This is a genomic window from Alcaligenes sp. MMA (assembly GCF_020907215.1).
Lineage (GTDB): Bacteria > Pseudomonadota > Gammaproteobacteria > Burkholderiales > Burkholderiaceae_B > Alcaligenes > Alcaligenes aquatilis.
Genome location: NZ_JAJJPP010000004.1, coordinates 171575 through 381837, shown reverse-complemented (window position 1 = coordinate 381837; position 210263 = coordinate 171575). Strand labels below are relative to the sequence as shown.

Genomic DNA, 210263 nt, shown 5'->3' with positions numbered 1-210263 from the left:
CAATCGTCACCGTGGGCTCACCAATGTCGCCGTCCTCGATCTCACCACCCAAGGTGAAGGTCAGGGTCGTGTCGGCATCAACGGCCTTGTCCAGACTCACGTTGAACGTGGCGTTCTCGCCTTCGTTCACGTTACCGGCGTCGTCCACCGTCAGAACCGGTACGTCCGCACCAGGCTCACCGGTGTTGCTATCTGTAATCGTGGCAGTACCTTCGCCCGTTACATCCTTCAACTCCACATCACCCACAGTACCCGTCAGCTCTGCATCCAGAGTGAACTGCTCTTCACCTTCAAAAACGGCATCATCCACAGTGGGGACGGTAACGGTAATCTGGGTCTCGCCAGCAGGCACATCCACGCTGAATTTGCCGTCGGCATCGACGGTCACGGTCTGCACCACGCCATTGCCTACCTGCACCTGAACGGTACGGGGCTCACCATCGGTCCACAGATCGCCAAAACCTGCACTGCCCTCGTTAAGCTGGAGTTCCAACGTCGTGTTTGTTTTTACTTGATTGCTTAAATCAACCACAAAAACAGCATCACTACCCTCGCTCAGAACAGGGTTATTGACAGCCAAACTAGGAATATCATTATTGGCGGGCTCGGTTGGACCTGTTGGATCGGTAGGATCAACCGGCACTTCGCGGCCATCATCAACAATTGTGCCTGTACCTTCACCCTGGACTTTATCAACAGGGGTACCGTTCTGTGTCTCGCCTTCTTGCGTAACAGTCAAGGTGAAGTCTTCTTCACCTTCAAAAACATCATCGTCTTTAGTATCTACAGTTACCGTGACGTCAGTGACACCGGGAGGCAGTGTGAAACTGTATGTGCCGTCACTATTTTGTGTGACAGGCACCGTATCACCATTGGGCAATTGCACAACAGGGGGCTGATCAAGAGCTATATCGCCATCGTCCGTGGAGCCATGCCCCAATTGCAGCGTAACCGTGGTCTCGTTGTCGACTGGTTTACCAAAATTCACGTTGAAGGTACCCGAACCTCCCTCACTGATGACCGTGTCGGACACAGTAATCGCAGGTACATCGTTATCTTCAACGGTAGTCGTTACCGGATCGCCGTACTCAACCTTCTCGTAGTTGCCGCCCGTGCTGCTCTCAATCCCGACATTTTCCGGGATATTGCCTTGCACCGTCCCATCATCAGGACGAGCTGGATACGTGACAGAACCGCTAGTCTCACCTTCTTTGATGATAATTTCCTGACCATTAGTCAGTTTAATCACCAAGTCTCCGCCTTGCGGAGGATTTTCAACTGTTGCGGTAATGGTGATGTCCTCACCTTCTACAACCGTATCGGGGCCTTCCAAAGTAATTTTTGTAGCATCATCATCGTCCGTGATGGTGCTGCTGGATGTACTGCTCGTATCCAGATTCTCGTAGTTACCGCCCGTTGTCGTGCTGATACCAATATCCTCAGGACGATCGCCTTGTGTGTAAGCATCATCCGGATACGGATTATCAACAAGCACCCGGCCTTCCGTACTGCCAACCGGAATCGTAATAGTGCTGCCATTGGTCAGCGTGATGATCAGATCTTGCCCAGTAACTGGGTTATCGACGCGCGCAATGATTTCAAATGGCTCGCCTTCCGTGACTCGCTCTGGTGTTTCCAATGTCACAGTCGATGTACCAGCAACGAGAGTTGGGTCCGTCTCATCGCCACCACCACCGCTAAAACGAGGCAATTCTGTGCCTAATACGCCTGGTTTGGGATACTCCAGGGCTAATGGTCGGGTTGTCTCAACAATACTGACCAAACGCACAAAACTACTTCCGCCCTCTCCGCCACCCGTCAGCACAGCAGCGGTAGGATCTAACTGTTCAAATGGGTCATTACCCGCTTCCAGTGCTGCCAGTACTGCAGCAATCGCTGGATCATCAGGATTGGTCAGAACGGCCACAGCAGGATCGACATCCGTCTGGGCAATATCGTCACTCAGCAAGAATTCCCGATTATCGGAAATGGTCATAGGCGGCCCGCCAGGAATCTCGAGCTCGACAAATGCGCCTGTTTCGGTAGTGATCTCAGCGTTTACGGGAACACGCATTCCCTCTTTGAGCGCTACTTTTGAGCCATCGCTGGTACGCATCCATGCTGTACCTTCAACGCGTGTCACTAAAACAGTATCCAGTGCCATAATTGTCTGATTCCTAAAAAAGACCGTCGCAATGCGACCATCTGAAATTGGCTTTCTTTGGTATGAGAATAGCGAGTTGATCTGCTATGTGATATTGGCGCTGCCGCCAGTTCGCCGCTTTACTTGCGATTCTTTACGCAAGTTGACAATGCAGGACTGGACGGCCCAAACAGGCTTATGAAATGCCGTGTACTTTTAGCGCCAACATTAAACGATCAGTTACACCAAGCTTTTCAAAAATAGCTTGAAGGTGGGCACGCACTGTTCGTTCAGTAATGCCAAGATCCTGGGCAATCAATTGATTGGAGTGCCCCAACGAGGCGCGTTGCGCCACCTCGATTTCACGGCTGGTCAAATTGCTTTCCCAACCCGTGCGAATTTCCAAGTGACGAGTCACGTCACTGAGCAGGCGACTCAGCAAAGACTCTCCCACCCAAACCTGGCCCGAGGCCACGTGCTCCAACACTTGCTCCAGCAGAGCCGACGAGCTGTACGCGTGAATATAAGCTCGGGCGCCCAACGCCAATACGGCTTGCCCTTCAGAGTCGACAGGCCGAGGGCTGGCGACCACCACCTTCATCCCTTTTACTGCCTGTACCCATTGCGGGTGATTCCATAACGCAAGCGCACTGTCCATGACGACAAGCTCACGATGTTGCTGTTTCCACCGTAACAAATCCTCCATACCTCGCCCTCGGGCAGGCAAGTAGGTTACGGAATTCTGGTGACTCCAATGCTGCCACAAGGCTTCATCGTTCGTCAGAAATAAAACCGAATTTACTTGTCGCATACCGCTTTTCCCTTACTGGTAACACGAGCTAAAAAGCCATCAGCTCTGAGGCTGACGCGGGATTATTTATCCTCTATCGTCAGCACTACTCCCCCCGTACAGGCCACCCCTGCCGCTTTAACGCTCTGTAAAGGCGTTAGAGCGGGCCCTGAGAATGGGTTTGAGTAAATACTGCATGACAGTGCGTTTACCCGTGAGGATATGAACCTCTGCCACCATGCCAGGCAAAATAGGCCGATTATCATCACCCACGTAAACGGTATCAGTGCGCACTTTGGCTATATAAAATGAATTACCCTTTTCATCGGTAATCGTATCGGCACTGGTTTGCTCCAACACCCCGGCAAGGCCGCCGTAAATCGCAAAGTCATAGGCAGTAAACTTAACTTCAGCAGATTGACCCGGGTGAAGAAATCCGATGTCACGCGGATGGATACGCACCTCCAACAACAAGGAGTCATCAGTCGGCACGATCTCCAAAATATCCTTACCAGGTTGCACAACCCCCCCCACCGTATTAGCGGCAAGAGTTTTAATCGTCCCACGTACTGGCGAGCGCACTTCAGCCAATCGGACACGATCCGCCAATGCGCGCTGCCCTTGCTCTAAAGAAGCCAATTTGGCGCGAGTTTCTGCCAGCTCTGTACGAGCCTGGTTACGGAATGTAATTTCAACATCACCGATCTTGTTCTGCGCCTCTTGTATGGAGGCCTCGATCCTGCTTATTTGCGCCGTAGCGGCTCGTTGTTCTCCGCAATAACGCGCTACATCGCGCTGTAAGCGCAACAAATCCACTTCAGAAACAGCCCCGCTTTTCAGCAAAGGCCGCGTCATTTTCAATTCTTGCGATGTCAGGCCACAGCTCGATGCCGCCTGATCCCGATTGGCCTGCGTTTCTCGTAGCTCTTGCTGGCGTTGATGCAGTTGCTCCTGAGCGACAGAGATATTGGAGCGCAGCTCCTCGGTACGAGCTTGCCAGACGCGACGCTCCATTTCAGCAAGATCCGGCGCCTTTTCCACAACCTCGGCAGGCATATCCAGGGTTTGATCAGCCGCAATGGCCTCAAGCCGGGCCGCCTTGGCCAACAACGACAAGGACTCTGCCTCATTCTCACCCAAGGAAGACGATGCTCGCGTGGGATCAATGCGCAATAACACTTCGCCCTGCTCAACGGATTGCCCGGGCCTGACAAGAATTTCCTCGACAACACCACCATCGAGGCTTTGTATGATCTGTACCTGCCGAGAAGGCACCACCTTCCCTTCTCCACGCACAACCTCGTCAATGTTGGCCAGACTTGCCCAAACAATCAGCACGCAAATTGCCAACAGCGTCAACCAGATCAACAAACGCGAACCGCGAACCTCTTGCTGACGTGCCGTCCAAGCTGCATTTTTGAGAACACTTCGGCTTGGTGCTGGCCCAGAATCGGCCTTCAGCCTTGCCCGTATCCGGGAAAACAAACTTTTTTTCGTCATGTCGCGCTCCGGGCCTTGCCAATCTGCCCACTACGCAATGCTGTAATGACCTGCTCCTTGGGACCATCGGCCACAATTCGCCCCATATCCATGACAATCAAGCGATCAACCAAGTCCAGTAGCGCTGTACGATGCGTGACCAGCACCACTGTTTTGCCCTCACATTCAGTGCGCAAACTATTGCGCAAAGCGGATTCGCTTTGATTGTCCATGTTGCTGCTAGGCTCATCGAGCAACAGAATAGAGGGGTTTCCCATCAAGGCCCGGGCCACCGCAACCGCTTGACGCTGACCGCCAGAGAGCGAATCACCACGCTCGCCGATCATCATGTCGTAGCCATCTGGGTGCCGACGAGCAAAATCATCCACACCCGCCAACTTGGCGGCAGCCAACATCTGATCATCCGTAACGTAGGGCGAACCCATCGTCAGATTATGTTTCAAGGTGCCATAAAACAGCATCGGATCTTGTGAGACATAGCCCATAGAACGACGCACATCTGCTGGGTCAATCTGCTGATTATCGATACCGTCTAACACAATCGTGCCCGAGGTCGGTTTATACAAGCCCAGAATTAACTTGGACAACGTGGTCTTACCTGAACCTATACGCCCGATAATGGCCACTTTCTCCCCTGCCTTGAGGGAAAAACTAAGCTGATTGATCACATTCTGAGTTGCACCGGGATACGCAAAACTAACACCACGGAACTCGATGGAACCTTCAAGATAAGGCCGAGGCACAAAATTGCGATCATCAGGGTGTTCGACCGGCAACTCCATATACATACCAATCGAATCCAGCGACGTACGCGCATTCTGATATTGCATCATCAGCCCGGCCACTTGCCCAAATGGGGCAAGACAACGGCCCGCAATCATGGAGGAAGCAATAATGCCCCCCATCGACAACTGCGCGTCCTGAATCAGATATACACCGATGATAATCACGCAGATCGTGACCACTTGGGTCAACATCTGCACGGTGCTTACCGTTACAGCCGAAGTCATCTTGATTCTGGCCCCTTGTCGAGCCAGGTACTCTGTAGACTGCTCCCAAGCGCGCTGAGCATTGCTCTGCGCATTCAATACCTTCAAGGTTTCAAGCCCAGCCAAGGACTCCACCAGGCCTGCGTTGCGCTGTGCAGCCGCTTGAAATGTTTGCTTGGTCAACCGCTCCATCCGAGCCTGGGCAAACCAGGACACGGCAAGAATAATGATGATAGCCACGACCGGCGGGATTAACATCCAAGGCGATATCCAGGCCAGTACCGCAAGAAACAGGACGACAAATGGCAAATCAACCAGCGTTGTCAGACTGGCAGAGGCAATAAAATCGCGCACAGACTCAAACGAGCGCAAATTGGCGGCAAAAGAGCCCACCGAAGGCGGCCGATTCTCCATGCGCAAATCCAATACCCGCTCCATAATCCGTGCTGATAACTGAATATCAACCCGCTTACTGGCCGCATCAACCACATACGCGCGTACGCTGGTCAACAGAAGGTTCAGCACGAGCACCAAACCAATCCCTATAGACAGTACCCACAACGTTTCTATCGCATTGTTAGGCACCACGCGGTCATACACATTCATGGTGTACAAGGGGATGGCCAAGGCAAACACGTTAATCAGAAACGCCGCTCCGAGCGCATCCCGATATAACTTCCAGTTTTGCGATACGGTCGCCCAGAACCAATGCTTGCCTTTCAGGGGCGTTATACCCTCTGTTGCTCGCACCTCGACCCGGAAGTCAGGTTGTACAACCGCGAGCAGGCCAGAATACAGCTCCTGCAATTGCTCCAGGTCAATTTCACTGGGGCTGCCGCTTTCTGGAAAATGCACAAGAGCACGATCATCCTCGAAGCCCAACAACACGCAAGCCCGACTATCGTTCAGCAGCAAAATGGCTGGCAACAGATTGGGATTGAGTTCGGCAAAAGAACGGCGCCAAATACGCGAGGTGCAATGCCCACGCGCTGCAGCCCGACTCAAAAGAGCGGGCGTCAGGCGTCCCTTCTGCAAGGGCAGACCCGTAGACAGATGCTGGGCCGTACATGGATTGCCGTGAATACGGGTAATCTCTACCAAACAATTCAGTAACGGATCATCATGAGTCAGATGAGGCGGGATACTGAATGTCTCGCTCTGTGGTGTTGGATTTTCAGATGAGTGGTTCGTCGTCATTAATCAAATCCAGCGAATCTCGCAGGCGCTGACGGGTTTGTTTGCGCTCGTTTAATTTAGCCAAGGCTTCAGGGGGCAAATCAGTCATGCGAAGAACGCCATTCGCAATCAAGGCGTCAATCAAGTCTTCCAGAACCCGAATAAAACTGGCATCCGAGACTGACAGCTCTTGTTTATAGCCCTCTTCTTCTGGACTCATATAGCCCCCTAACCTTCAAGTACGCTCAAGCAAAACCAATTAGTTCAGCCCAGCTGTTTTTTCACGCAAGACCGGCGGAGCCATATCGTCACGATAGTCAACTGTTATCGGAGTCAGATTGCTGGTATCCGGTACAGGTGCCATACATGCCTGAAAGGCCTCTTCGGGGAAATCCAGTTTGGCGGCTTCGTCAGGTTGCTCCGAGTAGGGCTGCGCCAAACCAACTGCTGATACCAGACGGTGCGACAGCATCAACCAGCTGTACTCGGCCTGTTGCAGGTCATAGGTGGCATTGGCCAACGCACGACGGGCATCAAACAATTCGTTTTCAGTATCCAACAAGTCCAGCAAGGAACGCTGGCCAATCTGAAATTGCTGCATATAGGCCACACGAACTTTAGACGTAGCCAGCTCATGTTGTTGCAGGAAAGGCAACTGGGCACGCAAACGTTGAACGTTGTTCCACGCTACGGACAAGTCCTGTTGCACGTTGCGGCATGTATAGTCGCGAACATCCCGCGCGGCATACTGCTGGGCAGTGGTCTGACGAATGCGCGCCATATCTGCCCCACCCCGGAACAGGTTATAGGACAGCACTAACTGCACGTTGGAGTTTTGGGCATCACGGTAAGACGATCCGGGTGGATCATTTTTATCTTTACCTGTTGCCGCACGGAACTCAAGTTTTGGGGACATACGCCCTTGAGCCACATGCTTGCCAAACTCGGCCGCTTGATACAGAGCCTGTTTAGCCAAAATGGAAGGACTGTTGCGCAAAGAAGGCAAGAAATCGCTGGTTTTTGTGGGCAGGGATTCGCTCAAGGAAGGAGCAGGCTGCAACACCTCAGGAGCCGCTACCCCGACGATACGACGATAGCGCTGCAAAACGTCATTCAAGTTCCCGGCCTCGGTCATAACGTTACTTTGTGCCAAAGACTGGCGGCCATATGCCTGTTCCAGATCAACACCACGCCCGACGCCCGAGCTGGAGCGCTCCTCGATCTGCTTCAGGATATTCAAGTGCAGATTGTAATTTTCACGCGCCAACTTTTCCATTTCGCGGTATCGCAGCACGTCAATATGAGCATTCGCCGCCTCCAGCGCCAAGGAATCTACAGAAGCCAACAAATCATAGTAGGTGGCCAGTTTTTCGTAGCCCAACTGACGCACCTGATTAATCGACGAGAAACCATCAAAAATCAACTGGCGTAACTGCAAGCTATAGCCACTGCGAGACCAGTTCACAGACGATGCACTGGATGTGCTACCACGCCACTCCCGACCTACCCATCCTTCGGCATTGACTTCAGGCAATAACGCACCACGGCTGACATTCTGCCCTTCCAACGCAGACTGGAAGTCTTGGAAGCGAGCGCCAAGTTCGGGGTTGGACATGATTGCCCGCTCGATACTGTCTTTGAAGCTCAAGCTGTTTTCCTGCGCATGAACTGGCTGAGCCAGCACAAGCGCTGTCAGCAGCGAACTTACCGTTAGAGTTTTTTTACCACGCACGTCGGCCTCCGTAAGATCCTGTGCTGCGCCCACAACGGAGAACATCACCTCAGCGTTGTAACGCATTGCCAGATCAAATTTAAGTACAAAAATGAAAGAAGAATGGGTTCGGTGTGCCGCCTAAACAAAGCGAAAGAAACACCCCCCGAGGGCCCAACACCTATGTATTGCACATGGGCTTTACATCTAAGGCTGGTAAACACATCACCAGCCGCAGCAGTATGTTCATAATGGACCGGGGCAAGACAAGGCGGAGCTACAGGCTTCTGGCCTGTATTCTTGGAGCATAACCTTGTGTCTAATTGTGACTTTTTGCACGAAAACACACTATGATCGTCACACGAGTCACGGGACAAATTGTATCTTAGATTACAAGGGCTTTCGTCGATGACAATGTTAAAAATGATAAATAGCCTGTGACAAAAAGGGCAACAAAACTCTGAAATTAAACGATTTTAAGAAATCAGGGGCTTAACAAATAATAGCGTCATCATGCCCTACTTCTAGATTTCTCCGTAAGAATCTACAAAATCTTTCACCTTAATAAGTATTTAGGTTACATCAACACCCAACAAAATTTTTAACATGCAATAAAAATAATTTTCTTGTCATACCTCTCGGCAACACGCTTATTGCAAATGCCACATTTGTAACTTTTACTTATGACACTGCAATGACCCCTACCCGCCGTATCAAGCAAAATCTAAAAAGAAATTAATAATCAAAAACTTATAACAGTATTTGAATTTCCACCCAGGTTAACGGGCACACCCGAAGCAAAACCAATCCCACTCTACAGGCAGGAAAACGGGCTGATAAACAGCCCGTTTTCTTACCACTTCCCTACTCCTTGTCCAGATGGCCTACCACTGATAGCCTACCCCTGCCGCCGCCCCGAGGTCTCCTCGAGACGTACCGTTGGCATTGACCTTGTACACCCAAGTCCCACTTGCCGAGACACGGGAAATGCCCAAAGCGTAGCCCGATTCACCATTCCAGGTTCCCCCCGCCAAAGAGACCATATTGCGCCCTGGCAAGTACGCCTGCGGCAAGGCCGCTGTTGCCATGGCAGCAGCAACCCCGGCACTCAACTTGCGCTCCTGAGACTGCAGATCACGATCCAGACGCCGCACAGACTCACCAAAGCGTGTCTCGGCCGCCTGGCTTGCTGCCCTTAACTGAGCCACATTGACAGCATCTGTCTCCTCACTACCGGGAGCTAGCCCTGTCAACTGCCGACCACCCAGATTCACTTCGCCCTGAGAACGATGGACACCATCCAAGCCATAGGCAACATATTCCTGGGATGCTCCGCGCACAGCCTGCGACCCGGCCCCTAGTGCGACACTGCCTTGCACAGCCTTCGCTCCCGAACCCAGCGCCACACCGTCAGTACCCGCTACGGCACCCGCTCCCACTGCGACACTTCGATCTGCAACCGTACCGCGACCAGCCCCCGAGCCAATTGACACATTGTCATTGCCTTGAACGCCCCCACCGGCGCCAGCACCATGAGCAATATTGTTATCACCCGTCACATCGCGGCCCGCCCCCAGACCTAATGCAGCGTTACCCTCACCTGTGACGCCATAACCCGAATAGGAACCCAACGCCATATTGTTGGAACCCTGTACATTCTGGCCGGCATTCTTACCCTGGGCCAAATTGCCATTACCCACTACCTGTTGACCGGCATTTTGGCCCATTGCCAAATTGCTATCACCTTGCACATTACGGCCGGCCTCCTGGCCCAAGGCGGTATTACCATTTCCGGTTACGTCACGCCCCGCATTGCTTCCATAGGCAGCATTGTTATTGCCCACCGTATTCGTGCCTGCCCAAAAGCCCATGGCATCGTTGTAGTCTCCCTTGACGTTTTGTCCCGCACTACGCCCAATCGACTGATTCCACCCCCCTTCGACATTGGTGCCGGCGTAATAACCAATAGCCTGATTGGCATTTTTGCCGCTGACATTAGAGCCGGCGCCTTCCCCAATACCCAAATTCCAGTTCGTCGACACATCATTGCCAGCGCCCTTGCCCACCGCAATATTCACGCTGCCTGAGACATCCTGGCCTGCGTTATTGCCAACCGCCACATTGTTCTTCCCGCCCACATTCTGCCCGGCTCCCTGACCATACCCGGCATTGCTGCCATCCCACACAGCAGGCGGAGCAGTCTGAGCCCGCACATCCATTGGCTGCAACACAGCCCCCAGCACGGCTGCCGTCAATACCCCATTCACGGCAGCGGCTATATACGTGTATTTCATGAATTTCTCACACTCAAAAAAGCAGCTCGACACGCCCGTAGCCTCAAAACTCCGGGCCTGTCTCGTTAGACCTTACAGTTGCACCGCCATAGCAGGATCGCTGACGCCATGCTTGCCCGTTTCCATACGACCGGCAAAACGGCGCTCAAAGCCTTCGGCCTGCACCGAAAAGTCGTACCAGTTCCCACTGTCTTTCACCGACCAACGCTGCTCAGTCACCTGTCCGGGCTCCACAAGCAGATCCCATGGACCATCTGTGCGATACATGTTCGACAGCACCGTCGCCTTCTGAGCACGATCACCCTGATTGAACAGTTTCAAATAGACATCACCTGCAGTCGGCTCGTAACAGACCTGCACTTCCAGCGATACACCTGTCTCGGTATTGCCCACAAATGTGCGCACAAACCCATTCGTGCTGTACACCCAGAACTCGTAATCCCCGTTGTCCTGTGTGACATCCCAGGTATCCGACAATAATTTTCCAGCCTCGACGGTGTAGCGACGTGGGATCAAGTCCAGATGCTTCTTGTCATAAACATGGAAAACAGCCCCTGCTTGCCCGGTATTGCTAAACAGCAGCTCGACAGAACCTTTCTTGTCTACTCGCGCACTGGTATGCAATTCATAGGGCAAGGCACGTGAATAACGAACACCGGCTTCCTGATACAAAGGCTGCGGTGTCGCAGGAGGTTCAGCGCGAGGCATCGTCTTTTGCTGTACTTCCATCGCCTTGTAGTCGCTCATGTCAGGCAAGGTCGGGAAGGAAGGATCATTCGGGCTGGCAAAGTCAAAGGCCGAGGTCAAATCCCCACACACTGCGCGATGCCAAGGGCTAACGGCATCAACGGTGATATCGAAACGTTTTTCCAGAAACTGGGCCACAGAGGTATGGTCAAACACCTCGGAATTGACCCAGCCGCCACGACTCCAGGGGGAAATAACGTACATCGGCACGCGTGGGCCCAAACCCCAAGGGCGCAAATTGCCACTGATGGTGTCATCGGCCTTCAAATACTTACGAGCAGGGTCGGAGAAATACTCACCGTCAAGCGAGACCGTCGATTTACCCATCAACTTGCCATCGACGTCATAAGAAGGGACAGCAGGGGGAGGCAAATGATCGAACAAGCCATCATTCTCATCAAACGTAATGATGAAGGCTGTCTTACTCCAGACTTCCGGGTTCGCCGTCAAGGCATCGAGTACCTGCGAAATATAGTCCGCACCTTGGGCTGGGCTACCACCACCACTGGGGTGCTCAGACACCGAGGGCCAGGGCAGGATCCAGGACACCGCAGGCAAGGTCGCATCCAGCACATCTTGCTTGAGGTCCTCCAAGCTGTGATTGCTCATGCCCTGCTCATACAAAGGCTCACCGGGCTTGGACTCACGGAATGACTCAAAGGCCAGACCTCCGTGCATAGCACCCGTCCAGTTATTGTTCGGATCCTGATAAATACGCCAGCTCACACCCGCGTCCTGCAAGACATCAGGCAGGGTTTTCCAGGTAAAAGCCGAGCCTTGATAGGTATAGCCCGGTGTCGGTAAGGCCCCTTTGACCCAACAGCGCAGGTTAACGGGTTCCGAATCGGAGTCTGTGCAATTGACCCCCATGCGGCCGAGTTTGGGATCGTAATTAGAGCCAGACCAGAAAATAATCCGGTTGGGATCTGTACCAGTTGCAATCGAACAGAAGTTTGCATCACACATGGTGAACGATTCGGCCAGCGCGTACTGGAAGGGGATATCGTCTCGTTTGTAATACCCCATCGAGTACGCTTTTTTGTACTTGGGCCACAAACCAAACTTGCCTTGCCCCCAGGCCGCCTGGGCATCTGGCATGTTGTGAGGCGTGCCAGGAACAAACAAAGCGTTCATCGTGGCCGAGTTCAAATGGTAAGGCAGCACTTCCTTCGTACCGTCAGACTCATGCCAAACGGATTTACCCGACTCCAAAGGAATCGGGAAACGATCGCCAAAGCCACGAACCCCTTTCATCGTGCCGAAGTAGTGGTCGAACGAACGGTTCTCCTGCATCAAAATGACAACATGCTTGACGTCCTTAATCGTTCCTGTATCCACCGTCGCTGGAATAGCCAAAGCGCGTCGAATGGAAGCGGGCAACATTGCCATCGCCGACAAAGCGCCAGCAGTCTGAGCAGAAGCCCGGAAAAACTTACGTCGGCTCGGCTGGGACAGTTCGATACCAGCATCGTCTGGGGGCAGAATCTTGGTCATGGTGCTAATCACTCAAAAAAGAAAAACGTCATCAAGGAGCGCAGCGCAACTGCGGTGTCTCGGGAACCTCGGGTTGTTCAATATCGCCACCGCCACCAGGGGGCGGGGTAGCAGAGGAATCCGTATCAGAGCCACCGCCACAGGCAGCCAGTGTCAAACTCAGGGCAATAGCCGCAACAACGCTACGGCCCAGTACAAGGTACGAGGTCATGAATCACTCCAGATCGGGAAAACAGGGCCGGCAGAACCGGCAGGGACTTGATAGAACGGCAGCCCTTACGGGATGCCGCTACTTAGCTCAGGCGCTGACGCAAGCGGGCCGCTACCTGATCCAACAAAAAAACAGTGATAAAGATCACGACGAGAATGGTCCCGACGTGGGCGTATTGATACATGTCATAGCGTCCTTTCAGCTCTTGCCCAATACCGCCCGCACCGACCAAACCCACCACCGTCGCCATCCGGACGTTACGATCCAGGATATAGAGGGTGTAGCCAGTAAATTTAGGCATTACCTGAGGCAATACGGCATACGCCAAAACCCGCAACTTGCCCGCGCCGATCGCCGTCAGCGCCTCTTGTGGCTTCACATCAGCAGTCTCGATATCCTCGGCATAGAACTTACCCAGAAACCCCATGGAGTGGATGGCCAATGCCAAGACACCAGCAATCGGGCCAAAGCCATACGCCAGCACCAGAAACAAGGCGGAGATCAGCTCTGGCATGGCTCTAAATAGGCTGACCAAGGCCCGTGCTGTGACATAAAACACGCGATGCGGTGTGTAATTGCGCGCACTCCAATAGGCCAATGGCGCACTCCCCACCATGGCTAACAGGGTGGCCCAAATGGCGATCTCGAAGGTTTCAACCATCTTGACGGCTACCCGCCACACATACCCCAACGGTTCAACCAAGTAAGTCTGCGTATAGACCTCTTCTTCCATCTGCAAGGTATGCGGGTTCAACGATTGCTCGACCACATCAACCGTTTCCACATAGGCAAACAAAGGGAGTTTCTGCGGGTCAAAACCTTCGATACGGCTCACTTGAGTGCGATATGACACCTGCAAGGGAAACATGTTGTCTGCCAAGGCGCTCAGACCCGAAGTCACCTGCGACTGATCCTTAATACCAACCGTCGCCAAGACCCCATCTGCACTCAATGCCGCCATACGATCCATCTCTACCCGCTTGCCGGTATACAACAGCGCAATAAGCACCACGATCGCTATCAAAACGGCCCGCACACCGTAAGGAGGATCCAAATGCCAAGCGGCTGCACTTTCAGGCTTATTCATGACACGCCCTCCACCAACACAGTGCCCGGTCTGACCGTCGAACCGCCTGGCGATGCAGTGGCACGGCCAGGCGTCATGACCGCCCCAGACCATGCCTCCACGGGACTTCCTGGCGTCCCGGCCTGGTACAAGGCTGTGGCTGCGGCCTCATCGAATGCACTGGCTGGCCCATCAAAAACCACAACACCCTGGCGCACCGCCACAATCCGATCCGCAAACTCACGGGCCAGCTCTACCTGATGCAAACTGCACAGAACAGTCGCCGCCCGATCACGCGCCTGGCTACGCAACAAACTCAAAATGTCACGGCTGATGCGCGGGTCCAAGCTGGCCACCGGTTCATCAGCCAGCAGCACCGCAGGCTCCAGCATGAATGCACGGGCGATACCAACCCGCTGCTGCTGCCCGCCCGACAGTTCACTGACGCGCCGATGCAAATGCTCCGGCTGTAGTCCGACCTCACGCACCAAGCGGCAAGCCCGCTCGCGCAGTGAGGCTGGAAACTGCATCAAAAACGCTCGCCACGCAGGCAAACCGGGCAAGGCTCCTGACAGCACGTTCGTCGCGACGGTGGCACGCGAGACCAAATTAAAGTGCTGATGCACCATCCCAATTCCAGGTCGCACCGCTTTCAAGCTGCTGCGCTGCACACGCTGGCCATCGACCCAAACTGCCCCCTGCGTAGGAACAGTGAGCCCATTAGCCATACGTAACAAGGTCGACTTGCCTGCTCCAGAGGCCCCCAGCAGCACACAGAACTGTCCTCGAGGCACACTCAAAGACACCGATTTGAGCGCAGTCGTGCCATCGGGATATCGCATCCCCACAGATTCAAAACGCAACATGGCAGCGATCTCGTTCATCACACTCACCGCTGTGCAGCCTTGGCCAGAATCTCGCCTTTGACCTCGTCAGTGAGCAATGACATCTTGGATGCGGGGCCACTGAACTGCTCTTCCGAGAATGCCGTGTCGTAGCGATCCAATTTGGCACCGCCATAGCCACGCACCATGTCTGGAGTCACGCCTGGAGCTTGATGAACCGTCGAGAATGCTTCTTTCAAGGTCTTTTTCAGCCCCTCAGGCAGTTTGGTGTTCATCGCCAGCGGGGGATAAGGAATTGGCTCGCTCTTGAAGATAACCTTGACCGATTGAGGATCAACAGCGCCTTGGCGAACAGCTTTGTCAAAAGAGTCAAAAGACAAGGCGGCTGCATCGACCTGCCCTTGCACCAAAGCAGCCAAACTGCTGGCATGGCTACCGGTCAAATGCAACTCGGCCAAATCCTGGGCGGGATTCATGCCATCGTTAATCATAGAAGCCATCTGAAACGTGAAACTGGATGCCGAATTGACATCACCAAATGCGGCACGTTTACCTTTCAGGTCCTTCAAAGAGGTCACAGAGGATTCTTTCGGGGCAAACATGGCGGCGTAATAGGAAGACTGCCCCTTTTGCACACCCACCGCTAACAACTGAGCGCAACCCCGGTCATGTGCCTGCACATAAGAGACAGGTCCCAGAAAGGCAACTTCAGCCAATTGGTTGCACATCCCTTCCACCACAGCTCCATAGGACTGCCCAACCGTCAAATCAAAATGCAGACCCGTGCTGCTTGTGATCGCGTTGAAGATGGGTTGGTAGTCTGCCTTGGTACCGGACTCTGTACCGCCATCAGCAGGGATCAACAACACGCGCAAGGGGTGCTGTTGTGAACCATCCGCCAATGCCTGTGCCTGTGCAGCAGCGAACGGAGTCAGCATGAAAGCCAGGGCCAATGCGGAAAGATGAAAGCGGTGCGTCTTCATTTCGATAATCCTTGTCGTGAAAAGGTGTGCGTCATGACATGGGTACTTGTCTGACATCGAAACGAAGATTAGCTGCCTTATATGACAAAAAAATGAAAATAGCTCAAAACAACAAAAATGATTTTTGAATAATGTTCAGTTAGAATTTGAGCCATTCCAGCGCGCAGAGCCGGCATTGCGGCCAGTTCGACGCGGTCCTTTTTTGACACTCTGTATCTCGTTTATGACCTCCTTGCTCTCTGCTGCGCCACCCAGCTCCCAACCCGATGCTCCATCGGATGCATCATGGCTCTCTCAGTCCCTAGGTTTGATTCTGGATTTAGATGGCACACTCATCCGTGGCGATGAAGTACTACCCGGCGCCAAGGAATTACTACATTACTGGGAGGGTCGGTATATCGTGGTTTCCAACAACTCTACCCATACCGCACAAACGCTGGCCCCCCAACTGCAAGCATTGGGGTTACCAGTGCCACCGGCCAACTTGGTGCTGGCAGGAGAACAAGCCATACATCACATTGCCTGCCGCTACCCACACAACCCGCTTATGCTGTGCGCCTCTCAAGCGCTGCGGGCACTGGCCATGGAGCTGGGTTTGACTCTGGTAGAGCGAAATGCCGACATTGTTCTGCTGACGCGAGATCGCCATTTCAGCTATGACACTTTGCAGCAAGTCATCCGTGAACTCAGCCAAGGCGCCACGCTTCTGGTCAGCAATGCTGACCTGACCCACCCTGGCCCGCAAGGTCTACTCACCCCGGAAACAGGCGCACTATTACAGGCGGTATTAGCCTGCATACCTGGGGCGCAAGCGGAAATTCTGGGTAAACCGCAATCGATGCTATTTAGGGAAGGCTTGCAACGTCTGGGCTTGCACAATGAGCATGTGACCGTTATCGGGGACAATGCCGCCACAGATGCCTTGGGTGCAGTCAGCCTCGGATTAGGCTATCTACTGGTCGGCCCATCCTCACAAGCCGACGCGCCAGACGTAGGCGCCTTGATGCTCCGAAACATCCCCGTGCGACGTCATCTCCACGAAGTCAGCCAAGGTTAATAACGCTTGTTGGATAGCACTTCAAAGGTGCTGCGCAAAGTCTGCACCGATTTATCATAGTCAGCTAAGGCCAGGCAGGCGATCAAGGTATCAATAATAGCCAGTTGAGCCAAACGACTGGTCATCGCCTCGGTGCGAAAATGGGTTTCGCGAGACATGGTATGCAAGACGACATCGGCATAGCCTTGAATCGGAGACTTGCCAAAATTGGTAATACATATCGTGCTGGCGCCCGCCTCTTTAGCCAGACGAGTGGCCAGTACGGTTTCATGTGTACTGCCCGAATGAGAAATTGTCAGCACAACCACCTGCGGCCCGGTCAGCGAAGCGCTGATAGCCTGTACATGTGAATCCGTGACCGCTGTTGCCTGCAAACCAATACGCAACATCCGGTAGTGGGCATCGTGCGCAATCACCGACGAACTACCAATACCGTAAATTTCAATACGCTGCGCCTGACGGATCAACGCAACCGCCTTGGCCAAGGCAGCCGGATCGAGTACCGACTCTGTCTCTTGCAAGGTTTGAATATTGCTGTGAAAGATCTTGCTCACAACCTGATCGATTGAGTCACCCGACTCCAGATCCTCGTGTATGTACTGGACGGGTTGCACAATTTGCTGGGCCAGCGAGATTTTCAATTGCTGAAAACCTGTTGCACCCAGCAGTTTGCAAAATCCAACTACGCTTCCCTCACTGCATTGCGTGCGCTCAGCCACTTCACTGACCGACATGTGGACCACATCTGCCGGATAGTTAATGACAAATTCACCAATGCGCTGTGAGGCCGCCCCCATGGTCGGTAACAAACTCCGAATGCGCGCCAGCATGGCCTGAGGAGTGCTGCGAGGAGACTCTGCCTCCGGTGAGATACGGCGTGTACGTTTCGTGGTGACCATGACAGGAATTGGATTTCAGACAGGAGAGTTTTACTATGAGTCAAAGACGGCCATACAGGATGATCCTGCCATTTTAACGAGCCGACATGACAATGGGAGCATAGGCCGCATAAACGGCCAATGCTCATCAGGCCCTCGCGACCGGCCCTGTCCCTTCGGTGCGCTGCATTCGATCTGCACAGTCTACTCTGGAGAAAAGCACATGTATCAACATCTGGCCCTCTATATCAATGGCCAATTCCTGGACGGGCAAGGTCGTCAGACCCAAGCCGTCATCAACCCAGCCGATGGCAGTACCTTGGGCCAACTGCCCCTGGCATCCCAGGCAGATCTGGATGCGGCTCTGCATACCGCTCAAGCCGCGTTCCAAAGCTGGCGTCATAGCTCGCCCATGGATCGCAGCGCGATCTTGCGCAAGGTGGCGGAACTATCCCGCGAACGCGCCCAGGAAATTGGCCGTAACCTGACGCTGGACCAAGGCAAACCGCTGGCCGAGGCCGTGGGTGAAATCATGTCCTGCGCCGATCATGCAGACTGGCACGCCGAAGAATGCCGTCGCATCTATGGTCGCGTTATTCCCGCACGCAACCCCAAAGTGCAACAACTGGTCTTGCGCGAACCCATTGGGGTTTGCGCCGCCTTTACGCCATGGAACTTCCCCTATAACCAAGCCATTCGTAAAATCTGCGCGGCAATTGGTGCAGGTTGCACGATCATTCTCAAAGGCCCCGAGGACTCCCCCAGCGCAGTCATGGCCATTGCTCAAGCCTTCCACGACGCCGGTCTGCCGCCAGGCGTGCTGAATATTGTGTGGGGTGTGCCACACGAGGTCTCGGACTACCTGATCCGTTCGCCCATCGTGCGCAAAGTCTCCTTTACCGGCTCTGTACCAGTAGGCAAACAACTGGCTGCACTGGCCGGTGCTCATATGAAACGCATCACCATGGAATTGGGCGGTCATTCTCCCGTGCTGGTCCTGCCCGATGCCGATGTAGCCCGCGCCGCCCGTCAGTTGGCTCGTTTCAAGATCCGTAACGCGGGACAGGTTTGCATTTCGCCCACGCGCTTTTACATCCACGACGATATTTACACCGCGTTTGTGGATCGCTTCACCCAAGAGCTGGCCAATGTCAAAGTGGGTGATGGACTGGACCCGGATACGCAAATGGGCCCCTTGGCTCACGAGCGCCGCATCCCCATGATGCAAAAGTTTGTCGACAATGCCCGCTCTCTGGGCGGCAAAGTGCTGTTGGGTGGTGAGCAGATCAAGCGCGACGGTTTCTTTTTCTCGCCCACTGTACTGACGGATTTGCCAGACGATGCGCTGGTCATGACCGAGGAGCCTTTCGGCCCTATCGCCCCCCTGACTCGCTACAGCGACCTGGACGATGCCATCGCCCGCGCCAACAGCCTGCCTTTTGGTTTGTCGGCCTATGCCTTTACGCAATCCTTGCAAGACGCGCATCGACTGGGCACCGAGCTGGAATCCGGTATGGTCAATATCAACCACTTTGGCAGTTCCCTGCCCGAAACGCCGTTTGGTGGCGTCAAGGACAGTGGTATTGGCAGCGAAGGCGGTGCGGAAACCTTTGACGGATATTTAGTCACCAAATTTGTGACTCAAATCTAAAGCTGGCTCCTGGCCCTGCTTTGCAGGGCTAGGGTGAACCCCTACTGTACTAACCGCCTATTCCCGCTACATTATTCAAACACTCGTTTGAAATTAGGAAATAACGGTGAAACGCTCTGATAGGACACAGTCCGCCATTCTCGATGCAGCCGAACATCTGTTCGCGCTGTATGGTCACGAAAATACCTCCATGCGCCAGATTACGGCGCAGGCCAAGGTAAACCTGTCGGCTGTTAATTACCACTTTGGCAGTAAAGACGGACTGACACAGGCCGTATTTCAGCGCCGCTTGAACAGTATCAATCAAGAACGCCTGGAAAAGCTGGCTTTTTATCGCCAACAAGCCGGTGAGGGTCCGTTGAAAGCATCACAGGTAGTAGATGCCTTTTTTGGGCCACTAATCCGCTTGGCGGGTTCTGGCAATGGCACACCACGCTCGTTTATTCCTTTGCCCGGGCAAGACCGCCCGGCACCGCAAGACTTCATCCAATCCATTTGTTGGGACGAGCAAGTCGCCATCTTCCTGCCTTTCAAGCAGGCTTTGCACGAAGCCCTGCCCACCGTGCCCGAAGAAGAAATCATCTGGCGATTTCATTTCATGCTGGGTGCCACCTCTTACGCCTTGATGGGCACCCAATCACTACGTCGGGCCTTGCAATTACCCCTTAGCGACAGCCCCGAAAGTGAGCAACAACTGCAACAGCGTCTGATGAGTTTCCTGCTGGGTGGATTACGAGCGCCTTTACCCGCCAGCACCTGAGCTGAACGGTCCTGACCACCAAGCTACACCAAGGTGAACCACGCCCCTCTTTTAAGGGCAGCAAGTCGAAGGTGCAGCGTGGGGGTATTTTTTACCGCCGGGCCGCCCCAAGGCAAAAAGCTCCCCCTTGGGGGGCAGCAAGCCGAAGGCGCAGCGTGGGGGCATTTTTTTCTTTTCTTAGCTAGTCCGGAGTTGCCATGTTTGTGACCTTGCTATTGATAGTGCTAGTGCTTGGCTGCGTCTACGTTCTCAAAAACCGGAATCTACGCACCAAGTGGTTAAGCCGCCCAATCTACCGCGCTTTTTCCAGTGTTTTGCCTGCCATGTCCCAAACCGAGCGCGATGCGCTGGAAGCGGGTACGGTCTGGTGGGAAAGTGAACTGTTTCGCGGCAAACCCAACTGGAATACCCTGAGCTCTTATCCAGCCTACCGGCTGACCGATGAAGAGCGCCAGTTCATGGACAATGAAGTCAATGTGGCTTGCGCCATGATTGACGACTGGCAAGTCAGCCAGGAAGACTTCGACATGCCTGTCGAGGTCTGGAATTACCTGAAAGAAAACCGCTTCTTCAGCCTGATTATTCCCAAGGAATACGGCGGTCGCGGTTTTTCGGCGCAAGCGCACTCGGCAGTCGTGGCCAAGCTCTCCACCCGCAACTCGGCTTTGTCCGTATCGGTGATGGTGCCCAACTCGCTAGGCCCGGCTGAACTGCTGCTGCACTACGGCACCGACGAACAAAAGCAACACTACCTGCCCCGTCTGGCCGATGGCCGTGACATTCCCGCTTTCGCACTGACCAGCCCTTGGGCCGGTTCCGATGCCGCCTCCATTCCTGACGTAGGTATTGTTTGCAAAGGCGAATGGGAAGGTCAGGAAGTGCTGGGCATGCGCGTCACCTGGGACAAGCGCTATATCACGCTGGCTCCGGTGTGCACCTTGCTGGGTCTGGCCTTCCGCCTCTATGACCCGGACGGTTTGCTGGGTGGCGAAAAAGACATTGGCATTACCTGCGCCCTGGTCCCTAGCGACCACCCTGGTGTCGATACCGGTCGCCGTCACTTCCCCTTGAATGCCATGTTCATGAACGGCCCCACCCGTGGCAAAGACGTGTTCATGCCGCTGGAATTCATTATTGGTGGTCCCGACATGGCTGGCCAAGGCTGGCGCATGTTGATGGAATGTCTAGCTGCCGGCCGCTCCATCTCCCTACCCTCCTCCTTTACCGGCATGGCCAAACTGACCAGCCGCGCCGTGGGTGGTTACTCCGCTGTGCGTACCCAGTTCCGCAGCGCCATCAGCAAGTTTGAAGGAGTGGAAGAAGCACTGGCTCGCATTGCTGGCCATACCTATGCCATGGATGCCGCCCGCACCATGACGGCTGCTGCCGTGGACCTGGGCGAGAAACCTTCCGTGGTCTCGGCCATCGTCAAATATCACGTCACCGAACGTGGTCGTATTGTGGTGAACGACGGTATGGACGTGATTGGCGGTAAAGGTATTTGTCTTGGCCCCTCCAACTTTCTGGGCCGGGCTTATCAACAGATCCCCGTCGGTATTACAGTGGAAGGCGCCAATATTCTGACGCGTAGCCTGATCATCTTTGGTCAAGGCGCGATCCGTTGCCATCCTTTCATTCTGGAAGAAATGACAGCCGCGCTGGATCCTGATCGTGAAGCCGGTTTGCGTAAGTTTGATCAGGCATTTTGGGCACACATTCGCTACACCCTGGCTAACACGGGCCGTTCCTTCTGGCTGGGCCTGGGTGGCTGGCGCTTGCTAAGTGGCCCTACCGGCACCGCCAAGGCCATGCACACCTACTACAGCCAGGCCAGCCGTTACAGCGCCGCCTTCTCCTTGCTGGCCGACGCGTCCATGCTGGTGCTGGGAGGATCCCTGAAAATGCGTGAGCGTCTGTCCTCGCGTCTGGGGGATGTGCTGTCCGAGCTGTACATGCTAAGTGCCGTGCTCAAACGCTATCAGGACGAAGGTCGTCAACAAGAAGATGCTCCTTTGGCTCACTGGGCGGCTCAAGACGCCCTGATGCGCGCTCAACACGCCCTGGACAAGGTGCTGGAAAACTTCCCGAACCGTCCTTTGGCGGCCGTGCTGCGCTTCCTGGTCTTCCCTCTGGGCCAGCGCCGTCTGGGTCCCGATGACAAACTGGATCACACCGTTGCCAAACTGTTGACCAAACCCGGTGCCACTCGTGATCGCCTGACCTACGACACTTACTTGCCTGACGACGATATGGAACCCGTCGGTGCGATTGAAGCCGCCTTGCTGGCGACGCTGAACACTCGTGATATTGACGCCAAAATCCGTCAGTTCGAGAAAAGTGGTCAATTGCAGGACAACCCCAAAGCCAACGTGCGCGATCTGGCCGAAGCCGTCTTCCAGGCCGGTGGCATCACCGCCCAGGAATATGAACAAATCCAGGCCCGCGATATCGTGCGCGACCGCGTTATTGCCGTGGATGATTTCCCCTTCGATCTGCGTCGGGAAAATCCTGCCGCTGAAGCCGCCAGTGGGAGCCAAGTATGAGTTTTCAACCGGTCTATATTATTGACGGCGCACGCAGCCCGTTTCTGAAAGCGCGTAATGCGCCCGGCCCTTTCTCCGCTGGAGATCTGGCCGTGCAAACTGGGCGCGAGCTGCTGCTGCGCCAACCCTTTGGGGCCCCGCAACTCAGCGAGGTCATTCTGGGTTGCGCCGCCCCCTCGCCCGATGAAACCAATATCGGCCGGATTCTGGGTCTGCGTCTGGGCACAGGTCACAAAGTGCCCGGCTGGACGGTCATGCGAAACTGCGCCTCGGGCATGCAGGCTCTGGATTCTGGCGTACAGGCCATTCAAACTGGCCGTTCGGATCTGGTGCTGGCCGGTGGCGTTGATGCGCTGTCCCATGCCCCCATCTTGTTCAGCGATGACATGGTGCACTGGCTAGCCACCTGGGGCAAAGCCCGTAGTGTCGGCGCCCGCCTGAAAGCCCTACGCAGTTTGCGTCTGTCCTACTTGAAACCTGTCATCGGCCTGCTCAAAGGGCTGACCGACCCCGTGGTTGGGTTGTCCATGGGCCAGACCGCTGAAAATCTGGCGCATGAATTTGGTATTACCCGTCAGGATATGGACGAGTTTGCAGCCCGTAGCCATCGTCTGACGCTACGCGCACAACAAGAAAACGCGTTTGAAGAAATCGTGCCGTTGAGCGACACGCGCGGCAATAACTACCCGCAAGATGATGGCGTGCGCGAAGACTCCACGCCCGAAAAACTAGCCAAGCTGCGCCCGGTCTTTGACCCGCCCTGGGGCAACATCACAGCCGGTAACAGCTCTCAGGTAACTGACGGTGCGGCCTTGTTGATTCTGGCCAGTGAAGCAGCCGTCAAAGAACATCAGCTCAAACCCATTGGCCGCATTGTGGATGCGCAATGGGCTGGGCTGGACCCGGCCACCATGGGCCTGGGCCCTGTTTTTGCTGCGACGCCTATTTTGGAGCGCAACCGCCTGGCCCTAAATGGCCCGGACTTGTGGGAGATCAACGAGGCTTTTGCAGCACAGGTACTAGCATGTCGTGCTGCATGGGACGATCAGCAGTGGTGCCAACAACACCTGGGCCGTGATGCTTTGGGACTGCTGGATATGGACAAGCTCAATGTGGACGGTGGCGCTATTGCAATTGGTCATCCGGTGGGTGCCTCCGGTGCCCGAATTGTGCTGCATTGCTTGAATGCCCTGCGTCGTCGCAACTTGCGTCTGGGCATGGCCGCTATTTGTATTGGCGGCGGTCAAGGCGGCGCCATGCTGATCGAATCGCTGCAAGGAACTGAATCATGATGCCCGTCGCTACCTTGGATTTGCAAAACTTCACGCTGTACACGGACGATCAGCACATTGCCTGGCTGAAAATCGATTGCGTGGGCAGCTCGGTCAACCGGCTCTCGGCAGCCGTCCTGCAGGAACTGAATCAGACGCTGGACTACCTGAACAGCCATCCTCCTAAAGCACTGATTATTTACTCCGGCAAAGCGGCCGGTTTTATTGCCGGTGCCGATATCGATGAGTTCTCCGAACACGGCAACAACCCGGAAAAAGGGCTGGCACTAGTCACACGCGGCTGGACCGTTTTCAACAAGCTGGCCAAGCAAAGCTACCCCACGCTGGCCCTGGTACAAGGGCACTGCCTGGGCGGTGGGCTGGAACTGGCCCTGGCCTGCCGCTATTGCCTGACCGTGGATCAAGACGACACACGGCTGGCTCTGCCCGAAGTGATGTTGGGTATTTTCCCCGGCTGGGGTGGCATGTTGCGCCTGCCTGAATATATAGGCCCTGCCGCTGCCATGGACTTGATGCTCAGTGGCAAGAGCGTAGATGCCCGCAAGGCTGCTCGCCTGGGTATGGTCGATGCCTGCGTTCCCGTGCGTCTGGCCAAACAAGCCGCCGTCAAACAAGTACTGAGTGGCAAAAAACCACGTCGTGCCAAAGGTCTGCCACGCCTGATGAACAGCAAGCTGTTACGCCCCCTGGTAGCGGGCCAAGTACGCAAGCAGCTAGAAAAGCGCGATCCCTATCAGCACTATCAGGCCCCACGTGCCATTTTGGAAATCTGGGAGAAGCACAACGGCAATGCCTTGAAGGCTCCCGAGCTGATCGAGCAAATTACCCGTTCCAACACCGCCGCTAATCTGCTGCGTGTCTTCCATCTGCAAGAACGACTAAAAAGCATAGGCAAACATTCATCGACTCAAGAGATCAGCCATATCCATGTAGTCGGTGCAGGCGTCATGGGAGGCGATATTGCGGCCGTATGTGCACTGAAAGGCATACGTGTGACCTTGCAAGACCAGGACCGCAAACGCATCGCCCAGGCTCAAGGCCGTGCTGCCAAGCTGTTCCAGCGTCGTCTCAAAGACCGCAGGCTGGTACAGGCCTCCCTGGATCGCTTGATTCCAGACCCAGACGGCCACGGCATCCCTTCTGCAGATCTGGTTCTGGAAGCGATCTTTGAGAACGCTGATGCCAAGCGCAGCCTGTACACCCGCATTGAGCCCCTGCTAAAACCCGGTGCTGTGCTGGCAAGCAATACCTCCAGCCTGCCCCTGTCCGAGCTCAGCCTGAATCTGATCAATCCGGAACGGCTGGTAGGGATTCACTTCTTTAACCCGGTATCTCGTATGCCATTGGTTGAAGTGGTGGAAAGTGAACTGCTGGCTCCGGACGTACGCAGCGCCGCCTATGCCTTTGTGAATCAGATTGGCAAACTGCCCTTGCCCGTTAAAGACAGCCCTGGTTTTCTGGTTAATGCCGTCCTGGCTCCCTATATGTTGGAAGCCATGCGCTGCGTGGACGAAGGGCTGGATCCGGCCACCGTGGACAAAGCTATGTTGCAGTTCGGCATGCCGATGGGCCCGCTTGAGTTGGCCGACACCGTAGGCCTGGATATTGCCCGTGATGCCGGTGCCCAACTTAGCCAGCAGGCGGCCATGCCCGCTTGCCTGAAAACCCATTTGGACCGTCAGGAACTGGGTCGAAAAACCGGCCAAGGTTTTTATACCTGGAAAGAGGGTAAAGCACAGAAATCTCCTGCGGGAACGGTTCCAAACGGTCTGGCAGACCGCTTGATCAAACCGCTGGTCGAGCAGACCGAACACCAGGTTCGCATTGGTGTTGTGGAGGACGACGATCTGGCCGATGCAGGTGTCATTTTCGGTACCGGCTTTGCCCCATTCAGGGGAGGTCCTCTGCACTACAAAGCAACACAAAAACAACGCAATTAGTTCGAATTGGCACAAACACCTATACGCCGATTGGCCTAGGTCATGCACCATAGAAAACAAACAGGTGTTTTAAAACCTGTCCCAAGCCTCTGTCAGACGTCGCACCTATACCTTGGAGAAGAGACATGAAAAAGACGGTTGTAGCTTTGCGTACCATCCCCGCCTTGCTGATTCCTCTGGGAATGAGCATGGGAATGGGTCAAGCCCAAGCGGCTGGTTTTAACTTGCTAGAACAGAATGCGAGCGGCCTGGGTAATGCCTACGCGGGCTCGGCCGCCATTGGTGACAATGCCAGCACGATCTACTTCAACCCGGCTGGCATGACCTTGTTGCCCGAGACGAACTTCTCGGCAGGTTTTAACGCGATCAAACCTACGTTCAAGTTCACCGATAAAGGCAGTACCGACCCCCTGGCCCTGACGGGTGGCGCCAGCCGTCCCGCCACCGGCGGTTCGGGTGGTGACGCCGGTAAAGTCGCCGCTGTTCCCAATATTTATCTCTCCCACCAGCTCTCGCCCAAATGGTGGGTGGGTTTGGGTATTGGCGTCCCGTTTGGTCTGACGACTGAATACGACGAAGGCTGGGTTGGCCGTTACCACTCCGAAAAGTTCGCCATTGAAACCATCAACGTCAACCCGTCGGTAGCCTACAAGGTCAACGATCAGCTGTCCTTCGGTGTGGGTGTGAACTGGCTGCACATCGACGCAGACTATCGTCTGGCAACACCCGTTGGTTACCATCCCGCACTGGGCCCACTGGACATGAGCACCCGCGTCAAGATGAAAGGCGATGCTTGGGGCTGGAACGCTGGTTTGCTCTATCAAATTACCCCCAGCACTCGACTGGGCGTCTCCTATCGCTCGCAAATCAAGGTCACGGCTGACGGCGATACCAAATTGCGCAATCGCAACATCCCTGCCGGCATTCCCGCTCCCAACATCAACTGGGATGCCGAAGCCACCATCAAGCTACCTGACACCGCCATTGTCAGCTTGGTACACGACTTGAACTCGCGCTGGCAACTGCTGGCCGACGTGTCCTGGACAGGCTGGAGCAGCATTCCACGCCTGACCATTGAAAACAGCGGCCCCGGCGCCAAAGATTCCGGCCTGGAGTTGAAATTCAAGGACGCTTGGCGTGTCGCCTTCGGTGCCAACTACCACTACAACGAACAATGGACGTTCAAGGGTGGTGTAGCGTGGGACCAATCGCCCGTACGCGACAAGAACTACCGTCCAACCGCCCTGCCTGACAGCGACCGTTACTGGGTTTCCCTGGGTGCCCAATACCGTCCCAGCAAAAACGCCACGTGGGACATCGGCTACACCCACTTGTTCCTGAAAAACACCGATATGAACAACAACACCGATGTCGGCGCTCGTGGTTTGACACGCGGTACCTACAAAAACAGTGGTGACATTCTGGGCGTGCAGTTCAGCTATCGCTTCTAAGGATGCATTATGGCCCGCAGTCGCCGCATGGAGCTGCTCGCACGCCTGCCCCCCGCATGGCGTGCCCGCTTTTTGCAGCTGGGCTTTAACTGGCACCCCGCCTTCCGGGCAACCGGCGGGCGGGTCCACAAAGTTTCAGCGAACTTGCAACACATCGTCGTACGCCTGCCATTGCGTCGACGCACTCGCAACATCAATGGTTCTTTATTTGGTGGTTCCCTGTTTGCCATCACCGACGGCGTGCACGCCACGATGCTTCTGGCTGGCTTGCAACGTCATGTCATTGTCTGGGACAAGAATGCAGAGATTCAGTATCGCCGTCCAGGCTACCAGACACTGTATGCCAACTTTCAAATCAATCCAGACGAACTGGACGCCATACGAGGACAGCTAGACCAATACCACGAGGCTGAAGCCACATTTACCGTGCAGATCCAGGACCCTGAAGGCCAGATCTACACCACGGTGGAACGCACCATCTATATTGCCGACGCCCACTTCTACCAGCAGAAATCACAATCACGCTAATTTGTCGGAGGATCGCTTCATGTTCACCCCCCGCTGTGCCGCCCTGATTTTAAGTCTGTCCCTAGGGCTAACCGCCGCTCAGGCGGCTACTGTTGCAAATGTCACCGTACCAGACATGGTCACCGTCCAGCAGCAAAGCCTGAAACTGAATGGGGCAGGCCTGCGTAAGAAAGTTGTTTTTAATGTGTACGTTGCCGCCCTATATACCGCGTCTCCTTCCCAGGATGCCGACACCATCATCCAGGCTCCCGGCCCGCATCAAGTACGGATGGTTCTTAAACGCGACCTGGACGCCCAAACCCTGATCGATGCCCTGAAAGACGGCATTCACAGCAACCTGACAGATCCAGAAAAACAGGAATTGGCCCCCGTTATCAAGCAATTTGAAGACTTGATGCGGCAAGTTGGCCAAGCCAAAGAAGGCGACATCATCGTGCTGGACATGAATACCCCCCAGGTCACGATTCTGTTTAACGACAAGGTTTTAGGTCAGCTCTCCCACCCTAATCTGCCCCCTGCTTTGTTGAAAATCTGGTTAGGCAAAAAACCTGCCCAAGAATCGCTCAAAAAGGCCCTGCTGGGATTGTCTTGAACCTACTCGCCCTGGAGCGCTTCATGGATAAAGTCTGGCTGCAGAACTACCCCGCCGGTATTCCTGCCACTATCGAAGATCAGGCCCAGCAGTACTCGTCCTTGCTGGATGTATTTGAACAAAGTTGCACCGAGTTCGCACAGCGCACGGCCTACATCAGTATGGGTAAACGCATGAGCTACCGCGAACTGTCGGCCAATGCCTTAGCCCTGGCCAGTTGGCTGCAAAGCCAAGGCGTGAAAAAAGGCGACCGCATCGCCTTGATGATGCCCAATATGCTGCAATACCCCATCAGCCTGTATGGGGTGTTGCGCAGTGGGGCCACCATCATCAACACCAACCCGCTGTATACCGCCCGTGAGCTGCGTCACCAGTTGCAAGACAGCGGTGCTGAAACCATCATCATTGCGGAAAATTTTGCCCACGTGCTGCAAGAGGTTTTACACGAAACACCTATCAAGCGAATCATTGTGACCAGCGTGGGCGATTGCCTGGGTGGCTTCAAAGGCTGGCTGGTCAATCAGGTGGTGCGCCACATTAAAAAAGGCGTGCCTGCCTGGTCCTTGCCTAACTCCGTCTCGTTCAAGACGGTGCTGGCACAAGGGCGCGGCCGCGCACCTGCTCCCGTCACACTGACCCACGATGACATTGCCTGCCTGCAATACACGGGGGGCACCACGGGCGTGGCCAAAGGGGCCATCCTGACCCACGGCAATCTGGTCTCAAACCTGAGCCAGGCTCTGGCCTGGATTCGCCCCAATCTGAAAGAAGGCCAGATCGACTGCATTGTCACTGCTTTGCCGCTCTACCATATCTTCGCCTTCACCGCGAACCTGCTGGTATTCCTGCGCCTGGGCGCAGAAAACCTGCTGATCATCAATGCTCGCGACATTCCGGCCATGATCAAGGACATGTCCAAAATACGGTTTACCGCCATTACCGGGGTGAACACCTTGTTCAATGCCATGCTGAACAATGCCGAATTCCGTAAGCTGGATTTCTCCTCCCTGCGCTTTACACTGGGCGGCGGCATGGCGGTGCAGGAAGTGGTCGCCCAGCGCTGGCTGGAGGCCACAGGCAAACCTTTGGCCCAGGCGTATGGTCTGACTGAGACCTCCCCCGCCGCCACCATCAATCCGCTGGATAAACAAGAGTTCACCGGCTCCATTGGTCTGCCCATTCCATCGACCGACATACGCATACGCGACGAAGACCAGAACGACTTGCCCCTGGGCGAGACGGGCGAGTTGTGCATTCGTGGTCCGCAAGTCACCCCGGGTTACTGGCAGCGCCCCGATGAAACCGCCAAGGTTTTTGATCGCGATGGCTTTTTACGCACGGGCGATATCGGCTATATGGACGAGCAAGGCTATGTCTTCCTGCTGGATCGCAAAAAGGACATGATTTTGGTCTCGGGCTTTAACGTCTATCCCAATGAAGTCGAAGCCGTGGCCGCCCAGCATCCGGATATCGTCGAGGCCGCTGCCGTCGGTGTTCCCGATGAAAAAGCAGGTGAAGTCGTCAAACTGTATGTCATCAGCCGTAATCCTGACCTGACAGAACAAGACGTGATCGCCTTTTGCCGCAAGAACCTGACCGGCTACAAGGCCCCACGCAGTGTCGAATTCCGCGACGATTTGCCGCGTACCAATGTGGGCAAAATCCTGCGTCGGGAGCTGCGTCCGTAGCACGTCTGGTGCACACGCTTAGACCAGGATGAAAGGGGCTTATGCCCCTTTTTCATTAACCGACGTATTCATAAACAAATAAGAATCGGATCGTTCGTCGCCCTGATACCGCTCTTTAGAATGGGACAAACTATTGATATAAGCGAGTGTCAGAATGCACGCCCTGTCCCGCCTCTCGGAGGCCAATCGCACCGCGATTGCCCACATTACCGACGAGCTCGATCCGCTTTCCCTGAACTGGCTATCCGGCTATCTCGCCGGTGTCGCTCAAGTACGCCACACCGGCCTTCCCGCTCAAGCGCCTGTTTCCCCTGAACTGTCTTTGGTGCCCGCCGCCGCTGCGCCCGCCCAACGACCTGCCACCATTGTGTTTGGCAGTCAGACAGGCAATGCCCAACGCGTCGCCGAAGCCTTTGCCCAACGCTGCGAAGCCGCCGGTATCCCCGTGCGCCTGCTGCGCGCCGACCGTTACCCCACGCGCGAGCTGAAAGAAGAGCGTCTGCTGTACGTCATTATCAGCACCCAGGGTGAAGGCGATCCGCCAGACGACTCCATCGCGTTCTTCGAATTCCTGTCCGGTGCCCGTGCTCCCAAACTGCCCGAGCTGAAATTCGGTGTGTTGGGCTTGGGTGATTCCAGCTACCCCCTGTTCTGTGGGATCGCGGAAAAGATTGATCAACGTCTGCTGGCTCTGGGGGCGGAACGCATTCTGGACGCAGGCCTGGCCGATCTGGATATTGATACCGTTGCCGCCCCCTGGCAGGACAAGGCCTTCGGTTTTCTGGAAACGGATCACCAGGCTCACGCTGCGGCAACAGTTCCTGCCGCCCAGTCCAGCAACGTTACAGTGCTGGAAACCCAGGCTCGCAGCACCTTCACTCGCGACAATCCCTTTCAGGCCACCGTACTGCAAAGCCAAAGCATTACGGGCCGTGATAGCACCCGCAATATCTATCACTACGAGTTGTCGCTGGAAGGCAGTGGCCTGAAGTATCAGCCCGGTGATGCACTCGGTGTTTGGCCTACTCAAAATGCCAAGCTGGTCGACGCGGTCATTCAGACTTTGAAACTGGACCCACAAGAGACCGTCACCATTCAGGACAAGTCGCATACGCTGCAAGCGTGGCTTAGCCACTACCGTGAGCTGACACAACTGACCAAGCCTTTCCTGGTGGAACTGGCCAAGCGCAACAACGATGCCGTGCTGCAAACCGCTGTAGGTCCGGATGGTTTGAGCACCTTGCAAGAGCTGCTAAAGACTCATCAAGTGCTGGACGTACTGGAACGCTTCCCGGCCACCTGGAGCGCTGCCGAGCTGGTGCAAGCCTTGCGCCCCCTGGCACCCCGCATGTACTCCATCGCCTCCAGCCAGTCCGAGGTAGATGAAGAAGTGCATCTGACCGTGGCCAATGTGCACTACCAGTTCAATGAACAAGATCGTTGGGGCGTGGCTTCCGACTATCTGGCCCGCCTGAACGAAGGCGATACCGTGCCGGTGTTTATCGACCCCAACTCACGTTTCCGCCTGCCTGAAGACAGCAACCGTGACGTGATCATGATTGGTCCCGGCACCGGCGTGGCCCCCTTCCGTGCCTTTGTACAAGAGCGCAGCGTTCAGGGTGGCGAAGGTCGCAACTGGCTGTTCTTTGGCAACCCGCACTTTCACTCCGACTTCCTCTACCAGACCGAATGGCAACGCGCCTTGCAGGACGGCCAGTTGCAACACCTGGATCTGGCCTTCTCGCGCGATCAGGAAAACAAGGTTTACGTCCAGCACCGCTTGCTGGAAAAAGCAGCCGATGTTTACGCCTGGATTCAGGGCGGCGCCCACATTTATGTATGCGGTGATGCCAATCAAATGGCCAAGGACGTACACCAGACCCTGCAGGAAATCGCCCGCCAGGAAGGTGGATTGGACGCAGACCAGGCACGACGCTGGTTGGAAGAACTCTCGGCGCAGGGCCGCTACGCCCGCGACGTTTACTGAGAAGCAAGAACATGACAACTAAGAAAATCGCCGCTATCGAGCAAGTCAAAATTGATAGCCGCTATCTGCGCGGGGGCATCACCGAAGGTCTGGCCGACCCCATTACCGGCGCCATCAGCGAAGACGACAACAAGCTGCTGAAGTTTCACGGCAGCTATCAGCAAGACGACCGAGACCAACGCGAAGAGCGTCGCAAACAAAAGCTGGAACCGGCGTTCAGCTTCATGATTCGCGCCCGCTTGCCCGGTGGTGTGGTCACGCCCGCCCAGTGGTTGGCCTTTGACCAGATCGCCTGTGACTGGGCCCAGTTTGGCCTGCGCATCACCACCCGTCAGACCTTTCAATGGCACGGCGTGCGCAAGCCCTTTTTAAAACCCACCCTGCAAGCCATTAACAAGGCCATGTCCACGACATTGGCTACCTGCGGCGACGTGAACCGTCAGGTGGTCAGCGCCACCAATCCCTTGCTGTCCGAGCAGCACGGTCTGGTTCAAGAGTGGGCTGACAAGATTTCCGAAACCTTCTTGCCCAAAACCCGCGCCTATGCCGAGATCTGGCTGGACGGCAAAAAAGTCGAAGACGCCATTGATGGCGAAGACTTTGAACCGATTTACGGCAAAACGTACCTACCCCGCAAATTCAAGATCGGTATTGCCGTGCCTCCCTTAAATGATGTGGACGTATTTGCGCAGGACATCGGCCTGATCGCGATTATTGAAAACAATCAGTTGCTGGGCTTTAACGTCGCCATTGGCGGCGGCATGGGTGCCACTCATGGCGACGACACCACCTACCCGCGACTGGGCAGTGTGATCGGCTTTGTGCGCCCCGAGCAACTGCTGGCCGTTTGCGAAGCCGTTATCACCACGCAACGCGACCACGGCAACCGCGACGAACGCCGTCATGCCCGCCTGAAATACACCGTGGATAAGTTGGGTGTGGACTGGTTCCTGGAAGAAGTGCAAAACCGCAGTGGCCAAACGCTGGAGCCTTCGCGCCCCTATCACTTTGACCACAATGGCGACCGCTTCGGCTGGACCCAAGGCAGCAATGGCCGCTGGCACCTGAGCCTGCGTATCGATTCGGGCCGCATCATGGATACCGAAGTCGGTCCCTGGCTGACGGGTATGCGTGAAATTGCCAAGATTCACCAAGGGCAGTTCCGCCTGACCTGCAACCAGAACCTGATCATTGCCGATGTGCCTGAAGAAGATAAGGCCAAGATCGACAAGCTGGTCGCCGATCACAAGCTGGATGTGTACCAGACACAAAGCGGCATACGCAGCAGCACGATTGCCTGTGTTTCTCTGCCAACTTGCGGTCTGGCCATGGCCGAGAGCGAACGCTACGCCCCCATCCTGCTGCCCAAGCTGGAAACCTTGCTGGACAAGTATCAACTGCGTGACGAACGCATTGTGCTGCGTATTTCCGGCTGCCCCAACGGCTGCGCCCGTCCTTACCTGGGTGAAATCGCTCTGGTGGGCCGTGCCCTGGGTCGCTATGACTTGCGTTTGGGGGCGAACTTCAGCGGCGAACGCCTGAACGTGATCTATCGCCAGAATATTGATGAACCTGAGATTCTAAGCATTCTGGACGAGCTGTTTGGCCGCTTCGCTGCCGAGCGTCTGGAAGGCGAACATTTTGGTGATTTCCTGGTTCGCGCTGGCGTCGTTGCCGAGCCGTCAAGCCGCTTGATTCCTTTGGTTTTACAACCGGCCTGATATGAACCTTTTTCCTTTATTCGCCAACTTGAAGCAGCGCGCCGTACTGGTGATCGGCGGTGGAGAAATCGCCGAACGCAAAGTACGTCTGGTTCTGGCTGCCGGTGCCCAGGTGACACTGGTCGCCCCCTATGTAGTGGACAGTCTGCAAGAGCTGGCCAAACAAGGGCGCATCACCCTGATTCGGGAGCGCTATCAGGCCCCACATCTGCAAGGGGCCTGGCTGATTATTGCCGCAACCGACAAGCGAGACGTAAACCAGGTCATTGCCCAGGACGCACAAGAAGCGCGCATTCTGGTCAATGTGGTGGACGACCCCGAATTGTCCAGTTTTCAGGTACCTGCCATTGTGGATCGTTCACCGCTGATTATTGCGATTTCCTCGGCTGGATCAGCCCCCATGTTGGCACGGCGAGTACGGGAGCAATTGGAAACCATGTTGGACCACAGCCTGGGTGCGATCAGCCGTCTGGCACAGGAATACCGCAGTGCCATTCGACGCGCTCGCCCCGAGCTGGGTGCGCGCCGCCGTTTCTACGACTGGCTGCTGGATGGCCCGGTGGGTGCGGCACTACGCAGCCACCAAAATGAACAGGCACGCCTTAGCCTGGAAAGCGCACTGCAACAGCCTGAATCGCCCCGTGCCACACAAGGCCGTGTGATTCTGGTGGGAGCCGGTCCTGGAGATCCTGGTCTGCTGACGCTGCACGCCTTGCGCGCACTGAATCGTGCCGATGTGATTCTGTACGATAGGCTGGTATCCGATCAGGTGATGGAGCTGGCCCGTCGCGATGCGCACCGCATTTTTGTCGGCAAACAGTTGGGCGAAGACCATCATCAAACTCAGAACCGTATTCATCAGCTGATGATTGAACACGCTCGCGCCGGTCAAACCGTGGTGCGCCTGAAAGGCGGCGATGGCTTTATTTTTGGTCGCGGCGGTGAAGAGCTGGAATATCTGGCTAAGCACGGTATCGCGTTTGAAGTAGTACCCGGTATTACGGCTGCCATCGCATGCGCGGCTTACAGCGGCATTCCCCTGACACACCGCGATCACGCCCAGTCCGTGCAGTTCGTGACAGCACACCGCAAAAGCGGTCACGGTATCGACGATTGGAACCCGCTGCTCGATACCAGCCAGACAGTGGCTGTGTACATGGGTTTGCAGCAAATCCTGGGCTTTAGCCATGAGCTGGTGCAGCGTGGCCGTAATGCCACTACGCCCTGCGCCTTGATTGAAAATGGCTCGCGCCCTGAACAACGCACCTTGCTGTCCACACTGGAAAATATTGCCCAGGATGCACAGCAGCATCAGTTTGCCAGCCCCTGCATTTTGGTAATTGGCCAGGTCGCCACCTTGGGCACGACCTTGTCCTGGTATGGCGAGTTGATTGATCAGCTCAGTCCACGTGCCGCGATTGAACAGGATGCGGATAGTACGCTAGTCGCTGCCTGAACCCGCCGTCCCTAGAGTAATAGCTGCACCAAGATGAACATGAAAAGGCCCTCAACATGTCTTGTTGAGGGCCTTTCTATTCAGTATTCCGGTGCTTCTGCAACAGCCGCCAGACACGCACACCACCGTTAACGAGCGATGCAGCAAAAGTGTGAAAGGGCGGGTTCCGTGGTCATTTTCGCTACCCTGCACTTCTTGAAAGCACTGAGCAGTCAACTGCTTCCCCCCTTGAAGTCGAAGGGCAAGCCTATGTTTTTAACGCTGTCCCAAAGCCGCAAACAAGGCTCGCAAAGCACTATCCAGCAGATAGCCAATCAGACCAATCAGGACAATCACGGCCATCAATTCGGAATACGCCATGCGATCACGCGTATCCAGAATCAGGTAGCCCAAACCGGCTGATACGCCCAGCATTTCACAAGGCACCAGCACAATCCACAAGACACCAATCGCCAGTCGGCTACCTGTCAGCACCGAGCCAACAATGCCGGGCAGAATCAAATACAAAAGCGTTTCCAACTTGGTGGCTGCCAGACTGCGACCCAGCATCAGCCAGCGCGGATTCAAATGACGTACACCCGAAGCCGTATTCAGCAAGACAGGCCAGACACCGGCCACACCCAGCAGAAAATAAATCGGTGCATCCCCAATCCCGAAGGCCATGACGGCAATGGGCATCCATGACAGGGGCGAGATCATGCGCAAGAACTGGAACAAGGGAGTTAAAGCAGCATGAGCCCGATTAGACAGGCCCAGCAGCAAGCCAGCGGGCACGCCGACACCCAAAGAGATCGCCAAGCCTACAAAAATACGCTGCAAGCTGGCACCGACATGCATCCAGGTCTCCGACCAGCCCAGTATTTCCAGCAGGCTATGAAACGCGGCGGCAGGCCCAAACTGTTGCATCAAGGGGCTGCTGGACCAGACTGTGGCCAAGTACCACAGCACGACTCCCGCCAACAAACCGCCCAAACCCCACAGGGTGCTGGCAATCCAGGCATTCATTTTGGGGCGTCGCAAAGACGCAGCCGATCGCGGCTCGGACTGCGTCACAGGCGTCGCACGGGAAGAAGTAGCAGACGCGCTCAAACTCATACAACAATGCTCTCGTTGCGGGTGTACTGCTCGGACAAGCCAAACTGCGCCAGGCCACCCTGCTTTTCCAAAGCGGCACGCACAAAACGATCATCCACCAGATCACTGGCTACGTGTTCAGGAGACAATCCTTCCAGAAAACCACGCTCGCCCTGGATCAAGGTCCCTTGCAGCATTTTCACCAAAGACTCGGTGTAGCTGGGGAAGGGATAGGGTTGAAAATCAATGCGCTGGTCGTCCCAGTCCGGGTGACGAATCACACCAGACTTCACGTATTGAGCGCGATCAGCCGGATCCGGGGACAGCACTTTCAAAAGATTTTCCTGAGTGTGCGGGGTATAACGGTTGCCTCCTTCACGCGACAGGATTTGAGCAGCCTCGACACGGTTGCTCCGTATCCAGATCTGCGCCTTGACCAGACCCTCCACCACACCTTGCGACCATTGGGGACGAGTCTGCAAATCCTGCTCGTGCATGAAGGCCACGCAACAGGCGTGATCGCGCCAAACGTCGCCGGTAAAACGCAAAATGCGGCCCATTCCCTGGGTTTCTGCCAAGGCATTGAAGGGTTCAGCTACGGTGAAACCGGCAATCCGCCCCGACGCCAAAGCCGGGGGCATATCGGCAGGAGCCATCACCACCAGATTGACCTCATTGGGTGCCAGCGCACCGGCGTTTTTCACGACCGGCGTCAGGCCATGTGCTTTGAGCACATGCTGCAAGACCACGTTATGAATGGAATACCAGAAAGGAATGGCCACCGTCTGCCCACCCAATTGTTCGGCCGAGCTGATGTTCTGCGCCACCGTGATGGCAGAGCCACTCATGTGATTCCAGGCCACCACTTTGGCAGGCACTTTGCTGCCGTAGCGTGCCCACACCGTCATGGGCGAGAGCAAGTGCACCAGATTGACCTGCCCGGAGATAAAGGCCTCCACCAGTTGCGCCCAGCTGCGCACCATCACAGGCTTTTCCACCGCAATGCCTGCTTGTTCAAAGTATCCATTGTGATGTGCCACCAACATGGCGGTAGCATCAGTAATCGGCAAATAGCCGATACGCAAAGGCGCATTCGACTCGCTTTGTGCACGGGCAGCGCCTTGAGCCAGCAAGGGCGCGGCACCCGCTACCGTCAGCAAGGACGCCAGTTTCAGCAAGTCGCGACGGGTACGAGACGTAGGAGATTCAATCATAAAGAGCACCTTACGAAACAGAGGCGTGAACCGCCTGGGAGAGGCTTTGCTCCAGATTGGCCACAATTTCCAGGCGTATGGTCTGAAGCCAGTTGTCCAGATGAGATCGGGGATGGGCCGGGCAGCTCCATTCCCGCTGCAAACTGGCAGGACGGCCCCCTAAAAGCAGGGCACGGTCTGCCAGCAAGAGCGCCTCATCAATATCGTGAGTGACCAGCACAATGGCGCAGCCGGTCTGATCGCGTATCGACAGAATCAGCTCTTGCATCTGACGGCGGGTCACCTCGTCCAGCGCACCAAAAGGCTCATCCATCAACAAGACTTGCGGACGTCGAGCCAGACAACGCGCAATGGCAACACGCTGTGCCATCCCACCCGACAAGGCACCGGGACGCTGGTGGCGGCTTTCATATAAACCGACCTGACGCAGCGCCTGTTCAACGCGCTGGCGGCGCTCTGCGGCGGATACGCAAGGCTGACGAGCAAAGCCCAGGCCAAAGCCGGTATTGGCCTGCACATTCAGCCACGGCAAGAGAATGGCTTCTTGAAACGCCATCGCCAAAGCAGGATGAACTCCACGTACGGCCTGTCCCAAAAAAGACACCTCGCCCTGAGTGGGCGCTTGCAAACCAGCCAGTACCCGCAGCAAGGAGGATTTACCTACTCCGCTGGGGCCCAGCAGCGCTACGATCTCACCCGCAGCCACATTCAAGTCCAGGTTCTGCAAGATAGTCTGGCCACCGTAGGCCAGGCTGATCCCCCGTGCGGACAAAAGCCCGGCCTCTTCAGAATCGGTATGCAGGGGGGCGGCGGAACTCATACAGCATCCTGCCCAAGTTCAGCTTTCAGTTGCGCCACAGTGGGCGAAATCAAAGGCACCAGCATGGCTTCCCGATAACGGCGCAGCAGTTGGGGATGCTTGCCTTGCATATAGGTGGCCCCACCAATGGCGGAGCTTTCCAAAGCCACGGCCTGCGACGCCAGACTGCTTAGCTCGATACGGACGTTGAACAGATCAGGCGGCGTAGCCGAGCCGGGTTTACGTACGGCATCAACCAGCACATCCGACAATTCCTGCACACGATCCAGCAAGCGGCGGGCGGGCTGTTCCTGTACCCATTGGCAGCGTGGCGCCGCCAGCACTTGCTTCAAGGAACGACGTGCCAGCCCCATGGCCATGCCGCATTGCAGTGCCATGAAACGAGGGCGCACCGAGCGCACAAAGTGACCCGCATCGGGATGCAGCAAACGCTCCTGTCCCAGACGCACGGTATTGAACGTCAAGGCTGCGGTATTGCTGCCACGCAGTCCGACCAGATCCAGATCCGCCGAACGCTCCAATCCTGGATCGCCCAGCTCTGCCACCCAAATGCCGGCCTGATCCTCGGGCATGGCGGCCACAATGGCGACCAGGCAATGATCGGGGCGCAGATTAGTAATCCAGGGCAAACGGCCTTCAAACTGCCATTGCCCTTGTTCCGGCTGGGCACGCACTTGCAGCTCTTCAATACCACCCAAAAACTTGATGGCATTGGACAGGCCCGTCGCACCGGCAATACTGCCGTCCAGCAAACCCGGCAAATAGCGCTCACGCATGGCAGGGTCCTGAACGTCGCGCAGGTATTCAATGAACGTACGCTGGCTCCACAGGACAAAACCCGCTGTCAGCGAATGCTCGGCCACTTCCACGATAGATTGAACGGCATCACCGAAGTCAGAAAAGTCTGCTTTCAGGCCCAGACCCAACAAACCGTCTTGTGCCAGGCGAGGCAGCAAGGCCTGTGCCTGGGACGCATCGCTGTCCAGTGACAGGGCATGCTCTTCCAGCCACTGTGCCAAGCCGCGCGACAAAACAGGACGCTCTGAGGCCAGCGCAGGCTGCTCAGCACGCTTTAGGGCGTTTCCCATGCGTAGGCCTCCAGCTGGCTATTGAGCGGCGTACGGGCCAGATTATTGGCAAAGTTGCAGATCGTCGCCAAACCAATGCCGGTAATCACTTCCAACGCCTGCTGGTCGCCGTAACCGGCTGCGCGGAAATCGGCCAGAGCCTGATCCGACACCTGACCACGGGTATCAATCACCGCACGGCTAAACAAAGCCAGAGCCTGCAGGCGCTCGTCGTTGATCTGGTCAAAGCCACGCGCACGCAAAGCAGCCAGGATTTCCGGGTCCAGCTTGGCTTTATTGGTCGCAATGGCGGTGTGACCAGCCACGCAGAAGCGGCAACCATGAGTGGTGCCAGCGACCAGTTGCACCACCTCGCGCTCGACCAGCGACAGGCTGGCGGTGGCATTCAGGGCGGACATATCCTGATAGGCTTGCAAGGCAACGGGCGCATTGGCCAAAATAGCCAGCAGATTGGACAAAAAGCCGCTACCACGTACCGCTTTTTCAAGGGCTGGTTTGACCACCTCTGGTGCGGAGTCCACAGTATGCAAGGTTAAGCGGGTCATGATGGCGACAATTCCTTAGTTAATCCGAGAAGGTTTCATTGTCGATTGCCTGACGCCTTATCTCCATGTGCGAACATAGCGGTATTCATATTAAAAATATCCACGAAAAGAAATAAGCATATTTTCTGCATGAACCACTCTGCCTTTCCTGACAGCCATTGCGCCGTTGATTCCAAAGACACCGGACACCCTGTGGAGGATCTGCTCTTGTCCGGGCTGGAGATCTCCGCCAGCCTGTTTCACTTGGGGCAATACTGCAATCAATGGGAAAGCAGCTTGCACGGGCATCAACGGGCAGGCTTTCATGTGGTCTTGCATGGACCGTGCTGGCTACATATTCAGCATCAGGAAGCCTTGGCCTTGCAGGCGGGTGATGCGGTGTTCTTCTTGCGTGATGTGCCCCATCGCCTAAGCTCTTCACCCACGCCGCCGAACTGGAATGTGGCCATACAGCGGCAAGCCATGCAGAATCTGGAGCCACAAGTGCCACAGAGCACGGGCTTGCTCTGTGGCTTCCTGGATCTAGGCCGTGGTTTGAGCGAGTTGCTACTGGCAACGGTGCCGGATGTCTTGCTGATTGATGGTTCGCAGGCGGATGCGGATTCGGGGCGTCCCTTGCTGGACTTGATTCAGGCCGAGATGCGACGTCAGCCACAAGCTAATTCCAGCCTGCTGGAGAAGCTGGTGGAGCTGTTGTTGTTCTATACCTTGCGTCAGCAAATCGGGCAGGCACCCGCCCACGGAGCCCTGCCTGCCGGCTTGATTCATCTGGCTAGCGATCCTGCGTTTGGTGGCTTGATCGAGCAACTACTGCGTGAGCCTGCCAAAGCCTGGTCGGTGGACGATATGGCCGCCTACCTGAATATGTCACGCGCGGCCTTTCACCGGCGCTTTACCCTGCTCTGCGGGATGGCACCGGCCCAGGTTCTGTTGCAGCTACGCATGCAGTTGGCCAAACGCCAGTTGGAGCAAGGGCTGACCATGGAGCAGATTGCCGAACGTATCGGCTACAGCTCTGCAGCAGCCTTTAGCGCTGCGTTCAGGCGCAGTGTCGGTGTCAGCCCGGCACAATGGCGCAAACAGGAACCACGTGGCTAAGTCTCGAGTACGACTTACGGCGGCAACTAGCCTCTGTTTTCAGCCCAATCATCCACGCGGGTAAATGGCTCGAACCAGAGGGTCGAGTCAATGTCCTGCGCAAGATGCCCTGCTGCCCAGGCAGGAGTGAAACCCACGGGCACTCAAAAACACATGCTAGTTCCAGCCTTCATGCCAGCACCACGCACACCATACGGCCACCCTGCTCTTCCAGCACCCGTCGGCAAACAGCCGGGCATAAAAAAACCCCAATCTGTAAACAGATCGGGGTTTTTTGACTTACCAGAGCCAGACCGGAGCCTGGCATCTGAGCAAGCGTTTAGATCACGCGGGCTGCTTCGATCAAACGCACAACAGTCCAGGACTTGCTGCGGCTGATAGGACGACCTTCGGTAATCTCAACGGTATCGCCTTCGTTGCACTGGTTGGTCTCGTCATGCGCTTTGTACTTATTGGAGCGCACGATGATCTTGCCATACAAAGGATGTTTAACGCGGCGTTCAACCAGAACGACGACAGTTTTGTCCATCTTGTTGCTGACAACTTGACCAATCAGGGTACGTTGACGTTTTTCGGTAGTTTGAGTTTCGCTCATCTTACTTTCCTGCGGTCTCAGCCATGACAGTACGGACGCGAGCGATGTCGCGACGTACTTTGCCCAATTGGCTGGTGTTGGAAAGCTGTTGAGTAGCACGCTGCATGCGCAGGTTAAATTGTGCTTTCAACAGGCTCTCGAGCTCTTTCTGGAGCTCGGCGGCATCTTTAGTACGGAGTTCGCTGGCTTTCATGACGTCTCCTTAAGCACCGATCTGACGCGTTACGAACGTCGTCGAGATAGGCAGCTTGGCAGCGGCCAGACGGAATGCCTCGCGTGCCAGCTCTTCGCTAACACCTTCCATTTCGTACAGGACCTTGCCTGGTTGAATCTCAGCGACCCAGAACTCTGGATTACCCTTACCGTTACCCATACGAACTTCGGCAGGTTTCTGCGAAATTGGCTTATCGGGGAAGATACGGATCCAGATGCGGCCACCACGTTTGATGTGACGGTTAATTGCACGACGTGCTGCTTCGATCTGGCGAGCAGTCAGACGGCCACGGTCAGTGGCTTTCAGACCAAATTCGCCAAACGAAACTTGCGCACCGCGAGTTGCCAGACCGGTATTACGGCCTTTGTGCTCTTTGCGGTACTTTCTGCGAGAAGGTTGCAGCATGTTTTATTCTCCTTCGGACGCAGCAGGAGCAGCGTCTTTACGAGGACCGCGGCCACGACCACCTGGACGGCGGTTTTCAGGGCGGTCACCACGTGGACGACGTGGGCGGCGCTCTTCAGGGGCTACGGTGTCAACAGGCATTTCGCCGTTAGGCAGCATGTCGCCCTTGTAGACCCAGACCTTGATACCGATGATCCCGTACGTCGTGTGCGCTTCGGAAGTGCCGTAATCGATGTTAGCGCGCAGGGTGTGCAGAGGCACACGGCCTTCGCGGTACCATTCGGTACGAGCGATTTCGATGCCGTTCAAGCGACCCGAGCTCATGATCTTGATGCCTTGGGCACCCAGACGCATGGCGTTTTGCATGGAACGCTTCATCGCACGACGGAACATAATGCGCTTTTCCAATTGCTGAGCAATGGAGTCGGCGATCAGTTGAGCGTCGGTTTCAGGTTTGCGAATTTCTTCGATGTTAACGTGCACGGGCACGCCCAACAGTCGCTGCAGGTCAGCCTTCAGGCTTTCGATGTCCTCGCCGCGCTTGCCGATCACTACACCAGGACGAGCCGAGTAAATAGTGATGCGAGCATTTTTGGCAGGACGCTCGATGACCACACGGCCAACGGACGCGCTTTTCAGCTTGCGTTTCAGGTATTCGCGCACACGGATGTCATCAGCCAACATCGTACCGAACTCAGCACCGTCAGCGTACCAACGCGAGCTCCAGTTACGGTTAACAGCCAGGCGGAACCCAATTGGGTGGATTTTCTGTCCCATTGTGACTCCTTAAGCGCCGACTTTGACCACAATGTGGCAAGTCTGCTTCTCAATACGGTTACCGCGGCCTTTGGCTCGTGCAGAAAAACGCTTCAACGACTGAGCCTTGTCCACGTAAATGGAGGTGACTTTCAGTTCGTCGATATCGGCGCCGTCATTGTGCTCAGCGTTGGCAATAGCCGATTCCAGAGCTTTCTTGATGATGCCAGCGGCTTTCTTAGGAGTGAAAGTCAGCGTATTCAGAGCGTGAGCGACGGACTTGCCGCGGACCATGTCCGCAACCAGACGTGCTTTTTGCGCCGAAATATGGACTCCACGAATAATTGCTGTAGTTTCCATCACTTATCTCCGGGCCTTTTTGTCCGCAGCGTGACCCTTGAACGTACGGGTCAAAGCGAACTCGCCGAGCTTGTGGCCAACCATGTTCTCGTTGATGTAAACGGGAATGTGTTGACGGCCATTGTGAACGGCAATCGTCAGCCCAATGAACTCGGGCAGGATGGTAGAGCGGCGCGACCAGGTTTTGATTGGTCGCTTGTCGTTACCCACAACGGCTGCGTCAACCTTTTTGATCAGGTGAGCATCAACGAATGGGCCTTTTTTAATCGAACGTGACATAGTGTTCGCCCCTTACTTGCGCTTACGGCGCGAAACAATCATGTTGTCTGTGCGCTTGTTACGACGGGTGCGGTAGCCCTTGGCAGGCGTACCCCATGGGCTGACTGGCTCACGGCCTTCACCCGTACGACCTTCACCACCACCGTGCGGGTGATCGACTGGGTTCATCGCCACACCGCGAACGGTAGGACGAATACCACGCCAGCGAACAGCACCGGCTTTACCGATTTGACGCAGGCTGTGATCGTGGTTGCTGACTTCGCCAATCGTGGCGCGGCAGTCGATGTGAATGCGGCGAACTTCACCGGAACGCAGACGTACTTGAGCGTACGTGCCTTCACGAGCCAGCAACACAGCGGAACCACCAGCGGAACGAGCGATTTGAGCACCCTTACCAGGCAGCATCTCGATGCAGTGAATGGTTTGACCCACAGGAATGTTGCGGATAGGCAAAGTGTTGCCGGAACGGATAGGAGCTTCCGCGCCAGAGACAACCGTTGCACCCACTGCCAGACCACGAGGGGCGATGATGTAACGACGCTCGCCGTCTGCGTAGCACACCAATGCGATGTGAGCGCTGCGGTTAGGGTCGTATTCCAGACGTTCTACTTTCGCAGGAATACCGTCTTTGTTGCGACGGAAGTCGACAATACGGTAGTGCTGCTTGTGACCGCCGCCACGGTGACGAACCGTGATGTGGCCGTTGTTGTTACGGCCAGCACTGCTGGATTTCTTTTCCAGCAAAGCCGCGTAAGGAGCGCCTTTGTGCAGTTCAGGGTGAACTACTTTGATCATGCCACGGCGACCTGGCGACGTTGGTTTTACTTTTACCAATGCCATATTAGTTCACCTCAGAAAAGTCGAGTTCCTGACCGGGCTTGAGCGAGACATATGCCTTGCGCACACTGCGGCGGCGACCCATGAAACGGCCAAAGCGCTTTTCTTTGCCCTTCTGATTGAGCACCTGCACCGACTCAACTTCTACCTTGAACAGCAGTTCAATAGCAGCTTTGATTTCAGGCTTGGTAGCATCAGGAGCGACGCGGAAAGCGATTTGCTGATTTTTTTCGGCAACGTACGTGGCTTTTTCAGTCACGACAGGAGCCAGAATGACTTGCAATAGACGTTCGGCGTTCATCCCAACATCTCCTCAAACTGAGCGACAGCCGCTTTGGTGACCAACACTTTTTTGTAGTGGATCAGGGACAGCGGGTCAGCGTAGCGTGGCTCAACCACAGCAACGTGAGGCAGGTTACGCGTAGCCAAGTACACGTTCTCGTCCAGCGCGTCGGTGATGATCAGCACGGATTCCAGGCCCAGGTCTTTCAGCTTGTTGGCTGCCAGACGAGTCTTGGGTGCTTCCAGAGTGAAGGAATCAACAACCAACAGACGCTCGTCACGGACCAACTGAGACAGAATCGCGCTGATACCGGCGCGGTACATCTTCTTGTTGACCTTGTGCGTGTAGTTTTCTTCACCGGTGTTGGGGAATGCACGACCACCTCCACGCCACACGGGCGAGGATGTCATACCAGCACGAGCACGGCCAGTGCCTTTTTGGCGCCATGGCTTTTTGGTGCTGTGGTTGACTTCGGCACGAGTCAATTGCTTGCTGTTACCGCTGCGAGCATTGGACTGGTATGCAACAACGATCTGGTGAACCAGAGCTTCGTTGAATTCACGACCGAAAACGGTTTCGTTGGCCTGCAATGTGGATGCAGCTTGGCCTTGTTCGTTCAGGAGCTTCAGTTCCATGGATTAGGCTCCTTTCACAGCAGGGCGCACAACGATATTGGCATTCTTGTGACCTGGGACAGCGCCCCGGACCAACAACAAGCCACGCTCGGCGTCGACGCGGATCACGTCAAGATTCTGAACCGTACGGGTAACATCACCCATATGGCCCGACATTTTTTTACCTTTGAACACACGGCCTGGATCCTGGGCTTGACCAATGGAACCGGGTACGCGGTGCGAGCGCGAGTTACCGTGGCTGTTACGCTGGCCGCCAAAATTGTGGCGTTTGATGGTACCGGCAAAGCCTTTACCAATCGTAGTGCCCGTAACGTCAACCTTCTGACCCGCTTCGAAAATGCTTTCCACAGCAACTACGGAACCGGCGGAAAGCTCGGCGATAGCAGCAGGGTCGAGGCGGAATTCTTTCAGGATGCTGCCAGCTTCAACGCCAGCTTTTGCATAGTGCCCTGCCTGGGGCTTGGTAACGCGTGTTGCACGGCGGGTGCCAAAGGCAACCTGTACAGCGGCGTAACCGTCAACTGCGGGCGTCTTGACCTGGGTGATGCGGTTGTTGGACACGTCCAGCACGGTCACAGGGATGGACTCGCCTTCCTCTGTAAACACACGGGTCATGCCAACTTTACGCCCAACAAGGCCCAGCCGCCACGCGGCAGGCGTAGGTGTCGAGTTCGACATCGTTTTCTCCATTCCTGACTACGATTGGTCAGGGCTAACTGAGAGTACACGCAATGATTTGCGCGACGACCATAGCCAAAACTTTTTGGCTAAGCTAGTAAATATAGCACGCGGCTGTAAAGCCAAGCAAGATTTACTGCAAAAATCTGCCCTAAACTGCTTGATTGACAACAGTTTTTTCGGATTTGGCCGTCGTGGCTATGCGATCACGATCAGAAAAATTGATTCATGATCAATTTTCTATTGATGTGCCTTATTCACAAAACGGGCGACGTATTCGTTCACTGGTTCATCACGAATTTGAGCCGGAGTACCGCTTTGTTCCACCCTGCCCTCGCGCAACACCACAATATGCTGACCCAAGCGCAATGCCTCATCAATATCATGCGTAATAAAGATGATGGTTTTGTTCAGGCTGCTTTGCAGGCGTAACAGCTCGTCCTGCATCTCGTAGCGAATCAAGGGGTCCAGCGCCGAGAAGGCCTCGTCCATCAGCAGGATGTCGGCATCCACAGCCAAGGCACGTGCCAGACCGACCCGTTGCTGCATCCCCCCTGACAATTCATCGGGGTAGTTATCGGCATAGTCGTGCAAACCCACACGCTCCAACCATTGCCGAGCCTGCTCCCTGGCTTGCGAGCGTTTGTCGCCCCGTACCTCAAGGCCGAAAGCAACGTTCTCCACCACTGTTAAATGGGGCAGCAAACCAAAGGCCTGAAAGACCATGCTGATTCCATAGCGGCGAAATTGCCGCAAGCGGGCCAAGTCCAGCTGCAATATGTCCTGCCCGTCTACCAACACCTGCCCGGCGCTTGGATCGATCAGGCGGTTAATGTGACGCACCAGGGTGGATTTACCTGAACCGGATAAGCCCATCACGCAGGAAATCTGCTGCGCAGGAAAACAGGCATCCACACCTGCCAGCCCCACAATGCAATCCGTCTGCTTTTGTACGGCCTGTTTGTCGGCCCCCTGCTTTAACAACGCCACCGCTTCCGTCGCCCGGCTGCCAAAGACTTTATAGACATCTCGCAACTCTATCTTGCAGGTCTGCTCGCCCGAGGGTGTAGGTATGGTATTCATGCTTGCCTCCTGACCTTGCGACGATGACGCTGGGAGCGACCAAAGGATTGAGAGATTCGGTCAATAACAATAGCCAGGATCACGATCGCTACTCCCGCCTGCAAGCCACGCCCTATATCCAGGGTCTGAATGCCGGCCAGTACGTCTTCACCCAAACCTTGGGCGCCAATCATGGAAGCGACCACCACCATGGACAGTGCCATCATCGTAGTTTGATTAATGCCCGCCATAATGCTGGGACGTGCCAGAGGCAGAGTCACTTTGATCAGCATTTGCCAACGCGTAACCCCATAGGCTTGTGCCGCCTCCATCACATGCTTGTCCACCTGTTGCAAGCCCAAACTGGTCAGGCGAATCAAGGGAGGAACGGCATACACAACAGTGGCAAGAACCGCAGGTACTTTACCTAGGCCAAACAACATCAGCACCGGAATCAGATACACGAAGCTAGGCATGGTCTGCATGACATCCAGCACAGGTGTCAGCACTTTTCTAAGCAGACGGCTGCGGGCACTCAGAATACCCACCGGGACACCGATCAAGACAGAGAAAACAGTTGCCACCAAAACCAGGGTGAAAGTTTGCATCAGCTTGTCCCACAGGCCCATGGCGCCTATCAAGTACAAGCCCCCCACATACAGCAGAACGGGCAGAAAGCGACGCTGTCCCCACCAGGCCAACAAGCCGGTCAAAGCCAGAATCGCCCAGGCAGGCACCTGTTGCAAAACGCGTTCTACCGGCAAGATGGCATATGTCAGAATCCACGAACTGATCTGGCGAAAGCCTGTCCCCCAATCTTGCACGGCAACCAACAACTGACGGTTCACCCAATCTGCGGCTGACCACTCCGGGAAGAAGCGGGACTGAGCTGTGGCTATGGGCTTTGTTGCCGGAATATCCAAGGCCGCCTGCAAGCGATCTGCCTGAGCCACCGGCATCCACTGACGCCATTGCTCTGCATTCTCTTTCAGGAATTTCTGGACCTGTGTGCTGGCGTTCTGTCCACCCTCTGTCATGCCCAGAATAATCTTGTTCATCTGTTCGGGCTCCAACTGGATCTTTTCAAACAAGGCCACCAGCTCGGGGTGAGACTCCACGAAAGGGGTGGAAACCGCAACCCCTATATTGGCCAAGATGAAATCCGTAGGACAAATCTCGCCCTTGCCTGAGACAGCCGCCTTCCAGCAGGTTTCATTGAAAGGCGCACTGACTAACTTCTTGAAGGAGTATTTCGCCATCAGGCCCGCAGGCTGCCAGTAATAGAACAGGATTGGCTCACGTCTGTCATAGGCGGCACTGATTGCCGCATCCAGCGCCGCACCCGTACCGGGTCGGAAATTCTGATAGTGTTCGCCCAGGCCATAAAGATCAAATAGGCGGCTATTGAACGTTTCACACACCCAGCCGGACGGACAGTTATAGAAGCGGCCCTTGTCAGGTTGCTCCGGATCACTAAAGACGGCGGCGTAGCGTCCCAAATCCTCAACTTTCTGCAGATCAGGAGCCACTGGCTTGATTCCCTTGGCAGAGTCGCCATCGACTACATAGTCTGGCACATACCAGCCCTGCTCAGCCCCGCCTTTTAAGGTATTGCCCAGCACCTGAACCTGACCGGCTTCAATGGCTTTTTCAATGATCTCTGTGCGTCCGGACCAGATCTCGCCAATCACCTGAATATCATTCTGAGCTAAGGCACTTTCCAGAGCCGCCGAAGAACCCGGCACCCGTTCCGTCTTGCAGCCGTAGGCCTTCTCCAGAATCTGCTGATACAGCTCAGTGCTAAACGCTGCGCTTTCCCAGCTCAGATCAGCCAGCCGTATGGGTTTGTCGTCCGCACACACTTGCGCTGATGCACTGCTTGCCCACAGACATAGCCAGAGTGCCAGGAAATACCACCAGGCCAGGAACGGCTTTCGTCTCCGATTTATCATTCTTGTCCTCCTTAAAGCCTGCACATCGTCGCATTTGTTTCCGGGTCAAAGTGTGTCCGGTCGTAAAAAATATACCAAACCCCCCTTTATCCAATAGCAATGCTGTGATGAATGCGCCACGAAGAGGCAAAGAGCAAGGCTATCGTCCTTTTTAGGGGAATCGAGCAATCGCGGCATCCGCTTCTACATCAGAAACAAATCTACAGACGAAAAAAAACGCCATGCAGTTGCATGGCGTTTCTTTCGATGTATCTCGAACAGCTAGGCAGAATTACTGCAGAGCGATTTCGACGTCAACACCGGCTGGCAAATCCAGACGCATCAGAGCGTCGACGGTCTTGTCGGTAGGATCGACAATGTCCATCAAGCGCTGGTGGGTACGCATTTCAAACTGATCGCGCGATGTCTTGTTGACGTGCGGCGAACGCAGAATGTCGTAGCGACGGATACGTGTTGGCAGTGGTACTGGACCACGAACAACAGCGCCGGTGCGCTTGGCGGTTTCTACGATCTCAGCAGCAGACTGATCGATCAACTTGTAATCGTAAGCCTTCAGACGGATGCGGATTTTCTGGTTTTTCATGGGTAATCCTAAAGAACGATATAAGTGGGGGCTTTTTGACTGAGCTTATCAATTGCTCGAAGAAACTCTGACTAAAAAGCACCCCTTTTGGGGGTAGCAAAGACGCGGCGGGAAGGTTTGCACCTTCACACCGCGATCAAGGCTTATTACTTGATGATTTTTGCAACCACGCCAGCGCCAACGGTACGGCCGCCTTCGCGAATAGCGAAGCGCAGACCTTCTTCCATGGCGATAGGAGCGATCAGGGACACTTTCATCGAAATGTTGTCGCCTGGCAGAACCATTTCCTTGTCTTCTGGCAGCTCGATGGTGCCGGTCACGTCAGTTGTACGGAAGTAGAACTGAGGACGGTAGCCCTTGAAGAAAGGAGTGTGACGACCACCTTCTTCTTTGGACAGAATGTACACCTCGGCGTCGAAGTCAGTGTGTGGCTTGATCGAGCCTGGCTTGGCCAGAACTTGACCACGTTCCACGTCTTCACGCTTGGTACCACGCAGCAGCAGACCGACGTTATCGCCAGCTTCGCCCTGGTCCAGCAGTTTGCGGAACATTTCAACGCCGGTACAAATGGTCTTGACCGTGTCTTTGATACCCACGATTTCGATTTCTTCGCCGACCTTGATGATGCCGCGCTCAATACGACCGGTCACAACCGTACCACGGCCGGAGATCGAGAACACGTCTTCAACAGGCATCAGGAACGTACCGTCAACGGCACGCTCAGGCGTAGGAATGTAGTTGTCCAGCGCTTCGGCCAGAGCCAGAACGGCTTGGCTGCCCAGTGGGCCTTCGTCGCCTTCCAGAGCCAGTTTGGCCGAACCCTTGATGATCGGGGTGTCGTCGCCAGGGAAGTCGTACTTGGACAACAGCTCGCGAACTTCCATTTCAACCAGTTCGATCAGCTCTTCGTCATCAACCATGTCGGCCTTGTTCAGGAACACGATGATGTAAGGAACGCCAACCTGACGGCTCAGCAGGATGTGCTCGCGAGTCTGGGGCATTGGGCCGTCAGCGGCCGAGCAAACCAAGATAGCGCCGTCCATCTGGGCAGCACCCGTAATCATGTTCTTGACGTAGTCAGCGTGGCCGGGGCAGTCAACGTGTGCGTAGTGACGGTTAGGCGTCTCGTACTCAACGTGCGAGGTGCTGATGGTGATACCACGTGCTTTTTCTTCAGGGGCGTTGTCGATCTGCGAGTAATCGCGTGCTTCGCCGCCGTATGCCTTGGACAGAACCGTGCAGATTGCAGCGGTCAGAGTGGTTTTACCGTGGTCAACGTGACCGATAGTACCGACGTTGACGTGCGGTTTAGTCCGTTCAAACTTACCTTTTGCCATGATTTATCCCAATTATGTTTTACAGGAAAACAAAAAAATTGTTGAGCAGCCCGCCATAAGGCGGGCTGATATTGCTATTACTTACCGCGAGCGCTGATCACTTCGTCAGCCACGTTCTTTGGAGCTTCAGCATATTGCTTGAATTCCATCGTGTACGTAGCACGACCTTGTGTTTGCGAACGCAGGCTGGTCGAGTAACCGAACATCTCGGCCAGAGGAACCTCGGCCTTGATGACCTTGCCACCACCAACCATATCGTCCATACCCTGCACCATACCGCGACGGGAAGACAAGTCACCCATCACTGTACCGGCGTATTCCTCAGGAGTCTCAACCTCAACAGCCATGGTTGGCTCCAGCAGAACTGGGGAAGCCTTGCGCATACCATCCTTGAAGGCCATCGAAGCGGCCATACGGAAGGCGTTTTCGTTCGAGTCCACATCGTGGTACGAACCGAAGAACAGCGTAGCTTTGACATCCACCACTGGGTAACCGGCAACCACACCCGAAGACAGCGTTTCGCGGATACCTTTTTCAACAGCAGGAATGAATTCGCGAGGAACCACACCGCCCTTGATGGCGTCAACGAACTCAAAGCCGCCGCCTGCTTCCAGGGGCTCCAGCTTGAGGACAACGTGACCGTACTGACCACGACCACCGGACTGTTTGACGAATTTACCTTCAATTTCGTCGCAAGTCTTGCGGATGGTTTCGCGGTAAGCCACTTGTGGTTTGCCCACGTTGGCTTCCACGCCGAATTCACGACGCATGCGGTCTACCAGAACTTCCAGGTGCAGCTCGCCCATACCGGAAATAATGGTCTGGCCGGATTCTTCGTCGCTGCTGACGCGGAAAGAAGGATCTTCCTGAGCCAGACGGGACAAGGCCACGCCCATTTTTTCCTGGTCGGACTTGGTTTTTGGTTCCACTGCCTGCGAAATCACGGGCTCCGGGAACTCCATGCGCTCCAGAATGATGTGCTGGCTGGCGTCACACAGGGTTTCACCTGTGGTCACGTCTTTCAGGCCCACCACGGAAGCGATGTCACCGGCAACCAGCTCTTTCAGTTCGGCACGGTTGTTTGCGTGCATCTGCAAGATACGGCCGATACGTTCTTTTTTGCCCTTGATAGGGTTGTAGACCGTGTCGCCCGAACGCAGAACGCCCGAGTAAACGCGCACGAAGGTCAATTGACCAACAAAGGGGTCAGTCATCAGCTTGAACGCCAGAGCAGACATAGGCTCTTCGTCGTTGGCTTTACGATGAATAACGTTACCGTCGTCATCCGAACCTTCGACAGGTGGAATATCCACTGGCGATGGCAGGTAGTCGATCACGGCGTCCAGCATGCGCTGTACACCTTTGTTCTTGAACGCGGTACCGCACAGCATTGGCTGAATTTCGCAGGCAATGGTACGTGTACGCAGACCCAGGTTGATGTCCTCTTCGGAGAGGTCACCATTTTCCAGGTACTTGTTCATCAGGTCTTCGCTGGCTTCAGCAGCCGACTCGAGCATTTTTTCGCGCCATTCTTCAGCCGAAGCTTGCAGCTCGGCAGGAATGTCGGTGTAGTCAAACTTCACACCGTTGCTGGCTTGATCCCAGATGATTGCTTTCATCTTGATCAGGTCAACCACGCCCTGGAAGCCGTCTTCAGCACCGATCGGGATAACGACAGGCACGGGGTGAGCTTTCAGACGCAGCTTGAGCTGGTCGTAAACCTTGAAGAAGTTAGCGCCAGTACGGTCCATCTTGTTGATGAAAGCCAGACGAGGCACGCCGTATTTGTTGGCTTGACGCCATACGGTTTCCGACTGAGGCTGAACACCACCCACCGCGCAGTACACCATGCAAGCGCCGTCCAGCACGCGCATGGAACGCTCAACTTCAATGGTGAAGTCAACGTGACCGGGGGTATCAATGATGTTGATACGGTGTTCTGGGTAATTGCCCGCCATACCACGCCAGAAAGCAGTGGTAGCAGCCGAGGTAATGGTGATCCCGCGCTCTTGCTCTTGCTCCATCCAGTCCATGGTGGCCGAACCTTCGTGGGTTTCGCCCAGCTTGTGGTTCACACCGGTGTAGAACAGGATGCGCTCGGTAGTGGTCGTTTTCCCGGCGTCGATGTGAGCCGAGATACCGATATTGCGGTAGCGCTGAATGGGGGTTTTGCGGGCCATGGTTATATGTCCTCAGATTACCAACGGAAATGGCTGAATGCTTTGTTAGCATCGGCCATCTTGTGCGTGTCTTCACGCTTTTTCATTGCACCGCCACGGCCTTCAGCCGCATCGGACAATTCGCCGGCCAGGCGCAAGTCCATCGATTTTTCACCGCGCTTTTTAGCGGCTTCGCGCATCCAGCGCATGGCCAGAGCCAGACGACGGACAGGGCGCACTTCGACAGGAACCTGGTAGTTAGCACCACCAACACGGCGGCTCTTAACTTCAACAACAGGTTTTACATTATTGATGGCAGCATTAAACACTTCGAGCGGATCTTTGCCGGTTTTCTGCGCAATTTGGTCCAGCGCGCCATAAACAATACGTTCGGCAACAGCTTTCTTGCCGGACAGCATGACCACGTTCATGAATTTGGCCAGCTCAACGCTGCCAAATTTTGGGTCAGGTAGGATTTCACGTTTGGGTACTTCGCGACGGCGAGGCATTTTAATTTCCTTGTGACTATTCAGTTGAACCGCTTTTCGCGGTCTCGGCCATTCATGACAAATGACCACTTACCTACCATGGCGCAAAGGCCACGGTTGCACGGATCCAGATCAGTGAACTGATCGATGGATACATGGATTACTTGGGACGCTTGGCGCCGTACTTGGAGCGGGACTGTTTACGGTCCTTGACGCCTTGCAGGTCAAGAGCACCGCGAACGATGTGGTAACGCACACCTGGCAAGTCCTTGACACGACCACCACGGACGAGAACGACCGAGTGCTCTTGCAGGTTGTGGCCTTCACCACCGATGTAAGAAATAACTTCGAAGCCGTTGGTCAGACGCACTTTGGCGACTTTACGCAGAGCGGAGTTAGGCTTCTTGGGGGTCGTGGTGTATACACGGGTGCAAACACCGCGGCGCTGTGGGCAGTTCTCGAGCGCAGGGCTCTTGCTGCTAACGCGGCTGACTTCGCGCGGTTTACGCACGAGCTGGCTAATGGTTGGCATGACCTTTACGTATCCTATAACGTACTTTACGTACTGGTTGACGTATGTGTTTTGAAAAACGCCGTCCAGTTGGCGGGTTTTGAAACCCTGTACCGGAAGCGGCATTGCGCAATACCACTCCCCATAAAACACGAAAAAGAGCGGTCTTGCACATGGCTTGGGCTTGATTTCAAGCACTAAAAAAGTGCCCGCAGCCCCTAAATTCAGGGCTGCCATCAAATTACTGCAAGGTGTACCGGCAAAGGATCCTTAAAGTAAGCTCTAAAATTTACCACAGTAAACCCTTATAGGTCAACGATTTGGACACCGATCCAGCACTTTCCCGTTGTCACCGCACACGCATGGAAGCACTTGGTCACTCGCTATCTACATATCGTTATACTGCAGGGCTATTGCACTTCTGCGACAAGGACAATGCCCATGATCATCGCTTCCCTGGAAGACGACCTCGTCCAGGCTGAACTGATTGCCCGGATCTTGACCGAGGCTGGCTATGAGTGTCGCTCCTTTCATCAAGGAAAAGACCTGCTGGCTGCTCTGGCCAAGCCACATGATTTCGGCTTATTGCTACTGGATTGGGAACTGCCCGATGTCAGCGGCCTGGATGTGTTGCGTTGGGTTCGCACCACACTAGGTCATGCTCTGCCGGTTCTATTCTTGACCAGCCGTACCCAGGAAGAGGATCTGGTCACGGGTTTGCAGGCCGGAGCCGACGACTATATTAGTAAGCCCGTACGCAAGGGAGAGCTGGTTGCGCGCGTCAATGCCGCTGTCCGGCGTATGGATTTGAACACTTCGGCCATTCAGGACAGCCGCTTCTCGTTTGCCGGCTATGATATTTTTCCTGAACAAGGTCATATTGTGCTGGATGGTGAAACCGTCACTCTGGCGCCCAAAGAGTTTGAACTAGCCCTTTTGCTGTTTCGTAACCCCGGCCGCCTGTTCTCACGCGATGTTTTAAGCTCCGCAGTGTGGAACCGGGAAATTCCGGCCACGTCCCGTACGCTGGACACTCACCTGTCCAACATACGACGTAAACTTCAACTACGCCCCGAAAACGGGGTACGCCTGACAGCGTCCTACGCCCTTGGCTATCGCCTTGAACTTTTGACCGACCCTTGCTAGCTCACTTCCTATGATTACTTTGCGTATCGCCGCTCCTCTTGTTTGCGGCCTGCTTTGGGGCGGCGTCGTGTCAGCCCAACCTTCCGGAGCACGTGGCGAGAACTTTGTCTACAAAGTGATGTCCGGTGACACTTTGCTTGATATTTCCCAGACATACACACGCCAAAGCCGGAACTGGTCCGAAATCCAGCGTTTGAATGCGGTGGATGACCCTTATCGTCTGCCCATTGGCAAAGAGCTGCACATCCCGTTTCGCATGATTCCGGAAGTGGCCGCCCCCGCCCGGATTACGCACCAAGCCGGCCAGATTCTAGTTAACGGTCAAACACTGGGCGCAGGAACCACTCATTTGCAAGAGGGGGATCTGATCCGCACAGGCAGTAATGGTTACTTGACGCTGGAGCTGCAGGACGGCAGCCAACTGAGTGTGCCCGCCCAGGCCTCCTTGAGCGTGACCCGAATGCGTGCCTTTGAGGGTACAGGTCTGACCGACTCGATCATCGCCCTGGATGATGGCGATGTGGAATCGCGCGTATCCCCGGAAAAGACCGGCGTAGGTCGCTTTGAGGTTCGCACTCCCGTCAGCATTACCGGCGTAAGGGGTACAGAGTTGCGTGTGCGTACACAGCAAGGCATGGCACACAGCGAAGTGCTGGACGGCCGCGCAGAGTTGGGAACGCAGCAACGCAGCACCCCCACCGCCCTGAAACAGAACCAAGGTGCCGCTGTGGGAACAGACGGCAATATCCTGGCACTGGCGTCTTTGTTGCCTGCTCCGCAGATCTCCACGCCCGAGCGTCGCGGCGGCCAATGGAGCAGCACGATTCAGGCTGTGCCCGGTGCCCAAGCCTATCTGGTTCAGACCTCCACCGACCCCCAAGGTGCCAAGCTGTTGTCGCGGGCCATCACAACCGAGACCGATATCCAATTCAGTGCTTCGCGTCCCGGCACCTACTACGTCACCGTACGTGCCATTGACCGCCACGGCCTGATGGGTCCGGACACGATCGAAAGCTTTGAAGGCGCTGCCAGCCTGACCAGCTCGGACGGCCAGGCCGTAGCCAACAATTTTGGCGACCCCATCTTGCTGTCTCAGTTCTAAAGCCTGAACGGCGTACGCCATGAACAGCCCGGCCCCCAGAAACAGTAAGCTACTGTCTGACCGAATTCGGAAGGAATGGCATCTGGTTTCGGGCTTGCTGGTGCTGCTGACCTTGTTGTTCAGCTCCCTGCGTGATGACTTCCCGCTGGGCAAGCTGAACAACCTGATTTACGACTTCACCATGGCGGCAGCAATTCCACAGGCCGCCCCCCCGGACATTGTCATCGTCGCCATTGACGACTACAGCATTGCCAATCTGGGTTTTTGGCCCTGGCGACGTATCAGCCATGCGCAACTGCTGGGCCGCCTTGAGCAAGCACGCGCGGTAGGCATAGACCTGGTCTTTCAGGAACCCAATCCCGCCTACCCAGATGATGACCTTGCCCTATCCGAGGCCATTCGCCATCATGGGCGCGTTGTCCTGCCGCTTATCTACGACGTTCAGCGTGATGCTGTGCATACCGCCATTCCCCTGCTCAGCAAGGCGGCCAAGGCATCGGGCTATATCAATATCGAACCTGATCCGGATGGCGTCGTACGTCGTGTCGCCTTGCAACGAATTACCCCCTCGGACCGAGTTCTGCCACACTTTACGATTGCGATGTTGCTGGCCGGTGACGACACGGATTTGGCCTTGCAAGCCCTGAGCGCCAGCAAGACGGACACTCCTCACATTCCCTTTTTGGGTCGCAGCGGTCATTTTCAGATCGTGCCTTACTTCAATGTCCTTAACGGCGATATTCCGCCCTCCTTCTTCAAGGACAAATATGTGCTGGTCGGCTCCTGGGGCAGTGGACTGGGCGATACCTTCCCTACCCCATTGTCCAAAGCCGGTATGAGCAGCATGTCTGGCGTCGAAATTCTGGCCAATACCCTGCAAGCAGTACGCAGTAATGAATGGATACGCACGCCACCAGCCTGGTTGATTGCCTTGGCAAGCTGCCTGCCGGTACTGCTGGCTTGTCAGGTTCTGATCTACCTGTCCCCACGTGCGACCTTGCTAAGCTTGATTGGGCTGGTCATTGCGATTTTGCTGGTGAACTGGATCGCCATGCATGGCTTCAATCTGTGGATTCCGCCGCTGGCCAGTCTGATAACCATACTGCTGGCGTATCCACTTTGGCATTGGCGCAGTCAGGAAGCCGCCTTGAATCAAGTCACTGAGGAACTGAACAAGCTGCAGCTGGAATACCCCGATGTCAGAACCGCATTGAACGAACGCTTGTCTGGCTTAAATGCACGTAACCTGCCCCATCGCCTGACCCAGCTACACACATCCATCGATCTGCTGCGCCAGGCTCAAACCAAGCGTGAAGAGACCTTGCGCTTTATTTCGCATGATATGCGGGCTCCCCAGAACTCCATCCTGGCGCTGACCAGCTTGCAACGCCAGGATGACAGCAAGCTGGCGCCCGATCAGTTCCTGCACAAGATGGAAGGCTATGCCGAGCAAACACTGGAACTGGTGGATAACTTCATCAGTCTGGCACGGGCTGAGGCGATGGAGATGGTACTCAGTCCCCTGGCCCTGTCCGATCTGCTGGCAGACTGTGTGGACGATGCCTGGGCCAGTGCCAGCAAACGCTCCATCAGCCTGAATCTGAATGACTCAGAGCTGGTCTGGGTGAACGGTAACGCCCCCATGCTGCGCCGTGCCTTTACCAACCTGATTCAAAATGCCATCAAGTATGGGCCGGACGGCAATCAGATTGATATAGACCTGGTTCTGGATAAAAAAACAGTGCAGGTGTTGGTCAAGGACCAGGGCTGGGGTATTCCGGCAGAAAATCAGGCCACTATTTTCGAGCCCTATCACCGCGCCCATGAGAACGCCGCTGGCGCGCCTTCGGGCAGTGGGCTGGGTTTGGCCTTTGTAAAAACCGTCATCAACAAACACGGTGGGGATATTGTGCTGGACAGCACCAACGAGCAGGGCTGTACCTTTATCGTCTCCCTGGCCACGATTGATGTCTGCGATGAAGACTGAATTCTGGCGCAACAAGGCCCTTCCCTATGTAGAAAGCCGACGCGCCTGTGACAGCCGTACATGCTACTTGGAGCACAGCCACCCCACCTACTCGATTGGTGCTGTTGACAGCGGCAGCAGCATCTTTACAGGCGCACCCGATGGCCCCATTGAGCTTACGCCAGGCTCTCTTGTTCTTGTACCCGCGCACCGCAGCCACGCGTGCAATCCCCTGCCGGATCAATCCTGGAGCTATCAAATGCTGCATCTGGACGCGATATGGCTGGAGCAGCTTTGGCAAGAAAGTACGGGACTCAGTCTCAAGGCCCAGGAACCTATTCGTGTTAGCCACGAACCGCTGCTTTATGCGGCCTACTGTGAGTTGAACGCCCTTTTGTTTTCAGCCGCTCCCGTACTAAACAAAGAAGCAGCGCTGATCGAATTTTTGCTCCACTATTGGCCAGCTCACGGCCAGCTCTTGGCACCGGCTCCACCACCTAGCCCTGTTTTGCAAAAAAACCTGGATCGCTGGATTGACGGTCAACTAAGCACTATTCCCCTGCACGAGCTGGCTCAGGAAACAGGCTTCAGCCGCTACCAACTGATCCGCGCCTTTCGTCGCCATACCGGCCTGACTCCGCAACGCTGGCAACTGAACCAACGCGTCAATCTGGCTCGGGACGCCTTGAAACAAGGTGAGGAGCTGGCTGATATTGCCTATCGCCTCGGTTTTTCGGATCAAAGCCACTTTCAACGCGTATTCAAGCACTACACCGGCGTTACCCCAGGTCAATACCGAGGCTAGAACACGCCCGGCGCCCTGACCGTTTGCGTGCGCACTTTTATTCAATACGACTCCCAACCTTCTGGTCACACTGCCGTTTTGTCCAGGAGCTACTGCTGTGTCTTTGTTCTTGCTGATTGCCGGCACCCATTTCTTGGCCTTGCTCTCCCCCGGCCCAGACTTCTTCCTGATTGCGCGCAGCACCTTGGCCCATGGCCGGCGGGTGGCAAGTGGCGTTTGCGCTGGTGTGGCCTTGGCCAATGGCATTTACATCAGCTTGGCGCTAACAGGCTTTGCCCGAATGAGTAGCAGCAGCCCCCTCTTTCTATTGCTTCAGGGTGCCGGGGGGCTATATCTGCTGTATTTAGGCATGAAATTCCTGCAGACGGCCCGTCACAACAACCAGCAACAGATCAGTGCATCTGGCGCTTGTGCAGGCGGCTGGTGGCACCATGCCCTGCTGGGACTGCTCTCCGGGCTGCTCAATCCCAAGAACGCGCTGTTTTACGCCAGCCTGGCCTCGGTACTGGCCAGCAGTCGCGCCAGTACGGGTCTACAGATACTGCTGGGCCTATGGATGTTTTTTATTGTTTTGCTCTGGGATTTGTTCGTTACTGTTCTGATCGGGCATCCTCGCTGGCAGCAAGGCATAAAAAAGTATTTGCCCCGTATCGAACAGCTTTGTGGACTACTGCTGTGTCTGCTTGCGGTGGCCGCACTGTTGAACGTTCTCCAGCATCTGAATGGGGGCTGAATATGCCGAAAAGCGATACCTAGTCTGCGCTGTCGTCAAGCTGCCCGAAGGCGATAGAGTGAGGCTGTTAGAGCCACATCAAACGATGAGAAAACAAATCATTCGCGGGTTCGGACGGGGCGCTATAAGCCGTTAAAATAGTCCGGGTCTATGTTTTGTTAAGCACCTTTAGTGCGCTACAGTCTATGCTGTAAGACCGGAACAACACCCCCGTGTCCCGTTCCTTTTTTTGTCAGTTTTCAAGGAGTTATTAGAATGTTTGCCAAACTTGCTTTCACAGCCGTTCTTGGATTGGCCAGCGTGCCTGCTTTTGCTGCTTGCGACGTTACCATCGAAGGCAATGACTCCATGCAGTTCAACACCAAGAGCATCGTTGTTGACAAGACATGCAAGGAATTCACGATTAATCTGAAACACACCGGCAAGTTGCCCAAAGCAGCCATGGGCCACAACGTCGTGATCTCGAAAAAATCCGATGAAAGCGCAGTTGCTACCGATGGCATGAAAGCCGGTCTGGACAACAACTACGTTAAAGCCGGTGACGAGCGCGTTATCGCCCACACTGACGTGATCGGTGGTGGCGAAAGCACCTCCGTGACCTTTGATGTATCCAAGCTGAAAGCCGGCGAAGACTACGCCTTCTTTTGCTCCTTCCCAGGTCACTGGAGCATCATGACTGGCGAAATCAAGCTGGGTAGCTAAGCGCATCCGCTTGTAGCCGCCAGACGGCCATAAAAAAACCCCACGTGGCATAGCCATGTGGGGTTTTTTGTCGCCTGGATCATCTGGTTTTATCCGAATACCTGAAGGTATCGGCCCACCCTGAATAAACAGGATGGGGAACCACACGATTTAGCTTATTCCTGATCGCCCTCTGGGGCTTCAGGTTGCGCCTGCTCAGACTCGGAGGCACCCGACACAAAGACGGGGTCTTCCGAAGGCTCAGGAGCCGATGCGAACGGGTTTTCCAGTTCACGGGCTGCTTTGCGCTCTGCCACTTCAAAGGCTTCTTTTTCCTTGCGGGCAGCATGGAAAGCCATACCGGTACCAGCAGGAATCAGACGGCCCACGATCACGTTTTCTTTCAGACCACGCAGATCGTCGGTTTTGCCCATGATGGCCGCTTCGGTCAACACGCGGGTGGTTTCCTGGAAGGAAGCCGCCGAAATGAAGGAGTCGGTCGACAGCGAGGCCTTGGTAATACCCAGCAGCACGTTTTCGTACGTAGCAGGAATACCGTTTTCAGCCAGGACGCGATCGTTCTCGTTCAGCAGTTCGGAGCGTTCAACCTGTTCACCCGTGATGAAGCTGGTATCACCGGCATCCACAATGTTCACGCGGCGCAGCATCTGACGAACAATCACTTCAATGTGCTTGTCGTTGATCTTCACACCTTGCAGACGGTAAACGTCCTGCACTTCGTTAACAATGTAGTTGGCCAGTTTCTCGATACCCTTCAAGCGCAGGATGTCGTGCGGATCGGCCGGGCCGTCCACAATCATCTCGCCCTTGTTCACCACTTGACCGTCGTGAGCCAGAACCTGTTTTTCCTTCGGAATCAGGAATTCGTGGCTGACGCCGTCCAGGTCAGTAATGACCAGACGCTGTTTGCCCTTGGTGTCTTTACCGAAGGAAACCGTACCCGTGACTTCGGCCAGCAGACCGGCATCCTTGGGCGAACGAGCTTCGAACAGTTCGGCCACACGTGGCAGACCACCAGTAATATCCCGAGTCTTTTGCGATTCCTGAGGAATACGCGCCAGAATCTCACCCACGGACACTTGCTGACCGTCACGAACGGTAATCAGGGCGCCCACTGGGAAGGAGATATTGACCATGTGATCGGTACCCGCGATCTTGATCTCCTGACCCTGTTCGTTCAGCAGCTTGATCTGAGGACGCATGGTGATCTTGCCACCACGTGTCTTGGGAGTGATCACAACCAGAGTCGACAGGCCGGTCACTTCGTCCACCTGACGAGCCACGGTTACGCCCTCTTCGATATTCTCGAAGCGAACCGTACCGGTGTACTCGGACACGATAGGACGGGTCAGCGGATCCCAGCTTGCCAGACGCTGGCCAGCCTTGATCGCATCACCATCACCGACCGTAATGGTGGCACCGTAAGGCACTTTGTGACGTTCGCGCTCGCGACGATTGTCGTCAAAAATGACAATTTCGCCGGAACGGGAGATCGCAACACGTTCGCCCTTGGCGTTGGTCACATAGCGCAGACCGATTTCAAAACCGACCGTACCTGCCGTCTTGGTTTCGACCGAACTTGCCAGTGCAGCACGCGAAGCGGCACCACCAATGTGGAACGTACGCATGGTCAACTGGGTACCCGGTTCACCGATGGACTGAGCCGCGATAACACCGATAGCTTCACCACGATTGACCAGCGTACCGCGGCCCAGATCACGACCGTAGCAGCTTGCGCACAAGCCATGACGGGTTTCGCAAGTCAGCGGAGTACGGATCTTGACTTCATCAATGCCCAGGTTGTCGATCAACTCGACCAGATCCTCGTTCAGCAAGGTGCCGGCGGGGATAACCAGTTCCTGGTTGTCAGGGTTGACGATGTCGGTCGAGGCCACACGACCCAGAATCAGATCGCGCAGGGGCTCGATAACCTCACCACCATCCAGGATGGCTTTCATGGTGTAGCCGCCCTTGGTACCGCAATCGTCTTCGGTAATGACCAGATCTTGAGTCACGTCGACCAGACGACGAGTCAGGTAACCGGAGTTAGCCGTCTTCAAGGCCGTATCAGCCAGACCCTTACGAGCACCGTGAGTCGAAATAAAGTACTGCAGTACGTTCAGACCTTCACGGAAGTTCGCGGTAATAGGCGTTTCAATAATGGAGCCATCTGGCTTGGCCATCAGACCACGCATACCAGCCAGCTGACGAATCTGTGCAGCCGAACCACGAGCACCGGAGTCCGCCATCATGTAGATGGAGTTGAAGGACTCTTGGCGTACTTCTTCACCAAAACGGTTGGTCACTGGCTCGGAAGCCAGTTGCTCCATCATGGCCTTACCCACGCGGTCACCGGCTTTGCCCCAGATGTCCACCACGTTGTTGTAGCGTTCCTGAGCCGTCACCAGACCGGAGGAGTACTGCTTGTCGATTTCTTTAACTTCATTGCTTGCCTGGGCCAAGATGCTTTCCTTGACGGCAGGCACAACCATGTCGTTCATGGCGATGGAAATACCACCACGTGTTGCCAGACGGAAACCGGACTGCATCAATTTGTCCGCAAAAATCACGGTGGCACGCAGGCCACAGCGACGGAAGGACTGGTTGATCAAACGCGAAATTTCTTTCTTTTTCAACGCACGGTTCAGTGCGGTGAAAGGCATGCCCTTGGGCAGAATTTCGGACAACAAGGCACGGCCAGCCGTCGTTTCGTAACGCTTGATGGTCTTGACCCACTCACCGTCTTCGCCCTTCTCGAATTCTTCGATACGGACGGTCAGACGAGTTTGCAGCTCGACTTCCTTGTTGTCGTAGGCGCGCTGGACTTCGGCCACATCGGCCATGAACAGACCTTCGCCCTTGCCATTTACCAGTTCGCGGGTCGCATAGTACAGACCCAACACGATATCCTGGGAAGGAACGATGGATGGTTCGCCGTTGGCGGGGAACAGCACGTTGTTCGAGGCCAGCATCAGGGTGCGCGCTTCCAGCTGGGCTTCCAGCGACAGCGGCACGTGAACGGCCATCTGGTCACCGTCAAAGTCAGCGTTAAAGGCGGCACACACCAAGGGGTGCAGCTGAATCGCTTTACCTTCGATCAGGACCGGTTCAAAAGCCTGAATACCCAAACGGTGCAGCGTCGGTGCACGGTTCAGCATGACCGGATGCTCGCGGATCACCTCTTCGAGGATGTCCCACACCACCGGTTCCTGGCTTTCCACCAACTTCTTGGCCGCTTTGATGGTCGTAGCCAGACCCATCAATTCCAGACGGTTGAAGATGAAGGGCTTGAACAGTTCCAGCGCCATCAGCTTGGGCAGACCACACTGGTGCAGCTTCAACTGAGGACCCACCACAATCACGGAACGACCAGAGTAGTCCACGCGCTTGCCCAGCAGGTTCTGACGGAAACGACCGCTCTTGCCCTTGATCATGTCGGCCAAGGACTTCAGTTGACGCTTGTTGGCGCCGGTCATGGCTTTACCGCGACGACCGTTATCCAGCAAGGAGTCCACGGACTCTTGCAGCATACGTTTTTCGTTGCGCAAGATGATGTCCGGAGCCTTCAGTTCCAGCAGACGCTTCAAACGGTTATTACGGTTGATCACGCGGCGGTACAGATCGTTCAGGTCGGAAGTCGCAAAGCGGCCGCCGTCCAGTGGCACCAGCGGACGCAAGTCCGGTGGCAGCACGGGCAGCACTTCCATGATCATCCAGTCTGCCTTGATGCCGGATTTCTGGAAGCCTTCCAGTACTTTCAGACGCTTGGAGATCTTCTTGATCTTGGCATCCGAGCCAGTGGCTTTCAGTTCGGCGCGCAGGCGCTCGACTTCGCGATCGATGTCGATCGTACGCAGCAATTCGCGCACCGCTTCCGCGCCCATCAGGGCGTGGAAGTCATCACCGTATTCTTCGGTCTTGGCCAGGAAATCGTCATCGGACATGATCTGACCGCGCTTGAGCGGGGTCATACCAGGTTCGATCACGCACCAGGCTTCAAAGTACAGTACGCGCTCGATGTCACGCAGGGTCATGTCCAGCACCATGCCCAGACGGGATGGCAGGCTCTTCAGGAACCAGATGTGAGCAACCGGGCAGGCCAGTTCAATGTGACCCATGCGCTCGCGACGCACCTTGGAGACGGTGACTTCAACACCACACTTCTCGCAGATGACGCCACGATGTTTCAGGCGCTTGTATTTGCCACACAAGCATTCGTAGTCCTTGATGGGACCAAAAATCTTGGCGCAAAACAAACCATCGCGTTCGGGTTTGAACGTGCGATAGTTGATGGTCTCTGGCTTGCGGACTTCACCGAAAGACCAGGACCGGATTTTCTCGGGCGAGGCGATGCCGATCTTGATGGCATCGAACTGCTCGTCCTGAGTGACTTGTTTAAAGAGATCGAGTAGCGCTTTCATTATTTACGCTCCAAATCCATGTCCAGGGACAAGGAACGGATTTCCTTGACCAGAACGTTAAAGGACTCCGGCATACCGGCGTCGATCACGTGGTCACCCTTGACAATGTTCTCGTAGACCTTGGTACGGCCGGCGATGTCGTCGGATTTAACCGTGAGCATTTCCTGCAGGGTATAGGCGGCGCCATACGCTTCCAGCGCCCAGACTTCCATCTCCCCGAAACGCTGACCACCGAACTGTGCCTTACCACCCAGCGGCTGCTGAGTAACCAGCGAGTATGGGCCGGTGGAACGAGCGTGCATCTTGTCATCGACCAAGTGATGCAGCTTCAGGTAGTGCATGTAGCCTACAGTGACCATACGCTCAAAGGCTTCGCCGGTACGACCGTCAAACAGGCGAACCTGGGTGCGATGCGGTGCCAGTTGCAAGTTCTCAGCGATATCGTCCGGATAGGCCAGACGCAGCATCTTGTCAATTTCCTGCTCGGTTGCCCCATCGAACACGGGGGTAGCCAATGGCAGACCTTTTTGCAAGTTGGTGGCCAGGTTCATCACTTCGTCGTCAGTCAACTCGTTGATACGAGTTTTCTTGCCGGTCGTGTTGTAAACCTTGTCCAGGAACGCGCGCAGTTCGGAAACCTGCACGTTCTTTTCCTCTTGCATCATGTCGTTGATGCGGTGGCCAATACCCTTGGCAGCCCAACCCAGGTGAACTTCCAGAACCTGACCCACGTTCATCCGCGAAGGCACGCCCAGCGGGTTCAGAACGATGTCCACAGGGGTACCGTCAGCCATGTGCGGCATGTCTTCCACGGGAACGATGCGGGAAACCACACCCTTGTTACCGTGACGACCAGCCATCTTGTCACCAGGCTGCAGACGACGCTTAACAGCCAGGTAAACCTTGACCATCTTCAGCACGCCAGGAGGCAGCTCGTCGCCTTGGGTGAGCTTCTTGCGCTTTTCTTCAAAAGCCAGATCGAACTGGTGACGCTTTTGCTCCAAGGATTCCTTGGTGTGCTCCAGCACCAGTGCGTGTTGCTCATCAGCCAGACGAATGTCGAACCACTGCCAGCGATCCAGATCGTTCAGGTAGTCAGCGGTCAGCTCGGTGCCCTTGGGCAGCTTGCGTGGACCACCGTTGACGGTTTTGCCGACCAGGAACTTCAAGGCACGGTCAAAGGCGTCGTCTTCAACGATTTGCAGCTGATCGTTCAGGTCCTGGCGGTAGCGACGCAGTTCATCATCAATGATGGACTGGGCGCGCTTGTCACGCTCGATACCTTCACGGGTAAAGACTTGAACGTCGATCACCGTACCGACCATGCCCGAAGGCACGCGCAGGGAGGTGTCTTTAACGTCAGAGGCTTTCTCACCAAAAATGGCGCGCAGCAGTTTTTCTTCCGGTGTCAGCTGAGTTTCACCCTTGGGTGTCACTTTACCGACCAGCACGTCGTCGGCACGCACTTCGGCGCCGATGTACACAATGCCGGAATCGTCCAGACGGTTCAGCTGAATTTCGGACAGGTTGCTGATATCGCGGGTGATATCCTCAGGTCCCAGCTTCGTGTCACGGGCAACCACCGTCAGCTCTTCGATATGAACCGACGTGTAGCGATCGTCCGCCACAACCTTCTCGGAGATCAGAATCGAGTCCTCGAAGTTGTAGCCGTTCCAAGGCATAAAGGCGATCAGCATGTTCTGACCCAGAGCCAATTCGCCCAGGTCAGTCGATGCACCGTCAGCCAGCACGTCACCACGAGCCACGATATCGCCACGTTTGACGATAGGACGCTGGTTGATGTTGGTGTTCTGGTTGGAACGGGTGTACTTGGTCATGTTGTAGATATCTACACCGACCTCGCCAGCCACGTTCTCGTCATCGTGCACGCGAATAACCACGCGCTGTGCGTCAACGTCTACCACCACACCGCCACGACGGGCTTGTACGGTCGTACCCGAGTCAACAGCAACAGTACGTTCAATACCGGTACCGACCAAAGGCTTCTCAGGGCGCAGGCAAGGAACCGCCTGGCGCTGCATGTTGGCGCCCATCAGTGCTCGGTTGGCGTCATCGTGTTCCAGGAACGGAATCAGCGAAGCAGCCACAGACACGATCTGCGAAGGAGCCACGTCCATGTAATGGATGTTCTCGGGCGCAGTCATCATGGTTTCGCCCGCTTCACGGCAAGCAACCAGATCGTTCGCAAAGGCACCGTCTTCGGTCAATTCGGCGTTAGCCTGAGCGATGACGTAATTGCTTTCTTCAATAGCCGACAGGTAATCGATCTGTTCACTGACCTTGCCGTCAACAATCTTGCGGTAAGGCGTTTCCAGGAAACCGTACTCGTTCAGACGAGCGTACAGCGCCATGGAGTTGATCAGACCAATGTTTGGACCTTCAGGCGTTTCAATCGGGCACACGCGACCGTAGTGGGTTGGGTGCACGTCGCGCACCTCAAAGCCTGCACGTTCACGCGTCAGACCACCAGGGCCCAGTGCCGAAACACGACGCTTGTGCGTGATTTCGGACAGCGGGTTGGTTTGGTCCATAAACTGCGACAGCTGGCTGGAACCGAAGAACTCTTTAACAGCCGCAGAGATGGGCTTGGAGTTGATCAGATCGTGCGGCATCAGGTTTTCGGTCTCGGCCTGGCCCAGACGTTCCTTGACAGCACGTTCCACACGCACCAGACCGGCGCGGAATTGGTTTTCGGCCAATTCGCCTACGCAACGAACACGACGGTTACCCAGGTGATCGATATCGTCGATCTGACCGCGGCCGTTACGCAGACTCACCAGCACCTGAATGGTGTCCAGAATGTCTTCGTCGGTCAGGGTCATGGGACCTTCGATGCTGTCACCACGGCCCAGACGGCTGTTGACCTTCATGCGACCTACGCGCGACAAGTCGTAGGACTCTTCGCTGTAGAACAGACGGTTGAACAGGGCCTCAACCGCTTCTTCGGTTGGTGGCTCGCCGGGACGCATCATGCGATAGATCGCGATACGGGCAGCATTGGAATCCGCTGTTTCATCGGTGCGCAGGGTCAGGGAGATAAAGCCGCCCTGGTCCAGTTCATTGATGTACAGGGTCTCGAAATCACGCACATTGGCTGCGCGCATTTCGGCCAGAATGGATTCGGTGATTTCGTCGTTGGCGTTGGCAATCACTTCGCCGGTTTCGGCGTTGATGATGTTCTTGGCCAGCACACGACCCAGAAGGAAATCTTCCGGGATGGAGATGTATTCGATCTTGGCTGCTTGCAGGTCGCGCAAATGCTTGGCATTGATACGCTTGTCCTTTTCAACCAGTACGCGACCGTCGCGGTCGGTAATGTCGAAACGGGCAACCTCGCCCTTCCAGTGTTCTGGAACGAATTGCAGCTTGCCACCTTCCTGGTGCAGTTCGATGTGGTCGAACTCGAAGAAGTGGGCCAGGATCTGCTCTGGCGTCAGGCCAATGGCCTTCAGCAAGATAGTCACAGGCATCTTGCGACGACGGTCGATACGGAAGAACAGAATGTCCTTAGGATCGAACTCGAAGTCCAGCCAGGAACCACGGTAAGGAATCACGCGCGCCGAGAACAGCAACTTGCCCGAGCTGTGCGTTTTACCGCGGTCGTGTTCAAAGAACACGCCGGGCGAACGGTGCAGCTGGGAAACGATGACTCGTTCGGTACCGTTAATCACAAAAGAGCCGTTATCGGTCATCAGGGGCATTTCGCCCATGTAGACTTCTTGCTCTTTTACTTCCTTGACGGTAGGCTTGCTCACCTCGCGGTCCATGAGGACCAGACGAACCTTCGCCCGCAAGGGGGAGGCATAGGTCAAACCACGAAGTTGACACTCTTTGACGTCGAACACCGGCTCGCCGAGCGTATAGCTCACGAACTCTAGCCGCGCCATTTGGTTATGGCTTACTATTGGAAATATGGAACTGAAAGCTTCCTGCAAGCCTTCAACCTTACGCTGAGAAGGCAGCGTGTCCTTCTGCAAGAAGGTTCTGAAAGAATGCAGCTGGGTAGCCAACAGGTAAGGAACCTGCTGTACGTCTTCACGTTTGGCGAAGCTCTTGCGTATGCGCTTTTTTTCGGTGTACGAATAAGGCATGAGCACTCCGACTCAAGGGTTACACGGACCGTCAACCACGGCCCTGGTTTACGACTCTAAAAAACCCGACTTTCTACAATACTAATTAAAAATCGTGGGTTTTCTGGAAACGCAAAAGCCCGGGAAGGCTTGAAACGCATTCCCGGGCATCTATCGATACTCTTACTTGAGCTCGATCTTGGCGCCAGCTTCTTCCAGCTTCTTCTGAGCGTCTTCAGCATCAGCTTTGGACAGGCCTTCTTTAACAGCCTTAGGAGCACCGTCAACCAGATCTTTGGCTTCTTTCAGGCCCAGACCGGTGATTTCGCGCACGACTTTAATGACGCTAACTTTGTTTGCGCCAACGTCAGCCAGGAACACGGTGAATTCGGTTTGCTCTTCAGCGGCAGCAGCAGCGCCACCAGCAGCAGGAGCTGCAACAGCAACAGCGGCGGCAGCAGCCGACACACCGAATTTTTCTTCCATTTCTTTGATCAGCTCGGACAGTTCGAGCACGGACATTGCGCCGATGGCGTCAAGGATTTCAGCTTTAGTAGCCATTTTTAAGAACTCCAGATATTAGGTAAATGCCAGGTTTGGTTGTCGTTCGCAACGACGAAGTTTCCTGAAGGAAAACTGCTTACGCAGCTTCTTTCTGATCGCGCACAGCCGCCAGGCCGCGAACAAACTTGGTGGGAACTTCGTTAAGCGTACGCACAAAAGTAGCGATAGGTGCTTGCATGGTGCCCAGCAGTTTCGCCAGCAGTTCGTCGCGCGAGGGCATTGTGGCCAGAGCCTTAACACCATCAGCATTCAGAACGCTATTGGGCAGCGCACCGCCCATAATGACCAATTTGTCATTGGTCTTGGCAAAATCTGCAACGACTTTCGCCGCAGCCACGGGATCTTCACTGATGGCGTACATCAGAGGACCCACGAGCTGGCTGGAGATACCGTCAAACGAGGTACCTTCCAACGAACGACGAACCAGCGTGTTTTTCATAACACGCAGGTAGACGCCAGACTCACGCGCTTTTTTGCGCAATACGGTAGCAGAAGCGACGTCCAGACCACGGTACTCGGCGATAATGATCGATTGGGCCTTTGCCAGTTCGGCAGTGACTTCTTCGATGACTACCGCTTTCTCTTCACGATTGAGACTCACGGTTGAACACTCCTTCAAACGATGTCGGGAAGGCTTCCCAACATCAACCGAATGCGGCGCACCTGGACGAGTTCTATTACGAATTCTTCCACGGGCGCCGTCTACGTTGGATGGAGCGTTTTGCCCCGATTAAGCATTTAGGTGACTAGTCAGCCCAACTGCTCCAACGGTCTTTGACAGCAGTGATCCTGTAAACAGGATCGCAGCCCAAAGTTCTTTTTTCTAACTGTTGATTAAACAGTCAGAGATGCAATTTCAACACGTGCACCGCCACCCATGGTGGAGGACACGGCAACCTTGCGCAGGTAAACACCCTTGGCAGCAGCTGGACGAGCCTTGTTCAAGGCGTCAACCAGGGCGACCAGGTTGGTTTGCAGCTGTTCAACGTCGAACGAAGCGCGACCAATGGTGCTGTGAATGATACCGGCCTTATCGGTACGGTATTGAACTTGACCAGCCTTGGCGTTTTTAACAGCCGTAGCAACGTCAGGAGTCACAGTACCGACCTTGGGGTTTGGCATCAGGCCACGAGGACCCAGAACCTGACCCAGGGTACCGACAACACGCATGGTGTCGGGCGAAGCGATCACAACGTCAAAGTCCATTTGACCGGCTTTGATTTGCTCAGCCAGATCGTCCAGACCAACGATGTCAGCACCCGCTTCGCGAGCGGCGTCGGCTTTTTCGCCTTGAGCGAAAACGGCAACACGCACGGATTTACCGGTACCAGCAGGCAGAACCACCGAGCCACGGACCAGTTGGTCGGACTTACGGGGATCGATGCCCAGCTGAACGGCGATATCGATGGATTCGTCGAACTTGGCAGTGGCAGTGTCTTTCACCAGGGCCAAAGCTTCGGCCACAGGGTAGAACTTGTTGCGGTCGATCTTGGCAGCAATAGCGGCTGCGCGTTTGCTTACTTTAGCCATGACTTACACCACCCCTTCAACGTTGATGCCCATGCTGCGAGCGCTACCAGCGATGGTACGCACAGCGGCGTCCAGATCGGCGGCGGTCAGGTCGGGTTGTTTGGTCTTGGCGATTTCTTCAGCCTGAGCGCGAGTCAGGGTACCGACTTTGTCCGCGTTAGGACGTGCAGAACCGGATTTGATACCAGCAGCCTTTTTGATCAGGATGGTTGCTGGAGGAGTCTTCATGATGAACGTGAAGCTCTTGTCAGCAAAAGCGGTGATCACCACAGGAATTGGCAGACCGGGTTCCAGACCCTGTGTCTGGGCGTTGAACGCCTTGCAGAATTCCATGATGTTCAGACCGCGCTGACCCAGCGCTGGACCGATTGGAGGGGATGGGTTTGCCTTACCAGCTGGGACTTGCAGCTTGATAAAGCCGACGATTTTCTTCGCCATGCTTAGCTCCTTGCGGGTGATGACGCCTGACACAGACTGCGCCAGGCTTCCCGGGGGTTGTAATTAATCAGGTCTTTTCGACTTGATCGAAATCGAGTTCGACAGGGGTAGCGCGGCCGAAAATAGTAACGGTGACACGAACCTTGTTTTTCTCGTAGTTAACTTCTTCGACGTTACCGTTGAAGTCTGCGAACGGGCCGTCCTTGACGCGCACCAGTTCACCCACTTCAAACAACACTTTGTGCCGTGGCTTTTCAACGCCCTCTTCCATTTGCGACAGGATTTTTTCCACTTCGCGCTCGGAGATGGGAGCGGGACGGTTACCGGAACCGCCCAAAAAGCCGGTGACGCGCGGCGTACTTTTTACCAAATGCCAGGTTTCGTCGGTCAAAGCCATCTCGACCAAAACGTAACCGGGGTAAATACGTCGCTCTGTAATTGATTTCTTGCCGTTTTTTACTTCAACGACTTCTTCCGATGGAACCAGAATGCGACCAAACGCTTCTTGGAGTTCAGCGCGTTCAATGCGCTCCACCAGAGCTTTGTGCACGCTTTTTTCCATGCCGGAATAAACGTGAACCACATACCAGCGTTTGCTCATGTGTGCCCTTTATTTCCAGCCCAGCAACAGGCCATAAATGATCCAGCCGAGCCCTTTGTCAATCAGCCACAACAAGATGGCCATAACGGCAACAAACACAAAGACAATACCTGTCATTTGTGTTGCTTCTTTACGGGATGGCCAGTGAACGCGACGCACTTCCGTATAAGCATCACGAGAAAAAGCGACCAGGCGACGGCCTGTATCGCTAAACCAGACGATTAATACGGCGACGATTAAGCTGGCAACAAATACCCCAGCGCGAACCAGTGAATTTTGACCATCCAGAACGGAATAGCCAACAATACCGGCGGCGACGACTAGGACCGCTAGGCCCAGCTTGATGCGCTCGGAACCTCGGTTAACGGTTTCTACGTTGGTATTCGACATATTCCGACGAGTGACGCCACGCGAGGTGGTGGCGAGTGACTGTGGTGGCAGGGGCAGAAGGAATCGAACCCTCAACCTTCGGTTTTGGAGACCGACGCTCTGCCAATTGAGCTATACCCCTATACCGCGACAAACCATAGCGCGCTAAATGCTATGTTTGGCTTTTAGGCAAAAGAGGATATTAACCTCTTTCGCCTAAAATTACTACTCTTTTTTTTACTTGATGATTTTTGCCACCACGCCAGCGCCAACGGTACGGCCGCCTTCGCGAATAGCGAAGCGCAGACCTTCTTCCATGGCGATAGGAGCGATCAGGGACACTTTCATCGAAATGTTGTCGCCTGGCAGAACCATTTCTTTGTCTTCTGGCAGCTCGATGGTGCCGGTCACGTCAGTCGTACGGAAGTAGAACTGAGGACGGTAGCCCTTGAAGAAAGGCGTGTGACGACCACCCTCTTCTTTGGACAGAATGTACACCTCAGCGTCAAAGTCGGTATGAGGCATGATCGAACCGGGCTTGGCCAGAACCTGACCACGCTCCACGTCTTCACGCTTGGTACCGCGCAGCAACAGACCGACGTTATCGCCAGCTTCGCCTTGGTCCAGCAGTTTGCGGAACATTTCAACGCCGGTGCAAGTGGTCTTGACCGTGTCTTTGATACCCACGATTTCGATTTCTTCGCCAACCTTGATGATGCCGCGCTCAATACGACCGGTCACAACCGTACCACGGCCGGAGATCGAGAACACGTCTTCAACAGGCATCAAGAAAGTACCGTCAACGGCACGCTCTGGCGTAGGAATGTAGTTGTCCAGCGCATCGGCCAGAGCCAGAACGGCTTGGCTGCCCAATGGGCCTTCGTCGCCTTCCAGAGCCAGTTTGGCCGAACCCTTGATGATCGGGGTGTCGTCGCCTGGGAAGTCGTACTTGGACAACAGCTCGCGAACTTCCATTTCAACCAGTTCGATCAGCTCTTCGTCATCAACCATGTCGGCCTTGTTCAGGAACACGATGATGTAAGGAACGCCAACCTGACGGCTCAGCAGGATGTGCTCGCGAGTCTGGGGCATTGGGCCGTCAGCGGCCGAGCAAACCAAGATAGCGCCGTCCATCTGGGCAGCACCCGTAATCATGTTCTTGACGTAGTCAGCGTGGCCGGGGCAGTCAACGTGTGCGTAGTGACGGTTAGGCGTCTCGTACTCAACGTGCGAGGTGCTGATGGTGATACCACGTGCTTTTTCTTCAGGGGCGTTGTCGATCTGCGAGTAATCGCGTGCTTCGCCGCCGTATGCCTTGGACAGAACCGTGCAGATTGCAGCGGTCAGAGTGGTTTTACCGTGGTCAACGTGACCGATAGTACCGACGTTGACGTGCGGTTTAGTCCGTTCAAACTTGCCTTTAGCCATGGCAGACTCCTGAAGGGATAGAACGATAGAGAGAAGAGAGATGTGGTGCCCATGACGCGGATCGAACGCGTGACCTCTCCCTTACCAAGGGAGTGCTCTACCACTGAGCCACATGGGCATTCAACTTCAGCCCAGAATGGCCAAAGATTTTAAACCTGGAGCGGGTGAAGGGGATCGAACCCTCGTCTTAAGCTTGGAAGGCTTCTGCTCTACCATTGAGCTACACCCGCAGACTTTTCTTCACCCTCTCCTAAAGCCGCCTTGCTGGCTGACTTTAGAAAAGTGCTGGTGGTGGGAGTTGGATTCGAACCAACGTAGGCGCAGGGCCAACAGATTTACAGTCTGCCTCCTTTAACCACTCGGACATCCCACCCGAAGCGAAAATCGAATTATGGGCATGTTTTGCGAAGTCGTCAAGTCTTTTACGAATAAAACCGAATAATTCGATGAAAATCTAAAAAAAAACTGATTTTGACCGGTTTCCTTACTGGTTTTGCCACTGTCTTGGGGCGCCGGGGATACCATTTTTGAGCGCATTCAAAACCAGACAAACAGGACGGAATGCGGGTAAACACATAGATTTTTTCTTGTTTTCAGGGCTTATTTTTGTAAGAAAAAGATACAAAATCAGGTTTTCCGCTTTTAATCCAGCTTTCAGGCGTCTTCCCTACTCTTTCCTTCTCCTCCTTAAGGTCCTTATCTTGCTGTTTTCTACTGGCTGGAGCGCAAGCAAGCAATCTGAATAATCATGCAACCATGAGCAGTCTCGCAAGCAAGGTTGGATTGTCCAACAGCTTTAGGAAGGGGAAATCCATCATTTCAGAAGTTTTTCTAATCCATCTCCTTCTTGCCGCTTCTTTTTTACAGGAAGCTGCGGACCATTAACAAAACGCGGCTCATAACAACGAAAAAGCCGACCTGTGGTCGGCTCTTTCAATGGCAATCGCATTGTTTGTAGCTTAATGCGGGCCTGGCTCAATCGTCCGTTTGTTCCAGCAAGGACGACAAGCCCTGCTTTTCCAGCAAGGCATTCAGATGTTCCCAGCCATGGAAAGCGATCTGCAGCTGCCCCTTGTCCTTGGCCCCCACCTTCAAGGTCACTTTAGTCCCCAAGTGGTCAGACAACACTTTTTCAAAGCGCTGTACGTCCCCATTGCGACTGGCCTTGTTCTGAGCCTGTTTGTTGGCAGGTTCGTCATCCTCATGCAGGGCACGGGCAACCAGTTTCTCGGTTTCTCGTACCGACAGACGGCGGGCAATCACTTCGTTGGCCAGCATGATCTGACGAGCAGCGTCCATAGCCAGCAAGGCACGGGCGTGCCCCATATCGATGTCCCCGGCCAGCAGCATAATCTGCACAGGCTCTGCCAGGTTAATCAGACGCAGCAGGTTGCTGGTGGTCGAGCGCGAGCGGCCAATAGCCTGAGCAGCCTGCTCGTGGGTCAGCCCGAACTCGTCCAGCAGACGTTTGACGCCTTGTGCCTCTTCCAGCGGATTCAGATCTTCACGCTGAATGTTCTCAATCAAAGCCATGATGGCGGCGTTTTCGTCGCCAACTTCGCGCACCAGGACGGGGACTTCTTCCAGACCTGCAATTTGCGACGCGCGGAAACGACGCTCACCAGCGATGATCTCGTACTTGCCTTTATCCTTACCCGACAAGGGACGCACCAAAATTGGCTGCATCACACCTTGGGCGCGAATGGACTCGGCCAGCTCATTCAAGGCTCCCTCGTCCATTCGAGTTCGCGGCTGATATACCCCTGCCTTCAGCAGCTTAACGGGCAGGTTGGAAGGCGGGCCATCGCTTACCGCCGCTTCGCCCTTTTTCCCTATAGTTGCGATAGCGCCTGTGTCTGCGCCGAGCAAGGCATCCAAGCCTCGACCTAGACCTTTTGGTTTTCGTGTAGCCATGCTTACATTCCTATTGATTCTTGTGTGCCTTATGCCTTATCGCTGCGGGAGTCTTTCTTCAAGCGCTTGATCAGCTCTTTGCCAAAGTCCATATAGGCCTTGGCACCCCGGGAGTTCTTGTCATAGACAATACCTGGCATACCGTGACTTGGCGCTTCAGCCAAACGCACATTACGTGGCACCACCGTCTTGAACACCTTATCGCCAAAATGGGTCTCGATCTGATTGGAGACTTGCTGCTGCAAGGTGACACGACCATCAAACATCACCCGCAGCAAACCAATCAACTGCAGATCCGGATTGATATTGCGATAGACCCGTTTAACCGTATTGACCAGATCCGAGAGCCCTTCCAGAGCAAAGTACTCGCACTGCATGGGGATGATGACCCCATGCGCGCTAGCCAGGCCATTGAGCGTTAACAGCGACAAGGTAGGTGGGCAGTCGATCAGCACAAAATCGTAATCGTCCAGCACCTGTGCCAGAGCCTGTTTAAGTTGTTGCTCGCGCTCTTGCATCTGGATCAGGTCGATTTCCGCGCCCGACAACTCCCTATTGGAAGGCAAGACGTCATAACCACCTGTTTCTGAATGTATCTTTACATTAGCAATGCTTTCATCGCCAATCAGTACTTGGTACAAATTGCCAGACAGGTTGTTCTTATCAATACCGCTACCCATAGTGGCATTGCCCTGGGGATCCAGATCAATCAACAAAACTTTTTTCTTCAGTACCGCAAGTGCAGCGGCCAAATTGATCGCGGTGGTTGTCTTGCCTACCCCACCCTTTTGGTTCGCAATACAGAACACATAGGCACGGGGAGATTTTTCGTCGTTTTTACTCATGATTATCCTTGCTGCACCAACCACACTAGACAACGCTGTGCCTCTAGCTCCGGTACGGTTAATGATTCTATTCGTTCGACTTGCCAGTTACTTTCCGATTGCAATGCGGCTATTTCCAAGTCAGGCTCTTTACCCTTCATAGCTGCAATGCGCCCACCTGGTCGAACATGCCTGCCTGCCAAATTCACGAAATCAAGCAGCGAAGAAAAAGCTCGGGAAACCACAATATCTGCCTGCATGGGTTCCTGCTGCTCTACACGCACATGCATTGCCGACAAATTAGGCAAGGCCAAAGCCCCCACCATTTGTTGAACAAATGCCATTTTTTTCTCAACAGCATCAATGCAAGTAATGTTCCACGTGGAACATGCTGCTGCCAAAACAACACCCGGCAAACCAGCCCCTGACCCTACATCCACAATCCGAACCGATTCTTGAGCCGATTGATTGTGGCCGGCCAGGTAATTCTGAAACGGGCGCACAATAGACAGGCTATCAAAAATATGTTGCACCAGCATTTGATCTGGGTCACGCAGGGCAGTCAGATTATAGGTACGGTTCCAGCGCTGCAACTGATTAATATAATCCAGTAGCTTGCGCACCAAGGCAGGATCCTGATCCAGACCCAAATCCAGCAGGGCCTGATTCAGGCGTTTTGAAAAAATGTCGCTCATACCGTTTGTTTGTTTTTTTGCTTGCGCTTCAGGTGAACCAGCAATAAAGACACCGCCGCAGGTGTCACACCCTGAACACGTCCGGCCTGGCCAATGGTCAAAGGCTTTGCAGCCTTCAAACGCTGCCGCACTTCAATCGACAATCCTTTGATATCGTCGTAATCCAAATCTTCCGGAATGCCCTGCTCTTCCAGCGCTGCCTGACGAGTCACCTCGTCCTGTTGACGCGCCACATAGCCTGCATACTTCACTTGGATTTCAACCTGTTCAACATACACCGGATCGTCCAGACCGGGGCCTGCTACGGGGACACCTTGATCATTGAGTACAGCCATTAGCTTTGCATAGTCCACTTCGGGACGCTTGAGCAAATCGAAGAAAGAGTATTCCCGTTCGATATTTTTGCCTAACAGTGCATTGGCCTGGTCAGCGGGCAAGCTACGAGGGTTCACCCAGGTGCCCTTCAAGCGCTCAATTTCACGTGCGACAGCATCGCGCTTACGGTTGAATTGATCCCAGCGGACATCATCCACCAGCCCCAATTCGCGACCCATTTCCGTCAGTCGCTGGTCGGCATTATCTTCCCGCAGGCTTAAACGATACTCCGCGCGAGAGGTAAACATGCGGTACGGCTCGGTCACCCCACGGGTAATCAAATCGTCTACCAACACACCCAGGTAAGCCTCGTTACGGCGTGGGTACCACTGTTCTTTATCTTGCGCCAAACGGGCGGCATTCACCCCAGCCAACAAGCCCTGTGCGGCTGCTTCTTCGTAACCCGTCGTGCCATTAATCTGGCCGGCAAAGAACAAGCCACGAATTTGTTTGGTTTCCAAAGTAGGATACAGAGATCGGGGATCGAAATAATCGTACTCAATCGCGTAGCCGGGACGCATGATACGGGCATTTTCCAAGCCAGGCAGACTGCGCACCATTGCTAATTGGATATCGAAAGGCAGACTGGTGGAGACACCATTAGGGTAAATCTCAGTCGTGCTCAAGCCTTCAGGCTCCAGAAACACTTGGTGGCTGCTCTTGTCTGCAAAGCGATGAATCTTGTCTTCAATCGATGGGCAGTAACGTGGGCCAATACCCTCGATGGTGCCCTGGTCGCTATACATGGGCGAGCGATCCAGGCCCGAGCGAATAATATCGTGGGTACGCTCATTGGTGTGCGTAATCCAGCAAGGCATCTGCTGGGGATGCATGGAAACATCACCCATATAGGAAAACACCGGAATCGGATCACTATCGCCTGGCTGAACTTCCAGACGAGAAAAATCGATTGTGTTGGCATCAATGCGTGGAGGGGTCCCTGTCTTCAATCGCCCTTGTGGCAACTGCAGTTCCCGCAGGCGGTGGGCCAAACTGATGGAGGGGGGATCCCCTGCCCGGCCTGCCGAGTAATTATTCAGACCTACGTGGACCAAGCCATTCAAAAAGGTACCTGCCGTCAGAACCACGGATTTGGCTTTGAACTCCAAACCAATCTTGGTGACAGCCCCTACCACCCGATCACCTTCCACAATCAAGTCTTCAACCGACTGCTGGAACACCATCAAGTTGGGCTGATTCTGCAGAACCTCGCGGATAGCTTTGCGATACAAAGAGCGGTCTGCCTGTGCACGCGTTGCACGCACGGCTGGCCCTTTGGAGCTATTCAGGGTACGGAATTGAATACCGGCATGGTCGGTGGCCAAAGCCATCGCCCCGCCCAGCGCATCCACTTCTTTAACCAAATGCCCCTTGCCAATCCCCCCAATAGAAGGGTTGCAGGACATCTGCCCCAAGGTATCCATATTATGGGTTAACAATAAGGTAGACACACCGGTTCGAGCTGCCGCTAAAGCCGCTTCGGTACCAGCATGTCCGCCGCCTATGACAATAACGTCAAACTCTTCGGGATAAATCATGTCAGAACAGCTAAAAAATAAAAATCAATTATACGATTACCAGCACTGGATGTTCCACGTGAAACACATGAAACCAATATCTGTTCCACGTGGAACACAGTTTTTTGCGTAAATACCACTGTGGATAACTTTGTGGAGAAACAGACCGTTTTTTATCCCCAGGCCCGACTACGGCGCGTGGGTTATGCTTTCAAAGGTTTTTTTTGACCATAACACGCCCAGGAGCGAAGCTATAAAAGGCGCGCTTATCACCCTTAAACCCCATAAAAGTAGCTATCTAAGCGGCTACCCTCCAGCAAGTGGGTAAAGGCAATCCAAGTAGAGAGCAAAATTGTGGATAACAGAACAATCAAAAAAACACTGCCGGATAAATAGGAGCACAGCGCAACAGTCAGGTGACAAGGGAATTTGCGCTGAGCAGGAGAAGGGATGGCTCCCAATTTGCCAATCTGACTACTTTGTCTGCAGACAAAATCAATTAACAAAAAGAGATCCTTCAGACAAGACCAGGCTTGTGAGCGAGACCAGGCAGTGCTTTAAAAAATGCCGTTTTATCTCCGGTCTGTCTGAGAATATGAAGCTTGATTAGACGCTCAGGTTTAAGACACAGGTCTATCAGAAAAATTCCTGCAGTCACAACGGGGCTGCCAGACACACCAGAAAAACAAAGTTCGGACTGTATATAGGGAACAGCTATATCGATGTAAGAAACTGTCCTGAACCCAGGGTTCCACGATCAACGGAAAAGCGTGGAATCTATGGTATTTTCGTCAAGAATTTATCTGATACTACGCCGCCCAACTTTTGCTCAAATCTGAAGCACGGGTGCATTTTTATTATTCCTATCCGTTGACCCATGCAGATCACATCCAAGCTCCCTTCTGTGGGCACCACTATCTTTACTACCATGAGCCAATTGGCCCTGGAGTACAAAGCGATCAACCTCGGACAAGGCTTTCCAGACTTCAATCCAGATCCGGCTCTGATTGAGGCCGTACACCAAGCCATGCTCGATGGTATTAACCAATATCCCGCCATGGCTGGCTACCCTGCCCTGCGGGCAGCTATTGCCAACAAGACACTCGCTCGGTATGGCCACTGTTATAACGTGGATACGGAGATTACCGTTACCAGTGGCGCGACCGAGGCCTTGATGGCCAGTTTTCAAGCCTTTGTGCATGCAGGCGATGAAGTCATTGTCATCGAGCCCTTCTATGACTTGTATATCCCCGCCATCGAGCTAGCAGGAGGTATTCCTGTTACCGTGCCCATGACAGCGCCTAGCGAGTCTGTACCTTACTACCGCGTGGATTGGGAGCGTGTGGAAAAAGCCATCACCAACAAGACTCGCATGCTGGTGATTAACTTTCCGCACAATCCGACCTGTACCCTATTGCAGCCCCAGGACCTGGATGCGTTGGAACAGATTGTAGAAAAGCATCCTTTGATCATCTTGTCCGATGAAGTCTATGAACATCTGACCTTCGATCAGAAAGAACATTTAAGTCTGGCTACCCGTCCCCGTCTGGCGGAACGAGCAGTGATCGTTTCTTCCTTTGGCAAGACCTTCCACGCTACAGGTTGGAAAGTAGGCTATTGCTGTGCTCCAGCCATTCTCAGCACGGAAATCCGTAAGGTCCATCAATACACTGTCTTTACCGTTCCCAGCCCTTTACAGGCCGGTTTGGCCGCTTATATGCAGGATCCTGCTACCTGGGAGCGCCTACCTGCTTTCTACCAGGAAAAGCGCGATCATTTGCACCAAGGTCTGCAAAACACCCGCTTCACACCTATGCCCAGTGAAGGGACTTTTTTCCTATTGGCCAGCTATGAAAATATTTCGGAGCTGTCCGAGTTGGATTTTGCCAAGTACCTGAACCAGAACTACGGAGTAGGCGCGATTCCTGTCTCAGCCTTTTATCTGGAACCCAATTCTGCACAGGCTAACCATCGTTTACTGCGTTTTTGCTTTGCCAAGCAGCACAACACCTTAGATCAGGCTATTGAACGCTTAAAAAAGGTCTAGAGCCTCTCTTCATCTTGTTTTTCAAACCGCCGATAGGCGGTTTTTTTTGCCGCCGGGCCGCCCCAAGGCAAAAAGCTCCCCTTGGGGGGCAGCAAGCGCGAAGGCGCAGCGTGGGGTTTTTTTGTTCCCGATTTTTGTGGACAAGTACGACAGCGCTAATCTGTCCTTTCGCAGCCAGAAAAGACGGATCGCTGCACTGCAAAACATCGCAAGCGTTTTGAGACCCAAAACATGGAACACGGACCACAAAACCCGTGTTTTGCACCCCACAAAGCGTCAAAGGTGAAACAAGCAATTCAGTCTTCAAGAGTCATCCTGTTGATAACTTTGGGGGTAAACCTGATTTTTTGCCCAGTTATCACTTCTTTTCTTTTGATAAAAACAAGCACAAGCCAACGCTACAGCTTCTGCGCTTCAGTCCCCACCATCAGCAAAGAAAACGACTTCAACATTAAAATAAAGAAAAATATAGATATAAAACAAGGACTTATTACAAAACTACGTACTTTTCACTTACTGTCTATCTGTGAAAATACACAGTTCATCAAGCCCTTTCCAACAACGTAAGACGAGTGTGAGCATCAACACACGCCTTACCCACAAAATGTGGATAAGTCAAAAATTCAAACAAGATTGGCCTAGTACAAGCTCCAGGCGCAGCAATCCCTGAAACCATAGTCAATACTTGGCCAAACAAGTCTTCCAGATAGAACTCCCCTCTTTTGCTATCAGATCCTTTATTTGAGTTTTTCTCATACTGACGAAAACCCCCAGTGACTTAATAGCAAAGTCGACCTTGCTTGATGCTGAAAATGAATTTTCAACTTCTGCGGTTCAAATTCCTGCATGCAAAAGTCGCATAAGCCAGCTTCGAGCAAGATCGTGATTTTTGTTCATGGACTGCATCTTAGTCGAGAACTTTTGGCTTGCAAAGGGTTGGGACCTGGCTTGCAAGGAGTTGAACTTATCTTATATAACAAGCACTTAAATCTTTTATTAGAATTAATGGATGGAGGCCTGTTGATAAGTCGAACAAGTGTCTTTAACAACGATAAAACAAGAACTTAGACCTTTTTTTTCCGGGGATAGATCTAACGCTTACCGGTGGATGGTTTAGGTACAACTTTTAGACTTCACAAAGAAGCACCTACTTATGCCTTATGTATCCACACCCTGTTCACAATGCCCTTCCTAGAGCTTATCCACAGAAAAGAAAATTGTAACAGCGAGCAGAAAAGTGAATTTAGCGGGTTGGATACGTAAAACCGGTGTCCGTCATGATGATTTTCTCAGGCCAACGCAAAGCGGCCAGGTGAAAGGCGGAGTCTTCGGGCTCCTGATCTTTACGGCGATCACGCCAGCGAGCCCCAACGGAAAAATCCACGCAAAATGTGTTTTTCTTCGCTCCGTGCCAGGAAAAAGGATCTATATCCTTGAATAACAAGGAGTATTTAGACATTTTCGCTGTCGGCTGAGGAAAAAGCTGGCGCCAATAATGACCAAAAATCACCGGAATATCGTCCTGATAACTGTCCCACCAAGGGGTACGGTCGGAAAAACGCCATCGGTTACCCGCAAAAAAGGGACGATTTGCCGGTCCTTCAGTCCCGGAAGTGAGCAAACGGATGGGGTTGAAGTCATTTTTGATCAAATCGTAGTCAATGTAGGCCTGCAATAACGGCACCAACGCCTCTGGATCTTCGATTTTTTCTTTCCATTCCTGTTTTGCAGCTAGATATTTATCCAGAATTCCTTCTTTTTCTGCATAATTATCTGCTTTACGCTCGCATTCGAAGAAAAAATCAAGAAAATTTTCGCTTTTAACCGATCGAATAGCATCAATTGCTGAATTATTCCAGGCGGCATGCACAATTCTGAGGTCGTTTCTTTCTAATACGATAGGTAATGAGCTTAAAAATTTTTTAATTTCATCTTTATTCTTTGGTTTTACACGCGTAAATGGCGAGTAATTTTTTAAATCTGACTGATATCGTTGGTCAAAATACCAACCTGATCCATCTTTTGCATCGTCTATCAGCAGATTGATTTCATGATTACCTAATATTCCTTTTGCTTTATTTTTATTTATCAAGAACTTAAGGTATTCAATGACTGCCGGACTGTTTGGACCTCGATCACAATAATCTCCCACGAATATCAGACTACGTTGCTCTGGATGAGAGCCATTTTCTTGGTAGCCCAAATTTTGGATCAGTTGTTGCAAGGCCTGAAGTTCTCCATGTACATCGCCGATGATGTCTAAAGAACCTGAAGGTAAGGGCTGTACAAGAAAGTTGGGCATGGGTGAAGATATCTTTATTTAATAATAACTATATATATAACTGGTAATGGATAATGGGTGTCTGTGGATAAGTCGCATAGATGAAAATTTACCTTTAATTTCAGTGATTTATTGAACATTTTTGCCTGTGTACCACCTTGATGGAGTCGGTGGACCAAAACTGGACAAATTTTGAGGTCTACAAAGATAGGTGACTTATCCCCCTTTCATCCACAGCACGTCCACAACAGGCCTTCTTGGAGCTTATCCACAGGGCTTCAAGGCTAGTCGTGGCCTTAAATATAGCTTTTTTGCCCAATCCTTGACTGATTTTCTGGCTGGATCCCCCCTTCAGGGAGCGTCTGGGTGAGCTGAGGTCGGTGTTTGTACCCGTACCCTGTTTGAGCAAGAATTAAGCCTTTATAATATCCACAAACTATTCACTTTCTTATTAACGGTTATTTTTAATAGATTCCATATTTTCATTTTTGGCTTAATCTATTTTGTTAATAAAATTGTGGATTTCTTTGTTATGCAAGCCTGTGGATAAGTTGGCCTATCACGACCGTTATTAGTTTCTCTGGCCCAAACAAACTCCTATCTTTGTGATTCAATATATTGGTTTTGTTTTTCACCCTAGTTTTTATTTTTATCTACAGGAAATAAAAAATTAGCAGTCCGATTTATTGTTTTTAATTGTTAGTTGGATTGTTTTCTTGCTATTCGTCTTTCCTTTATATAGACAGTTTTTTTGTTGATTAATATTTTTTTAAAAAAAAGAAATTAATAAATAATTTGAATCTGTTTATCCCTGTCCTCCAGCTATTTTCTTTGATTATCAGTTGATTTCTTTCTTCGCTTTGTAGATAAATAAAAGAATGGCTTGGAGCAGAGCAATAAACATTGAATGATCAGGTTTAACGGTGGAACCTATCTGCCGACCCGACCCGACCCGACCCGACCCGACCCGACCCGACCCGACCCGACCCGACCCGACCCGGCGTGCTGTGGCCAGCTATGGGCATGTAGATCTGGATGTTTTCTCAGTATTGGATATAAACCCAGATTCTGTCTCGGCCTGCTTCAGCTTCTTTAGCCTGGGCATGCTTGATCGACCGTTCTCAGCCTGGATGCCGAGCGTGGCTTTTTGGCGATAGCGGGTAATTTGTTTAGTCAGCTATCTGCTTTGATAGGACAATCTGCTCACCGTGGAGCTTCCAGGGCATTGGGGCGACAAAGCCTTGAGTTTGAAGCACAGATCGCCGCCACAGTGAGGCAAAACAGGGGCTTGCTTGAGTGCATAGACACTATGCTGCTGTCGCGGCGGGTGGTATCACCCACTTATCTTTAAGGGGTATGTTTTTTCCTTGGCAATAGCAAGGGTATTCTCCTGCTAGCCTGTGGCTTGTATCGCTATAAGAAATAGCGCGAAACCTCCCCTCATGTAACAATTGCCGCCAAGGCTGTTTAATCCTTAAGTATCGTCTCGCTACTCACCCCGTACTTCATGTCTCAACCGAATATCGAAGAAGCCGCTCAGGATTGGCATGGCTTGCTCCAGAAAGTGCCCCTGGCAGTCCGTGCTCATGTGCTGACTATCACTCAAGATAACCAGGACGAGCTTGCGACCCACTTTTATACGCATATGCTCAAGCATCCTGCTGCGCAGGTGTATCTGTCACATGAACAGGTGCACAAGCGTTTGCATCGTTCCTTGCGCAGTTGGTTGGTTCAGTTGTTTTCGGTAGATGAGCACAGTGATATGCAGGACCAGGTCAGGCTGCAAAATCAGGTTGGCGAGGTCCACGCACGGGTGGGGGTACCTGTTCATCTGGTGCTGCGCGGCGCACGCTTGCTCAAGGGGCGTTATGCCCGCTTTTTGTTTGAGTCCTCGACTGTCAGCTCTGAGCAAGCGTGGGAGTGCTTTCGTTACGTTCAGAGCTTTATTGACTTGGCGATGGAGCTGATGAGCCATGCCTATGCCAATTCTCGTGAGCGTAAATCCCGTGCTGAAGAGTCTTATCGCCTGTTTGCCATTGTGCAGAACGCGGCAGCCGAGCGTGGGCGACAGCGTGCCGCACTGCTGGATTGGGAAAATCTCTTTATGTTTGCGATGGCGGTCAACAATGGCGTGACGCCTGCCCCGCGAATTGGAGATTCGGACTTCGGTATTTGGTTCAAACATAAGGGCGCTCATGCGTTTCAGGGCACGGTAGAGAGCCGTGAGATCCTGGATCTGATGAACCTGATTGATACCGAGTTGATGCCCGCGTTCGAACAAGGGGACACGAAAGGACAGATTTCGCGCTTGCATGAGCTGCGTGATCGAACCCGGGCGATTGGTTTGCACCTGGATCGCTTGTTTGAGCAGCAAAACGAGCTGGAGTCTGGCCGGGACGTGTTGACCCGCCTGTTAAGCCGCAAATACCTACCTGTAGTGCTTAGCCGTGAAGTGGGCTATGCCCAGCAGCGGGGGTCGCGTTTTGCGCTGCTGGCCGTGGATATAGACTTTTTCAAACGTGTCAATGATACCTACGGACATGATGCGGGCGACCGCATCTTGCGTCAGTTTGCCGAGCTGCTCAGCAATAGTGCTCGTGCCGGTGATTATGTATTCCGTCTTGGCGGCGAGGAGTTCCTCCTGGTATTGGTCGATGTGGATGGGGATGGAGCGGTGCGTGCTGCCCGCAATTTGCGTCTTCGCATTCATGCGGAAACCTTCCGGGTTGTGGATGGGGAGAGCATGAATATCACTGCCAGTATTGGCGTGGCCCTGTACGATGGCCACCCGGATTACGAGCGTACGTTGCGCCGGGTTGACCGCGCCTTGTATCAAGCCAAAGAAGAAGGCCGCGATCGGGTTGTGTACATTTGACCGGGCACGCTTGCCCACCCTTTTATGTCGTATGGCAGCAACCTGTGCTACAAGTGCGTATTGTTCTGTTCTTGCCAGTGTTTGCCGCCTGATTTCTGACTGTGTGTGGCCTGTGAAGTGCTTGTCCCGGGCCGGATGTGGTGCGATAAACACAATTACATTGAATGGCATCAATGCTTTGGCCTCAGGTTGAAGCAGGATTTGTTTGCGAGCTGATTTTATGCATCCCCGTTTGGCTGTTCTACCCCAGTATCTCCTTCCTAAACAGGCTCTGACCGAGTTTCTAGGCGGCTTGGCCTCTAAGCCCTTGGGCGGGCGTACGACCTGGGCTATCAAGCGCTTTATTGACCGTTACCAGGTCGATATGAGTGAGGCGGAAAACTCCGATCCAGCCAGCTACACTACGTTTAACGAGTTCTTTGGCCGTGCCTTGCGCCCGGGCGCCCGCCCTATCGCGGATACGGCACTGGTCAGCCCTGTCGATGGTGCTATTAGCCAACTGGGGCCTATTCAGGGCGCCGAGGTGTTCCAGGCGAAAGGCCATAGCTATTCAACCATCGCTTTGGTGGGTGGTGACGCCAAGGAGGCTGCTCGCTATCAGGATGGGGTGTTCGCAACCCTGTATTTGAGTCCCAGCGACTATCACCGGGTGCATATGCCTTGCGCGGGTGTTCTCAAGCGCATGATTCATGTGCCTGGTGACTTGTTCTCGGTCAATCCTACGACAGCGCGTGGTGTCCCTGGCCTGTTTGCGCGTAACGAACGTGTGGTCTGCTTTTTTGACTCCGAGCAAGGCCCTTTCGTACTGGTGCTGGTGGGGGCGACGGTGGTGGGCAGTATGGTCACGGTTTGGCACGGTGTGGTGAATGCCTCGCGTGATGGCAAGATTCACGAATGGAATTATGACGGCCAGGGTATCGCCTTGGAAAAGGGGCAGGAAATGGGTCGATTCTTGCTGGGCTCTACTGTTGTGATGCTGTTTCCTAAAGAAAGCGGATACCGCTTTGATCCTGGCTGGCAGCCGCAAGGCGTCATTCGTCAAGGTCAGGCGATGGGCTATCAGGGCTAAACCCTGTTTTCTAATGAGTAAAACCTGTGTTCAAGTGGACACAGGTTTTTTTTTGTCGTCGTGCCGCCCCAAGGCTCGGTGCCCTCGGCAAAAAACTCCCCCTGAGGGGTAGTAAGCCGAAGGCGTAGCGTGGGGGCATGGTTGACGGTTCAGCGCTTAAAAATCAATTTGTATTTAAGGTGTAGGTGGAGTAGGTATGAAAAGGTGGGGGACGATGGTGATCAAGATTTTGGTCTTGTTATTGGTCTTGGTAGTAGCGGTCTGGGGGACGCTTGCACTGCAATTTCAGCTTTCGGCAAGCCTTGGGCGCTGGCTGGCATTGGCCGGCTGGGTCGCGGTGGCTGTACTGAGTCTGTACGCCTTGGGTAAGGGCAAGAACTGGCTCTTTGTTCCTCAGGCGCTGGGCTTTTTGGTGCTGGTGGGCTGGTGGAGCAGTATTGTGCCTAGTAATGACCGGGAATGGGCTCCTGATGTAGCCAGAATAAGCGATGGACAGGTCAATGGTTCGATTGTGACTTTGCACAATGTGCGTGACTTTACCTGGCGCAGTGAGACCGATTTTGACGAGCATTGGATAAGCCAGGACTATGATTTGCAGACACTCAAATCGGTAGATATGTTTCTTTCGTACTGGATGGGGCCAGTGATTGCCCATACCCTGGTGTCTTTCGGGTTTGAAGATGGCCGCCATGTGGTGTTTTCGGTAGAGATACGCAAGGAAAAGCATGAGGCTTTTTCTGCAATAGGCGGTTTTTTCAAAGACTTTGAGTTAAGTCTGGTCGCGGCAACAGAGCAGGATATTGTGCGTACTCGCAGTAATATTCGCGGCGAAGACGTATACATGTACAGCGTGGATTTAGCTAAACCCGCTATGCAGGCCTTGTTCTTGTCGTATGTAAAGCAAGGCCAGCAATTGCAGACTACTCCCCGTTTCTACAACACGTTGACGGCTAACTGCACCACCATTGTTTATGACATGGTCTCCAGGATCGTGGATGGCGTACCGTGGGACTGGCGTGTGCTGGCGTCGGGCTATCTGGACGAGTATGTGTATGGTTTGAATGCTTTGGCACCCGACCATAGTTTTCAGGAACTGAAGCAACTGGGTTACATCAATCCAAGAGCCTTGTCACAGAGGGAAGGGCAGGATTTCTCAGCCCTAATTCGACAGGGTTTGCCTCTCGTAAAGCCCTTTTAAGGCTGTTTTAGGTGCTTTTGTTCCACGTGAAACATATGTTTTTCTTGTTATGATCTAATAATTAGATCGTTTCAAAAACAAAGAAGTAAATAAAACCCCATCATGTAAAAAAACATATGATGGGGTTTTTTATTTCAAATCTCCGGCTTAAGGAATAAGCTTGGCTTGAAAAAAATAAATCTTACTGCGTGAGATCTTTTTCCTGGGGCGGCTTAAGGAGTTGCCCGCCACTGCACTAGTTGCTCTAGCGTCATGGTGTTGCCACCACATACAACAACCAGAATATTTTTGTAAGGGGCTAAGGCCTCGTGATCTAGATACAAGGTCGATAACGCTGCGCCGCATGCGGGTTCCACCAGAACACGATGGTCGGTCAGAAAACGTAAACAAGCGCTGACGGCCTGGGCATCACTGACCTGAATGCAGGTGGTGGGTTGGGACTGGCTAACGGCATATGCCTGATCGCAAACACGAGGAGCTGCCAGCGAGGTGGCAACCCCGCTGACCTGGCTTAGTGTGATGTGCCGGCGTTGCCGCACTGATTCGCCCAGGCTGGCTGTGCCCTCGGTTTCGACAGCAATAATGGTGGTCTTGTCCCAACCCTGCTCTCGCAGACCTTGGGCGACGCCGCTTAGCAAGCCTCCTCCCCCTACCGCCAGCAAGACGGCATCGGGCTGCACGCCCATTTGGGCTACTTCAGCAATCAGGCTGGCATGGCCTTCCCAAAGCAAAGGGTCGTCAAAGGGATGGATCAAGGCATCATCTTCTTGCACCAGGGTCAGCGCATATTCATGGGCTTCCTGCCAGTTCTTGCCGACCACGTGTAGTTCGGCTTTTTCCCGTTGAATCAGGCGTCTGGCGTGTTCGCTGGTGCTTTCGGGAACGACGACAAGGGTGGGTATGGTGAGCCGGCGCCCGGCGTAAGCGACAGCAATCCCTGCATTGCCACCCGAGGAAATGATAAAGCGTTTCTTGTTTTGTTCAGCGTGATGCTGGCATAGGTGCCCAATACCGCGAATTTTGAATGATCCGCTAGGTTGCAATGCATCCATTTTCAACCAGATTTGTTTGCCTAGTGGTTCGCTCAAGGCATGTGAGTAAATAAGTGGTGTCTCAAGGTGAAGAATCATTTCTTATCGTTCCAGATTTTATAGTGATCTGTGGGGCATGATAAGTGCTCAAGGCCCTGTTCACCCCATTTTATCGGTCTGAAACATATGTGGCTGAAAATATTGAGCAGTGTCTGGTGGCGGTCAGGTCAAGCGTGCGGGAAACGATTTGGTAAGGATGTTTATAGCAAAGAGCCTGGGTTCGGTAACTGCCCTCGTTCTTTGCACCCAGTCTCTTTATTAGCGTTTAATGTGAGGCAGCTTACTATCTGTCTGATAGTCTGCACCTTCTTACAATTTAGCTTCTTCGGAACCGTAGTGTCCAAGCTAAATCAAGGGCTTATCTGATAAAATGCTAGCCAAACTGCCCGACTCAAGACCTCTTTCTACATAGGATTCAGGCCCGGTCTTAAGCGTTTAATTTTAGGTGCGTGATACGCGCAAAAAACCATTCCAATCACTCCGGCCATAAAGCAGGGTTGTTTTTTGCTTTGCCTGATCGGAATAAAAACAATAATAACCAGAACTTATTTCTAGAAAAGGCGCTGTTGTAGCGGCTCTTAAAGGAATAAAGATTTTGTTATGAAAACTGCTACCAGACCTGCTGATATATATATGCGTTTTTTGCAGCTCGCCGATTCGCTGCATACCCTGCCTTGCTTGCCCTGCCTGGACCCTCTTGAAGAGCGTATCTTGGTGCTGGTTGCCAAGGCGTCAAAAGATTGTTTGCGTTTGTCGGTACGCGATGTCATGGCCGTAGAGCGGCTGGGATCGCCAGCGACCATACACACCCGGCTCAAGTCCATGCGCGAGAAAGGCTGGATCGTTCTCAGTGATACGGAGGACACGCGCCGCAAACAAGTTGATTTGAGCCAAGCGGCCTTGCTGCATTTTGACCGTCTTTCTGCCTGCCTGTTAGAAGCGGCCAATGTCTGATTGCACCAATAATGCGGTGATGCATTGTGTGTAATTCCAGTATCTGTAGACAATAAGCTTTTGGCTTGAAGCGAATGCGTTGGACGCGTTCGGGTCCAGGCAATGGAATGCAAACACGCATTTATCCAACGAGTCCGCATGCTCAGCACAAAAAAGAAGGGATAAAAACAAGACGCTTGCTCCAAGATTTACCTGCCTGTAAAGAGTCTATTTTTCTATACTCAGGGTTCATATTGAATTTCCAGGCTTGGAGGCAGAATGCGCTTACCCATCTATCAGGTCGATGCCTTTACTGACACCTTATTTGCAGGCAACCCTGCTGCCGTGGTGTTGTTGTCCGAGTTCCCTGACGATGCCTTGATGCAGTCGATTGCGGGAGAGAACAATCTGGCGGAAACCGCCTTTCTGGTACCACAAGGCCAGGACTTTGGTCTGCGCTGGTTCACCCCTACGGTAGAAGTGCCCTTGTGCGGTCACGCCACCTTGGCCAGTGCGGCAGTCGTACTGCAGCATGTGCGTCCCCAGGATAGCCAGGTGGTATTTCATACCCTGAGTGGTGCGTTGACGGTGCGTCGTGACCGGGGGGCTTATGTCATGGACTTGCCTGTGCGCCCTGTTATCCGTGTGGATGACAATCCGTTGCTGGAAAAAGCCTTGGGTACCAAGGTTGCGCAGTTGTGGCGTAATGACTTCACCCATTTGGCCGTGTTGGAGACGGAAGCGCAGGTACGAGAGCTGCAGGTGGATACGGCGGCCATGCTGGCCAGCGGTTGTGAAGGGTGTATTGTGACTGCGCCAGGCTCGGGCCAGTTTGATATCGTCAGCCGCTTTTTTGCGCCTGGTCACGGTGTTGAGGAAGACCCTGTTACGGGTTCGGCGCACTGTGCTTTGCTGCCTTACTGGGCCCCTATTCTGGGGAAAAACCATTTGCTGGCGTTTCAGGCTTCTTCTCGAGGCGGGGTGCTCGATTGCTCTTTAGAGGGTGATCGCGTGTTTCTGAAGGGGCAGGCCGTCATGTATATGGAAGGCCATATTCAGGTCGGTTAAGACGGCCTAAGGCGTTATAAGCAGGCCTGGCATTGCTGTTCCCCTGTATGTAACGCCCTTTCCTTGCAGCAGTACCGTGCTATCAGCACAGCCGTTAGAAAGACAAGCCAGCGTATTTTGGTTCGGTTTTCTTTATGACGGCTTTTTATGTTTTTTTGATCTCTTATGATTCCTGTTGCGCCCTTCTCCTCGATACTTTTGCTGATTCTTACGCTTGGCCCGATCGCACTGTTTTTTCTGTTGGTCTGGGCGGTTTCGCTTTTAGTGCAGCCACGACGCCGGGCAAACTTTAAGAAAAACCCCTGGCCGCGAATCCTGTTTTTGCTCCCCTTGTTGGTATTGGCGGCTTACTACAGCGTTTTTCAATGGGAGAGCTATCGGTTTGAAAAAAAGCAGCAACAGGAGCTGGCTAGCCGGCAACATGTTTTAAAAGAGCCGGGCCGCTTTGCCGGGGTGGATATGCCAAGCGGAACAGAGCTGGAATTGAGTGTGTGGGGCGACCCAGACAGCGTGTCCTGGGCCCGTTTTCCAGAGGCTGTGAAGATAGGCAACGCTCTTGTATTGTCATTTGAGCGCCCCCGGCCCGATCTGCAAAACTCCAGTTGGAAACTGCATCTGGCAGGCGATGCAACGCTGGAGGGTTGGCAGTGTGATGGCAATCAAGTGCTTGAAATGGAACAAGATCCTACGGAAATGAACGGCTTTCGTTTTGTCAGCTGTTTTTTGGCCAAAGGCAATCAAATTACAGGCTGGAGTCCTTATGCGGCGGCCGCCAATATGAGTACGGCTCCAGACTTCGTTCTGGAGCTACCTGCGGGTACTTTGGTGCAGTCCAGACCCGCTGGGACCTTGTATACGAATGGAGAGCGGGATCAGGATCGCTGGATGGTGCGCGTTGAGGCAGAGGGCTTGCAGGTCCGTGCCTGGAACTTGCCGTTGGAGCGCGCTTATTTCTCGGTCGATAAGAATAAAGACCTGCTTTATCTCTCCCAAGCGCGATTGGCCCAGGAAATTCAATTCGGTGGATTTCCCTATTTGGCCGGTACGCGTGTGTCTACACCCAACTATCGTTTTTACCCGCAGTGGCCCCTTTTATTGAAAATGGTATTGCCGGCGGGTGAGGGTTCGGATCACAGTAAAGAACAATTCCACGAACTGCTCAGCGGCCAAATTTTGGACGATTTTCACTAGTTAACGGCCTGATTTTGGCTTTTTTTACCTGTAATCTGCATTTTTTTTGTGGTGAGTGTAATTAAATAAGGCGAATTTGTTTTGATTAGCTCAATTTGAGTTAATGTAAGCATTTGAAGCGTTTGTATAAAATAAAAACGTAACGTTTTCAAACGTTGACGGCTAGACAGCTAAAAAGTTGGTGGCTACTGGTTTCCTTTCCTGAGGTTTTGGGCTCGAGCGGCAGGGACTTGCCGCCACGCTGAAACCACCCTATTGCTGGCGTAACTGAACAAGGTTAGATGCCGCTATGACGACATATCAAGGGGAGCTGCTGGAGCATACGCAGGCTCACGCACAAGCTGCTTATTGGTTTACTCGCTTGAACTCCGGCGAGGCGACTGCAGCCGAATTACGAGAGTTTGAGGATTGGCGTCGTGACAATCCAGAAAATGAACGTTCATATCGATACATTTGCTATTTTTGTGACGCCAGCCTGGATGCGCCCGAGCATGAAATCCGCCGTTTATTGGCCAGTTCGGGTGAGAAGGCGGCGTTGCTCAAGCCTTATCACCGAGGTCTGCTGGCCGGTTTGTTTGTTTTGGCCTTGGCGCTGACGGTGTTTTTCTTTTGGCCGGAGCGGGTACTACGACAAGAGCATCTGATTTCGGGGGCACAAACGCTGGAGCAGCGGTTTGTGGATGGCGCGGTGGTGCAATTGGGCCCCGACTCCGCTCTCGAAATCCGCGAGTACGAGGACAGGCTGAATCTGCAACTGTTACGCGGTCAGGTCACTTTGCTGCTGGCTGACCCCACACCAAAGAGCGTGACGGTCTTTTCCAGCTTTGCGCAGGCGCGTAGCAACAAGGGACAGTTTTCGGCCTTTTTGAACAGCGATCAAATGACGTTTGCGGTGGATACAGGTTCGATCGAAGTCTCCAGTGGAACATGGTGGCGCCGACAGATTCGGGTCTTGATTCCCGGTCAGTATCTTGATGTTGACCGGTGGTCTGGCATGAAACGGGTTCAACCCGCTCCTGTATCTCCCAATGAGGCCGACTAAAAGTCGGCCTCTTACATTCCAGCGCGTTTAGAACATCCAGTTCAGGAACAATTTACCGTTTATATCGGCCCGGCTATCCCCAAGTAAACGGGTATTGGCCGACAGCCCTAAACGCAGGCGCTCGGATTGTTGCAAGCTGATGCTGGTTCCCAGCGATAAAGCATGACGATCCACTCGCGCATAACGCCCCTCAAAACCCACAGACTGGGCACTGGCAAAAGCCGCTTCCTGAGTCTGATGACGGCTTAGCAAAGCCTGCTCCCAAGCGATGGAGAAGGCTGTTTGCAATTGGCGATCCTGGCTTAAATTCCAGTTTTGGCGCAGGGCCAGGCCAAGCGAAGCCTGTAAGGCATGTTGACGGCTGGAATCCAAACGCAGGCGGCTGGCGGCATCGCCACTTTCTTCCAGCCCTGGACGACGGTAATGGAGATAATCCAGAGCCAGAACCGGGCCGATGCTGCCGTTTTCACCTAGCGCCCAGTTGTAGCCAGTCTGTACCCCCAGCGAGAAGGTATGGCCTGTCCAATCTGAAGCAGGACGCGCCTGATAGCCCGCAAAGCTGATAGTGCGGTTCATCTTGCCTTGTTCAATACCCACACGTAGCTGAGCCAGACCGTTCCAGCCTTCCTGGCTGTAGGCACGATAGCGGGCATGGACACCCAGGCCCAAGCCAGTCAGCTTGCTTTTGGCCTGGAAGGGGGCGTCTACATTGACGCGTTGTTCGTTGGCATTGCCGTGTACGCCCAGACTCCAGTCACTGCCCTGAGCGCGATGTTCTGCCCCCAGCATCACCCCATAGGTTTGGCTGCGGTGGTCAACATCGTTGCTGCCCAACTGCCAGTGGTAGCGGCCACCATAGGTTTGGATGAAGCTTTGCCAGCCGCTCTTATCGATACCGTCGGTTTGACGCAGTTGTTCGGACACCAACTGTTCGCGGCGCAAGGAAGCGGCGGTTTGGGCGGCGTAGGCACCTGTACTTAGCTGATCCAGGGCTAGACCAATATCGCTGCCATCTGCACGCGAGAAGTCCATGGCTTGATACACGGCTGCCAGGGACTGATTACCCGAGGAAGCCTGTGCCAGGCTGGTACCGACAGCGGCGGCATTGGGCGATGCAGCGTATTGGGCATACGCATTCTGATGACGGCTGACAGTCCAGCCATCACCGGTACTTTCCACATTCAGGGTGGGGGATGCCAACGTGGCGCTGAGCACCGCAAACTGCCCTTGTGTCTGGCTGGCAGTGAACACCTTGTCCTGATTCAAGGTCCAGCCGTTTTGATACCAGTCTGGCTGCAGGTCCACGTTCAACTCGCCATCGAGCTGAGCCAGGCCCTGCACATCAATATGATCATTCTGGGTGGTCGAGGCTTCCACCAGAATCCGGCCATTGGCGCCTTGGACAAAATTGCCCTTGATCGTCATGTTCCCGTAGGAGTTTCCGGGGCTGAGTGTGCCGTTATTGGTGAAGTTGTATTCAGGGTTGAGGGTGAATTCGCTATTGCCATACAGGGTCGCGCCCTGATCCACGCGCAAGCCGTACAGCTCATGCTGGCCATTCAAGGACGTTGCGCCCCCGGCAATGACGACCGCCAGACTGTTCAGGCCCTTGATATTGCCGTCATAACGCATCTGGAAGCTGGAGTCGGCAGCGCTGGTCGCGCGCCCATTCTCATCGGCTTTTTGACCAAAGCTGATGCGGGTCAGCAGCGGTTGCTGGTCGGAGTCGCGGCGCTTGTAATCCGAGGTAATGTCACCTGTGATTTGTGCACCCTGCAAAATATTGATGTTCTGTACCCAGGCATTGTTCGCGATATGGATGGCCGCCTTCTGACCCGATAAGGTGCCGGACAAATCGTAATTACTGATCAAGGCACCTTGCAATATCTCCGGTACAGCGCGTAGCTGACCTTTAGCCATGAGCATCCAGGAGCCGTGATATTCATCGTCGCTGCCCATGGCGTTCTGGCCAAAATCGAATAAGGCTCCGACGCCATCCTGGCCATCTGCCCGGACCTCTCCTTGCTGGACAATATGGTGATGGCGGCCATAGCTGAACTGCAGGCCACGACCATACCAGCCCTGGGCATGAATACGCGTCGCCTCGGGAATGATGAGCGTGTTTTCGCTACCATCCACACGTACACCGACCCCGCCTGGCCCGGCTGTCAGTAGATCCGCCGCTTGGGTAATGGTATTGCGTTCGCCATAAATGTGCAGACCCAAGCCTTGTGTGGCCATGTTGTACTGACCGGGCAAGTAGGCTGTGCCGTCTTCATTGCGCGCAAAGTAGCCATTGGTATTGTTCAAGGTGACGTCGTCGCCATAGACCGAATAGCCAAAGAAGTTGCGGCGATCAATGCTCAGCCCGATGTCTTGCAAGGCGGCAATTTCAGCTTCCATCAGATTCACGTAGTTGCGATAGGTCTGATGGCTCATCAGGCTGTTGCGCAGCTCGGTGTGGCTCATGTAGTTGCGGTCCACTCCATACTGTGGCTGGTCGTGGAAGTTCAGGATACTGACGGGAATGCCCGGCATGGCGCCATTCAGGACTTCCTGTACGTGATCGCCGGTGAAGTAGCCCTTGTCCTGGCGCAGATCAAAAGCGTCTGGGTCATACGGATTGGTGCAAACTGAACACAGGATTTTCTGCCCAGGGCTGGGGGCTCGACCCTGATCATCGCGCAAACCCAAGGCCCAGGGGCTGAGGTCATTTTGGAAGAAGGGGTCGGGTGGATCGAAACTGTCTGCAGGCAGGTTGTCCGTGACCGTGTTGCTGATGCCCAAGGCATGGGCCAGCTCGTGGAAAATCACTGCGTTGTAGTCAGCCTTGCCAGTTAAGGGCAGTTGGCTTGGGTTGACCGGAGCCGTATCCAGATCAAGCTTGCCGACGCTGATAACGGCATCGGGGTTATTCGGATCGCCCTGGAATATTCCCTGCAAGCGCGCTTGCAAGGCCGAGATGGTGAAGTTGGGATGGTCAGGGTTGTAGAGTGAAGCACCGTAGGCATTGGCGTTCTGGTCATTCATGGTGCCCAGATTGATCACAGCCGGTGTGTACCCTACGGGCAAATTAATGATTTCGGCCCAGCGCTCCAGCGCGGCACGAATTTTCAGTCGACCATTCTCGTCAATATTCCAGGGGGAAACGCGTGGATCGGATTGATCCGACGTATCGTAGCCCCCATCATCAGGTCCATAGATCCGCAATTCAAAGGCCTGCTGGCCTTGTTTGTTCAAAATGGATTCTGTCTGGTAAGCATGGGCGCTGCTGGCCCAGCTCAAGGCCAGCAGGGTGTGGCCTAGTAGCGCTTTGATTTTGAAGTCCATGTGATTCAGATAATGTGAAGACAATGGTTAGGGGGCATTTTTTATATAAAAGTAAATAAAAGTGTCTTTTCTTGCTACTTATTTCTGAGCTGTGCCGAACATCTGAGTAAAAGGCGCAACACCGGGTGCACACATCACGGTAAAGAATGACCGGGTTGCAGCCGTAACCTCTAAGGAATAATGTGTACAAAAGAGGAAAGTATGACCATAGAGATTAGTGGACAGGGTTTAATACATAGACAAACTATGCCTGTGGCCGAGCCATTAAACGCGACGGCCATGACGCCCCCTGTGGTGCCCGAGCAAGAAGAGTCTGGCTCCATAGACTCATCGGGACGTATCAAGGTGCACCTGTCTCCCATGGGAAAAGATCTGTCATTGACCAGTCAGCAAGCTCAGAAAAAGGGTCGTGACAAGGATATTGATAGCAGTTCTTTGCCCGATGGCATCAAGGACATACTTAAACGTATTCGTGATCTGAAAGAGCAGATTCAACAGAAACTGATGGAGCTGCAGCGTATCCAGGCCAGCAACAAAAGCAGCGAAGCGGAAAAAAAGCAGGAATTGGATCGTGTGCAAAGCGAGCTCAATAGCTTGAACGGTGCTTTATCCAGTGCGCATGCCATGTTGAACAAGGTCATGGACGACATTGAGTTGGACGGTGATGCCCGTATGGAAGTTGGGGATTTATTGATGGCGTAAAAAAAAACCGTTCAACTGGTTTTGGGAGCCCTTGGGGGCGCAGGCGGGTGTGCCTAGGCGGTAGGCCTGCATGGACATGGGCTGCGCCCCTTTTTTACTTTAAGCAGCCAGGGGCTGCTTTTGCTGACGCTCAAGGCTGGTTTGCCACCGTCAAAGCTCGCGTAATTTTGCAGTTGAGCTGATGCGGAGACATCAAATTGGCGGTGACTTGTGCCTTGGTGCGAATGATGTAGGCGGTCGAGGGGTTCAAATCAATGCAGTACACCACCAGCGAGCCGCCCCCCAAGGGAGCCGAGCCAATATAGACGCCTAACTGATCGCTGGCTGTGGAGTCATTGTGCTGCTGGAAGCCCTCTCGCGCTGCTGTCTGCTGAACCGTATTGAGGCACTGGGCCACGCTGAGACGGGAGACGGAACGCTGTTCTGCCTCCAGCTCCAGAGGTATCAGTTCTTGAGCCTGTACTACCCCAGCGCCATGAATCAAAGCCGCCATCAAAACCCACTTGTTGAGTGTGCGCATGATGCCCTCCCGCAGGAGACAATGGAGTGTTCAGCATAGTCCTGATTGATCAGGGCAGGCTTTGATAGTGCTTAATTCAGGGACGAATGTCGGGTTTTTACTGAGGTGGGGGCAAGCCGTGTGGGAGTGATCAGCTTAGTGATCAGCTTCCGAATTTGAGGAGCCTAGTTCTTTTATTGCTTTATCAAAGTCACTCTCAAACAAGCGATCTTGTATGACGCGATATTTCTCGAACTCGCTTTCAGCATGAGTCTGGGCCAGCTTGGCAGAAATCTTGCCGCTATCTTGCAGAATTTCCCGGTCATCGAATTCCAGAAACATATCCAGGCGTTTGGCCCAGTCTTCCATGGTCATGGGAATTTTGCGGCGGGCACGGTTTTCAGCCAGCTCCAGATAGGCATTGACGATGCGCCCCAAGGCATCCAGCTCGTCTTGTTTCAGGTAGTTCTTGGCAATACTGATGTCTGTTTTCAGTATTTTGCCGTCGGGAGCATTGGCCCAGGAGGTAAGTCCCATATGGGCTTGGCTGCTGTCGGCACGCTGATGAACAAGCTCTGCTGCAGTTTGACCGTGAATGGCGTAATGCAGCTTGTTCTGCACTTTGGCAAAGAAGGTTTTACTGGTTGGGGCGTTCTTGTTGTAGTCCACGCTGGTTGCGTAGATATCGGTGATCTTCTGGTAGAAGCGTCGCTCGCTCAGGCGAATTTCGCGGATTTCCGCCAACAGCCGCTCGAAGTAGTCCTCGCCCAGGAAACTGCCGTTTTCCATGCGCTGGCGATCCAGCACATAGCCCTTGATGGCGAACTCACGCAGGACGCCGGTCGCCCACTGGCGGAACTGCGTTGCGCGTATGGAGTTGACCCGGTAGCCGACAGAGATGATGGCGTCGAGGTTGTAGAACTGGGTCTGGTAGTTCTTGTCGTCACTGGCAGTTATCCGGAATTTCCGGATAACTGTTTCCGCGGTCAGTTCCTGGCTGGCAAAGATGTTCTTCAGGTGCTCGCTGACGGTGCGCACATCTACCCCGAACAGCTCAGCCATCAACTTCTGCGACAGCCACAGTGTTTCGTCCTCATAGCGGGCTTCGATGCTCTGTTCGCCGGCCTGGCCAGTGAAGATCAGAAATTCAGTAGTGCTATTTCGAATCAGCTTCTTGCCGCTCATGCCTAGTTCCTCTGCACATCAATGGCTCAGTCTTTTGATGAGGTCACTTCCCAATACAAAAACTGGAGAAAATCTCCCCCAGCAAATCATCGCTGCTGAACTCGCCGGTAATTGAGCATAAATCCAGATGTGCCAAGCGCAGTTCTTCGGCAAACAGGTCCAGCACTTGATCGCTGTGCGTAGCGTGCTCTGCGGCCAGGCCCAGGTGGTATTCTGCGCGCTCCAAGGCGCGCAGGTGTCGTTCCCGCGCCAGCCAGGGGGATTCACTGCCGGGGTTCCAGCCGGCGATATCCAGCAAGGTGCGGCGCAGTGTGTCCAGACCTATATCCTTACGGGCAGAAATCGGTAGCACGGTGGCGCCGCTTTCCTGTGCAGGCAAGGCTGCCTGTTGTTCTGCTGTCAGCAAGTCTATCTTGTTATAGACGCGCAGCACGGGTACATGTGATGGCAGGCGAGTGGTAATGGCACTGTCCAGCTCGTCTTGCGGGTTGCGAGCATCGAGCAGGTGCACGATCACGTTGGCTTTGGCGATTTCGTCCCAGGTACGGGCGATACCGATGCGCTCGACGGTGTCCTCGGTGTCACGCAAACCGGCGGTATCCACAATGTGTAGCGGGATGCCGTCAATGTGGATCAGCTGCATGACACGGTCGCGGGTGGTGCCGGCAATATCGGTCACGATAGCCACGTCCTCACCGGCCAGTGCGTTGAGCAGGCTGGATTTGCCCACATTGGGCTGACCGGCCAGTACAACGTGCAGGCCCTCGCGCAGAATCGCCCCCTGACGCGAATGCTGCAGGATGCGTTCCAGCTCGTCCTGTATGCCTTGCAGGGTGGCCGCCGCCTGGTATTTTTCCAGGAAGTCGATTTCTTCTTCGGGAAAGTCCAGCGTGGCTTCCACCAGCATGCGCAGGTGAATGATGCGGTCAGCCAGGGCGTTGACCTTATTGGAAAACACGCCCGACAGGGAGGCGACGGCACTGCGGGCAGCGGCCTCCGAGGAGGCGTCAATCAAGTCGGCCACGGCCTCGGCCTGAGCCAGGTCCAGTCTGTCATTCAAGAAGGCGCGTTGGGTGAATTCTCCCGGTTCAGCCAGTCGCAGGCCCTGATCTTTACCTGCTTCCAGGCAGCGATCCAGCAGGCGGCGCAGAACAGCCGGGCCGCCGTGGCCTTGCAGTTCCAGCACATCTTCGCCGGTATAGGAGTGCGGGCCTTTAAAGAACAGTGCAATGCCCTCGTCGATTGCCTCGCCTTGTGCATCCTTGAAGGGCAAAAAGTGGGCATGACGCGCTTGCAGCGTACGGCCAAACAGGGTGTGGATCAGAGCATCAAGCTCTTTGCCGGACACACGGATGACACCAATACCACCCCGGCCGGGGGCGGTGGCAATAGCCACAATAGGGGAAGAGCTGGACATGGTCAGATCGATCAAAGAGGCGGAACAGAACCGTATTGTAATGGAGCAGGTAGACGGTTCGGGCTTGGGGCGCTAAGCCTTGTTGGTATCTGAAACGCTTGTGTTTATGTCCCTGTGGCCTAGGCTCTTGAGAATCAGGCAATCAGGCAATCAGGCAATCAGGCAATCAGGCAATCAGGCAATCAGGCAATCAGGCAATCAGGCAATCAGGCAATCAGGCAATCAGGCAATCAGCCAATCAGGCAATCAGGCAATCAGGCAATCAGGCAATCAGGCAATCAGGCAATCAGGCAATCGGTTGTGTGGGAGAACCTAAAAAGGGCCAGGGCAAACAAAAGGCCTTTGGACGTGTCATCAAAGCGACTGAGGCCAGCCGTCTGCGCTTCTTTGAGCCTAGTGATTGTTCACACAAACCACCAGAATCTCCACGCTTTCCCCGTGTTCGCACAGATACAGGTGACCCAGATTGCTTTTGAAGTAGATGCTGTCGCGCGCTTGCAGTACATGCCGGCGGCCGTCCTGGAACTGCATGGTCAACTGCCCTTCAATGACAAAAATAAATTCTTCGCCTTCGTGTTGGCTGAAGTCGCTGGCATCGCGCGGTTTACCGGCCAGCACGCGCCCGTGCATGGGCGTCATTTTTTTGTTGATCCATTCCGATGCCAGCATGCCGTATTCATAGCGGTGAGCATGGTAGGTTACGGTGCGTGAAGCCCGTCCCACCAGGATGTCCATGCCGGACTCGTTCTGATCACGAGGCGTCTTGAACAGGTCGGACAAATCCATTTTCAAGGCCCGGCTGACGGCCAGGAATTTCTCGTAGCTCAGGCCAATCAGGCCGCGCTCTGCCTTGGACAGGGTGGACAAAGACACATTGGATAAACGTGCCAACATGAGCAGGGTCAGGCCCTGACGCTTGCGTTCATCACGTATGCGCGCCCCCATGGCTGTCTTGCTTAATAAGTTGGGGGTGGTGTTAACCAAGTCTTTTGTCATAACCGAAAGAAGTAATAAACAACATTCTTATAAATATTATTGATTTTCTTATAAGAAAACTCTGTCCTATTGTATAGAACTACACGCTTTACGTTGGGAGAAAGAAGGCATGACTGCGTTGTTTGATCCTACTGCTTATCCCTCTACCTCGGTGGAATGGATAAAAAAACTGATTGCTTATGATACGACAAGCCGGGAATCCAACCTGGAACTGATTCACGACGTACAGGCCTATTTACAGCAGCAAGGGCTGGAAACCGTGCTGACGCATGACGCCAGCGGCCGCAAGGCCAATCTGTTTGCCACTATTCCGGCAGCCGATGGCACACGTACCGGTGGCATTGTTCTGTCGGGCCACACTGATGTGGTGCCCGTAGATGGCCAGAACTGGAGCAGCGACCCCTTCAAGGCTGAGGTTCGTGACGATCGTCTGTATGGCCGTGGCACGTGCGACATGAAAGGCTTTGTCGGTGTGACCCTGCAATTGGTTCCTGAGATGTTGGCAACCAGGCTGGCCAAACCCATCCACCTGGCCTATTCATACGACGAAGAAGTGGGTTGTGTGGGTGCGCCTGTCATGATTGATGATCTGGTCCGTCGCGGCGTTCAGCCCGAAGGTTGCGTGGTGGGCGAACCCACCAGCATGCGTACCATCGTGGCACATAAGGGCATTAACGCCTATCGCTGCCGCGTACATGGTCATGCCGCACATTCCTCGCTGACCCCTAAGGGCGTAAACGCGATCGAACATGCGGCACGCATCATCACGGCTATTCGTGATCTGGCCGACGACTACAAGAGCATGGGCCCTTACGACCACGATTTCGACGTGCCCTTCACCACCTTGCAGACCAGCATGATCCGGGGCGGTATCGCCTTGAATACTGTTCCTGACCTATGCGAATTCGAGTTTGAATACCGCAATCTGCCCGGTGTGGACCCCGAGCCGATCTTGCAGGAAATCCGTGAATTCATCGATCTGAAAGTCCTGCCCGCCATGCGCCGTGAGCATCCCGATGCTGTGGTGGAGCTGGAAAAGCTGGCTAGCGCCCCCGGCCTGAATCCCGAAGAACAAGCTGCCATTACCAAGCTGGTACGTGAACTGACGCGGGACGACACGGTACGAAAAGTGGCCTATGGCACAGAAGCAGGTCTGTTTCAGCAAGCCGGTATTCCTTCGATTATTTGTGGCCCCGGCAATATCGAGCAGGCCCACCGCCCTGATGAATACGTGGAGTTGGCCCAGGTGGAGCAGTGCGAGCAGTTCTTGCGTGCTCTGATTCGCAGCCAGGCCGTGACCGCTTAAAAACAGACAAACAGGTTTCAACGCAAACCCATGACAACAGAAAAAGTTACCCAGGAAAATGTGGTGCAGGCGCACGAGCGTCTGCGTCCCTATGTGCGCCAGACGCCCGTGTTTGATTACCTGACCGGGCGTCTGGATAGCGCCGTCAATTTCAAGTTCGAGCATTTGCAGGCCTCGGGCACCTTCAAGGCACGTGGTGCTTTCAACAACTTGTTGAGCTTGTCTGAAGAGGCTCGCCAGCGAGGGGTGACCTGCGTGTCGGCCGGCAACCACGCCGTGGCCGTGGCCTATGCTGCCCATCAAATGGGGGTGAAAGCCAAGACTGTCATGATCAAGACGGCCAGCCCGGCACGGGTAGCCTTGTGCCGTGAATATGGGGCTGAGATTGTCTTTGCTGATAACGGCGAGCAGGCGTTTGAGCTGGTGCGCCAGATTGAAAAGGATGAACAGAAAACCTTTATCCATCCGTTCAGCACCTACCCCACCGTGCTGGGAACCGCCACGCTGGGCTACGAGTGGTTGCAGCAAGCGGGCAAGCTGGATGCGGTGCTGGTGCCCATTGGTGGTGGTGGTTTGGCTGCGGGTGTCTCGGCTGCCGTTAAGCTGTGGCAGCCTGATTGCGTGGTCTATGGCATTGAGCCGGTAGGCGCAAACGTCATGGCACTAAGCCGCCAGGCAGGCGAGCCGCAAAAAATCGGTGCCATGCAGTCCATCGCAGACAGTCTGATGGCCCCCCATACCGACGAGTTCAGCTTCCGCGTGTGTCAGGACAATATCGACACGCTGGTGACCGTCAACGACGACCAGATCCGTGCTGGCATGCACTTCCTGTTCAATGAATTCAAGATGGCTACGGAACCAGCGTGCGCGGTGGCGACCGCTGCCTTGATGTCCCCTTTGCGCAAACATCTGGCCGGGCAACGAGTGGGCGTGTTGTTTTGTGGTTCCAACACGGATACCGACACCTTTATCCGCCATATCACTACGCCACTGGCGCAAGGCTAACCATGCAGCTTAGCGTTTATGTAGCAAAGGCCCAGGAAGTGTATGAAGGGCTGGATATGGGGGCGGCGATTGATCTGATGCGCCAGGGTTTTATTGCCCTGCAGCAAGGGCGTATTGACCAGCCCTTGCGTACGATTGTGCGCAGCCATTTGTCCAGCGGTTTTCTGGGCATGATGCCTGCCTGCATTGATATGCCGGAGATTTATCCCGAGCCTTTGTACGGTGCCAAGATGGGCACCCTGTTTCCAGACAATGTGCGCTTGGGTAAAGACCCCCATCAAGGCTGCGTGCTCTTGATGAGCGGTTTGACTGGCGAGACGCGTGCCATTCTGGATGCCAGCAGCGTGACGGCATTGCGCACTGCGGCGGTCAGTGGCTTGGCCACCGATATGTTGGCGCGTCCCGATGCCAGCGTGCTGACCTTGTTTGGCGGCGGACATCAAGCCTTGTGGCAATTGCGCGCCGTGGCGCAAGTGCGTCGTTTGAGCAAGGTGTTTGTGCTTACCCGCTCTGCACAATCGGCCCAGCATTTTATTGAGGAAGCTCAGGCGTATCTGGATTGCCCCTTGATAGCGGGCGTCTCGGCCCAGGAAGCCGTGTCCCAGTCGGATATGGTACTGACGGCCACCAGCTCTGCCACACCTGTCTTGCAGCGTGAATGGCTGCGCCCTGGCACGCACATCACCGCCATGGGTTCCAGTACGCCCGCCAGCAGTGAACTGGATGGCCCCACCATGACGGCAGGCCGTTTGTTTGTGGATCGAGCGCAATCGACTCGCAATGAGTCGGGCGAATTTTTGAATGCGTGTAAACAGGGTTACTTGTCAGCCGATACTGAGCTGAACGAGTTGGGGGCGGTACTGGAGGGGCAAGCCGCAGGCCGCAATGACAACCAAGAAATCACGATTTTTAAATCCTTGGGATTGGCATTTGAGGATGTATTGACGGCGGCTGCCTTGTTAAGCCGTCATGCCGCACAAGGCAATGGACGAGTAGTAGAACTTTAATCGCGTCATCAAGAGGTAGGGAGACAAGTAATGAAAAAGAAATGGGCGCAGGTCGTGTTGGGAACGGCCTTGGCATTGGCAGCAGGTATGTCTGTTGCCAGCAAATTGCCGGACACCATACGCTTGGTCGTGGGCTATCCGGCGGGGGGAACTGCGGATGCCGTTGCGCGGGTATATGCCGAGCAACTGCGTGAAAAGCTGGGTGTGAATGTGGTGGTGGATAACCGCGCTGGCGCAGGTGGGCAGGTTGCTGCCCAAGGTTTTTTGCGCTCGCCTACGGATGGTTCGGTGCTGTTGGTTGCCAATAATCACATGATGACCACCCTGCCCCTGACGGTGAAAACCGTCAGCTACGACCCCATGAAGGATTTTGCGCCGGTGGCGGTGATCGCCAAGTTCGAGCATATCTTTGTGGTCGGTAAAACCACGCCGGCCCATACCTTGCAGGAGTACGTGGAACTGGTCCGTAAAGAACCGGAGAAGTACGGCCATTACGGTATTCCCGCTCCTGGCAGCGCCCCCCAGTTCATGGGCTACAGCATTGCCAAGAAGAACGATATCCAGATGTCCCCCGTACCGTACAAAGGGGGCGCACCCCTGATCAACGACCTGTTGGGTGACCATATCCCTGCTGGCGTGGATGCGGTGGGCATGATTACCGAGCATGTCGCCGCCGGTTCGGTGCGGGTGCTGGGAATTACCGGGGCTGAACGCCTGCCTATTTTGAAGGACGTGCCTACTTTTGCAGAAATGGGCTATGGCGATCTGAAGGCCTCGGGCTGGATGGGGATTTTTGCACCGCTGGGCATGGAGCCGGAGATGGTCAAACAGTTCCAGGATGCCTTCAATGAAGTGGCCAAGCTGCCACGTATTGAAAGCGCGATTGTGCCGATTGGCTTCCGACCTGAATCGGGCGATGCGCAGGAGTTGGCCCGTACGGTTCAGGCGGACCTGGATACCTGGGGGCCCATCATCAAGGAGTCGGGGTATTTGCAGCAGTAAGGCATAAAACGGCCAAAAACATGCCGTCATTACACCCCAACGCTTGGTTTTTTATTCAAGCGCTGGGGTGTTTTTCATGATGGCGACGGTAAGTTGTCCAGGCCCATGAGGCTAACGCTGTCGCTGGAGAGAATGCATGGCTTGAGCGCCCTGCTCAGGGTGCCAGCAAAGGCTGTAAGGCTTGGTAAATGTCTTGAGTCAGATCCTTGCCGGGGAACATATTGGCATGGACGATCAGGCCTTCCAGGCAAATGAAAACCAGCAAAGCTTGCTGGTGGGCCTTGTCACCAAAAGGCTCCTGCAAAATCGCTTCTATCAGTGCCAAGATAGCTAGCTTGTGCTCTTGTGCAATCGCGCAAGGCTGAGGGTTCACCGCCCCGAATTCTTCCGATGCCTTGATGAACATACAGCCATGGAAATCCGGTGACTGGAACCAGCTTTGATGCCACTGGAACAGCGCCTGAATCTTGTCCTGATAGCGTTCATGCGGCTCCAGATACTGCAGCAAGTCTTCCATAAAATTGCGGTGTCGCAACTCCAGCGTCTCTTTGATCAAGCCATCTTTGGTGCCAAATTGCTTGTAGACCGTCATGCGGGCTACATCGGATTCGGAAATGATGCGTTCAATTCCGACATTGCCGTAGCCGTACTGGCTGAAAAGGCGCAGGGCCGTTTCCAAAATCGTATCGCGCTTCGTGTTTTTCATCATCGTTGACTCAAGAAGGTAGCCTGGGAAAGTTTGACAGCCTCCAGCAGAATGATTATTGTACACGTCGGTAGATAGACCGATCGGTCTATTTTGTTTCGGAGCTTCGGATGCGCTTTCTATTTTCTCGAATTCAAGGGGGCGGTGTACTGCCGCCTCGGCCACAAAGCAAGCAGGTTTTGCTCAGTTTTCTGGGAGGAACTATAGGCATCATGGTGATTGCCTATTTGACGCAGCAGTTTGGCTTGCCCTTGATGATGGCGCCCTTCGGAGCGACCTGTGCTCTGCTGTTCGCAGCACCCGACTCACCCTTGGCGCAGCCACGCAGCGTGATCGGTGGACATTTCATTGCCAGCCTGGTGGGTGTGGTGATTGCCAAGTATGTGGGTGCCGGTCCTGTCGAGATGGGACTGGCGGTGGGCTTGGCTATTGCCTTGATGCATGCCAGCCGTACCTTGCATGCCCCGGCTGGTGCTGATCCGCTGGTTATCTTGCTGGCCGGTGAGGTCTCGTGGTCTTACTTGTTTGTGCCCTCTTTGCTGGGCTCTATCGTGTTGGTGGCGATCGCTGTGGTGATCAACAACGTGGGGCACGAGAAAGCCTGGCCCAAGTATTGGTATTGATAGGCTTGTCTCATGCCGACCACGACTGGTTTTAAGGCTTCCATTCGGGAGCCGACAGATGGATGCCCACAGACATTTGTCGAGCAGGCTGTTGAGCTTATTTCACCGGCGTACACAACTCCACCACAATGCGCTCCGGCGTCTGCACATAAGACACCACCTGTCCCCAAGGCTTGTCCTGCGGCGGCGCCAGTTCTGTGCCCCCTTCTGCCAGCGCCTTGGCATGAGCGGCAGGTACATCATCGCAGACCAGGGCAACTTCGATACCCAGCGGTACTTCTGACGCGTGCGGTGACAAATGGCCTTTTGGGTAGTTCATGTAGGCCAGCATTTCGCCCGCAAAGGCCAAGGTGGTTTGGCCGGTTTCCAGCTCGCCGTACAGCCCGGTTTCATGCAGCATTTTGGTAGGCAAATCAAACGCACGGTTGAAGTAGTCCAGTGCCTGGCCGACATCGGGAACGTAGATGATGGTATAGCCAAATTTCATAGTGGGGCTCGGTAGGAAAACGCAGGGCCAGTGCAAAAAAAATCGGCCCCCCGATTGTAGAGGGGGAGCCGATTCTTGGATGGCTTAAACAGCCCGATCAGGGTTTAAAGCTGACCGCGTTTTGTCAGTTCTGCTTTTACACCAGCACCGTAGGCAGGGTCTGCCTTGGTGAAGTGGCCCAGCTGACGCTCGATGATTTCCTTGGGAACACCGGCCATGGCGTCGGCAATATTGCTGAACAGACGCTGCTTTTCCTCGTCGTTGAACAGGCGGAACAGATTGCCGGGCTGTGAGTAGTAATCATCATCTACGCGGTGATCCCAGTGATCTGCCGGCTGACCGTCCAACGCCAGAGGCGGTTCGCTGCGGGGAGCCTGTTGCCATTGACCTTGGCTGTTGGGTTCGTAGTTGATCGTGCCGCCGTTATTGTCGCCTGTACGCATGGCACCATCACGGTGGTAGCTGTGGAACGGACAACGCGGTGCGTTCACCGGCAGCAGGCCGTGGTTCACGCCCAGACGGTAGCGCTGAGTGTCGCCGTAGGAAAAGATACGGCCTTGCAGCATGCGGTCGGGCGAGTGGCCAATACCGGGCACCAGGTTGGCAGGTGTAAAGGCGGCTTGTTCAACTTGGGCGAAGTAGTTGGTGGGGTTCTCGTTCAGTTCCAGCATGCCCACATCGATCAGCGGGAAGTCGCCATGTGGCCAGACCTTGGTCACGTCAAAGGGGTTGATGTGGTAGGTGCGCGCCTGCTCTTCGGTCATGATCTGAATGCGCAGCGCCCAGCGTGGAAAATTGCCCTTTTCAATGTTCTCGTACAGATCGCGCTGCGAGCTTTCGCGGTCCTGACCCACGACTTTGGCCGCTTCTTCGTTGGTGTAGTTGGCAATGCCTTGCTGGGATTTGAAGTGGAATTTCACCCAGTGGCGCTCGCCCTTGTCGTTGATCAGGCTGTAAGTGTGCGAACCGAAACCATGCTGTTGACGAAGGTTACAGGGCAAGCCGCGGTCGCTCATCAAGATGGTGACCTGGTGCAGGGACTCGGGCGATAAGGACCAGAAATCCCAGGCGGCGCTCATATTGCGCAGGTGGCTGCGCGGGTCGCGTTTCTGTGTGTGGATGAAGTCGGGGAACTTCAGTGGATCCCGTATAAAGAAGACAGGAGTGTTATTGCCCACGAGGTCCCAGTTTCCGTCTTCGGTATAGAACTTGATGGCAAATCCTCGAACGTCGCGTTCTGCATCGGCGGCTCCTGCTTCACCAGCTACGGTGGAAAAACGTAAGAAAACGGGGGTCTGGCTACCTGGTTTAAAGACCTTGGCCATGCTGTACTGACTGATGTCGTGCGTGACGGTAAACGTGCCGAAAGCGCCCGAACCTTTGGCGTGTACGACACGCTCGGGGATGCGTTCACGGTCAAAGTGAGCCAGCTTCTCCAGCAGCCAATAATCCTGCATCAGGACGGGACCACGAGGGCCGGCTGTCATGGAGTTCTGGTTCTCCTCCACAGGGCGGCCAGCGGCAGTCGTCAGGGTTTTGTTGCTCATTGTGATTCTCCGTTGAAGCTGACCCGAACCGAGTGGGGCGGGTCGTTTTAAGAAGTTAGGATCAGTCTACGTGCCTTGTTCAAAATAGTTAAATCAAATGATTTTAGCGATTGAATAGTTTTTTGCTATTGGCAGGGATTCTCATCCCGATCATAGCGGTAAGTGCAGGACTTATGCATGAAACTTGTGCGACAGGATATGGCAGCAAGATCGGGCCAATTCTATAAGGCCAGAACACGAGCTGTGTTGAATCAGTGTTGGGGCGTTTTATTGGCCTGGCTGTCTGGCTAGGGCGATGCCTGAGTCTGATAAATGACAGCCGTGTTCAGTGCTACGTTTGAACATTGTTTACTTGCTCTGCTTCATGTCATCTGGCTGGCAGCAGGCATAAAAAAAACCCCGCTAAAAATATAGCGGGGTTTTTTGTCTCAGAGCGAATTAGCTGTTGGCCGCTTTCGCGCTTTTCTTTTCGATCTGCACCATGATGTAGCGCTGCTGGGCGATGGACAGGATGTTGTTCACGCACCAGTACAGAACCAGACCGGCGGGGAAGAAGAACATCATGCCACCAAAGACCAGAGGCATCAGCATCATGACTTTGGCTTGCATTGGATCAGGCGGCGTGGGGTTCAGCTTGATCTGCAGGAACATGGTCCCCATCATGATGGCGGGCAGAATCATCCATGGGTCGCGTGCGGCCAAGTCATGAATCCACAGAATCCAGGGGGCGCCGCGCATCTCGACACTGCCCAGCAGCACCCAGTACAGGGCGATAAACACAGGGATCTGAACCAGCATGGGCAAACAACCACCCAGCGGGTTGATCTTCTCGGTGCGGTACATCTCCATCATGGCGGCGTTCAGCTTGGCCTTGTCGTCACCGAACTTCTCGCGCAGGGCTTGCATGCGTGGAGCAAATTGCTTCATCTTGGCCATGGAGCGGTAGCTGGCAGCCGACAGCGGGAAGAACACCAGCTTGATCAGCACCGTCAGCGCCACGATGGCCCAGCCCCAGTTACCCAGCAAGGAATGCAGCCAGGTCAGCAGCTTGAACAAAGGCTTGGAAATAATGGTCAACCAGCCGTAGTCCACAACCAGATCCAGACCGGTAGCCAATTGCGACATGGCTTTCTGGTCTTGAGGGCCTACCCACAGGGCGGCGTCCACTGCCTTGCTTTGGCCGGCAGCGATCGAACCGACCGACTCCAGCGTGCGCACGGCGTACAGATTGTTGCCCAGCTTCAGGATTTCATTGGTGCGCTGCAGGTCCTGGGCAGGAACCCAGGCCGTTGCAAAGTAATGTTGCACCATGCCGATCCAGCCGTTATCCACGCTGCGAGCGTAGGTGGCCTTGTTCTTGTCGATGTCCGAGAAAGTGATTTTCTGGAATTTTTCGCCGCTGGAATAGACCACAGGACCGGTAAAGGTGCTGTACAGGCGGGACGAGTCGGGTGGGTTGTTGCCGTCACGGGTCAGTTGCAGGTACAGGCGTGGGTCAATGGCCGAGCCGGTATTGTTCTGGATATCGTGACGAACCTGGATGTCGTAGCGGCCTTTGTGCAGCGTGTAGGTCTTGGTGACTTTCACGTCGTCCGAAGTGGCTTCAAACACCACATCCAAGGTATCGCCCGTCATGTTGTGCTGGCTCGAGACCAGAGTGAACGGGGTCAGGTGGTTGGGCAGATTCTGGCCGGCGGCACCCACAATACCGGACTGGGCCAGGTAGGTGGAGGCGGGCGAGTTATCCAGCAGCACCATGGGCTGCTCGGGGTTCTCGGGCGAACCGTACTTCAACAGTTCAGCCTTGATCAGTTGGGCACCTTCAGTGCTAAAGCCCAGCTTGTAGACGTCTGTTGTGATGTCGATGGTTTGCGCTGTGGCAGACACCGCGCTGTTGCTCGAAGGCAAGGCAGCAGACGCAGTCGGCTCTTGAGCAGCGGGAACACCACCGTTTGCGGCAGGTTCGTCGGAGGCTGCTGGCGCTTGTGTGGTGGCTGGGGTGGAAGCGAACAGCGATGGCTTGCCGTTATATTCCTGCCAGTTGTTCCACAGCAGCAGCAGTGCAAAGGAGAAGATCATCCATAGGATGGTGCGTCGGATATCCATAGCGCCTGTATCACATTTATAAAGCTGAGCAAAAGCTTAGCAGTTTAACGTAGCTGGTCAGCAAACAGGGGGTTGCCTTGAAAAACAAGGCGCAGACCAGGACGGTTTTAGAAAGTGTTGCGGTCTTCGGGCGTGCGAGCGGGCACAGGATCATGCCCTCCCTTGCACCAGGGATTGCAGCGGCAGATGCGTACACCACCTAGCCATAAGCCTTTGAGCGGGCCATGAATCTCAATGGCCTGCAAGGCATAGTTGGAGCAGCTGGGGGTAAAGCGGCAGTTTCTACCGATCCAGGGACTCAGAAAAAACTGGTAAAAGCGGATCGGTGCCGAAGCCAGTTTGCGCATCATGGCCGTACCTTTGAAAACAAGGTGTTGGCTTCATCGCGAACCAGTTGCTTTAAAGCGGTCAGCGACACCAGAGGCACCTTGCTGTGCAGCCTAAAGACATAGGCGGCATTGGGCAAGCCTTCGCGTTTGTGGCGGAAGGTTTCACGCAAGATACGTTTGATGGTGTTGCGGGTGACGGCGCGGTTGGCAAAGCGCTTGGGGACGATCAGTCCCAAACGGGCGCCTTCGGTCTGGTATGGGTCCTCGCCACGAGAGCGAGTGACCACGAACAAAGCCCCGCGACCTACGCGTTGTCCTTTTAATGACTGCGCGTATTCGGTGGGGCTATGTAAGCGAGCCGTAGCTGGAAAGGAGGCACGCATGATGCGTATCGTGGGAGTCGGGCTTTAGATAAGAGATCCATCACCCTGGGCCCCGCATCCCGACATGGCTTATACAGCCAGACGTTTGCGACCTTTGGCGCGACGTGCGTTCAAAACAGCGCGGCCACCGCGAGTTTTCATGCGAACGCGAAAACCGTGGGTACGCTTGCGACGGGTAACAGAGGGTTGGTAGGTGCGTTTCATGGTGTATCCAAAAAAATGAGCCGCCAGAAATCGCAGAAAATCTCCACCCCGACTGCGCAAAGGCTTGGGATCTGGCAACAGAAAATCGTGTTAAGCCCGTCATTTCAGCAAATTCTTTCTGTTGTGTCAATTATTTAGCCCGATATTACGCAACTAAATTTGTTAGCCTGTGGATAACTTGGTACAGCTCAGGGTAGAATCGAGGTTTACAGAAGTGATGACCGATGAATGAATTCTGGCAGTCCTGCGTTCAGAAATTGGAGCAGGAGCTTCCCCCACAACAAATAAGTGCGTGGATACGTCCACTGGTTCCCCTGGACTTCGACAGCGAAGCCGGGGTGTTGCGCGTTACTGCGCCCAATCGTTTCAAGCTCGATTGGGTTCGCAAGAATTTCGCCACTCGTATCGAGGAACTGGCTTCGGATTTCTACGAATGTCCCGTTACGGTTCAGTTCGAGCTGCCTTCGGCTAGCGCGGCGCCGCGTCGCGCCCTGGCCGATCGTGCCGCTCCTGTGCCTGCAGGCAGCCCGGCCGGTGATAATCTGGCCCCGCCTGTTGCCAACCCGGCCATGACGGCGGTGGTGGATGCGGTACAGGATCGCTCGCGACTGAACGCCGAACTGACTTTCGATAATTTCGTTACGGGTAAAGCCAACCAGTTGGCACGCGCGGCCGCTTTGCAGGTGGCCGAGAATCCCGGTGTCTCCTATAACCCACTGTTTCTGTATGGCGGCGTGGGTCTGGGCAAGACCCACCTGATTCATGCGATTGGCAATGCGCTGGTCGCCAATGGCAATGGTGTGCGCGTCCGTTACGTTCACGCCGACCAATACGTGTCGGACGTGGTCAAGGCTTATCAGCGCAAGGCGTTTGACGAGTTCAAGCGCTACTACCATTCGCTGGACTTGCTGCTGATTGACGATATTCAGTTTTTCGCTGGCAAGAATCGTACGCAAGAAGAGTTTTTCTACGCCTTTGAAGCGATGGTGGCCCAGCGCAAGCAGATCATCATCACCTCGGATACGTATCCCAAAGAGCTGGCTAATATTGATAGCCGCCTGATCTCGCGTTTTGACTCCGGTCTGACCGTGGCAATCGAGCCGCCCGAGCTGGAAATGCGTGTAGCGATCTTGCTGCGCAAAGCTCAGGCCGAAGGCATTGCCATGCCCGAAGAAGTGGCTTTCTTTATTGCCAAGCATCTGCGCAGCAACGTGCGCGAGCTGGAAGGGGCGCTGCGCAAGGTTTCGGCCTACGCGCGTTTCCATGGCCGCGACGTCCTGACGGTGGAAGTGTGCAAGGATGCACTGAAGGATTTGCTGTCGGTCTCCAATGGGCAGATCACAGTGGAAAATATCCAGAAAACCGTGGCCGATTTTTATAAAATCAAGGTCGCGGATATGTACTCCAAGCGCCGCCCCGCCAATATCGCCATGCCGCGCCAGGTGGCCATGTATCTGGCCAAGGAACTGACCCAAAAGAGTTTGCCGGAAATTGGCGATCTTTTCGGTGGCAGGGACCACACTACGGTGCTGCACGCGGTGCGTAAAATCTCGGATGCACGCACCAAGCAAGCCGAACTGAATCACGCATTACACGTACTGGAACAAACTCTCAAAGGATGACCATGCAACTCGTTCAAGCTACCCGCGACGCATTGCTAAAGCCCTTATCCACAGTAGTTGGCATTGTGGAGCGCCGCCATACTTTGCCGATTCTGGCCAACATCCTGCTGCGTAAAAACGGCTCTGATGTCTCTTTCCTGGCAACCGACCTGGAAGTGCAGATCACCACCAATGCCGACTTTGGCGTGGGTGAGGACAATGCGGCCACCACGGTGGCGGCCCGCAAGCTGCTCGACATTCTGAAAGCCCTGCCCGACTTTGGTGATGTGCGCCTGGGCCTGGACAGCGGCAAGCTGACCATCCAGTCCGGCAAGAGCCGCTTTCAGTTGCAGACCTTGGATGCGGCGGATTTTCCAGTGCTGAACCTGCCCGAGCAATGGGACGTGTCGCTGAGCATGCCTCAGCGCACCTTGAAGCACCTGTTCAACACGGTGCACTTTGCCATGGCCCAGCAAGACATTCGTTACTACCTGAACGGCATGTTGCTGGTGTTTGAACCCGGTCTTGTACGTACGGTTACCACCGACGGCCACCGCCTGGCTCATAATGCCACCGCAATTGATGGCGTGCAGGAGCGCCACGACATCATCGTGCCGCGCAAGACCGTGCTGGAAATGCAGCGTCTGCTGGGCGATACCGACGATCTGGTCAATATTGATGTGTCCAGCCGTCAGATCCGTTTCCGTTTTGGCGATGTGGAGCTGGTCTCCAAACTGGTTGAAGGCAAATTCCCCGACTTTGCGCGTGTGATTCCTTCCAACTACACCCGCCACTTTGATGTCAGCCGTGAAGTGTTGCAAGGCAGCCTGCAACGTGCTGCCATTTTGACCACGGACAAACTGCGTGGCGTGCGACTGCAACTGTCGCAAAACCAGCTCAAGATCTCCGCTTCCAATGCCGAGCAGGAAGAAGCTGTTGAAGAGCTGGATATCGATTACGAACACGAAAGTCTGGACGTTGGCTTTAACGTCAGCTACTTGCTCGATGTGTTGGCCAGCATCAAGGATGAAACAGTCCGCTGGTCTGTGCAGCCTGATGCCAACGCCTCTGTGTTGATGACGCTGCCCGAGCAAGAAGACTTCAAGTACGTGGTCATGCCGATGCGCATCTAATGCGGCATGTTCGACAGGTATGGCCCGCCGGGCCATACCGGCTTGAAGCAGACAGGCTATTACAAGGTTTTATGCTATGACCGATCAAACCACGACCGCCCAGCCAGCCGATTACGGCGCTGATTCCATCAAAATGCTCAAAGGCCTGGAGGCCGTGCGCAAGCGTCCAGGCATGTACATCGGGGACACCTCCGATGGCACCGGTCTGCACCATATGGTGTTCGAGGTGGTGGATAACGCGATTGATGAGGCCTTGGCCGGTCATTGCGACGATATCGTCGTCACCATCCACTCCGACAACAGCATTTCGGTGTGCGATAACGGCCGCGGTATTCCAACCGATATCCACAAAGATGACGAACACCAGCGCAGCGCCGCTGAAATTGTCATGACCGAACTGCACGCGGGCGGTAAGTTCGACCAGAACTCCTACAAGGTGTCTGGCGGCCTGCACGGTGTGGGTGTGTCTTGTGTGAACGCCCTGTCCGAATGGCTGTTGCTGACCATCTGGCGTAACGGCAATGAACACCAGGTCGAGTTTCGCCGTGGCGAGCGCACAGCTCCCCTGGCCGTGACTGGCAAGGCAGAAGGTCGCACCGGCACCTGCGTGCGTTACCTGGCCGACCTGGAGATTTTCAATAATATTGAATATCACCACGAAATTCTGGCCAAACGTCTGCGCGAGCTGTCCTTCCTGAATAACGGCGTGAAGATCCGTTTGGTTGACGAAATTCAGGGCAAGGAAGAGGACTTCGCCTTCCTGGGTGGCGTCAAAGGTTTTGTGGATTTCATCAACCGCAATAAGACTCCGCTGCACCCTAATGTGTTTAGCGTGGCGACCGAGTCCAGTGCCGGTGGCACACCGGTATCGGTTGAAGTGGCCATGCAGTGGAACGACAGCTACGCTGAAACCGTGCTGTGTTTCACCAACAATATTCCCCAGCGTGACGGTGGCTCCCACTTGACCGGTTTGCGTGCGGCCATGACCCGCGTGCTGAACAAGTACATCGCCGACAACGAACTGGCCAAGAAAGCCAAGGTCGACACCTCGGGTGATGACATGCGCGAAGGCCTGGTTTGCGTGCTGTCGGTGAAGGTGCCCGAGCCCAAGTTCAGCAGCCAGACCAAAGACAAGCTGGTGTCCAGCGAGGTGCGTCCAGCGGTTGAGGAAGCCGTGGGCCGTACCCTGGAAACCTGGTTGCTGGAGAACCCTATCGACGCCAAGGCGTTGTGCGGCAAGATTGTAGAAGCAGCCCGTGCGCGTGAAGCGGCTCGTAAAGCCCGCGAAATGACACGTCGAAAAAGCGTGCTGGAAGGCGCTGGCTTGCCGGGCAAGCTGGCTGACTGCCAGGAAAAAGACCCTGCCCTGTGCGAACTGTACATTGTGGAGGGTGACTCCGCAGGCGGCTCGGCCAAGCAAGGTCGAGACCGTAAGTTCCAGGCCATTTTGCCGTTGCGTGGCAAGGTGCTGAACGTAGAAAAAGCCCGTTTCGATCGTTTGATTTCCAGCGAGCAGATCACCACTCTGATTACTGCTCTGGGCACCAGCATCGGCCCGGATTTTGATATCGACAAATTGCGCTACCACCGCATCATCATCATGACTGACGCGGACGTGGATGGTGCTCACATTCGTACCCTGCTGCTGACACTGTTGTACCGTCAGATGCCCGAGCTGATCGAGCGCGGCTATGTCTATATCGCTCAGCCGCCGCTGTACAAGGTCAAGGTGGGTCGTGAAGAGCTTTACTTGAAGGACGACGCCGAGGAAGCCGAATTCATGCTGAAGCTGGCCCTGCGCGATGCGGTGTTGACCCCCTCCGAAGGCGGTGCGCCTATCACCGGCGAGGCTCTTTCTGATTACGCTCACCGCTACGTGAAGGCCAAGGGCGTGATTGAACGTCTGTCGCGTCATATGGACGGCGATGCCTTATCGGCGTTGGCCGAAGGCGTGAAGCTGAACCTGGATACGCAGGAAGCGGCCGAACAAAGCGCCCAGGATCTGGAAAAAGTCCTGTTTGACGAAACCCTTCCTAACGTGGTTAAAGTTTTTGCTGCCTTCGATGAAGGCAGCCAAGCCTGGCGCGTAGTGGTGCAACGTTTGCACCACGGCAATATCCGCGTCACGGTGTTTGACCGCAACTTCATGCGCGGCGCTGATCACCAAACCCTGGCCCGTGCTGGCGAGATCTTTGCCGGTCTGATCGGTGATGGTGCCATGGTTGCCCGTGGTGAAGGCGAGAAGCGTCGTGAAACCCAGGTGGATGATTTCCGTGAAGTCATGCAATGGCTATTGACCGAAGCCGAGCGTGGCCTGAGCAAACAGCGCTACAAAGGTCTGGGTGAAATGAACCCCAGCCAGCTGTGGGAAACCACCATGGACCCCACCGTGCGCCGCCTGCTGCGCGTCCAGATCGCTGATGCGATCGATGCGGATCAAATCTTCACCACCTTGATGGGTGATCACGTTGAGCCACGTCGTGCCTTTATCGAATCCCATGCCTTGCAGGCGGGGAACCTGGATATTTAAGGCTATCGGTGTTCACCGTTCCTGAAAGCTTCCCGGTTTGATGAAAACCGATCTCAGGAACTTGTGAAAAACCCCGCAGTGATGCGAATGAATAAAATGGGCTCCGGCGTGCTTGCTGGGGCTCATTTTTTTGGTGATGACGGATGCGCTCCGAGTCCTAAGGATTAGGGGGCTTTGGGCTGGTTCAATGAATCTGCTAGAGCACATACCGGCTGATCAATGGCTGGGTTAGTTAGCCGCTTTGGAGCCACGCGCTCCAGAAAGGGAACAGCGCGCAATCAAGCTTGTGTGGTCTACTTGCAGTGATTCACCCTACTTCAGAATGAACGAAAAAGAAGGGGTGTCGGCCTTGCAAGGCCCCTTGATCGATCGTGATGACGCTGTAAATTATTCAATAACTATTTGTGTGGAAATGGAATGCGACTGGACAAGTTTCTTGGTGAGAGTACGGATCTGAGTCGCTCAGACGCGCGTAAAGTGCTTAAAAGCGGGGAAATCACGGTTAACGGAGAGGTGGTGACCAAGGGCACCCACGTTATACAAGAGGGCGATGTGGTGTGCTGGGACGACGAGCCGCTTGCCCTGATTGGCCTGCGTTACATCATGCTCAATAAGCCCGCTGGTTACGAATGCAGCCTTAAAAATAGCGCCTACCCGTCCGTGATGATGCTGATCGATGTAGACAAGCGTGAGCGTTTGCATACCGTCGGTCGATTGGATGTGGATACCACCGGTTTGATTTTGATTACGGATGATGGCCAGTGGACGCATCGGATTATCTCGCCCCGCCATCAGTGCGATAAGGTCTACGTAGCGACCTTGGCAGAGCCTTTGCCTGACAATGCAGAAGAATTGTTCAAGGCCGGTATCTTGTTAAATGGCGAGGATAAGCCCACGCTGCCAGCCGTACTGGAACGCATTGATGAACGTACCGCAAGGCTGACTATTCAGGAAGGGAAATACCATCAGGTCAAACGTATGTTTGCTTCCCTGGGAAACCTGGTTCAGACCTTGCATCGTGAGCGCATTGGCTCTCTTTCTTTGGACGCCAGTCTGGAGCCAGGTGAGTCGCGTTATTTGACCCCTGCCGAGGTGCGGCAGTTTGTAGAAGAGGGTTAACGCTCTCCTGGCCTTTGGTTCTTGCTGTGGCAAGCCAAAGACGTATCAAATCCAGAGCTTTGATGCCTGAGTTCTGGGAGACCAGTCATGAAAAAGCGCTCAAACATACCTTGTTTGAGCGCTTTTTTGTACCTGCATCAATCGTCAAAGGGGCTGGTGGCGCGGTGCCCTGCTTTATTTAACCGCCTTGTGTCTGATGTCGGATGTTCAACCTGCCTTGAATACGGAATTGATGACACCCCCGGAAAGCCTCGCTCTGCTTGCCCATAGCGGCCCCATCCTCTCAACGCTTGGAGCTATTGACCCTGTTAGACTATGGGTTTGAAGCGTCACGGGCCATTGCTCTAGCTTTTGACAAGCTAATTTTCATAAGAAATTGATGACTAAGATCACTATCTTGCATCTTCAGACGCTGTGCCGTATTGCCCAGCAGGGCAGTTTTCAGGCGGCAGCCGATTATATGCACACCACTCAACCTACGGTCTCGGCGCGTATGCGCGAGTTCGAAGACCGTATAGGTTTTCCTGTGTTTCATAAGCGCGGACGTAGGATGGATCTCACAACACAAGGGCGTGAGCTTGTTCAGCAGATTAAACCCTTGTTGGCTGCCATTGATGACGTCATTTATTCGCTCGATGATGCATCGCATGCATCCGGCTTGATCTGTGTGGGTATTGCCGGCTTGATAGGGCAAACGTGGTTTTCAACGTTCATTAAGACGGCGAGAGCCACGATGCCACAGCTTAGCTTTGAAGTAGAGGTCGGACAGACCTCATTAAGCGTCAGCAAACTAGAGAACGGGCAGTTGGATTTGGTCTTTCTGGCTACTCACTCCCTACACACGGATCATCGGTTTCATGTCGAGCCGATCGGTGTTGCCGATGTGTTGCTGGTAGGAGCGCCTGACCTTGTGGGGCGAAATGGTAAACAGTCCGACCAAAATTGGCTACAGATTCTACAAAGTCAGCCTGTATGGTCGCTTTCAAAAGAGTCGCCATTGCATCCGGTCTTGATGCAGCTCATCAAAGACCATAATCTGAAAGTGAAGGTCGATATTTGCAGCAGCATACTGACCTTGAAGGAATTGATCTGCAGAGGGACGGGCGTCGGACTCATGACCGCCCCTCTTATTGAGTCTGAGCTGGAGCGCGGCGAATTAGTAGTACTAAAAGATGCTCCTGCTTTTGCGCCTATTCCGTTTAATGCGGCTTGGGGCATGGATCAAAGCCAGACAGTCATTCGCAAATTGGTGGATATTGCCAAGACAATTTCCACCTTTCGTTAAGTCGGTCTTGACGCCATCCCGCCCACAGGCGTTTGCATCGGATATCAAGACCGACCCTTGTTTATTCCGGCTTGATACCTGCGTCGCGTAACAACTGACGCCAGCGAGCGATGTCATCTGTCAGCAGTTTACGTGAGCCCGCCAGGGAGCGATGACTTTCGCTGGGCACGGTCAATCCCATTTTCTGATATCGCGCCATCAAGTCGGGTTGAGCCAGTACATGGTTAAGGGCGACGTTCAGTTTCTGGGTGATCTCTTCTGGTACGCCCTTTTTGACCACCACCATATTCCAGATGGTGTAGTTCAGATTCTTATAGCTAGATTCGCCAGCCGAAGGCACGTCAGGCAAAACCGACACCCGTTCTGGACTGAGCACGGCCAGCCCCTTTACCTTACCCGAGGCAATCGACGACACTGCGGTACTGCTGCTTTCCACCGTGTAGTCAATGTGGCCGGCCATCACATCTGCCGTCGCTTGCGCCGCACCGCGATAATGGACAGCCCCCACATTAATACCCAATGTTGCGTTCAGTAAGACTGCCCCTAAAAAGGCACCCGACCCGACGCCCGCATCCCCGAAATTCATGGATGCGGCATTGGCTTTCGCGTAAGCGGCAAAGCTATCCAAATCCTTGGCAGGGAAATCAATACGTGCCGACAAAATCTGTGGGGCATCACCAACTGAAGCAATTGGAGTGAAATCCTCCAGGTTGTTGTATGGCAAATCCTTGTAAACGGACGCATTCGCCGCCAATGTGCCAACGTTACCCAACAATAATGTATAACCATCGGGTGCGGCCCTGACTAGTTTAGACTGGCCAATAATGCCGCCTGCGCCGGGAGTGTTTTCCACTACCACGGCTTGTTTGAGCTCTTTAGCCAAGCCTTCGCCGATCGCACGCGCCAACACATCGGTCGGCCCGCCTGCGGTATACGGAACGATCAAACTGATCGGTCGCTCTGGATAGGTACCCGCTTGTACGCTGCCTCCCAAGATCACGCCGAATATGGCCGTACACACACGGCTGGTCAGGTTGCAACGCCGTTTGATAATAGGTTTTGGTTGCATGGTTTTATCTCCTCTTTATTAGAAATTTTTTTCTCAACACCAACGAGTTACTTAGGATGACGCAGCGAGAATGTCACTACTTTCTCGTCAGTCATGTCCCGCACTGCATACTTCGGCCCTTCGAAACCGTAGCCGCTATCCTTGACACCGCCATAGGGCATACCATCGTTACGAGAGCTGGACGTTTCATTAATGTGCAGACCGCCCACTTGCAAATGACGAGCCAGATGAAAGGCCGTATTGACATCGTTCGTAAACACGCCTGCCGCAAGGCCATAAGGGGTGGAGTTGATTCCTTCGATCACTTCTGCGACTGTCTCAAAAGGCAAGAGTGTGACGACTGGCGCAAAAATTTCCTGGTCAAATACGCTCATGCCTGAATGCACGTTAGACAGAATCGTGGGTGCCAACACAGACTTGTCGCGCTGCCCTCCTGCAACGAGCTGCGCTCCCATATTGACCGCCTCCTTGATCCACGATTCAGCGCGTATCGCTTCTTGTTCGGTGATCATCGGGCCCACATCGGTGTCGCCCAATCGTGGATCCCCACTTTTGAGAGCGCGAACCGCGTTCTCTAAACTTGCCGTTACCTCAGCGACACGTGATTGCGCCACGTATAAGCGCTGAATAGATGTGCATACTTGGCCTGCCTTTCGGAACGTTGCACGCAGAATGCGGGGCAGTGCAAACTCGAGATCCGCATCGTCGCAGATGATTGTGCAAGCAATACTTCCCAACTCTAACTGCGTACGGCGTCGGCCTGCCTTTTGCTGGATGAGGCGGCCCACACGTGTGCTGCCCGTAAAGGTATAGAAGTTGATATCTTGCTCGTCTAATAGCCACTCGCCAGCCTGTGCGCCTTCTCCGTGTACCAGCGATAACAATTCCGCCGGCCAACCGGCTTCGAGCAAGACGTCGCAAATTAGGCTGGCCGTCAATGGGGTGTACCCTGAAGGCTTGATAATGACAGCGTTGCCAGCAGCGATCGCGGGGGCGACTTTATGCAACAACGCGTTGAAAGGCGCGTTAAATGGCGTAATGGCACACACGATTCCGACAGGGGTACGCAGCGTAAAGGCGAGACGGTCCTTTTGACCTGGATTGCCATCCATAGGGATCATTTCACCGCAAATCCGCTTGGCCTCTTCTGCCGAGATTTCCAGCGTATCCAACCCCCGAGCGATCTCATTGGATGCTTCACTCACGGTGAAGCCGGCCTCCAGGGTCATCACGTCGATAAATTGCTGCTTTCTCGCCGTAATCAGCTCTACTGCTTTACGCAAAATGCGCGAACGTTCATAGCCATCAGGTGCTTTCTTTAGGTTAAGCCGTGCTGCGATCACGGCTTGCCGGATATGCTCTTGCGAAGTTTGATCGATCTGCGCGATGGCTTTACCGGTGTAGCGGTTGTAGACCGTAAAGGTCGCGCCGCTGTTCACACGGACACCGGCGATTAAACTCAATGAAGAAACGTTAACAAGTGCGTCGGGAAAATCTGTGGGCATCGTGGTACCTCCAAGAATAGTGTGCTTTACTGTGCTGAAATCATGTCAGCGGCTTTTTCGCCTATCATCAAACTGGCTGCCAAGGTGTTAGCAGAAGGGACTTGCGGCATGATCGACGCATCCGCAATGCGCAGATTTTCCATACCGTGGACGCGTAGTTGGGCATCCACAACAGCCATGGGATCGTCCTGGCGTCCCATTTTGCATGTGCCTACCATGTGATAGCCGGTCGTGCCTTTTTGACGTGCGTAATCGAGCCATTCGTCATCTCGATGCACGTCTTTGCCCGGCTGCAATTCGTTGACCAAATAGGGGGCCATCGCCGTTGTTGTCATCAACTGCCGTGCAAGCTTGAGCGCTTCGACAAGGGTTCGCTGATCCAATTCATGTTCGAGGAAATTGGGCTGGATCAACGGTGCCTGCAGTGGGTCTTTAGACTGAATGTGTACATAGCCGCTGCTCTCTGGCCGTTGTTGGCGCGCCCCGGTACTCATGCCTGGCATATCGTCCAAGACATAGTTGCTGCCGGGCTTGTAGCTGGCTGGGGTAAACAAGATCTGAACATCGCCGCGCTGAGGGCTGAAACGTGTTTTCCAGAACACATGCACCATTGAGGGACTCAACCCCAAGATGCTGGGCTTGCCTGCAAACCATCTCACGATCTCTCTACCTAATCGCCACCCCTTGGACAGTTCGTTGAGCGTGAGCGCTGATTTGGCTCGCGAGATACTGCGAACGGTATAGTGATCACGAAAATTGGCGCCCACGCCGGCTAATGCATGTTTGACCTCAATACCATGCCCTGCCAACAGTTCGTGAGGTCCGACCCCCGACAGTTGTAATATTTTTGGTGAATTTACCGCTCCTGCGCTGAGGATAACTTCACGGTTGGCATAGAGCGTATGCGTTTGGCCATTACGCAGATATTTGACGCCAATGGCGCGTCGACCTTCAAATAAGATTTCCGAAACAGTGGCGTTCGTTTTAAGCTGCACCCGCCCACTTTTGAGTGCTGGACGTAAAAAAGCATCCGAACAATTGACACGTTTATTCTGGTAAATGTAGCGTTGGAAGTACCCTGTGCCGAGCTGCTCTGCACCGTTGTAATCCGTATTGCGCGGGATTCCGAACTCTTCACAACCTCGAATAAAGGCCTCACACAATGGTGAGCTCCAATCTGGGTTGGTAATAGGAAGCTCGCCCGTCAAGCCACGAAAATCAGGGTCGCATTCTCCCACCCGACGCTCCGAGCGTTTGAAATAAGAGAGAACATCGGCGTATCCCCAGCCAGAGTTTCCCAGTTTTTCCCAGTCATCGAAGTCTTCGCGTTGGCCACGTGAGTACACCAGTCCGTTAACGGAGCTTGACCCACCCACGACTCGCCCTTGCGGCATCGCAATGATGCGATTGTTCGTTGCCTGTGCAGGCTCCGTTTGGTAGTTCCAGGTGAACTTGCCGCTGTATAGCGTTTTGACGAAACCGACCGGGACGCGGATGAAAAAATTGTTGTCGTTTTGGCCGGCCTCCAACACGCAAATGCTGTTAGAGGTCTGTTCGCTTAGCCGTCTGGCGATAACCGATCCAGCCGGCCCGGAGCCGACAATTATGTAGTCTACGTACTCATTCATTTTGCCTACGCGATGCCTCTGTTCTTGCTTATTGCCAGTAGGTTAAGTCCGTAGATACATAAAAACAATCGACAATTTTTGATTGTTTATCATCAATAAAATTAATGTTTTTAGAGCTAAAACGTTCTCCATGAATCAACTTTCAATGAGGCTATCTGGGCCTGCGTCCCAATAAGCAGGGATCGCATGGAGGTGTGCGTCCACTATTTGCGACGCAATTTTGACGGTCTTGCCGTATGGATAAGAACGGAGCCCTAGGTCGTCTGATTGGTACAGATCAGAGCAATCAATGAGTTCAAATACATTAAAAAAATAAATATATAAAAATATAAAAATATTGATTGTTTAAATGAATCAGGCGACTTAATCTTCGCAAAATGCAGGTTTCCGCCCTGTTGAGCTTGCGTTTGCCGTGCGAATTTTTCACGGTAACCATGCGGGCCAGAGCTGGCTTGCAACAGGTCTGGCAACGATAAGCAGACATTGACGGTCGAACCACGACCGCATCAATCCATATATGGAGACAACAATGCGTCATCACTCAAGGTTGAACCACTACTCATCCTCGCGCCGCCAACTGCTCGGACTGCTTGGGACAATCCCTCTCATCGCACACTTACCTGTTTCCTTTGCGAAATCTACCTGGGTCCCTAACAGGCCAGTCAGATTGATGGTTCCTTACACGCCGGGTGGTGGTGCGGACATTGTGGGACGCATTCTTGCCAAGGCCTTGCAAGGGATCTCCAGCCAACCCTGGGTTGTTGAGAACCGTCCTGGCGCAGCAGGCAATATCGCTGCCGATCTCATCTATGCCTCGAAACCCGACGGGCTGACGTATCAAATTACCAATCTTGATACGAGTGTGCTCAACACCTTTCTGTATCCAAGTCGTCGGCAAAAGATCGAAGCCGCTGTTCCGGTGGCCTCCATCGCCCGTATTGGTACGGTACTTATGGTTCGTGCGGGTTTACCCGTTCGTGATCTGGCCCAATTGGCGGCACTTGCCAAAACCCAGAGTCTCACCTATTCCTCATGGGGTATGGGTTGTAGCGCTCACCTGGGCGTATTGCTTTTGGAGCAGGAGATGAAGATCCCTGAAATGGTGCATGTTCCCTATCAAGGAGGCGGCAATGCCATGCAAGCCCTGCTAAAAGGCGAAGTGGATTTATTCCTGGCTCCCATGCCACTGGCTATGGCTCACCGCTCGGGATCGGTCACGGCACTAGGTTACGCCGCAGCGCAGCGCAGCCAACTGTGGCCTGAATTGCCTACCCTTCAAGAGCAAGGCGGGCCTTCTGTTGATCTTGGCAATTGGTTCGCCGTATCCGCCCCCCCAGAGACATCACCGGCCGTGATCGAAGCAGTAAGCGATTTCATCCAAACAGCGTTGGCGGACCCTGCGATGCTCGACTCGTTAAAGGCCCAATCGATGGTGCCGTTTCTGGCCGACAACACCCAATTGGCGCGCTTCATTGCAGATGAGAAAACCCGTTGGGGGCAGGTCATCGCTAACGCAAAGCTCAATCTTGAATAGAGGCCCATGCCTTTACGGATAGTCGTTCGTTACCCACAATAAAGACAGAGAGTTATTTTCTATGATACCGATCGACATAGGAAAGGCCCGTATTGAAAAGGTCATTGAGATCGCCAGTATGGATCTGGCGGGGGACTGGCTCTTTCCCAATATTCAAGCTAAGGATATTGACGCTGAGATTGATTGGCTGGACCCTAGCTGCATCGACAAGGTCAGCCGAAAGCTCAAGCTGAGTTTTCATTCTTTCCTGATTCGTACGCCAAGCCGCAATATTCTTATCGACACATGCAACGGTAACCATAAAGAACGCCCTTCAATGCCTGCATGGCATCGTTTGAACACACGCTATCTGGACAATCTTGGACGCTTAGGTCTGCGGCCCGAAGACATAGACTTGGTCTTGTGTACACATTTGCATGCAGACCACGTCGGTTGGAATACCAGGCTTGACAATGGTCGTTGGGTACCGACTTTCCCGCGTGCTCGTTATCTGATGGGTCGGCAGGAGTTCGATCATTACCACCGCCTCAACCTTGATAATCCGACCGCGCCGATCAATCGTGGCTCCTTTGTCGATAGTGTGTTGCCGATAGTCGAAGCAGGCCGGGCTATTTTCGTGGATGCTGGTGATCAGGTCATGACCGAGTTAGGAACCGATGTGTATGTAGAAAGTGCGCCTGGCCATACTCCCGGAAACTTGCTTGTACATATTTGCCACGGCCATGAGCACGCCATTATGTCGGGAGATGTCATCCATCATCCGATCCAGTGCGCACGCCCTCATTTGTCTAATGCCGCTGATTTTAATGAAGCAGCCGCACTGCGTTCCCGACTGAATCTGCTTGAGAGTTGTGCCGATAACTCGAAGATATTGTTGACCGGCCACTTTGCAGGCCCAACAGCGGGTCACGTCGTTTCACATGGCTCTGCATTTCAGTTCAAGTTTCTCACTGCAGACTCCCCGGTTGCATAGCCATCGGTAGAATGGTGTGACTTTTATACAGTTCTGCACTTATTCGAATAATCTGGCTTGCAGTTTAGAGAGGCCTTCCATGATTGAAACCTATCCTGATGCCTGCTCCATTTACAAAGCCGCCTGTCACTGTGGCACGGTCCGTTTTAACGTGCGGCTTTGTGACGGCTTGAGATCCGCGCGTCGCTGCAATTGCTCTTATTGTCGTATGCGTGGGGCGGTAGCTGTGTCGGCGAATCTGGCTGATATTCAGGTCGAGCAAGGCCAGGATGCGCTGACGCTTTATCAATTCAACGCAGGGCAGGCCAGGCATTACTTCTGTTCGCACTGCGGAATCTATACTTTCCATCAACGCCGCTCCAATCCCGAACAATATGGTGTCAATGTGGCGTGCATCGAGGCGATGAGCCCCTTCGACTTTAAGGAGATACCTGTTTACGAAGGTCGCACTCATCCCAAGGATAGAGCAGATGGTGCTTCTGTGATTGCGGGCTGGTTGCGTTATGAAGTTAATTCCGAGGACCGGAAACCAACACCCCCTTTGTAAGAAAAGGGGGTGTTGGTTTCAGGCGGGCTGCTCCAGGATTTCCTGCAAGCGGCTTAGCAATTTTTCACTGGCATTGTGCATATGTCGCTCACAGATGGTCAGTGCTTTGGCTTCGTCGCCCGACGCAATGGCCGCAGCCAGCTCCTCGTGTTCGTCCCAGATGGACAGGCGTTGTTCTGCCGATTGCAGTACAGCACCCATGACACGCCGTAGGTGTACCCAATGAACCTGCGCGCTTTCGGCGATCATGGGGTTGCCCGATGCTTCGTAAATTGCTTTGTGAAAGGCCTCGTCGGCTTCGATCATGGCGCGTACGTCGTGGCCGCGAGCCACTTTGCGGCCCAGACGGATCAGGTCCGGATCCAGCACGGCGCCTTGACGTGCCGCCAGCTTGGTTGCCAATGCTTCCAAGGCACCCCGCACTTGGTACAGATGCCCGATATGTTCCAGACTCAGCGGAGCCACCATAACGCCCCGCCCTTCAGCGTCTTGTAGCAGTCCATCTTTTTTCAGCAACTGGATGGCCTGCAAGACGGGTGAGCGTGACACCTTGAGCTGCTCAGCAATGTCTTCCTGAGTGATGCGTGAGCCGGGGGCCAGGGAGCCGTCGCTGATGGCATCGAGCAGGATGCGATAGACCTCGTCAACATAGTGTGGACGGGCCTGCAACTTACCGGAAAGCTTGGCATGCATGGGGTCTGGAACTCCGCTACAAACAAAAAACAAGTTAAGGCCGCAGCCTGGCTGCGGCCCTGGATTGACATCAGGGTGTGGTCCGCATGGAGTGCAAGAGCGCGGCCATGGGATCCTGGTTTGACGTCGCTTGTACTTCGAACGGGTTGCTTAGCGGATCGTCTGCCTGTATCGCTCCTGGGTTGAGCATGGGGGCGGGACGGTTCAGCTGGAGCAGGATTTCGTCTTCGCTCAGGCTGACTGTCTTGTGCAAGCCTCCCGTTACCAGTTGCGGATAGGCGATGACGATGCCTACCACCAGCAATTGTAGTACGACGAAGTAGGCTGAGCCCTTCCAGATTTGCTGGGTACGAACCCTTGGAATAGTTTGCCGGCTAACGGAATCGATATAGTCGGATCGGGGTGCTACGCTGCGCAAATACAACAGGGCAAAACCGAATGGAGGGGTCAGAAAGGAGGTTTGCAAGACCAGGGCGATGACAATCCCGAACCAGATCAGATCAATGCCCAGACTGTTGGCGACAGGCGTCAACAGCGGGACCACAATAAAGGCAATCTCGAAGAAGTCCAGAAACATGCCCAGCACAAAGATGATGGCACTGACGGCAATGACAAAACCCAGTTCGCCACCGGGAATGGCATCAAACAGATGCTCTACCCATACGTGGCCGTCTGCTGCGCTGAACGTGAAGCTAAAGACGGTCGAGCCGATCAGGATGAACATCACAAAAATAGCCAGCTTGGCGGTGTTTTCCAGGGCCTGGCTAAGCAAGGCCCCGTTAAGGCGTTTGCGTATCAAGGCCAGTATCAACGCGCCAATTGCACCCATGGCCCCGCCCTCTGTTGGGGTGGCAATTCCCAGGAAGATGGTGCCCAGCACCAGAAAGATCAGGACGACGGGGGGGATCAGGGCGAATACAAAGCGTTCGGCCAGTTGCGAGAGTAGTCCCCAGCCGGTAACCCGATTCACCGTCGCAAACAGCAGCGCGCTCATGGAGGCGACAAGCAGAGCGGTGATGGCAACTTGATCAGTGGGGGCCTGAGCCGGCTGGGAAAAGACCTGGGCCATGACTTCGTTGTGCAGGCCCGCCCAGGTAAAGCCGATGAAGGCACAAAGCAGGACCAGCATGCCCAGCGACCGTCGTCCGCTTGCGCCAGTGGCTGTGACCTGACTTCTGGCCTGTTCTGGTAAGGCTGGCATCCAGGAAGGACGGATCAAGGCCAGGACGATGATGAAAGTAATATAGATCACCAAAAGCAGGAGGCCAGGTCCGAGTGCGGCTGCGTACATGTCCCCAACGGATCGGCCCAATTGATCAGCCATCACAATCAAGACCAACGAGGGCGGCAGTATCTGTACCAGTGCGCCTGAAGCGGTGATGATGCCCGTGGCCATTTCCGGTTTGTAGCCGTAGCGCAGCATGACGGGCAAGGAAATCAGGCCCATGGAGATCACGACAGCCGATGTGACACCGGTGGAGGCAGCCAGCAAGGCCCCGACCAGGACAACCGAGACGGCCAGACCACCGCGCACCGCCCCGAAGAGCTGACCCATGGTCTCGAGCAGGTCTTCAGCCATGCCCGAACGTTCCAGAATGATGCCCATCAACGTAAAAAAGGGAATGGCCAGCATGGTCTCGTTTTGCATGATCCCGAAGATACGTAAAGGCAGGACCTGAAACAGATTGGTGGGGAACAATTCCAGGGCGATGCCCAAGACTCCGAAGGCCAGACCTGTTGCGGCCAGGCCGAATGCGACGGGAAAGCCGGTTAGCAAGAGCACGACCAGGCTCATGAACATGATGGGGACGAAGTAGTCCGTAATAAAGGAGGTGATCATCGTGAGCCCTCCTGGGCGGTCGATAGCGCTTGGGCAGGCACATGGATAGGCGTGTCCTGAGAGCCCTCTTCGGCAATGCTATCGGGCCCTTTGCCTGTCAGAAACAGGAGTCGTTTGACCAGTTCGGCCAGGCCCTGAAGCAAGAGCAGGCTAAAGCCGGCAGGAATCAGCAGATAGGCAGGCCAGCGCACCAACCCTCCGGCGTTGCCGGACATTTCCCCCGAATGCCAGGCGGTGGTGAAAAATCCCCAGCTCAGGTTGATGACAAACAGACAGAACGGGATCAGGACGACAGCGATCCCGACGATATCGACCAGGTTGCGTCCACGCGCGCCCAGGCGGGTGGAGATGAAGTCGATCCGAACATGGCTGTTGTGCAGAAATGCGTACCCTCCTCCCAAGAGAAAGACAGCCGCATACAGGTACCACTGAGCTTCCAGCATGCCGTTGGAGCTCAGGTCAAAGGCCTTGCGGGTGATGGCGTTGCTGGCGCTCAGAATGGTGGTGGCCAGCAATAGCCATTTGATGATGAATCCGATACAGCGGTTCAGGTGGTCTATTCCCCCCACCATGGTTTTCAATGCAGTCATTGTTGTCTCCGCGAATATTGTTGTGTTCGTCGTTGTGCTGCCGGGGAGTGTGTGATGGCGGCCGTGTGCAAGCCGCTCTGTAGCAGGTGCTGTGGTGACTCCTTGGGCCACGAGTGGGCCCGACGTAAATGGGGTGTGCCCTGGCGGGAGGCAGGGTCCGGAGATGGGCTTACAGGTCCAGAACCAGGACGCCCGAGCGTGCGCGTGAAACGCAGGCGGTCAGGCAATGGCTTTGTTCGTCGGCACTGAGGATGTAGTCCTGGTGGTCAACATCCCCTTGCAGGTAGTTGACGCGGCAGGTGCCGCACAGGCCCGATACACAGGAGGTGGCAATTGGCACACCGGCTTGTGTCAAGGCATCGCTTAGGGTTTGATCGGATGCAACCTCAATGCACTGGCCGGTACTGGCAATTTTTGCCATGAAGGCACCGGGAGGCAGGGTATGGGCACTGGGGGCGGGTTCAGGTGCCTTGAAGTGTTCGCAATGCACGGAACCGGCAGGCCAGTGCGAGCTGGCCTGGGCACAGGCCTGCATAAAGCCGGCTGGACCGCAGTAATACACGTGGGTGCCTTCAACTGCATTGGCTAGCAAGTTCTGCAGATTCAGACCTTGTGCGGGGTTGCCCTTGTCCAGGTGCAGATGCAGGCGGCCTTGCTCTTGCCACTGAGTCAGTTCGGAACCAAAGGCGGCCGTGTCGTGGCTGCGAGTGCAGTAGTGCAATTCAAAGGGCTGGCCTTGTGACTCCAGAAAGTGGGCCATCGCCTTGATGGGCGTGATACCGATACCCCCGGCCAACAGAATGGAGTGGCGTGCGTTCGAGTCCAGTCGAAAGTGATTGCGGGGCGTGCTGACGGTCACCTGCTGCTGGACCTGCAAGGTGTCGTGCAAGCTGCGTGAACCGCCTCGTCCGTTGGCATCGCGCAGGACTGCAATAACGTAGCGATGACGCTCATGGGGCGAGTTGCACAGGGAGTATTGGCGGATCAGGCCGGGCTGAATATGTACGTCTATATGGGCACCGGCCTCGAAGGCGGGCAACTCGCCACCCTGAGGACAACTGAGTTCATAAGAATTGATGCCTTGCGCTTCGTAGCGGATTTGCCGGATCCGCAGTGACAACAGCCCGTCCGGATTGGTAGCCGCCTGGACGGGAGTGGCGGGTTCTGCAATGGCGTTCATGGCGCTCTCCGTATGGGGCACCCGCCCCGTTGGAGCGGGTGCCGCAGGCGATCAGGACTCAGCAGCAACAGCGCTGAGCGATTGTTGAAGTTCCTGCATGCTTTGTTTGACGAAAGCCTCGCGTTCCGAGCCTTTCAGATTGTCGGCCGAGGTCAGGATGCGCACGATTTCGCGGGTGGCATGACGACGGCGTGCGACTTCCTGGGCGAGATCGTCGGACTCGGGGATGGCCAGAACATTGCCCGAGCAATAACTGTTGGGGGCGCCACCACAATCTTTCAGCCACTGGGCAAAGCCTTCAGGGGTCGCCGCAGGGTTGGAGCCACGCAAGGCATCGCGCAACATCTTGCGAAACATGTACAGCCCAGCGTCGAACTTGGTCGGGTTCTCCAGGGCATGGACGGCAATCGGGCGTTGGCTGATGATGGCCTCGTAATCGCCGGGTGCCTGCTGGCATTCCTTGTAGTTGTGACGGGCACGGTGGTCGGACGGGATGGGTGGCAGATCGTCCAGCTTGTATTGTCCAAAGCGTTCGGGACGGCGCATGGCAACCTGCCCTTCCAGAAAGTCGATGGTCTCGTAGCCCACCATATCCTTGTTGCCCACTGCGCGTGTATCAATGCCAGGGCCCATGACGCGCCAGCCAATCATCTTGCTGTTCTGGTCGTCAACGGGAACGGTCCAGCGCACGATGTGAAAGCGGCTGAAAAACTTTTGCTGGGCGCCGTCCTCAGAAGTGTAGGCATGCAGGCTCAAATTAGGCAGGACCTGGTGCTGAACACGGATAAACAGATTGTCCTTGCTGGCACGACGGGCACCCGCGCAGGCCAGGCTGCGGCCATTGTGTACAGGGATGAACTGCATGTCGGGGGCCACTTCCATGGAGGCCGCGCCTACTTCGTCAAAGGTGGTGCCCTGGTAGTTGCCGCCCACCACGTTCTTGGCGGCGTGCAAGGCGGTGGGGTGGAAGTTGTCGGCGGCATTGTCTTGCACTTGCAGCCAGTTGCAGTGCTGGAAGTTGCTGAAAGCCACCAGTTCATCGCCGGGCATGACGGTGAAGTTTTCCTCCCATTCGGGGAAAGGTGGTTCGGCATCGGGCGGGCCCATGTAGGCAAAAATCAGGCCATGGCGCTCGAAGGCCTTGTAAGCTCCCTGGCGAATGGAGCAGGCGTATTTTTCGCCCTCGGCCTCTTCGCCTTTGGGGTAAGGGACATGCAGACAGGTTCCGTCTACGTCGAACACCATGCCGTGATAGCAGCACATAATGCCCTTTTCCTGGATGGCACCGTACTCCAAGGAGGCGCCACGGTGGGCGCAATGGGCGTGCAGCAGGCCGATCTGACCGCTTTTGTCGCGGAAGGCGACCAGCTCTTCACCCATGATTTTCAGAAAACGCGGGGTATCGGTCAGTTCCGCTGCCATGCACACGGGATGCCAGAAGCGGCGCATGTACTCGCCCATGGGCGTGCCAGGGCCGACTTCGGTCAACTCAGGGTCGTGATCAGGAATGCGGTTGGTGTAATAGCCGCCGTAGGGAATCAGTTTCTTTTCGGTCATGTCGTCCTCGTGTACAGATCAATGGTGGAAAGGGTCAGGCTACGTTTCGGTCGACCAGCGCCTGGGCGCTGATCCAGGGCATCATGGCGCGCAGTTGCTCGCCGACGATTTCAAGACGGTGGCGCTGGTTCAGACGTCGATGGGCATTCAAAGAGGGTTGGCCGGCACGGCTTTCCAGGATGAAATTCTTGGCATAGGTGCCGTCCTGGATGTCGCGCAGCAAGGCTTTCATGGCCTGGCGTGTGTCTTCGGTCACGATGCGCGGACCGGCCTGGTATTCGCCAAACTCGGCATTGTTGGAGATGCTGTAGTTCAGGTTGGCGATGCCGCCCTCGTACAACAGGTCCACAATCAGCTTGAGTTCATGCAGGCATTCGAAATAGGCCATTTCTTCGGCATAGCCCGCCTCGACCAAGGTTTCAAAGCCACACTTGACCAGATCCACCATGCCGCCACAGAGCACGGCCTGCTCGCCAAACAAATCCGTTTCGGTTTCTTCACGAAAATCGGTTTCGATGACGCCAGAGCGCCCGCCGCCATTGGCAATGGCGTAGGACAAGGCCAAATCACGAGCCTGGCCGGAACGGTCGGCATGAATGGCGATCAGGTGGGGAACCCCGCCGCCTTGCACATAGGTGGAGCGCACCGTGTGGCCGGGTGCCTTGGGGGCGACCATGATGATGTCCAGGTCGTCGCGGGGTTGGATCTGGCCGTAATGGATGTTGAAACCGTGAGCAAAGCCCAGCGCAGCACCGGTGCGAATATGAGGGGCGACGTCCTGCTCATAGACGCGGGCAATATCCTCGTCAGGCAGCAACATCATCACGATGTCGGCTTGTTGAACGGCAGACGGGATATCGGCCACAGCCAGACCGGCAGTGGTGGCCTTTTGACGTGATGCACTGTTGGGGCGCAAGCCCACGACCACTTTCACGCCAGAATCGCGCAGATTCATTGCATGTGCATGACCTTGGGAGCCGTAGCCGATGATGGCAACCCGGCGTTGCTGCACCAGGGCCAGATCGCCGTCCTTGTCATAAAACACCTTCATACTGCCTCCTTTTGATGAATTCTGTGTTCTGTATACAGAGTTCAGTATTGTGGGGCGATATTCGAGGTGTCAAGGAAAAATTGGCAGGTCGGGGGAAATCCCTAGGACAGCAATATTGCTTAGCGCATCGGGGTCAGGCTGGCCTCGCGCAGCAGCCATTCACGCAAGTGTTCCACGCGTTTGAGCGTGTCACGGTGATTGCGGTAGTAGAGAAAATGCATCTCGCGTTGCAGGCTGCGACCATTGGGGGCGGGCAAGATAATCAGTTCCCGATTATCCAGTTCGCGTTCGGCAAAACGCGGTGTTTCCAGGCAGACGCCCAACCGGTCCACCGCGGCAGCGACTGCCATGGCACCGCGATCAAAGGACAGGCGTGGGCCGGGTGAGGCGGCCAGGCCATTGCTGCCAAACCAGTCGGCCCAGCTAACCGGGCTGACGGTGGAATCGATCAAGGGCAAATGCAGGTACCAGGGCTGGTGCAACGCCAGATCGGCATAGAGTTTGGGCGAGCATAAAGGCAACAAGGGTTCAGGATGCAGTGACTCCACCACCAACCGGGGATCGTGGCTGGGGGCGTGTCCGTAGCTGATCACGCAGTCAATGTCGGTGGACTGGTGCAGATCGGGTGGTGTGGCGTCCGTGCGCAGATGGATGGCCAAACCAGGATGCTCCCGCATGAAGGCATGCAGACGTGGCCCTAGCCATTTCACCGCCAGGCTAGGGGCGCAATGCACGGTCAAGGCGGGCGTGTCCCCGTTCTCGTCCTGTGTGTCCTCGCAAAGCCGGGCCAGTTTGTCCAGCAAGGGGGTCAATTCCCGATAGAACTCCTGGCCCTGGCTGTTCAGGCTGACACGCCGATTATGTCGCACGAACAGGCTGCGCCCCAGATGAGTTTCCAGGCTCTTGACCTGATGGCTGATCGCGGAAGGAGTCAGGTGCAGCTCATCGGCGGCCAGGCTGAAATTTTCTAGCCGGGCAGCGGATTCAAAGGCTCGTAGCCAGGCGAAATTAGGGATGGCTCGCATGAAGGTGCCTTAAAAAGGTGAATATTTTTAATCAATAGCTGAAAAAGCTTCGTTTGTCATTCATGGTTTTCGACCTCTACCATGGTTTTACGTTTCACCCGTACGTTGCGCTCGATGGGCTGGCGTGCGGGCAACGCAACACCTTGCCGAACCCGAAGGAGACCTTCCCATGAACGCTAAACCCGATATCAATGAAATTTTGGCCATGACGGGCCGAAAGTCGATTTATCAGCCCGAGCAGCAGGGCCTGATCTACCCGGAAGAACCCCAGTTTGATTCTTTTGAAGAAGCACGCACGCATTTGAAGCAGCGCCTGGTGGCTGCCTGCCGTGCCTTCGCCCTGCATGGTCTGGACTATGGTTTTGCAGGCCATCTGACCATCCGTGACCCCGAGCACCCCAGCTTGTACTGGACCAATCCGATGGCCGTGCACTTTGCTGACGTGAAGGTTTCGAACCTGATCCTGGCTGACCATGAAGGCAAGGTTGTGGAAGGAGACTACGCCCTGAACCGTGCTGGTTTTGTGCTCCATGCCGCTGTGCATGAGGCTCATCCTGACATTGTGGCGATGTGTCATGCGCATACCGTCTACGGCACCGCTTTTGCCTCGCTGGGCCAGGAAATCCTGCCCATTACGCAGGATGCCGCCGCCTTTTTTGAAGACCATGTCGTCATTCGTGAAGAAGCGGGTCAGGTTGCCGTGGAAACCAAAGCCGGCCACAAAGTGGCTAATGCTTTTGAGGGCGTCAAAGCGGCCATTCACCAGAACCATGGCTTGCTGACCGCCAGCCGTCACAGCATTGAAGCGGCCGCGTTCTGGTTTATTGCGTTGGAGCGTTGCTGCCAGCAGCAATTGATGATTGCCGCAACGGGCATCACACCCACATTGGTGACCCCCGAACGCGCTCGCTACAGTCGCGAGCACGTAGGGAGCGAATACATTGGTTGGCTGCATTTTCAGCCTATCTGGGAAAACCTGTTGCGCACCCAACCCGATATGTTTGATTGACCCGTCCCGCAGGCAGCTTGATCCGTTGGGGGCAAGCTGCTGGCTTTGCATAAATAAAACGAGGAGACACAAGCGTGGAACGACGAGCAATGCTGAAACTGACCGGCCTGGCCGGCATTGTGGCCAGTGGCATGGCCCCTGCGGTGGTCAAGGCACAAGAGAATTTGCGCTGGCGACTGGCATCAAGCTTTCCCAAGCACCTGGATACGATTTATGGCGGCGGGGAAGTCTTTGCGCAGAAAGTGCGTGAGCTAAGCGATGGCAAGTTCAATATCTCCGTGCATGCGGGCGGGGAGTTGATGCCGGCCATGGGTGTGGTCGATGCGCTGGAACAAAACTCGGTGGAAGCGGCCCACACGGCACCCTACTATTTCTTTGGCAAGAATGAAGCGTTTGCCTTGAGCTGTGCCATTCCCTTTGGCATGAACTCTCGCCAACTGACGGCCTGGATGTACCACGGCAATGGCTTGAAGCTGACGCGCGACTTTTATGCCAACTACAACATCGTCAACTTCCCCTGTGGCAACAGCGGTGTGCAGATGGGGGGCTGGTTTCGCAAGCAGATCAATACCCCGGAGGATATCCGGGGCCTGAAGATTCGCATTGGGGGTTTGCCGGGCAAAGTTATCGAGAAGCTGGGTGGCATTCCACAAAATATCGCTGGTGGTGAGGTATACCAGGCTCTGGAAAAAGGCGTCATTGATGCCGCTGAGTGGGTGGGACCTTATGACGATCTGCGTCTGGGCTTTCACAAGGTGGCGCCCTATTACTACTATCCAGGCTGGTGGGAAGGTTCAGTAGGACTGGATCTACTGGTCAACAAGAAAGCGTATGACGGTTTGTCGCAGCACTACAAAGATATTGTCTCGGCAGCCAGCACGTATGCGCATCTGGATATGCAGGCGAAATACGATGCACGTAATCCGGGAGCCTTGAAGGAGCTGGTTGGTATGGGAGCCAAAGTGCTGCCGTTTTCTAAAGAAGTGTTGGATGTTTCATTTAAGGCTAGTCAGGAACTGTATGCGGAGTTGAACGAAAGCAATCCGCAATGGCGCACCATCTATGCCGATTATCGTGCTTTTCAAAAAGATGAATTGCTTTGGTTTCGCTTTGCTGAGGCAAGGTTTGACCAGTACATGCAGTCCGTGTCTCTATAAATGACAGGCAGCAGTAGTAGGACTGACGGCCGCTTTCTGTGATGGAAAGCGGTTTTTTTTGTCCGCCGTAGCCGTCCCAAGGCTTGGTGCCCCCGGCAAAAAACGCCTCTGTGGGGGTTTTTTTTTGTCCGCTGGCAGGCGGTGTGGATGCGGAAGATTGCTTGGGTAGTTAGGTAAGCCATTACTTTTTTATATGAATGTATAACATAAAGTCCGCACAATTAAAAAGACATATTTTGTCGGTATTTTCCCTAGAATTTAGGCGTAAACTCCCATGAATACTGGTTTTAAGATCATTATCTAACCATGTTCACATAGACAAGAATGGCCGCACTATCATGTTTCTCGAGTTAAATAATAATTATGTCCGGTCAATTAATAGAGATAAACCCATGAAAAACAGGATTCGGGGTGTACTGGCAGCAGCAGGGATGGTGGCCGCGCTGGGCGCCCAGGCTGAAACGCTCAAGCTGGGTGTAGTGGGCGGTATGACAGGTCCAGGGGCGTCCTGGGGTCTAGCCATTGATGGTGGCGTGAAAATCGCCGTGGATGAAATCAATCAGGCCGGTGGTCTGGACGTGGGCGACAAGAAATACAAGGTCCAAGTGCTGACCTACGATGACCATTACAAAGCAGCCGATGCGGTCACGGCGACCCACCGCCTGATTGATCAGGACGAGGTGAAATACATCATCGGGCCGATTGGCTCGGCCTCGGTCATGGCCATGAAGCCTCTTACCGAACGCAACAAGATCATCATGCTGTCCAACAGCTACTCGACCGAAGTGCTGGATGCCAATACACAGTACATGTTTCGCGTTTTGCCCACCCAGTATGAATACAACCGCCAGTTGATTGGCTGGTTGAAACAGGAACGCCCGGAACTCAAGCGTCTGGCGATCTTGTCGCCCAACGATGCGACCGGCTGGAGCACACAAAAGATCCAGACCGCTGCCTATAAGGACGCCGGTTATGACGTGGCCGAGGCCAAGTTCTTTGAGCGTTCGCAAAACGACTTTCGCACCTTGCTCACCAGCATGGTGGCCAAGAATGTGGACTTTATCGAGCTCGATACGGTGCCACCTGGCCCGGCCGGTATTGTGATCCGTCAGGCACGTGAAATGGGGTTCAAGGGCCAGTTCACCAAGTTTGGTGGCAATAACGTGGCCGAAACCGTGAAGTCTGCCGGTGCGAGCAATGCGGAAGGGACTTTGGTGTATTTGTCTGCCGATCCGTCCAGCGAGCCCTATCAGAAGTTGAGCCAGGCGTACGCCAAGATCCACAGCAACAGTATGGATGACTTCGTTTTCTACTTTTACGATGCCACCCGCCTGCTGTTCAAGGCCATTAACGAGGCCGGCACGGTGGACGATACCGATGCCGTACGTGCCCGCATTCAAGCGCATAGCAGCTTTGATGGCATTCAAGGCGCGATTGTTTGGGGTGGAAAGGATGTTTATGGCGTGAACCACCAGATTGCGACCCCGGCCTACCTGGGTGTGATCGAAGGTGGCAAGGCCAAGGTCATCAGCAAGTTTGACGTCCCCTAGTGCCCGGTTTTGCTTCAGTACGCACTGCGCCACCGGGGTGGAGTGCACTTTACTATGGTTAGCAATTATGCAGATCGCAATCCAAATCGCCATCATCGCCCTGATGTCCACGTTTGTGTATGCCCTGGTTGCCCTGGGTTTCACACTGGTGTTTGGCATATTGCGGGTGGTGAACTTCGCCCACGGCGAGTTCTACATGCTGGGCGCCTACGCCATGTATGTGTTTTATGGTCAGTTTGGTTGGTCCTACCTGTCCTCTATCGCGGCAGCGGCCGTATTGGTGGGGCTCCTGGGTTTGCTGGCCGAGCGTGGCCTGTTCCGGCGATTTGTGGGTGACGAGATGGGCGGCATGATCATGTCCCTGGCCTTGGCCATTACCTTGCAGGTCGGGATCTCGTTGCTGTTCTCGGTGGATGATCAGTCGGTCCCTCGCCCGGTGGAAGGCGCCTTGCAAATTGGGCAAGCCTTTTTCGCCGAGGATCAATTGCTGATCGTAGGCATGAGTATTTTGGCGCTGGCGGGCTTTTACTTCCTGATCGAGCGCACTCGTATTGGCATGACGATACGGGCGGTGGCGCAGGACCGGGAAGTGGCCCGTCTGCAAGGTGTCAGCTCCTGGAAGATCATGGCTTTTACCTTTGCCTTGAGCTCTGGCCTGGCCGGTTTGTCGGGCGCCTTGATGGCACCGGTCTACACCGTGCATCCGTATATGGGCGAAGCCGTGGTGGTGAAGGCGTTCATCATTGTGGTTCTGGGGGGGCTGGGCAGCTTGCCCGGTGCGGTGGTTGCCGCCTTCATTCTGAGTGTTACCGAGGCGGTGGCGTCCACCTTCTATAACGCGACAGTGGCCACCATGCTGTCCTTTCTGGTTGTGATGGCCGTGTTGTTGGTCAAACCCCGTGGTTTGATGGGGAGGTCGTCATGAGCGCGATCAAAACTGCTTCTTTTTATCCGCGCGATGGCGCTGTGCAATGGGCCTGGCATGTCGTGGTGGTAGTGGTGTTGCTGGGTTGGCCGTTATGGGCGGGACAGCCGCGTTTTGCTCTGCATCTGGCCATCATGGTGTCGCTGTACGCCTGCCTGGCCATGAGTATGAATCTGGTCTTGCGCATCGGTCAGCTTTCGCTGGCGCATGGCGCTTTGTTTGGGCTGGGGGCCTATGCCTCGGCCATTCTCAGTCGAGATTATGGCTGGTCTTTTCCAGCCGCGTTTTTGGGCGCCGGAGTACTGACGGCAGCGTTAGCTGTGATCACCGGCCCTGTTTTTATGCGTATCAAGGGTGTGCATTTTGCGCTCTTGACCTTCGCGCTGGGCGAAGCCGTGGTGCTGTGCTTTGTCGAGTTCCACGAACTGTTTGGTGGCAATAACGGCTTTGGGCAGATTCCGTCCTTGCATGACAGCTTGCCGATTCCTGAGGGGCGTTACGGCATCTATCTGGTGACGGTCAGCTTTGCCTTGGTGGTGTATTTCGTGCTGCGAGCCTTGTATCGCCGCGAATGGGGTATGGTGGCGGACTCTTTGCATCAGAACGAGCAACTGGTGCGCTCCGGTGGTTTGAATGTGCTGCGTTTTCGGGTCAGCGTGTTTGTCCTTAGCGCCCTGATTGCCGGCTGGACGGGCAGTCTGTACGCCCATTACAAAGGGTATATCTCGCCTGATGCCTTTGGCTTTTGGACCGCCGTGGACGTTGTCATCATGAATGTGCTCGGTGGTGTGGGTGCCCTGGCCGGTGCCGTGGTGGGAGCCGCGATTTTGATCCCCCTGCCCGAGCTGTTGCGCGACTTGTTGCAGTACCAGCGTCTGATCTACGGGCTGACCTTGGTTCTGTTGCTCTTGTTCATGCCGCAAGGTCTGGCTGGTGTGTGGCGCAAGAGGCGCGGCGCGCGCAAGGAGGTTACATGAGCGTGCAATTGAGTGTCCATGGCCTTAGCCGACATTTTGGTGGCATCCGTGCGGTGGATGAGGTGTCCTTTAGCACGGTCCCCGGCCAGATTACCGGCGTGATTGGCCCCAACGGTGCGGGTAAAACCACGCTGTTCAATCTGATTGCCGGTGCCACCAAGCCTAGCGCGGGGGGTGTCACCATGGACGGCGTCGCCATTACGGGTCACCCGGTGGAGTCTTTGGCGCGCCAGGGTCTGGTACATACGTTTCAGATGGCGCGTGTATTTGCGGGTCACACGGTATTTGAAAACTTGTATCGCGTCGCACTGTTTCGTCAGTTTCCTTCGCCCTGGTCGCTGTTCACCCCGTGGAGTGTGCGCCGTGGCCGCCAAGAAGCGGCGCGGCAGGCAGAGCAAGCCCTGGCCTTGATTGGCCTGGAGTCTGTCGCCGATGAGCAGGCCGATTCGCTGGCTTATGGTTTGCAGAAGATGTTGGGTGTGGGCATGGCCCTGACGGCCATGCCCCGCCTGCTTTTAATGGATGAGCCCGCTGCGGGTCTGAACCCGGTAGAAACGGTGGCTATGGCCGATCTGATTGAACGTATCCACGCCAGCGGCATTGATGTGATGGTGGTCGAGCACGATATGGGTCTGGTGATGCGTTTGTGCCAAAAATTGGTGGTATTGGTTAATGGCCGTTTGCTGGCCGAAGGCCCGACCGCACAAATGCGTCAGGATCCACGGGTGATTGAAGCTTATCTGGGCGCGGACCTGGACAGGGAGCCAAGGCTGAGACCGCCTGTGGGCTCCTCCAGTGCCCAGAGTGGAGCGAGACTTTCGGCTTCGGTAGCGGCTGCCAGCCAGGATGTTGTGGCGACCACGGCCAGCCAGCCTGCCCCCATGCTGGAGCTCAAGGAGTTGGTTGTGTCCTATGGCGCGGTGCGTGCTTTGGACAAGGTCAGTTTTACAGTGGAAGAAGCCAGTGTGTGCGTCGTGATCGGGGCCAATGGCGCCGGTAAATCGACCTTGATGAAAGCCATCAGTGGTTTGGTGCCGGTTGCCGCAGGAGAAATCTTGCTGGAAGGCCGGCCTATCCAGAACATGAGTGCCGAACGTCGTGTGAATTTGGGTATCGCCCTCTCGCCGGAAGGTCGTCGCTTGTTCCCGGAGCTGACGGTGCGCGAGAACCTTTTGATGGGGGCGTATCTGCGCCGCGATCAAGTTGAGGTGACGGTGGACCTGGAGCGTATTTACGGCTACTTTCCCCGCCTGCTGGAGCGCGAGAAAAGCCAGGCTCGTCACCTGTCCGGTGGCGAGCAGCAAATGTGCGCGATTGGCCGTGCGCTGATGTCCCAGCCTCGCCTGCTCTTGCTGGATGAACCCTCCCTGGGACTGGCCCCGGCAGTCATTTTGGAAGTAATCCGTGCGATTCGCCAGATCAGTCAGGACGGCACCACGATTGTGCTGGTGGAGCAAAACGCTCGCTTGGCACTGAAGTTGTCCAACCATGCTGTTGTACTGGAAACCGGGCGCTTGAGTCTGGCGGGCGATAGCAAAGACATTTTGAACAACCCGCAGATCGCGGCGGCCTATCTGGGCCGGGCCGCATAGTCATCGCATCATGCCTAATATTTACCAGGTTGCCATGTTTAATGCCCAGCGCCACCCCGGCAAGGTGGCGGTCTCGGACGAGCGCCAGGCCTTGCCTTTTGGTCAGCTCTGCGCCCGTGCGCCGGAAGTCGTGACGGACGCCCGGTGTTGCATTCCGGCGGTGGCCTTTGCGGATATCTGTGCCGTTGGCGATTCTCGCCTGCAACAGAGCTTGCAAGACATTCACTGTCCGGTGGTGATTGTGGACGGTAGCGAGGACTGGTTCGTGCCGCCAGAGTTCGCCAGAGAGGTCGAGCGTGTGCTGCAGAAAGGCAAAGTTCCGGTGGAATATATAGAATGGCCGAGCATTGGGCATTTTTCCCAAAGTGAATGTTCCGAGCAGTTCACCCGTGACATCCTGGCTGCGATGCGCCGCCAGTCTCTTTAAGCTGAAAACCGTATGGCAAACACCGAATCCCAGTCCAGCGCCAAGCCCACCCTGTATCAGAACATGAGCGATCGCTTGTTGGAGCTGATCCGTTCGGGCCATTATCCCATCGGTTCCAAGCTGCCCACCGAGATGGAGCTTTGCCAGATGTACGGGGTCGGTCGGCACACGGCCCGTGAAGCCATACGCAAACTGACCGATCTGGGTTTGATCGAGCGGCGCCGCCGTGCCGGTACCACCGTGATTCGCCAGCATCCCAAGCCGCAGTTTGGCCTGGCACTGGACACTACGGACCAGTTGCAGCGCTATCTGGAGTTTACCGATCTACACGTGTATAAAAAGGCGGTCTGTGTAGACACGCAGCCGCCCGAAACCGAGCTGGATGGCGATCCGACTGACTGGGTAAAAGTGGAGACCTACCGCAGTGTGCCGGGCAGCAAGCGTGGCATTTCCTGGACCGATATTTATTTGCGTAAAGAGTACCAAGTGGTAGCTGACCAGATAGCTACTCAGCCTGGCGGTGTATATCCGCTGTTGGAGGAGCGCTGTGGTGACGTAGTGGAGACCATTGATATGGAGATTTCCGCCTCGCGTTTTCCACCGCATGTCGCACGCTTTCTGGGGTACGAGGATGTCGATCCGGCTTTGCTGATTATCCGTACTTTCCGCAATCAGGCGGGCAAGATCATGGAAGTGTCGGTCAGCTTTTACCCCCCTTATGAATTTCGCTACGTCACGCGCCTGTCGCGCAGTGATGGGAGCCACCGCTCACTGAGCTGATTTTTCCGATCCTTTGGGCAGACATTCATGAAACGCAATGATGGCCGCAGCGTGACGGTCACGGTGATGGGCGACCATGCGTTGAGTCAGAGCCTCAGGTGCCCCTTCCATCGTTGTGGAGAGGGGCCACCTCTACCTGGTATCAGGCGGTTTGGCGCGCTTGTGCCAGACGTCCCATGTTGGTCGGAAACAAATCCAGGCCAGCGGTTGCCACCAGATCCCAGAAGCCGGCGGGAGAACTGGAGACTACGGTGACGCCCAATTTATCTTCCACCTGACGCACGGCTTCCAGCGACACCAACCCCCCGCATGACAGCAGCAAGCCTTGTGCTTGACCGGGAGCCTGCTCTTGGGCGATGTCCCAGGTTTTCAGGCAAAGGTTGACCAACTCCTGCGTGCTGATTTGCGACATGGCCGTGACGTCATTGACGCCCAGACCATAAGCGCACACGGCTTGAATCTGGTTTTGTGCCAGAAAACGGACCAGACGCTGGTTCACGTCGTCAATGTAGGATGAGGCTACTGCGACCCGCTCGATACCGCTGACACGCAGGCCGCGCAAGATGGCGTGGCTCATGGTGGAGCATGGCAGGCCCGTGGCTTCACGCAGGCGGGCGACCAGTTCGTCGTTAAAGTCCGAGCCCCTGTAAAAGCTGAGCGAGGTGCCCATCAGTGACACGGCCTGGGCGCCACGGGCAGCCAGTTGCTGGGCCGCTTGTACAACCTGGTCAATGACCTGGTCATAGCCCTCCTTGTCTACCGAACTGAGCGCCAGACCTTGGGCGATGAAGTCAATTTCCGGGTACATTTCCGGGCCTTCCGGAGGCACCAGACCGGCGGCCGGTGGCACGATCAGGCCCAGGACGGGGCGTTTGGTGTCAGAGTTGTCAGTCGTCATAACAGTCACTGCTTGTTTCATTGTTTAAAGTCGAGTTGGGCGCTTTTGATCACGTTGGCCCAGCGTTCGGTCTCTTCACCCAGCCATTGTTCGGTGGCCTGGGCATTCTGGTAATCGGCGACTGAACCTTGAGCCAGGAAAGCATCCTGTACCTGCTTTTGCTGCATGCTGTTTTCCAGCGCCTTGCTGACGGTGGCGACCAGGGCAGGGTCTACGTTTTTGGGGGCCAGCATGAACAGCGAGGGTGTCACGCTATAGCCGGGAATGGTTTCCGAAACGCTGGGCAGATCGGGCATGCCGGGAAAGCGGCGTTCGGACAAGGTGGCCAGCAGACGGATGCGGCCGGAGTTGGCCAGGCCAATAGAAGAGGCCAGGCTGGCAAAGGACATGGATACTTCACCGGCGGCCAGAGCTTGGCTGGCGGGAGCGCCACCACGATACGGGACATGAACCAGTTCTGTCTGGGTTTTCAAGGCGAACAACTCGCCACCCAGGTGGTGTACCGAGCCCACACCCACCGAGGCAAAGGTTTCAGTTTGAGCGGGCGCCTTGCGGATCACTTCGATGAGCTCGGCCACGGTCTTGACGGGGCTGTCACCGGGAACAGCCAGGGCCAGATCAGACTGGCCCACCATGCCAATCGACGTGAAATCGCGCTGCAAGTCATAACGCAGCGCCGGGTAGATGTAGGGAGCGACCAGCAAGGAGGTATCGGCAAATAGCAGCGTGTTGCCGTCAGCCTGGGATTTGGACACGTAGTCGGCAGCAATGGTGCCACCGGCGCCGGATTTGTTCTCCACAATCACGGTGCGATCCAGCTCTTTGCTGAGCGCCTGGGCGGTCACGCGGGCCAGGGTGTCGACCCCGCCGCCGGGTGCAAAACCCACGACCAGACGAATAGGTTCTGCCGCGTGTACCGCAGCCAGAGGGGTTAATGTCAGGGCGAGCGCAGCCAGCGCACGCCGTGTGAAACGGCTTGCAAACATGAGAAAGTCTCCTCGGTATGAGTGGTAGTTTTTTTAGCGAATTATTTATTTAGTGCCGCATATAGAACCCGGCTAATGGGTTGAGCTGGGCATGGAGCCAGCTATAACGTTCGCGCTTGTCGAACTCCCATTTCTCGGGATGGGCTTGGGCGACACGGCGCAGGGATTCGGCACCGGACAGCACATGGCTGGCCGCAGCCTGCATGGCGCTGGGGCCGTCGCGCAGGGCCAGAGCCTGGGTCAAGGCCTGATGTTCATGCCAGGACTGCTCCATGCGGTTTTCCTGATCCAGATGGCGGTGGCGGTAAGGGTTGGTCAGACGGCGCAGATGTTCAATTTGCTGCACCATGAAGGTATTGCCGGCAATGCTGTGAATCAGGGCGTGCAGTTCGGCGTTGTACGTGGCGTAGTCAGCCAGGCTTTTTTCCTGCAGGGCCTTGGCACCGCGTTTTTGCAAACGCTCCAGCTCGCGGATCTGCGCATTGCTGATGCGGTAGGCCGCCAGTTGGGTACAGGCGCCTTCCAGCAAGGCCAGGGTTTCCAGCATTTCTTCCAGTTCTTCAATGGTGTGCTGGGTGACAAAAATGCCGGCTCGGGGGGCGATGCGAACTTGCCCGGTGGCCGCCAACTGCAACAAGGCTTCGCGCACCGGGGTGCGTGATACCCGGAAAAACGTGCACAGCAAGGACTCATCAATGGCGCTGCCTGGCGGCAGATCACCGCTGGCAATGCGGTGCTCCAGTTCGATCCGTACCCGGTCGGTATTGCTAAGCGTCATGTCTGTCTCCCATGCCTGTTGCTATTTTTTAGGCTTAAATGATTCTAGGGAGGGCTTTTTGATATATCAATTAAGGCTTATCCGAGGGTAAAGAAAGAGTGGTCCCGTTTTGATTCGGGCTGATTTCGCGGATAATCAGTTTTTTCGGATGAGGTCCCGATGAGCAACGAACGTAAACCCCTTGATGCGCTGGCCAGTGGTGCCATGCTGGTGCTCTGTTTGATCTGGAGCTTTCAGCAGATCTTGCTCAAGGCGACGGCACAGGACATGGCCCCCATCTTCCAGATTGGTCTGCGCTCGGGCGTGGCCTGCGTGCTGGTCGCTTTGCTGGTTCTGGTGCGGACACACAAGCTGGCCTTTACAGAAGGGGCCTGGAGGCCGGGCTTGATGGCCGGTTTGCTGTTTGCGCTGGAGTATTTGCTGCTGGGCGAAAGTCTGCGTTTTACCTCGGCAGCGCACGTGGTGGTGTTTCTATACACGGCGCCCGTGTTTGCGGCTTTGGGTCTGCATATACTTTTGCCTTCGGAACGTTTGGCCCGCCTGCAATGGGTGGGCATCGGCCTGGCGGTGGCGGGTATCGCCATTACCTTTTTAGGCCCGGCCAGCATGGATGGGACTGATCTGGGTCGCATGCTGATTGGGGACTTGATGGCCTTGGCAGCCGGGGCCTTGTGGGGCTTTACCACCGTGTTGATCCGCAGCACGCGCCTGTCTGCTGTTCCGCCTTCGGAGGCCTTGCTGTATCAACTGTTCAGTGCTTTTGTGATTCTGATGGTGGCTGCGGTGGTCAGCGGTCAAACCCAGGTGCATTGGTCGGGTTTGCTGGGCGCCAGTCTGGTATTTCAGTCCGTGGTGGTGGCTTTTCTAAGCTTTCTGGTCTGGTTCTGGTTGCTGCGTAATTATCAGGCCTCGCGCCTGGGGGTGTTCTCTTTTGCGACTCCACTGTTCGGTGTGTTATTTGGTGCTTTCTTGCTGGGCGAAGCCATAGAACCCCGTTTTGTGATGGGCGCTTTACTGGTGCTGATGGGCATTACCCTGGTCAGTGCCTATAGCTGGATCAGTCAGCTGCGACGTCGCAGAACGTGAGCGAGTCAGCGATCCGATGCGAACGCCCTTAAGGGGCAAGGCGTTGCCGCAAGCTGCTTTTCAACCAGCGGCAAAATTGGCGAGCATCACGTTGTTGGGGTGATTGTGCGTTGACATAGGCCATGTAGGTTGCGCCTGTGGCAACCTGGCCAGGGCCCACTTCCCGCAAGACGCCATCGCGTAGATGGTCCATGACCAGTAAACGTGGCACAACCAGAAATCCTGATCCGGCAATGGCCCCGGCAATGGCGAAAAACAGGTGATCGTAGGTGGCGCTCATCAGCAGACGCGAAGGCTCAATCCCCTGATCCAGAGCCCATACACCCAATATGTCGGGGCGTGAGCGCGCGGTCACCATAGGCCAGTGCTCCCACGTTTGCCCGCTGTGTTGCTGAATCAAGGCCGGTGCGGCCACACAGACGAGTTCTTCACGTGTCAGCTCCCAGCTTTCGCTATCGGGCAGGTTTAAATCCCGGCTGATCAGGACATCGAATTCTTCATTAGGGCGTGGTGGCGATAGATTGGTGATCAGATCAATCTGCATGGCGTGCTGGGCGGTGAACTGGCCAAGCATGGGAACCATCACCGTCATTGAAAAACTGGGCATGGACGTGCGGACTCGCAGCCGTCCGTGCTGATCCGGCTGATGGGCGATTTGCTGAATGGCCATCTCCAGGGTGGCCATTGCATCTTTGACCGTGTCATACAACTGCAGGCCGGCTGCCGTCAGCTCAATATAGGGACCTCGTCGAATGAACAGGGCCTGTTTGCTGACTTTTTCCAAGGTGGCGATATGTCGGCTGACTGCGCTTTGGGTGATCCCCAGGCTTTGGGCTGCACGGGTGAAATTGCCTTGTCGGCCCACGGCGACAAATACGCGCAGTGGAACCAGAGGAACCGTCTCAAGCATGATTAAAACTCATGATAGGGTCACGACTAATAGGGGGTGGAGGTGGGGTGTAACAGAACGGTCATCTACGATAAATACCATGATTTCCATGCGATTTTATTTAAATTTCAGGAAATAATCATGCAAAACCGTTTTCCTTATCTATCCGCTTTGCTCATGCTTTCTTGCCTGGCTTCGGGCGCCGCCAAGGCCGATGAGGTGGTGTTGTACTCCTCTAATAATATCGATGTGGTGAACACGGTGATTGAGCAGTTCCGTCAGGTTCATCCCGAGATAGCGGTGTCCGTGGTGCGGGCGGGTTCCGGTGCCTTGATGCAGCGTATCAAGGCAGAGGCCGATCAACCTTTGGGTGACTTGTTCTGGTCGGGTGGGTTTTCCACCTTGTCGCAGTATGCCGATTACCTGGCGCCCTACTCCTCGCCTGAGGCCTCGGCGGTAGGAGCCCAGTTTCAGGGGCCAGACCAACGCTGGCTGGGTACTAATACCCATGTCACGGTGTTGATGGTCAATGAGCGTCAGTTGGGCAAACTCCAGGCTCCTGCCAGTTGGGCGGATCTGGCTGATCCTGCCTGGAAGGGCAAGATCGTGATTCCTGATCCGGCACGCAGCAGCTCCTCCTATGTCGCCCTGTACGGTTTGCAGGAGTTGATGGGCCAGGACGTGTTTGAAAAAGTGGCTCGCAATGCCGTGGTGGTCGGCACGACAGCGGGCGCCTACGAAGGCGTTGCCAATGGCGAGTTCGCGGTTGCGGTAACGATGGAGTATGCCGCCTATCAATATGTGGCCGGTGGTCTGGATACGATTGACCTGGTCTACCCCAAAGAGGGTACTTTCCTGTCGCCGGAAGGGATGGCCTTGATTAAGGGGGGGCGTAATCCCGAGTCTGCCCGCAAGTTGTACGACTTCCTGGCCTCGCGTCCTGCACAGGAAGAGGTATTCAAAAGTGCGTTTCGCCGTCCTTTACGCAGCGACATTGCCGTCAATACGCTGACAAGCCTGCCTGCCATGGATCAGATCCGTGTGCATGCGCTGGACGATGAGCGTATGGGCGCTGATCGTGAGGCTTTCCTGGCGCGTTGGCGTGATCTGGTTTCGCAGCGCTAGGCAGGACTCCTATGCAGATACATTTATCAGGCATTCAGCAAAGCTACGGCGCACAGACCTTGTTTCAGGGGTTGGATCTGAATATCCCCAGCGGCTCCTTGTTTACCCTGTTGGGGCCGTCGGGTTGTGGCAAGACGACCTTGCTACGCATGTTGGCCGGATTTGTGCGCCCTGATCATGGCAAGGTGCTGTTCGGCCAGAAAGAGATGACGCAGGTGCCTGTGCACAAACGCAATGTGGGCATGGTGTTTCAGGATTACGCCTTGTTTCCGGACCGCAGCGTGCTTGATAACGTCAGCTACGGTTTGCTGGCGCGTGGTCAGTCTCGCACTCAAGCCCGTGGTCCCGCTTTGGACATGTTGGCGCGGGTAGGTTTGAAGGATAAAGCGGATGCCTTGCCGTCCGCGCTGTCCGGGGGGCAGCGACAGCGAGTGGCCATGGCACGCGCCTTGGTGATCAAGCCTGATCTGCTCTTGCTGGACGAGCCCTTGTCTGCCCTGGATGCAAAGCTGCGCACGGACTTGCGCGAAATGCTGCGGGACTTGCAGCAGGAAGCCGGCATTACCACCGTGTTTGTGACGCATGATCAGGAAGAAGCGCTAAGCGTGTCTGACTACATTGCCGTGATGGACCGGGGATGTGTCCGTCAGGTCGGCACGCCTGAGCAGATTTACCGCTGCCCTGACAACAGCTTTGTGGCCGATTTTGTGGGTGGGGCCAATCTGATCGAGCTTCAAGAGGAACTCGGTCAGGCTGCAGATGGCTGCCGCCGCTTCCGGACAGCGGGTTGCATAGTGCGTATCCAGTCTGCCGGACGTTTTTCTGAGCAGACGATGTTGGCTGTGCGGCCTGAAACCCTGAGTGTGGATGCCTTGCGTCCGCTGGATGAGGGTGACATTGCCGCGCGGATTGAAAGCGTGGATTACCGAGGCCCCAGTACGGCGTATCAATTGCGCACGGAATTTGGTTTTCTGAAAGCGGTGGTTTGGAACACCGGCGCCGTGCAGAGTTGGGAGCGAGGGGATGCGGTGGTCTTGCGCGTTCCCGAGTCGGCTCTTTTGGTGGAGCGGACATGATGCTGGGTTCTTTGCGACGCGATCCAGCCTGGCTGATGCTGGCTCTGGGGGCCGTGGCCTTGCTGGGCTACTTTTTGCTGTGGCCGGTCTTGTCCATGCTGACCAGTTCCCTGGTCAACCAGGACGGTCAGTTTGGTTTGCATGGTTACGTGCAGTTTTTTTCGGAACCGGCGTACCGGGAGAGCCTGTTCAACACCTTGTGGTTGGGCGGTGCGGTAACCCTGCTCAGTCTGGTGCTGGGCGCCGGTTTGGCCCTGGCAGCCGCGCGCTTTTCCTTCCCATTGGCCGCCTGTCTGGGTGTATTACCCTTGCTGACCTTGGTCATTCCGGATGTGGTGGTGGCCGCGGCCTGGATTGTGGTGTTGGGTAAACAAGGCGTGCTCAATAGCCTGCTGGCTCCCTTTGGCCTGGAGTTGCCTTCCTTGTACTCCTGGTGGGGTCTGGTTTTTGTGATGACCTTGAACAACTACGTGTATGCCTATGTGGCTGTGCTGGTAGGTTTGAAGTCCATGGATCGCAACCTGGAAGAGGCGGGTCTCAGTCTGGGCAGCTCACCGGGGCGCACATTGCGCACTGTGACCTTCCCTCTGATGGTGCCGGCTTTATGCGGTGCTGCGGTGCTGGTTTTCATGCACGTTATCGGGGATTTTGGCGTTCCAGCCATTCTGGGCGCCCGTACCCCCGTGTTGGCGGTCAAGACGTATAACGAGTTTGTCAGTGAGATGGGCGGTAACCCGCAAATGCAGACCACCATGGCGTCTTTGCTGGTGTTTCTGGGTTTGGTTTTGCTGTTGATCCAAAAGTGGGTGGTGGCCCGACGCACCTACCAGATGGAGTCCGGGCGGGCCCCTGTGCGGGTGCCTTTGCGTGCGTGGCAGGCAACCGTGTGCGCCACCCTGGTGTCGATCCTGGTTGTCTTGTCGATACTGCCGGTGCTGGTGGTCATTGTGACCGCATTTACGCCCTCTATCGGGCCGGTGCTCAAGTATGGCGGCTTTACCTTAAGCCATATGCAGCAAGCCTTGGTGCAGGCACCCGGACCTTTGTACAACTCCTTGCTGCTGGGGGCAGCGGCAACCAGTGCGGGTGCCGTGTTTTCTATCGTGGCCGCCTATCTGATCGTCAAACGTCCGTCTGGACTGAGTGCAGGTCTGGACGCGCTGGTCATGCTGCCTTTGACGATTGCCGGCACGGTACTGGGCATTGCCCTGATCAACGTGTTTAACAGCGGCTGGCTGGTGCTGACGGGCAGTTGGGTCATTATGGCGCTGGCCTACTTTTTGCGCCGGGTGCCCACCAGTGTGCGGGCGGCCATGGGGCCTTTGCATAACGTGCGCAATTCCATCGAGGAGGCCTCCATCAGTTTGGGCGTGGCCCCGATGCCAACTTTTGCGAAGGTCGTTTTGCCGCTGGTCTGGCCCGCGGTGATTGCGGCCACGGTACTGATGTGGATTACGACTTTGTCGGAATTATCCGCCACGGTGGTTCTGTATTTCGGCGGGATGAGCACCTTGCCTATCGAGGTTTTTCAATTGGTCGACAGTGGACGTTTGGCTCAGGCCAGTGCGTATAGCCTGGTGCTGTTGATGGCGATATTTTTGCCGCTGCTGCTGACCCGTTTCATTTTCAAAGTAAAAGTAGGATGGACACAATGAGCTCTGTGCAATGTCAGGAAGAGATCGCGCTGGCCCAGCGCGTATTGGGAGCCAAGGCATCGGCCACCAAAGAGATGACGCGCCTGGCCAATCAAATGCGGCAACAGGGGCAGTCAGTTATTACCCTCAGCCAGGGCGAGCCGGATTTTGCGACCCCCGAGCATGTGCGTCAGGCGGCCAAAGAAGCGATTGATCGCAATGAGTCCCGCTATACCGAAGTAGCCGGCACCCTGGCTCTGCGTGAGGCTGTGGTGCGCAAATTCGAGCGCGACAATGGCCTGCACTTCAGCCCGGATCAGATCCAGGTGGGTTGCGGGGCCAAACAAGCCTTGTACAACGCCTTGCAGGCCACGGTACAGGACGGTGACGAGGTCATCATCCCTACCCCCGCCTGGGTGTCTTACCCTGAAATGGTGCTGTTGGCCGGTGGCCAACCGGTCATTGTGCGGTGCAGTGCACAGGCCGGCTTCAAGCTGCAAGCTGACCAATTGGAACGGGCCATCACCCCCCGTACCAAATGGCTGATGCTCAACTCCCCCTCCAACCCCAGTGGTGCGGTGTATTCGCGTCAGGAGCTGGAAGCACTGGAGCAAGTGCTGTTGCGTCACCCCCATGTCTGGGTGATGGCCGATGATGTGTACGAAAAAATCCGTTATAGCGACGAACCCTTTGCAACGCCGGCTGCTTTGTCGCCCCACATGGCAGCGCGCACCTTGACCATCAATGGTGTCTCCAAGGCCTATGCAATGACGGGTTGGCGAGTGGGTTTTGCAGCGGGTCCGCTGCACCTGATCAAAGCCATGAATCTGGTGCAGTCGCAAGCAACCTCACACACCAGTTCCATCAGCCAGGCGGCGGCGGTGGCCGCACTGGATGGCCCCATGGATTTTCTGCCTGAGTTTGTGGAAGCGTTCCGTCGCCGCCGCGACAAGGTGGTGGCCGCGCTCAATGCGATGCCGGGCATTGAATGTGATCTGCCTATGGGGGCGTTCTATGTGTTCCCTAGTTGCCAAGGCGTATTGGGTTTGCGGGACCCGTCAGGTCAGTTGATCAGTACGGATAAGGACTTGTGCATGTATTTCCTGCGTAGTGTTGGGGTGGCCGTTGTGCCTGGTTCGGCGTTTGAACTGCCTGGCCACTTCCGGGTGTCTTACGCCTCCAGTGACCAGGAGCTGGAAGAGGCCATGAGCCGCATTGCCCAAGCTATTGCTCGACTGAGCTGAACCCCTTACGGAGAAACAGTGTGAATAGTAAAAAAAATCAGGTGTTGAAAGCAGCCTTCTCCCAAGGGCGATTGATGACGGCAATGGCCGCTCATAACCCGTTGGCGGCTCGTCTGGCTCAGGATGCCGGTTTCGGGGCAATTTGGGGGAGCGGTTTTGAGTTGTCTGCCAGTTATGCCGTGCCCGATGCCAACATTCTGTCGATGGGAACGCACTTGGAGATGATGCGGGCGATTGCCTCGACCGTGGACATCCCTTTGATTGCCGACATTGATACTGGTTTTGGTAATGCAGTGAATGTCAGCTATGTCATACCGCAGTACGAGGCGGCGGGCGCCAGTGCCATTGTGATGGAGGATAAAACCTTTCCGAAAGACACCAGTTTGCGAGCGGATGGGCGTCAGGAGTTGGTGCGAATTGAAGAGTTCCAGGGCAAGATTGAAGCGGCTTGTGCCGCACGCCGTGATCCGGATTTTCTGATTATTGCGCGGGTAGAAGCCCTGATTGCCGGCCTGGGGCAAGAAGAGGCCCTGAAGCGTGGCCTGGCGTATGAGCAGGCGGGTGCAGATGCCATTTTGATTCACTCCAAACAGGCCACGCCAGATCAGATTCTGTCTTTTGTAGAAGCTTGGACCGGCAAGGTGCCGTTGGTGTTGGTGCCTACGGCCTACCCTCAACTGACTGAGGCCGACATTGCCCAATTGGGCAAAGTGGGCGTGGTGATTTACGGCAATCATGCGATTCGTGCGGCCGTAGGGGCCATGCAAGCGGTGTTTGCCCAGATTCGCCAGGATGGCGGCATTCAGAATGTGGATGCCAGTCTGCCCTCCGTCAAAACCATTATTGGTTTGCAAGGTGATGCCCATATGCGTCAGATCGAGGCCCGATTCCTGCGCTAGAAGGGGCAGCATTGGGCTTCGTATAATGGCTGATGGCCCGATGGCGGGCCCTTAGCCGGATAAATGCGATGCCCCAATCTGCACAAGGCCCTATCCCGGTCACGCTGTTGACCGGCTTTCTGGGCAGTGGGAAAACGACCCTGATCAATCGCGCTTTGCAAGAAGCGCAGATGGCCGACACGCTGGTCATCATCAATGAGTTTGGGCAGACGGCGCTGGACCATCTGCTGGTGGCGCACAGCCAGGAAAATCTGGTGCAGGAGATGGGCAATGGCTGCGTGTGTTGCACCATACGGCGCGATCTGGTGCAGACCTTGCGCGATATTACCTGGCGGTTTTCCAGGGCGGGTCAGCGACAGTTTAGTCGGGTGTTCATTGAAACAACGGGGCTGGCTGATCCCGCCCCTATTATTCATACCTTGCTGGGCGAGCCTCAATTGGCGGGCAAATATCGTCTGGATGCGGTGGTCACGGTCGTTGACCTGGAGCATGCCAGCGAGACCTTGCGTCGCGAGGAGCTGGCCCGGCGGCAAGTCGCCTTAGCCGATCTATTGGTATTGAGCAAACGCGACTGCGTCGATGCCGATCGTGAGCAGGAGGTCAGCCAGCAATTGGCTGGATTGAATCAGGCCGCTCAGCGTCTGGTTTTGGATGTTGGGCAATCTATGGCGCCCTATTTGCTGGCACTGGGCGACCAGCAAGGCCAGTGGGCTGCGTGGGAGGCGTCCAGCCATGATTGTCTCCATGAGCATTATCACGACCATCATCACGACCATGGCGCCGGTGGTGCGCTGTCCGGGCAAGCGCGGCATGGGCATGCTGTCAGTGCGATCAGCGTAGCCGTGCCGGAGGCACTGAATGCGCAGCATCTGTCGGATTGGCTTGATGAGCTGTGTCGTTGGGCGGGTCCGCGCTTGTTGCGTTTGAAAGCGGTCTTGGCCGTGCAGGGCCGGGAGACGGCGCAGGTAGTGCATGCCGTGCAGCATCGGGTCTACCCGTTCGGATCCTTGTCGCAGTGGCCTTGGCCGCAACGGCAAGGGCGTCTTGTACTCATTACGCAGGATCTGGAACCAGCTCAAGTTTGGCAGCGGCTGCGTCAGTTGGATGCGTCGGTTCGTGCGGTGTGAGGTGCATTTTTCCCGTTCTTTGGCCGTTGATGGAAAACAGCCCATGAGATTGGTGAGTTTGATGGTCGTCAGTGTTTCCAAGAATATGGCTGGGTGCCGTAATTTCTATTTATAAAAATAAGATTAAGATGCATTTAGTCGATACACCTGTTTTGTAACGGTCCAGCACCTTGAAAGGAGTGATCATGAAGGCAATGGTTTATTACGGTGAAAATGACATCCGCTTTGAAGAACGGGAGAAACCGGACCTTCAAGCACCTACCGATGCCATTATTCGCATGGTTAAAACCACAATTTGTGGTACGGATCTGGGTATTTGGAAGGGAAAAAATCCAGAAATCCGTCGTGTGGCCGAAGAAAAAACCGGCAGTTTCAATGGCCGTATTCTCGGGCACGAAGGGGTGGGCATTATTGAGCAGGTTGGCTCAGCGGTAAAAAACGTCAAAGTGGGCGATAAGGTCATTGTGTCGTGCGTGAGCCGTTGTGGTACCTGCGAGAACTGCCAAAAACAACTGTATGCGCACTGCCGCAATGACGGCGGCTGGATTTTGGGCTACATGATTGACGGTACACAGGCTGAATACGTGCGTACCCCCTTTGCCGATACGTCCCTGTACCCTTTGCCTGCCGAACTGAATGAAGATGTGGCCGTGTTGCTATCCGATGCTTTGCCCACTGCACATGAAATTGGCGTGCAGTATGGCAATGTGCAGCCGGGTGACACCATTGCCATTGTGGGAGCCGGCCCAGTGGGTATGGGGTGCTTGTTGACCGCCCAGTTGTATTCGCCCAGCCAGATCATCGTGGTAGACATGGACGAGAACCGACTGGCTATGGCCAAAGAGCTCGGCGCCACGCACATCATTAATTCGGCCAAGGAAGACCCCGTGGCTCGTATTATGGCCATTACCGATGAGCGCGGCGTAGATTGCGCGATGGAAGCGGTGGGCGTTGAAGCGACCTGGAATGTGTGCCAGCAAGTGGTCAAGGAAGGTGGTCATTTGGCCAATGTGGGTGTGCATGGCAAATCGGTGAATTTCTCGCTAGAAAAATTGTGGATCAAAAATTTGACCATTACCACCGGTCTGGTCAATGCCAACACGACAGGCATGCTGCTCAAAACATGCTGCTCGGGCAAGTTGCCCATCGAGAAACTGGCAACCCACCACTTCACGTTTGATCAGCTTGAAAAAGCCTATGATGTGTTCAAACATGCCGCTGACGAAAAAGCAATGAAGGTGATTGTCGACTTCGCCTGACGGTTTTATGCCGACCCTGCCACGTAAAGCGCCTGTTTATTGCAGGCGCTTTTTTGTGGTTATGCAGATGGGGTAGGTTTTAAAAAAAGGACGCCTAAGCGTCCTTTTCAAAAGCCGTTGGGCTAACAGACGTTATTGGGGCTCTACGCCCACTTTCTTGAACAAGGCGGCCCACTGGGGAACTTGTTGTTCCACTTTGGCTTGCAAGGCGGCCGGGTTGGCTTCTTTGTCCATGACCGTCGCTCCCAGGGTGGACATGCGGCTTCGGAAGTCCTTGTCGGCCATGCCGGTCTGCAAGGCTTTCACCAAGGTCTCCACGACAGGCTGGGGGGTGTCTTTCGGTGCCCACATACCGTGCCAGATACCAACTTCAAAGTCCTTGAAACCGGACTCCTGCATGGTGGGGACGTCCGGTAAGGTTGGGACGCGTTGCGGGCTGGTCACGGCATAGACCTTCACTTTGCCGGATTTGATTTGTTGGGTGGTATTGGTGGTTTGGTCACACATGACGTCCACCTGCTTGCCCATCAAATCCGCAATGGCCGGGGCGGTGCCTTTATAGGGGACCGTCAGCAGCTCGATACCCAGCGCTTCGGTGAGCATGGTGCCGCACAGGTGGCTGGCTGCGCCAATCCCGGCGTTGGCCAGGGAAACCTTGTCCTGGTTGTCCTTCAAGTACTGCACCAGTTCCTGAATGTTGTTGGGCGGGAAGTCTTCGCGGGCAATGATGGTCATGGGAACGTCGACCACCAGACCGATGGGGGACATACCATTGATGGCGTCGTAGCCGGGTTTTTTGTACAGCGAAGGAGCGGTGGAAAAGCCGATGTGCATCAGCAGTATGTTGTAGCCGTCCGGTTTGGCACGGGCGACCTGGGAGGTGCCAATGGAGCCTCCGGCACCGCCCTTGTTTTCGACCACGATGGTTTCACCCAAGGCTGGGCGCATGGCTTCGGCCAGAGCGCGTGCCACGTTGTCCGTGGGGCCGCCCGCCGCAAAAGGGACCACCATATTGATGGGGTGGTCCGGATAACCCGCTGCCTGCGCGGTGACCGAGCAGGCCAAGGCCGCGCCCAGACTGACAAACAGCTTGTTTAATGCAACAGCCATAATGCCTCCTTGATAAGGATTGCTTATTCTTTTGGGAGATACCTGGATCCGGTCGCGTGGTGTTGCGAAGCGTTGCAGGAGTGGCTTTATTCTACTGAGTGCAAACGCCTTTCTTGTTCAGGTCTAACCCTAGTAAGGGGCGTAAATCGGCTAGGGGAATATACGGGGACAAGCCACGACCTAAGGCGGTGGCTTGTCCAGGGACGGGGTCACGCAGAGGTCGGTTTATGCAGGACCGGCGTTAGGTAGGCGATGATGGCAACCGTCAGGGCGGCAGTGGCGACCAAGCTGCAAAAGATCATCAGACCCTGATCCAGGCCTAAGTGGTCGGCCAGCCAGCCCAGGCCCAAAATAGGCAAAATGGCACCCAGGTAACCCGTGATCAGGTAGGTGGAGGTCAGGCCGGCACGCTGGTGCGGGGGGGAGACACGTTGCACGATGGACATGCCGCCGTACATGCACAGGCCGTGGCCAAAGGCGGTCAGCAGTACGCACACAATGAACAGTAGCGAGGAGCTGGCCCACAGATTGATCAGCAAGGCGATACAGGCCAGGGTGAAGGACAGCAGCCCCACAATGACGCTGCGCTTGGCCGGCCAGCGGCGGATCAGTAACTGGAAACCCGAGGACAGAAACAGAATAATCCCGATGGAAAAGCCGCTGGTGGCCGGGCCGTGCCAAGGCACCATTTGCGCCATGAAGCTCGGTGCCAGAGAGGCAAACAGACTGAACATGGCAAAGGCGCAGCAGGCAGACAAGCAGCCAATCAGATAGGGGCGTCGTAAATGGGTGGCGGGCAGCGTCAGGCGCGGCATCCAGGTGCGCCAACTGTTCTTTTGCGGAACAGGCTGTTTGCTGGCAATGGGCCGGATTTGAAACAGGGCATAGATGGCCAGTACGCCCAGGATCATGGAGGGGATATAGCTGGAGAACAGTGGGTTCGGTATCCATTGTGCGATCAGGCCGCCTACCACTGGGCCCAGGCCAAATCCAAAGGCCAGCATCAGCGAGGTAGTGGCCGCAGCGCGTTGCACATCCCCGCCCCGGTTAAATTGCCCCAGACCGATGGAGGCCGAGGTCACAATCATGCTGGAGGCCATCCCGATCATGATGCGGCTGAATAGAAAGCTGCCCACATCCCAGGCAAAGGCGGACAGGGTTACGCCGCTGGTGACCAGAATCAAGCCGGTACGCAGCACGGGCATAAAGCCTTTCATGTCGCTTAAGCGGCCCAGAAACAGCAGGCCCGTCAAGCCGGAGGCCATATACGCCACGTAGAGTTGGGTGATGTGGCTGGCGTTCAGATCCCAGCGATCCTGGTACAGCGGATACAGGGGGCTGGCCAAGGCCGTACCCATTACCCCGATACACATGGCGATACTGATCCACACGTAAGGGTCCCACTTGCTTTTCTTGCAGGGGGGCCGTGCCGTTGCGGGTTTGTCAGCGTCCGCTGCTTGGCTCGGGTGGCTCAGGTGATGTTCGACTCGTGCCTGTTGCAGGGTCTGGGCGGGGGCACTGGCGTGAAAGTCCTTGCAGCTTTGGGCGTCTTGCCAGCTTTCGTGCAGCACCCAGTGTCCGGGGGGCTGGTCCTTGCGCAATACATCGAAGCGTAAACAGGCGGTGTTGGCTCGGGCTTGTTCAGCCAGCGAGCCTGTATAGGTATCCTGCGCTTGCAGATCCAAATCGGTGAAATGGTAGTGTGTAGTACGAAAGTACGTATCGCCCATGCGACGCAATCCTTGACAGCGAAATCATTCGGGACCATCAAGGATACTCTTTCGTGTCTGTACTTACATGGCAAATAGCTGACACTAGGTTGGCTGGCGCAAATCCAGATGCACCTCAGCCACATGCAAGACCTCGGCCTCGTGGTCCGGGTCGCGCCAGGTGTCCTCACAGGCCATTTGATGCCAGTGTTGCATGGCAGGCAGTGCCAATAAGCGACTCATGTAGCTTTGGCACGTCTTGTCCAGCGTCAAACCATAGGTTTGCAAGCGAAATACCACGGGGGCGTAAAAGGCATCGACCGCGCTGAATCGCTCGCCGGCCAGGAAGGGGCCACCAAAACGGCTCAAACCTTCTTGCCAGAGGGTTTGCAGGCGATCCAGTTCACCTTGCAGGCGCATATCGTGCTGATGGTGATGGGCCCGCAAGGCAACGGCAAAGGGACACAGATTACGTAGCGAGGAAAAATTGGCGTGCATCTCTGCACTGGCGCTGCGAGCCCAGGCGCGTGCAATGGGGTCAATCGGCCAGACGCCGGGGTGCTGTTCGGCCAGATATTCAGCAATGGCCAGGCTGTCCCAAATAGTTTGCCCATTGGTATGCAACACAGGGACCTGGCCTGTCGGGGCCATTTCGTGAAAGGCCACAGTGCTAAAGGGATGGCCAAAGTTGAACCAGCGCACGTTAAAATCCATGCCCAAGTGGCTCATTAATAACCAGGGTCGCAAAGACCAGGACGAGTAGTGGGGATTGCCCAGGACAAGGGTATAGTTTCTGGAAGCTTGCATGGTGGCACGGGTTTACGAAGGGGATGGTGGTTGCACTGTAGTTGGCTTTGATCTGTTTGGGTAGTACTGGCGCCGTCTTGCCGTTTTGGTACGTGGTTTTTTTACTGACTTGTGGAGTCGTCCATGGCGTATGACCTGGAAAAACGATTGGTCATTGGCCTGGCCTCCAGTGCCTTGTTTGATCTGAGCCAGTCTCATCAGGTCTTTCTGGAGCAAGGGGAGGCGGCCTATCGCGATTACCAGTTGGCACGCGAGCACGAACCGTTAAAGCCGGGTGTGGCCTTTTCCTTTATCCGGCGTTTGCTGGCCTTGAATGATTTGTCGCCCGACGATCCCTTGGTGGAGGTCGTGTTGCTGTCGCGTAACGATCCCAATACCGGTTTGCGGGTTATGAATTCCATCCGCCATCATGATCTGGACATTACGCGGGCGGTGTTTTTGCAAGGGGGCGACCCCAGCCCTTATATTCAGCCGCTGTCCATCAGCCTGTTTCTGTCAGCCAACCAGGAGGATGTGCACCGGGCGGTGCAGCAAGGTTATCCTGCAGGCCAAGTGTTGAATTCATCCTACGAGGATGCCTACGATGACCAGCCTATCCGGGTGGCCTTTGACTTTGACGGGGTGATCGCGGACGACGAGTCCGAGCGCGTGTATCAGCAAGAAGGCGGCCTGCCGGCCTTTTTCGAGCACGAAGTGCGTTTGGTGCAAAAGCCCCATAATCCGGGCCTGTTGCAGGCGTTTTTGCTGAAATTGGCGCATATTCAGGAAGTGGAGCAGCAGCGTCAGGAGCAGGATGCCAGCTATGTGCCGCGTTTGCGGATTGCGATTGTGACAGCGCGCAATGCCCCGGCCCATGAACGCGTCATCAATACCATTCGTAGCTGGGGCATTGAGGTGAACGAGGCTTTCTTTCTGGGTGGCATTGAAAAGCGTCGGGTGCTGGAAGTCTTGCAGCCGCATATCTTCTTTGATGACCAGACCACGCACCTGATTCCGACCGCGCAGACCTTGCCCTCCGTGCATATTCCGTTTGGGGTGGTGAACCATCCGCCGGTGAAAGTGGCGGAGCCGGAGAAAAAGAAGGGTCGGAAACAGGAGCAGCGGAAATCAAAGCCGTAGATAGGGTGCTGTGATTGGCTAGTGCGGCTGCAGCGGGCTTAGTGCCAAGTCCGTTTGGTTTTAAAACCGCCCAAGACAAAGCCGCGAGCTGATGCGGGATCAGGCGCGGCTTGGTTCTTGTCGGCTCCCAGTTCTCAGACTTGGGCCAGAGCGCGGCTAACAGCGCGTGCAGCGGGTTGAATCAGGCTGGCCAGGGCGTCGGGATTGATGGCCTCAAAGCGCTCCAGGCTTCCCAGCAAGGTCAGGCTGCCGAAGATTCGTTTGGCATCGTCAAACACAGGCGCGGAAATCCCGGCGATACCCGGATTGATCTGCTCCTTGGTAATGCAATAGCCCGCGCGGCGCAGCTCCTGCATATGGGCCGAAAAAACCGGCCATTCCTTGCCCAGGCCTTGCACATAGTCAATATGTTGATTTTTCTCGTACAGACGACGCAGGTGGCGGGTGGGCAGATAAGCGGTAACGATACGCGCCGTGGAACTGCGGAACATGTCCATGGTTCGGCCACGGCCAAACAGCAGCTCGAAACGCCCCGGCCCGGTTTCCTGATGGGTGGTCAAGATGCGTTCGCCGTATTGCTGGCCGATCAGTACGTCCAGCCCGGTTTGCTCGACCAGCGAGCGCAACAGGGGGCGACAGCGGCTGACCAGCGGATCAAATTCGCGGATCAGCAAATCCATTTCTATAAACCGTGGCCCAGGGGCGTAGCCTTCTGGGCTGCGAATCAACAGGCCGCTATTGCACAGCTCTTTCAGATAGCGATAGGTGGTGGCGGGAGGGTAGCCCAGGCGGGTGCAGATGGTCTCCACATCCAGCACCGGCGTATGTGCACCGTACAAGTCCAGAATTTGCAGCATGCGTCGTAGACTATTCATGTGCCCTCGTAAAAACGGAGTGGTTGATTCCCTATTCTAACCACGCTCAGGCCTGTCAGTGGGGAGCAACAGCGAGCCTTACTCCGCTCTACTGGTTTATACCTAAACAATCAGATTATTCGGAAATTTTTCTCAGACTGCGGTAATAATCGGGAATATAAGCGGGTCTGTTCTGTATTTGCTTACACATGGCCTACTCTTTTTGTGACGCTGGGCACGTTGTGGACCCGGCCCCGGTTTGACGAGGTGGACATGGATCAGGCACAGCACAGCCAAGTGTCGTTGGAAATTAAAAATGTACTGTTCATCATGTGTGATCAGTTACGCGCCGATCATCTGTCCTGTTATCGCCCTGGTGGTGCGCTAAAGACGCCGAATCTGGATCGTTTGGCGGCGATGGGACTGCGGTTTGATCGCGCCTATGTGAACTCGGCTGTCTGCGGACCGTCACGCGCCTCGTACTACACCGGCCGCTACCCCTTGTCGCATCGGGTCACCTGGAACCGCGTCCCTCACCCCATCGACGAGCTGTATCTGGGCGATTATCTGGCCCAGTCGGGAAGGGACTGCCATCTGTTGGGCAAGACGCACCATGTACCGGACCCAGCTGGCGCCAATGCTCGACGTTTTCAGGTTCAGCCCGAGGCTGCCGAGCGTTTCTGGCAAGGTGGTTTTACCGCGATTGAGCGTTATGACGGCCATTTTGAAATGGGCCCGGATAGCGAATACCGCCAGTATTTGCAGGCCCAGGGTTACGACAGCGAGCGTCCCTGGGAAGACTATGTGATTGGCAGCCAGGATGCCCAGGGCCAGTTCGCCTCTGGCTGGTACATGCGCAATGCCAGCCTGCCCGCACGGGTACAGGCACAGGACTCTGAAACCGCGTACTTCACCCAGCGGGCCATGGATTTCATCACGGCCAAAGCTGAAGAGCCCTGGGCCTTGCACCTGTCTTTCATTAAACCGCACTGGCCTTATAAAGCTCCGGCACCCTACCACGACTGTTTCGGCCCGGAAGACGCCTGTACCCCCTTGCGTGCGGAACACGAGCGCCAGAATGCGCATCCGGTGCATGCGGCCTATCAGCAGCATGAAGAGTCCCAGTCTTTTGCCCAGGACGAGGTCTGGCGCACCATCAAGCCCGTGTATATGGGCCTGGTCCAGCAGATTGATGATGAAGTCGGCCGTTTGCTGGACATGCTCGAGCAGCAAGATCGCCTGAAAGATACCCTGATCATTTTTAGCTCCGATCATGGCGATTTACTGGGCGACCATTGGCTGGGCGAGAAAGAGTACTTCTTTGAAAACGCCATTCGCGTGCCGCTGATCGTGGTGGACCCACGGACCTTGGCCAATGCCACACGCGGCCAAAGCAGCGATGCCTTTGTGGAGTGTGTGGATGTCACCCCCACGATTCTGGATGCCTTGCATCTGCCCGCCCAGGAACACCGGGTGGAGGGCCGTTCCCTGATTCCGCTTTTGCACGGTCAGTCGGACTGGGCACGTGAATACACCGTGGCCAGCCTGGATTATGCCTATCGGGAAGCCCGCCAGATTCTGGGTCGTGGCGTGGACGAATGCCGTGGCCTGATGTTGCGTGATGGCGAGTATAAATACATGCATTGGCAGGGTTACCGGCCACAATTGTTCGATTTGAGGCAAGACCCTGACGAGCTGCACGATCTGGGCGCAGACCCGGCGTATGCAGCGGTTTGTCGGCGTATGAAAGAAGGCCTGCTGGACTGGCACGACACCCTGAAAGGACGTGCCAGCGAGAGCTGGGCTGCGGTAGAGGATCGTACCAATGCGCACGAGCGCATGATGAATATCTTGATTGGACGATGGTAAATGCGCTGCGGGGGCTACCAGTGGGTGGCGGACCGCAATCAATAACGATAAGGAGTGGACAATGAAGCAGCTTAAAAATACGACGCTGGCCCTGTTGGTGGCAGGTGTGGGGGCCTTGGCCCCGATGATGGCTCAGGCTGCCTGGCCGACGACGGATCAGGTTCGTATTGTGGTCCCTTACCCACCCGGCACTGAGCCTGACATTCTGGCCCGCGATCTGGGTGTGCATTTGAACAAGGCCACCGGCAAGGTGTTTGTGATTGAAAACCGCCCGGGTGCCAATGCCATTATCGGTACGGATAATGTTGCCAAAGCCAAGGGGGACGGTTCTGCCTTGCTGATGGTGGACAGTCTGGCGGTCTCCACCAATCCCCTGCTCTACAGTAACCTGCCCTACAAATGGGAAAAGGACTTAAAGCCGGTCACCACCGTAGCCGGAGTGAATCTGTACCTGCTGGTGCGTAATGACTTCCCGGCCAAGGATTACAAGGAGTTCATCGCTCAGGCCAAGAAAGCCAATGGTGATACCAATGTGGGTACAGGTGGTCGCGGACACGTTACGCACCTGGGTATGGGCTTGCTGGCCCGTGAAGAAGGTGTGAACTTCACCTACATTCCCTATAAGGGTATGGCCCCGGCCACAAATGCCATTTTGGGCGGTGAGACCGATGCCATGCTGGTTGGCGGTATTCTGGCTTCGCAACACGTAGATGGTGGCAAGGTGCGCGTGCTGGCGGTAGGGGCAGACAAGCGTACGGAGTTGTTGCCCAACGTGCCGACGGTGCAGGAAGCAGGCGGTCATGCCAACAGCATCCCCACGACCACCTTTGCGCTGTTCGCTCCTGGTACCACACCGGATGACACCGTAAAGGAGATTCAGGAACAGGTCGATGCGGCCCTGAAAACGCCCGAGATGCTGGCCGCTTTCAAGAGCCGTGGATTGGCCCAGTTCTACACCACCCCGGCCCAGACTCTGGAGCGCGTGCAAAATGACTCCAAGGTCTATGCCGAGTTGATTCCTACACTGGGTATTCAGCCTGAATAAGGTGGTGAACTAGTAGGCAAGCACATCCTCTTGGCAAGCGATCGCAAGCGGGTGTGCTGCTTTATGGCTTATATGGGAGTACTAGGGGAGCAAGTCTGGATAAAGAAGCCCGTTTTGCTATTGCCAGAGAGGGTGACTTTCCCAACCAGGGATAAAACCCATGTCTGTCAGTGACAAACCTGGCACTGTCGGGAAGTCATCGAGTAGTTGGCGCAGGCGCGCAGGCCAGCTTGAGTTTGGGCTTACCATGCGCATCAGGTGTAGCAGGATGCATAGCATTACGAACAGGCGTGACCCGATGGCCGGTTGACCGATTATGGGGTCAAAGCTTGGCACCGCTCCTGGACGTGGAAGTCTTGGCTGATCGACTAAGTTCTTGTTCCAGAGACGACTGTGGTGTGCAGCCACATTCCGTACGAAATTTAGTGCGCGTAACCAGCTGGGCAGAAGCTGGCCGTCGGGTAGGCCGTAGCGCTCAGCGATTGCATCCCTGTCGACAGTCTTCATCCCTTGGTAGAAGGTGGATAGCATGCCGAACTCCCACAGTTCCACGCTCACCCAGAGAGGAAATGGCTCGCCATATTTTTGCTTATAGTGCCGCACGAAATCTTCTCGTGAACGTGTCACCATTTGTTGATGTTTGTCTAGCCAGTTCTGGTGGGCCGTCCGACCTGTTGCTGGGTGGACTTTCTTGGCAAAGTTTCCGTGCAGCAGATTTGGATCCATGTGGGCAAAAGGGTCGAGCTCGCCAAGCCTATAGGACACATCTACCCGAAAAGCGATCTCAAGACGCTCAATTGCATCAAGCACTAGAAGACGAAGACGTTTGTCGAAGACATAAAGTGCTAATACCTGCTCGAAGGTACTGTTTGGCCGGAACGCATCAGTACGCTGCACGGTAATCCGCGACGAGTCAGCGGCCTTTGAGAGGGTGGTCTGCCGGAGCGGATACCAATAGGCACTGAGTCGGTAATAGCCGATGCGCTGTAAACAGATCAGCGCTGCTTTTTCGTCGGTGACGCCCAAACCGCGCTCCTTTAGGAGAGCAAGTTGCTGCTCGAAGGTGAGGTAGGGCTTGTTATAGGTGGACATGACCGACATAAAAGAAAACCCACCCGTACATCTTTCGACGCAGAGGGGCGGGCCGTGTTGAGATTGATTCTAGCCGCTTTCGGTAGAGGACTCAAGATGTGGATATAAATGTTCCCTGGCCTTTTTCAATGAGGAATGAAGGCCATTATTTGTGACATACCGTCTACGCAGGGTTTGAACCAATAGTGTGACGGGTGTCGCTGCGTTTTACTGATCGTTGTAGTCGTGCTGCTCGGAGATCAGGCGCCGCAAGGTGGTCTTGAGGGCACCGACATCCAGTGGCTGCAGGCGCTGCACCACTTCCTGCTCGTGCAGGCGGGCCTTGGCAATCAGACCGGAGATCAGGGTTTGGCCTTCTTCGGTAATACGGACCAGCGTGATACGGCGGTCCACATCGTGGGCCACGCGGCGCAGCAAACCCTGTTTTTCCAGTCTGTCCAGCAAGCGGGTGACGGTCGGTTGTTTGGTCGTTGCAATACGAGCCAGGTGGCCGATACTGACTTCGCCCGCGCCCGACAGGGTGGACAGGACACGCCACTCGGAAATGGACAAACCGTTGCTTAGCACCACTTCGTGGAACTCGGCAGAGATCAGTTGGCTGGCCTGGGCCAATAAGGCGGGCAGGTAGTTTTCGACAAAGACGGTGTCGTGTTCGGTGGGGCTCATGTGCTTATTGTCATTACGGGCTAGTGGGTGCCACATGGTGGCAACAGGGCTCACTATAACCAAGCTGTCCGTTTGCGTGTCGCAAATAGTTTGCTGACTTTACTAGGGAAAACCATGAGGATGGATATGTTGAGATATAAACATATTCATATGAAAATAAATACCATGTTCACAATGAGCGGTAAGTAAGGAAAGAAAAATGGCTGAGCGATCGTTTGTCGAAGAAGTCAAAAAGCTGCGCCTGGGTGATGGAGACGTATTCAGTGGCGAAGGCATCCTGGCGGTGACCAAGGCCCTGCTGGAATCAGGCGTGTCCTACGTGGCCGGTTACCAGGGTGCGCCTATCTCGCACTTGATGGACGTCTTGGCCGATGCCCAGGACATCTTGCAAGAGAACGGAATCCGTTTTGAAAACAGCGCCAGCGAGGCGACGGCGGCGGCAACACTGGCTGCGTCGGTCAACTACCCGCTGCGTGGCGCCATTACTTTCAAAGCAACGGTAGGCACCAACGTGGCCTCGGACGCGCTGGCCAACCTGGCCTCGGGTGGGGTCAAGGGCGGTGCGCTGATCATTGTGGGCGAAGACTACGGTGAAGGCTCGTCCATCATGCAGGAGCGTAGCCACGCTTTTGCCATGAAATCCCAGATGTGGATGCTCGATCCCCGCCCCAACCTGCCCTGTATTGTGCAAGCGGTTAAAGACGGCTTTGATCTGTCCGAAGCGTCCAATACCCCGGTGATGTTGCAGCTGCGGATTCGCGCCTGCCACGTGCATGGCCAGTTTGTGGCCTCGGACAACCGCCGCGCCAAGTTCACTATTAAAGAAGCCATGGAGCAACCCACACGCGACATCAATCGCATTGTGTTGCCGCCTGCCAGCTTCATGCACGAAAAAGAAAAGATCGAACAGCGCTGGCCTAATGCCGTCAAGTTCATCGAAGAGCGTCAGCTGAACGAGTTCTTTGCAGATGGCACCGATGATGTGGGCCTGATCGTTCAGGGCGGTGGCTACAACACCGTGATCCGTGCGCTGGAGCATCTGGATCTGGCCGATGTGTTTGGCGAATCCAAAGTGCCCATGTACGTCATGAACGTGGCCTACCCCTTGATTGAATCTGAAGTCGTTCGCTTTTGTGAAGGCAAGCGTGCGGTGCTGGTGCTGGAAGAAGGTCAGCCCAACTTTGTGGAACAGAACATCTCCGATATCGTGCGTCGTCACAATGTGGATGTGACGCTGCACGGCAAGGATCTGCTGCCATTGGCCGGTGAGTACAACACTGCCACCATGTTGAAGGGCCTGCGTGCCTTCATGGAAAAATACGGCCGCGTCGAGCCTCTGGCCCCTCGCAAGCCACGCGTGATTCCGATGAAAGTCGAGACCGTGGAGCGTCCTAAAGCTGAACAAGCCAGTCTGGTGGAAGTCGAAGCGGCTGAGATCAAACCCTTGGGCAGCCTGGACGAGAACGTCCACGCCCGACCCCCCGGGTTTTGTACCGGCTGTCCCGAGCGTCCTATCTTTACTGCCTTGAAGCTGGTGGAGCGCGAATTGGGCGAACACCACGTGTCGGCCGACATTGGTTGCCACCTGTTCTCCATTTTGCCGCCCTTCAACCTGGGTAACACCACCATGGGTTACGGCCTGGGTGGCGCCGGTTCGGCCGCCTTGAACGTGGATTCGGACAAGCGCGCGATCTCGGTCATGGGTGACGGTGGTTTCTGGCACAACGGTTTGACCAGCGGTATTGCCAACGCCGTGTTCAACCGCAGTGACAACCTGACCATTGTGATCGACAACAGCTACACCGCAGCCACGGGTGGTCAGGATATTCTGTCCTCCAAGGCCAAGAACGAAACCCGCAGTACCGGTCACCTGATCGAGAAAGCGGCGCGGGGTGTGGGTGTGGAATGGCTGCGCATGATTCGTCGCACCTACGACCTGAAGACCATGACGGCCACCTTGCGTGAAGCCCTGACGACCAAGGAAAAAGGTCCCAAGGTGCTGGTGGCGCAAAGCGAATGTATGTTGAACCGTCAGCGGCGTGAGAAAGGCCAGGTACGTAAAGCCGTGGCTGCTGGCGAACGTGTGGTGCGCGAGCGCTTTGGTGTGGACCCGGATACATGTACCGGCGATCACTCCTGCATTCGTTTGTCCGGTTGCCCTTCGCTGTCGATTCGCCCCAATCCGGACGCCCTGCGTCAGGACCCCGTAGCGAATGTGATGAACAGTTGTGTGGGTTGCGGTCTGTGTGGTGAGGTTTCCCACGCCGCGATTCTGTGCCCGTCTTTCTACCGTGCACAAGTGGTCAGCAACCCGACAGGCTGGGACAAGTTCCGCGAAAAAACCCGCCGTGGCTTTATCGGTTGGTTGCAGCGTCGTGACGCTGCTCGTCGTGATCGTCTGGCCTTCTAAGTACACCCGTAGAGATTCTTATCATGCAGATCAAACCAATCAAGATTGCTATTTTGGCCATGGGTGGCGAAGGTGGCGGCGTGTTGGCCGACTGGATCGTCAATCTGGGCGAACAAAACGGCTACTTTGCACAGACCACCTCGGTGCCTGGCGTGGCTCAGCGTACCGGCGCCACGATTTACTACGTGGAACTGTTCCCGCATTCGGCGGCTGTGGATGGCAAAAAGCCGGTGCTGGCCCTGATGCCTATGCCCGGTGATGTGGATGTGGTGCTGGCCTCCGAGCTGATGGAAGCCGGTCGCGCTGTACAACGTGGGCTGGTCACCGAGGACCGCACCACGCTGATTGCCTCTACGCACCGTGTCTATTCCATTGCCGAAAAATCGGCCATGGGCGATGGCCGTGTGGACGACAATGCTCTGATTGCGCACGCAAGCCAGGCGGCCAAGCGTTTTGTGTACTTCAATATGGAAAAAGCGGCCGAGGACTCGGGCAGCGTGATTTCCGCCGTGCTGTTTGGCGCCTTGGCCAGCACCGGCGTGCTGCCCTTTAGCCGCTCGCAGTTCGAGCAGACCATCGAGCGCGGTGGTGTGGGCGTCAAGCCCAGCCTGAAGGCGTTTGGTGCCGCTTACGCCCGTGTCGCTGAAGGCGATGCAGGCAAATCCGATTCGGAAACCAAGCCGGTTGATATGGCCACGCTGGCCCCCCGCGATCCTGCCGTGGCCAAGTTGATTGACCGTGTGCGTGCCGAAGTGCCCGAGCAGGCCCAGCCTATCGTGGTGGAAGGGGTGCGTCGGGTTCTGGACTTCCAGGACGTGGCCTACGCCAATCTGTACCTGGACCGCCTGAAAAAGATCAGCCAGTTTGCCCGTCCAGACGATGTAGCCCTGATCCGTGAAACAGGCCGTTATCTGGCGTTGTGGATGTCCTATGAGGACGCCATTCGCGTGGCCGAACTGAAAACCCGCTCCAGCCGTTTTGATCGTGTACATAAAGAAGTGCGTGCAACTGACGGCCAGATCGTGGCGATCAATGAATACATGCATCCCCGTGTGGAAGAAATCAGCGAAATCCTGCCTTTTGCCAGTGTGGGCCGTTGGTTGATGCGTCCTACCTGGGGCAACAAGCTGGTGAAGTCGCAGACCAAATCCGGTCGTGTTATTCAAACCAGTTCGGTGCGCGGTTTCATTCCTTTGTACGTACTGTCGGGCTTTAAGCGTTGGCGTCGTCGTACGCTGCGTTACCAGGCCGAGCAGCAGCGTATTGAAGGCTGGCTAAAGCAGATCGAACAGGCTGCCGATGCCCACCCGGCTTTGGCGCTGGAAATTGCTCAGTGCCAGCGTCTGGTCAAAGGTTATGGCGATACGCATGCCCGTGGTTTGCGTAATTACCAGACCGTGATGTCGGCGCTGGAGCGTAACCCCAGCACCCTGTCACCTGCCATCTTGGGTGCCTTGCGTGATGCGGCATTGGCCGACGAGCACGGCACCAAGCTGGAGGCGGCACTGCGCCAGTACACTCTGGTGTAAAGGGTCACACCGGGCCGCTTTCGGGCGGCCTCGGTGAAAACCCTTGAGGACACGGATTTAACCCCCCAAATACTTTATTTCTAAAATATTCATAGTAGAATATAAATTCGGATTGGCACTGCGACCAAGGCCCTGAAAGCCATAGATCCTGTGTCTACTTGGCCACTTGTTCAAGCAAGAATATCCCGCCTGTTGGTCAAACTGAATTAGCCAAAGCTTGGGGGAAAAACAATATGAATCAAAGCGAAGCAGCACTCGAATTTTTGGTAGAGCCGGCCGATGCCGGTTTTGAAGGGCGCGTCGGTCCCAAGGACCCGGCCAGCCTGAAACTGTGGTTGCGCATGCTGACCTGCACCAAGCAGATCGAGGACGAAATCCGTCGCCGCCTGCGCCAGAATTTTGATATTTCGCTGGCCCGTTTTGACTATATGGCCCAGTTGTACCGCTACCCGCAGGGCCTGAAGATGGGTGAGTTGTCGCGCTATCTGATGGTGACCGGCGGCAATATTACCGGACTGACTGACGAGCTGGCCCGCGAGGGCATGGTGTCTCGTCAGAGTAGCCCGACAGATCGACGTGCCTGGGTGTTGCGACTGACCCCCAAGGGCAAAAGCAGTTTTGAGGCGATGGCCCAGGCCCACAGCGACTGGATTGCAGAAATGTTTGAAGGACTGGGTACCGAGGAAGTCGTACACATCCATCAGCATCTGGGCCTGTTGCGGGTCCATCTGCAAAGCGCTGCTGGCTAGCATAAGGTGCATCCTGCCAGGCCTGTGAACCGGGCAGGATGCGGATAGCGTCACGAACAGGCGCACAAAACACTTGCTAAAAAGGTGTCTACAACATGGTTTCCAAGCTGTACGAACAAGAACATCGCATCCGTTTTTCGGAATGCGATCCAGCGGGTATCGTTTTTTATCCGCAGTACTTTGTGATGTTTAACGACCTGATGGAAGCATGGATCGACTCCATGACCCCCGAGGGTTTTCACAACATGATCGCCAGCAAACGGGTAGGCATGCCCTCGGTGCATATTGAGGCCGAGTTCAAGTCCATCAGCCGTATGGGTGATGATGTGGTGATGAGCCTGGGTGTGGAACGCATTGGCAATAGCTCCTTGACGCTGCTGTTGCGTTGCATCGGTAAAGATGGTGTGCTGCGTATGCAAGTGCGCCAGACCGTGGTGACCACCTCGCTGGAGACGCACCTGGGTATTTCTATCCCTGATTTTCTGCGCAACCCCATGCAAGCGTATGTGATTGCCCAGCCAGAAAGCAGCAAGGCTTGATCTAGTTTGAAGTAGTAGCAGGCAGTGTGCAGGTCAGCTATTTTTTTTGATTTAAATAGTTGACTTGTATAATATTTATTAATAAATATACTATGCTCGAAAGCATGTATTCAGACCATACGGACATATCATGAATATCGTATGTATTGGCGGAGGCCCAGCCGGCTTGTATTTCGGTTTGCTGATGAAGTTGCAAAACCCTCAGAACGAGGTTTTTGTTGTCGAGCGCAACCGACCGTACGACACCTTTGGCTGGGGTGTGGTGTTCTCGGACGCCACCATGGAAAACCTGCGTGAAGCTGACCCCGTGTCCGCGCAGACCATCGGTGACGCGTTCAACCACTGGGACGACATTGAGTGCCATTTCAAAGGTAGCGCCGTGCGCTCCAGCGGTCATGGCTTTATCGGGATTGGTCGCAAGAAACTGCTGAACATCCTGCAAGCTCGCTGTGAAGAAGTGGGCGTCAAGCTGGTGTTCGAGACCGTGGTCACGGACGAAGCTGAATTGGCCCGCAAGTACAACGCCGATATCCTGATCGCTTCTGACGGCATCAACAGTGCTGTGCGTACCCGTTACGAAGACGTGTTTCAGCCTGATATCGACACCCGTAACTGCCGCTTTGTGTGGTTGGGTACGGAAAAAGTGTTCGATGCCTTTAACTTCATCTTTGTTGAAACCGAGCACGGCTGGTTCCAGGCTCACGCCTACCGCTTCCAGGACGGCCTGTCCACGTTCATCGTGGAAACGCCTGAAGAGACCTGGCAGAAAGCCGGTATTGGCGAAATGTCGCAGGAAGATGCCATTGCCTACTGCGAAAAGCTGTTTGCCGACCACCTCGATGGCAACAAGCTGATCAGCAATGCCACCCACCTGCGCGGTTCGGCCATCTGGATCCGTTTCCCACGCGTTATCTGCAACAAGTGGGTGCACTGGCAAGATTACGGCACCGGCAAGAAAGTTCCTGTGGTGCTGATGGGCGACGCTGCTCACACCGCTCACTTTTCTATTGGTTCCGGCACCAAGCTGGCCCTGGAAGATGCCATCACCCTGGCCCAGCACATGGACCACGAGTCCATGGAAGAGGCCCTGAAAGATTACGAAGCCGCTCGTAGCGTGGACGTATTGCGTATTCAGAATGCTGCCCGCAACTCGACCGAATGGTTCGAGAACGTGGCCCGTTACGCCAATATGAAGCCCGAGCAGTTCACCTACTCCATGCTGACCCGCTCGCAGCGCATCTCGCACGAGAACATGCGCATGCGTGACGCCGCCTGGCTGGAAAAATACGAGCGCTGGATGGCGACCGAAGCCGGCATGACGCTGGCCGACGGTGAAAAGGCCCCTTCGCCCATGTTCACGCCCTTCAAACTGCGCGATATGCAGTTGAAGAACCGTGTCGTGCTCTCGCCCACCTTGATGTACAGCGCCAAGGACGGTATGCCCGGTGCTACGCACCAAGTGCATTACGGCAGCCGCGCCATGGGTGGTGCTGGCCTGATCATGGCTGAAATGACGGCGGTGACGCCTGAAGGCCGTGTCACTCCCGGTTGTACCGGTCTGTGGAACGACGAGCAGGCCAATGCCTGGAAACCTGTAGTGGCTTTTGCCCACGAACAGGGTGCCAAGATTGGTGTGCAACTGGGCCATGCGGGCCGTCGCGGTTCGACGCAACTGGGCTGGGAAAAAGCCAATCAGCCGCTGGCTGAAGGCAACTGGCCTTTGGTGTCGGCTTCCGCCCTGCCGTATCAGGCGGGCGTAACTGCCGTGCCTGCCGAGATTACCCGTGCCCAGATGGACGAAATTCGTGACGCCTTTGTGGCTGCGGCCAAGCGCGCCGATCAGGCCGGTTTTGACTGCATCGAATTGCAAGCGGCCCACGGCTACCTCTTGTCCAGCTTCATCTCGCCGCTGACGAATCAGCGTAGTGACGAGTTTGGTGGTAGTCTGGAAAATCGCATGGCTTACCCGCTGGAAGTGTTTGCGGCTATCCGCGCCGTCTGGCCAGAGAACAAGCCCATCATGGTGCGTATCTCGGCAACCGACTGGGCCGAAGGCGGCAACACGGCGGACGACGGTGTGGAAATTGCACGCCTGTTCAAGCAAGCCGGTGCCGATCTGATCGACGTGTCCTCGGGTGAAGTGGTGCTGGAGCAGCAGCCAATTTACGGCCGCATGTACCAGACACCATTCTCCGACCGTATCCGTAACGAAGCCGGTATCGCCACCATGGCGGTGGGTTCGATCATGGAAGCGGATCACGCCAACAGCATTATTGCTGCAGGCCGTGCTGACCTGTGTGCCCTGTCGCGTGGCTTTTTGGCCGACGCAAACTGGCCTCAGCGTCAGGCTGCGGAGCTGGGTTACACCGACCTGGCCTGGCCCGTTCAGTACGAATGGGGCAAGGACTGGTTGCAGCGTCAAATCAAACGTGCGCCAGTGGCCCAGGACGGCCCTGCCAAGTCATAAAACACAGAAGGAGACAGCATCATGTCGGAAGAACGTTTTGACACCCACCGCGAAAGCGTGCTCGGTCGTGCAGATGTTGAGGACACGCCCGAATTGGTGAAGTACTACCAGGATTTGACTCAGTTTGAGGCCGGCGCCCTGTGGACCGTGGCCAACAAGATTGAGCCCTGGGAGCCCAAGTCTGACTCCGTGCCAGTGGTCTGGCGCTACCGCGACCTGCGCGACTACGTGTTGCGTTCGGTCGATCTGGTCAGCCCTGAAAAGGCCGGTCGTCGCGTGATTTACCTGAACAACCCCGGTCGCCAGGAAGTCTCGGCGGCGGTGGGTTGGCTGTACTCCGGTTTGCAGGTCATGAAACCGGGCGAAGCGGCTTCCGCTCATGCTCACTCCTCCTCGGCCCTGCGTTTCATTATGGAAGGCCGTGGTGCCTACACCATCGTGGACGGCCACAAGATGACGCTGGGTGCCAATGACTTCGTGCTCACGCCTAACGGCTGCTGGCACGAGCATGGCGTTGAAGCGGACGGCCTGCCTTGCATCTGGCAAGACGGTCTGGACATCCCCTTGGTCAACGCACTGGAAGCCGGTTTCTACGCGGTTCACCCTGACCTGTCCCAAGCCATTACGCACCCCGTCAATGACGCGGTGGGTATCTGGGGTGGCCGTGGCCTGAAGCCAACCTTGCACGACTGGCAAAAACCGTACTCGCCCCTGCTCAAGTACGAGTGGGAGCCTACTTACGAAGCCTTGTCGGCCTACGCCAAGGTCACGGACGGCAGCCCGTTTGATGGCGTCATCATGGACTACATCAACCCGCTGACTGGCGGCCCTGTCATGTCTACCATTGGCGCCAGCATGCAAATGCTGCGTCCTGGCGAGCACACCAAGGCCCACCGTCACACGGGCAGCATCATGTATCAATGCGCCAAAGGTGAAGGGTATTCCATCATCAATGGCAAACGCTTTGACTGGCGCGAACGCGACATTTTCTGCGTACCTTCCTGGATGTTCCACGAGCACGTGAACGGTTCCTCGTCCGATGACGCTTGCCTGTTCTCGTTCCACGATCTGCCCGTGATGCGCGCCCTGAATCTGTACCGCGAAGAAGCGCTGGCAGAGAACGGCGGCCACCAGGTCCTGCTGTAAGACTACTTGTTTAACTTATTTGGACGGCCTGCCAAGGCGGGCCGACCCGATTTATTCAAGCCATCTGCACAAGATGGCCCAATCTGGAGATAGAAATGCGTCTTGTAACGTACCGTAGTGAAGTTGCTGCCGCTGGCCGCTTGGGTGCCATTGTGGGCGATCTGGTGGTTGACCTGGGTTACCTGGGCGACGCCACAGGCCACATGCTGCCTGACAATATGCTCGATTTCATCGACCTGGGCCCAGCCGCTGTGACTTCCACGGCTCGCTTGCTGGAAACCTACGCCGACGATATGCCTTTTGGTGTGGCGCTGCCCCTGGCCAACGTCAAGCTGTTGGCTCCTATCCCACGCCCACGCAAGAACATCTTTGGTATCGGTCTGAACTACGTGGAACACGTGGCCGAATCCAGCCGTACGCTGGACACCTCCAAAGAGCTGCCCAAACAGCCCGTGATTTTCTCCAAGCCACCCACCACCGTGGTTGGCCCTGGCGACGCTATCGAGCACAACAAGAACATCACTCAGCAAATGGACTGGGAAGTGGAACTGGCTGTGATCATGGGCACCCGTGCTCAGCGCGTGGCTAAAGAGGACGCCCTGAAGTACGTGTTCGGTTACTCCGTCATGATCGACGTGAGCGCCCGCGACTGCCGTCGTGCCGGTCAGTGGATTTACTCCAAAGGCCAGGACACCTACGCTCCTTTCGGTCCCGTGATCGTGACGGCCGACGAGCTGACCGATCCTCACAACCTGAACCTGAGCCTGACGCTCAACGGTGTGACCAAGCAAAGCTCCAACACCAAGCACATGCTGTTCAACGTGAACGACCTGATCGCGGACATCAGCGCCGGTATCACGCTGGAACCCGGTGACATCATCGCTACCGGTACCCCAGAAGGCGTGGGCGCTGGCCGTGATCCTCAAGAGTGGATGTGGCCTGGTGACGTGGTGCACGCAGTGGTCGAAGGCATTGGCGAATTGCGTCACCCCATCGTGGACGTGACCCCCCAAAACTAAGTAAAGGAGAGCATGATGCTGGAATTGCGTCAGTTCAAGGCCGCCGCCGTTCAGGCAGCGCCTGTGTTCCTGGACACGAATGCGACCATCGAGAAAGTATGTCGTCTGATCAATGAAGCAGCCGACAACGGTGCCGAGCTGATCGCCTTTCCCGAGGTGTTCGTCTCCGGTTACCCCTACTGGAGCTGGGTGATGAACCCGATCGAGGGCAGCCCGTGGTTCGAGCGCCTGTGCAAATCGGCCATCGAAGTGCCCGGTCCCGAGATCCAGAAGGTTGCGCAGGTTTGCCGCCAGCGCAAGGTCAATGTGGTGTTGGGTGTGAACGAGCGCAGTCCCGTTGGCATCGGCACCATTTACAACACGCTGGTCACCATCGGTGCCGATGGCCGCATTCTGGGTCGTCACCGCAAACTGGTTCCAACCTGGGCTGAAAAGCTGACCTGGGCCAACGGTGACGCCTCCTCGATGCGTGTGCATGACACTACCATCGGCCCGCTGGGTGCCTTGGCTTGCGGTGAAAACACCAACACGCTGGCTCGTTTCAGCCTGTTGTCGCAAGGTGAACTGGTCCACGTTGCCAGCTACATTGCCTTGCCCGTGGCACCAAAAGACTACGACATGGCCGAAGCGATTCGCCTGCGGGCTGCGGCTCACTGCTTTGAAGGCAAGGTGTTTACGGTGGTGGCTTGCTCGACGGTTTCCGAGGAAATCATCGAAGCCATGTCGGCCAGCCATCCAGAAGCACGTGAGCTGCTGGCTCGTCCCAACAGCGCGTTCTCGGGCATTATTGGTCCCGATGGCCGCGTGCAGGGCGAAGCACTGATCGACAAGGAAGGCATTGCCTACGCCGACATCGATCTGTCGCGCTGCATCCAGCCGCGTCAAATGCACGACATCACTGGTCACTACAACCGTTTTGACGTGTTTGACCTGCGTGTGAATCGCAAGGCGCTGACCCCTGCCCGCTTTTACGAAGGCGATGCAGCGTCCCAGCCAGACCTGAATCCTGCCGAGTTCTCCGTTCTGGACGACAAGGAAGTGTAAGCAGGTTCAAGACGGTCCCTTTCCAGTATTGGATCGGGACCGTTTTTTGACGGGTCGCTTTGCTCAAGCGACCGGTTCAAAAAAAACCGCCGTGGCCTGGCCGCAGCGGTTCAAGATGCACACTGCCTTTTGTAAAAAAGGGCAGCGCCGGGCCTGAAGGAGCGGGCTGTTTTAACGGCTGGTCCCTATCCTGCGCCTTGCAGGGCAGGCACTTATAACGATGACATAAGATCTAAGTAGGAGATGACATGAGCGACAAGAACCCATTGGCAGCCTTTATCCAGGCGATCGACAGCAAGCAGGTCCGTTTCGTGGATCTGACCCAGACTCTGTCTCCCAGCTTCCCCGCCTTGCAACTGCCCCCTCAGTTTGGCCAGACGGTGGGCTTCTCGATTGAGCGCATCAGCCAATACGACGAAAACGGCCCAGGCTGGTACTGGAACAACTTCACCTGTGGCGAACACACAGGTACCCACTTTGACGCGCCAGCACACTGGATCTCCGGTAAGGATCATCCCGACAACACCGTCGATACCATTCCGGTGGACAATTTCCTGCGCCCTGCCGTGGTGGTGGATGCTTCTGCTGAAGTGGCCCAGAACGAAGACTTCATCCTGACCTCGGAGTTTTTGCAGAACTGGGAAGCCAAGCATGGCCGTATCCCTGAAGGCGCCTGGGTACTGTTTCGCACCGACTGGTCCAAGCGCGTGAACGACGCCGAGGCGTTCCTGAACATGCGTGAAGACGGCGCTCACACGCCTGGCCCAGCACAGGAAGCGGTGGAGTGGATGATTCACGAGCGCAAGGTTCACGGTTTTGGTGTTGAAACCATCAACACCGATGCAGGTCAATCCTACGCTTGGCCTATTGCCTACCCTTGCCACACCCTGATGCACGGTGCCAACCGCTACGGTCTGCAGTGTCTGTGCAATCTGGATCAACTGCCCCCTCAAGGTGCGCTGATCATGTCGGCCCCTTTGAAGATTGAAGCTGGCTCTGGCAGCCCCTTGCGCGTCGTTGCGCTGGTTGCCCAATAAGTAGAAAAAGGGGGGACAACGGCAGAATTGTGTACAGTACGGTTCTGCTGTTTTCTCACCTAGTGGTTTTCCATTATATTCGGCAGTATATATTTATCCGTAAACTATTCATCAATAAAATAAATTCACAAAAGAATGAATAGCGATCCAGCCGTACAGCCAGTGTGGATGTCAGGCAGCCGGTTTTAGCGGAGACAGTAGACGAGCCTTACGCAGCCTTGATCGGCTACGAGATACCGTCCCATTGCCGCCTGCGGCGCTACATGATGCCATGGCTTGGCCTTTTCGGCTGGGTAATTGATGTAGTCATGCTCAATGGTAGGCACATGATGGATACTTTTGAACTCGTCATCCGGGACATCCAGAACGCATCCCCGCTGATTCGCAGTTTTACGCTCGAGCCTGCCCAGGCCGGTTCCCTGCCCGCGTTTGCGCCGGGCTCGCACCTGCAGGTACAGATCCCTGATCTGAACGATCACCGCTGTTATTCCTTGATTTCGCTGGACGCCGACACGGCACAGGGTCCGACCTGTTACCGATTGGGTGTGCGCCTAGAGGACAACAGCTCGGGTGGTTCGCGCTTCATGCACAGCCTCAAAGTCGGCGATACGCTGCGCGTGGCTGGCCCCAAGAACGATTTTCCCTTGCATGCTGCCGCTGCCGGCGAAACCGAAACCGTGCTGATTGCCGGTGGTATCGGTATCACCCCCATTGCCAGCATGGCCGCTGCCTTGCATCATCAAGGTCGCCCGTACCAACTGCACTATGCCGGTCGCAGCGTGGAACAACTGGCCTTTCTGGACGAGTTGACGGCCCTGTCCGGCCCGGCTCTGCGCCACTACGCGGATGACAGCGAAGGCCGTTTCTGCCTGAATACTTTGCTCGACGGTCTGTCCAAAGACCAGCACATTTACGTCTGCGGCCCCAAAGGCATGATTGATGCCGTGATCGAAGCCTGCAAGCAACGCGGCTGGCCTAGCGACCATGTTCACTTCGAGCTGTTCATTACCGCCGCTCCCCAGGAAGGCGACCAGCCTTTTGAAGTGGAATTGCGCCAGACTGGCGTGACCCTGCACATTCCCGCCGACAAGACCATTGTGGACGTGATGGAAGAGCAGGGCCTGGACCCCATGATCGACTGCAAGCGCGGCGAGTGCGGCGTCTGTACCTGTGATGTGATCGAAGGCGAGGTTGACCACCGTGACTACTTCCTGAGCGACTCGGAAAAAGCCAGCAACAAGGTCATCCAGATCTGTATTTCCCGCGCCAAGACCCCGCGTCTGGTGCTGGATCTATAAGCCCAAGGGCGACGGAGAACATGATGGAAAAGTATCGTGATAATCCCCAGGCCATCCGCGAGTTGGTACGCGAGGCCGAGGTCCACAAGGATTTGTACATCAACCAGGAGCTGTTTGAACTGGAGATGGAGCAGTTGTTCGTCAATACCTGGGTCTACGTTGGCCATGCCAGCCAGGTGCCCAATAAAGGCGACTTCTACACCACGACGGTCGGTACGGAGTCCGTCATCATGGTGCGCCATACCGATGACAGCATCCGCGTGCTCTACAACCGCTGCCCGCACAAAGGCGTGCAAGTGGCGGGCGAGACCTGTGGCAACACGGGCAAATTCTTCCGTTGCCCCTACCACGCCTGGACCTTCAAGACCGACGGCTCGTTGCTGTCCATCCCTTTGAAGAAAGGCTACGAAAACACCGGCTTTGAATGCACCGAAGGCAGCAAGGGCATGGCGGCGGTACAGAACGTCAAGGTGTACCGCGATTTCGTGTTCTGTCGCCTGGCCGATGAAGGCGTGAGCTTTGAGGATTTTTTTGGTGAGTCCCTGAGCACCATCGACAATATGGTGGATCGCTCCCCCGAAGGTCGTCTGGAAGTGGCCGGTGGCGTGATGCGCTACATGCACCAGTGCAACTGGAAAATGCTGGTCGATAACCAGACCGATACCTGTCACCCCATGGTGGCGCACGAGTCCTCGGCCGGTACGGCTGTCAAAGCCTGGGAAGCGGCCCCTCCAGGTACGCCCAAGCCCATGGCGGTTGAGCTGTTCGCCCCGTTCATGTCGCCTTACGAGTTCTACGAAGGCATGGGTATTCGTGTGTGGGAAAACGGTCACGGCCATACCGGCGTGAGCAACTCCATCCACGCGGATTACTCCGAGATCCCCGGCTATTGGGACCAGATGGTCGAAGCCTACGGTGAAGAACGCGCCAAAGCCATTTTGGGCGACACGCGTCACAACACCTGTTACTTCCCCAACATCATGGTCAAGGGCCCGATCCAGACCTTGCGTTTGTTCAAGCCGCTGGCCGCTGACAAGACCTTGGTGGAGTCCTGGACCTTCCGTCTGGTGGGTGCGCCTGACACCTTCCTGGAACGCACCCTGATGTACAACCGCCTGATCAACGCACCGACCTCCATGGTCGGCCACGATGACCTGGAAATGTACGAGCGTGCCCAGCAAGGCTTGCAGTCGCGTGGCCGCGACTGGATGAATCTGGCCCGTCTGGTGGAAAAAGACGAAGACCAGCAAAAGAATGTGGTGATCAACGGCACCAGCGAAATGCAGATGCGCGCCCAGTTCCGTGCCTGGCTGAAGTTCATGCTGCCCGAGCAGCAGGCCAAACAAGAAGAGGAATAACCATGAGCGAAATCAGCCGTCAGGCCCTTATCGATTTTGTGTATGCGGAAGCCCGCCTGCTGGATGAACAGCGTTACGAGCAATGGCTCGACCTGTTTACCGAGGATGGCTACTACTGGATGCCTCTGGCTCACGATCAGCAGGATGCTCGTTTGCATGCGTCCCTGATGCACGAGGACAAACTCTTGCTGCGTATCCGTGTGGAACGTCTGGCAGGCCGCCGTACCTTTTCCCAGCAGCCCAAGAGCCGCAGCCATCACTTGCTCCAGCAACCCACCGTGGAAAGCATGGACGAGGAAAAAGGCGAATACACCGTGCGTTGCGCTTTCCATTACACGGAAACGCGCGGCGACAACCAAGATATTTACGTAGGCTGGAATACCTACACCCTGGTGCGCCAGGACGACGCCTTGAAGATCCGTCTGAAACGAGTGGATCTGCTTAACTGCGACGCGCCTTTCGGCAATATCCAGTTGTTTATGTGACAGGACAGGAGAATTTTTGATGGCCAACACCACGGTCTACCAGGCTTTTCGAGACACCGCCCAGAAATGGAGCGACAAGCCCTTTGTATGTACCCTGCCTGAGACCGCCGAGATCTACGGTATTGAAGCGGGCGAGCTGACTTATGGTCAGGCGCTGGAGCGTATCGACGCCTTGCGCGGTGCTTACGCGGTTGCTGGCTACGGCCACGGTCACCGCGTCGGCATCCTGCTGGAGAACCGCCCCGTGTTCTTCCTGCACTGGTTTGCACTGAACAGCCTGGGCGTGTCCATTGTGCCGATCAATCCAGACCTGCGCGCTGCCGAGCTGGAATACCTGATCGGCCATTCGGAAATGATCATGGCCATTGCCCTGCCCAGCCGCCACCAGGATCTGCTGGAAGCGGCTCAGCGAGCCGGTCAGCCCTTTGCCATCATGGCCGATGGCGACATGCCTCCGATGGTAGAGCGCGCCGCTTGCCGCTCCTGTGATATTCCTGATGAAAACAGCGAATGTGCCCTGTTGTACACCTCTGGCACCACAGGCCGCCCCAAAGGCTGCATGCTGGCCAACCAGTACTTCCACTACGCCGGTGAGTGGTACCGCGACATTGGTGGTCTGGCCTCGCTGGAGCACGGCAAAGAGCGCATGCTGACTCCGCTGCCCCTGTTCCATATGAATGCGATGGCCTGCTCGACCATGGCCATGATCAAGACCGGCGGTTGCCTGATTTCTCTGGACCGTTTCCACCCACGCAGTTGGTGGGATTCGGTACGCGAATCCGGTGCAACCGTGGTGCATTACCTGGGCGTGATGCCCGCCATTCTGATGAAGGCCGAGGCCAGCGAAAAAGATCGTCAGCATAGCGTGCGCTTTGGTTTTGGCGCCGGTGTGGATCGCGGTCTGCATCCCCTGTTTGAAGAACGCTTTGGTTTCCCACTGTTGGAAGCCTGGGCCATGACCGAAACTGGCGCCGGTGCCAGCATCATCGCCAATCACGAGCCACGTTTTATTGGCACTTCCTGCTTCGGCAAGGAAATGCCCGTGGTAGAAGTGCTGCTGCGCAAGGACGATGGCGAACCTGCTCAGGCCGGTGAAAACGGTGAGCTGCTGGTGCGCTCGGCGGGTGACAACCCACGCTACGGCTTTTTCTCCGGCTACTGGAAAGATCCAGCGGCGACTGATGAAGCCTGGGAAGGCGGCTGGTTCCACACGGGCGACATTGTTTGCCGTGACGAACAAGGCTACCTGCATTTTGTGGACCGTAAAAAGAATGTGATCCGTCGCAGTGGCGAGAATATCGCTGCCGTGGAAGTGGAAAACATCATGCAGCAGCACCCGCTGGTGCGCTCCATTGCCGTGGCTGCCGTGCCCGACGCCATCCGTGGCGACGAAGTGATGGCGCTGGTGGTGCCGCACAATCCCATCGAAACCCAGGAACAGCGCGAACAGGCTGCCCAGGAAATGGTGCAGTGGGGTCTGACCCAACTGGCCTACTTCAAGGTGCCCGGCTACGTTCTGTTTGTGGATGCCCTGCCGCTGACCTCGACCAACAAGATTCAGCGCGGTGAGTTGAAAACCGTGGCTCTGGCCGCTTTGGAAAACCCGGCCTGCGTGAACACCAATCACCTGAAAAAACGTCAGGAGGCCTGAACCCATGGCCTTGCCGCAAGCAGCCCGCCAGGGCTATGACGATGTGGTGCTGGTTGCTCCGGTGACCATTGCCTACGAGCGCCATTCCGAGCAGACCGCGCATTGGTGGCTGGGTGCGGCATTGGGCCAGTTGCTGGCCCAATCCGGCCTGAAAAAAGCCGATGTTGATGGTGTGTGTGTGTCCAGCTTTACGCTGGGCAGTGACACGGCTGTCGGTGTGATGCAGCATTTTCAAATGAGCCCGCGCTGGCTGGACCACATCCCTATGGGTGGGGCCAGCGGCGTAGTCGCCATGCGCCGTGCGGCGCGTGCCGTGCAGTGTGGTGATGCGTCCATCGTGGCGTGTATTGCGGGCGATACCAATCACCGCGAGTCCTTCAAGAACACGGTGTCGGGCTTCTCGCGTTTCTCGCAGGATGCTGTCTACCCATACGGTGCCGGCGGCCCCAATGCCAGCTTTGCGCTGCTGACGGACTACTATATGCGCCACTACGGTGCCACGCGTGAGGACTTCGGCAAGCTGTGTGTCGCTCAGCGCGACAATGCGCTACGCAATCCGCATGCCCTGATGAAAAAACCGCTGACGCTGGAACAGTACATGGAGGCGCGCGTCATTGCCGACCCCATCCACTTGTTTGACTGCGTGATGCCGTGCGCCGGAGCCGAAGGCTATCTGGTCATGCGTCGTGAGCAGGCCGAAGCACTGGGCCTGCCTTATGTCCGTATCCGCTCCACTATCGAGCGTCACAATGCCTTCCCTGAAGACGCGGTACAGCATCGTGGTGGTTGGGCCATGGACAAGGATGCGTTCTACGAACATGCGGGCCTTACCCCGGCAGACGTGGATTTCATGGAAACCTACGATGACTACCCCGTCATCAACGTCTTGCAGTTTGAAGACCTGGGATTCTGCGCCAAGGGCGAAGGCCCGGCGTTCATTCGCAAGAACACCTTTACCGTGGATGGCACTTTTCCTTTCAACACCAGCGGCGGCCAATTGTCGGTAGGCCAGGCCGGCGCAGCCGGTGGTTATCTGGGCCTGGTCCAGGCGCTGCGCCAACTGACGGATACCGCAGGCGAGACGCAAGTGGCCAATGCCCGCATCGGTTTGGTGTCCGGCTTTGGCATGATTAATTACGACCGGGGCATTTGTACTGCCGCGGCCTTGCTGGAACGGGGGCAGTGATGAGCGATACCCAAATCTTGCCACCGGGCGCACGCAGCGCCACGGCAGCCGGCCTGACCGAGGCCGCCCAGCGCGGCGAATTCGCCCTGCAAGTGTGCCCGTCCTGCGGCACGGTGCAGTATCCCGCCCGCGATGTGTGCGGCCATTGCCTGCACACCACGCTGAACTGGCAGGCCGTTGCCAACACTGGTGTTCTGCAGGCCACGACCACATTGCATCACAGCAACGAACCCTATTTTCAGGCACGACTGCCCTGGCGTATCGGCACCGTAGCCCTGGATTGCGGCCCTTTTGCCATCGCCCACTTGCCCGAAGGTGGGCAGGCCGATGAAAAAGTGCGCCTGAGTCTGGAGCTGGATGCCGGTGGTGTAGCCGTGCTGTTGGCGCGCCCTGCGCCTTGAATTTGCCTGGAGACAATCAAGATGACACAAGCTCACTACACCGCCATTGTGACGGGCGGCAGCACCGGTATTGGTGAAGACATTTGCCGCAAGATGCTCGATCAGGGTTACACCGTGATCAGCATGGCGCGCAATGTGCTGCCCTGGACGCACGAGCGTCTGCACTGTGTGCAGGTGGATTTGCTGGATGCGGCGGCAACCGAGAAAGCCGCCAAGGATATTGCTGAACGGTTTGAAGTGACCCACTTCATCCACAACGCAGGCGTGATCTGGCCCGCCTTGCTGGACGAGGTCAAGCTGGAAGACTTGCAGGGCCTGACCCAGATCCATCTGGGCGCGGCCTTGCAGATTACTCAGGCGGTGGTGCCTGGCATGCGCGAGCGCCACTTTGGTCGCATCGTGCTGATGTCCTCGCGGGGCGCGCTGGGTCTGCAAACCCGTACTGCCTATGCCGCGACCAAGGCTGGCATGTTGGGCATGGCCCGCACCTGGGCGCTGGAACTGGCTGACCAAGGCATTACCGTCAACGTGATTGCCCCTGGCCCCATCACCACCAATATGTTCTACGACGTGGTTGAAGCCGGTAGCGAACGCGAAGCCAAGCTGGCGGCCGCAATTCCTGTGAAGCGCCTGGGCCGTGCCGATGACATCAGCCGCGCCACCATGTTCTTCTCCGATCCTGAAAACAGCTTCATTACGGGCCAGACCCTGTATGTTTGCGGTGGTGCCAGCGTGGGTACGTTGACGATCTGATTGTCGGCTAGCGCGGATCGCCCTTGCGCTTGCATCAGTCATGGTTCACCTTTTGATGACATTGCGATGGATGTCGGTCGCTTCTTCCCCACGAAGAAGGTCACCATGGCAAGTCCGAACGAGGCTGCTGCCAAGAGAAACGTGTGGGAGAAGGCCTCGCCGATGGCGACTCGGGAACTTAAGGCCATCTCTTCATCACCCAGGAGCGAGGCAAAAAGTAGCGGCATCAGTGCTGCGCCGGTCATGAATCCAAGATTGCGTGACAGGCCTATCAGCCCGGAAACCATGCCCCGTTGAGCGTCTGGAGCGGCTGCCATAGTGGCGGTGTTGTTGGCGGCCAAGAACAGTTGAAAGCCCGGCGTTGTTAGTATCAGTGCCATGACGTAGCCGGGAATTCCAACTTGAAGGGGCAGCAGTGCGAAGCAGATCAATCCGCCCGTCGCAAGCACCAGACCAGCAAGCACAATTCGATTGGTGCCGAATCGGTCCGTGAGCTGGCCGGCGGGTACACCGGACAGCGCGGCGGCAGCAGGACCGGCCGCCATTACAAGGCCCGCCATCAGTTCATTCAGGCCAAGGCCAAATGCCAGATAGAAGGGGCCAACCACCAGCGTTGACATCATGATGGCGCTGACAATCAGGTTCATGATCAGTGACGATGCAAGGACTCGATTACCCAACAGGGCCAAGGGCACCAGTGGGTGACTGGCGCGTCGTTGGAAGCCGACAAAGGCCGTCAGCGCGATGGCAGTTGCGGCGAGCAACATCCAGAGCGGAATGGCCATTCCGACCTTGCTGCCAGTGGCGGACATTGCGAAGAACAGCAGTGCCAGGCACAGCCAGAGGCTGCCCATCCAGTCCATACGCGCCGTCGTGGTGGTCGGTCCTTGCTGCTTGGGGATACCGATCGCCGTAATGGCGATCATGCCAAGGGCGCACACAAGCAACAGAACAAAGACCGAGCGCCAACCCAGAAGCTCAATCAAGCCGCCGCCAAGAGAAGGACCCAGCGCGGTCCCGATGGCCGACATGGTTCCTAGCAACCCCATCACCGCCCCCATGCGCTCTTTGGCGATCAGGGCTTTGGCAAGCGACATGGGTAATGCCATCAGGACTGCAGCAGCCAGACCTTGCCCCACCCGGCCCGCGAACAGCCAGCCCAGGTTCGGTGCTACAGCACAAGTGATTGAGGCCAAGGCAAAGAGCACCAGGCCGGAAAGCAGTACACGGCGACTTCCGTACAGATCTCCCAGGCGTCCGGCGGACACGATAGCCACCGTCAGCGAAACCAGATAGGCGAGCACGACCCATTGCACCTGTTGTACCGAGGCCGAGAAGACGGAAGCCAATGTTGGGAGTGCCACCGTCGTGACACTGATGCCCAGTGAGGCTAGCAGAATGGAGCCCGCCAGTGCGGCCAAAGCGAGCTTGTTGCCAGGTGGAAACGTCGGTTCTTTCATGTGTCTGACCCTTGATCTAGGCTTGGTTGCCAGCTAGTATCCAACTTCAAGTCAACTTGAAGTCAAGCATGAACCTCATTGATATCGGCATACTTTCAAAGACCAGTGGTGTCGCCACATCGACTCTGCGCTATTACGAGGAAATCGGCCTGATCCGATCCGTTACCCGAAACGGATTGCGTCGGCAGTACCGTGAGGACACACTCGTGCAGCTCGCTTTGATTGCCTTGGGCAAGAGTGCGGGTTTTTCGCTGGAAGAGATTGGTAGCATGTTTGACAAGGATCGAAAGCCAAACCTGCCCAGATCTACATTGAGTGAGCGTGCCGATGAACTCGATCGTCAGGCACAAAGACTGAAGACCTTGAGCAACATGCTGCGGCACGTTGCAGAATGCCCCGAGCCATCTCATCTGGAGTGCTCCAGATTTCAGAAGTTGCTTCGCGCGGCTTGCCCTACAGAGGCTGCCAGGGACGTGTTGCGACACGCTGTCAGAGAAAGTGATGCGTAACCCTTCACATTATTGAAAATATCTGGCCCGGCCCTTCAAAAGGGGAATATGGGTATCTAACTTCCAGCGTGATAGTCCTTGTTTTTACACAGGACAAGGGCTTTCGTTTGTGACTACCTTTCTTACTATGTGAGACCGACGCTCCAAATCCATGATTTTGGATGGAATTAAGGGTTTCTTTCTATTTACCTGCATTGGTTCATCTATAAACTATTTAGAACAAAAATATAACAATGCTCGCCGGTTTTTCGGGGGGCATGATGACCCAAAAAACAGGCCTACGCAGGCCAGAAAGAGTGGAGCTGTAATGAACGACGATCTGCCAGGAATGGAGCTGGTGCGTTCACGTGGAGTAGTACGGGTTGTAGAGACAATTCTGGATACTGCCTGTGTGGTCATCTTGATCCTGATGACTGGTGTCACGACCGTGGACGTGATTGGCCGGTATGTATTTCATGCCCCCTTGCTGGGAGCCTATGAGGCCAGCGAGATCTTGCTGGGCGTGCTGATTTTTGCGGCCTTGCCCCGCGTGACCTGGCATCAGCAACACCTGACTGTCAGTCTGTTGGATGCCTGGCTGGGGCCGTGGGCACGACGGGTGCAGCAATGCCTGATCAATATTCTCTCTACCCTCATGTTGGCCGTGCTGACCGTGTATCTGTGGCACCGGGCCAATGAGCTGGCTGAGTATGGTGATATGAGCAATGCCCTGCAAGTGCCTATTGCGCCGTTTGCCTATGCCATCTCGATCATGACCGGCATCGCAGCGTTGGCTGCCTTGCTGCAGATTTTTCGCTCCCCTCGCCGATAAAGACGGAGTTGTTTCATGTTGATTTCTATTATCGGACTGCTTGTCCTGTTGGCTAGCTTGTTCATGGGTTTGCCCATTGCGTGGGGGATGCTGCTGGTTGGAACGGTGGGTTTTGCCCAGTTCACGGGCATGGAAGCGGCCCTGATCATGGCCGCGCAAACCAGCTTTGACACTGCCATGAGCTACAGCTTTACGGTGCTGCCGCTGTTTATTCTGATGGGTAATCTGGTCAATGCGTCGGGCCTGTCCAAAGACCTGTACAAAGCAGCCCACGCATTTATTGGTCACTTGCGTGGTGGCTTGGCGATGGCCACGATTGTTGCCTGTGGTGCCTTCAGTGCGCTCTGTGGTTCCAGTATGGCGACCACGGCTGCCATGGGCCGCGTGGCCATGCCCAATATGCGCAAATATAACTACGATGATCGTCTGGCCACGGGCAGTATTGCCGCCGGCGGCACACTGGGTATTTTGATTCCGCCCAGCGTCATGATGGTGGTCTATGGGATCTTGACCGAAACCGACATCGGCAAGCTGTTTGCCGCCGGTTTTTTGCCCGGCCTGATCGCCATGTTGATGTACCTGGTGACGGTCACCATCATTACTGCCATCAATCCTAATCTGGGCCGTCCGGGCGAGAAAGCCAGTTGGCGTGAACGCTTTGAGGCGACCAAAGGGGTGATGGCCATTACGGTGCTGTTCATCGTCATCATGGGCGGTATTTACGGGGGGGTGTTCACCCCGACTGAAGCGGCTGGTATTGGCGCGGCTGCCACTTTTTTGCTGACCTTGAAGCGTCGTGGCTGGCAGCCGCGCATGTATTTGACGGTGCTGATCGAGGCCGCCCAGACCACCGCCATCATGTTCGCTTTGGTGATCGGGGCTTTGGTTTTTACCAACTTTCTGTCAGTGGCCGGTTTGCCCAGTGAATTGCTCAGTTTCATCGAGGGCTTGGATGTCTCCCCGATTGCGGTGATTTTGATCATTTGCCTGATTTATCTGGTGTTGGGCTGTTTTCTGGAAACGATGTCCATGGTCATGCTGACCGTGCCCATCTTTTATCCGATTGTGGCCTCGCTGGGTTTTGATCTGGTGTGGTTCGGGGTGATTGTGGTGGTGGCCGCTGAAATCAGCCTGATTACCCCGCCGCTGGGATTGAATATTTTCATGATCAAGAACGTGATGTCTGATGTCTCCCTGGGCACGATTATTCGGGGTGTGACACCTTTTGTTCTGACCGATATTGCTCGCTTGTTGTTGCTGGTGTTTGTTCCCTGGATTGTTCTGGTTATTCCGAACAGTATGTAAAAGCGGCCCGGATGCCGTTGTGATCCGGGCAGCAGTAAAAGTCGCCGGGCGTGCAGGTCCAGGACCTGTTTCATGTTCCGTCGGGCGGTCAGAAAGCCGGGCTGCAGTGGCCCGGCAGCAAAATAATTTACGAGGAGTCGAGATGCGTGTTTTCAAGAAATTGGCCTTGAGCCTGGGCCTGGCTGCCGCAGCCTTGGCGCCGACCCTGCCGTCGGTTGCCGCCGAAGTCACTACCTTGCGTTTTTCGCAGTGGATGCCGCCCGGTCACTTTATCGTGACCAATATGTTCGAGCCCTGGGCACAGGAAGTGGAAAAGGTGACAGAGGGCCGTGTCAAGGTGGAGTTCATCAATGCCCTGGGCAAACCCCAGGCCCATCTGGACTTGGTCCGTAACGGTATTGCAGATCTGGGTATGTCGGTACACAGCTACACCGCCAACCGTTTCCCATTGATCGAGTTTGCCGAATTGCCTTTCACAACAGATGACGGCGGCGTGAACTCGGTCGCCTACTGGCGTACCTATGAAAAGTTCATGATGGATGCCAACGAGCACAAAGGCGTGAAACTGTTAGGTATGTGGACCAGTCCCGCTACGGTCATTTTTACCCGCAAGGAAGATGTGCAAAGCATCGAGGATCTGGACGGCCAGAAGTTGCGCTCGCCCAGCCCGCTGTTCGATGCCATTGGCAAAGCCTTGGGTATTGTGACGGTGAATGCGCCGGCCTCAGACAGCTATGAAATGCTGTCGCGTGGTGTGATTGACGGCATGTATTTCCAGTACGACCAACTGGATAACTGGAAGCTGGACAAGCTGATCAAGACAGCGGTTTCTGTTCCTGGCGGGTTTGGTAAATCCAGTCAATACCTGTTCATGAACGAGCGTAAATGGAAGAGTCTGTCCGAGGCTGATCGTGCGGCCATCGAGAAGATCAGTGGCGAGTGGATTGCCAACGATTTCGGTTCCAAATGGCAGGCTGCCGAGCAGCAAGCTATTGAAAAGCACACGGCAGCGGGCTTGAAGACGCTGCGCATCGAAGGCGAGGCGGGCGATAAGCTCAAGGAACGTCTGGCTTTTGTGGAAGAGGACTGGATCAAAGCCGCAGACAAAAAGGGCATTGACGGTAAAGCCGCGCTGGCCTACTTCCGTGAGCAGATCAAAGAGCTGAGCGCTGCCAAGTAATACGCAGCAAGAGACACACTACAGTTTTGGCCCCGCTTTCCTTTGGGAAGGCGGGGTTTTTTTATGTTTTTTTGGGGGCTGTGGTGAGGGTGGAGGATAGGCAGCCGGGTTGCTGCTGCAGTCCTGGTCGACGTTTCTCTCTGTAAAACGCCGCTTCAGGCCCGCCGGAGCCTGAAGCGGCTTGTAGCGGAGTAAATGCGCAAGTTTTACAGCTTCAGGGGGCGGGTGGGGGTGCCCCTGTCTCCAGGTCATAGTACTGATGGACGGCATATTCGTTGATCACCGCTTTGCTCCCGTAGTATCGGGCCATGGCTTTGGGGTTGAAGTGCATATCAAAGCGATCCCGCGAGCGCAAAGTGGGTAGGAAATAATACTTCGGCAGTGCGACATGCTGGCGCTGATGCTGGTGGGCATCGACCAAGAGCGCGCGCCGCACCTGATCCTGCTCCCAGGTACCGTGATAACTGCGTAACATGAGGCCGCTGGATACCAGCCAGAGTGTGCCGCAGACTCCTAAAGTCACCAACAGGCTGCGCCGCATAGGGATGGCGCGCTGCCCTTGCGCCAATAAATCATGCGCATAAATAGACAGGGCCACCAGCAGATACATCAAGCCGCCATTCAAGGCTCGCTTGGGGATATTGGGCGCCAAAACCAGAATGGCATTGGCTAGAAGTGACGCGCCAATGAGCAGCCATATTGCCCGGCGTGCTGATTCAGAGCTGGCAGGCCCTGCGGCAAAACGCCAAACCAGCATCACCAGAATGACCCCCCAGTAACGCAGTATCGCGTCCGGGAAACGACGAGCAAAGTGCTCCCCAATGCGCCATAACAAAGGCTGGTCGTACCAATGGGCAAAGAACTCTGCGCGTATTTGATTGCCCGGTGCCAGGACCAGTACGGTGATCCCCAGCCCCATACAGAGCAACCAAACCAGATGCCATGGGCTTAGCGAGCCTGTGCGCTGATAGTGCCTCAGGCTCAGATACGCGAGCAAGCCCCAACTGATAATCCCGGTGTTCTCATTGGAGCAACCGGCCAGCACGCCCAGAATGCAGAGCGCCAAGCCTGTGACGACAGAGGGCCTGCCTTTTTGCAAATACCACACAAAGGCCAGTGCAAAGCCAAAGTTGAACAGATTGGGCCACAGGTAGTTGGCAGCCCCTACCAACCAGAAGGTGGTTTGTCCCAGATTGGGATTGACCAGCCAATACAAGGTAAAGACCAGCAGCAGCAAAGAGGGGCGCAAGGCTCTTCCAGCCAGTTGCGCGCCGAGCGCCGTCAGTACCGTGATCAGGCCTAGCAGGGCTGCCGTATTCAACGTGGCTTTCAGCCACCCCGGGGCTAGGTTGAGCATGGCGCTCGAGAGCGTGTCCGAGACCAGTCGACCGCTCCATTGCAGGTAATGTTGTTTGATCGACGTCCACGCAATGCCTTTGTTGGCGTAGTTGAAGTCGTCCGAAATCATGGGGGTGAGCCAGTAAAGGGTCCATGTCGCCATGACGGCCAGCATTGAAAACAGAACAAAGGCCCAGGCACCGGAACGGCGGCTGAATAAAGGCTGGCCGAATCGGGATTCAGCAAAAGAGAGATTGGGGCTCATCGGTATGAAGAGACGAAGGTGTGGCCAGGTCCACGACGACGGTATGACACATCGTTCGCTGCTCTGGATGTGGAGGTCGCGGTGATAGTACTTATTCATCGCGCGAGAAGCGAGGAAATTATGTCTGGTAAGCGTTGAAACACAGCGTTTAACGGCCTTGCTGATCGCCATCCTTTAAATCTAAACCAAATCGGGGTTTTCCCTGCTTTTGCGGCTTCTTGCGCTTATTGGCTAGGTGCTGCGCAAAGTGGATATACCGGCACAAACGGCACTTCTACCATTGGCCTCATCGTCATACCTAAAAAACAAAAGGAGAACGGACGTGGGGGACATCAATAAAACAATAGCAGCCGTTGTACTGGGAGCAGGCGCATTGGGCGCCGGTCCAGCCTATGCCATTGAGGGTAATGGCCTGCCTATTTATCCCGACGGTTTGGAAAATTTCATGAGTGGCGCTTTGCCACCACCCGGTGTGCACTTGCTGATGTACGGCGGTGCCATGCGTTACGACTCGGTGCGTGACCAGAACGGTGACAAGTTGCCTATTCCCGACTTCAAAGTGGATGTGGCGATGGTTGCGCCTCGTTTGGTTTGGGTGACGGACCAGCAAGTGTTGGGTGGCCAATTGGCGTTCCACGCGCTGGCCCCCTTGCTGACCGTCAAGGCGCAAGCCGCTGGCCAGTCCCAGCGCCGCAGTGGTCTGGGTGATGTGGTGTTTGGTCCTGCTCTGGGTTTTCATCCCAGCGAGAAGATGCACTACATCCTGGGCGTGGACTTTGTCGCCCCTACCGGCCGCTACAAGGTGACCGACAGCGCCAACCTGGGCCGCAACTACTGGGCCATTCAGCCTGCTGCTGCGTTCAGCTACACGCAGCCCAGCGGCATCAACTGGGATTTGAAGATGATGGTGGACTTCAACTTCCGTAACAGTGACACCGAAACCCGTACGGGTAAAGCCATTCACGCGGATTACGCCGTGGGCTGGGGTTTTGGCAATGGTCTGGTGCTGGGGGTGGGTGGTTACGCCTATCAACAGATTGAAAGTGACCGTGGCCCGATGGCTGGCGATAGCAAGGCACGTGCCTTTGCCATTGGTCCCAGCCTGCGTTACGCCAATGAGAAAGGTCTGCTGATTACGGCCAAGTACCAGCAGGATCTGGGCGTGCGTGGCCGTCCTGAAGGAAAACAATTTTTTGTAAAAGTGGCGGTGCCTTTCTAAGGCCCGCGGCAGGAGAGCGACATGAAAGGACTGAAGGATAAGGTAGTCATCGTGACCGGCGGCGCAACGCGTGTTGGCGCAGGCGTGGTCGAGGTGCTGATGGGCTACGGCGCACGTGTGGCCGTGTTTGATATTGATGCCGCAGGTGGCCAGCAAGCCGTGGGCAACGATGCCGCCAAAGCCAAATTCTGGGAAGTGGACATCACCAGTGATCAAAGCCTGAATGCCGCTATTGAGCAGGTCAAGGCGCATTTTGGTCGTGTGGATGGCCTGGTCAATCTGGCCTGTTCCTATCTGGATGAGGGCATGGCCTCCAGCCGTGAGGACTGGCTCAAGGCATTGGACATCAACCTGGTCAGCGCGGTGCAAGCGGCCAAGGCTGTGCGCCCCTTGTTGCCGCGTGGTGGCTCCATCGTCAACTTCACGTCCATTTCATCGTCGATCGCACAAACCGGACGCTGGTTGTACCCGGTCTCCAAGGCCGCCTTGTTGCAACTGACGCGCAGCATGGCGCTGGACTTTGCTCCAGACGGTATCCGCGTCAACTCGGTCTCGCCCGGCTGGATCTGGTCGCGGGTGATGGACGAGCTGACTGGCGGCGATCGCGCCAAAACCGACCGCGTGGCCTCGGCATTTCACATGCTGGGCCGTGTGGGTGATCCCCAGGAAGTCGGTGAAGTTGTCTCCTTCCTGTTGTCGGATTCCGCCAGTTTCGTGACCGGTGCCGATTATGCCGTGGATGGCGGCTATTCGGCCATGGGCCCCGAGCAAGGTGTACCCGCCATTCCCAAATTGGCTGAATAAGAAAAACCGGGATGCCGCTACGGTGGCGTCCCTCGCTCCCTCAGAAGGAAAAAAATCATGCGTAAAGTTGCTATTGTGGGCGCTGGCCAAGCTGGCATGCCCGTTGCATTTGGCCTTTTGGCCCAGGGCTACGACGTAGCCGTTTTCACCAACCGTGGTCCTGACGATATTCGTGGTGGCCGCGTAATGTCCAGCCAGTGCATGTTTGCCGAGGCGCTGGACGTCGAGCGCCGTCTGGGTTTGAACTTCTGGGATGACGAATGCCCACCTGTACAAGGTATCGGCTTTGCCCTGCCCAACCCCGAGCAGCCTGACACCAAGGCCGTGGATTGGAGTGCTCGTCTGGACCGTGAAGCTCAAGCTACCGACCAGCGCGTGAAAATGCCTTACTGGCTGGAATTGTTCGAGCAGCGCGGCGGCAAGCTGATCATGGAAGACGTGGGCGTGGCCGAGTTGGAGCGCATCACTCAGGAATATGATCTGACCATGCTGGCGGCCGGTAAAGGCGAAGTGGTCAAACTGTTCGAGCGTGACGATCAGCGCTCCATGTACGACAAGCCCCAGCGCGCTCTGGCCCTGACTTACGTACACGGTCTGGAGCCTACGCCCGAATATTCGCGTGTGTCCTTCAACTTCATCCCAGGTGTGGGCGAATACTTTGTGTTCCCATCGCTGACCTTGTCCGGCCCTTGCGACATCATGGTGTTTGAAGGCGTGCCCGGTGGCCCATTGGATCGCTTCCGCGATGCCAAGACGCCTGAAGCGCACCTGGAGCAAAGCGTGTCCTTCCTGCGTGAATTTTTGCCTTGGGAAGCCGATCGTGCCCGCAATGTGGAACTGACCGATGCCCAGGGTTACCTGTCCGGCGCTTTCCCTCCCACGGTACGCAAACCCGTGCTGACGCTGCCGTCGGGCCGTATGGTGCTGGGTCTGGGCGATGCTGTGGTTGTGAACGACCCGATTACCGGCCAGGGCTCCAACAATGCGGCCAAAGCCGCCCAGGTATATCTGGACAGCATCTTGCAGCGCGGTGAAGGCGCGTTTGATCGTAACTGGATGCAGGAAACGTTCGAGCGTTACTGGGATTACGCCAACCTGGTCGTGCGCTGGACCAACTCCATGTTGAAGCCGCCAACCGACTCCTCGTTTGCCTTGTTGACCTCGGCCCAGCAATCGCCTGCCCTGGCCCATTTCCTGGCCAACAGCTTTAACCACCCGCCAGTTCTGTTCCCGGCCTGGGAAGATCTGAGTGCCGCTCAGGCATTGATCGAGAAGACTCGCAGCCAATCTGTGGCCGCCTGATAGATAGTATTCAAGGAGACGTATCATGACCCCCACCGCAACGCTGCAAGACTGCCCGTCCCAAACCGCTGAGCAGCGGCAGGCCGTGTCTGCCCAAGCGTTGGCAGCCGCTGACGCCAAACCCACACCGTCCAATCTGAATGTGGTCGATAGCCGTGCGTTTCGCCAGGCACTGGGCCATTTTCCAACGGGTGTGGCCATTGTCACGACTCGTTGTCCCGATGGCCGGGCGGTGGGTCTGACCATCAATTCCTTTACCTCCCTGTCGCTGGAGCCGCCTTTGGTGATGTGGAGCTTGGTGAATCATTCGCCCAGCCTGGAGGTTTTTGAAAACTGCAGCCACTTTGCCATCAACGTGATCAGCCAGGAGCAAGTGCCCGTGGCCCTGGGTTTTGCCAATTCTCAGGTCAAGGACAAGTTCTCGCTGGTCTCTCATGTGGATGGGGAAGAAGGTGTGCCACTGCTGGACGATTGTGTGGCGACCTTTGTGTGCGAGAACTACCGTCAACATGAAGGCGGCGATCACACCTTGTTTATTGGCCGTGTGGTGCGCCACACCACCTTGACCGAACATGAACCGGCGGTGTTTCACCGTGGCCGTTTCGCCAACCTGACAACGCCTAGCGGAGACCGTTGAAATGAGTGACGCGCACAGCGCTGATGTTGTCATTGTCGGCAGCGGGATGAACTCCCTGACCTGCGCTGCCTTGTTGGCGCAACGGGGTTTGTCGGTCACGGTGCTGGAGCGCAACGCCGTGGCCGGGGGGTGTATCCGTACGCAGGAGCTGTTCCCCGGTTTCACTCACGATGTGTTGTCCAGTTGGTATCCCCTGTTCATGGGGGGCGCTTCTTATGCCGCCCTGGCCGAACCCTTGGCCAAGGCCGGTTTGGAGTTTGTCAAAGGCCAGTACAGCACGGGTCTGGCAATTCCTGGTGGTCCTAGTCTGGCTTTGCGCCAGGATATGGACGACACGGTGCGTCGTTTCAATGATTTGATGCCCGGTGAAGGCGATGCCTTGGGGGCGATGGCGGCACGTATGTTTGGCCCGGATGCCGGTCTGGTGTTTGGGTTGCTAGGCGGTGAGCCTTACCGCTGGCCCATGGCCAAACTGGCGTTTGGCGCCTGGCGGGAACGGGGTCTGGACGGTTTGATGTCCTTTGGCTCGCAAGCCCTGGAAAGCTTCCGGCGCTGGGCCATGCGCGATCTGCGCAGCGACCTGGCTCGCGCCATGATTGCTCCCTGGGTGTTGCATAGCGGCTTGGGCCCGGATGAGGCCAGCTCGGCCCTGATCGGCAAACTGACTTTCAGCGCCGTGGTCAGCGGTGGTATGCCGGTGGTCAAAGGCGGCAGTTACCAGATTGTGGAAGCCTTTACCCGCATTATTGAAGATGCTGGTGGCGCGGTACTGACTCATTCCCATGTGGATCGCGTGTTGGTGCAAGGCAATAAAGCCATCGGGGTGTGTGTCGGCACGCAGCGCTACCTGGCCCGCCGGGCGGTGGTGTGCAATGTGACGCCCGGTCAGCTTTACGGCGACTTGTTGCCGGAAGTTGAACCCGAGCTGTTGAAGTCCGCCCAGGATTATCACTATGGTCGCGGCGGCATGCAAATTCACTTTGCCTTGAATTCCCCACCCGACTGGGTGGATCCGGAACTGTGCCATGTACCCATGGTTCACGTGACGGAAAGCATGGAGCAGGTGTGCTCCTCCGTGGTGACGGCCAGCAATGGCTACCTGCCTGCCAAACCGACCTTGGCCGTGGGCCAGCCGGTGGCGGTGGATGTAACTCGCGCACCGGAAGGACATTGGATCTTATGGGTGCAAATGCAGGAGCTGCCGCGCCATATCAAAGGTGATGAGGCGGGCGAGATTTCTGTGCCGGCGGATGGTCGCTGGAATGAAGCCGTGCGCGAGGCGATGGCTGACCGTGTACAGGCCCGTCTGGAAACCGTTATGCCCGGTCTGGCTGGCAAGATCATCGGGCGACATAGCGTCAGCCCGGCGGATCTGGAAGCCTTGAATATGAATCTGGTGGGAGGTGACCCGTATAGCGGTGTGTGCTCACCCGATCAGTTCTTTTTCATGCGCCCTTTTGCCGGACACAAGAACGCGCGCAGCGGCACGACGCCCTGGCGCAATCTGCATCAAATTGGTGCAGCGGTGCATCCGGGCCCTGGCCTGGGTGGTCAATCCGGCTATCTGGCCGCCCAGCGTATCTTGAAGGGGTGACAGGACGAATGAGGCGGTCCGCTTAGTGCTGACCGCCGCGCACTCGTTGCAGGGTTTCGCTAGGCGTTTCGCCAAAGCGGCTGCGGTATTCGGCGCTGAATCGGCCTTGGTGTGCAAAGCCCCAGCGCATGGCCAGATCAGCCAGCGTCAGATGAGGCTCGTTGGAGTGGATCAGTTCGTGGCGTAGACGGTCCAGCCGCACTTGGCGCAGATATTGCATGGGGCTGACGCCATAGTGCTCCTTGAAGGCTTGTTGCAAGGTACGCGAGCTGACGCCAGCGATGGTGCTGAGCTCGTCCACCGTGACGGGCAAATGGGCCTGTTCATGCAGATGGCTGGCGACTTTCTTAAGATGGCGCGGCAAGATGCGGGTGGGGTTCAGCGCCTGAATTTGAGCCGGTGGGTGCAGATCCAGCAGGGTCGTCACCGCCAATTGCTCCAGCTGGTTGATTATCAGCGGGGAGCGTCGGATGTACTCGTAGTTGCGGGCACAGTCCAGCACGTAGCGCAGCATGATCTGCCAGGAAGGTTGGGTGTGAGCCTGCAGGCGTACCGGAAACAGCAGGCCTTGCGGGCCGACATCCAGACCCAGACCACGGGCAGCCTGTTCCACCAGATTGCGGTCTATCTTGAGCATTAATTGCTCATTATTGGCGTGCCAGACCATATCCACGTCCTCGTTGGGGTTCAGGATCGTGGCGGCGTAGGGGCTGGAGTCCACGGTTTGGCCACCGCAGCGGATTTTGGCGGTGCCGTATTGGGGCATCTGAACCAGGTAAAACCCGGCCAGGTGATCAGGCTGTATGTGTACGTCGGCGCCATAGCCCAGGCGGCTCAAGGCGACCTGACCAAACTGGGCATGGCGCAGTCGGGTTTGCAGGGTCTGATCGGCACGTAGCTGCTTGAGCTGGTGCGATTTGAACATGTCGCTGACAGATTTGCGCACGTGTTCCAGGTCAGCAGACGCTACACGTGCCCAGTGATCGGGCTTATTTTCCATGTTTCATGTGCCTAGATGGTTCTGAAAGGCAGGAAGGAGACGTAAAACCTTGAGTTTCAACGGTTTGCAGCAGCTTTATTTTAGTTGTAAAGTATATCAGTGGGCCACCGGGATTTCCCGCAGTCCTGTTTAGTTTGTTGTGTTTATTAACAGAGGGAACCGTGCAGAAAGACTTTCACTTTTATGAACCCACTCAAGGCCATGGACTGCGCCACGACCCGATCAGTTCTATTGTGGGGCCCCGTGTTATCGGTTGGATCGGCACCAAAAGCAAGGACGGCGTGCTGAATCTGGCCCCCTACAGTTTCTGCAATGTGTTCAACTACCGCCCGCCTGTCATCGCATTTTCCAGCGTAGGCTACAAAGACAGCGTGCGCAACGCCATTGAAACCGGCGTCTTTACCTGGAACCTGGCGTCGCGTGATCTGGCCGAGCCAATGAACATGACCAGTCTGGAACAGGATGTGCGCGAGTTTGAAGTTGCGGGCCTGACGCCTGCGGACTCTCGACTGATTGATGCCCCCCGCGTGGGCGAGAGCCATGCCTCGCTGGAGTGCAAGGTGACGACGCACTTTCAATTGAAGGATTCGGAAGGCAAGGACCTGAACACCTGGATGGTGCTGGGCGAAGTGGTGGGTGTGCATGTCTCGCCCAACTGTATCGTGGATGGCATTTACCGCACCGCGATCCCACGTCCGATTCTGCGTGGCGGTGGTCCTGGCGATTACTTTGAAATTACCGACCTGACCTTGTTCGATATGCCGCGTCCCAAGTCCTGATAGCAGGGTTGTAGTCAGAAGCTGCTGGTTGGCGGCTTCATTGGAGTGACTGCCAATGCATAACGGCGCCAAAAGGCGCCGTTTGCTTTATGTCTGCTCAGGGTGTGGCCGAAGTCTTTGGGCTGTTTTGCCTGTTGATGTACATTCGGCTGTCTGGCGTTCTGGCGGCCCGGCGATCCGGCGATCCGGCGATCCGGCTTTTCGATGTTTCCGTCGTGTCGCAGTCTGGCAGGCTCAGCGAACCTACCGCTTCGCGATTGCTCGGTGACTGGACGATCCAACCGACCCAAGGGGCAGAATAGCCAGTCACAGCCCCGTCAAACTGCTCTGCGTGCCGTAGACGGGCATCTTAGCCCTTTGACGAACCACCTGCCGCCAGGAATTGCGCCAGACGAGGGCTGCGTGGCGATACCAGCACTTCTTCCGGTGGGCCTTCTTCTTCGATCTGGCCTTCGTGCAGGTACACCACCTTGCTGGAGACGTTGCGGGCAAAGCTCATTTCGTGGGTAACGACCACCATCGTGCGCCCTTCTTCGGCCAAATTCTGCATAACGCGCAAGACTTCGCCCACCCGTTCCGGGTCCAGTGCCGAGGTCGGCTCGTCAAACAACATGACTTCGGGTTCCAGTGCCAGCGCACGGGCAATGGCCACACGCTGTTGCTGGCCGCCGGACAAGAAGGCGGGGTATTGCTTGGCCAGATCGCGCGACAGGCCTACCTTGTCCAGATACAGTTCGGCTTTGGCAATGGCCTGAGCCTTGTCCATTCCCTGCACATGAATAGGCGTGGCGGTAATGTTCTCCAGCACTGTCATGTGGGACCACAGGTTGAAGTGCTGGAACACCATGGCCAGGCTGGTACGCAGGCGCTTGAGCTGTTGTTTATCGACTGCAACCAGTTCGCCCGTTTTAGGGTCCAGACGGGTTTTCAGCTCCTCGCCCTTGATGACGATACGGCCCGAGTTGGGCGCTTCCAGAAAGTTGATGCAACGCAGGAACGTACTTTTGCCCGAGCCACTGGAACCGATCAGGCTGATGACATCGCCCGGCTCCGCGCTTAGAGAGACTCCCTTGAGGACCTCCAGGGTGCCATAGCGTTTGTGAATATTCTCGATGAGCAGGTTGGGCATGGAAAGCGGTATCGTATTGAAAATAAAAAAGACCGGTGCGACGCGGCAGAGGGGATTACAGCACAGACTGGCCGCCAGGCAAATCATTGGGCTTGTGGTTTTCCCGTACAAATCTGTGGGTCTAAACGGATTTGGGCGCATTTCTGGGTTTATGATGCAGTCTTTCCCGCAGCCCTGATCGGGCTAAGGGCGTAGCGCAAGCCGCGTTTTAGCCAAGTTTAGGTGTCCGTTTTTAGGGGACCTGTTTCTAGAGAGTGTTGTCATGAAAAAAGTGGTTCGTGCCAAGCTGCATGGTATCAAGGTGACCGGTGCCGACTTGAACTATCACGGGTCGATCACCCTGGATCCGGAAATCTGCGAACAAGCGGGCATTTTACCCATGGAGTTTGTGGAAATCTGGAATAAGGACAGCGGTGCCCGTATTTCTACCTACGTGATCTTCGGTGAACCCGGTTCGCGCTGTGTAGTCCTGAATGGCGCGGCGGCTCGTACCTGTCAAAAAGGCGATACCGTCATCATCTGCGCAACCGAATACGTGATGAACTCCGAAGACCTGTATTCCCTGCGCCCTACCGTGCTGACCTTCACGCCAGAAAACGAAGTGGACGAAGTCATGCACTACGAAGTGGCCAAGACCGCCCAGCGCGATTACGACTTTCGCGTGGTGCGTGACGACCGCCCTCGTGGTGCCGAGCGTCCTCTGGCCCGTGTGGATGTGGACGCCCTGTCTGCTGACTTGCGCTCCCGTGGCCTGGACGATCGCGCCATTGCTGACATTTTGTCCTGCCATCTGGCCGATTTCGCGCCTGCGACTCAAAACTGATATTTTTGCGCCGGGCCGCAATGGTCCGGCTGCTCATTAGAACATCATCACCCTGGGTATTTTCCAGCCCTGCTTTCCGACCAGGAAAGGTGTGTTGCTCAAGAATAATCAGCGGTCAAAAAAACGCTGCAGCCACTGCCAAAGGCAGTAGATGCAGCGTTTTTTACATCAGGCCTGATCGCGCCCTTCTTCTACAGCATGGCAAGCCACTTCGTGCTGCCCGGTTTGCAGCAAAGCCGGGGCTTCGCGGCGGCAGCGATCATTGGCCAGCGGGCAGCGTGGATGGAAGGTACAGCCTGATGGCGGGTTCAGCGGGTTGGGCACTTCCCCTGCTACCGGAATGCGACTTTTGCCCGCCCCGCTCATGTCGGGAATGGCTCCCAGCAACATGCGCGTGTAGGGGTGGCGAGGCTGCGCGAACAGGTCATCGCGTGGCGCAATTTCCACAATCCGGCCCAGATACATCACGCCAACCCGGTCGGCGACGTGGTGTACCACGGCCAGGTTGTGCGAGATGAACAGGTAGGTCAGGCCCAACTCGCGCTGCAAGTCCTTCATCAGGTTCAGTACCTGTGCCTGCACTGACACGTCCAGCGCCGAGGTCGGCTCGTCACAGACGATAAATTCAGGCTGCAGGGCCAGCGCACGGGCAATGGAAATACGCTGGCGCTGGCCGCCGGAGAACTGGTGCGGGTAACGCTGAGCGTCGCTGGGGTTCAACCCTACTTGCGTCAGCAGCTCGGCTACTTTGGCCTCTTGCTGGGCGCTGCTCATGTCGGTGTGCGTGACCAGTGGTTCGGCAATGATGCGGCCCACGCGCCAGCGAGGATTCAGGCTGGCATAGGGGTCCTGGAAAATCATCTGACGGCGTTTGCGCATGGCCTTCTGGCTGGCCTTGTCCATGGTTTGCAGGGACTGGCCATCAAACAGAATCTCGCCACGTGTCAGCGAATACAGACCCGTCAGCAAACGGGCCACGGTAGATTTGCCACAGCCGGACTCACCCACCAGTGCCAGCGTTTCACCCTTGTTCAAGGTGAAACTGACGCCATCGACCGCCCGCAGGTTGACTTTGGGTTTGCGGTAAACCAGACGTTCCAGCAAGGGCGGGGACACATCAAACCAGCAGGCAGCGTCCTTGACCTGGACCAGGGCTTGTTTAGGGGCGCTCATGCGGACTCCTGTGCATGCAGCCAACAGGCCGCCTGTGTTTGTGGGGGAACAGGCAACAGCTCGGGGCGTTCGACCAGGCAACGATCAAAACGGCGGTCACAACGCGGATTAAAGGCACAGCCCGGCGGGATGGCGTTCAGGCGCGGCATGCTGCCGGGGATTTGTTCCAGACGTTCCAGTCCGGCGTGCAGATTGGGGATGGAACGCATCAAGCCACGGGTATAGGGGTGGCTGGGTTTCTGGATCACATCCTGAACAGGGCCAATTTCGATAATGCGACCGGCGTACATCACGGCCACGCGGTCGGCAGTCTCGGCAATCACCCCCATATCGTGGGTAATCAACATGACCGAAGTGCCTTGCGAGCGACAGAGTTTTTTCAGCAGGTCGATGATCTGCGCCTGAATGGAGACGTCCAGCGCAGTGGTGGGTTCGTCCGCCACGATCAGCTTGGGCTCGGCCGCCAGTGCCAGCGCAATCACGACCCGTTGGCGCATACCGCCAGAGAACTGATGCGGATAGTGGTCGATACGCTCGCGCGCTGCCGGAATGCCGGTGGCTTCCAGCAGTTCGATGGCGCGTTCCCGTGCCTGTTTCCAGGACAGGGGCAGGTGCGTGACGATGGTTTCAGCCAGTTGATGGCCCACGGTGTAGAGCGGGTTCAGCGAGGTCAGCGGGTCCTGGAAGATCGCGCCAATTTTGCGGCCACGAATCTTGCGCATCTGGTCCTGGTTCAGATTGTCGATGCGCTCGCCTTCCAGCAGGATCTGGCCGCCGCTGATGCGACCAGGGGCATCGAGCAAACCAATAATGGAGGAACCCGTCAGGGACTTGCCGGCGCCCGATTCGCCCACCACACCCAGCACTTCACCGGGGGCGATGGAAAAGGACACATGATCCAGGGCTTGGAGCACCCCACGCCGGGTCGGAAATTCGACACACAGGTCTTGGACAGTTAAGAGTGCAGTCATGGCTTAGCTCAATTTGGGGTTCAGGGCGTCACGCAACCAGTCGCCCAGGAGGTTGACCGACAGCACCAGCAGCACCAGCATCAGGCCAGGGAAAATCGTGATCCACCATTCGCCCGAGAACAGGAAGTCGTTACCGACCCGGATCAGGGTGCCCAGGGAGGGCGAGGTGGCCGGCACGCCGACACCCAGAAAGGACAGCGTGGCTTCGGTAATGATGGCAGTGGCCAGATGCACGGTGGCCAGCACCAGCACGGGGCCCATCACATTGGGCAGCACATGGCTGAACATGATGCGTGGCGAGGACACGCCAATAACGCGGGCAGCCTGCACGTATTCACGGTTTTTTTCCACTAGCGTGGAGCCGCGCACGGTACGGGCATATTGCGGCCAACCGGCCAGTGCAATGGCCCCGATCAGTACCGGAAAGGCGACCACATCGTGCATGCTTAAGGGGAACACCGCACGGGCCACACCGTCGATCAGCAAGGCAATCAGAATGGCTGGAAAGGACAACTGCACATCGGCCACCCGCATGATGAAGGCATCCACACGGCCACCGGAGTAACCGGCCAGCAGGCCCAGCACAATGCCGACCACCATGGACAGAGCCACCGAGGCCAGACCGATCAGCAAGGAGGTGCGCGTCCCGTACAACAGGGCTGAATACAGGTCACGACCCTGGCTGTCTGTTCCCAACCAGTATTGGGGCGAGCCGTTCTCCGACCAGGCCGGTGCCAGCAAGGCATCCATCAGGTCGATGGAGGTCAGATCGAACGGGTCGTAGGGGGCCACCCAGCGGGCACCCAATGCACCGATAAACAGCAGCAAGGCCATGATGGTAGCCGCGATGGCCACGGGGGAATGACGCCAGGACCAGACCAGATCGCTATCCCAGGCGGTTTTCAATTTAGCGAACATATTAGTGCCCCTTGGCGCCCGACAATTGGGTGCGCAGACGTGGATCGACCAGGAAGTACAGCAGGTCTACCAGCAGGTTGATCACAACAAATACCAGGGCAATCAGACAGAGGTAGGCCGCCATCACAGGGATGTCGGCAAATTGCACGGCCTGGATAAACAGCAGACCCATGCCCGGCCATTGGAAAACGGTTTCCGTCACGATGGCAAAGGCGATGATGCCGCCCAGTTGCAGACCCGTGATGGTGATAACCGGCACCATGGTGTTTTTCAGGGCGTGGCCAAAGTGGATGGCGCGTTGTGACAAGCCACGGGCACGCGCAAATTTGATGTAGTCGGCGCGCAGCACTTCCAGCATCTCGGAGCGCACCAGACGCAGGATCAGCGTGAGCTGGAACAAACAGAGCGTGATGGCAGGCAGGATCAAATGCTTGATGCCGTCCCAGCTAAGCAGGCCGGTGCTCCACCAGCCAAACTTCAGGACTTCCCCCCGGCCATAACTGGGCAGCCAGCCCAGTTGCACGGAAAACACCAGGATCAGCAAGATACCAATCAGGAAGGTGGGCAGGGATATGCCCAGCAGGGAAAAGGCCAGAATGCTCTGTGCCATGAAACCATTGCGCTTCAAGGCGGTGTACACGCCCAGCGGCAGGCCGATCAGCAAGGCCAGTATGGCGGCCACCACGGATAGCTCGACGGTGGCAGGCAGGCGGTCTTTCAGGAGCGTGGAGACAGGCTGGGCTTGCCGCAGGGACAGGCCAAATTCACCTTGTACAGCCTGGGACACAAAGCGTCCGAATTGCACGGGGGCGGGTTGGTCCAGCCCCAGGCTGGCACGCAGTTCCACGCGATCTTGTTCGGTGGCGTCCTGTCCCAGCATGATGGTGACCGGGTCACCAATGTAGCGAAACAGCACAAAAGCCAGAAGGCTGACCGTCAGCATCACCAGAACAGCCTGGATCAGACGGCGAATAATAAATACCAGCATAGGCGGTCTCCTGGTAGAGCGCGAGGATCACTCGCGACCAGTGTCGTCCTTAATGTGTAGAAAGGGCCCGTCAAGGGGGCGTGTGCAGAAATGAAGACGATGGACTACATAAGACCTGCCCCGCATGGCAGCGGGGCAGGATAGGCAAGAAAGGCTTATTGCACGGTGACCCATTGAGCCGCCATGCGGTTATCCGCACGGTGAATGACGTCGACTTTTTTAGCCATTGCCCAAGGAATGATCTGGTCATGCAGTGGGATGTGGCCCACTTCTTTAGCATGAATTTCCAGAACCTTATGAATGGCCGCATCGCGTTTGGCGGTGTCGGTCTCGGTCTTGATCTGGTCGATCAGGGTGTCAACTTCAGCGTTGTTGTAGTTGCCAAAGTTAAAGGAGCCGTCAGCGCCCTCGCCCTTGCTGTGCATCAGACTTTGCAGGGTGTAGAGTGCGTCAAAGGTTGGCACGCCCCAGCCAAACATATAGGCGCTGCTGTCGTAGTTTTGCACCTTGGGGAAGTAGGTGGCGCGAGGCATGGCGTTCAGGTTGGCCTTGACGCCGACCTTGGCCCACATACCCACAATGGCCTGGCAGATGGCTTCATCGTTGATGTAGCGATCGTTCGGGCAGTCCAGCGTGAAGGTCAGGGAGTTGTCGTAACCAGCTTCTTTCAGCAATTCTTTGGCCCGGTCCGGGTTGTAAGGCAGGCGCTGCGCCAATTCCTTGGTGTAGCCGTGAACCTGTGGAGCGATCATTGTGCCAGTGGGGGCGGAGGAACCGCGCATCACTGCTTTTTTGATGGCCTCAATGTCGATGGCCACGTACAGAGCTTCACGCACGCGCTGGTCAGCAAAGGGGTTCTTGCCCTTGATGCTGCTGTACTTCAGTTCGGGGCTCTTTTGGTCCAGGCCTAGGTAGATAGTGCGGTATTCATTACCTTCCACCACCTTGGCTTGCTGGCGCAGACGCTGCAAATCCTGTGCTGGTGGGTCCAACACCAGGTCCACTTCGCCCGACAGCAAGGCGGCGGTACGGGTGGCGTTTTGCTTGATAGGCACGTAGATCACTTCGGTGACGTTGCCCACTTTATTGCCTTTGTTCCACCACTCTTCGTTTTCCACAAAGACGGTACGCACATCCACTTCACGGGACTTCACTTTGTAGGGGCCAGTGCCGTTCGTGTTGCGCGAGGAATAGGTTTCTTCGTTCTTGTTGAAATCCTGCGGCTGTTGGGCCTTGTTTTTTTCGGACCAGTCTTTGTTCATGATAAAGACGTTGGTCAACTGTCGCAGCAGTACAGGGTTGGGGGCGGTGGTAATGATATCCACCGTTTTATCGTCCACTTTGACCGCTTTATCAATGCCGTTGACGTAGGCTTTGAAATTGGACGTGGGAGCCATGGCACGGTGGATGGAGAACACGACGTCGTCAGCGGTAAAGGGCGCGCCGTCATGAAATTTCACGCCTTCGCGCAGAGTAAATCGCCAGACCGTGGGCTCTAGCTGTTCCCAGGAGGTCGCCAGTGCAGGTGTTAACTGGAAGTCTTTGTTGTAGTCCACCAAGGGCTCATACACATACGAGCTGGCAGTAATGATGAGGTTTTCGTTCTGTGCGTGGGGGTCCAGGGTCATGAAGTCACCCTGGCTGGACCAGGTAAGCGTCTTGCTGTGGCCTACCATGGGCAGGGCGACCAGAGCTGCCAGCGCAGCAGCCAATACTGTTTTGTTCATGAAAACCTCCTGATGGGATGGTTGGTGTCGCTGATAGAGAGGCTGCATAGTAACCGGGCGCTTGTTGCCGATTCAATATGTAGTTTCAGCCTGCCGTCAGCTTAATGAGTATTAGTGATTTATATCATCTCTACGCTTATTCAGGCCGGATCAGCGCGGAGCAGACTTATCGCTATAATGGTGTACATATATACAGTTAACAGGCTGATCAAGGTGGCGGCACAAGAAGAAAAACCCCTGGAGCGGCGTATCGCTCATGTGGATATGGATGCGTTTTATGCCTCGGTAGAGCTGCTGCGCTACCCGCATTTGCGTGGCAGCCCCGTGGTGATTGGCGGGCGCAGTGCGGATACGCCGCGTCAATTGCCCGATGGCAGTTGGCAACATGCCCGTCTGGCGGATTATGTTGGGCGCGGGGTCGCTACGACGTCGACTTATGAAGCCCGCCAGTTGGGTGTGTTCTCGGCCATGGGTTTAATGAAGGCGGCCCAACTAGCCCCTGATGCCATCTTGCTACCTGCCGATTTTCAAGCCTACCGCCATTATTCGCGCTTGTTTAAACAGGCTGTGGCGACGGTTTCGGAGCATATCGAGGATCGGGGTATCGACGAGATCTATGTAGACCTGAGTCATAAAACCGAAGACAGCCACGAATTGGCCGAGCAGATCCGCCAGGCGGTGAACCAGGCCACGGGCCTGACCTGTTCGGTAGGCATCACGCCCAATAAGCTGCTCTCCAAGATTGCTTCGGAATTGAACAAGCCCAATGGGGCCTGTGTGCTGACCATGGACGATGTCCCCACCCGCATCTGGCCGCTGGCCGTGGGCAAGATCAATGGTATTGGTCCCAAGTCGGTCGTGAAACTGACGGAAATGGGCATACGGCAGATTGGTGAACTGGCCGCCACGCCGGCAGAAAAATTGCAGGAACAGTTTGGCTTGCGCTACGCGCAATGGCTGATGGCCGTAGCTCAAGGCCAGGACGAGCGCCCCTTGTCCACTGATCGCACGCCCAAGTCGATCAGTCGTGAAACCACCTTCGAGCGTGATCTGCACGTGCGCATGGATCGGTCCCGTCTGTCTGCCGTACTGGAGTCCCTGTGCGAAAAGCTGGAGCAGGATTTACGCAAATCCGCCATGTGTGCCCAAACCATCGGCATCAAGCTGAAGTTCGAGGACTTTAAAACAGTGACGCGTGACTTGTCCCTGTCTGCGCCGGTGCTGTCGGCCGATGCCATCTTGGCCGCTGCCCGCCAGAATCTGAAACGTGCCGTGTTGGACAGACGTTTGCGCTTGCTGGGGGTGAAAGCCAGCGCCTTGCTGCCGATCAGTGAAATGCCACAGGAGCAGCCTCGCCAGTTGGACCTGGACGGCTTGTTCTGATTCAAAACTAG

180 protein-coding genes and 4 tRNA genes are annotated in these 210263 nt (G+C 55.5%); 89 read left to right on the top strand and 95 right to left on the bottom strand.

Translation table 11 applies throughout. The features are described from left to right. The 12 genes from LNA76_RS17895 to LNA76_RS17840 form a co-directional block, all read right to left on the bottom strand. Nucleotides 1-2164 (bottom strand): retention module-containing protein (locus LNA76_RS17895; protein ID WP_230019573.1); only part of this gene is annotated, 2164 nt, incomplete at its 3' end. Between the two features lie 175 nt (nt 2165-2339). Continuing rightward, entirely contained in the window at nt 2340-2954 is a 615-nt protein-coding gene (locus tag LNA76_RS17890) for a response regulator transcription factor (RefSeq protein WP_108728324.1), read from the bottom strand. A 117-nt stretch (nt 2955-3071) separates the two neighbouring features. Beyond that, on the bottom strand, nt 3072-4433 hold the full coding sequence (locus tag LNA76_RS17885; protein WP_230019572.1) for an HlyD family type I secretion periplasmic adaptor subunit: 1362 nt from the start codon (nt 4431-4433) through the stop codon (nt 3072-3074). Beyond that, nucleotides 4430-6619: a type I secretion system permease/ATPase gene (locus LNA76_RS17880; protein WP_108728322.1), complete on the bottom strand. Its 2190-nt coding sequence runs from the start codon at nt 6617-6619 to the stop codon at nt 4430-4432. The genes LNA76_RS17885 and LNA76_RS17880 overlap by 4 nt, the downstream gene beginning before the upstream one ends. Then, on the bottom strand, nt 6597-6818 hold the full coding sequence (locus LNA76_RS17875; RefSeq protein ID WP_094198149.1) for a hypothetical protein: 222 nt from the start codon (nt 6816-6818) through the stop codon (nt 6597-6599). Before LNA76_RS17875 ends, LNA76_RS17880 begins: the two co-directional genes overlap by 23 nt. Nucleotides 6819-6857: 39 nt before the next feature. After that, nucleotides 6858-8396, bottom strand: a complete 1539-nt coding sequence (locus LNA76_RS17870) for a TolC family outer membrane protein (protein WP_230019571.1) — start codon at nt 8394-8396, stop codon at nt 6858-6860. Between the two features lie 797 nt (nt 8397-9193). Next, nucleotides 9194-10603 carry a YadA family autotransporter adhesin gene (locus tag LNA76_RS17865; RefSeq protein ID WP_230019570.1) on the bottom strand — a complete coding sequence of 470 codons (1410 nt, stop codon included), beginning with the start codon at nt 10601-10603 and terminating at the stop codon, nt 9194-9196. A gap of 72 nt (nt 10604-10675) precedes the next feature. After that, a complete protein-coding gene (locus LNA76_RS17860; protein ID WP_230019569.1) occupies nt 10676-12844 on the bottom strand; it encodes a phosphocholine-specific phospholipase C in 2169 nt (722 codons plus the stop codon). A 31-nt stretch (nt 12845-12875) separates the two neighbouring features. Beyond that, on the bottom strand, nt 12876-13055 hold the full coding sequence (locus LNA76_RS17855) for a hypothetical protein (protein WP_230019568.1): 180 nt from the start codon (nt 13053-13055) through the stop codon (nt 12876-12878). Nucleotides 13056-13137: 82 nt separating this feature from the next. Continuing rightward, entirely contained in the window at nt 13138-14142 is a 1005-nt protein-coding gene (gene phnE / locus LNA76_RS17850; RefSeq protein ID WP_108728319.1) for a phosphonate ABC transporter, permease protein PhnE, read from the bottom strand. After that, the gene (locus tag LNA76_RS17845) at nt 14139-15005 is read right to left on the bottom strand and encodes a phosphonate ABC transporter ATP-binding protein (RefSeq protein WP_230019567.1); all 867 of its coding nucleotides are present in this window, start codon (nt 15003-15005) and stop codon (nt 14139-14141) included. The genes phnE and LNA76_RS17845 overlap by 4 nt, the downstream gene beginning before the upstream one ends. Before the next feature lie 5 nt (nt 15006-15010). Continuing rightward, the gene (locus LNA76_RS17840; protein ID WP_094198154.1) at nt 15011-15949 is read right to left on the bottom strand and encodes a phosphate/phosphite/phosphonate ABC transporter substrate-binding protein; all 939 of its coding nucleotides are present in this window, start codon (nt 15947-15949) and stop codon (nt 15011-15013) included. Nucleotides 15950-16172: 223 nt separating this feature from the next. Here LNA76_RS17840 and LNA76_RS17835 point away from each other — a divergent pair, with 223 nt between their 5' ends. Further along, nucleotides 16173-17006, top strand: coding sequence for an HAD-IIA family hydrolase (locus LNA76_RS17835; protein ID WP_094198155.1), 834 nt, complete (start codon nt 16173-16175; stop codon nt 17004-17006). On the opposite strand, the gene LNA76_RS17830 is transcribed toward LNA76_RS17835, so the two are convergent. After that, a complete protein-coding gene (locus tag LNA76_RS17830; RefSeq protein ID WP_230019566.1) occupies nt 17003-17905 on the bottom strand; it encodes a MurR/RpiR family transcriptional regulator in 903 nt (300 codons plus the stop codon). The genes LNA76_RS17835 and LNA76_RS17830 overlap by 4 nt on opposite strands. Nucleotides 17906-18107: 202 nt before the next feature. On the opposite strand from LNA76_RS17830, the gene LNA76_RS17825 reads away from it, so the two are divergent. The 12 genes from LNA76_RS17825 (at nt 18108) to cysG (ending at nt 35493) form a co-directional block, all read left to right on the top strand. Next, nucleotides 18108-19535: an NAD-dependent succinate-semialdehyde dehydrogenase gene (locus tag LNA76_RS17825; RefSeq protein WP_230019565.1), complete on the top strand. Its 1428-nt coding sequence runs from the start codon at nt 18108-18110 to the stop codon at nt 19533-19535. Between the two features lie 106 nt (nt 19536-19641). Beyond that, on the top strand, nt 19642-20295 hold the full coding sequence (locus LNA76_RS17820) for a TetR/AcrR family transcriptional regulator (protein ID WP_094198158.1): 654 nt from the start codon (nt 19642-19644) through the stop codon (nt 20293-20295). Nucleotides 20296-20492: 197 nt separating this feature from the next. Then, complete coding sequence (locus LNA76_RS17815) at nt 20493-22838, top strand: acyl-CoA dehydrogenase (protein WP_108728316.1); 2346 nt, start codon at nt 20493-20495, stop codon at nt 22836-22838. Further along, nucleotides 22835-24130, top strand: coding sequence for an acetyl-CoA C-acetyltransferase (locus LNA76_RS17810; protein ID WP_230019564.1), 1296 nt, complete (start codon nt 22835-22837; stop codon nt 24128-24130). The genes LNA76_RS17815 and LNA76_RS17810 overlap by 4 nt, the downstream gene beginning before the upstream one ends. After that, a complete protein-coding gene (locus LNA76_RS17805; RefSeq protein WP_230019563.1) occupies nt 24127-26070 on the top strand; it encodes a 3-hydroxyacyl-CoA dehydrogenase NAD-binding domain-containing protein in 1944 nt (647 codons plus the stop codon). The genes LNA76_RS17810 and LNA76_RS17805 overlap by 4 nt, the downstream gene beginning before the upstream one ends. 125 nt (nt 26071-26195) lie before the next feature. Beyond that, nucleotides 26196-27521 carry an OmpP1/FadL family transporter gene (locus LNA76_RS17800; RefSeq protein WP_108728313.1) on the top strand — a complete coding sequence of 442 codons (1326 nt, stop codon included), beginning with the start codon at nt 26196-26198 and terminating at the stop codon, nt 27519-27521. Between the two features lie 9 nt (nt 27522-27530). Beyond that, nucleotides 27531-28049 (top strand): DUF4442 domain-containing protein, encoded by a 519-nt coding sequence (locus tag LNA76_RS17795; RefSeq protein WP_094198163.1) that lies wholly within the window; start codon nt 27531-27533, stop codon nt 28047-28049. Nucleotides 28050-28068: 19 nt separating this feature from the next. Beyond that, complete coding sequence (locus tag LNA76_RS17790; RefSeq protein WP_108728312.1) at nt 28069-28641, top strand: chalcone isomerase family protein; 573 nt, start codon at nt 28069-28071, stop codon at nt 28639-28641. Nucleotides 28642-28664: 23 nt separating this feature from the next. Continuing rightward, nucleotides 28665-30329, top strand: a complete 1665-nt coding sequence (locus LNA76_RS17785; protein ID WP_108728311.1) for an AMP-binding protein — start codon at nt 28665-28667, stop codon at nt 30327-30329. Nucleotides 30330-30483: 154 nt separating this feature from the next. After that, entirely contained in the window at nt 30484-32316 is a 1833-nt protein-coding gene (locus LNA76_RS17780) for an assimilatory sulfite reductase (NADPH) flavoprotein subunit (RefSeq protein WP_230019562.1), read from the top strand. Between the two features lie 11 nt (nt 32317-32327). Next, nucleotides 32328-34037: an assimilatory sulfite reductase (NADPH) hemoprotein subunit gene (cysI, locus tag LNA76_RS17775; RefSeq protein WP_108728309.1), complete on the top strand. Its 1710-nt coding sequence runs from the start codon at nt 32328-32330 to the stop codon at nt 34035-34037. Between the two features lies 1 nt (nt 34038). Next, entirely contained in the window at nt 34039-35493 is a 1455-nt protein-coding gene (gene cysG / locus LNA76_RS17770) for a siroheme synthase CysG (protein WP_125277252.1), read from the top strand. Nucleotides 35494-35748: 255 nt separating this feature from the next. Here cysG and LNA76_RS17765 read toward each other — a convergent pair whose 3' ends face one another. From LNA76_RS17765 to LNA76_RS17745, 5 genes are all read right to left on the bottom strand, one after another. Next, nucleotides 35749-36498, bottom strand: a complete 750-nt coding sequence (locus LNA76_RS17765) for an ABC transporter permease (RefSeq protein ID WP_108728307.1) — start codon at nt 36496-36498, stop codon at nt 35749-35751. 86 nt (nt 36499-36584) lie between these two features. Beyond that, nucleotides 36585-37781, bottom strand: coding sequence for an ABC transporter substrate-binding protein (locus LNA76_RS17760; protein ID WP_230019561.1), 1197 nt, complete (start codon nt 37779-37781; stop codon nt 36585-36587). A 10-nt stretch (nt 37782-37791) separates the two neighbouring features. Further along, nucleotides 37792-38601 (bottom strand): ABC transporter ATP-binding protein, encoded by an 810-nt coding sequence (locus tag LNA76_RS17755; RefSeq protein ID WP_230019560.1) that lies wholly within the window; start codon nt 38599-38601, stop codon nt 37792-37794. After that, complete coding sequence (locus LNA76_RS17750) at nt 38598-39689, bottom strand: acyl-CoA dehydrogenase family protein (RefSeq protein WP_094198172.1); 1092 nt, start codon at nt 39687-39689, stop codon at nt 38598-38600. The genes LNA76_RS17755 and LNA76_RS17750 overlap by 4 nt, the downstream gene beginning before the upstream one ends. Next, nucleotides 39674-40234, bottom strand: a complete 561-nt coding sequence (locus LNA76_RS17745) for a carboxymuconolactone decarboxylase family protein (RefSeq protein ID WP_094198173.1) — start codon at nt 40232-40234, stop codon at nt 39674-39676. Before LNA76_RS17745 ends, LNA76_RS17750 begins: the two co-directional genes overlap by 16 nt. 129 nt (nt 40235-40363) lie before the next feature. Between LNA76_RS17745 and LNA76_RS17740 the strand changes: the two genes are divergently transcribed. Then, the gene (locus LNA76_RS17740) at nt 40364-41332 is read left to right on the top strand and encodes an AraC family transcriptional regulator (RefSeq protein WP_094198174.1); all 969 of its coding nucleotides are present in this window, start codon (nt 40364-40366) and stop codon (nt 41330-41332) included. A gap of 319 nt (nt 41333-41651) precedes the next feature. On the opposite strand, the gene rpsQ is transcribed toward LNA76_RS17740, so the two are convergent. The 17 genes from rpsQ to rpsL form a co-directional block, all read right to left on the bottom strand. Continuing rightward, the gene (rpsQ, locus tag LNA76_RS17735; protein WP_094198175.1) at nt 41652-41927 is read right to left on the bottom strand and encodes a 30S ribosomal protein S17; all 276 of its coding nucleotides are present in this window, start codon (nt 41925-41927) and stop codon (nt 41652-41654) included. Nucleotide 41928: 1 nt separating this feature from the next. Next, nucleotides 41929-42120, bottom strand: coding sequence for a 50S ribosomal protein L29 (gene rpmC, locus LNA76_RS17730; RefSeq protein WP_003803032.1), 192 nt, complete (start codon nt 42118-42120; stop codon nt 41929-41931). A gap of 9 nt (nt 42121-42129) precedes the next feature. Further along, nucleotides 42130-42546: a 50S ribosomal protein L16 gene (gene rplP / locus LNA76_RS17725; protein ID WP_003803033.1), complete on the bottom strand. Its 417-nt coding sequence runs from the start codon at nt 42544-42546 to the stop codon at nt 42130-42132. 3 nt (nt 42547-42549) lie between these two features. Next, nucleotides 42550-43323 (bottom strand): 30S ribosomal protein S3, encoded by a 774-nt coding sequence (gene rpsC / locus LNA76_RS17720; protein WP_003803035.1) that lies wholly within the window; start codon nt 43321-43323, stop codon nt 42550-42552. A gap of 9 nt (nt 43324-43332) precedes the next feature. Beyond that, on the bottom strand, nt 43333-43662 hold the full coding sequence (gene rplV / locus LNA76_RS17715) for a 50S ribosomal protein L22 (RefSeq protein ID WP_009462426.1): 330 nt from the start codon (nt 43660-43662) through the stop codon (nt 43333-43335). A 3-nt stretch (nt 43663-43665) separates the two neighbouring features. Beyond that, entirely contained in the window at nt 43666-43941 is a 276-nt protein-coding gene (gene rpsS, locus LNA76_RS17710; RefSeq protein ID WP_003803039.1) for a 30S ribosomal protein S19, read from the bottom strand. Between the two features lie 12 nt (nt 43942-43953). Further along, nucleotides 43954-44781 carry a 50S ribosomal protein L2 gene (gene rplB / locus LNA76_RS17705; RefSeq protein ID WP_042489246.1) on the bottom strand — a complete coding sequence of 276 codons (828 nt, stop codon included), beginning with the start codon at nt 44779-44781 and terminating at the stop codon, nt 43954-43956. A gap of 1 nt (nt 44782) precedes the next feature. Then, the gene (gene rplW, locus LNA76_RS17700; RefSeq protein ID WP_003803043.1) at nt 44783-45079 is read right to left on the bottom strand and encodes a 50S ribosomal protein L23; all 297 of its coding nucleotides are present in this window, start codon (nt 45077-45079) and stop codon (nt 44783-44785) included. Beyond that, nucleotides 45076-45696, bottom strand: a complete 621-nt coding sequence (gene rplD, locus LNA76_RS17695; protein ID WP_094198176.1) for a 50S ribosomal protein L4 — start codon at nt 45694-45696, stop codon at nt 45076-45078. Before rplD ends, rplW begins: the two co-directional genes overlap by 4 nt. A 3-nt stretch (nt 45697-45699) precedes the next feature. Beyond that, complete coding sequence (gene rplC, locus LNA76_RS17690) at nt 45700-46374, bottom strand: 50S ribosomal protein L3 (RefSeq protein WP_003803046.1); 675 nt, start codon at nt 46372-46374, stop codon at nt 45700-45702. A 240-nt stretch (nt 46375-46614) separates the two neighbouring features. Next, complete coding sequence (locus LNA76_RS17685) at nt 46615-47457, bottom strand: quaternary amine ABC transporter ATP-binding protein (RefSeq protein WP_108728302.1); 843 nt, start codon at nt 47455-47457, stop codon at nt 46615-46617. Then, nucleotides 47454-49388: a glycine betaine ABC transporter substrate-binding protein gene (locus tag LNA76_RS18055; RefSeq protein ID WP_230019559.1), complete on the bottom strand. Its 1935-nt coding sequence runs from the start codon at nt 49386-49388 to the stop codon at nt 47454-47456. Before LNA76_RS18055 ends, LNA76_RS17685 begins: the two co-directional genes overlap by 4 nt. A gap of 271 nt (nt 49389-49659) precedes the next feature. After that, nucleotides 49660-49971 carry a 30S ribosomal protein S10 gene (gene rpsJ / locus LNA76_RS17675; protein WP_003803053.1) on the bottom strand — a complete coding sequence of 104 codons (312 nt, stop codon included), beginning with the start codon at nt 49969-49971 and terminating at the stop codon, nt 49660-49662. A gap of 146 nt (nt 49972-50117) precedes the next feature. Continuing rightward, nucleotides 50118-51308, bottom strand: a complete 1191-nt coding sequence (gene tuf / locus LNA76_RS17670; protein ID WP_054513288.1) for an elongation factor Tu — start codon at nt 51306-51308, stop codon at nt 50118-50120. A 77-nt stretch (nt 51309-51385) separates the two neighbouring features. Continuing rightward, nucleotides 51386-53488: an elongation factor G gene (gene fusA, locus LNA76_RS17665; protein WP_108728657.1), complete on the bottom strand. Its 2103-nt coding sequence runs from the start codon at nt 53486-53488 to the stop codon at nt 51386-51388. A gap of 17 nt (nt 53489-53505) precedes the next feature. Continuing rightward, complete coding sequence (gene rpsG / locus LNA76_RS17660; RefSeq protein ID WP_123050619.1) at nt 53506-53976, bottom strand: 30S ribosomal protein S7; 471 nt, start codon at nt 53974-53976, stop codon at nt 53506-53508. Between the two features lie 139 nt (nt 53977-54115). Next, nucleotides 54116-54487: a 30S ribosomal protein S12 gene (gene rpsL / locus LNA76_RS17655; protein ID WP_042489490.1), complete on the bottom strand. Its 372-nt coding sequence runs from the start codon at nt 54485-54487 to the stop codon at nt 54116-54118. 420 nt (nt 54488-54907) lie between these two features. Here rpsL and LNA76_RS17650 point away from each other — a divergent pair, with 420 nt between their 5' ends. The 6 genes from LNA76_RS17650 to azu all read left to right on the top strand — a co-directional run bounded on the left by LNA76_RS17650 (nt 54908) and on the right by azu (nt 60920). Beyond that, a complete protein-coding gene (locus tag LNA76_RS17650) occupies nt 54908-55612 on the top strand; it encodes a response regulator transcription factor (RefSeq protein ID WP_094198182.1) in 705 nt (234 codons plus the stop codon). Between the two features lie 10 nt (nt 55613-55622). Further along, the gene (locus tag LNA76_RS17645; RefSeq protein ID WP_094198183.1) at nt 55623-56714 is read left to right on the top strand and encodes a FecR family protein; all 1092 of its coding nucleotides are present in this window, start codon (nt 55623-55625) and stop codon (nt 56712-56714) included. Nucleotides 56715-56733: 19 nt separating this feature from the next. Further along, nucleotides 56734-58701, top strand: a complete 1968-nt coding sequence (locus LNA76_RS17640; RefSeq protein WP_230019558.1) for a CHASE2 and HATPase_c domain-containing protein — start codon at nt 56734-56736, stop codon at nt 58699-58701. Continuing rightward, nucleotides 58691-59485, top strand: coding sequence for an AraC family transcriptional regulator (locus tag LNA76_RS17635; RefSeq protein WP_108728658.1), 795 nt, complete (start codon nt 58691-58693; stop codon nt 59483-59485). The genes LNA76_RS17640 and LNA76_RS17635 overlap by 11 nt, the downstream gene beginning before the upstream one ends. A 97-nt stretch (nt 59486-59582) precedes the next feature. Continuing rightward, on the top strand, nt 59583-60218 hold the full coding sequence (locus LNA76_RS17630; RefSeq protein WP_125277254.1) for a LysE family translocator: 636 nt from the start codon (nt 59583-59585) through the stop codon (nt 60216-60218). 255 nt (nt 60219-60473) lie between these two features. Then, nucleotides 60474-60920 carry an azurin gene (gene azu, locus LNA76_RS17625; RefSeq protein WP_094198186.1) on the top strand — a complete coding sequence of 149 codons (447 nt, stop codon included), beginning with the start codon at nt 60474-60476 and terminating at the stop codon, nt 60918-60920. Nucleotides 60921-61075: 155 nt separating this feature from the next. Here the strand turns inward: azu and rpoC are convergent, their stop codons facing one another. From rpoC to mnmG, 17 genes are all read right to left on the bottom strand, one after another. Next, complete coding sequence (rpoC, locus tag LNA76_RS17620; RefSeq protein WP_108728660.1) at nt 61076-65341, bottom strand: DNA-directed RNA polymerase subunit beta'; 4266 nt, start codon at nt 65339-65341, stop codon at nt 61076-61078. Continuing rightward, entirely contained in the window at nt 65341-69453 is a 4113-nt protein-coding gene (rpoB, locus tag LNA76_RS17615) for a DNA-directed RNA polymerase subunit beta (protein WP_094198188.1), read from the bottom strand. The genes rpoC and rpoB overlap by 1 nt, the downstream gene beginning before the upstream one ends. A gap of 162 nt (nt 69454-69615) precedes the next feature. Further along, nucleotides 69616-69993, bottom strand: a complete 378-nt coding sequence (rplL, locus tag LNA76_RS17610; RefSeq protein WP_003800851.1) for a 50S ribosomal protein L7/L12 — start codon at nt 69991-69993, stop codon at nt 69616-69618. A gap of 79 nt (nt 69994-70072) precedes the next feature. Further along, nucleotides 70073-70597 carry a 50S ribosomal protein L10 gene (rplJ, locus tag LNA76_RS17605; RefSeq protein ID WP_094198189.1) on the bottom strand — a complete coding sequence of 175 codons (525 nt, stop codon included), beginning with the start codon at nt 70595-70597 and terminating at the stop codon, nt 70073-70075. Nucleotides 70598-70830: 233 nt separating this feature from the next. Beyond that, nucleotides 70831-71526, bottom strand: coding sequence for a 50S ribosomal protein L1 (gene rplA / locus LNA76_RS17600; RefSeq protein WP_094198190.1), 696 nt, complete (start codon nt 71524-71526; stop codon nt 70831-70833). A gap of 3 nt (nt 71527-71529) precedes the next feature. Beyond that, the gene (gene rplK, locus LNA76_RS17595; protein WP_003800842.1) at nt 71530-71964 is read right to left on the bottom strand and encodes a 50S ribosomal protein L11; all 435 of its coding nucleotides are present in this window, start codon (nt 71962-71964) and stop codon (nt 71530-71532) included. A gap of 67 nt (nt 71965-72031) precedes the next feature. Beyond that, complete coding sequence (nusG, locus tag LNA76_RS17590; protein ID WP_003800839.1) at nt 72032-72565, bottom strand: transcription termination/antitermination protein NusG; 534 nt, start codon at nt 72563-72565, stop codon at nt 72032-72034. 9 nt (nt 72566-72574) lie between these two features. Then, the gene (gene secE, locus LNA76_RS17585) at nt 72575-72955 is read right to left on the bottom strand and encodes a preprotein translocase subunit SecE (RefSeq protein WP_094198191.1); all 381 of its coding nucleotides are present in this window, start codon (nt 72953-72955) and stop codon (nt 72575-72577) included. Nucleotides 72956-73000: 45 nt separating this feature from the next. Then, a tRNA-Trp gene (locus LNA76_RS17580) sits at nt 73001-73076 on the bottom strand. A gap of 95 nt (nt 73077-73171) precedes the next feature. Further along, nucleotides 73172-74362, bottom strand: coding sequence for an elongation factor Tu (tuf, locus tag LNA76_RS17575; RefSeq protein WP_230019557.1), 1191 nt, complete (start codon nt 74360-74362; stop codon nt 73172-73174). Between the two features lie 43 nt (nt 74363-74405). Then, nucleotides 74406-74480: transfer RNA gene (locus LNA76_RS17570), tRNA-Thr, on the bottom strand. A 38-nt stretch (nt 74481-74518) separates the two neighbouring features. Continuing rightward, a tRNA-Gly gene (locus tag LNA76_RS17565) sits at nt 74519-74592 on the bottom strand. A 56-nt stretch (nt 74593-74648) separates the two neighbouring features. Beyond that, nucleotides 74649-74735, bottom strand: a tRNA-Tyr gene (locus LNA76_RS17560). Nucleotides 74736-75337: 602 nt separating this feature from the next. Further along, on the bottom strand, nt 75338-76276 hold the full coding sequence (locus LNA76_RS17555) for a ParB/RepB/Spo0J family partition protein (protein WP_094198193.1): 939 nt from the start codon (nt 76274-76276) through the stop codon (nt 75338-75340). Between the two features lie 29 nt (nt 76277-76305). Then, on the bottom strand, nt 76306-77121 hold the full coding sequence (locus tag LNA76_RS17550; protein ID WP_094198194.1) for a ParA family protein: 816 nt from the start codon (nt 77119-77121) through the stop codon (nt 76306-76308). A 2-nt stretch (nt 77122-77123) separates the two neighbouring features. Further along, the gene (gene rsmG, locus LNA76_RS17545; RefSeq protein ID WP_230019556.1) at nt 77124-77795 is read right to left on the bottom strand and encodes a 16S rRNA (guanine(527)-N(7))-methyltransferase RsmG; all 672 of its coding nucleotides are present in this window, start codon (nt 77793-77795) and stop codon (nt 77124-77126) included. After that, nucleotides 77792-79708, bottom strand: coding sequence for a tRNA uridine-5-carboxymethylaminomethyl(34) synthesis enzyme MnmG (mnmG, locus tag LNA76_RS17540; protein WP_230019555.1), 1917 nt, complete (start codon nt 79706-79708; stop codon nt 77792-77794). Before mnmG ends, rsmG begins: the two co-directional genes overlap by 4 nt. 856 nt (nt 79709-80564) lie before the next feature. On the opposite strand from mnmG, the gene LNA76_RS17535 reads away from it, so the two are divergent. Further along, complete coding sequence (locus LNA76_RS17535) at nt 80565-81734, top strand: methionine aminotransferase (RefSeq protein WP_230019554.1); 1170 nt, start codon at nt 80565-80567, stop codon at nt 81732-81734. Between the two features lie 1243 nt (nt 81735-82977). Here LNA76_RS17535 and LNA76_RS17530 read toward each other — a convergent pair. After that, a complete protein-coding gene (locus LNA76_RS17530) occupies nt 82978-84036 on the bottom strand; it encodes a metallophosphoesterase (RefSeq protein ID WP_230019553.1) in 1059 nt (352 codons plus the stop codon). Nucleotides 84037-85522: 1486 nt separating this feature from the next. Here LNA76_RS17530 and LNA76_RS17525 point away from each other — a divergent pair. The 3 genes from LNA76_RS17525 to LNA76_RS17515 all read left to right on the top strand — a co-directional run bounded on the left by LNA76_RS17525 (nt 85523) and on the right by LNA76_RS17515 (nt 89157). Next, entirely contained in the window at nt 85523-86890 is a 1368-nt protein-coding gene (locus LNA76_RS17525) for a diguanylate cyclase (RefSeq protein WP_094198199.1), read from the top strand. 220 nt (nt 86891-87110) lie between these two features. Continuing rightward, the gene (gene asd / locus LNA76_RS17520; protein WP_125277259.1) at nt 87111-87959 is read left to right on the top strand and encodes an archaetidylserine decarboxylase; all 849 of its coding nucleotides are present in this window, start codon (nt 87111-87113) and stop codon (nt 87957-87959) included. Between the two features lie 196 nt (nt 87960-88155). Beyond that, entirely contained in the window at nt 88156-89157 is a 1002-nt protein-coding gene (locus LNA76_RS17515; RefSeq protein WP_230019552.1) for an Lnb N-terminal periplasmic domain-containing protein, read from the top strand. A 212-nt stretch (nt 89158-89369) separates the two neighbouring features. On the opposite strand, the gene LNA76_RS17510 is transcribed toward LNA76_RS17515, so the two are convergent. Beyond that, a complete protein-coding gene (locus tag LNA76_RS17510; protein WP_108726983.1) occupies nt 89370-90287 on the bottom strand; it encodes a pyridoxal-phosphate dependent enzyme in 918 nt (305 codons plus the stop codon). 561 nt (nt 90288-90848) lie between these two features. On the opposite strand from LNA76_RS17510, the gene LNA76_RS17505 reads away from it, so the two are divergent. From LNA76_RS17505 to LNA76_RS17490, 4 genes are all read left to right on the top strand, one after another. Next, the gene (locus LNA76_RS17505) at nt 90849-91202 is read left to right on the top strand and encodes a MarR family transcriptional regulator (protein WP_021447165.1); all 354 of its coding nucleotides are present in this window, start codon (nt 90849-90851) and stop codon (nt 91200-91202) included. Between the two features lie 258 nt (nt 91203-91460). After that, the gene (locus tag LNA76_RS17500; protein ID WP_108726984.1) at nt 91461-92249 is read left to right on the top strand and encodes a PhzF family phenazine biosynthesis protein; all 789 of its coding nucleotides are present in this window, start codon (nt 91461-91463) and stop codon (nt 92247-92249) included. Between the two features lie 459 nt (nt 92250-92708). Further along, a complete protein-coding gene (locus tag LNA76_RS17495) occupies nt 92709-93440 on the top strand; it encodes a hypothetical protein (RefSeq protein ID WP_230019551.1) in 732 nt (243 codons plus the stop codon). Between the two features lie 289 nt (nt 93441-93729). Continuing rightward, a complete protein-coding gene (locus LNA76_RS17490) occupies nt 93730-94482 on the top strand; it encodes a DUF4880 domain-containing protein (RefSeq protein WP_094198204.1) in 753 nt (250 codons plus the stop codon). A gap of 27 nt (nt 94483-94509) precedes the next feature. On the opposite strand, the gene LNA76_RS17485 is transcribed toward LNA76_RS17490, so the two are convergent. Then, entirely contained in the window at nt 94510-97812 is a 3303-nt protein-coding gene (locus tag LNA76_RS17485) for an autotransporter domain-containing protein (RefSeq protein ID WP_230019550.1), read from the bottom strand. Nucleotides 97813-98091: 279 nt separating this feature from the next. Here LNA76_RS17485 and LNA76_RS17480 point away from each other — a divergent pair, with 279 nt between their 5' ends. After that, nucleotides 98092-98514 carry a hypothetical protein gene (locus LNA76_RS17480; RefSeq protein ID WP_230019549.1) on the top strand — a complete coding sequence of 141 codons (423 nt, stop codon included), beginning with the start codon at nt 98092-98094 and terminating at the stop codon, nt 98512-98514. Between the two features lie 130 nt (nt 98515-98644). Here the strand turns inward: LNA76_RS17480 and LNA76_RS17475 are convergent, their stop codons facing one another. The 4 genes from LNA76_RS17475 to LNA76_RS17460 all read right to left on the bottom strand — a co-directional run bounded on the left by LNA76_RS17475 (nt 98645) and on the right by LNA76_RS17460 (nt 102599). Further along, nucleotides 98645-99034: a DUF6180 family protein gene (locus LNA76_RS17475; protein WP_094198207.1), complete on the bottom strand. Its 390-nt coding sequence runs from the start codon at nt 99032-99034 to the stop codon at nt 98645-98647. 135 nt (nt 99035-99169) lie between these two features. After that, nucleotides 99170-100198, bottom strand: a complete 1029-nt coding sequence (locus tag LNA76_RS17470) for a virulence RhuM family protein (RefSeq protein ID WP_230019548.1) — start codon at nt 100196-100198, stop codon at nt 99170-99172. 43 nt (nt 100199-100241) lie between these two features. Next, a complete protein-coding gene (mnmE, locus tag LNA76_RS17465; protein WP_230019547.1) occupies nt 100242-101615 on the bottom strand; it encodes a tRNA uridine-5-carboxymethylaminomethyl(34) synthesis GTPase MnmE in 1374 nt (457 codons plus the stop codon). A gap of 393 nt (nt 101616-102008) precedes the next feature. Next, nucleotides 102009-102599, bottom strand: coding sequence for a helix-turn-helix domain-containing protein (locus tag LNA76_RS17460; RefSeq protein ID WP_230019546.1), 591 nt, complete (start codon nt 102597-102599; stop codon nt 102009-102011). A 121-nt stretch (nt 102600-102720) separates the two neighbouring features. Between LNA76_RS17460 and argE the strand changes: the two genes are divergently transcribed. From argE to LNA76_RS17440, 4 genes are read left to right on the top strand one after another with little or no spacing between them, the layout of a single operon-like run. Beyond that, a complete protein-coding gene (gene argE / locus LNA76_RS17455) occupies nt 102721-103917 on the top strand; it encodes an acetylornithine deacetylase (protein ID WP_094198210.1) in 1197 nt (398 codons plus the stop codon). 30 nt (nt 103918-103947) lie between these two features. Beyond that, on the top strand, nt 103948-104922 hold the full coding sequence (locus LNA76_RS17450) for a threonine ammonia-lyase (RefSeq protein ID WP_230019545.1): 975 nt from the start codon (nt 103948-103950) through the stop codon (nt 104920-104922). Nucleotides 104923-104924: 2 nt separating this feature from the next. Then, a complete protein-coding gene (locus tag LNA76_RS17445) occupies nt 104925-105929 on the top strand; it encodes an ornithine cyclodeaminase family protein (protein WP_230019544.1) in 1005 nt (334 codons plus the stop codon). 30 nt (nt 105930-105959) lie between these two features. Continuing rightward, nucleotides 105960-106931, top strand: a complete 972-nt coding sequence (locus tag LNA76_RS17440) for a tripartite tricarboxylate transporter substrate-binding protein (RefSeq protein ID WP_094198213.1) — start codon at nt 105960-105962, stop codon at nt 106929-106931. Nucleotides 106932-107085: 154 nt separating this feature from the next. On the opposite strand, the gene LNA76_RS17435 is transcribed toward LNA76_RS17440, so the two are convergent. Then, on the bottom strand, nt 107086-107640 hold the full coding sequence (locus LNA76_RS17435) for a TetR/AcrR family transcriptional regulator (RefSeq protein ID WP_108726993.1): 555 nt from the start codon (nt 107638-107640) through the stop codon (nt 107086-107088). A 107-nt stretch (nt 107641-107747) separates the two neighbouring features. On the opposite strand from LNA76_RS17435, the gene LNA76_RS17430 reads away from it, so the two are divergent. Continuing rightward, nucleotides 107748-108260: an HPP family protein gene (locus LNA76_RS17430; RefSeq protein ID WP_108726994.1), complete on the top strand. Its 513-nt coding sequence runs from the start codon at nt 107748-107750 to the stop codon at nt 108258-108260. A gap of 97 nt (nt 108261-108357) precedes the next feature. Here the strand turns inward: LNA76_RS17430 and LNA76_RS17425 are convergent, their stop codons facing one another. The 6 genes from LNA76_RS17425 to rpmH form a co-directional block, all read right to left on the bottom strand. Further along, on the bottom strand, nt 108358-108747 hold the full coding sequence (locus LNA76_RS17425) for a VOC family protein (RefSeq protein WP_121739998.1): 390 nt from the start codon (nt 108745-108747) through the stop codon (nt 108358-108360). 104 nt (nt 108748-108851) lie between these two features. Further along, complete coding sequence (locus LNA76_RS17420) at nt 108852-110294, bottom strand: catalase (protein WP_094198218.1); 1443 nt, start codon at nt 110292-110294, stop codon at nt 108852-108854. Nucleotides 110295-110732: 438 nt separating this feature from the next. Then, nucleotides 110733-112400, bottom strand: coding sequence for a membrane protein insertase YidC (gene yidC / locus LNA76_RS17415; RefSeq protein WP_094198219.1), 1668 nt, complete (start codon nt 112398-112400; stop codon nt 110733-110735). A gap of 107 nt (nt 112401-112507) precedes the next feature. After that, nucleotides 112508-112750: a membrane protein insertion efficiency factor YidD gene (yidD, locus tag LNA76_RS17410; protein WP_021447161.1), complete on the bottom strand. Its 243-nt coding sequence runs from the start codon at nt 112748-112750 to the stop codon at nt 112508-112510. Then, a complete protein-coding gene (locus LNA76_RS17405; RefSeq protein ID WP_376913514.1) occupies nt 112747-113112 on the bottom strand; it encodes a ribonuclease P protein component in 366 nt (121 codons plus the stop codon). Before LNA76_RS17405 ends, yidD begins: the two co-directional genes overlap by 4 nt. Nucleotides 113113-113181: 69 nt before the next feature. After that, the gene (rpmH, locus tag LNA76_RS17400; protein WP_003800771.1) at nt 113182-113316 is read right to left on the bottom strand and encodes a 50S ribosomal protein L34; all 135 of its coding nucleotides are present in this window, start codon (nt 113314-113316) and stop codon (nt 113182-113184) included. A gap of 224 nt (nt 113317-113540) precedes the next feature. Between rpmH and dnaA the strand changes: the two genes are divergently transcribed. The 5 genes from dnaA to LNA76_RS17375 all read left to right on the top strand — a co-directional run bounded on the left by dnaA (nt 113541) and on the right by LNA76_RS17375 (nt 120984). Continuing rightward, nucleotides 113541-114938: a chromosomal replication initiator protein DnaA gene (gene dnaA, locus LNA76_RS17395; protein WP_094195116.1), complete on the top strand. Its 1398-nt coding sequence runs from the start codon at nt 113541-113543 to the stop codon at nt 114936-114938. Nucleotides 114939-114940: 2 nt separating this feature from the next. Beyond that, a complete protein-coding gene (dnaN, locus tag LNA76_RS17390) occupies nt 114941-116050 on the top strand; it encodes a DNA polymerase III subunit beta (RefSeq protein WP_162496888.1) in 1110 nt (369 codons plus the stop codon). A gap of 76 nt (nt 116051-116126) precedes the next feature. After that, complete coding sequence (gene gyrB / locus LNA76_RS17385) at nt 116127-118580, top strand: DNA topoisomerase (ATP-hydrolyzing) subunit B (RefSeq protein ID WP_094195118.1); 2454 nt, start codon at nt 116127-116129, stop codon at nt 118578-118580. A gap of 417 nt (nt 118581-118997) precedes the next feature. Next, nucleotides 118998-119699 (top strand): pseudouridine synthase, encoded by a 702-nt coding sequence (locus LNA76_RS17380; RefSeq protein WP_094195119.1) that lies wholly within the window; start codon nt 118998-119000, stop codon nt 119697-119699. Nucleotides 119700-120078: 379 nt separating this feature from the next. Next, entirely contained in the window at nt 120079-120984 is a 906-nt protein-coding gene (locus LNA76_RS17375) for a LysR family transcriptional regulator (RefSeq protein ID WP_094195120.1), read from the top strand. 61 nt (nt 120985-121045) lie between these two features. Here the strand turns inward: LNA76_RS17375 and LNA76_RS17370 are convergent, their stop codons facing one another. The 3 genes from LNA76_RS17370 to LNA76_RS17360 are packed head-to-tail and all read right to left on the bottom strand — an operon-like array spanning nt 121046 to nt 125186. Further along, nucleotides 121046-122053: a Bug family tripartite tricarboxylate transporter substrate binding protein gene (locus tag LNA76_RS17370; protein ID WP_094195121.1), complete on the bottom strand. Its 1008-nt coding sequence runs from the start codon at nt 122051-122053 to the stop codon at nt 121046-121048. Nucleotides 122054-122100: 47 nt separating this feature from the next. Continuing rightward, nucleotides 122101-123558, bottom strand: coding sequence for an aldehyde dehydrogenase family protein (locus LNA76_RS17365; RefSeq protein ID WP_094195122.1), 1458 nt, complete (start codon nt 123556-123558; stop codon nt 122101-122103). Between the two features lie 26 nt (nt 123559-123584). After that, nucleotides 123585-125186: a GMC family oxidoreductase gene (locus tag LNA76_RS17360; RefSeq protein WP_094195123.1), complete on the bottom strand. Its 1602-nt coding sequence runs from the start codon at nt 125184-125186 to the stop codon at nt 123585-123587. A 670-nt stretch (nt 125187-125856) separates the two neighbouring features. Between LNA76_RS17360 and LNA76_RS17355 the strand changes: the two genes are divergently transcribed. The 3 genes from LNA76_RS17355 to LNA76_RS17345 all read left to right on the top strand — a co-directional run bounded on the left by LNA76_RS17355 (nt 125857) and on the right by LNA76_RS17345 (nt 128240). Then, nucleotides 125857-126720: a tripartite tricarboxylate transporter substrate binding protein gene (locus LNA76_RS17355; RefSeq protein WP_230019577.1), complete on the top strand. Its 864-nt coding sequence runs from the start codon at nt 125857-125859 to the stop codon at nt 126718-126720. Nucleotides 126721-126781: 61 nt separating this feature from the next. Beyond that, complete coding sequence (locus LNA76_RS17350) at nt 126782-127693, top strand: MBL fold metallo-hydrolase (protein WP_094195125.1); 912 nt, start codon at nt 126782-126784, stop codon at nt 127691-127693. Nucleotides 127694-127772: 79 nt separating this feature from the next. Next, entirely contained in the window at nt 127773-128240 is a 468-nt protein-coding gene (locus tag LNA76_RS17345; protein WP_108726998.1) for a GFA family protein, read from the top strand. A gap of 18 nt (nt 128241-128258) precedes the next feature. On the opposite strand, the gene LNA76_RS17340 is transcribed toward LNA76_RS17345, so the two are convergent. The 7 genes from LNA76_RS17340 to LNA76_RS17310 form a co-directional block, all read right to left on the bottom strand. After that, nucleotides 128259-128933, bottom strand: coding sequence for a GntR family transcriptional regulator (locus LNA76_RS17340; protein ID WP_094195127.1), 675 nt, complete (start codon nt 128931-128933; stop codon nt 128259-128261). Nucleotides 128934-129003: 70 nt separating this feature from the next. Beyond that, nucleotides 129004-130773 (bottom strand): TRAP transporter large permease, encoded by a 1770-nt coding sequence (locus LNA76_RS17335; protein ID WP_230019543.1) that lies wholly within the window; start codon nt 130771-130773, stop codon nt 129004-129006. After that, nucleotides 130770-131363: a TRAP transporter small permease subunit gene (locus LNA76_RS17330; RefSeq protein ID WP_094195129.1), complete on the bottom strand. Its 594-nt coding sequence runs from the start codon at nt 131361-131363 to the stop codon at nt 130770-130772. The genes LNA76_RS17335 and LNA76_RS17330 overlap by 4 nt, the downstream gene beginning before the upstream one ends. A gap of 169 nt (nt 131364-131532) precedes the next feature. Then, nucleotides 131533-132543 carry a PDR/VanB family oxidoreductase gene (locus tag LNA76_RS17325; protein ID WP_230019542.1) on the bottom strand — a complete coding sequence of 337 codons (1011 nt, stop codon included), beginning with the start codon at nt 132541-132543 and terminating at the stop codon, nt 131533-131535. A gap of 51 nt (nt 132544-132594) precedes the next feature. After that, the gene (locus LNA76_RS17320; protein ID WP_230019541.1) at nt 132595-134100 is read right to left on the bottom strand and encodes a Rieske 2Fe-2S domain-containing protein; all 1506 of its coding nucleotides are present in this window, start codon (nt 134098-134100) and stop codon (nt 132595-132597) included. Nucleotides 134101-134134: 34 nt separating this feature from the next. Beyond that, entirely contained in the window at nt 134135-135151 is a 1017-nt protein-coding gene (ilvC, locus tag LNA76_RS17315; RefSeq protein WP_230019540.1) for a ketol-acid reductoisomerase, read from the bottom strand. Between the two features lie 119 nt (nt 135152-135270). Further along, complete coding sequence (locus LNA76_RS17310) at nt 135271-136176, bottom strand: LysR substrate-binding domain-containing protein (protein WP_108727002.1); 906 nt, start codon at nt 136174-136176, stop codon at nt 135271-135273. Between the two features lie 169 nt (nt 136177-136345). On the opposite strand from LNA76_RS17310, the gene LNA76_RS17305 reads away from it, so the two are divergent. The 8 genes from LNA76_RS17305 to LNA76_RS17270 all read left to right on the top strand — a co-directional run bounded on the left by LNA76_RS17305 (nt 136346) and on the right by LNA76_RS17270 (nt 144593). Beyond that, on the top strand, nt 136346-137185 hold the full coding sequence (locus LNA76_RS17305; RefSeq protein WP_108727003.1) for a class II aldolase/adducin family protein: 840 nt from the start codon (nt 136346-136348) through the stop codon (nt 137183-137185). A 74-nt stretch (nt 137186-137259) separates the two neighbouring features. After that, nucleotides 137260-138342: a TRAP transporter substrate-binding protein gene (locus tag LNA76_RS17300; protein ID WP_166727044.1), complete on the top strand. Its 1083-nt coding sequence runs from the start codon at nt 137260-137262 to the stop codon at nt 138340-138342. Between the two features lie 392 nt (nt 138343-138734). Then, nucleotides 138735-139892 carry an ABC transporter substrate-binding protein gene (locus tag LNA76_RS17295; protein ID WP_230019539.1) on the top strand — a complete coding sequence of 386 codons (1158 nt, stop codon included), beginning with the start codon at nt 138735-138737 and terminating at the stop codon, nt 139890-139892. 67 nt (nt 139893-139959) lie between these two features. Next, a complete protein-coding gene (locus tag LNA76_RS17290; RefSeq protein ID WP_108727006.1) occupies nt 139960-140817 on the top strand; it encodes a branched-chain amino acid ABC transporter permease in 858 nt (285 codons plus the stop codon). Next, nucleotides 140814-141794 (top strand): branched-chain amino acid ABC transporter permease, encoded by a 981-nt coding sequence (locus tag LNA76_RS17285; protein WP_108727007.1) that lies wholly within the window; start codon nt 140814-140816, stop codon nt 141792-141794. The genes LNA76_RS17290 and LNA76_RS17285 overlap by 4 nt, the downstream gene beginning before the upstream one ends. Continuing rightward, nucleotides 141791-143386, top strand: coding sequence for an ATP-binding cassette domain-containing protein (locus tag LNA76_RS17280; RefSeq protein WP_230019538.1), 1596 nt, complete (start codon nt 141791-141793; stop codon nt 143384-143386). Before LNA76_RS17285 ends, LNA76_RS17280 begins: the two co-directional genes overlap by 4 nt. Nucleotides 143387-143396: 10 nt before the next feature. After that, nucleotides 143397-143813, top strand: coding sequence for an alpha/beta fold hydrolase (locus LNA76_RS17275; protein ID WP_230019537.1), 417 nt, complete (start codon nt 143397-143399; stop codon nt 143811-143813). Between the two features lie 12 nt (nt 143814-143825). Then, the gene (locus LNA76_RS17270) at nt 143826-144593 is read left to right on the top strand and encodes a GntR family transcriptional regulator (protein ID WP_230019536.1); all 768 of its coding nucleotides are present in this window, start codon (nt 143826-143828) and stop codon (nt 144591-144593) included. 142 nt (nt 144594-144735) lie between these two features. Here the strand turns inward: LNA76_RS17270 and LNA76_RS17265 are convergent, their stop codons facing one another. Genes LNA76_RS17265 through LNA76_RS17255 form a run of 3 tightly spaced genes read right to left on the bottom strand, consistent with a single transcriptional unit; the run spans nt 144736 to nt 147255 of the window. After that, nucleotides 144736-145491, bottom strand: a complete 756-nt coding sequence (locus LNA76_RS17265; RefSeq protein WP_108727011.1) for an aspartate/glutamate racemase family protein — start codon at nt 145489-145491, stop codon at nt 144736-144738. A 17-nt stretch (nt 145492-145508) separates the two neighbouring features. Next, the gene (locus LNA76_RS17260; protein ID WP_230019535.1) at nt 145509-146477 is read right to left on the bottom strand and encodes a Bug family tripartite tricarboxylate transporter substrate binding protein; all 969 of its coding nucleotides are present in this window, start codon (nt 146475-146477) and stop codon (nt 145509-145511) included. A gap of 49 nt (nt 146478-146526) precedes the next feature. Next, nucleotides 146527-147255 (bottom strand): GntR family transcriptional regulator, encoded by a 729-nt coding sequence (locus tag LNA76_RS17255; RefSeq protein ID WP_108727013.1) that lies wholly within the window; start codon nt 147253-147255, stop codon nt 146527-146529. Between the two features lie 159 nt (nt 147256-147414). Between LNA76_RS17255 and LNA76_RS17250 the strand changes: the two genes are divergently transcribed. Beyond that, nucleotides 147415-148341 (top strand): DMT family transporter, encoded by a 927-nt coding sequence (locus tag LNA76_RS17250; RefSeq protein ID WP_230019534.1) that lies wholly within the window; start codon nt 147415-147417, stop codon nt 148339-148341. A 28-nt stretch (nt 148342-148369) separates the two neighbouring features. Here the strand turns inward: LNA76_RS17250 and LNA76_RS17245 are convergent, their stop codons facing one another. Further along, on the bottom strand, nt 148370-149251 hold the full coding sequence (locus tag LNA76_RS17245; protein ID WP_108727015.1) for a LysR family transcriptional regulator: 882 nt from the start codon (nt 149249-149251) through the stop codon (nt 148370-148372). 120 nt (nt 149252-149371) lie between these two features. On the opposite strand from LNA76_RS17245, the gene LNA76_RS17240 reads away from it, so the two are divergent. The 7 genes from LNA76_RS17240 (at nt 149372) to LNA76_RS17210 (ending at nt 157594) form a co-directional block, all read left to right on the top strand. Further along, complete coding sequence (locus LNA76_RS17240; RefSeq protein WP_108727016.1) at nt 149372-150355, top strand: ABC transporter substrate-binding protein; 984 nt, start codon at nt 149372-149374, stop codon at nt 150353-150355. A gap of 11 nt (nt 150356-150366) precedes the next feature. Next, a complete protein-coding gene (locus LNA76_RS17235) occupies nt 150367-151431 on the top strand; it encodes an ABC transporter ATP-binding protein (protein ID WP_108727017.1) in 1065 nt (354 codons plus the stop codon). Further along, the gene (locus LNA76_RS17230; protein ID WP_230019533.1) at nt 151428-153086 is read left to right on the top strand and encodes an ABC transporter permease; all 1659 of its coding nucleotides are present in this window, start codon (nt 151428-151430) and stop codon (nt 153084-153086) included. Before LNA76_RS17235 ends, LNA76_RS17230 begins: the two co-directional genes overlap by 4 nt. After that, a complete protein-coding gene (locus LNA76_RS17225) occupies nt 153083-154309 on the top strand; it encodes a pyridoxal phosphate-dependent aminotransferase (RefSeq protein WP_108727019.1) in 1227 nt (408 codons plus the stop codon). The genes LNA76_RS17230 and LNA76_RS17225 overlap by 4 nt, the downstream gene beginning before the upstream one ends. A gap of 20 nt (nt 154310-154329) precedes the next feature. After that, nucleotides 154330-155208: a phosphonopyruvate hydrolase gene (locus LNA76_RS17220; protein WP_108727020.1), complete on the top strand. Its 879-nt coding sequence runs from the start codon at nt 154330-154332 to the stop codon at nt 155206-155208. A 68-nt stretch (nt 155209-155276) separates the two neighbouring features. Further along, nucleotides 155277-156335, top strand: a complete 1059-nt coding sequence (locus tag LNA76_RS17215) for a CobW family GTP-binding protein (protein WP_230019532.1) — start codon at nt 155277-155279, stop codon at nt 156333-156335. 185 nt (nt 156336-156520) lie between these two features. Beyond that, nucleotides 156521-157594, top strand: a complete 1074-nt coding sequence (locus tag LNA76_RS17210; RefSeq protein ID WP_108727022.1) for a zinc-dependent alcohol dehydrogenase family protein — start codon at nt 156521-156523, stop codon at nt 157592-157594. A 132-nt stretch (nt 157595-157726) separates the two neighbouring features. Here the strand turns inward: LNA76_RS17210 and LNA76_RS17205 are convergent, their stop codons facing one another. From LNA76_RS17205 to LNA76_RS17195, 3 genes are all read right to left on the bottom strand, one after another. Continuing rightward, complete coding sequence (locus tag LNA76_RS17205; RefSeq protein WP_230019531.1) at nt 157727-158704, bottom strand: tripartite tricarboxylate transporter substrate binding protein BugD; 978 nt, start codon at nt 158702-158704, stop codon at nt 157727-157729. A 209-nt stretch (nt 158705-158913) separates the two neighbouring features. Further along, a complete protein-coding gene (locus LNA76_RS17200; RefSeq protein ID WP_230019530.1) occupies nt 158914-160434 on the bottom strand; it encodes an MFS transporter in 1521 nt (506 codons plus the stop codon). A gap of 84 nt (nt 160435-160518) precedes the next feature. Further along, nucleotides 160519-161220: a glutathione S-transferase family protein gene (locus LNA76_RS17195; protein ID WP_094195157.1), complete on the bottom strand. Its 702-nt coding sequence runs from the start codon at nt 161218-161220 to the stop codon at nt 160519-160521. A 123-nt stretch (nt 161221-161343) separates the two neighbouring features. Between LNA76_RS17195 and LNA76_RS17190 the strand changes: the two genes are divergently transcribed. After that, nucleotides 161344-162339, top strand: coding sequence for a 5'-nucleotidase (locus LNA76_RS17190; RefSeq protein WP_094195158.1), 996 nt, complete (start codon nt 161344-161346; stop codon nt 162337-162339). A 134-nt stretch (nt 162340-162473) separates the two neighbouring features. Here the strand turns inward: LNA76_RS17190 and LNA76_RS17185 are convergent, their stop codons facing one another. Continuing rightward, nucleotides 162474-163214 (bottom strand): IclR family transcriptional regulator, encoded by a 741-nt coding sequence (locus LNA76_RS17185; protein WP_094195159.1) that lies wholly within the window; start codon nt 163212-163214, stop codon nt 162474-162476. A gap of 252 nt (nt 163215-163466) precedes the next feature. Here LNA76_RS17185 and LNA76_RS17180 point away from each other — a divergent pair, with 252 nt between their 5' ends. Together LNA76_RS17180 and LNA76_RS17175 are read left to right on the top strand one after the other, a co-directional pair. After that, nucleotides 163467-165062 (top strand): sulfatase-like hydrolase/transferase, encoded by a 1596-nt coding sequence (locus LNA76_RS17180; RefSeq protein ID WP_230019529.1) that lies wholly within the window; start codon nt 163467-163469, stop codon nt 165060-165062. Between the two features lie 61 nt (nt 165063-165123). Then, the gene (locus tag LNA76_RS17175) at nt 165124-166107 is read left to right on the top strand and encodes a Bug family tripartite tricarboxylate transporter substrate binding protein (protein ID WP_094195161.1); all 984 of its coding nucleotides are present in this window, start codon (nt 165124-165126) and stop codon (nt 166105-166107) included. A gap of 117 nt (nt 166108-166224) precedes the next feature. Here the strand turns inward: LNA76_RS17175 and LNA76_RS17170 are convergent, their stop codons facing one another. Together LNA76_RS17170 and LNA76_RS17165 are read right to left on the bottom strand one after the other, a co-directional pair. After that, nucleotides 166225-167208 carry an Abi family protein gene (locus tag LNA76_RS17170; RefSeq protein WP_230019528.1) on the bottom strand — a complete coding sequence of 328 codons (984 nt, stop codon included), beginning with the start codon at nt 167206-167208 and terminating at the stop codon, nt 166225-166227. A gap of 198 nt (nt 167209-167406) precedes the next feature. Continuing rightward, nucleotides 167407-167865: a MarR family winged helix-turn-helix transcriptional regulator gene (locus tag LNA76_RS17165; protein WP_009463827.1), complete on the bottom strand. Its 459-nt coding sequence runs from the start codon at nt 167863-167865 to the stop codon at nt 167407-167409. Between the two features lie 199 nt (nt 167866-168064). Here LNA76_RS17165 and LNA76_RS17160 point away from each other — a divergent pair, with 199 nt between their 5' ends. The 16 genes from LNA76_RS17160 to LNA76_RS17085 all read left to right on the top strand — a co-directional run bounded on the left by LNA76_RS17160 (nt 168065) and on the right by LNA76_RS17085 (nt 186937). Beyond that, a complete protein-coding gene (locus tag LNA76_RS17160; RefSeq protein ID WP_094195162.1) occupies nt 168065-170275 on the top strand; it encodes a thiamine pyrophosphate-dependent enzyme in 2211 nt (736 codons plus the stop codon). Nucleotides 170276-170298: 23 nt separating this feature from the next. Beyond that, entirely contained in the window at nt 170299-171804 is a 1506-nt protein-coding gene (locus tag LNA76_RS17155) for an indolepyruvate oxidoreductase subunit beta family protein (RefSeq protein ID WP_230019527.1), read from the top strand. 233 nt (nt 171805-172037) lie between these two features. Further along, complete coding sequence (locus LNA76_RS17150) at nt 172038-172553, top strand: MarR family winged helix-turn-helix transcriptional regulator (protein ID WP_009463824.1); 516 nt, start codon at nt 172038-172040, stop codon at nt 172551-172553. 95 nt (nt 172554-172648) lie between these two features. Further along, nucleotides 172649-173092 (top strand): acyl-CoA thioesterase, encoded by a 444-nt coding sequence (locus LNA76_RS17145; protein WP_230019526.1) that lies wholly within the window; start codon nt 172649-172651, stop codon nt 173090-173092. Between the two features lie 130 nt (nt 173093-173222). Next, complete coding sequence (locus tag LNA76_RS17140) at nt 173223-175559, top strand: bifunctional salicylyl-CoA 5-hydroxylase/oxidoreductase (RefSeq protein WP_094195165.1); 2337 nt, start codon at nt 173223-173225, stop codon at nt 175557-175559. A gap of 21 nt (nt 175560-175580) precedes the next feature. Continuing rightward, nucleotides 175581-176705 carry a cupin domain-containing protein gene (locus tag LNA76_RS17135; RefSeq protein WP_094195166.1) on the top strand — a complete coding sequence of 375 codons (1125 nt, stop codon included), beginning with the start codon at nt 175581-175583 and terminating at the stop codon, nt 176703-176705. A 95-nt stretch (nt 176706-176800) separates the two neighbouring features. Then, nucleotides 176801-177724, top strand: a complete 924-nt coding sequence (locus tag LNA76_RS17130) for a fumarylacetoacetate hydrolase family protein (RefSeq protein ID WP_009463820.1) — start codon at nt 176801-176803, stop codon at nt 177722-177724. Between the two features lie 15 nt (nt 177725-177739). Next, entirely contained in the window at nt 177740-178768 is a 1029-nt protein-coding gene (locus LNA76_RS17125) for a carbon-nitrogen hydrolase family protein (RefSeq protein ID WP_108727025.1), read from the top strand. A 248-nt stretch (nt 178769-179016) separates the two neighbouring features. Further along, complete coding sequence (locus LNA76_RS17120) at nt 179017-179805, top strand: cyclase family protein (protein WP_108727026.1); 789 nt, start codon at nt 179017-179019, stop codon at nt 179803-179805. Between the two features lie 329 nt (nt 179806-180134). Next, the gene (locus tag LNA76_RS17115) at nt 180135-181103 is read left to right on the top strand and encodes a PDR/VanB family oxidoreductase (protein ID WP_094195169.1); all 969 of its coding nucleotides are present in this window, start codon (nt 180135-180137) and stop codon (nt 181101-181103) included. Nucleotides 181104-181126: 23 nt separating this feature from the next. Then, complete coding sequence (locus LNA76_RS17110) at nt 181127-182461, top strand: aromatic ring-hydroxylating dioxygenase subunit alpha (RefSeq protein WP_108727028.1); 1335 nt, start codon at nt 181127-181129, stop codon at nt 182459-182461. A 2-nt stretch (nt 182462-182463) separates the two neighbouring features. Continuing rightward, complete coding sequence (locus LNA76_RS17105; protein ID WP_094195171.1) at nt 182464-182946, top strand: aromatic-ring-hydroxylating dioxygenase subunit beta; 483 nt, start codon at nt 182464-182466, stop codon at nt 182944-182946. A gap of 19 nt (nt 182947-182965) precedes the next feature. Continuing rightward, complete coding sequence (locus tag LNA76_RS17100; RefSeq protein WP_094195172.1) at nt 182966-184597, top strand: AMP-binding protein; 1632 nt, start codon at nt 182966-182968, stop codon at nt 184595-184597. A 4-nt stretch (nt 184598-184601) separates the two neighbouring features. Next, entirely contained in the window at nt 184602-185783 is a 1182-nt protein-coding gene (locus tag LNA76_RS17095) for a thiolase family protein (RefSeq protein ID WP_230019525.1), read from the top strand. After that, entirely contained in the window at nt 185783-186184 is a 402-nt protein-coding gene (locus LNA76_RS17090) for a Zn-ribbon domain-containing OB-fold protein (protein WP_230019524.1), read from the top strand. Before LNA76_RS17095 ends, LNA76_RS17090 begins: the two co-directional genes overlap by 1 nt. 21 nt (nt 186185-186205) lie before the next feature. Then, on the top strand, nt 186206-186937 hold the full coding sequence (locus LNA76_RS17085) for an SDR family NAD(P)-dependent oxidoreductase (RefSeq protein ID WP_125277289.1): 732 nt from the start codon (nt 186206-186208) through the stop codon (nt 186935-186937). Nucleotides 186938-186975: 38 nt separating this feature from the next. On the opposite strand, the gene LNA76_RS17080 is transcribed toward LNA76_RS17085, so the two are convergent. Continuing rightward, a complete protein-coding gene (locus tag LNA76_RS17080; RefSeq protein WP_108727032.1) occupies nt 186976-188397 on the bottom strand; it encodes an MFS transporter in 1422 nt (473 codons plus the stop codon). Between the two features lie 68 nt (nt 188398-188465). On the opposite strand from LNA76_RS17080, the gene LNA76_RS17075 reads away from it, so the two are divergent. From LNA76_RS17075 to LNA76_RS17060, 4 genes are all read left to right on the top strand, one after another. Then, a complete protein-coding gene (locus LNA76_RS17075; RefSeq protein ID WP_094195177.1) occupies nt 188466-188906 on the top strand; it encodes a helix-turn-helix domain-containing protein in 441 nt (146 codons plus the stop codon). A gap of 307 nt (nt 188907-189213) precedes the next feature. After that, nucleotides 189214-189717, top strand: a complete 504-nt coding sequence (locus LNA76_RS17070) for a TRAP transporter small permease (RefSeq protein ID WP_094195178.1) — start codon at nt 189214-189216, stop codon at nt 189715-189717. A 15-nt stretch (nt 189718-189732) separates the two neighbouring features. Beyond that, nucleotides 189733-191022: a TRAP transporter large permease gene (locus tag LNA76_RS17065; protein ID WP_094195179.1), complete on the top strand. Its 1290-nt coding sequence runs from the start codon at nt 189733-189735 to the stop codon at nt 191020-191022. A 142-nt stretch (nt 191023-191164) separates the two neighbouring features. Continuing rightward, nucleotides 191165-192202 (top strand): TRAP transporter substrate-binding protein, encoded by a 1038-nt coding sequence (locus LNA76_RS17060; protein ID WP_094195180.1) that lies wholly within the window; start codon nt 191165-191167, stop codon nt 192200-192202. 214 nt (nt 192203-192416) lie between these two features. On the opposite strand, the gene LNA76_RS17055 is transcribed toward LNA76_RS17060, so the two are convergent. Then, nucleotides 192417-193805, bottom strand: coding sequence for a DUF6056 family protein (locus LNA76_RS17055; protein WP_230019523.1), 1389 nt, complete (start codon nt 193803-193805; stop codon nt 192417-192419). A 331-nt stretch (nt 193806-194136) separates the two neighbouring features. Between LNA76_RS17055 and LNA76_RS17050 the strand changes: the two genes are divergently transcribed. Genes LNA76_RS17050 through LNA76_RS17030 form a run of 5 tightly spaced genes read left to right on the top strand, consistent with a single transcriptional unit; the run spans nt 194137 to nt 199361 of the window. Beyond that, entirely contained in the window at nt 194137-195024 is an 888-nt protein-coding gene (locus LNA76_RS17050) for a SphA family protein (RefSeq protein ID WP_094198222.1), read from the top strand. A 21-nt stretch (nt 195025-195045) separates the two neighbouring features. Further along, nucleotides 195046-195828, top strand: coding sequence for an SDR family oxidoreductase (locus LNA76_RS17045; protein ID WP_094195182.1), 783 nt, complete (start codon nt 195046-195048; stop codon nt 195826-195828). Between the two features lie 57 nt (nt 195829-195885). Then, the gene (locus tag LNA76_RS17040; RefSeq protein ID WP_094195183.1) at nt 195886-197130 is read left to right on the top strand and encodes a styrene monooxygenase/indole monooxygenase family protein; all 1245 of its coding nucleotides are present in this window, start codon (nt 195886-195888) and stop codon (nt 197128-197130) included. A 25-nt stretch (nt 197131-197155) separates the two neighbouring features. Further along, on the top strand, nt 197156-197767 hold the full coding sequence (locus LNA76_RS17035; RefSeq protein WP_123050694.1) for a flavin reductase family protein: 612 nt from the start codon (nt 197156-197158) through the stop codon (nt 197765-197767). A gap of 1 nt (nt 197768) precedes the next feature. Further along, nucleotides 197769-199361: a phytoene desaturase family protein gene (locus LNA76_RS17030; RefSeq protein ID WP_230019522.1), complete on the top strand. Its 1593-nt coding sequence runs from the start codon at nt 197769-197771 to the stop codon at nt 199359-199361. 22 nt (nt 199362-199383) lie between these two features. Here the strand turns inward: LNA76_RS17030 and LNA76_RS17025 are convergent, their stop codons facing one another. Next, nucleotides 199384-200361, bottom strand: coding sequence for an AraC family transcriptional regulator (locus tag LNA76_RS17025; RefSeq protein ID WP_094195186.1), 978 nt, complete (start codon nt 200359-200361; stop codon nt 199384-199386). A 161-nt stretch (nt 200362-200522) separates the two neighbouring features. Here LNA76_RS17025 and LNA76_RS17020 point away from each other — a divergent pair, with 161 nt between their 5' ends. Then, nucleotides 200523-201140, top strand: a complete 618-nt coding sequence (locus LNA76_RS17020) for a flavin reductase family protein (protein ID WP_094195187.1) — start codon at nt 200523-200525, stop codon at nt 201138-201140. A gap of 349 nt (nt 201141-201489) precedes the next feature. Here the strand turns inward: LNA76_RS17020 and LNA76_RS17015 are convergent, their stop codons facing one another. Continuing rightward, a complete protein-coding gene (locus LNA76_RS17015) occupies nt 201490-202269 on the bottom strand; it encodes an ABC transporter ATP-binding protein (RefSeq protein WP_094195188.1) in 780 nt (259 codons plus the stop codon). Nucleotides 202270-202531: 262 nt separating this feature from the next. Between LNA76_RS17015 and panD the strand changes: the two genes are divergently transcribed. Continuing rightward, nucleotides 202532-203092: an aspartate 1-decarboxylase gene (gene panD / locus LNA76_RS17010; protein WP_094195190.1), complete on the top strand. Its 561-nt coding sequence runs from the start codon at nt 202532-202534 to the stop codon at nt 203090-203092. A 168-nt stretch (nt 203093-203260) separates the two neighbouring features. Here panD and LNA76_RS17005 read toward each other — a convergent pair whose 3' ends face one another. The 5 genes from LNA76_RS17005 to LNA76_RS16985 all read right to left on the bottom strand — a co-directional run bounded on the left by LNA76_RS17005 (nt 203261) and on the right by LNA76_RS16985 (nt 208869). After that, on the bottom strand, nt 203261-204265 hold the full coding sequence (locus LNA76_RS17005; protein WP_042484890.1) for an ABC transporter ATP-binding protein: 1005 nt from the start codon (nt 204263-204265) through the stop codon (nt 203261-203263). After that, complete coding sequence (locus LNA76_RS17000; protein WP_026483910.1) at nt 204262-205236, bottom strand: ABC transporter ATP-binding protein; 975 nt, start codon at nt 205234-205236, stop codon at nt 204262-204264. The genes LNA76_RS17005 and LNA76_RS17000 overlap by 4 nt, the downstream gene beginning before the upstream one ends. Nucleotides 205237-205239: 3 nt before the next feature. Continuing rightward, on the bottom strand, nt 205240-206154 hold the full coding sequence (locus tag LNA76_RS16995; RefSeq protein WP_121737647.1) for an ABC transporter permease: 915 nt from the start codon (nt 206152-206154) through the stop codon (nt 205240-205242). Between the two features lies 1 nt (nt 206155). Beyond that, entirely contained in the window at nt 206156-207142 is a 987-nt protein-coding gene (locus tag LNA76_RS16990) for an ABC transporter permease (protein WP_094195192.1), read from the bottom strand. Between the two features lie 155 nt (nt 207143-207297). Continuing rightward, a complete protein-coding gene (locus LNA76_RS16985; protein WP_125277909.1) occupies nt 207298-208869 on the bottom strand; it encodes an ABC transporter substrate-binding protein in 1572 nt (523 codons plus the stop codon). 177 nt (nt 208870-209046) lie between these two features. Here LNA76_RS16985 and dinB point away from each other — a divergent pair, with 177 nt between their 5' ends. Continuing rightward, nucleotides 209047-210252: a DNA polymerase IV gene (gene dinB, locus LNA76_RS16980; protein WP_125277908.1), complete on the top strand. Its 1206-nt coding sequence runs from the start codon at nt 209047-209049 to the stop codon at nt 210250-210252. Nucleotides 210253-210263 lie beyond the last annotated feature (11 nt).

What these genes read in the sequence shown, in the direction of transcription:
- LNA76_RS17890 (WP_108728324.1), bottom strand. Translation starts at nt 2,954, where the DNA reads ATGCGACAAGTAAATTCGGTTTTATTTCTGACGAACGATGAAGCCTTG.
- LNA76_RS17885 (WP_230019572.1), bottom strand. Translation starts at nt 4,433, where the DNA reads ATGACGAAAAAAAGTTTGTTTTCCCGGATACGGGCAAGGCTGAAGGCC.
- LNA76_RS17880 (WP_108728322.1), bottom strand. Translation starts at nt 6,619, where the DNA reads ATGACGACGAACCACTCATCTGAAAATCCAACACCACAGAGCGAGACA.
- LNA76_RS17875 (WP_094198149.1), bottom strand. Translation starts at nt 6,818, where the DNA reads ATGAGTCCAGAAGAAGAGGGCTATAAACAAGAGCTGTCAGTCTCGGAT.
- LNA76_RS17870 (WP_230019571.1), bottom strand. Translation starts at nt 8,396, where the DNA reads ATGCGTTACAACGCTGAGGTGATGTTCTCCGTTGTGGGCGCAGCACAG.
- LNA76_RS17865 (WP_230019570.1), bottom strand. Translation starts at nt 10,603, where the DNA reads ATGAAATACACGTATATAGCCGCTGCCGTGAATGGGGTATTGACGGCA.
- LNA76_RS17860 (WP_230019569.1), bottom strand. Translation starts at nt 12,844, where the DNA reads ATGACCAAGATTCTGCCCCCAGACGATGCTGGTATCGAACTGTCCCAG.
- LNA76_RS17855 (WP_230019568.1), bottom strand. Translation starts at nt 13,055, where the DNA reads ATGACCTCGTACCTTGTACTGGGCCGTAGCGTTGTTGCGGCTATTGCC.
- phnE (WP_108728319.1), bottom strand. Translation starts at nt 14,142, where the DNA reads ATGAATAAGCCTGAAAGTGCAGCCGCTTGGCATTTGGATCCTCCTTAC.
- LNA76_RS17845 (WP_230019567.1), bottom strand. Translation starts at nt 15,005, where the DNA reads ATGAACGAGATCGCTGCCATGTTGCGTTTTGAATCTGTGGGGATGCGA.
- LNA76_RS17840 (WP_094198154.1), bottom strand. Translation starts at nt 15,949, where the DNA reads ATGAAGACGCACCGCTTTCATCTTTCCGCATTGGCCCTGGCTTTCATG.
- LNA76_RS17835 (WP_094198155.1), top strand. Translation starts at nt 16,173, where the DNA reads ATGACCTCCTTGCTCTCTGCTGCGCCACCCAGCTCCCAACCCGATGCT.
- LNA76_RS17830 (WP_230019566.1), bottom strand. Translation starts at nt 17,905, where the DNA reads ATGGTCACCACGAAACGTACACGCCGTATCTCACCGGAGGCAGAGTCT.
- LNA76_RS17825 (WP_230019565.1), top strand. Translation starts at nt 18,108, where the DNA reads ATGTATCAACATCTGGCCCTCTATATCAATGGCCAATTCCTGGACGGG.
- LNA76_RS17815 (WP_108728316.1), top strand. Translation starts at nt 20,493, where the DNA reads ATGTTTGTGACCTTGCTATTGATAGTGCTAGTGCTTGGCTGCGTCTAC.
- LNA76_RS17810 (WP_230019564.1), top strand. Translation starts at nt 22,835, where the DNA reads ATGAGTTTTCAACCGGTCTATATTATTGACGGCGCACGCAGCCCGTTT.
- LNA76_RS17805 (WP_230019563.1), top strand. Translation starts at nt 24,127, where the DNA reads ATGATGCCCGTCGCTACCTTGGATTTGCAAAACTTCACGCTGTACACG.
- LNA76_RS17800 (WP_108728313.1), top strand. Translation starts at nt 26,196, where the DNA reads ATGAAAAAGACGGTTGTAGCTTTGCGTACCATCCCCGCCTTGCTGATT.
- LNA76_RS17795 (WP_094198163.1), top strand. Translation starts at nt 27,531, where the DNA reads ATGGCCCGCAGTCGCCGCATGGAGCTGCTCGCACGCCTGCCCCCCGCA.
- LNA76_RS17790 (WP_108728312.1), top strand. Translation starts at nt 28,069, where the DNA reads ATGTTCACCCCCCGCTGTGCCGCCCTGATTTTAAGTCTGTCCCTAGGG.
- LNA76_RS17785 (WP_108728311.1), top strand. Translation starts at nt 28,665, where the DNA reads ATGGATAAAGTCTGGCTGCAGAACTACCCCGCCGGTATTCCTGCCACT.
- LNA76_RS17780 (WP_230019562.1), top strand. Translation starts at nt 30,484, where the DNA reads ATGCACGCCCTGTCCCGCCTCTCGGAGGCCAATCGCACCGCGATTGCC.
- cysI (WP_108728309.1), top strand. Translation starts at nt 32,328, where the DNA reads ATGACAACTAAGAAAATCGCCGCTATCGAGCAAGTCAAAATTGATAGC.
- cysG (WP_125277252.1), top strand. Translation starts at nt 34,039, where the DNA reads ATGAACCTTTTTCCTTTATTCGCCAACTTGAAGCAGCGCGCCGTACTG.
- LNA76_RS17765 (WP_108728307.1), bottom strand. Translation starts at nt 36,498, where the DNA reads ATGAATGCCTGGATTGCCAGCACCCTGTGGGGTTTGGGCGGTTTGTTG.
- LNA76_RS17760 (WP_230019561.1), bottom strand. Translation starts at nt 37,781, where the DNA reads ATGATTGAATCTCCTACGTCTCGTACCCGTCGCGACTTGCTGAAACTG.
- LNA76_RS17755 (WP_230019560.1), bottom strand. Translation starts at nt 38,601, where the DNA reads ATGAGTTCCGCCGCCCCCCTGCATACCGATTCTGAAGAGGCCGGGCTT.
- LNA76_RS17750 (WP_094198172.1), bottom strand. Translation starts at nt 39,689, where the DNA reads ATGGGAAACGCCCTAAAGCGTGCTGAGCAGCCTGCGCTGGCCTCAGAG.
- LNA76_RS17745 (WP_094198173.1), bottom strand. Translation starts at nt 40,234, where the DNA reads ATGACCCGCTTAACCTTGCATACTGTGGACTCCGCACCAGAGGTGGTC.
- LNA76_RS17740 (WP_094198174.1), top strand. Translation starts at nt 40,364, where the DNA reads ATGAACCACTCTGCCTTTCCTGACAGCCATTGCGCCGTTGATTCCAAA.
- rpsQ (WP_094198175.1), bottom strand. Translation starts at nt 41,927, where the DNA reads ATGAGCGAAACTCAAACTACCGAAAAACGTCAACGTACCCTGATTGGT.
- rpmC (WP_003803032.1), bottom strand. Translation starts at nt 42,120, where the DNA reads ATGAAAGCCAGCGAACTCCGTACTAAAGATGCCGCCGAGCTCCAGAAA.
- rplP (WP_003803033.1), bottom strand. Translation starts at nt 42,546, where the DNA reads ATGCTGCAACCTTCTCGCAGAAAGTACCGCAAAGAGCACAAAGGCCGT.
- rpsC (WP_003803035.1), bottom strand. Translation starts at nt 43,323, where the DNA reads ATGGGACAGAAAATCCACCCAATTGGGTTCCGCCTGGCTGTTAACCGT.
- rplV (WP_009462426.1), bottom strand. Translation starts at nt 43,662, where the DNA reads ATGGAAACTACAGCAATTATTCGTGGAGTCCATATTTCGGCGCAAAAA.
- rpsS (WP_003803039.1), bottom strand. Translation starts at nt 43,941, where the DNA reads ATGTCACGTTCGATTAAAAAAGGCCCATTCGTTGATGCTCACCTGATC.
- rplB (WP_042489246.1), bottom strand. Translation starts at nt 44,781, where the DNA reads ATGGCATTGGTAAAAGTAAAACCAACGTCGCCAGGTCGCCGTGGCATG.
- rplW (WP_003803043.1), bottom strand. Translation starts at nt 45,079, where the DNA reads ATGAACGCCGAACGTCTATTGCAAGTCATTCTGGCTCCTGTCGTGACT.
- rplD (WP_094198176.1), bottom strand. Translation starts at nt 45,696, where the DNA reads ATGGAACTGAAGCTCCTGAACGAACAAGGCCAAGCTGCATCCACATTG.
- rplC (WP_003803046.1), bottom strand. Translation starts at nt 46,374, where the DNA reads ATGTCGAACTCGACACCTACGCCTGCCGCGTGGCGGCTGGGCCTTGTT.
- LNA76_RS17685 (WP_108728302.1), bottom strand. Translation starts at nt 47,457, where the DNA reads ATGAATACCATACCTACACCCTCGGGCGAGCAGACCTGCAAGATAGAG.
- LNA76_RS18055 (WP_230019559.1), bottom strand. Translation starts at nt 49,388, where the DNA reads ATGATAAATCGGAGACGAAAGCCGTTCCTGGCCTGGTGGTATTTCCTG.
- rpsJ (WP_003803053.1), bottom strand. Translation starts at nt 49,971, where the DNA reads ATGAAAAACCAGAAAATCCGCATCCGTCTGAAGGCTTACGATTACAAG.
- tuf (WP_054513288.1), bottom strand. Translation starts at nt 51,308, where the DNA reads ATGGCAAAAGGTAAGTTTGAACGGACTAAACCGCACGTCAACGTCGGT.
- fusA (WP_108728657.1), bottom strand. Translation starts at nt 53,488, where the DNA reads ATGGCCCGCAAAACCCCCATTCAGCGCTACCGCAATATCGGTATCTCG.
- rpsG (WP_123050619.1), bottom strand. Translation starts at nt 53,976, where the DNA reads ATGCCTCGCCGTCGCGAAGTACCCAAACGTGAAATCCTACCTGACCCA.
- rpsL (WP_042489490.1), bottom strand. Translation starts at nt 54,487, where the DNA reads ATGCCAACCATTAGCCAGCTCGTGCGTAAACCGCGCGAAGTCAGCCGC.
- LNA76_RS17650 (WP_094198182.1), top strand. Translation starts at nt 54,908, where the DNA reads ATGATCATCGCTTCCCTGGAAGACGACCTCGTCCAGGCTGAACTGATT.
- LNA76_RS17645 (WP_094198183.1), top strand. Translation starts at nt 55,623, where the DNA reads ATGATTACTTTGCGTATCGCCGCTCCTCTTGTTTGCGGCCTGCTTTGG.
- LNA76_RS17640 (WP_230019558.1), top strand. Translation starts at nt 56,734, where the DNA reads ATGAACAGCCCGGCCCCCAGAAACAGTAAGCTACTGTCTGACCGAATT.
- LNA76_RS17635 (WP_108728658.1), top strand. Translation starts at nt 58,691, where the DNA reads ATGAAGACTGAATTCTGGCGCAACAAGGCCCTTCCCTATGTAGAAAGC.
- azu (WP_094198186.1), top strand. Translation starts at nt 60,474, where the DNA reads ATGTTTGCCAAACTTGCTTTCACAGCCGTTCTTGGATTGGCCAGCGTG.
- rpoC (WP_108728660.1), bottom strand. Translation starts at nt 65,341, where the DNA reads ATGAAAGCGCTACTCGATCTCTTTAAACAAGTCACTCAGGACGAGCAG.
- rpoB (WP_094198188.1), bottom strand. Translation starts at nt 69,453, where the DNA reads ATGCCTTATTCGTACACCGAAAAAAAGCGCATACGCAAGAGCTTCGCC.
- rplL (WP_003800851.1), bottom strand. Translation starts at nt 69,993, where the DNA reads ATGGCTACTAAAGCTGAAATCCTTGACGCCATCGGCGCAATGTCCGTG.
- rplA (WP_094198190.1), bottom strand. Translation starts at nt 71,526, where the DNA reads ATGGCTAAAGTAAGCAAACGCGCAGCCGCTATTGCTGCCAAGATCGAC.
- rplK (WP_003800842.1), bottom strand. Translation starts at nt 71,964, where the DNA reads ATGGCGAAGAAAATCGTCGGCTTTATCAAGCTGCAAGTCCCAGCTGGT.
- nusG (WP_003800839.1), bottom strand. Translation starts at nt 72,565, where the DNA reads ATGAGCAAACGCTGGTATGTGGTTCACGTTTATTCCGGCATGGAAAAA.
- secE (WP_094198191.1), bottom strand. Translation starts at nt 72,955, where the DNA reads ATGTCGAATACCAACGTAGAAACCGTTAACCGAGGTTCCGAGCGCATC.
- tuf (WP_230019557.1), bottom strand. Translation starts at nt 74,362, where the DNA reads ATGGCTAAAGGCAAGTTTGAACGGACTAAACCGCACGTCAACGTCGGT.
- LNA76_RS17555 (WP_094198193.1), bottom strand. Translation starts at nt 76,276, where the DNA reads ATGGCTACACGAAAACCAAAAGGTCTAGGTCGAGGCTTGGATGCCTTG.
- LNA76_RS17550 (WP_094198194.1), bottom strand. Translation starts at nt 77,121, where the DNA reads ATGAGTAAAAACGACGAAAAATCTCCCCGTGCCTATGTGTTCTGTATT.
- rsmG (WP_230019556.1), bottom strand. Translation starts at nt 77,795, where the DNA reads ATGAGCGACATTTTTTCAAAACGCCTGAATCAGGCCCTGCTGGATTTG.
- mnmG (WP_230019555.1), bottom strand. Translation starts at nt 79,708, where the DNA reads ATGATTTATCCCGAAGAGTTTGACGTTATTGTCATAGGCGGCGGACAT.
- LNA76_RS17535 (WP_230019554.1), top strand. Translation starts at nt 80,565, where the DNA reads ATGCAGATCACATCCAAGCTCCCTTCTGTGGGCACCACTATCTTTACT.
- LNA76_RS17530 (WP_230019553.1), bottom strand. Translation starts at nt 84,036, where the DNA reads ATGCCCAACTTTCTTGTACAGCCCTTACCTTCAGGTTCTTTAGACATC.
- LNA76_RS17525 (WP_094198199.1), top strand. Translation starts at nt 85,523, where the DNA reads ATGTCTCAACCGAATATCGAAGAAGCCGCTCAGGATTGGCATGGCTTG.
- asd (WP_125277259.1), top strand. Translation starts at nt 87,111, where the DNA reads ATGCATCCCCGTTTGGCTGTTCTACCCCAGTATCTCCTTCCTAAACAG.
- LNA76_RS17515 (WP_230019552.1), top strand. Translation starts at nt 88,156, where the DNA reads ATGAAAAGGTGGGGGACGATGGTGATCAAGATTTTGGTCTTGTTATTG.
- LNA76_RS17510 (WP_108726983.1), bottom strand. Translation starts at nt 90,287, where the DNA reads ATGATTCTTCACCTTGAGACACCACTTATTTACTCACATGCCTTGAGC.
- LNA76_RS17505 (WP_021447165.1), top strand. Translation starts at nt 90,849, where the DNA reads ATGAAAACTGCTACCAGACCTGCTGATATATATATGCGTTTTTTGCAG.
- LNA76_RS17500 (WP_108726984.1), top strand. Translation starts at nt 91,461, where the DNA reads ATGCGCTTACCCATCTATCAGGTCGATGCCTTTACTGACACCTTATTT.
- LNA76_RS17495 (WP_230019551.1), top strand. Translation starts at nt 92,709, where the DNA reads ATGCCAAGCGGAACAGAGCTGGAATTGAGTGTGTGGGGCGACCCAGAC.
- LNA76_RS17490 (WP_094198204.1), top strand. Translation starts at nt 93,730, where the DNA reads ATGACGACATATCAAGGGGAGCTGCTGGAGCATACGCAGGCTCACGCA.
- LNA76_RS17485 (WP_230019550.1), bottom strand. Translation starts at nt 97,812, where the DNA reads ATGGACTTCAAAATCAAAGCGCTACTAGGCCACACCCTGCTGGCCTTG.
- LNA76_RS17480 (WP_230019549.1), top strand. Translation starts at nt 98,092, where the DNA reads ATGACGCCCCCTGTGGTGCCCGAGCAAGAAGAGTCTGGCTCCATAGAC.
- LNA76_RS17475 (WP_094198207.1), bottom strand. Translation starts at nt 99,034, where the DNA reads ATGCGCACACTCAACAAGTGGGTTTTGATGGCGGCTTTGATTCATGGC.
- LNA76_RS17470 (WP_230019548.1), bottom strand. Translation starts at nt 100,198, where the DNA reads ATGAGCGGCAAGAAGCTGATTCGAAATAGCACTACTGAATTTCTGATC.
- mnmE (WP_230019547.1), bottom strand. Translation starts at nt 101,615, where the DNA reads ATGTCCAGCTCTTCCCCTATTGTGGCTATTGCCACCGCCCCCGGCCGG.
- argE (WP_094198210.1), top strand. Translation starts at nt 102,721, where the DNA reads ATGACTGCGTTGTTTGATCCTACTGCTTATCCCTCTACCTCGGTGGAA.
- LNA76_RS17450 (WP_230019545.1), top strand. Translation starts at nt 103,948, where the DNA reads ATGACAACAGAAAAAGTTACCCAGGAAAATGTGGTGCAGGCGCACGAG.
- LNA76_RS17445 (WP_230019544.1), top strand. Translation starts at nt 104,925, where the DNA reads ATGCAGCTTAGCGTTTATGTAGCAAAGGCCCAGGAAGTGTATGAAGGG.
- LNA76_RS17440 (WP_094198213.1), top strand. Translation starts at nt 105,960, where the DNA reads ATGAAAAAGAAATGGGCGCAGGTCGTGTTGGGAACGGCCTTGGCATTG.
- LNA76_RS17435 (WP_108726993.1), bottom strand. Translation starts at nt 107,640, where the DNA reads ATGATGAAAAACACGAAGCGCGATACGATTTTGGAAACGGCCCTGCGC.
- LNA76_RS17430 (WP_108726994.1), top strand. Translation starts at nt 107,748, where the DNA reads ATGCGCTTTCTATTTTCTCGAATTCAAGGGGGCGGTGTACTGCCGCCT.
- LNA76_RS17425 (WP_121739998.1), bottom strand. Translation starts at nt 108,747, where the DNA reads ATGAAATTTGGCTATACCATCATCTACGTTCCCGATGTCGGCCAGGCA.
- LNA76_RS17420 (WP_094198218.1), bottom strand. Translation starts at nt 110,294, where the DNA reads ATGAGCAACAAAACCCTGACGACTGCCGCTGGCCGCCCTGTGGAGGAG.
- yidC (WP_094198219.1), bottom strand. Translation starts at nt 112,400, where the DNA reads ATGGATATCCGACGCACCATCCTATGGATGATCTTCTCCTTTGCACTG.
- yidD (WP_021447161.1), bottom strand. Translation starts at nt 112,750, where the DNA reads ATGATGCGCAAACTGGCTTCGGCACCGATCCGCTTTTACCAGTTTTTT.
- LNA76_RS17405 (WP_376913514.1), bottom strand. Translation starts at nt 113,112, where the DNA reads ATGCGTGCCTCCTTTCCAGCTACGGCTCGCTTACATAGCCCCACCGAA.
- rpmH (WP_003800771.1), bottom strand. Translation starts at nt 113,316, where the DNA reads ATGAAACGCACCTACCAACCCTCTGTTACCCGTCGCAAGCGTACCCAC.
- dnaA (WP_094195116.1), top strand. Translation starts at nt 113,541, where the DNA reads ATGAATGAATTCTGGCAGTCCTGCGTTCAGAAATTGGAGCAGGAGCTT.
- dnaN (WP_162496888.1), top strand. Translation starts at nt 114,941, where the DNA reads ATGCAACTCGTTCAAGCTACCCGCGACGCATTGCTAAAGCCCTTATCC.
- gyrB (WP_094195118.1), top strand. Translation starts at nt 116,127, where the DNA reads ATGACCGATCAAACCACGACCGCCCAGCCAGCCGATTACGGCGCTGAT.
- LNA76_RS17380 (WP_094195119.1), top strand. Translation starts at nt 118,998, where the DNA reads ATGCGACTGGACAAGTTTCTTGGTGAGAGTACGGATCTGAGTCGCTCA.
- LNA76_RS17375 (WP_094195120.1), top strand. Translation starts at nt 120,079, where the DNA reads ATGACTAAGATCACTATCTTGCATCTTCAGACGCTGTGCCGTATTGCC.
- LNA76_RS17370 (WP_094195121.1), bottom strand. Translation starts at nt 122,053, where the DNA reads ATGCAACCAAAACCTATTATCAAACGGCGTTGCAACCTGACCAGCCGT.
- LNA76_RS17365 (WP_094195122.1), bottom strand. Translation starts at nt 123,558, where the DNA reads ATGCCCACAGATTTTCCCGACGCACTTGTTAACGTTTCTTCATTGAGT.
- LNA76_RS17360 (WP_094195123.1), bottom strand. Translation starts at nt 125,186, where the DNA reads ATGAATGAGTACGTAGACTACATAATTGTCGGCTCCGGGCCGGCTGGA.
- LNA76_RS17355 (WP_230019577.1), top strand. Translation starts at nt 125,857, where the DNA reads ATGGTTCCTTACACGCCGGGTGGTGGTGCGGACATTGTGGGACGCATT.
- LNA76_RS17350 (WP_094195125.1), top strand. Translation starts at nt 126,782, where the DNA reads ATGATACCGATCGACATAGGAAAGGCCCGTATTGAAAAGGTCATTGAG.
- LNA76_RS17345 (WP_108726998.1), top strand. Translation starts at nt 127,773, where the DNA reads ATGATTGAAACCTATCCTGATGCCTGCTCCATTTACAAAGCCGCCTGT.
- LNA76_RS17340 (WP_094195127.1), bottom strand. Translation starts at nt 128,933, where the DNA reads ATGCATGCCAAGCTTTCCGGTAAGTTGCAGGCCCGTCCACACTATGTT.
- LNA76_RS17335 (WP_230019543.1), bottom strand. Translation starts at nt 130,773, where the DNA reads ATGATCACCTCCTTTATTACGGACTACTTCGTCCCCATCATGTTCATG.
- LNA76_RS17330 (WP_094195129.1), bottom strand. Translation starts at nt 131,363, where the DNA reads ATGACTGCATTGAAAACCATGGTGGGGGGAATAGACCACCTGAACCGC.
- LNA76_RS17325 (WP_230019542.1), bottom strand. Translation starts at nt 132,543, where the DNA reads ATGAACGCCATTGCAGAACCCGCCACTCCCGTCCAGGCGGCTACCAAT.
- LNA76_RS17320 (WP_230019541.1), bottom strand. Translation starts at nt 134,100, where the DNA reads ATGACCGAAAAGAAACTGATTCCCTACGGCGGCTATTACACCAACCGC.
- ilvC (WP_230019540.1), bottom strand. Translation starts at nt 135,151, where the DNA reads ATGAAGGTGTTTTATGACAAGGACGGCGATCTGGCCCTGGTGCAGCAA.
- LNA76_RS17310 (WP_108727002.1), bottom strand. Translation starts at nt 136,176, where the DNA reads ATGCGAGCCATCCCTAATTTCGCCTGGCTACGAGCCTTTGAATCCGCT.
- LNA76_RS17305 (WP_108727003.1), top strand. Translation starts at nt 136,346, where the DNA reads ATGAACGCTAAACCCGATATCAATGAAATTTTGGCCATGACGGGCCGA.
- LNA76_RS17295 (WP_230019539.1), top strand. Translation starts at nt 138,735, where the DNA reads ATGAAAAACAGGATTCGGGGTGTACTGGCAGCAGCAGGGATGGTGGCC.
- LNA76_RS17290 (WP_108727006.1), top strand. Translation starts at nt 139,960, where the DNA reads ATGCAGATCGCAATCCAAATCGCCATCATCGCCCTGATGTCCACGTTT.
- LNA76_RS17285 (WP_108727007.1), top strand. Translation starts at nt 140,814, where the DNA reads ATGAGCGCGATCAAAACTGCTTCTTTTTATCCGCGCGATGGCGCTGTG.
- LNA76_RS17280 (WP_230019538.1), top strand. Translation starts at nt 141,791, where the DNA reads ATGAGCGTGCAATTGAGTGTCCATGGCCTTAGCCGACATTTTGGTGGC.
- LNA76_RS17275 (WP_230019537.1), top strand. Translation starts at nt 143,397, where the DNA reads ATGCCTAATATTTACCAGGTTGCCATGTTTAATGCCCAGCGCCACCCC.
- LNA76_RS17270 (WP_230019536.1), top strand. Translation starts at nt 143,826, where the DNA reads ATGGCAAACACCGAATCCCAGTCCAGCGCCAAGCCCACCCTGTATCAG.
- LNA76_RS17265 (WP_108727011.1), bottom strand. Translation starts at nt 145,491, where the DNA reads ATGACGACTGACAACTCTGACACCAAACGCCCCGTCCTGGGCCTGATC.
- LNA76_RS17260 (WP_230019535.1), bottom strand. Translation starts at nt 146,477, where the DNA reads ATGTTTGCAAGCCGTTTCACACGGCGTGCGCTGGCTGCGCTCGCCCTG.
- LNA76_RS17255 (WP_108727013.1), bottom strand. Translation starts at nt 147,255, where the DNA reads ATGACGCTTAGCAATACCGACCGGGTACGGATCGAACTGGAGCACCGC.
- LNA76_RS17250 (WP_230019534.1), top strand. Translation starts at nt 147,415, where the DNA reads ATGAGCAACGAACGTAAACCCCTTGATGCGCTGGCCAGTGGTGCCATG.
- LNA76_RS17245 (WP_108727015.1), bottom strand. Translation starts at nt 149,251, where the DNA reads ATGCTTGAGACGGTTCCTCTGGTTCCACTGCGCGTATTTGTCGCCGTG.
- LNA76_RS17240 (WP_108727016.1), top strand. Translation starts at nt 149,372, where the DNA reads ATGCAAAACCGTTTTCCTTATCTATCCGCTTTGCTCATGCTTTCTTGC.
- LNA76_RS17235 (WP_108727017.1), top strand. Translation starts at nt 150,367, where the DNA reads ATGCAGATACATTTATCAGGCATTCAGCAAAGCTACGGCGCACAGACC.
- LNA76_RS17230 (WP_230019533.1), top strand. Translation starts at nt 151,428, where the DNA reads ATGATGCTGGGTTCTTTGCGACGCGATCCAGCCTGGCTGATGCTGGCT.
- LNA76_RS17225 (WP_108727019.1), top strand. Translation starts at nt 153,083, where the DNA reads ATGAGCTCTGTGCAATGTCAGGAAGAGATCGCGCTGGCCCAGCGCGTA.
- LNA76_RS17215 (WP_230019532.1), top strand. Translation starts at nt 155,277, where the DNA reads ATGCCCCAATCTGCACAAGGCCCTATCCCGGTCACGCTGTTGACCGGC.
- LNA76_RS17210 (WP_108727022.1), top strand. Translation starts at nt 156,521, where the DNA reads ATGAAGGCAATGGTTTATTACGGTGAAAATGACATCCGCTTTGAAGAA.
- LNA76_RS17205 (WP_230019531.1), bottom strand. Translation starts at nt 158,704, where the DNA reads ATGGCTGTTGCATTAAACAAGCTGTTTGTCAGTCTGGGCGCGGCCTTG.
- LNA76_RS17200 (WP_230019530.1), bottom strand. Translation starts at nt 160,434, where the DNA reads ATGGGCGATACGTACTTTCGTACTACACACTACCATTTCACCGATTTG.
- LNA76_RS17195 (WP_094195157.1), bottom strand. Translation starts at nt 161,220, where the DNA reads ATGCAAGCTTCCAGAAACTATACCCTTGTCCTGGGCAATCCCCACTAC.
- LNA76_RS17190 (WP_094195158.1), top strand. Translation starts at nt 161,344, where the DNA reads ATGGCGTATGACCTGGAAAAACGATTGGTCATTGGCCTGGCCTCCAGT.
- LNA76_RS17185 (WP_094195159.1), bottom strand. Translation starts at nt 163,214, where the DNA reads ATGAATAGTCTACGACGCATGCTGCAAATTCTGGACTTGTACGGTGCA.
- LNA76_RS17180 (WP_230019529.1), top strand. Translation starts at nt 163,467, where the DNA reads ATGGATCAGGCACAGCACAGCCAAGTGTCGTTGGAAATTAAAAATGTA.
- LNA76_RS17175 (WP_094195161.1), top strand. Translation starts at nt 165,124, where the DNA reads ATGAAGCAGCTTAAAAATACGACGCTGGCCCTGTTGGTGGCAGGTGTG.
- LNA76_RS17170 (WP_230019528.1), bottom strand. Translation starts at nt 167,208, where the DNA reads ATGTCGGTCATGTCCACCTATAACAAGCCCTACCTCACCTTCGAGCAG.
- LNA76_RS17165 (WP_009463827.1), bottom strand. Translation starts at nt 167,865, where the DNA reads ATGAGCCCCACCGAACACGACACCGTCTTTGTCGAAAACTACCTGCCC.
- LNA76_RS17160 (WP_094195162.1), top strand. Translation starts at nt 168,065, where the DNA reads ATGGCTGAGCGATCGTTTGTCGAAGAAGTCAAAAAGCTGCGCCTGGGT.
- LNA76_RS17155 (WP_230019527.1), top strand. Translation starts at nt 170,299, where the DNA reads ATGCAGATCAAACCAATCAAGATTGCTATTTTGGCCATGGGTGGCGAA.
- LNA76_RS17150 (WP_009463824.1), top strand. Translation starts at nt 172,038, where the DNA reads ATGAATCAAAGCGAAGCAGCACTCGAATTTTTGGTAGAGCCGGCCGAT.
- LNA76_RS17145 (WP_230019526.1), top strand. Translation starts at nt 172,649, where the DNA reads ATGGTTTCCAAGCTGTACGAACAAGAACATCGCATCCGTTTTTCGGAA.
- LNA76_RS17140 (WP_094195165.1), top strand. Translation starts at nt 173,223, where the DNA reads ATGAATATCGTATGTATTGGCGGAGGCCCAGCCGGCTTGTATTTCGGT.
- LNA76_RS17135 (WP_094195166.1), top strand. Translation starts at nt 175,581, where the DNA reads ATGTCGGAAGAACGTTTTGACACCCACCGCGAAAGCGTGCTCGGTCGT.
- LNA76_RS17130 (WP_009463820.1), top strand. Translation starts at nt 176,801, where the DNA reads ATGCGTCTTGTAACGTACCGTAGTGAAGTTGCTGCCGCTGGCCGCTTG.
- LNA76_RS17125 (WP_108727025.1), top strand. Translation starts at nt 177,740, where the DNA reads ATGCTGGAATTGCGTCAGTTCAAGGCCGCCGCCGTTCAGGCAGCGCCT.
- LNA76_RS17120 (WP_108727026.1), top strand. Translation starts at nt 179,017, where the DNA reads ATGAGCGACAAGAACCCATTGGCAGCCTTTATCCAGGCGATCGACAGC.
- LNA76_RS17115 (WP_094195169.1), top strand. Translation starts at nt 180,135, where the DNA reads ATGGATACTTTTGAACTCGTCATCCGGGACATCCAGAACGCATCCCCG.
- LNA76_RS17110 (WP_108727028.1), top strand. Translation starts at nt 181,127, where the DNA reads ATGGAAAAGTATCGTGATAATCCCCAGGCCATCCGCGAGTTGGTACGC.
- LNA76_RS17105 (WP_094195171.1), top strand. Translation starts at nt 182,464, where the DNA reads ATGAGCGAAATCAGCCGTCAGGCCCTTATCGATTTTGTGTATGCGGAA.
- LNA76_RS17100 (WP_094195172.1), top strand. Translation starts at nt 182,966, where the DNA reads ATGGCCAACACCACGGTCTACCAGGCTTTTCGAGACACCGCCCAGAAA.
- LNA76_RS17095 (WP_230019525.1), top strand. Translation starts at nt 184,602, where the DNA reads ATGGCCTTGCCGCAAGCAGCCCGCCAGGGCTATGACGATGTGGTGCTG.
- LNA76_RS17090 (WP_230019524.1), top strand. Translation starts at nt 185,783, where the DNA reads ATGAGCGATACCCAAATCTTGCCACCGGGCGCACGCAGCGCCACGGCA.
- LNA76_RS17085 (WP_125277289.1), top strand. Translation starts at nt 186,206, where the DNA reads ATGACACAAGCTCACTACACCGCCATTGTGACGGGCGGCAGCACCGGT.
- LNA76_RS17080 (WP_108727032.1), bottom strand. Translation starts at nt 188,397, where the DNA reads ATGAAAGAACCGACGTTTCCACCTGGCAACAAGCTCGCTTTGGCCGCA.
- LNA76_RS17075 (WP_094195177.1), top strand. Translation starts at nt 188,466, where the DNA reads ATGAACCTCATTGATATCGGCATACTTTCAAAGACCAGTGGTGTCGCC.
- LNA76_RS17070 (WP_094195178.1), top strand. Translation starts at nt 189,214, where the DNA reads ATGAACGACGATCTGCCAGGAATGGAGCTGGTGCGTTCACGTGGAGTA.
- LNA76_RS17065 (WP_094195179.1), top strand. Translation starts at nt 189,733, where the DNA reads ATGTTGATTTCTATTATCGGACTGCTTGTCCTGTTGGCTAGCTTGTTC.
- LNA76_RS17060 (WP_094195180.1), top strand. Translation starts at nt 191,165, where the DNA reads ATGCGTGTTTTCAAGAAATTGGCCTTGAGCCTGGGCCTGGCTGCCGCA.
- LNA76_RS17055 (WP_230019523.1), bottom strand. Translation starts at nt 193,805, where the DNA reads ATGAGCCCCAATCTCTCTTTTGCTGAATCCCGATTCGGCCAGCCTTTA.
- LNA76_RS17045 (WP_094195182.1), top strand. Translation starts at nt 195,046, where the DNA reads ATGAAAGGACTGAAGGATAAGGTAGTCATCGTGACCGGCGGCGCAACG.
- LNA76_RS17040 (WP_094195183.1), top strand. Translation starts at nt 195,886, where the DNA reads ATGCGTAAAGTTGCTATTGTGGGCGCTGGCCAAGCTGGCATGCCCGTT.
- LNA76_RS17035 (WP_123050694.1), top strand. Translation starts at nt 197,156, where the DNA reads ATGACCCCCACCGCAACGCTGCAAGACTGCCCGTCCCAAACCGCTGAG.
- LNA76_RS17030 (WP_230019522.1), top strand. Translation starts at nt 197,769, where the DNA reads ATGAGTGACGCGCACAGCGCTGATGTTGTCATTGTCGGCAGCGGGATG.
- LNA76_RS17025 (WP_094195186.1), bottom strand. Translation starts at nt 200,361, where the DNA reads ATGGAAAATAAGCCCGATCACTGGGCACGTGTAGCGTCTGCTGACCTG.
- LNA76_RS17015 (WP_094195188.1), bottom strand. Translation starts at nt 202,269, where the DNA reads ATGCCCAACCTGCTCATCGAGAATATTCACAAACGCTATGGCACCCTG.
- panD (WP_094195190.1), top strand. Translation starts at nt 202,532, where the DNA reads ATGAAAAAAGTGGTTCGTGCCAAGCTGCATGGTATCAAGGTGACCGGT.
- LNA76_RS17005 (WP_042484890.1), bottom strand. Translation starts at nt 204,265, where the DNA reads ATGAGCGCCCCTAAACAAGCCCTGGTCCAGGTCAAGGACGCTGCCTGC.
- LNA76_RS17000 (WP_026483910.1), bottom strand. Translation starts at nt 205,236, where the DNA reads ATGACTGCACTCTTAACTGTCCAAGACCTGTGTGTCGAATTTCCGACC.
- LNA76_RS16995 (WP_121737647.1), bottom strand. Translation starts at nt 206,154, where the DNA reads ATGTTCGCTAAATTGAAAACCGCCTGGGATAGCGATCTGGTCTGGTCC.
- LNA76_RS16990 (WP_094195192.1), bottom strand. Translation starts at nt 207,142, where the DNA reads ATGCTGGTATTTATTATTCGCCGTCTGATCCAGGCTGTTCTGGTGATG.
- LNA76_RS16985 (WP_125277909.1), bottom strand. Translation starts at nt 208,869, where the DNA reads ATGAACAAAACAGTATTGGCTGCTGCGCTGGCAGCTCTGGTCGCCCTG.
- dinB (WP_125277908.1), top strand. Translation starts at nt 209,047, where the DNA reads ATGGTGTACATATATACAGTTAACAGGCTGATCAAGGTGGCGGCACAA.